General features: G+C 54.3%; 198 protein-coding genes, 1 tRNA gene, 2 other RNA genes, 3 pseudogenes and 1 CRISPR repeat array (2 of these 205 cut by a window edge). Of the genes and pseudogenes, 81 read left to right on the forward strand and 123 right to left on the reverse strand.

Annotation, left to right across the window (positions count from 1 at the left end; all coding sequences use genetic code 11):
- Window positions 1-496 carry the 3' portion of a hypothetical protein gene (locus LF929_RS18000; protein WP_024108193.1) on the forward strand. 95 nt of this gene lie to the left of the window's left edge, so 496 of the gene's 591 nt are visible here — the last part of the coding sequence; its start codon lies off the left edge, out of view; the stop codon is at window positions 494-496.
- Complete coding sequence (locus tag LF929_RS18005; protein ID WP_226093203.1) at window positions 480-1,433, forward strand: DUF4868 domain-containing protein; 954 nt, start codon at window positions 480-482, stop codon at window positions 1,431-1,433. Before LF929_RS18000 ends, LF929_RS18005 begins: the two co-directional genes overlap by 17 nt.
- Before the next feature lie 138 nt (window positions 1,434-1,571).
- On the opposite strand, the gene LF929_RS18010 is transcribed toward LF929_RS18005, so the two are convergent.
- The 3 genes from LF929_RS18010 to LF929_RS18020 are packed head-to-tail and all read right to left on the reverse strand — an operon-like array spanning window position 1,572 to window position 6,388.
- Window positions 1,572-3,293: an ATP-binding protein gene (locus tag LF929_RS18010; protein WP_226093204.1), complete on the reverse strand. Its 1,722-nt coding sequence runs from the start codon at window positions 3,291-3,293 to the stop codon at window positions 1,572-1,574.
- 10 nt (window positions 3,294-3,303) lie between these two features.
- Complete coding sequence (locus LF929_RS18015) at window positions 3,304-4,317, reverse strand: SIR2 family protein (RefSeq protein ID WP_071599258.1); 1,014 nt, start codon at window positions 4,315-4,317, stop codon at window positions 3,304-3,306.
- Window positions 4,318-4,357: 40 nt separating this feature from the next.
- Window positions 4,358-6,388, reverse strand: coding sequence for an RNA-binding domain-containing protein (locus LF929_RS18020; protein WP_226093205.1), 2,031 nt, complete (start codon window positions 6,386-6,388; stop codon window positions 4,358-4,360).
- A gap of 873 nt (window positions 6,389-7,261) precedes the next feature.
- Here LF929_RS18020 and LF929_RS18025 point away from each other — a divergent pair.
- A complete protein-coding gene (locus LF929_RS18025; RefSeq protein WP_226093206.1) occupies window positions 7,262-7,480 on the forward strand; it encodes a type II toxin-antitoxin system CcdA family antitoxin in 219 nt (72 codons plus the stop codon).
- A gap of 339 nt (window positions 7,481-7,819) precedes the next feature.
- On the opposite strand, the gene LF929_RS18030 is transcribed toward LF929_RS18025, so the two are convergent.
- The 5 genes from LF929_RS18030 to LF929_RS18050 form a co-directional block, all read right to left on the reverse strand.
- Window positions 7,820-8,983: a DNA cytosine methyltransferase gene (locus tag LF929_RS18030; RefSeq protein ID WP_226093207.1), complete on the reverse strand. Its 1,164-nt coding sequence runs from the start codon at window positions 8,981-8,983 to the stop codon at window positions 7,820-7,822.
- 5 nt (window positions 8,984-8,988) lie between these two features.
- Entirely contained in the window at window positions 8,989-9,552 is a 564-nt protein-coding gene (locus tag LF929_RS18035) for a hypothetical protein (protein ID WP_226093208.1), read from the reverse strand.
- Window positions 9,545-9,781, reverse strand: coding sequence for a helix-turn-helix domain-containing protein (locus LF929_RS18040; RefSeq protein WP_226093209.1), 237 nt, complete (start codon window positions 9,779-9,781; stop codon window positions 9,545-9,547). Before LF929_RS18040 ends, LF929_RS18035 begins: the two co-directional genes overlap by 8 nt.
- A 476-nt stretch (window positions 9,782-10,257) precedes the next feature.
- Complete coding sequence (locus LF929_RS18045; RefSeq protein WP_038906983.1) at window positions 10,258-10,758, reverse strand: serine acetyltransferase; 501 nt, start codon at window positions 10,756-10,758, stop codon at window positions 10,258-10,260.
- A gap of 29 nt (window positions 10,759-10,787) precedes the next feature.
- Window positions 10,788-12,182 (reverse strand): DUF4832 domain-containing protein, encoded by a 1,395-nt coding sequence (locus LF929_RS18050; RefSeq protein WP_226093210.1) that lies wholly within the window; start codon window positions 12,180-12,182, stop codon window positions 10,788-10,790.
- A gap of 35 nt (window positions 12,183-12,217) precedes the next feature.
- Here LF929_RS18050 and LF929_RS18055 point away from each other — a divergent pair.
- Window positions 12,218-12,322 (forward strand): annotated as a pseudogene (locus LF929_RS18055) (GntR family transcriptional regulator); the annotation flags it as partial.
- Window positions 12,323-12,394: 72 nt separating this feature from the next.
- Here the strand turns inward: LF929_RS18055 and cadR are convergent.
- A complete protein-coding gene (cadR, locus tag LF929_RS18060) occupies window positions 12,395-12,826 on the reverse strand; it encodes a Cd(II)/Pb(II)-responsive transcriptional regulator (protein ID WP_038903235.1) in 432 nt (143 codons plus the stop codon).
- A 69-nt stretch (window positions 12,827-12,895) separates the two neighbouring features.
- On the opposite strand from cadR, the gene LF929_RS18065 reads away from it, so the two are divergent.
- Window positions 12,896-15,235 carry a heavy metal translocating P-type ATPase gene (locus tag LF929_RS18065; protein WP_226093211.1) on the forward strand — a complete coding sequence of 780 codons (2,340 nt, stop codon included), beginning with the start codon at window positions 12,896-12,898 and terminating at the stop codon, window positions 15,233-15,235.
- Window positions 15,236-15,850: 615 nt separating this feature from the next.
- Window positions 15,851-16,348, forward strand: a complete 498-nt coding sequence (uraD, locus tag LF929_RS18070) for a 2-oxo-4-hydroxy-4-carboxy-5-ureidoimidazoline decarboxylase (RefSeq protein ID WP_210176080.1) — start codon at window positions 15,851-15,853, stop codon at window positions 16,346-16,348.
- A gap of 119 nt (window positions 16,349-16,467) precedes the next feature.
- On the opposite strand, the gene LF929_RS18075 is transcribed toward uraD, so the two are convergent.
- On the reverse strand, window positions 16,468-17,145 hold the full coding sequence (locus LF929_RS18075) for a DapH/DapD/GlmU-related protein (RefSeq protein ID WP_038903232.1): 678 nt from the start codon (window positions 17,143-17,145) through the stop codon (window positions 16,468-16,470).
- Window positions 17,146-17,457: 312 nt separating this feature from the next.
- On the opposite strand from LF929_RS18075, the gene LF929_RS18080 reads away from it, so the two are divergent.
- Window positions 17,458-18,288, forward strand: coding sequence for a DUF1868 domain-containing protein (locus LF929_RS18080; RefSeq protein WP_226093212.1), 831 nt, complete (start codon window positions 17,458-17,460; stop codon window positions 18,286-18,288).
- Between the two features lie 61 nt (window positions 18,289-18,349).
- Here LF929_RS18080 and LF929_RS18085 read toward each other — a convergent pair whose 3' ends face one another.
- The 6 genes from LF929_RS18085 to LF929_RS18110 all read right to left on the reverse strand — a co-directional run bounded on the left by LF929_RS18085 (window position 18,350) and on the right by LF929_RS18110 (window position 26,529).
- Window positions 18,350-21,058: an AAA domain-containing protein gene (locus LF929_RS18085; RefSeq protein ID WP_038906978.1), complete on the reverse strand. Its 2,709-nt coding sequence runs from the start codon at window positions 21,056-21,058 to the stop codon at window positions 18,350-18,352.
- A 321-nt stretch (window positions 21,059-21,379) separates the two neighbouring features.
- On the reverse strand, window positions 21,380-22,942 hold the full coding sequence (gene ahpF, locus LF929_RS18090) for an alkyl hydroperoxide reductase subunit F (RefSeq protein WP_226093213.1): 1,563 nt from the start codon (window positions 22,940-22,942) through the stop codon (window positions 21,380-21,382).
- Between the two features lie 80 nt (window positions 22,943-23,022).
- Entirely contained in the window at window positions 23,023-23,586 is a 564-nt protein-coding gene (gene ahpC, locus LF929_RS18095; RefSeq protein WP_012883250.1) for an alkyl hydroperoxide reductase subunit C, read from the reverse strand.
- A gap of 104 nt (window positions 23,587-23,690) precedes the next feature.
- Window positions 23,691-24,689, reverse strand: a complete 999-nt coding sequence (locus tag LF929_RS18100; protein ID WP_016943188.1) for an iron ABC transporter permease — start codon at window positions 24,687-24,689, stop codon at window positions 23,691-23,693.
- The gene (locus LF929_RS18105; RefSeq protein WP_226093229.1) at window positions 24,686-25,663 is read right to left on the reverse strand and encodes an ABC transporter substrate-binding protein; all 978 of its coding nucleotides are present in this window, start codon (window positions 25,661-25,663) and stop codon (window positions 24,686-24,688) included. The genes LF929_RS18100 and LF929_RS18105 overlap by 4 nt, the downstream gene beginning before the upstream one ends.
- 83 nt (window positions 25,664-25,746) lie before the next feature.
- Window positions 25,747-26,529: an ABC transporter ATP-binding protein gene (locus LF929_RS18110; protein ID WP_210176082.1), complete on the reverse strand. Its 783-nt coding sequence runs from the start codon at window positions 26,527-26,529 to the stop codon at window positions 25,747-25,749.
- 305 nt (window positions 26,530-26,834) lie between these two features.
- Between LF929_RS18110 and LF929_RS18115 the strand changes: the two genes are divergently transcribed.
- On the forward strand, window positions 26,835-27,065 hold the full coding sequence (locus tag LF929_RS18115; RefSeq protein WP_012883246.1) for a hypothetical protein: 231 nt from the start codon (window positions 26,835-26,837) through the stop codon (window positions 27,063-27,065).
- A gap of 24 nt (window positions 27,066-27,089) precedes the next feature.
- Here LF929_RS18115 and LF929_RS18120 read toward each other — a convergent pair whose 3' ends face one another.
- The 3 genes from LF929_RS18120 to LF929_RS18130 all read right to left on the reverse strand — a co-directional run bounded on the left by LF929_RS18120 (window position 27,090) and on the right by LF929_RS18130 (window position 30,509).
- Window positions 27,090-27,542 (reverse strand): GNAT family N-acetyltransferase, encoded by a 453-nt coding sequence (locus LF929_RS18120; protein ID WP_226093214.1) that lies wholly within the window; start codon window positions 27,540-27,542, stop codon window positions 27,090-27,092.
- Complete coding sequence (locus tag LF929_RS18125; RefSeq protein WP_038903228.1) at window positions 27,533-28,156, reverse strand: HD domain-containing protein; 624 nt, start codon at window positions 28,154-28,156, stop codon at window positions 27,533-27,535. Before LF929_RS18125 ends, LF929_RS18120 begins: the two co-directional genes overlap by 10 nt.
- A 628-nt stretch (window positions 28,157-28,784) precedes the next feature.
- Window positions 28,785-30,509, reverse strand: coding sequence for a methyl-accepting chemotaxis protein (locus LF929_RS18130; RefSeq protein WP_038906974.1), 1,725 nt, complete (start codon window positions 30,507-30,509; stop codon window positions 28,785-28,787).
- Between LF929_RS18130 and LF929_RS18135 the strand changes: the two genes are divergently transcribed.
- The gene (locus LF929_RS18135; protein WP_368678973.1) at window positions 30,427-30,627 is read left to right on the forward strand and encodes a hypothetical protein; all 201 of its coding nucleotides are present in this window, start codon (window positions 30,427-30,429) and stop codon (window positions 30,625-30,627) included. The genes LF929_RS18130 and LF929_RS18135 overlap by 83 nt on opposite strands.
- A 275-nt stretch (window positions 30,628-30,902) precedes the next feature.
- Here the strand turns inward: LF929_RS18135 and LF929_RS18140 are convergent, their stop codons facing one another.
- From LF929_RS18140 to prfC, 7 genes are all read right to left on the reverse strand, one after another.
- Window positions 30,903-31,649 carry an SDR family oxidoreductase gene (locus LF929_RS18140; RefSeq protein WP_210174385.1) on the reverse strand — a complete coding sequence of 249 codons (747 nt, stop codon included), beginning with the start codon at window positions 31,647-31,649 and terminating at the stop codon, window positions 30,903-30,905.
- Between the two features lie 43 nt (window positions 31,650-31,692).
- On the reverse strand, window positions 31,693-32,412 hold the full coding sequence (locus tag LF929_RS18145) for a 4'-phosphopantetheinyl transferase (RefSeq protein ID WP_038903225.1): 720 nt from the start codon (window positions 32,410-32,412) through the stop codon (window positions 31,693-31,695).
- Between the two features lie 254 nt (window positions 32,413-32,666).
- Entirely contained in the window at window positions 32,667-33,455 is a 789-nt protein-coding gene (locus LF929_RS18150; protein WP_210174494.1) for a TatD family hydrolase, read from the reverse strand.
- Between the two features lie 64 nt (window positions 33,456-33,519).
- The gene (locus LF929_RS18155; RefSeq protein WP_210174386.1) at window positions 33,520-33,711 is read right to left on the reverse strand and encodes a stress-response protein; all 192 of its coding nucleotides are present in this window, start codon (window positions 33,709-33,711) and stop codon (window positions 33,520-33,522) included.
- Between the two features lie 89 nt (window positions 33,712-33,800).
- Window positions 33,801-33,962, reverse strand: a complete 162-nt coding sequence (locus LF929_RS18160; RefSeq protein ID WP_071603244.1) for a DUF1328 domain-containing protein — start codon at window positions 33,960-33,962, stop codon at window positions 33,801-33,803.
- 162 nt (window positions 33,963-34,124) lie between these two features.
- Window positions 34,125-34,781, reverse strand: coding sequence for a molecular chaperone OsmY (gene osmY / locus LF929_RS18165; RefSeq protein ID WP_050570635.1), 657 nt, complete (start codon window positions 34,779-34,781; stop codon window positions 34,125-34,127).
- A gap of 353 nt (window positions 34,782-35,134) precedes the next feature.
- Window positions 35,135-36,724, reverse strand: a complete 1,590-nt coding sequence (prfC, locus tag LF929_RS18170) for a peptide chain release factor 3 (protein ID WP_038903223.1) — start codon at window positions 36,722-36,724, stop codon at window positions 35,135-35,137.
- Window positions 36,725-37,179: 455 nt separating this feature from the next.
- Between prfC and tam the strand changes: the two genes are divergently transcribed.
- Complete coding sequence (gene tam, locus LF929_RS18175) at window positions 37,180-37,956, forward strand: trans-aconitate 2-methyltransferase (RefSeq protein ID WP_038903222.1); 777 nt, start codon at window positions 37,180-37,182, stop codon at window positions 37,954-37,956.
- Window positions 37,957-37,967: 11 nt separating this feature from the next.
- Here tam and LF929_RS18180 read toward each other — a convergent pair whose 3' ends face one another.
- On the reverse strand, window positions 37,968-38,648 hold the full coding sequence (locus LF929_RS18180; RefSeq protein ID WP_038906969.1) for a YtjB family periplasmic protein: 681 nt from the start codon (window positions 38,646-38,648) through the stop codon (window positions 37,968-37,970).
- Window positions 38,649-38,776: 128 nt separating this feature from the next.
- On the opposite strand from LF929_RS18180, the gene serB reads away from it, so the two are divergent.
- The 3 genes from serB to nadR all read left to right on the forward strand — a co-directional run bounded on the left by serB (window position 38,777) and on the right by nadR (window position 42,591).
- Entirely contained in the window at window positions 38,777-39,754 is a 978-nt protein-coding gene (gene serB / locus LF929_RS18185) for a phosphoserine phosphatase (RefSeq protein WP_226093215.1), read from the forward strand.
- A 120-nt stretch (window positions 39,755-39,874) separates the two neighbouring features.
- A complete protein-coding gene (gene radA / locus LF929_RS18190) occupies window positions 39,875-41,260 on the forward strand; it encodes a DNA repair protein RadA (protein ID WP_016943204.1) in 1,386 nt (461 codons plus the stop codon).
- Between the two features lie 71 nt (window positions 41,261-41,331).
- Entirely contained in the window at window positions 41,332-42,591 is a 1,260-nt protein-coding gene (nadR, locus tag LF929_RS18195; RefSeq protein WP_038906968.1) for a multifunctional transcriptional regulator/nicotinamide-nucleotide adenylyltransferase/ribosylnicotinamide kinase NadR, read from the forward strand.
- Window positions 42,592-42,612: 21 nt separating this feature from the next.
- Here the strand turns inward: nadR and LF929_RS18200 are convergent, their stop codons facing one another.
- The 3 genes from LF929_RS18200 to zapA form a co-directional block, all read right to left on the reverse strand.
- Window positions 42,613-43,227 carry a 5-formyltetrahydrofolate cyclo-ligase gene (locus tag LF929_RS18200; RefSeq protein ID WP_038906967.1) on the reverse strand — a complete coding sequence of 205 codons (615 nt, stop codon included), beginning with the start codon at window positions 43,225-43,227 and terminating at the stop codon, window positions 42,613-42,615.
- A 41-nt stretch (window positions 43,228-43,268) separates the two neighbouring features.
- Window positions 43,269-43,451: non-coding RNA, 6S RNA (ssrS, locus tag LF929_RS18205), on the reverse strand.
- 82 nt (window positions 43,452-43,533) lie between these two features.
- Window positions 43,534-43,863, reverse strand: coding sequence for a cell division protein ZapA (zapA, locus tag LF929_RS18210; RefSeq protein ID WP_012883229.1), 330 nt, complete (start codon window positions 43,861-43,863; stop codon window positions 43,534-43,536).
- A gap of 290 nt (window positions 43,864-44,153) precedes the next feature.
- On the opposite strand from zapA, the gene LF929_RS18215 reads away from it, so the two are divergent.
- The 8 genes from LF929_RS18215 (at window position 44,154) to LF929_RS18250 (ending at window position 55,142) form a co-directional block, all read left to right on the forward strand.
- Window positions 44,154-44,738, forward strand: coding sequence for a YecA family protein (locus LF929_RS18215; RefSeq protein ID WP_038906965.1), 585 nt, complete (start codon window positions 44,154-44,156; stop codon window positions 44,736-44,738).
- A gap of 38 nt (window positions 44,739-44,776) precedes the next feature.
- Window positions 44,777-46,105 carry a Xaa-Pro aminopeptidase gene (pepP, locus tag LF929_RS18220; RefSeq protein WP_226093216.1) on the forward strand — a complete coding sequence of 443 codons (1,329 nt, stop codon included), beginning with the start codon at window positions 44,777-44,779 and terminating at the stop codon, window positions 46,103-46,105.
- Window positions 46,102-47,280 carry a 2-octaprenyl-6-methoxyphenyl hydroxylase gene (gene ubiH, locus LF929_RS18225; protein WP_226093217.1) on the forward strand — a complete coding sequence of 393 codons (1,179 nt, stop codon included), beginning with the start codon at window positions 46,102-46,104 and terminating at the stop codon, window positions 47,278-47,280. The genes pepP and ubiH overlap by 4 nt, the downstream gene beginning before the upstream one ends.
- Before the next feature lie 22 nt (window positions 47,281-47,302).
- A complete protein-coding gene (gene ubiI, locus LF929_RS18230; protein WP_226093218.1) occupies window positions 47,303-48,514 on the forward strand; it encodes an FAD-dependent 2-octaprenylphenol hydroxylase in 1,212 nt (403 codons plus the stop codon).
- A gap of 775 nt (window positions 48,515-49,289) precedes the next feature.
- Window positions 49,290-49,832, forward strand: a complete 543-nt coding sequence (locus LF929_RS18235; RefSeq protein ID WP_038906960.1) for a DUF1440 domain-containing protein — start codon at window positions 49,290-49,292, stop codon at window positions 49,830-49,832.
- Between the two features lie 226 nt (window positions 49,833-50,058).
- A complete protein-coding gene (locus tag LF929_RS18240) occupies window positions 50,059-52,005 on the forward strand; it encodes a DUF1800 family protein (protein WP_226093219.1) in 1,947 nt (648 codons plus the stop codon).
- Between the two features lie 13 nt (window positions 52,006-52,018).
- A complete protein-coding gene (locus tag LF929_RS18245) occupies window positions 52,019-53,242 on the forward strand; it encodes a DUF1501 domain-containing protein (protein ID WP_226093220.1) in 1,224 nt (407 codons plus the stop codon).
- Between the two features lie 28 nt (window positions 53,243-53,270).
- Complete coding sequence (locus LF929_RS18250) at window positions 53,271-55,142, forward strand: glycosyltransferase (protein WP_226093221.1); 1,872 nt, start codon at window positions 53,271-53,273, stop codon at window positions 55,140-55,142.
- 150 nt (window positions 55,143-55,292) lie between these two features.
- Here LF929_RS18250 and LF929_RS18255 read toward each other — a convergent pair whose 3' ends face one another.
- The gene (locus LF929_RS18255) at window positions 55,293-55,748 is read right to left on the reverse strand and encodes a hypothetical protein (RefSeq protein ID WP_168364848.1); all 456 of its coding nucleotides are present in this window, start codon (window positions 55,746-55,748) and stop codon (window positions 55,293-55,295) included.
- Between the two features lie 696 nt (window positions 55,749-56,444).
- Between LF929_RS18255 and LF929_RS18260 the strand changes: the two genes are divergently transcribed.
- Genes LF929_RS18260 through LF929_RS18275 form a run of 4 tightly spaced genes read left to right on the forward strand, consistent with a single transcriptional unit; the run spans window position 56,445 to window position 61,611 of the window.
- Window positions 56,445-58,070, forward strand: coding sequence for an ABC transporter substrate-binding protein (locus tag LF929_RS18260; protein ID WP_038903205.1), 1,626 nt, complete (start codon window positions 56,445-56,447; stop codon window positions 58,068-58,070).
- Entirely contained in the window at window positions 58,048-59,013 is a 966-nt protein-coding gene (locus tag LF929_RS18265; RefSeq protein WP_038906955.1) for an ABC transporter permease, read from the forward strand. Before LF929_RS18260 ends, LF929_RS18265 begins: the two co-directional genes overlap by 23 nt.
- Complete coding sequence (locus LF929_RS18270; RefSeq protein ID WP_226093222.1) at window positions 59,003-59,914, forward strand: ABC transporter permease; 912 nt, start codon at window positions 59,003-59,005, stop codon at window positions 59,912-59,914. The genes LF929_RS18265 and LF929_RS18270 overlap by 11 nt, the downstream gene beginning before the upstream one ends.
- Window positions 59,911-61,611 (forward strand): ABC transporter ATP-binding protein, encoded by a 1,701-nt coding sequence (locus LF929_RS18275; RefSeq protein WP_226093223.1) that lies wholly within the window; start codon window positions 59,911-59,913, stop codon window positions 61,609-61,611. The genes LF929_RS18270 and LF929_RS18275 overlap by 4 nt, the downstream gene beginning before the upstream one ends.
- 95 nt (window positions 61,612-61,706) lie before the next feature.
- On the opposite strand, the gene rhaR is transcribed toward LF929_RS18275, so the two are convergent.
- Both rhaR and rhaS read right to left on the reverse strand, forming a co-directional pair.
- A complete protein-coding gene (rhaR, locus tag LF929_RS18280) occupies window positions 61,707-62,561 on the reverse strand; it encodes an HTH-type transcriptional activator RhaR (RefSeq protein ID WP_038906953.1) in 855 nt (284 codons plus the stop codon).
- Window positions 62,562-62,605: 44 nt separating this feature from the next.
- On the reverse strand, window positions 62,606-63,442 hold the full coding sequence (rhaS, locus tag LF929_RS18285; protein ID WP_226093224.1) for an HTH-type transcriptional activator RhaS: 837 nt from the start codon (window positions 63,440-63,442) through the stop codon (window positions 62,606-62,608).
- 347 nt (window positions 63,443-63,789) lie between these two features.
- Between rhaS and rhaB the strand changes: the two genes are divergently transcribed.
- The 5 genes from rhaB to LF929_RS18310 all read left to right on the forward strand — a co-directional run bounded on the left by rhaB (window position 63,790) and on the right by LF929_RS18310 (window position 69,837).
- The gene (rhaB, locus tag LF929_RS18290; protein WP_226093225.1) at window positions 63,790-65,262 is read left to right on the forward strand and encodes a rhamnulokinase; all 1,473 of its coding nucleotides are present in this window, start codon (window positions 63,790-63,792) and stop codon (window positions 65,260-65,262) included.
- On the forward strand, window positions 65,259-66,515 hold the full coding sequence (locus LF929_RS18295) for an L-rhamnose isomerase (RefSeq protein ID WP_226093226.1): 1,257 nt from the start codon (window positions 65,259-65,261) through the stop codon (window positions 66,513-66,515). The genes rhaB and LF929_RS18295 overlap by 4 nt, the downstream gene beginning before the upstream one ends.
- Window positions 66,516-66,538: 23 nt before the next feature.
- Window positions 66,539-67,369, forward strand: coding sequence for a rhamnulose-1-phosphate aldolase (gene rhaD / locus LF929_RS18300; RefSeq protein ID WP_210176094.1), 831 nt, complete (start codon window positions 66,539-66,541; stop codon window positions 67,367-67,369).
- A gap of 180 nt (window positions 67,370-67,549) precedes the next feature.
- Window positions 67,550-67,864, forward strand: coding sequence for an L-rhamnose mutarotase (rhaM, locus tag LF929_RS18305; RefSeq protein WP_038903198.1), 315 nt, complete (start codon window positions 67,550-67,552; stop codon window positions 67,862-67,864).
- A 377-nt stretch (window positions 67,865-68,241) separates the two neighbouring features.
- Entirely contained in the window at window positions 68,242-69,837 is a 1,596-nt protein-coding gene (locus LF929_RS18310) for a methyl-accepting chemotaxis protein (RefSeq protein WP_210176095.1), read from the forward strand.
- A gap of 130 nt (window positions 69,838-69,967) precedes the next feature.
- On the opposite strand, the gene LF929_RS18315 is transcribed toward LF929_RS18310, so the two are convergent.
- A complete protein-coding gene (locus tag LF929_RS18315) occupies window positions 69,968-70,774 on the reverse strand; it encodes an IclR family transcriptional regulator (RefSeq protein ID WP_210176096.1) in 807 nt (268 codons plus the stop codon).
- A gap of 173 nt (window positions 70,775-70,947) precedes the next feature.
- On the reverse strand, window positions 70,948-71,658 hold the full coding sequence (locus LF929_RS18320; RefSeq protein ID WP_038906944.1) for a phosphohydrolase: 711 nt from the start codon (window positions 71,656-71,658) through the stop codon (window positions 70,948-70,950).
- 467 nt (window positions 71,659-72,125) lie between these two features.
- Between LF929_RS18320 and LF929_RS18325 the strand changes: the two genes are divergently transcribed.
- On the forward strand, window positions 72,126-73,355 hold the full coding sequence (locus tag LF929_RS18325; protein WP_226093227.1) for an MFS transporter: 1,230 nt from the start codon (window positions 72,126-72,128) through the stop codon (window positions 73,353-73,355).
- Between the two features lie 97 nt (window positions 73,356-73,452).
- Here the strand turns inward: LF929_RS18325 and LF929_RS18330 are convergent, their stop codons facing one another.
- Window positions 73,453-74,913 carry a TrkH family potassium uptake protein gene (locus LF929_RS18330; protein WP_038906942.1) on the reverse strand — a complete coding sequence of 487 codons (1,461 nt, stop codon included), beginning with the start codon at window positions 74,911-74,913 and terminating at the stop codon, window positions 73,453-73,455.
- 582 nt (window positions 74,914-75,495) lie between these two features.
- On the opposite strand from LF929_RS18330, the gene LF929_RS18335 reads away from it, so the two are divergent.
- Complete coding sequence (locus tag LF929_RS18335) at window positions 75,496-76,026, forward strand: chorismate mutase (RefSeq protein WP_226093228.1); 531 nt, start codon at window positions 75,496-75,498, stop codon at window positions 76,024-76,026.
- Between the two features lie 221 nt (window positions 76,027-76,247).
- Window positions 76,248-76,748, forward strand: coding sequence for an Lrp/AsnC family transcriptional regulator (locus LF929_RS18340; RefSeq protein ID WP_012883202.1), 501 nt, complete (start codon window positions 76,248-76,250; stop codon window positions 76,746-76,748).
- A 65-nt stretch (window positions 76,749-76,813) separates the two neighbouring features.
- Here LF929_RS18340 and LF929_RS18345 read toward each other — a convergent pair whose 3' ends face one another.
- The 17 genes from LF929_RS18345 to LF929_RS18425 all read right to left on the reverse strand — a co-directional run bounded on the left by LF929_RS18345 (window position 76,814) and on the right by LF929_RS18425 (window position 95,953).
- Entirely contained in the window at window positions 76,814-77,830 is a 1,017-nt protein-coding gene (locus LF929_RS18345; protein WP_038903189.1) for a 1-aminocyclopropane-1-carboxylate deaminase, read from the reverse strand.
- A gap of 244 nt (window positions 77,831-78,074) precedes the next feature.
- Window positions 78,075-79,007: a LysR family transcriptional regulator gene (locus tag LF929_RS18350; RefSeq protein WP_038903188.1), complete on the reverse strand. Its 933-nt coding sequence runs from the start codon at window positions 79,005-79,007 to the stop codon at window positions 78,075-78,077.
- Window positions 79,008-79,398: 391 nt separating this feature from the next.
- Window positions 79,399-80,817, reverse strand: coding sequence for a M20 family metallopeptidase (locus LF929_RS18355; RefSeq protein ID WP_226093107.1), 1,419 nt, complete (start codon window positions 80,815-80,817; stop codon window positions 79,399-79,401).
- Between the two features lie 42 nt (window positions 80,818-80,859).
- Window positions 80,860-81,723 carry an ATP-binding cassette domain-containing protein gene (locus LF929_RS18360; RefSeq protein ID WP_038903186.1) on the reverse strand — a complete coding sequence of 288 codons (864 nt, stop codon included), beginning with the start codon at window positions 81,721-81,723 and terminating at the stop codon, window positions 80,860-80,862.
- Window positions 81,720-82,757 carry an ABC transporter ATP-binding protein gene (locus LF929_RS18365; RefSeq protein WP_226093106.1) on the reverse strand — a complete coding sequence of 346 codons (1,038 nt, stop codon included), beginning with the start codon at window positions 82,755-82,757 and terminating at the stop codon, window positions 81,720-81,722. The genes LF929_RS18360 and LF929_RS18365 overlap by 4 nt, the downstream gene beginning before the upstream one ends.
- A 30-nt stretch (window positions 82,758-82,787) precedes the next feature.
- Entirely contained in the window at window positions 82,788-83,714 is a 927-nt protein-coding gene (locus LF929_RS18370; RefSeq protein WP_029456560.1) for an ABC transporter permease, read from the reverse strand.
- A 9-nt stretch (window positions 83,715-83,723) separates the two neighbouring features.
- Window positions 83,724-84,641: an ABC transporter permease gene (locus LF929_RS18375; protein WP_016943241.1), complete on the reverse strand. Its 918-nt coding sequence runs from the start codon at window positions 84,639-84,641 to the stop codon at window positions 83,724-83,726.
- Window positions 84,642-84,686: 45 nt separating this feature from the next.
- Complete coding sequence (locus LF929_RS18380) at window positions 84,687-86,231, reverse strand: ABC transporter substrate-binding protein (protein ID WP_226093105.1); 1,545 nt, start codon at window positions 86,229-86,231, stop codon at window positions 84,687-84,689.
- Between the two features lie 477 nt (window positions 86,232-86,708).
- The gene (locus LF929_RS18385; protein WP_226093104.1) at window positions 86,709-87,506 is read right to left on the reverse strand and encodes an SDR family oxidoreductase; all 798 of its coding nucleotides are present in this window, start codon (window positions 87,504-87,506) and stop codon (window positions 86,709-86,711) included.
- Between the two features lie 10 nt (window positions 87,507-87,516).
- Entirely contained in the window at window positions 87,517-89,028 is a 1,512-nt protein-coding gene (locus tag LF929_RS18390) for an FGGY family carbohydrate kinase (RefSeq protein WP_210176103.1), read from the reverse strand.
- A complete protein-coding gene (locus LF929_RS18395; protein ID WP_038903175.1) occupies window positions 89,021-90,088 on the reverse strand; it encodes an ABC transporter permease in 1,068 nt (355 codons plus the stop codon). The genes LF929_RS18390 and LF929_RS18395 overlap by 8 nt, the downstream gene beginning before the upstream one ends.
- Before the next feature lie 16 nt (window positions 90,089-90,104).
- Window positions 90,105-91,667, reverse strand: coding sequence for a sugar ABC transporter ATP-binding protein (locus LF929_RS18400; RefSeq protein WP_226093130.1), 1,563 nt, complete (start codon window positions 91,665-91,667; stop codon window positions 90,105-90,107).
- A 35-nt stretch (window positions 91,668-91,702) separates the two neighbouring features.
- On the reverse strand, window positions 91,703-92,326 hold the full coding sequence (locus LF929_RS18405; protein ID WP_226093103.1) for a DUF2291 family protein: 624 nt from the start codon (window positions 92,324-92,326) through the stop codon (window positions 91,703-91,705).
- A gap of 44 nt (window positions 92,327-92,370) precedes the next feature.
- Entirely contained in the window at window positions 92,371-93,306 is a 936-nt protein-coding gene (locus LF929_RS18410) for a D-ribose ABC transporter substrate-binding protein (RefSeq protein WP_012883187.1), read from the reverse strand.
- Window positions 93,307-93,409: 103 nt separating this feature from the next.
- Window positions 93,410-94,213: a GolD/DthD family dehydrogenase gene (locus LF929_RS18415; RefSeq protein WP_038903171.1), complete on the reverse strand. Its 804-nt coding sequence runs from the start codon at window positions 94,211-94,213 to the stop codon at window positions 93,410-93,412.
- A 13-nt stretch (window positions 94,214-94,226) separates the two neighbouring features.
- Window positions 94,227-95,150, reverse strand: coding sequence for a transketolase family protein (locus LF929_RS18420; RefSeq protein WP_210195346.1), 924 nt, complete (start codon window positions 95,148-95,150; stop codon window positions 94,227-94,229).
- A complete protein-coding gene (locus tag LF929_RS18425; protein ID WP_038906929.1) occupies window positions 95,150-95,953 on the reverse strand; it encodes a transketolase in 804 nt (267 codons plus the stop codon). The genes LF929_RS18420 and LF929_RS18425 overlap by 1 nt, the downstream gene beginning before the upstream one ends.
- 344 nt (window positions 95,954-96,297) lie before the next feature.
- Here LF929_RS18425 and LF929_RS18430 point away from each other — a divergent pair, with 344 nt between their 5' ends.
- The gene (locus LF929_RS18430) at window positions 96,298-97,089 is read left to right on the forward strand and encodes a DeoR/GlpR family DNA-binding transcription regulator (RefSeq protein ID WP_038925036.1); all 792 of its coding nucleotides are present in this window, start codon (window positions 96,298-96,300) and stop codon (window positions 97,087-97,089) included.
- An 89-nt stretch (window positions 97,090-97,178) separates the two neighbouring features.
- Here the strand turns inward: LF929_RS18430 and LF929_RS18435 are convergent, their stop codons facing one another.
- Both LF929_RS18435 and LF929_RS18440 read right to left on the reverse strand, forming a co-directional pair.
- Window positions 97,179-97,610, reverse strand: a complete 432-nt coding sequence (locus tag LF929_RS18435; protein ID WP_226093102.1) for a carboxymuconolactone decarboxylase family protein — start codon at window positions 97,608-97,610, stop codon at window positions 97,179-97,181.
- A complete protein-coding gene (locus LF929_RS18440; RefSeq protein ID WP_038903164.1) occupies window positions 97,607-98,056 on the reverse strand; it encodes a GNAT family N-acetyltransferase in 450 nt (149 codons plus the stop codon). Before LF929_RS18440 ends, LF929_RS18435 begins: the two co-directional genes overlap by 4 nt.
- 107 nt (window positions 98,057-98,163) lie before the next feature.
- On the opposite strand from LF929_RS18440, the gene LF929_RS18445 reads away from it, so the two are divergent.
- Window positions 98,164-99,603 (forward strand): PLP-dependent aminotransferase family protein, encoded by a 1,440-nt coding sequence (locus LF929_RS18445; protein WP_226093101.1) that lies wholly within the window; start codon window positions 98,164-98,166, stop codon window positions 99,601-99,603.
- A gap of 5 nt (window positions 99,604-99,608) precedes the next feature.
- Here LF929_RS18445 and LF929_RS18450 read toward each other — a convergent pair whose 3' ends face one another.
- Window positions 99,609-101,000 (reverse strand): MFS transporter, encoded by a 1,392-nt coding sequence (locus tag LF929_RS18450; RefSeq protein ID WP_016943259.1) that lies wholly within the window; start codon window positions 100,998-101,000, stop codon window positions 99,609-99,611.
- Window positions 101,001-101,150: 150 nt separating this feature from the next.
- The gene (locus LF929_RS18455) at window positions 101,151-102,464 is read right to left on the reverse strand and encodes an MvaI/BcnI family restriction endonuclease (RefSeq protein WP_226093100.1); all 1,314 of its coding nucleotides are present in this window, start codon (window positions 102,462-102,464) and stop codon (window positions 101,151-101,153) included.
- 238 nt (window positions 102,465-102,702) lie between these two features.
- Between LF929_RS18455 and LF929_RS18460 the strand changes: the two genes are divergently transcribed.
- From LF929_RS18460 to LF929_RS18470, 3 genes are all read left to right on the forward strand, one after another.
- A complete protein-coding gene (locus LF929_RS18460) occupies window positions 102,703-104,133 on the forward strand; it encodes a DNA cytosine methyltransferase (RefSeq protein WP_226093099.1) in 1,431 nt (476 codons plus the stop codon).
- 6 nt (window positions 104,134-104,139) lie between these two features.
- The gene (locus LF929_RS18465) at window positions 104,140-104,622 is read left to right on the forward strand and encodes a very short patch repair endonuclease (RefSeq protein WP_038903161.1); all 483 of its coding nucleotides are present in this window, start codon (window positions 104,140-104,142) and stop codon (window positions 104,620-104,622) included.
- A 188-nt stretch (window positions 104,623-104,810) separates the two neighbouring features.
- Entirely contained in the window at window positions 104,811-105,431 is a 621-nt protein-coding gene (locus tag LF929_RS18470) for a LysE/ArgO family amino acid transporter (RefSeq protein ID WP_210174419.1), read from the forward strand.
- Here the strand turns inward: LF929_RS18470 and LF929_RS18475 are convergent.
- From LF929_RS18475 to LF929_RS18515, 9 genes are all read right to left on the reverse strand, one after another.
- Window positions 105,394-106,407 carry a ribokinase gene (locus LF929_RS18475; protein WP_210174420.1) on the reverse strand — a complete coding sequence of 338 codons (1,014 nt, stop codon included), beginning with the start codon at window positions 106,405-106,407 and terminating at the stop codon, window positions 105,394-105,396. The genes LF929_RS18470 and LF929_RS18475 overlap by 38 nt on opposite strands.
- A 62-nt stretch (window positions 106,408-106,469) precedes the next feature.
- Window positions 106,470-107,366 (reverse strand): allose kinase, encoded by an 897-nt coding sequence (gene alsK / locus LF929_RS18480; protein ID WP_210174497.1) that lies wholly within the window; start codon window positions 107,364-107,366, stop codon window positions 106,470-106,472.
- On the reverse strand, window positions 107,363-108,055 hold the full coding sequence (gene alsE / locus LF929_RS18485; RefSeq protein ID WP_038903159.1) for a D-allulose 6-phosphate 3-epimerase: 693 nt from the start codon (window positions 108,053-108,055) through the stop codon (window positions 107,363-107,365). The genes alsK and alsE overlap by 4 nt, the downstream gene beginning before the upstream one ends.
- The gene (locus LF929_RS18490; RefSeq protein ID WP_226093098.1) at window positions 108,055-109,155 is read right to left on the reverse strand and encodes an ABC transporter permease; all 1,101 of its coding nucleotides are present in this window, start codon (window positions 109,153-109,155) and stop codon (window positions 108,055-108,057) included. Before LF929_RS18490 ends, alsE begins: the two co-directional genes overlap by 1 nt.
- Window positions 109,139-110,128, reverse strand: coding sequence for an ABC transporter permease (locus tag LF929_RS18495; RefSeq protein ID WP_016943266.1), 990 nt, complete (start codon window positions 110,126-110,128; stop codon window positions 109,139-109,141). Before LF929_RS18495 ends, LF929_RS18490 begins: the two co-directional genes overlap by 17 nt.
- Entirely contained in the window at window positions 110,121-111,626 is a 1,506-nt protein-coding gene (locus LF929_RS18500) for a sugar ABC transporter ATP-binding protein (protein ID WP_210176118.1), read from the reverse strand. Before LF929_RS18500 ends, LF929_RS18495 begins: the two co-directional genes overlap by 8 nt.
- Before the next feature lie 3 nt (window positions 111,627-111,629).
- Window positions 111,630-112,610: a substrate-binding domain-containing protein gene (locus LF929_RS18505; RefSeq protein WP_016943268.1), complete on the reverse strand. Its 981-nt coding sequence runs from the start codon at window positions 112,608-112,610 to the stop codon at window positions 111,630-111,632.
- Window positions 112,610-113,455 carry a DeoR/GlpR family DNA-binding transcription regulator gene (locus LF929_RS18510; protein WP_016943269.1) on the reverse strand — a complete coding sequence of 282 codons (846 nt, stop codon included), beginning with the start codon at window positions 113,453-113,455 and terminating at the stop codon, window positions 112,610-112,612. Before LF929_RS18510 ends, LF929_RS18505 begins: the two co-directional genes overlap by 1 nt.
- A gap of 382 nt (window positions 113,456-113,837) precedes the next feature.
- Complete coding sequence (locus tag LF929_RS18515; RefSeq protein ID WP_226093097.1) at window positions 113,838-114,638, reverse strand: hypothetical protein; 801 nt, start codon at window positions 114,636-114,638, stop codon at window positions 113,838-113,840.
- A 280-nt stretch (window positions 114,639-114,918) separates the two neighbouring features.
- Here LF929_RS18515 and LF929_RS18520 point away from each other — a divergent pair, with 280 nt between their 5' ends.
- Window positions 114,919-115,524: a hypothetical protein gene (locus tag LF929_RS18520; protein WP_210176120.1), complete on the forward strand. Its 606-nt coding sequence runs from the start codon at window positions 114,919-114,921 to the stop codon at window positions 115,522-115,524.
- Window positions 115,525-115,781: 257 nt separating this feature from the next.
- Here the strand turns inward: LF929_RS18520 and LF929_RS18525 are convergent, their stop codons facing one another.
- Entirely contained in the window at window positions 115,782-116,408 is a 627-nt protein-coding gene (locus tag LF929_RS18525; RefSeq protein WP_210176123.1) for a hypothetical protein, read from the reverse strand.
- 607 nt (window positions 116,409-117,015) lie between these two features.
- Between LF929_RS18525 and LF929_RS18530 the strand changes: the two genes are divergently transcribed.
- Window positions 117,016-117,354, forward strand: a complete 339-nt coding sequence (locus tag LF929_RS18530; protein WP_168364811.1) for a hypothetical protein — start codon at window positions 117,016-117,018, stop codon at window positions 117,352-117,354.
- Between the two features lie 196 nt (window positions 117,355-117,550).
- On the opposite strand, the gene LF929_RS18535 is transcribed toward LF929_RS18530, so the two are convergent.
- Window positions 117,551-118,405 carry a pirin family protein gene (locus tag LF929_RS18535; RefSeq protein ID WP_210176126.1) on the reverse strand — a complete coding sequence of 285 codons (855 nt, stop codon included), beginning with the start codon at window positions 118,403-118,405 and terminating at the stop codon, window positions 117,551-117,553.
- Window positions 118,406-118,820: 415 nt separating this feature from the next.
- On the opposite strand from LF929_RS18535, the gene LF929_RS18540 reads away from it, so the two are divergent.
- Complete coding sequence (locus LF929_RS18540; RefSeq protein WP_038912973.1) at window positions 118,821-119,546, forward strand: cyclopropane-fatty-acyl-phospholipid synthase family protein; 726 nt, start codon at window positions 118,821-118,823, stop codon at window positions 119,544-119,546.
- A gap of 120 nt (window positions 119,547-119,666) precedes the next feature.
- On the opposite strand, the gene LF929_RS18545 is transcribed toward LF929_RS18540, so the two are convergent.
- A complete protein-coding gene (locus LF929_RS18545; protein WP_038906910.1) occupies window positions 119,667-121,106 on the reverse strand; it encodes a sensor domain-containing diguanylate cyclase in 1,440 nt (479 codons plus the stop codon).
- A 470-nt stretch (window positions 121,107-121,576) separates the two neighbouring features.
- On the opposite strand from LF929_RS18545, the gene LF929_RS18550 reads away from it, so the two are divergent.
- Window positions 121,577-121,789 (forward strand): hypothetical protein, encoded by a 213-nt coding sequence (locus LF929_RS18550; protein ID WP_226093096.1) that lies wholly within the window; start codon window positions 121,577-121,579, stop codon window positions 121,787-121,789.
- A 1,394-nt stretch (window positions 121,790-123,183) separates the two neighbouring features.
- Here LF929_RS18550 and LF929_RS18555 read toward each other — a convergent pair.
- From LF929_RS18555 to lptF, 5 genes and pseudogenes are all read right to left on the reverse strand, one after another.
- A pseudogene (locus LF929_RS18555) lies at window positions 123,184-125,436 on the reverse strand (N-6 DNA methylase); the annotation flags it as partial.
- Window positions 125,437-125,735: 299 nt separating this feature from the next.
- A complete protein-coding gene (locus LF929_RS18560; RefSeq protein ID WP_264085002.1) occupies window positions 125,736-125,867 on the reverse strand; it encodes a hypothetical protein in 132 nt (43 codons plus the stop codon).
- Window positions 125,868-126,052: 185 nt separating this feature from the next.
- A tRNA-Leu gene (locus LF929_RS18565) sits at window positions 126,053-126,137 on the reverse strand.
- A 224-nt stretch (window positions 126,138-126,361) separates the two neighbouring features.
- Window positions 126,362-127,432 carry an LPS export ABC transporter permease LptG gene (lptG, locus tag LF929_RS18570; protein ID WP_038903144.1) on the reverse strand — a complete coding sequence of 357 codons (1,071 nt, stop codon included), beginning with the start codon at window positions 127,430-127,432 and terminating at the stop codon, window positions 126,362-126,364.
- A gap of 1 nt (window position 127,433) precedes the next feature.
- Complete coding sequence (lptF, locus tag LF929_RS18575; protein WP_226093094.1) at window positions 127,434-128,552, reverse strand: LPS export ABC transporter permease LptF; 1,119 nt, start codon at window positions 128,550-128,552, stop codon at window positions 127,434-127,436.
- 282 nt (window positions 128,553-128,834) lie between these two features.
- Between lptF and pepA the strand changes: the two genes are divergently transcribed.
- From pepA to LF929_RS18590, 3 genes are all read left to right on the forward strand, one after another.
- The gene (gene pepA / locus LF929_RS18580; protein WP_012883139.1) at window positions 128,835-130,343 is read left to right on the forward strand and encodes a leucyl aminopeptidase; all 1,509 of its coding nucleotides are present in this window, start codon (window positions 128,835-128,837) and stop codon (window positions 130,341-130,343) included.
- Between the two features lie 114 nt (window positions 130,344-130,457).
- Window positions 130,458-130,907, forward strand: coding sequence for a DNA polymerase III subunit chi (locus LF929_RS18585; protein WP_226093093.1), 450 nt, complete (start codon window positions 130,458-130,460; stop codon window positions 130,905-130,907).
- Between the two features lie 13 nt (window positions 130,908-130,920).
- Window positions 130,921-133,776, forward strand: a complete 2,856-nt coding sequence (locus LF929_RS18590) for a valine--tRNA ligase (protein WP_226093092.1) — start codon at window positions 130,921-130,923, stop codon at window positions 133,774-133,776.
- Window positions 133,777-133,971: 195 nt separating this feature from the next.
- Here the strand turns inward: LF929_RS18590 and LF929_RS18595 are convergent, their stop codons facing one another.
- The 4 genes and pseudogenes from LF929_RS18595 to LF929_RS18610 form a co-directional block, all read right to left on the reverse strand.
- The gene (locus LF929_RS18595) at window positions 133,972-135,591 is read right to left on the reverse strand and encodes a methyl-accepting chemotaxis protein (RefSeq protein ID WP_168364799.1); all 1,620 of its coding nucleotides are present in this window, start codon (window positions 135,589-135,591) and stop codon (window positions 133,972-133,974) included.
- 141 nt (window positions 135,592-135,732) lie between these two features.
- Window positions 135,733-136,800: an alpha/beta fold hydrolase gene (locus LF929_RS18600; RefSeq protein ID WP_226093091.1), complete on the reverse strand. Its 1,068-nt coding sequence runs from the start codon at window positions 136,798-136,800 to the stop codon at window positions 135,733-135,735.
- 304 nt (window positions 136,801-137,104) lie between these two features.
- Window positions 137,105-137,586: pseudogene (locus LF929_RS18605) on the reverse strand (GNAT family N-acetyltransferase).
- A gap of 23 nt (window positions 137,587-137,609) precedes the next feature.
- Complete coding sequence (locus LF929_RS18610) at window positions 137,610-138,197, reverse strand: helix-turn-helix domain-containing protein (protein ID WP_038906856.1); 588 nt, start codon at window positions 138,195-138,197, stop codon at window positions 137,610-137,612.
- 273 nt (window positions 138,198-138,470) lie between these two features.
- On the opposite strand from LF929_RS18610, the gene LF929_RS18615 reads away from it, so the two are divergent.
- On the forward strand, window positions 138,471-138,974 hold the full coding sequence (locus tag LF929_RS18615) for a GNAT family N-acetyltransferase (RefSeq protein ID WP_038906855.1): 504 nt from the start codon (window positions 138,471-138,473) through the stop codon (window positions 138,972-138,974).
- A gap of 152 nt (window positions 138,975-139,126) precedes the next feature.
- Here the strand turns inward: LF929_RS18615 and rraB are convergent, their stop codons facing one another.
- Window positions 139,127-139,558 (reverse strand): ribonuclease E inhibitor RraB, encoded by a 432-nt coding sequence (rraB, locus tag LF929_RS18620; protein ID WP_012883127.1) that lies wholly within the window; start codon window positions 139,556-139,558, stop codon window positions 139,127-139,129.
- Between the two features lie 162 nt (window positions 139,559-139,720).
- On the opposite strand from rraB, the gene argF reads away from it, so the two are divergent.
- Window positions 139,721-140,737 carry an ornithine carbamoyltransferase gene (gene argF / locus LF929_RS18625; protein WP_038906854.1) on the forward strand — a complete coding sequence of 339 codons (1,017 nt, stop codon included), beginning with the start codon at window positions 139,721-139,723 and terminating at the stop codon, window positions 140,735-140,737.
- Window positions 140,738-140,907: 170 nt separating this feature from the next.
- On the opposite strand, the gene LF929_RS18630 is transcribed toward argF, so the two are convergent.
- Entirely contained in the window at window positions 140,908-142,344 is a 1,437-nt protein-coding gene (locus LF929_RS18630; RefSeq protein WP_210174438.1) for a 6-phospho-beta-glucosidase, read from the reverse strand.
- Between the two features lie 262 nt (window positions 142,345-142,606).
- Window positions 142,607-143,074 carry a YhcH/YjgK/YiaL family protein gene (locus LF929_RS18635; protein ID WP_016943023.1) on the reverse strand — a complete coding sequence of 156 codons (468 nt, stop codon included), beginning with the start codon at window positions 143,072-143,074 and terminating at the stop codon, window positions 142,607-142,609.
- 410 nt (window positions 143,075-143,484) lie between these two features.
- Between LF929_RS18635 and pyrB the strand changes: the two genes are divergently transcribed.
- The 3 genes from pyrB to ridA all read left to right on the forward strand — a co-directional run bounded on the left by pyrB (window position 143,485) and on the right by ridA (window position 145,400).
- On the forward strand, window positions 143,485-144,420 hold the full coding sequence (gene pyrB / locus LF929_RS18640) for an aspartate carbamoyltransferase (protein WP_016943024.1): 936 nt from the start codon (window positions 143,485-143,487) through the stop codon (window positions 144,418-144,420).
- A 16-nt stretch (window positions 144,421-144,436) separates the two neighbouring features.
- The gene (gene pyrI, locus LF929_RS18645) at window positions 144,437-144,901 is read left to right on the forward strand and encodes an aspartate carbamoyltransferase regulatory subunit (protein ID WP_012883122.1); all 465 of its coding nucleotides are present in this window, start codon (window positions 144,437-144,439) and stop codon (window positions 144,899-144,901) included.
- A 112-nt stretch (window positions 144,902-145,013) separates the two neighbouring features.
- Window positions 145,014-145,400: a 2-iminobutanoate/2-iminopropanoate deaminase gene (ridA, locus tag LF929_RS18650; protein WP_012883121.1), complete on the forward strand. Its 387-nt coding sequence runs from the start codon at window positions 145,014-145,016 to the stop codon at window positions 145,398-145,400.
- A 90-nt stretch (window positions 145,401-145,490) separates the two neighbouring features.
- Here ridA and LF929_RS18655 read toward each other — a convergent pair whose 3' ends face one another.
- Window positions 145,491-145,814, reverse strand: a complete 324-nt coding sequence (locus LF929_RS18655; protein WP_210174439.1) for a type II toxin-antitoxin system RelE/ParE family toxin — start codon at window positions 145,812-145,814, stop codon at window positions 145,491-145,493.
- Window positions 145,783-146,019, reverse strand: coding sequence for a ParD-like family protein (locus LF929_RS18660; protein ID WP_012883119.1), 237 nt, complete (start codon window positions 146,017-146,019; stop codon window positions 145,783-145,785). Before LF929_RS18660 ends, LF929_RS18655 begins: the two co-directional genes overlap by 32 nt.
- A 337-nt stretch (window positions 146,020-146,356) precedes the next feature.
- Here LF929_RS18660 and LF929_RS18665 point away from each other — a divergent pair, with 337 nt between their 5' ends.
- Genes LF929_RS18665 through LF929_RS18680 form a run of 4 tightly spaced genes read left to right on the forward strand, consistent with a single transcriptional unit; the run spans window position 146,357 to window position 150,325 of the window.
- Window positions 146,357-147,796, forward strand: coding sequence for a circularly permuted type 2 ATP-grasp protein (locus LF929_RS18665; RefSeq protein ID WP_226093129.1), 1,440 nt, complete (start codon window positions 146,357-146,359; stop codon window positions 147,794-147,796).
- Window positions 147,790-148,719 (forward strand): alpha-E domain-containing protein, encoded by a 930-nt coding sequence (locus LF929_RS18670; RefSeq protein ID WP_016943027.1) that lies wholly within the window; start codon window positions 147,790-147,792, stop codon window positions 148,717-148,719. Before LF929_RS18665 ends, LF929_RS18670 begins: the two co-directional genes overlap by 7 nt.
- Window positions 148,716-149,534: a transglutaminase family protein gene (locus LF929_RS18675; protein ID WP_226093090.1), complete on the forward strand. Its 819-nt coding sequence runs from the start codon at window positions 148,716-148,718 to the stop codon at window positions 149,532-149,534. The genes LF929_RS18670 and LF929_RS18675 overlap by 4 nt, the downstream gene beginning before the upstream one ends.
- Window positions 149,535-149,590: 56 nt before the next feature.
- Entirely contained in the window at window positions 149,591-150,325 is a 735-nt protein-coding gene (locus LF929_RS18680; protein ID WP_038906845.1) for a proteasome-type protease, read from the forward strand.
- Window positions 150,326-150,437: 112 nt separating this feature from the next.
- Here LF929_RS18680 and LF929_RS18685 read toward each other — a convergent pair whose 3' ends face one another.
- The 5 genes from LF929_RS18685 to LF929_RS18705 form a co-directional block, all read right to left on the reverse strand.
- The gene (locus tag LF929_RS18685; protein ID WP_226093089.1) at window positions 150,438-152,045 is read right to left on the reverse strand and encodes an ABC transporter ATP-binding protein; all 1,608 of its coding nucleotides are present in this window, start codon (window positions 152,043-152,045) and stop codon (window positions 150,438-150,440) included.
- Window positions 152,038-152,859 carry an ABC transporter permease gene (locus tag LF929_RS18690; protein ID WP_012883113.1) on the reverse strand — a complete coding sequence of 274 codons (822 nt, stop codon included), beginning with the start codon at window positions 152,857-152,859 and terminating at the stop codon, window positions 152,038-152,040. Before LF929_RS18690 ends, LF929_RS18685 begins: the two co-directional genes overlap by 8 nt.
- 27 nt (window positions 152,860-152,886) lie before the next feature.
- A complete protein-coding gene (locus LF929_RS18695; protein WP_226093088.1) occupies window positions 152,887-153,885 on the reverse strand; it encodes an ABC transporter permease in 999 nt (332 codons plus the stop codon).
- 49 nt (window positions 153,886-153,934) lie between these two features.
- Window positions 153,935-155,476, reverse strand: a complete 1,542-nt coding sequence (locus tag LF929_RS18700; RefSeq protein ID WP_226093087.1) for an ABC transporter substrate-binding protein — start codon at window positions 155,474-155,476, stop codon at window positions 153,935-153,937.
- 70 nt (window positions 155,477-155,546) lie between these two features.
- Entirely contained in the window at window positions 155,547-156,455 is a 909-nt protein-coding gene (locus LF929_RS18705) for a homocysteine S-methyltransferase family protein (RefSeq protein ID WP_226093086.1), read from the reverse strand.
- A gap of 387 nt (window positions 156,456-156,842) precedes the next feature.
- Here LF929_RS18705 and nrdD point away from each other — a divergent pair, with 387 nt between their 5' ends.
- Window positions 156,843-158,981 carry an anaerobic ribonucleoside-triphosphate reductase gene (nrdD, locus tag LF929_RS18710; protein ID WP_038906837.1) on the forward strand — a complete coding sequence of 713 codons (2,139 nt, stop codon included), beginning with the start codon at window positions 156,843-156,845 and terminating at the stop codon, window positions 158,979-158,981.
- A 100-nt stretch (window positions 158,982-159,081) separates the two neighbouring features.
- Window positions 159,082-159,546, forward strand: a complete 465-nt coding sequence (nrdG, locus tag LF929_RS18715) for an anaerobic ribonucleoside-triphosphate reductase-activating protein (protein ID WP_038906180.1) — start codon at window positions 159,082-159,084, stop codon at window positions 159,544-159,546.
- A 212-nt stretch (window positions 159,547-159,758) separates the two neighbouring features.
- Here the strand turns inward: nrdG and LF929_RS18720 are convergent, their stop codons facing one another.
- Entirely contained in the window at window positions 159,759-160,211 is a 453-nt protein-coding gene (locus tag LF929_RS18720; protein WP_019843618.1) for a YhbP family protein, read from the reverse strand.
- Between the two features lie 479 nt (window positions 160,212-160,690).
- Here LF929_RS18720 and LF929_RS18725 point away from each other — a divergent pair, with 479 nt between their 5' ends.
- Both LF929_RS18725 and LF929_RS18730 read left to right on the forward strand, forming a co-directional pair.
- Entirely contained in the window at window positions 160,691-161,266 is a 576-nt protein-coding gene (locus LF929_RS18725; RefSeq protein ID WP_226093085.1) for an Ail/Lom family outer membrane beta-barrel protein, read from the forward strand.
- A gap of 623 nt (window positions 161,267-161,889) precedes the next feature.
- Complete coding sequence (locus LF929_RS18730; RefSeq protein ID WP_226093084.1) at window positions 161,890-163,566, forward strand: methyl-accepting chemotaxis protein; 1,677 nt, start codon at window positions 161,890-161,892, stop codon at window positions 163,564-163,566.
- 59 nt (window positions 163,567-163,625) lie between these two features.
- Window positions 163,626-164,997: a CRISPR direct-repeat array (repeat unit 29 nt; unit sequence CGGTTTATCCCCGCTGGCGCGGGGAACAC).
- 84 nt (window positions 164,998-165,081) lie between these two features.
- On the opposite strand, the gene cas2e is transcribed toward LF929_RS18730, so the two are convergent.
- The 8 genes from cas2e to cas3 all read right to left on the reverse strand — a co-directional run bounded on the left by cas2e (window position 165,082) and on the right by cas3 (window position 174,010).
- Window positions 165,082-165,375: a type I-E CRISPR-associated endoribonuclease Cas2e gene (gene cas2e / locus LF929_RS18735; RefSeq protein ID WP_012883104.1), complete on the reverse strand. Its 294-nt coding sequence runs from the start codon at window positions 165,373-165,375 to the stop codon at window positions 165,082-165,084.
- Window positions 165,372-166,295: a type I-E CRISPR-associated endonuclease Cas1e gene (gene cas1e, locus LF929_RS18740; RefSeq protein WP_038906832.1), complete on the reverse strand. Its 924-nt coding sequence runs from the start codon at window positions 166,293-166,295 to the stop codon at window positions 165,372-165,374. Before cas1e ends, cas2e begins: the two co-directional genes overlap by 4 nt.
- Window positions 166,296-166,311: 16 nt before the next feature.
- Entirely contained in the window at window positions 166,312-166,959 is a 648-nt protein-coding gene (gene cas6e / locus LF929_RS18745) for a type I-E CRISPR-associated protein Cas6/Cse3/CasE (protein WP_226093083.1), read from the reverse strand.
- On the reverse strand, window positions 166,959-167,696 hold the full coding sequence (cas5e, locus tag LF929_RS18750) for a type I-E CRISPR-associated protein Cas5/CasD (protein WP_226093082.1): 738 nt from the start codon (window positions 167,694-167,696) through the stop codon (window positions 166,959-166,961). The genes cas6e and cas5e overlap by 1 nt, the downstream gene beginning before the upstream one ends.
- A 7-nt stretch (window positions 167,697-167,703) precedes the next feature.
- On the reverse strand, window positions 167,704-168,765 hold the full coding sequence (cas7e, locus tag LF929_RS18755; RefSeq protein WP_226093081.1) for a type I-E CRISPR-associated protein Cas7/Cse4/CasC: 1,062 nt from the start codon (window positions 168,763-168,765) through the stop codon (window positions 167,704-167,706).
- Window positions 168,762-169,466, reverse strand: a complete 705-nt coding sequence (gene casB, locus LF929_RS18760; protein WP_226093080.1) for a type I-E CRISPR-associated protein Cse2/CasB — start codon at window positions 169,464-169,466, stop codon at window positions 168,762-168,764. The genes cas7e and casB overlap by 4 nt, the downstream gene beginning before the upstream one ends.
- Complete coding sequence (gene casA / locus LF929_RS18765; RefSeq protein WP_226093079.1) at window positions 169,459-170,994, reverse strand: type I-E CRISPR-associated protein Cse1/CasA; 1,536 nt, start codon at window positions 170,992-170,994, stop codon at window positions 169,459-169,461. Before casA ends, casB begins: the two co-directional genes overlap by 8 nt.
- A 262-nt stretch (window positions 170,995-171,256) precedes the next feature.
- Entirely contained in the window at window positions 171,257-174,010 is a 2,754-nt protein-coding gene (gene cas3, locus LF929_RS18770; RefSeq protein WP_226093078.1) for a CRISPR-associated helicase Cas3', read from the reverse strand.
- A 413-nt stretch (window positions 174,011-174,423) separates the two neighbouring features.
- Here cas3 and LF929_RS18775 point away from each other — a divergent pair, with 413 nt between their 5' ends.
- The 5 genes from LF929_RS18775 to LF929_RS18795 all read left to right on the forward strand — a co-directional run bounded on the left by LF929_RS18775 (window position 174,424) and on the right by LF929_RS18795 (window position 181,091).
- Window positions 174,424-175,347, forward strand: coding sequence for an aminoimidazole riboside kinase (locus LF929_RS18775; RefSeq protein ID WP_226093077.1), 924 nt, complete (start codon window positions 174,424-174,426; stop codon window positions 175,345-175,347).
- A 192-nt stretch (window positions 175,348-175,539) separates the two neighbouring features.
- On the forward strand, window positions 175,540-177,156 hold the full coding sequence (locus tag LF929_RS18780; RefSeq protein WP_226093076.1) for a carbohydrate porin: 1,617 nt from the start codon (window positions 175,540-175,542) through the stop codon (window positions 177,154-177,156).
- Between the two features lie 84 nt (window positions 177,157-177,240).
- On the forward strand, window positions 177,241-178,611 hold the full coding sequence (locus LF929_RS18785; protein ID WP_038903124.1) for a sucrose-specific PTS transporter subunit IIBC: 1,371 nt from the start codon (window positions 177,241-177,243) through the stop codon (window positions 178,609-178,611).
- Window positions 178,611-180,023 carry a sucrose-6-phosphate hydrolase gene (locus LF929_RS18790; protein ID WP_038906822.1) on the forward strand — a complete coding sequence of 471 codons (1,413 nt, stop codon included), beginning with the start codon at window positions 178,611-178,613 and terminating at the stop codon, window positions 180,021-180,023. Before LF929_RS18785 ends, LF929_RS18790 begins: the two co-directional genes overlap by 1 nt.
- 48 nt (window positions 180,024-180,071) lie before the next feature.
- Window positions 180,072-181,091: a substrate-binding domain-containing protein gene (locus tag LF929_RS18795; RefSeq protein ID WP_210174456.1), complete on the forward strand. Its 1,020-nt coding sequence runs from the start codon at window positions 180,072-180,074 to the stop codon at window positions 181,089-181,091.
- Window positions 181,092-181,216: 125 nt separating this feature from the next.
- Here the strand turns inward: LF929_RS18795 and exbD are convergent, their stop codons facing one another.
- Together exbD and exbB are read right to left on the reverse strand one after the other, a co-directional pair.
- On the reverse strand, window positions 181,217-181,636 hold the full coding sequence (gene exbD / locus LF929_RS18800) for a TonB system transport protein ExbD (RefSeq protein WP_012883090.1): 420 nt from the start codon (window positions 181,634-181,636) through the stop codon (window positions 181,217-181,219).
- Between the two features lie 4 nt (window positions 181,637-181,640).
- Window positions 181,641-182,354 (reverse strand): tol-pal system-associated acyl-CoA thioesterase, encoded by a 714-nt coding sequence (exbB, locus tag LF929_RS18805; protein WP_226093128.1) that lies wholly within the window; start codon window positions 182,352-182,354, stop codon window positions 181,641-181,643.
- Window positions 182,355-182,842: 488 nt separating this feature from the next.
- Between exbB and metC the strand changes: the two genes are divergently transcribed.
- Both metC and LF929_RS18815 read left to right on the forward strand, forming a co-directional pair.
- Entirely contained in the window at window positions 182,843-184,036 is a 1,194-nt protein-coding gene (gene metC / locus LF929_RS18810; RefSeq protein WP_038906820.1) for a cystathionine beta-lyase, read from the forward strand.
- Between the two features lie 188 nt (window positions 184,037-184,224).
- Window positions 184,225-184,884 carry a DedA family protein gene (locus LF929_RS18815; protein ID WP_226093075.1) on the forward strand — a complete coding sequence of 220 codons (660 nt, stop codon included), beginning with the start codon at window positions 184,225-184,227 and terminating at the stop codon, window positions 184,882-184,884.
- Between the two features lie 66 nt (window positions 184,885-184,950).
- Here LF929_RS18815 and LF929_RS18820 read toward each other — a convergent pair whose 3' ends face one another.
- Window positions 184,951-185,865: an AraC family transcriptional regulator gene (locus tag LF929_RS18820; RefSeq protein ID WP_210174458.1), complete on the reverse strand. Its 915-nt coding sequence runs from the start codon at window positions 185,863-185,865 to the stop codon at window positions 184,951-184,953.
- Between the two features lie 208 nt (window positions 185,866-186,073).
- Between LF929_RS18820 and LF929_RS18825 the strand changes: the two genes are divergently transcribed.
- The 3 genes from LF929_RS18825 to dkgA all read left to right on the forward strand — a co-directional run bounded on the left by LF929_RS18825 (window position 186,074) and on the right by dkgA (window position 189,103).
- A complete protein-coding gene (locus LF929_RS18825) occupies window positions 186,074-186,814 on the forward strand; it encodes an NADPH-dependent oxidoreductase (RefSeq protein ID WP_038903118.1) in 741 nt (246 codons plus the stop codon).
- A gap of 72 nt (window positions 186,815-186,886) precedes the next feature.
- Complete coding sequence (gene yqhD / locus LF929_RS18830) at window positions 186,887-188,050, forward strand: alcohol dehydrogenase (RefSeq protein WP_226093074.1); 1,164 nt, start codon at window positions 186,887-186,889, stop codon at window positions 188,048-188,050.
- 207 nt (window positions 188,051-188,257) lie between these two features.
- A complete protein-coding gene (dkgA, locus tag LF929_RS18835; RefSeq protein WP_226093073.1) occupies window positions 188,258-189,103 on the forward strand; it encodes a 2,5-didehydrogluconate reductase DkgA in 846 nt (281 codons plus the stop codon).
- A 55-nt stretch (window positions 189,104-189,158) separates the two neighbouring features.
- Here dkgA and ftsP read toward each other — a convergent pair whose 3' ends face one another.
- The 3 genes from ftsP to parC form a co-directional block, all read right to left on the reverse strand.
- Complete coding sequence (gene ftsP, locus LF929_RS18840; protein WP_226093072.1) at window positions 189,159-190,568, reverse strand: cell division protein FtsP; 1,410 nt, start codon at window positions 190,566-190,568, stop codon at window positions 189,159-189,161.
- An 87-nt stretch (window positions 190,569-190,655) separates the two neighbouring features.
- Window positions 190,656-191,393, reverse strand: a complete 738-nt coding sequence (locus LF929_RS18845) for a 1-acylglycerol-3-phosphate O-acyltransferase (protein ID WP_038925968.1) — start codon at window positions 191,391-191,393, stop codon at window positions 190,656-190,658.
- 249 nt (window positions 191,394-191,642) lie between these two features.
- Window positions 191,643-193,919: a DNA topoisomerase IV subunit A gene (gene parC, locus LF929_RS18850; RefSeq protein ID WP_210174462.1), complete on the reverse strand. Its 2,277-nt coding sequence runs from the start codon at window positions 193,917-193,919 to the stop codon at window positions 191,643-191,645.
- Window positions 193,920-194,202: 283 nt separating this feature from the next.
- Here parC and LF929_RS18855 point away from each other — a divergent pair, with 283 nt between their 5' ends.
- Complete coding sequence (locus LF929_RS18855) at window positions 194,203-194,784, forward strand: NAD(P)H-dependent oxidoreductase (protein WP_038903113.1); 582 nt, start codon at window positions 194,203-194,205, stop codon at window positions 194,782-194,784.
- A gap of 40 nt (window positions 194,785-194,824) precedes the next feature.
- Here the strand turns inward: LF929_RS18855 and LF929_RS18860 are convergent, their stop codons facing one another.
- The 6 genes from LF929_RS18860 to nudF form a co-directional block, all read right to left on the reverse strand.
- Window positions 194,825-195,721 (reverse strand): LysR family transcriptional regulator, encoded by an 897-nt coding sequence (locus LF929_RS18860; RefSeq protein WP_038906811.1) that lies wholly within the window; start codon window positions 195,719-195,721, stop codon window positions 194,825-194,827.
- A 12-nt stretch (window positions 195,722-195,733) separates the two neighbouring features.
- Window positions 195,734-197,629, reverse strand: coding sequence for a DNA topoisomerase IV subunit B (parE, locus tag LF929_RS18865; protein ID WP_016943068.1), 1,896 nt, complete (start codon window positions 197,627-197,629; stop codon window positions 195,734-195,736).
- Between the two features lie 201 nt (window positions 197,630-197,830).
- A complete protein-coding gene (gene yqiA / locus LF929_RS18870) occupies window positions 197,831-198,412 on the reverse strand; it encodes an esterase YqiA (RefSeq protein ID WP_016943069.1) in 582 nt (193 codons plus the stop codon).
- On the reverse strand, window positions 198,412-199,239 hold the full coding sequence (gene cpdA, locus LF929_RS18875; protein ID WP_038903108.1) for a 3',5'-cyclic-AMP phosphodiesterase: 828 nt from the start codon (window positions 199,237-199,239) through the stop codon (window positions 198,412-198,414). Before cpdA ends, yqiA begins: the two co-directional genes overlap by 1 nt.
- A 121-nt stretch (window positions 199,240-199,360) precedes the next feature.
- A complete protein-coding gene (locus tag LF929_RS18880) occupies window positions 199,361-199,783 on the reverse strand; it encodes a DUF1249 family protein (RefSeq protein ID WP_038903107.1) in 423 nt (140 codons plus the stop codon).
- Entirely contained in the window at window positions 199,780-200,418 is a 639-nt protein-coding gene (gene nudF / locus LF929_RS18885; RefSeq protein ID WP_038903106.1) for an ADP-ribose diphosphatase, read from the reverse strand. The genes LF929_RS18880 and nudF overlap by 4 nt, the downstream gene beginning before the upstream one ends.
- 402 nt (window positions 200,419-200,820) lie before the next feature.
- On the opposite strand from nudF, the gene tolC reads away from it, so the two are divergent.
- The 3 genes from tolC (at window position 200,821) to LF929_RS18900 (ending at window position 204,310) form a co-directional block, all read left to right on the forward strand.
- Window positions 200,821-202,233, forward strand: a complete 1,413-nt coding sequence (tolC, locus tag LF929_RS18890) for an outer membrane channel protein TolC (RefSeq protein ID WP_038906808.1) — start codon at window positions 200,821-200,823, stop codon at window positions 202,231-202,233.
- Between the two features lie 176 nt (window positions 202,234-202,409).
- The gene (locus LF929_RS18895; protein WP_226093071.1) at window positions 202,410-203,138 is read left to right on the forward strand and encodes a DUF1190 family protein; all 729 of its coding nucleotides are present in this window, start codon (window positions 202,410-202,412) and stop codon (window positions 203,136-203,138) included.
- A gap of 11 nt (window positions 203,139-203,149) precedes the next feature.
- Window positions 203,150-204,310, forward strand: coding sequence for a glutathionylspermidine synthase family protein (locus LF929_RS18900; RefSeq protein WP_226093070.1), 1,161 nt, complete (start codon window positions 203,150-203,152; stop codon window positions 204,308-204,310).
- A gap of 67 nt (window positions 204,311-204,377) precedes the next feature.
- On the opposite strand, the gene ygiD is transcribed toward LF929_RS18900, so the two are convergent.
- The 3 genes from ygiD to rsmI form a co-directional block, all read right to left on the reverse strand.
- Window positions 204,378-205,166: a 4,5-DOPA dioxygenase extradiol gene (gene ygiD / locus LF929_RS18905; RefSeq protein WP_038903103.1), complete on the reverse strand. Its 789-nt coding sequence runs from the start codon at window positions 205,164-205,166 to the stop codon at window positions 204,378-204,380.
- 175 nt (window positions 205,167-205,341) lie between these two features.
- An RNA gene (gene rnpB, locus LF929_RS18910) (RNase P RNA component class A) lies at window positions 205,342-205,720 on the reverse strand.
- 25 nt (window positions 205,721-205,745) lie between these two features.
- Window positions 205,746-206,633 carry a 16S rRNA (cytidine(1402)-2'-O)-methyltransferase gene (gene rsmI / locus LF929_RS18915; protein WP_226093069.1) on the reverse strand — a complete coding sequence of 296 codons (888 nt, stop codon included), beginning with the start codon at window positions 206,631-206,633 and terminating at the stop codon, window positions 205,746-205,748.
- A 59-nt stretch (window positions 206,634-206,692) separates the two neighbouring features.
- On the opposite strand from rsmI, the gene LF929_RS18920 reads away from it, so the two are divergent.
- The 4 genes from LF929_RS18920 to dolP all read left to right on the forward strand — a co-directional run bounded on the left by LF929_RS18920 (window position 206,693) and on the right by dolP (window position 210,356).
- Window positions 206,693-208,753: a penicillin-binding protein activator gene (locus tag LF929_RS18920; protein ID WP_226093068.1), complete on the forward strand. Its 2,061-nt coding sequence runs from the start codon at window positions 206,693-206,695 to the stop codon at window positions 208,751-208,753.
- Window positions 208,750-209,106, forward strand: coding sequence for a YraN family protein (locus LF929_RS18925; protein WP_193744509.1), 357 nt, complete (start codon window positions 208,750-208,752; stop codon window positions 209,104-209,106). Before LF929_RS18920 ends, LF929_RS18925 begins: the two co-directional genes overlap by 4 nt.
- 73 nt (window positions 209,107-209,179) lie before the next feature.
- Window positions 209,180-209,770 (forward strand): DnaA initiator-associating protein DiaA, encoded by a 591-nt coding sequence (diaA, locus tag LF929_RS18930; protein ID WP_012883065.1) that lies wholly within the window; start codon window positions 209,180-209,182, stop codon window positions 209,768-209,770.
- Between the two features lie 10 nt (window positions 209,771-209,780).
- Window positions 209,781-210,356, forward strand: coding sequence for a division/outer membrane stress-associated lipid-binding lipoprotein (gene dolP, locus LF929_RS18935; RefSeq protein WP_038906803.1), 576 nt, complete (start codon window positions 209,781-209,783; stop codon window positions 210,354-210,356).
- Between the two features lie 150 nt (window positions 210,357-210,506).
- Here dolP and LF929_RS18940 read toward each other — a convergent pair whose 3' ends face one another.
- The 5 genes from LF929_RS18940 to LF929_RS18960 form a co-directional block, all read right to left on the reverse strand.
- On the reverse strand, window positions 210,507-211,793 hold the full coding sequence (locus LF929_RS18940) for an alginate lyase family protein (RefSeq protein ID WP_226093067.1): 1,287 nt from the start codon (window positions 211,791-211,793) through the stop codon (window positions 210,507-210,509).
- 104 nt (window positions 211,794-211,897) lie between these two features.
- Window positions 211,898-212,647, reverse strand: a complete 750-nt coding sequence (gene mtgA, locus LF929_RS18945; protein WP_226093066.1) for a monofunctional biosynthetic peptidoglycan transglycosylase — start codon at window positions 212,645-212,647, stop codon at window positions 211,898-211,900.
- Entirely contained in the window at window positions 212,644-213,297 is a 654-nt protein-coding gene (gene elbB / locus LF929_RS18950; protein ID WP_038906800.1) for an isoprenoid biosynthesis glyoxalase ElbB, read from the reverse strand. Before elbB ends, mtgA begins: the two co-directional genes overlap by 4 nt.
- A gap of 236 nt (window positions 213,298-213,533) precedes the next feature.
- A complete protein-coding gene (gene arcB, locus LF929_RS18955; RefSeq protein ID WP_038906798.1) occupies window positions 213,534-215,873 on the reverse strand; it encodes an aerobic respiration two-component sensor histidine kinase ArcB in 2,340 nt (779 codons plus the stop codon).
- A gap of 138 nt (window positions 215,874-216,011) precedes the next feature.
- Complete coding sequence (locus LF929_RS18960) at window positions 216,012-216,941, reverse strand: TIGR01212 family radical SAM protein (RefSeq protein ID WP_210174471.1); 930 nt, start codon at window positions 216,939-216,941, stop codon at window positions 216,012-216,014.
- A 715-nt stretch (window positions 216,942-217,656) separates the two neighbouring features.
- Between LF929_RS18960 and gltB the strand changes: the two genes are divergently transcribed.
- On the forward strand, window positions 217,657-222,117 hold the full coding sequence (gltB, locus tag LF929_RS18965; protein WP_019843576.1) for a glutamate synthase large subunit: 4,461 nt from the start codon (window positions 217,657-217,659) through the stop codon (window positions 222,115-222,117).
- 9 nt (window positions 222,118-222,126) lie between these two features.
- The gene (locus tag LF929_RS18970) at window positions 222,127-223,545 is read left to right on the forward strand and encodes a glutamate synthase small subunit (protein WP_038903092.1); all 1,419 of its coding nucleotides are present in this window, start codon (window positions 222,127-222,129) and stop codon (window positions 223,543-223,545) included.
- Window positions 223,546-223,626: 81 nt separating this feature from the next.
- On the opposite strand, the gene LF929_RS18975 is transcribed toward LF929_RS18970, so the two are convergent.
- The 6 genes from LF929_RS18975 to zapE all read right to left on the reverse strand — a co-directional run bounded on the left by LF929_RS18975 (window position 223,627) and on the right by zapE (window position 227,880).
- Window positions 223,627-223,914, reverse strand: a complete 288-nt coding sequence (locus tag LF929_RS18975; protein WP_016943088.1) for a GFA family protein — start codon at window positions 223,912-223,914, stop codon at window positions 223,627-223,629.
- A gap of 268 nt (window positions 223,915-224,182) precedes the next feature.
- Window positions 224,183-224,689, reverse strand: coding sequence for a ClpXP protease specificity-enhancing factor (sspB, locus tag LF929_RS18980; RefSeq protein WP_226093065.1), 507 nt, complete (start codon window positions 224,687-224,689; stop codon window positions 224,183-224,185).
- A gap of 4 nt (window positions 224,690-224,693) precedes the next feature.
- Window positions 224,694-225,335: a stringent starvation protein SspA gene (gene sspA, locus LF929_RS18985; protein WP_012883054.1), complete on the reverse strand. Its 642-nt coding sequence runs from the start codon at window positions 225,333-225,335 to the stop codon at window positions 224,694-224,696.
- A gap of 322 nt (window positions 225,336-225,657) precedes the next feature.
- Window positions 225,658-226,050 carry a 30S ribosomal protein S9 gene (rpsI, locus tag LF929_RS18990; RefSeq protein WP_012883053.1) on the reverse strand — a complete coding sequence of 131 codons (393 nt, stop codon included), beginning with the start codon at window positions 226,048-226,050 and terminating at the stop codon, window positions 225,658-225,660.
- A 15-nt stretch (window positions 226,051-226,065) separates the two neighbouring features.
- Window positions 226,066-226,494, reverse strand: coding sequence for a 50S ribosomal protein L13 (gene rplM, locus LF929_RS18995; protein ID WP_012883052.1), 429 nt, complete (start codon window positions 226,492-226,494; stop codon window positions 226,066-226,068).
- Window positions 226,495-226,749: 255 nt separating this feature from the next.
- Window positions 226,750-227,880, reverse strand: coding sequence for a cell division protein ZapE (zapE, locus tag LF929_RS19000; protein ID WP_226093064.1), 1,131 nt, complete (start codon window positions 227,878-227,880; stop codon window positions 226,750-226,752).
- A gap of 213 nt (window positions 227,881-228,093) precedes the next feature.
- Here zapE and zapG point away from each other — a divergent pair, with 213 nt between their 5' ends.
- From zapG to degS, 3 genes are all read left to right on the forward strand, one after another.
- Complete coding sequence (gene zapG, locus LF929_RS19005; protein ID WP_016943091.1) at window positions 228,094-228,498, forward strand: Z-ring associated protein ZapG; 405 nt, start codon at window positions 228,094-228,096, stop codon at window positions 228,496-228,498.
- A 245-nt stretch (window positions 228,499-228,743) separates the two neighbouring features.
- Window positions 228,744-230,114, forward strand: coding sequence for a serine endoprotease DegQ (gene degQ / locus LF929_RS19010; protein WP_038903085.1), 1,371 nt, complete (start codon window positions 228,744-228,746; stop codon window positions 230,112-230,114).
- Between the two features lie 88 nt (window positions 230,115-230,202).
- On the forward strand, window positions 230,203-230,686 hold the beginning of the coding sequence (degS, locus tag LF929_RS19015) for an outer membrane-stress sensor serine endopeptidase DegS (protein ID WP_038909439.1). 581 nt of this gene lie beyond the right edge of the window; only the first 484 of its 1,065 coding nucleotides appear in the window; it begins with the start codon at window positions 230,203-230,205; the stop codon falls past the right edge of the window.

Below are 230,686 nucleotides of genomic sequence, written 5' to 3' on the forward strand. Positions count from 1 at the left end.
TATTGACACCTCTGAATACTGGCTATTTCGGACGCCAACTCTTAGTTGCGTTCTTTTTCTAATAGCTGTGAGTAGTAGTATAATTACACTTCAGGTAGTCAAATCAGTTGATGAGGGATTACCTACGACCATAACAAAAGCAGCGAATAAATCTGGAGATATGTTTGGTTATACCATACCTTACATGCTGTCATTCATGAAAGTTGATTTAAGTGATTGGCAAACAGCGCTAGGTCTTTCAGTATTTCTTTGTGTTTTATTTATAATGGCTTATCGTACGCAAACCGTTTTCATCAATCCAATTCTTGCAATAAGCGGATATATGTTGATTGATTGTACATTTAAACGTGGTAATGAAGAAATTCAGGCAATGGTCATTACCCGCAGGCCAATTAGTATTGGCGACTCTTGCCAGTTAGAGCGACTTTCTCACTATCTATATATAGCTGCACAATCGGGGCATAATCAGTCAGGAGAAAATGATGGGCATAAGTAAACTCAAGAAACAGCTTAACGAAATTAAAGCAACAGATTTTAGTGAATGGTCTGTTTCATTCTGGCTGGTAAAAAGAAAGATATCTCAGAAGAATGCACACTATAATGTGCTCCGTGTAAAAATAGATAAAAAACTTCAGAAACGCTTCTATGGCTATATAAAACAACAATTACAGCATAAAGATTTTCACCTTGCTCCCTATGATTTCAATAATGCAGACGGTGATGACGCTCTTTTCACCATCGATACTGCTGTTACAGATTTTGTGAAAGTTGCAGAACAAATTGAGAATGGTTTCAAAAGCCCATTTGCTCAAAGTTACGATGAACTTCTCAACTCCTGGGCCTATATTTCACTTTTTGAAAAAGGGGATAAACGACTTTTCGCTTGGCGGAAAATTAATTCTGATACACAACCCAAGAAAGTCCGATCGAAAAATGCCGTTTTCTTCCAAAATCATAAACTCGTTGATATTGATGATAAAGAGGTCTTTCTTATAGACCCAATATATGATTTCTTTGTTTATAATGGCACAACCTTTATTGCGAATAAGAAACAGTTTGAAAGTTCAATGAATTTCCGAGAAGGCATGAAAGCTAATGGTGAAGAGGTACTAAATGATTTTACTGCACTCAATATTTTCGACAACGTTGAAATCATCAGAGATTTCGTTGGCGTCAATCTTCACCATCTGAGAAAGTTGTCATCAATTAAGAAATCTGGATATTATAAACAATCTGATTATATACAAAAGCTGATCCGTGTTAATAATAAGGAAAAATGGGAACTTAAAGTATCGAATGGGAAAATCATTGTTGAAAAGGAAACTGTAGAATTGCTTCTTAAATTACTTAATAACGATAGATTACGCTCCCCTATTAATGATGAATTTTTCGACTCTGCTACAAAAGCACCAGTCATGAGTGGACATGTATGATCGTAGCTTTGATATTCGATAATACATTTTAGACGACAGATTCCAGATACCTCCTCTTTAGTTGGTATTCTGGAATCTGAAACTATTATGGAAGATAATCATTTTCAATAATAATTATTAACTTCTGTTTCTAAGGTTTTACTGAATACCCTGCTTCCTCCAGTTATTAATTGCCTGTGATATCCGCCCTGTCGTCGCATCGTTCTGCCATTCATCCCAGAAATCAACCGTACCGCTATTCGGTTTATAAAGTGGCTCATCAATCCTGACTCTACTGGGAAGCAAACTGGCATCACCAACAACTAATGCTTCACCTGTATCAAGTGTAGGAAGAATATCGCTGAATCCCCCTAAACTTTCAGGAAGAAGTTTTCTCACAACAGATTGATCATCTGAATTTGTCAAACGCATTGAGACGAAATTGCTGCACTGGCTTAACATTGTTTTGTTGACTTCTGAGGGCCTCTGGCTGATAACAACCAAGCTAACCCCATATTTTCTTCCTTCTTTAGCTATTCTCTCAAAAACATCGATGGAAATATCATCTGCTGCACCAGCATTATTTCTCTGGGGCATATAAAGATGGGCTTCATCACACAAAAGAGCCACCGGATGCCGAGAATCAGAAGGTGTCCACTGTTGTAAAGAAAATGCTAATCGTGCAACTAAAGAAACAATCAGAGGGAGGATGTCGGAAGGCACTTCTGAAAAGTTAACTATCTTTATGCCGCCTTCACCATTTTCAGCAGTACTTCCTAATAGGATATTAGCAAGCTCAGATAACCAGTCAAAACGTAAAGTATCATCTCCGCCTTTAAATAAAAAACCAAGACGCCTATCTGTTACTTTATTCTCAAGCCGAGATATCAAACGAGAAAGTTTTCCATTAAACTCCCCCATCTTTTGACCTCTGGCACCATCGACCATCTCAGAATTTATTTCATTCAATTTTTCCAGAAGAAAATCAATATCAAAAGGAACCGGACTATCAACTGTAAAACTATCAAGAATATTCTGATAATTTCCCTTTTCTAAATAATCTTTCTTTGCTTTATTTATTTCTCTGGAAATGATCATTGCCTGATTTGGCGCATTTTGGTCGGAACGATCGACAAATAAAGAGACCAATGCCTCATAAGAGAGTAACCAGTAAGGAAGGTAAATAGTACCATCGGATATGGTCTTATTTTGTTCTACTTCTAAAGGACCTGCAACCTTATAGTGTTTAACACCCTGATAAGAAAGGGGGGAATATTCTCCATGAATATCAAAGACAATACCATTGGCAGATGGCAAACTAGCCATTTGCTCAATAATTTTTGCTGTCGTCCATGACTTGCCAGACCCCGTACTTCCACCAACAAAAGCGTGCCTCTGAAAAAATTTATTCCCATTCAAATACGCAGTAGCATTATCATCAAGCGTATATTTTCCTAACGTTAATGCATTACCCTGACTAGTCGCATTTGAAAGAACTCTCATAAACGCCGTTAATTCTTCCCCTTCAAGAGCAAAACAATTTGCGTCAATTTCTGGAACACTTTCTAAAGTACGACGAAAAACATTATACCTAGCCCCATCTCTATCAAGTAATGTACCGATCAATGCAATTTTACATAGATTCAGTTCATGATCTTCATCTTCAGATGAATCTAATATGTTGTTTATTTTCTTCCTTGTTACTTGTGTTATCAGACCAATTAAATGTTGCCCTGGCCTTGCACTTTGCAAGACAACAAGTCGATTAACCTGGAGTCGTTTTAGATATTCAGGTACTGCCACATCAATGATCACTGTTGTAGTATCAACCGATGCAACCTTACCTAATGCTTGTTCATCCTCAAACTCAAACAATGCCATATCCCCTCCGTTAGCACACCAATTTTAGATATCCTTTTAAGCTCCAATAGTCGTCATCAACAAAAACTGGGCTTGTAGCTTCCGAACTATAAATAACAGATCCTGAATGCTCTTTTCCACATTCTATCGCAAGAAAATTCTTTACTTTTCCACTCAGAAGAAAATCACGAGCAGAATTAGTTAACCCGTGAGTTATTAGTGTAATACAAGCATTCTCTCGCACACATTTTTCAACCAGTTTTTCCTGAATATGCTCATCATTAAATCCAAACCCTATACATAAATACGAAGTCGCATTTCGTATTGCATTGTCAGCTAGGTTAATAATAGTTCTAAAGGGCTCATGATATGTCGCTGAATATTTTTCAATGCCAGGCGTTACAATTTTGGGGATATGATTATCAGGGATTAGATTTAAATGACTATACCCTACGATATCATTTAGTGGGCTGATAAACCAATCCAAGCTACCATGCACCTTCAGGATTTTAACAATTCGATTACATCTAATGTGTTCAGTTCCTTTCTGTGTGCGACAAAATCCATGTGAAAAACCCGTGTAGTGATGATGTCCCGCTTGCTCTACTGCATATTCAGCTAATCGGTCATAATTTGTTGTTATGATATTTATTTCATTCAACGCACTTCTAAAAAGAGAAGAAACTAACTCTGACAATGGAAAGAAGTTTGACTGTTGAATTGACTGATTAAAGACATCAATATCTTGTGGGTTTAATAGCTTCCATGTCAGATGAACAACTTGTTCTGTTAAATCTGCTGGTAACCTTACTTCATGTAGTGCTGTTTCAAGATCTTTTCCGTTATTTAGCATCTCAGAAAACTGTTGCCATTTATCTTTAGATGCCCCATCACTACGACTAAGATCTATAGATTGCAATAAATGCGTAGCTAAAGCCCCCATACCTGATAACCCAAATGCAGCAGATGCTCCACTACCTAAAATAATAGTAGGGGCTTGCTGGTAAAAACGCTGTGCCTGTTTTGCGTAATCAAGTTCACTCATATCCCATAAGCTCTTATTAAAGATATTACATATCAGTTTTTCAAACAGCACTATACCCCTGCTTCGGGTCATTCTTATACTGCGGAAACGCCAACTTCAGTTCCCCTTGCTCCACCAACGGTTTTAGGTACTGCTGACGCAGCGCATTAGGGTTACGACTAAGGATCTGTCCCAGCGCAGCAACAGAAATATACTGCCCCTGACACACATTCAGGATAACACTCTTCATCAGCGCTTTATCCCCCAGACGCAACTTTTCACGAGGAACCGCAGCTAAAGTAAACAACGAATCCCGGAAAGCCTCGGTGAGATTATCAACATCATCAATATAGGGTCTTTCGATAAAGCGGTTAAGCAAACGTCCATACTCATCCCGGGACGCGGGTTGATCGTCCTCGGCTTTATATGTAGAACTTTCCTCGTTATGTGTGGACCTCTGCTCGTTATATGTGGAGTTACCCTCGTTATGTGTGGACCTCTGCTCGTTATATGCGGAGTTCCCCTCGTTATGTGTGGAGCTCACAACCGCTCCTAACGAGAAAACCTCATCCGGTGTCATTACCGATACGCCGGGCAAGGTGTAATATTTGCTTTTCTGCTCCCCCTCTGCGACCAGAAAACCTTTACTTTCCAGTCGGGGAAGCGTCAGCGTGACTTCGCGGGAGTGCCGTGTTGTTAACTGGCAGGCTCGTTCATGGTTGACCCAGCCTTCAATCGCTGCCGTTGCAACAATCACCTGTTCAAAATCATCAAGCAGATCGAAGGTATCGCCAAATCGTTGATGCAGGTCATCCAGAACATTCTGCGGGATCAGGCTAGCGGTAGAAAGCTCTAATAGCGTCTGCGCAGGAAACGTTTTTTCCCAAAGTTTGGGGGTTCGCCAGTTAGCCGATTTCCAGCCGCTGAAAATCTTCGGCATCCCTGAACCCGCTTTCTCACCCAGACCAATAAGCAAAAACATCTGGTGTAGCAACCTGTTGCGGCAATCACTGACGCCACCCACAATCACATCCTCCAACGGCAGACGCATCAAGCCGGGATTGCGAAAGCCAAACATATCGGGACGTTTGACGATCAAAATAGAAACCCGGTCGGTAAAATCAGCATGGACCAGCGTGTTGACCAGCGCTTCGCGCAGCGCAATATGTACTGGCGTATCCGTTCTGCGCTGACCCTCTTCAAGAGTAAACGGGACTTTCAGATCGGCGACCAGCTTTTGGTATACCTTGCGATAAAAATCAAACAGGTTTCCTGACCATGTCCCGTCCGGACATACCCGATCCACCCAACGCAGCTCCGTTTTGGCCTCGGGGCGTTCCTGATAATCCACCATGTAGTTAGGTGCAGCGGCAATAATCGCATCCCATTTACCAAACATGAGAACCCCAGCCAGCGTAATTCCCTCTTTTCCAGTTTCTCTGTCTTTACGCCATCCACCAACCATTTTAAATAGTTCAAACGGCTCGCAGGCCAGATAAGGATGCTGCGGGTTATTTGCCGAAAGCAGATTGCGGTAAACTTTCAGACTGTCCAGATCGATATCGTCCTGAAAGGTGTAGTGTTCAGAAAGCACTTCGTTATCACGGCTGTCGTGGATCTGCTCTGCAAGCATCCGCTTGACGGTGATATCATCACAAAGGCGATCGCCTTCGTGCAGACGTTGATAGGTGTTACCAAATGGGGACTTTTTCAGATGAACCGGCTTTTGTTTGCGCATCGCCTGTGGAATATGGATCGCCAGAACGTCCGTCCCCTGCAAAGAGACCTGTTGCACATCGTTTTCTGATTTCAGCACATTCACGCTAACCCGATCGCGATCGTTTAGCTGATTAAACAGATCGGTTTTTATCTTTTCAGGATCGATAACGCCAACGGGCGTGAACTTGCCTGCCTGCTCTTTTACGCCCAGAACCACCCAGCCACCTCGACCATTAGCCATTGCCGAATAGGTGGGCCAGAAGTCTTTCGGTAACTCGCCTTTGCCGTCTTTCCCCCCTGCCAGTTTGAACTCTACCTGTTCCGATTCGACAAGGGTTTGCAGATCTATAATATCTTTTATTTGCAAAGGCATAGAGATTCCTCTGGCTGAAAAATGTTCTGCTATATCATACCGCATCTGCCGAATATCCGGTAGGTTGTAAGGGATAAGACAAAATTCAGATCATAGAAAGTCTATCAAGAAAGTTGCGATTTTCATGAAAGGTTTTTAACGCTACAAGACCTTTAACAATGAGTGTCAATTCATCAATCTGGGATACCAGCAAGTCCGATACTGCGAGAAAGGGGCGTGATCTCTAAGCCTATGATGTGGTGGTTTGAAAATTTCGAAATTTATCCATCTAAAGACGACTATTTGGCAAAAATTTAAACCAACCTATTGTAACTTTCTCTCAGTAAAGTAAAGAGGGTGGATACCGGAAACAACTTGCACTAAGGGAATCTAATCAGGCTATGCTGATTAGATATCTCAATCATCAAATTTGTACATTTCAAAAATATTCAAAAAATATAAATTAAAAAAATAATTAACTAACCGTATCGCAATATTATCTCAAAACCTTCAATATCATATCTCAATGAAAGCTAATAAAAATCCCGCTACTGAAGGTAAGACTGAGTTTTTACTCTTAAACTATGCACGGTTCAATCCACACATAACGAAGCTCCCATTCGCAAAATGACGTCTTTTGTGACAACCATCACAAAACCAAATCGATCTTTTATGGGGGCCTAAGTGGGGGCGCTGTTTGGTCTCTTTACCAATAGAACCAATAACAAACAGCACGTTAATCACCAATACGATTCCGAGTCCGGCACCACTTATTCAGAAAAACCAGCCTACGGGCTGGTTTTTTGCTTTTCGGCTTGTGGACTCTCCATCGAATACGTTCGATGACTCGCCGTTGCGACACCTCACCCTTCAGGCCAGAAAGGGATCCCCCTCATGAAACACCGCACCCGCGTTACCGTGGACAAAAACGTTTATCAGCTTCAGAGTACTGCTGGCGCACCTCTTTCTGGTCAGGCCAATGCCGTGCCTGACAGACAAGCTCGTTGCACTAAAGTTGAAGAATGGAAGCAGGAAAACCGCGAAGGGATGGACGAAATCGCCCAGTTTATCGCACAGAACGGCTCCTTTGCTGATGAAAACAGGAACTGGTGAGCATTCAATGCGTTGGTTCGCAGATAATAAATACACCAGCCGTTAGACAATGTTTGTCGATATGCAAAGTGATATTGTCGAGACACCGAAGCGGCGCATGGTTATCCTGCGTATCGAATGACATCACCTGTCTGAGAAAGTGAATAAGGCGCTGTTCCCGCTGATCCACATCGATGGCAGAGATCCTGAATGTTGCATCACGTTCCCTCCTCCCCCGAAGTTAGGTAACACCAATGAGCCAAAATACCTCTAAAAATAAATGGCTAGGTTTAGCAGGATACTTACATAATCTGACAGATACCTATATGAATACCCGGTAACTGTCAGATCCGGTTTGAGCTAATACAACTCTTTCATATAAGTACGATAAACTGGGGTTAAAGCATACTTAGATAAGTGTTCAATCGCAGGAACACACACGGCATCACCCATAGCAAAATATCCCTTATTTGTATTATCAGGAAGGATGAAATCATCCCTTACCCCTTGCAATCTAGCATATTCCCTTGGGGTCAATAACCTAACATTCCAATTACCATGCCCAGCACAAACCAATATTTGTTTACTTGAACCACCTCTAGGTGTTCTTAAACATCCAGCTATTCCATCCGTTCTAAGTTCTGCCATTGATTTACCAGAACGCATTCTCCGAAACACAGTACCATACGAATAGCGCGCTTTCTCAACCATTTCGTTTAATTTCAATTGATGGGATTGATTCATTTGTGAGAATAAATGTTTTTTACGCTCAGTACTCCACCACAACGGCGATTCCATCGGAATATCCGCCTCAATTATATCATCAATTGTTTGAGTTCTTAGTTGAGGAAGCGGAATATCAAATAACCCCCAATTTAACGTTTCATTAGAAGCAATGATTTTTTTTAATTTTTCCGATCGTAATTTTGGTTGCTCATCAAACTTTTCCCACCACGGATCAAGAGGATTGAGAGCATTTTTGATATACATAAACTCAGAGGCAATAGATTCATCTACTGCAATAAGAAATACTCTCGGGCGACTCTGTGGCGTAAAAAGAACAGCATCTAGCTCAATTATATCAATAAAATACCCTAAATTAGACAAGACGCTAACTGTATCTACAACATCCTTCCCATTATGAGATGTTAAAAAACCAGAGACATTTTCTAACATTACCATTTTAGGCTGGTCATTCGATAATTTCTTTTTCTTAAGAATTTCTAAGACTGCTCTCAATGTCCCTGATTCAGTTCCTGCTAATCCAGCTCGTGACCCAGCAACTGACAGATCTGTACATGGAAATGACGCTGTATAAAGAAAAATGTCGCTAGGTATAGCCTTTTCTGGTTCAGCTGCTACTTTCCAAATATCTTCTAAATGGAAATGTTCTTCACCATAATTTTTCACATAAGTGTGCATTTTATCAGCAGAAATATCATTGGCCCAGACGCACTTCCAACCAGAGCTCTCCAGTCCCTCTCTTACTAACCCCACTCCAGCAAAAAACTCAGCAAATGTCATAGTAACTAACCAACCAGTTGATTCAACTCTTGGAGAAGACTATCATCTTTACTGTACATATAACCAGATTTAATTTCTAAAAGAGTGCGTCCACAACGCTGAACAAAACCGTAAGGTATTGATTTTCTAAATCGTTGCCGTCTAACTGAACTAGCGGCAGATCTATCGTAGTTTAAGCGATACTCAGGTAACCAAACATTAAAAAAATCATTTCTTAGTTCACGACCAGGAATGGCTTTAACTACTACATCTCGATAATCACTAGAATAGGAACAGAATAAGTGATTGACATAACAATCTTCTATGAGTTTTGCCTCTCCTGTATTTAAATGGTACTGGTATTCATAAGAACTTCCTTGAGTTGAGGATTTTACTTCCCATCCCTGAAGATCTGCACCAGTAACACCATTACCATAACGCCCCGTCAGTATTGAACCAAAAAGCTCCCAAATTACTGAAGGAACATGTCCTGCAACTTTAAGTCCGTGCTCTCTCAAAAGATTAATCTTTTCCTCATCATAAATATGACTAGAATAGAAATCAAAAGCAGCATCCAATGAACTATTCATGAATATATTCTCCTAAATTAGCAAGGAGACGTTCTGGCGAAACATGTAATGCTATAGCCAGTTTGCATATATTCAGAAGACCAATATTTCTCTGACCTCGTTCAATAGAGCTAATGTATGTACGATCTAACTGGGCTCTTTCAGCAAGTTGTTCTTGGCTCAGCTTAAGCTGAGCTCGTAAACTACATACTCTCATGCCAAAAGCTCTCAGCGTCTGCTCTTCAGTCATGCACATCTCCTTATAAAAGGAAATGTATAATCACCTTTGTGATGACTATAAGTCCACGGACTATGAGTCACACTACTAATGTTACCCCATGCTTTTCATGCCGATAAAATACATCAAACATATTGATTTTGCGTAACTAAGCATGCCCTAAATAAAGATTTTGGCCGACAGCATATAGCTGGGCACTTTTAATATCTATCACCCCCAGTGTTTATCTATGACAACCACTGATAGGCATCTGGCAGTTTAGGTGCGACTATTTTTTCGGCGAAATAAAACATTTAAGTAGAACATGAAAATCGGTAGCTAAGGAGTTCCTTGGAAAAATTTCCTCTAGCAGATTTCAGGTTTTTACTTGGTCATTTTGGAAAGGATTGAAAATCCCCATTCCCTTGATTCGACTCCGAGTTCAGCACAATTATTCAAAAAACACCCACAAGGCAGCTTTGGCTATTCGCCAAGTCATTAGGATAAACTCAATTCAACTCCCTAACCCCATACCCGACGACCACTTTGTTTTCCGCCAGACTTTTGGTGACCACGGTTCCGGCCCCCACTTTGACGTTATCCCCCACGGTGATGTCGCCCAGCAGGATAGCGTTCGCGCCCAGTTCTACCTGATTGCCCAGTACCGGGCTTTTCGTCGCCTGACCATCACGGTTGACTACGCTGCCAATGGTCACGCCCTGGCGTAACGTGCAGTTATCCCCGATAACAACGTCGGCATTCAGCACAATGCAGTGAGGGTGATATATCTTCAGCCCAAAACCGATTTGGGTTCTGTGTGGGATCTCCACACAGAACACCCATTCATTGATTACCTTGTTCAGAATAACAAAAGGGAGACTGACTATTTTCAGCAGCAGATTTGACGACTGCCAGATAGTTGAAAGTCGAAATAACAGGATGACCAGTTTAGATTTAATACTGCCTGCCGTATTCACTTCTCGCCATACATGGCTAATATTTTTCAGCATAATAATGTCTATTATTTATTATTCCGCGCTTAGCGCACAATGATCGTAGAAACCCGATACCAGCCATCGGCCTGCTTACCTTCATTGGCAAGATTAATTCGCGACACGCCTTTGGCATCCAACATCGCCACATCAATATTATATTGCCCGGCCGGTAATGATTCGGGCATGTCCAACTGGTAGACGCAGTTATGTTGCCCCGGCAACCAGGTGCGGAGGTCTTCCGTCGTTTTTCCCATGACCATAACGCTGTTGGCGTCATTGACCACGCGGTAGGCCAAATCATATTTCAGATAAACCGGTGCTACGCCATCGTTAAACCATTGGCTGCTTAATATCAGGCTCTGCCCTGTTGCCAGTTCAGATTCATGAGTTAACGACGCCAGTCGAAAGCGATACCCCAATTTGGTGAGCGCGTTATCCACAATGTCCCGATATTGCGCCGGTACGGCGCGCGATTTCAGGTTAATGGTACTGGCATGTTGCGCCAGCGCCCAGTCAAACGTCGCTTGTACTTGCTCCCGTGAATAGTACTGAACGCTTAACCACTCCGACATATAACCGCAGATTTCCAGGCTCACTGACGCACGTTGCCACGCAGCACTAAAACCGGGATACGCCACTTCTGCCGCTTGCAGCCGCACTGGATAATCGTCCTTCATGTGGCTCCATCCCAGTGAAAAGTTATGCCAGTCTCCCCAGCAATCAGCGCGCCATCCCGCACCTTGTTTCACGGCATAGGTCAGCGAGTCTCCCCCGCTAATTAACATCACTTTGGGGCTTTGGGGAAACGCGTTGAAAAACAAGGTGACGTACTTATTTAACTGGGCTGGGGTATAGCGTTCCAGCAACGGCTTAATCGAGGGGAAATTACTGTTATGCCATTCCCCACAGGAGCCGACCAACCCAATATCGACATAAGCCAGATTCGCATTGCCGTCATAACGGCGGCCAAAAGCGTTCAGCAAACGCTGGCTGTATTTGGTAAACACCGGGTCACCCCAGTCCGGCACAAAGGTTTTTTTATCCGGCGTCCACTCACCCTTAATGCCTTTTTGGATCAACCAGTCGGGGATCTTCGAGCCACTGGCAGGTTCATCCAGCGCCATAAAACGCAGCCCAACCCCCATTGCTGGCTGATGTTGCCGGGCCTGCGCAAAAACCGCATCCACCAGTTGAAAGTTATAACGGCCTTCCACCGGCTCCAGCTCGCTCCAGTAAAAACGATCGTATTCAATGCCCGTGTCAGGGTAATCAGCCAGCGATAGGGTCGTGCCATTCCCCCAGTTAACGCTGGCAACGCCAGTACCTGGGTTCGTGAGCGGGCCGTTTATCCCTCGCAGGGTCACGGTCGTCATGGAGGCGACAGCGACACCCAAAACCGAAAATAACATCCCTCCCAGTACGATCATTTTAAAACGCACTGATGACTCCTCTTTAGACAAGAGATGGGCCGCCGGGCCGCCGGGCCGCCGCCTTACTGGCAGACCATATTGCAGGGCATACCCCCAGCGACACGATTATTGATATCGGCTTCGAACTTATCGAGCGGGAATCGACATAGCCGAATAGGTAGCCATGGCGTTAGCCTTTACCAGCCCTACACGCCCAGAGAGTGAGCATCGCGTTGGCTGGCTCAGCCTAAATGCGTATGACCGATGCTGCTGTCTTCAGGCTCCAGCTCGGACAACCCGTGCAAAATGCCACAGCCATCCACCGTTTGCGTCACCTGACAGCGCTGGCTGATATCCATCAGTTGCGCTTTCAGTTGCTGTAACTGCGCCAGGCGTGCTTCGACATGCCCCAGATGCTCATTCAGCAGCGCGTTAACCCCTTCGCAACTGGCAGCCGGTTGCTCACTAAGCGCAATCAGCGCACGGATTTCATCGTGGTTCATGTCCAGCGAGCGGCAGTTACGGATAAACCGCAGCCTGTCGGCATGAAACTGATGATAGTGACGATAATTCCCTTCGGTGCGTTCCGGTTCGGGCAGTAGCCCTTTCTTCTCATAAAAACGAATGGTTTCCGGTGTGGTGTTGGTTGCTTTCGCCAGATCGCCAATTTTCATGTGATTCCCCTTGACCCTGTAGTTGCTACAGGGTTTTTACTACAACAAAATCCCGAACAGGAATCAACCATGTCAGAAAAACATTCCCCTGCTTCTGTGCGCCAGCTCCAGCCTGTCGCACCGGAAAAACCGGGCAAGGCCCTGTTCCGTCCACATCATCAAACACAAGCCGGGTCATGCCAGACACCGCATGCCGCCGGCCATATACAGCAATCGGAACAGACTTGCGCTCATCACTGCTGTGACAGTGCGGTACAACCTGTCAGTGTGCTGGCGAGTGCCGAGCGCAGCGGCGATCAGCAACGGACACCGATCCGCATCATGCAGATGGACTGCCCGACGGAAGAAACCATGCTGCGTAAAAAGCTCGATACGCTGCCGGAGGTCAGTGCACTGGAATTCAACCTGATGCAGCGGGTCATGACCGTCACCCACCGTTACGATGCACTGGACACCGTTCTGGCCGCTATCCGCGCGTTAGGGTTTGAGCCTGAAGTGCGTGCCGCAAATGACCGCTCCGCCCTGCCGCCTGAGCCGAAAAAATCCTGGTGGCCGTTGGGGCTGGCGGTGCTCGCCGCCGGTGCAGCCGAAGCCGTGGAATGGAGCGCACTGCCTGAATGGTGGGCGGCGGTGCTGGCGATCCTTGCGGTGGCCGTCAGCGGGTTGACCACCTATCGCAAAGGCTGGACGGCCCTTCGCAATGGCAACCTGAACATTAATGCGTTGATGAGTATCGCAGTAACCGGTGCACTTATCCTGCAACAGTGGCCGGAAGCCGCAATGGTCATGGTGTTGTTTACTCTTGCCGAGCACATCGAAGCGCGTTCGCTGGACCGCGCCCGTAACGCCATCGCCGGGCTGATGAATCTGGCACCGGAGACCGCCACCGTACAACAACCGGATGGCAACTGGCGCGATGTGGAAGCCAACACCATTACACCCGGCAGCATCGTGCGGGTTCGCCCCGGCGAACGCATCGCGTTGGATGGCGACATCACCCGTGGCCATTCCGCGGTTAATCAGGCACCGATTACCGGCGAAAGCCTGCCGGTGGATAAGCGCGTCGGCGACAGCGTATTTGCCGGAACCATCAATGAAAGCGGTTCATTTGAATATCGGGTAACGGCGGCGGCGGCCAACACCACGCTGGCACGGATTATTCACGCGGTAGAACAGGCGCAGGGCACCCGGGCACCGACACAACGGTTTGTCGATCAGTTTGCCCGCGTTTACACCCCGCTGGTCTTTTTGGGGGCGGTACTGGTCGCGGTCTTGCCGCCACTGTTAACGGGCGGCAGTTGGCTGGACTGGGCGTACAAAGCGCTGGTACTGCTGGTGATCGCCTGCCCGTGCGCGCTGGTGATTTCTACCCCGGTCACCATCGTCAGTGGGCTGGCGGCGGCGGCACGACGCGGTATTTTGATTAAAGGCGGGGTGTTCCTGGAAAAAGGGCATGCGCTCTCCTGGCTGGCGCTGGATAAAACCGGCACGCTGACCCACGGCAAACCGGTACAAACCGGTTTTGAACCGGTCGCTGACGCGGATGACGCCCGTTGTCGGCAACTGGCTGCCAGTCTGGCCAGCCGTTCAGACCACCCGGTGTCACAAGCCGTGGCAAAGGCGGCACAGGAGGCCGGCACACCATTACTGGATGTCGATAACTTCAGTGCCGTTGTCGGACAAGGCGTTATCGGTACCCTGCAAGGGCAGCGCTATTTCCTTGGCAACCTGCGACTGGCCCGGCAATGGCTGGGTGATGCGGCGGCGGCAATCAGCGAGCGGCTGACAGCGCTGGAGCAGGCCGGTAACACGGTGATCATACTGGGTGACGAACGGCGGGTGTTGGCGCTGATGACGGTAGCCGATACCGTCAAACCCTCCAGTCGGGAGGCCATCAACGCGCTGCATCAGGCGGGAATCAAAACCCTGATGCTCACCGGCGATAACCAGTACGTAGCGCAGGCTATCGCCCGCGACGTCGGGATTGATGAAGCACGCGGTAACCTGTTGCCGGAAGATAAACTGTCGCAGATTGAACGGTTATCCGCACTGGGCATAACAGGCATGGTCGGCGACGGCATCAACGACACCCCGGCGCTGGCGCGCGCCGATATCGGTTTCGCGATGGGCGCAATGGGTGCCGACAGTGCCATCGAAACCGCCGATGTCGCACTGATGAACGATGATTTGCGCAAAATTCCGGAATTTGTGCGTATTTCTAAAGCCACCCGTGCCATCTTAATTCAAAACATCGTACTGGCACTCGGCATCAAAGCGGTGTTCCTGACGCTCACGTTGCTGGGCATGGGGACGATGTGGATGGCGGTCTTTGCCGATGTCGGTGCCAGTTTGCTGGTGGTCGGTAATGGTCTGCGGCTGCTGCGTCAGTCATCAGTAAGCACACACTGACCTCAGCAGTCTTATCAGCGCCCCTTCGCCGGGCAAGCCAGACACGATGTCGCTGTGGCCCTCTGCCTGTGGGGGCCATGGACAGTGTAGTATCCGCGACGGGGTTACTTAAGACAGATGCTCATTTAAGAGTAGATATGTACTCACCAACTTTTATGGTTCTACTTTATATGGTCCTACGATGATGGTGTTACGATGGTTTCATCGTGGATTCATGCCACAGCTGGGCGACTCGTCGCCTGTATTTTCGCCGACAACCGCTATACGTTATAACCAGCCAACGAAGTTAGTGATGACTCACTTCACTGATTACCCAAGCAACAGATGCCGCATCAACAGGATGCCGGTGCTCCGCCATCAGACGATTGCGAACAATCCCCGACCATAGCAAAGACCACCCGACACACAGCACCACGCTATAATTGCACCATGAAAGTGCAATTTTATGCGCTACCGTGAATCGGTTGTCTGTCCTGAGCAACACCGGATTCTGATCTGGCGCTCTGGCAACAACTGGCATGTGAATTGCAAAGACAAAATCCTATCCTACAAAACCGGCGTGACAACAGGGAATTCACGTCGTATTGCGTCAATACAACCGAACAAGGAGCGACGATGATTACGTTGGAACAGTTTAATCTGCTCAGCGTTAGCGAAGCGGTGACGCTGATAACGCCGTGCGTGGCATTGCCTGGCTGGGCCAAACAGGTCACCGCAGGCCGCCCTTACGGCAACCGTGCCGCCCTTCTGGCCGCCGGGCTACAGGCAACCCAAGGCTGGCAGGAAGAAGAGCTGGTGCAGGCGCTACGTACCCACCCACGTATCGGCGAACCAGCCGTGAGTGTATCGGGCACAGCCCGCCCCAGTCAGGAGCCGGTGATGGCGCACAGCAGCGAGAATACGCTGGCTAACGCACTGCGCGCAGGCAATGCCCGTTACGAATCCCGCTTTGGTCGGGTATTTCTGATCCACGCCAAAGGCCGTAGCGGGGAAGAAATTTTGCGTATCCTGCATCGACGGCTGCAAAACGATGACCGGCAAGAAGCAGCGGAAGCGCTGGAACAGCTGCGCCAGATTACCCTGCTCAGGCTGGAAAGCATGATCAGCGAATAAACGGCGGGTGATACCGGCAACACGCTGACATGGCTGAAAAGCGTCTCGTTACCCGGCGGTACCCCAACACCTGCGGGATACCGCCCGGCGGTTTATCGGTCTATCAGTCTGTCGGTCTATCACACCGGCTGCTCAGACAATGGCGGGAGTGATCCGTCACGATAGAAATAACTCACAAACTCGGTCACATCCTGCTGGAACAGATGAAAATGCTGGCGAATTTTTTCATCCGGCCAATCCCACCAACATAACTGTTCCAGTTTTTCCGCCACTGTGGGGTCCTCAAAACGCGGGCGCAACACCCGCGCCGGGTTACCGACAACAATGGTCCAGGCGGGAACCGGTTTAGTCACGATACTGCCCGCACCGATGATAGCGCCATTGCCGATAGTCACCCCGGGCAACACAATCGCACCGTGACCTATCCAGACATCATGGCCGATCACGACCTCATCTTGCTGACGCCAGTTGAAAATCTCCTCGTCAACCGCCGCCGGGTTATCGCTCAATCGGTATTTGCCGGGGCGATAGGTGAAATGATGCAGCGTCGGCCGCCACCACGGGTGGTTGCTGGGGTTAATACGAACGTGCGAGGCAATCGAGGTAAACTTGCCAATGCGGGTAAACATCAGGTCGCAATCATTCATGATGTAGCTGTAATCCCCCAACGCGACATGATTGAGCACAGTACGGTCGGCGACTTCCGTCCAGCGCCCTAATTCGATGTGGTAGGCTTGTACGTCGTTGGCAATACGGGGTTCCGGGCTAAGGACCGGTGATGGCGATTGAGGACTCATAATCGGTTTCCTGGTTCGTTGACACGTGATAGGCGTTAAAACAGTATTCCCATCAAAACAATACGAGTTGGCACACGTCATGCGTGAAAACACAGCACGTGACATAACGCATAACGCGCGTAACGACATAAGAAGCCCATCCTGTCACTGAGCGATGACAACAGCATGTCAGCCCCGGTGCGATTAAGATCCGCTTACAACTCCATGTCAGTATGAAATTTACCCGTCACCAAAGTACGCCTAACCTAGGCGTATAAACCGTTTATTTATTCATTCATTTACATCCATCAATCCACGCTACTGGGAGGAGTCATGAACCCGTTACGCCGCCGCATTGTCCTGCAATTACCGCTCCTGGCTTACGGGATGTCGCTATTCGCCAACGCCAGAGCTGACGATATGTTCAGCACCATGCGTCCATCCGGCTCTCTGGTGCCGACACCACGCGATATCGGCGGCAAATTCAACCCCGACGGCAGCGTCAGGCGCTTTCCCGGCAACACCATTATTTCCCACATTCCGCTGGATTCTGCCGCCTCGAGTGCATTTATGGCCGTGCGCGATACGCTCAAACAACAGGATTTCAGCCACTGCCTGACCTTTACTCCCCCGTCCAGTTACCACATGACGGTATTTGAAGGTGTGACCGAATCGAAACGCCGTTTGCCGTTCTGGCCCGCAGGCCTGCCGATTGATGCCCCCTTGTCGGTCTGTAGCGATTATCTGGCACGCAAACTGGCAGGGTTCGAGTTGCAGGCCACACTGCCGTTTAAAATGCGGATCACCGATTTCAACGCCCATCAGGATTCCGGCGTGACCGTGCGTCTGACCCCCGTGGACGATAACGAGGAGCGCAAACTGCGCACACTACGAGACCGGTTATCCGAACAATTAGGGATACGCGCGCCGGACCATGACACCTACGGCTTTCATGTGACGCTGGGTTATCTGGTGCGCTGGATGACGGAAGACGAATCAGAGGCTTACCTGAAAGCCCAGCAGGCCTGCCTGCATTACCTGCAACAACAGGTACCGGTGCTGGAACTGGGCGTACCGGAGTTTTGTGTTTTCAACGACATGTTTGCTTTCGATACCCAGTTAAACATCGGCCAGCCTGTCACCACCGTGCCGCTAACCGCCTGAGTGGGGTGAAAACCACGGTGTCAGCATACGGTTATCATGGGCAACCTGACCGCCTACCGCTTCATGCGTCAGAATCAGCAGTTGCCCACCTAGCGAGAAACTCGGTAATCCTCTCTGAAATCCGACTTTCGATGGTACGCAAGCGTAAAATGGGAATATCACTTTTCGCCAAGATGCTATTTTTCAAAGCATCTCGCTCAGCCTGCTCAGGAGTGTCATGGCAACCCCCATCGACTTCGATAACTCCCAATGGGGTTTTACCCACCTTAAAATACAGCACGAAATCGCAACTGGCGCGGTTGCGCATAAATGCCTGTTCTCGTTCCGTCAAAGCGGGATTGTTCAATGAAGCAACCTGGCTCAACTGGACTTGGGTGTGGTACATCAGTGCCCGGCACGACGCATCGGATATGGCCTCCCGCAATCCTTGCGCCACTATTTGTTCAGACTTGTAACGTGAGTCGTTAGGCCGTAATCTGGCGCTGAGCACTTCCAGAGATTGGTCGTACTCTTTGTATAGCAGGTCAAAGGCCGATACGACCGGCGCTTTCACTATCTGCTCGTCCTGCGCATAGTACTCAACGTAGCGTATCAGGGCTGCAACAGGGCCATTGTTCGTGGTGAAAACCTCATCGCCCGTCACCAGGGTGAATCGGTTTTTAGCCCGCGATACCGCCACATTAACCATTCGAGGGTCATCGACGAAATCTCGCCGCATCTGGTTGTAGCGTTTCTTGTCCAATACCGTGGAGAAGACGATTTCATCGCATTCTCGCCCTTGGAATTTGTGTACGGTGTCCTTGACGAAATCTGCTGACAAGTATGTACCGGCAAGGTTTACTTGCGCCCTAAAAGGGGCAATAAAGCCTCTGCCCTCGCCATCCAACCTGACAGGTTCGCTTGCGTCCTCAAGTACCTTGAGCAAGGATTCCAACTCCCTGAGGTTGGTGTTCTTACGGGCATGGTTACCTTTGCTGGTCACTATCAAGCGCAGCGGCGTTTCACCACAGCCAGGGTTCATAGGTACCAGCGCATTATCGTAGAACTGCTGATTGCAGAACTGAATAATCCTGGGATGGCAGCGATAATGCTCTTTTAGCAAGGTTCTGGGCAGCCTATCTCTGAATACGCCAATACAGGAATCGAGCAGGCTGTATCGCTCGCAATCATAGACATCGGCGGGAGCTTGCAGGCCCAACGCTACGGGAATGTGTGCCAGTTGCCGACTGTCTCCGACCACGATCAGGTTCTTCGCACACCCCAACGCCAGGATGCCCGGCACGATGTCTTGCTGCGAAGCCTCGTCGATTATCACGTAATCGAGAATCGCCCCTCTTGCGATTGAATTAACGATGGAATGAGTGCTGCTACCAAGGATCGGGAAACGCTGCACGAACGCATCGAAATTTTTCTGGTATGTCTTTGCGTCGAAGATGTTCTTTGTCTGGGTCTGCACATACAAGTGGCGCTTCAGATAACGCATGGACTCCGTCTTCAATTTCTCCAGCAAGACCGTGAAATCGCCACGAGCCAACGACTCTCGACACGCTTGTAGAGCATTGTTCTTGTCCCTCAACGTCTTGTCGTAGTAATGCATTTGCAAGGCATAGAAGAAAGAGAGTCGAGCATTGCCCGCTACAAAAGGTCCAGAACGGAAAATCCTGAATTTGAACAACAGCTCGATCCGGTCTTTAAGTTGAATGCGCTGATCTTTGAGATAGGACAGATAAGCCATCAGGTCTACCGTCTTACGCGCAGACAATCTGTATTTGTCCAAAGAGGCAGAAACCTGCACCCCACGGTCTTCCTGCCACTGTTGAAGATAGTGACGCTCGATGATCAACTCATCGATTTCGGCCTGTAATTGTGCCGCCATGTTGTGGTCGCCCAGATATTGCTTCAGGCGTGCCAATAGATTCTGGATATCACCCATAGCAGGTGCGGGTTCGGGTTTGATCGATGGGCAGGAAGGCAGGCTGGCGAAAAAATCCTCGCGGTTATCCTGACTCCCGAGTTTAGCGACCAGGTAGTCCAGATTGCATTTCTCCAGCTTTTCGTAAACATTCCCCACTGCCGCATTATTGTTGGACAGCACTGCAACCGTTTTACCGCGCAGCAGAATATTCGCGAGGATGTTCAAAATGGTTTGGGTCTTACCCGTCCCAGGAGGGCCTTCGATCACGCTGACCTGTGCACTAAAAGCCTGCTCAACCGCCGTAAGCTGGCTTTCGTTAACGCCAAACGGATAGATCAGCGCTTCGCCCCGTTCCTGCGTGCCGTTCCATCCTGTGCAGTAGGCATGCAAAGCAGTACCCTCGCAGGAGGGCAACTTGTCCAGTTGGTTTACGACATTGGTTGCTATCTGTCGTTGATCCGCCGAACCTGTGCGCTTTATTCGGGCATTCGCCACAGTAACAAAATAACGGAAGACCGGCGTCTCCTTCATCGCCGTCGGCGCGACAAAACTGATATTCTCCAACTTGTGGATATAGGGCTGTTCTGAACCAAGATAGTACACGACAGCATATCGCTCGCCGTAGACCGTTGCCTTTTCGATGGGAGTCACAATCGTGCTACCCAACTTTGTCAGCAGCATCTCGCCCAATTCCCGACAGGGAGCGATACGGCAGTCACTAAGTGGGCGCGTATAGGTCTTTCCGGATGGAAAATGGCACGTCAGTTGCAGAGTCTCGTACTTCTGACTCCAAAAAATTGTCCAGTCACTAATCTTCGCTGTCTTGTCTTCACCACCAACCAGGATTGAAACCATACGTCCCTTAATTTGTGTATGAACGACATTCAAAGTCCCTCTCAAGCCGAACATTCAATGCCGTTATTCTCCAATAAGGAATTATCTTGCCATCATCGCCTCATAGAAGACACGCTTGCGTCATCATCAAGAGGTCATAAGTGTGATGTCATGCAATACAAGACCGATGACAAATCGACATTAAGTGGTATCACGCATAAAAAACCCCTTCAGCGAACTGAAGGGGTCGGGTGGCCTAAAAGATCAGGTTAATGCATGATGGTTGCAGCCCGAAAGTGACCACAAGTCACAGGATGGAATAGGGTTCAGGTCAGAATCAGGTTACGCCTGCGTTCTGATCAAGTAATCAAACGCACTCAGGGAGGCTTTAGCGCCTTCGCCCGTGGCGATAATAATCTGCTTGTAAGGCACGGTGGTGCAGTCCCCGGCGGCAAACACACCTTTCACGCTGGTTTCGCAGCGAGCGTCTATCTCAATTTCGCCAATGCGGTTGCGTTCAATGGCACCGTCCAGCCAGTTGGTATTCGGCAGCAGGCCGATTTGTACGAAAATCCCTTCCAGCGCCAGCTTATGAATGCTGTCGGTGGTGCGATCTTTATACTGCAAGCCAGTGACTTTCTGGCCGTCACCCAGCACTTCAGTGGTCTGTGCGTTGATGATCACATCGACGTTCGGCAGGCTACGCAGCTTGTCCTGTAACACGGAGTCTGCTTTCAGTTCCGGTGCGAATTCCAGCAAGGTCACATGCTTCACCACGCCGGCCAGATCAATCGCCGCTTCCACGCCGGAGTTACCGCCGCCAATCACCGCCACATGCTTGCCTTTGAACAGCGGGCCGTCGCAATGCGGACAATAGGTGACGCCACGGGTACGGTATTGTTCTTCACCCGGCACGTTCATGTTGCGCCAGCGCGCACCGGTAGCAATAATAATGCTACGGGATTTCAGCACTGCACCCGACGCGGTTTCGATCTGGTGCGGCTGACCCGGTTCAGAAGCGGGGAGCAGTTTTTGCGCACTCTGCAAATCGATGACGTCAACGTCGTAGTCATCCACATGCGTTTTCAGCGCTGTCGCCAGTTTGGCACCTTCGGTTTTCGGTACCGAAATGTAGTTTTCAATATCGACGGTATCCAGAATCTGGCCGCCGAAACGCTCGCCCATCAAACCGGTGCGGATGCCTTTACGGGCCGCGTACACCGCTGCGGCTGCCCCTGCAGGGCCACTGCCGACAATCAGCACGTCATACACCGGGCGGCTATTGAGCTTATCGACCACACGGGCATTGGCACCGGTGTCAATTTTGCCGACGATTTCCGCCAGGCTCATGCGGCCCTGGCTGAAGTGTTCGCCGTTCAGGAATACCGTGGGAACGCCCATGATATTGCGATCTTTGATCTCATCCTGAAATACACCGCCGTCGATCGCGGTATGGGTCACGTTCGGATTCAGGATGGACATTAAATTCAGCGCCTGTACCACATCCGGGCAGTTATGGCAGGTCAGCGAATAATAGGTTTCGAAGTGGAATTTACCGTCCAGGTCGCGGATTTGATCGAGGAGTTCTTTCGCTTCTTTCGACGGATGTCCACCAGTTTGCAGTAACGCCAGCACCAGCGAGGTGAATTCGTGCCCCATCGGCGCACCGGCAAAGCGCGGCCCATTGGCAGCCCCTGGGTTGGTCACCAGAAACGACGGTTTACGCACCGGCAGATCGTTATTTTCAAAGAAACTGACTTTGTCGGACAACCCGGCGATGTCAGTCAGCAATGCCCGGACTTCAGCAGATTTCGCTGAGTCGTCCAGTGTCGCCACTAACTCAACAGGTTTGGTTAATTTTTCCAGGTAGGTTTTCAACTGGAGTTGTACGTTATTGTCGAGCATAGATGATCCTTGGCGTTGGCGTAAAAAATCGGGTGCGGAGCACCCGATAAAAAACATCAGAGGGAGAGGGAAAATCAGTCTTAGATCTTGCCAACCAGGTCCAGAGACGGTGCCAGTGTGGCATCACCTTCTTTCCATTTAGCCGGGCACACTTCACCAGGGTGAGAGGCCACGTACTGAGCCGCTTTTACTTTACGCAGCAGGTCAGACGCGTCACGGCCAATGCCTTCAGCGGTGATTTCCACAGCCTGGATGATGCCCTGCGGGTCGACAATGAAAGTACCGCGGTCGGCCAGGCCTTGATCTTCACGCATGTTTTCGAAGTTACGGGTCAGCGCGCCAGTCGGGTCGCCGATCATCGCGTATTTGATTTTAGCGATGGTTTCAGAACTGCTGTGCCAGGCTTTGTGAGTAAAGTGGGTATCGGTGGATACAGAGTAGATATCGACGCCGATTTTCTGAAACTCGTCGTAGTAGTCCGCAACGTCGCCCAGTTCGGTCGGGCAGACAAACGTAAAGTCAGCCGGATAGAAGAAGAACACGCTCCATTTACCTTCGATGTTCTGCTCGGTGACTTCGATGAACTGACCATCTTTGAAGGCCTGGTTTTTAAACGGTTTAACTTTAGTATTGATAACGGACATCTCTGTTTCCTCATGTGTTCCAATGTGTTTGGCTTGGAAGCTAAGGTACAAAAATGTGACGGATGTCGCTAATGCGTTGTCCGTATCAAATCGATAAGTGATACCTAACGTTTTGCCAGTAGCACAATCACAAAAATACCGCCCAACCCGGCGGTCACAATCCCCACTGGGAGTTCCTGCGACGCCAGCAATACACGGCTTAGGGTATCGCCGATACCCAGCAACACCGCGCCCAGCAAGCCGCACAGCACCAGCAACTGGCGATGGCGCGTACCAACCAGCGGACGACACAAATGCGGCACCATCAGCCCGACAAAGCCGATCACCCCGGTCAATGACACCAACAATGCCGTCGCCAGCGCACAGCACAGGAACACCTCAAGGCGCAGCCGGTTGACATTAACCCCCATCGATGTCGCCGTCTGTTCACCAGCCAGCAAACTGTCCAGCGCCCGCCAGCGCGCCATCACAACCCCAATTAATATCAACAGGCTGCACAGCGCTATTGGCAGATTATCCCAACGTGCCAGCCCCAGCCCGCCCAGAGACCAGAACAGCACCGCACTGGCGGCGCGTTGGTCACCGGAAAACACCAGATAGCTGGTTAACGCCCCAAACAGAAAGGAAATCGCCAGCCCGCAGATTACCAGATGCTCCGCCTGCCGCCCCTGACGCAGAAAAAACAGCAACGTCACCGACAGCGCCGAGCAAATCCCCCCGCCAAATGCCGCAACCGGTAGCGTGAAGGCACCAAACCATTCGCCAAAGCGGGTTATCACCAGCACAGCTCCCGCCGACGCGCCGGAGGACAACCCAAACAGAAAGGGATCGGCCAGATCATTGCGGGTGGTGGTTTGTAGCAACGCGCCGACCATCGCCAACCCGGCACCGGTGATGACCGCCAGCAGCGTACGCGGCACACGCAGCTCCAGCACGATGCGGCGCACCGTCTCCGGTACGCCAGGGTGCTCCGGCGTCAGTGCCGCCAGTACCTGCGTCAGCGGGATCCGAATGGCCCCCACCGCAGTGCTAAAGAGCATCACCACCAGCAACACCAACAGCGTGAGCAGGCAGACCACCGTATAGTGGCGGCACGATCTCATTGCGACGTAGCCGGATATTGTGTTGCAGTTGGATATTGTGTCGCAGCCGGGTAAAGCGCGTGGGCGAGTTTTTCAATCGCCGTGATATTGGCCGGTCCCGGCGTCAGCTCGGCATACTGCAATTTCAGGTAGCGCTGGTGTTCCACCGCCGGGGTATGCTTCATCAGCGGATGCGTCTGCAGAAAATGCTGCAACGCCGCCGCGCCGCCACCATTCTGGTAGTCGAGTAAAATGATCAGGTCCGGTTGCGCCGCCGCGACCGTCTCCCAGGAGGTGGTGGCCCAACTCGCTGCCATGCCGTCCATCACATTACGGCCCCCCGCTGCTTCGATAATGGCGGTCGGCATGGCGTATTTCCCACTGGTAAAAGGCTTATCCTCACCGGAGTCATACACAAACACCGTCGGCGCAGCCTGCCCTGTCGGCGGTTTGGGTAAGGCCGCCAGCCGCGCTTTCCATTGTTCGACCAGCGCCTGTGCCTGTTCCGCACGGCCAAAAATTTTCCCCAGCGTTAACACGTCGTCATACAGCAATGCCATGCTGGCGCGCGGGCGATGCGCGTCTTCAAAAATACAGCTTTCACTCAGCACCATAGTCTTGATGCCGTAGGTCGCCAGCGTATCTGGCGTGACCTCTCCCCCCACCTTCATACCGTAATTCCAGCCCGCAAAGAAAAAATCCGGGTTGGCACCCAGCAGGGTTTCCAGCGACGGATATTTCGGCGACAGCTCGGGAATCGTCCCCATTTGCTGGCGAAATTCCGGCGTCATTTTGTACCAACCGCTGATACCGGTCAGGCCAACAATCTGCGGTTGCAAGTGCAGCGCGAACGCCATTTCCGCCATGTTCAGGTCATTGATGATGGCCCGCTGCGGCGCTTGTGTGAAGGTCAGCGGTTTACCACAACTGTTCACCGTCACCGGGAACCCCGACGCCTGCGCTGCCATAGTGCTACATCCCAACAAGACACACATCACGCAGGCAAAGGCGCTAACCCGCAGCCCGCCATTACCGACTTTATTCATAGGTTTCCTCTGGTTATCAATTCGCTCATCGCTCATGCAGGCACATCAAAAAGGCGTAACGGCAAGCCGGTTTGAGGATGAGATACCGTAAAGCTGTGAACACCAAACACCGGGTAGACAGTCTCATTGGCCAGCGCCTGTGCGGGCACGTCCCAACACACCTGCCGCCCCTGACACAACACCAACACCCGATCGGCAAACGCCTCTACCAGCGACAAATCGTGCAACACCGCGACCACTGCGATGCCACGTTGCCGGACCAGCGCCAGCAACGCCGCCCGTCCACGTGGGTCCAAATGGTTGGTCGGCTCATCCAGCAGCAAAATCTCCGGGCGTTGCGCCAGTGCGCGCGCCAGAAAAGCCCGCTGACGCTCGCCTCCTGACAGCACCGCCAGCCTGCGTTGTCGTAGCGGCGACAAGCCGGTTTCCTCCAGCACGTGCGTCACCGTATCCTGCTGTGCCGCTGGCGACAGAGCATCCGCATGCGGTAAACACCCCAGCGACACGTACTCTTCCACCGTGAGCGACAGGCTGGGGGTATCATGCTGGCTCATCAGCGCCATATGCCGTGCCCGTTGCTGGCGAGACAGCTGCGCCAGCGGTTTATCTCCCAGCCAGACGCACCCGCCTGCGGGCGGCGAGTCATGCAATAAGGCACGTAATAGCGTGGATTTACCGCTGCCGTTCGGGCCGACAATCGCCAGACACTCCCTGCTCCCGACGGAAAAGTGAATATCGGTCAGTACCCGTTGACCGGTCGTGTGTACCGCATTCAAATGCTCTACCCGTAGCAAAGGCGGCATGGTCTGCCACATGTCAGCACCCTCCCACATCCAACACCTCAATTTGTTATGTTATAACATAACAAATAAAAGAGACCAAAACACGGTCATCATGAGGGTGGATGAAGAGTAGATGGAGGGCAGGATGGAGAATGAGATGTCATGGGCTTCATGCCCGTCATGAACGCTTACAAACTGTACGATTATTGGATAAGTGCGAAGGATGCGAAGCAGAAAAGGGTATGTTATAACAAGCCACGGTTTGTTCTTTTAAATACAGTTCTTTTCAACGCAGTTCTTTTCAATACGGTTGCCTGGCAACCTACAGGTGGTGGGTAATGAAACTCAGAATGTCGCTGGTTTTTCTCTCGTTTGCGGCAGCCAACGCGTCGGCGTTTCAGGCTAAGTTAACGCCAGTCAATCCGAATGACGCCGCGAAGCTGGCGCAGATGGAAACCGCATTCAGTAACGGCCATGTCGCCACCAGTCCGTTGGGCATCTGTGATGCCACCTCAGTGAGCGGTTGCAACTGCCCGTTTTGTACTCAGTTGAGAAGTATTGGCCGTTAACCATTCGTCATGATGAAACCAGTGTCATGACGAAACACCAGCCAGAGTTTTACGATGACTAACATCGGGAAGGCTGACCGCTACATACCCCTGGCGCTGGTAAAACTGCGCCGCCTCAAGGGTGTCGGTAAAAAGATATAATTCGCGAAAACAGCTCGCCGCCGCCTGTTCGATAACGGTTAACAGCTCACGCCCCACACCCTGCCGACGATAATCCGCTGCAACATAAAAACGCCGCAACCGCCCGGTGTACGGCATGCCCGATTGCTGATTAACGCCGCCAATCGCCACCAGACGCTCAGCCTCAAACGCGGCAAATAGCCCTTCACCGGGTAAGCGGAAATCATTAGCGCCAGACTGAAACTCCGTCTGCAACCGGTATAAAAATCGAAACCCTTGCTGCTGACTTTCAGCCACCAGCACCGCCAGCGCGTCAGGCAATGCGTCAAGACGTACAATTTGCCGACTCACACCCATTCCTGTGCCCGCTCCAGCACGGTACTCAACGGCAGATGCGCTTCGTATTGCTGCCAAAGCTGTTGATACCAGCTATCATCCCCCAACGAGCGATGAATACACAATATCGTGTGGTCGCACTGGCGGGTTGCTGCGGCATACAACCGAGGGTCACCTTGTGTCAGCACTGCCAGCAGACGGCGCATTTCCACCATGTACGGGCGGGCGAACACCGGGTCCTGATCCAGGACATTGCGGCTGTTATCAATCAGATCGCACAGCTTGATGCTCTGTGCTTGCGGACAGGCGGCCGCACTGTGCAGCAAATTGGCGTTCTTGCGGTGAATACGCTCGCCACCGTCCTGACGGGTGCGAACATCCGTCAGCATTTCGACATAACGGGCCACCTGCGAGCCAAACAACCGGGTCACCTGTTCCAGTGTCACGGGGGTATCCTCCACCGTATCATGCAACCAGGCAGCAGCAATCATCTCCTGTGACGGCTCAATTTGCATCAGCAACGTGACGACCGCCGCCGGATGAACAATATAAGGCTCACCGGTATATTTCCGTTTTTGCTCGCAGGCGGCATGCGCCTCGGTAGCAAATTCTCGGGCTCGTTCAATCAGTGTCATTTTTCCGCTCCTCAAAAGGAGTCAATGTCTGGCGAGATATCGTTGCAACATCATTATCAAACCTGCCCTATTATCAAACCGGCCCCATCATCAAACCAGACCCGCCCTCCCCCTATACGGGAAACAGCCATCAACGGGACACCGTTATCAATGCGACACAGTTATAAACACGACACAGTTATAAACATGACATAGTCATAAACAAAGCAGAGTGATAAACAAGACACAGCCATCAAAGGAACACGGCTATATACCCAAAATAATTCGAGTTGCAGGCAGGCGGCAAGAGAGCGAACCCCGATGAGCTTACTCAGGTAAGTGATTCGGGTGAGCAAACTCCGCCAACGCACCTGCAACTTGAAGTATGACGGGTATAAATGATGTTGAAAAACGTCGCCAGACTACTTGCTGCCTTTATTAAATAATAAACGATCTCTGGAATAATTCGAGTCACGCAATGGTTGCCAGCACCGTTTTTATTCCGTCAGACAAGTTTGTTGGTATTGAGAAAAAGTCAGTGCGGTTTTATTTCAGCCGGGCATAACGCTTTATCGACAGTTTTTCATTGAAAAAAACGGGTAGCCGCTGGCTACCCACTTTTATCTCAGCACGATTTCATCGCGTTTACTCAGAACGTTTCCCAGTCATCGTTGCTGACTTTTGTCTTTTTCACACCCGGAAGTGTTTTAGGTAATGCAGTTTGTGCTGCAACCGCACGAGCTGACGATGATGCTCCAACGGCAGGTCGTTGTTCCACACTGTCGATGCGAAACGCCGATACCGCCTCGTTAAGCCCGGCGGCCTGCTCGGCCAGTGACGTCGCTGCCGCCGTCGCCTGCTCGACCAAGGCCGCATTCTGCTGGGTAACGTTATCAATCGAGTTAATCGCCTGACCAACCTGATCGATACCCTTGCTCTGTTCCTGCGACGCGACCGAAATTTCCGCCATGATATCCGTTACGCTGGTCACGGCGTTGACGATATCCTGCATGGTTTCCCCGGCTCGGCTAACCTGATCAGACCCCGTTTCCACCAGCGCGACCGATTCGGTGATGAGCCCTTCGATTTCTTTGGCGGCCTGTGCACTGCGCTGTGCCAGCGAACGCACCTCACCTGCCACCACCGCAAAACCTCGCCCTTGTTCACCCGCTCGCGCCGCTTCCACCGCCGCGTTCAGCGCCAGAATGTTGGTCTGGAAAGCGATACCGTTGATGATGTTGGTGATTTCAGAAATCTTCTTCGAACTCTGATGAATATTCCCCATGGTTTGTACTACGCCATCCACCAGTTCGCCGCCTTGCCGTGCCTTGCCCGAGGCATTCCCCGCCAGCTGGCTGGCATGGTTGGCGTTCTCGGCGTTATGACGCACGGTAGAGGTCAGTTCTTCCATACTGGCAGCAGTCTGTTCCAGTGCGGAAGCCTGTTCTTCGGTACGGGAAGAAAGATCGCTGTTACCGGCGGAAATCTCGGTAATGCCCTGATAAATAGCCTCAACCCCGTGGCGTACATTGCTAACGGTCCGAGCCAGCGACTGCTGCATATTTTGCAGATAGTGGCCCAACTGGCCGACTTCACCCCGCCCCCATTGCGCCAGCGGCATGGTGAGATCACCGGAGGCGATGCGCTCGATACGCTCAACCAGCGAACGCATCGGCGTGATAATCACCCGGCGCAGACACAGGTAGGTAAACAGCGAGACCAGCACGGCCACCACAAAACTGACGGCCATGACGCTATAGCCAAATACCGACTCCTGCTGTGCCTCGCGGTTGAGCGCTTCTGCCCGCTGGGTGCGGATAGCCACCACTTTCAGCAACACGTCATTGTAGGCGAGGTCAAGTTTACGGGTCTGTTTCCATTCAATGGCGAGCACATCGTCGTAACGGCCAGCTTTCACGGCATCCAGCATCGGCCTGACACCAGTGTTAACGTACTCGTTGTAACGCTGTTGCAGCGCGTCATCCAGCGCCAGGTCTGCCGGTGTTTTGACTTCACGGCTTTGATAAGCGGCAAAGCTATCCGCTGACTGTTTCAGGCGACCTTCGGCTTGTTGAATACTGCTGCTGGCGGTGTCTTTATCACCGTCTTTAGCGGCGGCCGCCGCCTGAATAAGCATCAGACGAGCGGTACGCAGATGGTTAGAACTGTTCGACACCCCCAGACGGACCTGGATTTCTGCGGTGACATCGTTGAGGGAACTGTTGCTGCGTACCAGAAAATGGACGGAAAATCCGATAGCCAACGCGAACAAAAGCAGGATAACGCCGATAATGGAACTGAACATCGGCATCAGCCGCCAATGGTGCCAAAAACTCACTCCGGGCGACGAAGAAGACAGAGTAGCGGTATTCATCATTTTTTCCTTTCAGAGCACAGTGAAAACAAAAGTTATACAAAACATTGCATTAGTTATCGGCGTGTTAATCTCTGGGATTAATCAATGCGAATTAAAACGAAGCGGAAAGATATGATTTTCGGTGAGAAAAAGAACAATGGTAAAAAAATCAATTAACTGATTTTAAATCATAAAAATAAATACACTGTGGTATTGAAGGAAAATGATCGCTACGCGTTCATTAAATTTGTGGCAGCTGCACAAACCAAAACACATCAAAAGACATTTAATATTACATTTAGATACAATATCACCACGACACCAATGCCGGACGTCACCACCCAACGGTGTCGTCTGTCGGTATTCAGCGTCAGTTGCCTGCTTAACCGACTCTGCCGAGGCAAGCGGGTTCTACACCTCAGTATTGAAAGCCCGAAAACGCTCAGCGTATGCCCCTTCACGTTCAGCAAACCGCAATGCACGGGCCCTGGCGACGACAATCTCATCGGCTTGTGGCTGCTGTGAGAGTATTGCCAGCGTTTCATCAATAAAATCAGGCAGCGGCATCGCCCGTGGATCATAGCCCTGTTCGCCTTGCAGCCCGGTTTGCACCCAAGGCGGGATAATTTCGATGACTTGTACCGACGTCTGACGAAGCTGACAACGCAACGCCTCGGTGTAGGCATGCAACGCCGCTTTAGTGGCGCAATAGGTAGGGGTGATAGCCTGCGGCAAAAAAGCCAGTTCCGATGTCACATTCAGCACCGCTGCCTGCGGCTGACGCAGCAAGTGAGGTATCAACGCACCGGTTAACCACAACGGCCCCAGCAGGTTGGTCGATACCGTGTCGGTGATCAACTGCGGATCCACCGCGGTCAGGTCTTCACGCCGTTGGATCCCCGCGTTATTGATTACCACATTGAGCGAGGGATGATCCTGTAGCAACTGCGCGACAAACGCACTTATAGCGTCAGGATCTCGCTGATCCAGCACCTGCCAGTCCATACCGGGAAAAGACGCCGCCGCCTGCTGCAATGTCGTCGCGTGTCGCCCGGCGATAATCACCTGATTGCCCCGCTGATGAAACGCCGCCGCCAGCCCCAACCCGATACCGGACCCTCCGCCGGTGATCAGTATCGTATTTCCCGTCATGTTCATCGTGGTCGTTCCCTGTCGTGGTGGTGTCATCCGGCTCAGTTAATCAGTTAAACAGAAAGGTGGTGATGTCGTTGTCACGCAATTGGTAAGACCCACAGAAGCGACGCCCCTGCGGATAATCGGCAGACAGGTCAGTCAGCAGTTGCAGCGTGAACGTCCGCTGTGTGGTATCCAGCCCGACCATACGCACATCCAGAAAGTCGAAGTAGCGTTTCACCTGTGGGTACAACGCTTTAAACAGGCTCTCTTTGGCTGAAAAACTGAGCGTCAGCATACTGGCGAAAGGAATGGGATCGTGGGAATGCAACCAGTCGTATTCAATCTCATCGGCGATGCCGGGCCACAGATTATCGGCACGCTCGCCACTCATCCGGGTTTCAATATCCAGCCCAACGCACGTCATATCCTGACCACATCGATGCGCGGCACACAGCACGCTGTCAACGTTGTGACTCAGGGAACCGACTATCCCCGCAGGCCACTGCGGCGAACGATCAGGCGCGCTGGTGAGTACATAGCCCTCCACCCCCAGTCGTGACATGACGTTTTGCGCCAGATAACGCCCTGCCAGATATTCAGCTCGTCGTTTCGGTACCGAGCGGGCAATATCCGCCGGAACAGGGATACCCGCCCGCGAGAACAGCTCATCGCGATACGCCGACAACTCAAAATGGCAGCGGGCACAATGTCCAGGGTAAGCGGCCGCGCTCCCGGCCTGATAAACGGTCAACCATTCGATATTGTTAATAAATGAAGAAAGCATGTCACTGCACTCTGCAACCGGATATACACCGTTAACTGTCTGGCTATCCGGTAAATAAGCGATGTTTCATCAGCTTGAACGTGAACGCCTGTGGCAAAACACCGACTACGGTTACACCCGCGTCAAAGAGAAACCGGTAATAAAACCCGCCTCCCAATCACTTCCCTTGATTAATAAGGGTCATTAAACCCATCCCTTATGTCGCCAAGTATAGCGTTAAGTCGCGTAACGTAGGCAATAAACGCCGGTGCTGATCATTGCAGCACAGGAAACAGTCGTCGTGTATTGGCAAGAAGGGTGTCCGCAATCACCTGCGGCGGTTCAGAACGCAGTTCACACAACGTGTCGAACACGCAAACCAAACGCTCCGGGCGATTCGGCTGCCCTTGAAATCCACACACCGGCATATCCGGCGCATCGGTCTCCAACAGCAATCGGTCGAGCGGCAAGCGCGCGATCGCCTGACGAGTCTTGTTAGCTCGGGGATAGGTAATAGTACCGCCAACGCCAATGTAGTAACCCAGACGAATAAACGTCATTGCCTGATCGTAACTACCGGCAAAACCATGCACTACACCAGTACAAGGAACCGGGTAGCGACGCAGCATTTGCGCCAGTTGGTCGTGGCTACGGCGGGAATGCAGGATAACCGGCAAGTCGTGGCGGGCAGCCAGCTTAAGTTGCGCACCCAGAAACGCTTTCTGCCGCTCAAATTGAGGATCCGACATGTACAGATCCAGGCCAATCTCCCCCACCGCCACCAGACGAGGCGGGGCCTGCTCAAGCGCGGACGCCAGCTCGACGAGATGCGACTCCTGATGCCCGGCGATATACAACGGATGCAGCCCCAGTGCGGCGTAAAGGGCGGGCCAGCGCTGACTGAGCGACAATACCCGCTCAAAATGTTCAGCCGCGACGGCAGGAATGATAAGACGGTGGACACCGGCTTGCCCGGCTTGCGCCAGACTGCCAGCGGCATCGTCCGCAAACAGGGGAAAATCAAAGTGACAATGGGTATCAATAAACCCGACGGATGTCGCCATCGGGCCATCAGATATCACACCGGATAACGAATTGGATAAAAAGTCGTTGGGCAACGGCTATCTCTCAGTACAGGCTATCATGCCTTGAGGATACCTCGTCCTGCTCTTTTCCGTAATATTCCTGCATCACACCGGCCAAAAAATCGTGGTTTCCCGATACCCAGGCATCGTCACTATCCACATATTCGGCCCACAACGCCCACAAGCATCCTTTCAACTGTTTCCATCTGCCAATAGCGACATCCAGATTCACCATGATGACCCCCAGAACAAAACAAAAGTCGGACACTAAAGACAACATGGATAGTGTGAAGGAACACTGTGACAGACATATGGACGCCGCTTCTACGGCCGACGGCGTCCCATAAACAGGCTAATCAGGAACAGGATAATCCCAACCACAAAGACGATTTTGGCCGCAGCGGCGGCAGTACCCGCCAGGCCGCTAAACCCCAAAGCCGCAGCGATAACCGCAACAATAAGAAAGAGAATGCCCCAGTGAAACATCAGACCTCCGGTGCAAAAATGCGAGAGATACCACCACCAGCCGTACAACCCTGAACCAGATTGCACACGCGGGGCGACATCCTCACTTAGTCAGAAAGACATCATGACAGCGGTAACCGCGCCGCCGTCATTCCGCCGCCGATACCTGCGCAGGAGCGAGCGTCAGGATTTCACCGTCAGTTCGTTTTTGACGCTCTTTACACCGCTTACGGCTTTGACAATGGCTTCTGCCCGCTCGGCCTGAACGTGATTCGCCACCTGGCCGGTCAGCAGCACCACGCCACTCTGAGTGACCACCTTGATGTGGCGGGAAGGCACGATGTCATCCGCTAACAGTTTGGCTTTGATAGTACTGGTGGTGAGGAGGTCTCTGGCATATGCACTCATCGACTGCGTACCGCTGTCATCCTTGACCTGCAATTTATCACTGACAGACTTTACCCCTTCGGTTTGAGCGGCAATTTTCACTGCACCGGTCGCCATCTCCTGACTGGCGATAAAGCCACTGAGCGTCACCACGCCATCGTGGGTAGAAACGGAAATATCATTGCTGTCGAGCGTTTCATCTTTCAGCAACGCCCCTTTTACCCTGGCTGTGAGCGTACTGTCATCCATATAGTCCGTGGCTTGTTGTACGGAATCGTCGATGCTTTTACCGGCGGTCTGCGCGATATGCTGCGTCTGCTGCACCAGCGTTCCCTGTTCGGCCTGAGCCTGACCACCAAGCAACATCATGCCCAAAGCCACCGTCGCCAGTGAACGTGCATGTGTCGTTGCAAATACATGTCGGGTTAAACGTGCAACCTTGCTCTTCTTCATCGATACCTTCCTTATCGTTATGGTCTGTTTCATAACAGGATTACCTTAGGTCGGAACGATTCGCTACATCGCATCAGATTATTTATTCAACCAAACAAATAAAATAAAAATAACGAACCACCATCAAACAAAATCCAAGTTAAATAAACCAAAAAAGTAACGCATGTTAACTATAGACAATGTCAGGGAAAAGCCCAGCGCCGAATGGCCGACCTACAGTGATTTCAGATTTGTCCGTAACGGGGAAGACGCAGAAAAATATCAATATGATGTTGATTAATAAGTGGTTATTGAAAGGTGGGACGGTATCCGAAGCGCGCCCACTCCAGCTGGAGTGGGCAGGAAACCGACGATTAATGCTCGCGGGTTTTATAGAACCTCACGTCAGGATAACGTTCCTGAGCGAGGTTGAGGTTCACCATGGTCGGTGCGATATACGTGAGATTATCGCCGCCATCCAGCGCCAGGTTTGACTCGTTCTTACGTTTGAAATCCTCGAATTTCTTCACGTCGCCGCACTCAACCCAACGAGCGGTGGAAACGTTCACCGATTCGTACACCGCTTCTACGTTGTATTCGGTTTTCAGGCGGGCTACCACCACGTCAAACTGCAGCACCCCGACCGCACCCACGATCAAATCGTTGTTCATAAGCGGACGGAACACCTGCACCGCGCCCTCTTCGGACAACTGCACCAGCCCTTTGAGCAACTGCTTCTGCTTGAGCGGATCACGCAGGCGGATACGACGGAACAGTTCCGGGGCGAAGTTGGGGATACCGGTGAATTTCAGATCTTCGCCCTGAGTAAAGGTATCGCCAATCTGAATCGTGCCGTGGTTGTGCAAGCCGATAATGTCGCCCGGCCAGGCTTCCTCCACATGAGAGCGATCGCCCGCCATGAACGTCAGCGCATCAGAGATCACCACGTCTTTGCCGGTACGCACCTGACGCAGCTTCATCCCTTTTTCATAGCGGCCAGACACCACCCGCATGAATGCCACGCGATCGCGGTGTTTCGGGTCCATGTTGGCCTGAATCTTGAACACAAAACCGCTGAATTTCTCTTCGTCGGCACTCACCACACGCGCATCGGTCTTACGCGGCATCGGCGCGGGTGCCCAAGCCACCAGACCATCCAGCATGTGATCGACACCGAAGTTACCCAGCGCCGTACCGAAGAATACCGGCGTCAGTTCGCCATTCAGGAACGCTTCTTGCTCGAATTCGTGCGATGCGCCTTTGACCAGTTCCAGCTCTTCACGCAATTGCGCCGCCAGATCGTCACCGACCGCCTGATCCAGTTCCGGGTTATCCAGCCCTTTGACGATACGAACGGCCTGAATGGTATGACCCATACCGCTCTGGTAAAGATAGGTTTCGTCTTTGTACAGGTGGTAGACGCCTTTAAACAGCTTACCGCAGCCAATCGGCCAGGTAATCGGCGCACAGGCGATGTTCAGTTCGTTTTCTACCTCGTCCAGCAATTCCATCGGATCACGGATATCACGGTCGAGTTTGTTCATAAAGGTCAGGATCGGCGTATCGCGCAGACGGGTCACTTCCATCAGCTTACGGGTCCGGTCCTCAACGCCTTTGGCGGCATCGATCACCATCAAACAGCAGTCGACGGCGGTCAGCGTGCGGTAGGTATCTTCAGAGAAGTCTTCGTGCCCCGGTGTATCGAGCAGGTTGACCAGACTTTCGCGATACGGGAACTGCATCACCGAGGTGGTAATCGAGATACCACGCTGTTTTTCCATCTCCATCCAGTCAGATTTAGCATGCTGGTTGGAGCCGCGCCCTTTTACCGTACCGGCAACCTGGATCGCCTGTCCGAACAGCAATACCTTTTCCGTAATGGTGGTTTTACCGGCGTCAGGGTGAGAGATAATAGCGAATGTCCGACGTTTCGAGACTTCGCGTGCGTATTCACTTGGAGACATGTTATTCAGGCTTCTTTAACAGTGAGGCGCCGACACCTCTACACGCAGAGATGTCGCACCAGACAAAATAGAAAATAAAGACAGATAAAGCTGTCTGATGCCAATCAATTAAGCCATCAGGGCTCACGCTAAGCGCAGCCGCCCGGCTGAAAGATTCCTCTAAGCACTTTTACACGCGTTTTCCCCCACACAGGCTTAAGTGACAGGCATCGTAGCGACAGATGGATAAGCCGATCATTTTCTCCGATTTACCGGCCGGGCACAATCGCTCATCACCTAAACCATGCACAACACAGAGAAGTGCGACCGGATTACCGGAAAAATAATCACGATGCCAGCCAGCCTCAAGGTTTACGAAAAAGCACCGGAATGGATGGAAAAAATCCCGCCGACTTCTTATGCTGCTACTCCCTGACCCGGTTTCCCCATCGCTCCCACCTGCCAAGGAGATAGCCATGCAAGACTGGAACCCTGAGCTTTACCTGCGTTTTGCCAATGAACGTACCCGTCCGGCCCTCGAACTGTTATCCCGGATTTCGCATCCCCACCCTACCCGTGTCACTGATCTGGGCTGCGGCCCTGGCAACAGCACCGAGTTGCTGCATCAGGCGTGGCCGCAGGCGCACGTCACCGGCGTGGATAACTCAGCCGCGATGCTGCAACAAGCGCAGCAGCGCCTGCCGGGTTGTGCATTCCAGCAGGCCGACATCGCCGACTGGCAACCGGATACCCCGCAGGACGTCATCTACGCTAACGCCTCGCTGCAATGGTTGACGGATCATGAGCGCCTGCTATCGGCGTTGGTGGCGCATCTGGCACCGGGTGGCGTACTGGCGGTACAAATGCCAGACACATTGAGCCAACCCACACACCAACTGATGCGTAGCGTCGCCGCCGAGGGGCCGTGGAAGGATCGATTTGGCGACATAGACCAGATCCGACACTCTTTGCTCAGTCCCGGGCAGTATTACGACGTGTTGGTCAGTCACGGTTGCGACGTGGATATCTGGCAAACCACCTACTATCACATCATGGGGGGAGCACAGGCGATTATCGAGTGGTTGAAAGGCACGGGTTTGCGCCCATTCCTGGCACCGTTGAACGCGCAGGAACAGCAGGACTTTTTGCAACGCTACCAGAGCTGCCTGCAAGCGGCTTACCCGACTCAGGCCGACGGCAACAGCCTGCTTATCTACCCGCGTCTGTTTATGGTGGCGACGCGACGCCGGTAATAAATCGCTGTTTAGGGTTTGTGGGTTTTATCGCTATCCGGCACGGAGGAGCCGTCGTCATTCGCCGGTTCATCATCCTGCGACGAGGCATTCGCGGTCAGCAGGTAAGGCGACTGTTGCCAGCGGGAACGACGGTGCTGCAACAAGGTACGGGCCAGAATAATGCCAATGGCCAGCGCCATCATGATCATCAACCGCAGGATGTTGGTGGTGTTATCCACCTGACGGGCTTCCGTCGCCAGCACATGAGTGTCCAGCGTGATGCGCAAAAAACCGATCGGGCCGTCTTTAGTGTTGAGCGGCTCCACCATCTGGTGATTGAAGTAACTACCGGCACGGCTGCCATCGAGCGCCAGCCGGTCACGTACAGCCACCTGCTCACCTGACCGCGCCACCAGCGTGCCGTCCTGCAGGTACACGGCGGCATCCAGAATACGGCTGTGATCCGTCAACTGCTGCAACATCTCTTCAATTTTGCTGCTGTTATCGTTGTTACTCTCCAGCAACGGGGTCAGATTGAATGCCACCTGACGTGTCAGCGTACGCGCCAGCTCTTCTACCTGCTCGGAACGGGCCATCTGATGGCTGAGGCTGAAATAAGACGCGCCTTGCAATAAGACCACCAACAGAGCCAGACAGATCAACACAATGGCTGTGCGATGTAAGCGAAATTTAATCCGGGCCCGAACCATGGGAATACCTGCGCGATTTGGATACTTTCATGTTGCCAGAAGCGTTAACGATAGGATAGCTTGTTGCGTTAATTTGTGGCCGTCCACCCCGTCAATGCTCACTACCCGCAGGAAAGGATATTTAACCCATGTCGAACCGTTTGACCTATAGCGATCTGCCCGATGAGATCAACTGCTGGCCAAATTTACCCTTGTCGCTGAGTGACGACGAGGTCATGCCGCTCGACTATCGCGCCGGTAATACCGGCTGGCTGATGTACGGCGATGTGCTCGACAAATATCTGCTATCCCGCATCCAGCGTCGTCTGGATGAACCGCTGGTGATAGTCAGCGCCTGGAGCGTGGACGATTATCAGGTTGTACGTCTGGCGGGTACCCTGACGCCGCGCATCACCAAGGTTGCCCACGAACTGGGTCTGGATGTCACACCGATGGGCAATACGCCGAGTTTGCGCTCGCCCGGCCTGCTGGTGATGGACATGGATTCCACCGCCATTCAGATCGAATGTATCGATGAAATCGCCAAACTGGCCGGTACCGGCAAACAGGTCGCGGAAGTGACCGAGCGCGCCATGCGTGGCGAACTGGATTTCGCCTCCAGCCTGCGCCAGCGTGTCGGCACCCTCAAAGGTGCTGATGCCAACATTCTGCGACAGGTGCGGGAAACATTGCCGCTGATGCCTGGCTTGAAAAACATGGTCAAACAGTTACAAGAGGCTGGCTGGCACCTGGCTATCGCATCCGGCGGTTTCACCTATTTCGCCGACTACCTGCGTGACGAGCTTGGTCTGGCAGCAGCAGTCGCCAACGAAATGGGTATGCGCGACGGTAAACTGACTGGTGAAGTGGTCGGCCCCATCATCGATGCGAAATATAAAGCCGATACGCTGCAACAACTGGCCGAGAAACTGGCTATCCCGGTACACCAGACGGTCGCCATCGGCGACGGTGCCAACGACCTGCTGATGATTAAAGCCGCGGGGCTGGGCATCGCGTATCACGCCAAACCGAAAGTGAACCAGCAAAGTGCCGTCACTATCCGCCATGCGGACCTGACCGGCGTATTGTGTATTCTCAGCGGCAGCCTGCGACACGAAAAAAGCTGAACCGTACACCCGTTCACCGGCCATTTTTTATGGGCGACAGGTGATAGATAACGCGCTATCACAGCGCAGTGCGATTCACCAGGCAGTAAAAAGAAAGCGCAGTAAAACAGGAGGGAATTCATGGCCAAAGCCGTCAAACGTGCTTTTGTCTGTAATGAATGCGGGGCTGACTACCCACGCTGGCAGGGGCAATGCAGCGCCTGCCACGCCTGGAACACCATCACCGAGGTGCGCCTGGCCGCCGCGTCCTCCCCATCACGCAACGATCGCTTCTCCGGTTACGCCGGGGACAGCGGCAGTGTCAGTCGGGTGCAGAAACTCTCTGACATCAGCCTGGAGGCGCTGCCGCGTTTCTCCACCGGCTTTTTGGAGTTTGACCGGGTATTGGGCGGTGGCGTGGTCCCCGGCAGCGCCATTCTGATCGGCGGTAACCCGGGTGCGGGTAAAAGTACCCTGCTGCTGCAAACCCTGTGCAAATTGTCCGAACAGATGAAAACCCTGTACGTCACCGGCGAGGAATCACTCCAGCAGGTGGCGATGCGCGCCCACCGCCTCGGTCTGCCCGCTCAACATATTAATATGCTGTCAGAAACCAGCATCGAGCAGATCTGCCTGATTGCCGAGCAAGAACAACCGAAGCTGATGGTGATCGACTCTATCCAGGTGATGCATCTGGCCGATATTCAATCGTCTCCCGGCAGCGTGGCGCAGGTGCGTGAAACCGCCGCCTACCTGACGCGCTTTGCGAAAACCCGTGGTGTTGCCATCATCATGGTCGGTCACGTCACCAAAGACGGCTCGCTGGCTGGCCCAAAGGTACTGGAGCATTGTATCGACTGTTCGGTATTGCTCGATGGCGATGCCGACTCCCGTTTTCGCACACTGCGCAGCCACAAAAACCGTTTTGGTGCCGTCAACGAACTGGGTGTATTCGCCATGACGGAACAGGGGCTGCGGGAAGTGAATAATCCGTCCGCCATCTTCCTGAGCCGGGGTGATGAAATTACATCGGGCAGTTCCGTGATGGTGGTATGGGAAGGCACCCGACCGCTGCTGGTTGAGATTCAGGCGCTGGTGGACCAATCGATGATGGCGAACCCGCGCCGGGTCGCTGTTGGGCTGGAACAAAACCGGCTGGCTATTCTGCTGGCCGTATTGCATCGCCACGGCGGGTTGCAGATGTCGGATCAGGATGTGTTCGTCAACGTGGTAGGTGGCGTCAAGGTCACAGAAACCAGCGCCGATCTGGCGTTGCTGTTATCGCTGGTGTCCAGCTTCCGCGACCGACCGCTGCCGCAGGATGTGGTGGTGTTCGGTGAAGTCGGTCTGGCGGGAGAAATTCGCCCGGTGCCAAGCGGTCAGGAGCGTATTATCGAAGCGGCCAAGCATGGGTTTAAACGCGCCATCGTGCCGTTTGCCAATATGCCGAAGAAACCCCCTGCCAATATGCAGGTGATGGGCGCGAAAAAGCTATCGGACGCGCTGGCGATTCTGGATGATCTGTAATTTCCATTAGGCTTTACTTGCCGGAACAGTAATATGGCAGTGCGTTATCCGCCACATCGGAGTATCAGACCATGTCTCCCTACGATTACCTGAAAACAGCCATCAGACAAAAAGGCTGTACCCTGCAACAGGTCGCCGACGCCGCGGGTATGACCAAAGGCTATCTGAGCCAGTTGCTCAATGCCAAAATCAAAAGCCCCAGCGCGCAGAAGCTGGAATCGCTGCACCGTTTTCTGGGGCTGGAATTCCCCTATCAGCAAAAAAGTATCGGTGTGGTGTTTGGTAAGTTCTACCCGCTACACACCGGCCACATTTACCTGATTCAACGTGCCTGTAGCCAGGTAGACGAGCTGCACGTGATTCTCGGCTACGACGAACCGCGCGATCGCCTGTTGTTTGAACACAGTTCCATGTCGCAGCAACCCACCGTCAGTGACCGTCTGCGCTGGTTGTTGCAAACCTTCAAGTACCAAAAAAATATCCATATTCATGCCTTCAACGAACAGGGCATGGAGCCCTATCCGCATGGCTGGGATGTGTGGAGCCGGGGCATCAAACAGTTTATGGCGGAAAAAGGTATCGACCCGCAATACGTCTATACCAGTGAAGAGCAGGACGCCGCGCAATACAAAGAGCACCTCGGTATCGACACCGTACTGGTCGACCCGAAACGCTCTTTCATGAGCATCAGCGGCGCGCAGATCCGCCAGGATCCGTTTCGCTACTGGGAATATATCCCCACCGAGGTGAAGCCGTTTTTCGTGCGCACCGTGGCGATTCTGGGCGGGGAATCCAGCGGTAAATCTACGCTGGTCAACAAGCTGGCGAATATCTTCAATACCACCAGCGCCTGGGAATACGGCCGTGACTACGTGTTCTCCCACCTGGGGGGGGATGAAATGGCGCTACAGTATTCCGATTACGACAAAATCGCGCTCGGTCAGGCCCAGTACATCGATTTTGCGGTGAAATATGCCAATAAAGTGGCGTTTATCGATACCGACTTCATCACCACGCAGGCGTTCTGTAAAAAATACGAAGGCCGTGAACACCCGTTCGTGCAGGCGTTGATTGAAGAGTACCGCTTTGATCTGGTGATTTTGCTGGAAAATAACACCCCGTGGGTGGCAGACGGCTTGCGCAGCCTCGGCAGTGCGGCGGATCGCAAAGCGTTTCAGGATGTGCTCAAAAGCATGCTGGCAGAAAATAACGTCCCTTACGTTCATGTCACCGAATCCGACTACGACAGCCGCTTTCTGCGCTGTGTGGAACTGGTGCAACAGATGTTGGGGCATGACCGCCAGCCACCGATCATGACAGCGGCGGGCTAACCCCTCGCTGCCAGTCAGGGGCTACCAGTGCCAGTGATGAGAAGGCGTGATGATTTCCGGCAGCGGCACGTCCCAGCTTGCTACCGGTAACGCCTCTACCTGCTGGCAGTCATGCGCCAGTCCGATAGGATAAGGGCCGCGCGACTGCCAGTGTTGCAACGTGCGGTCATAGAACCCACCGCCCATCCCCAGCCGCTGCCCGGTGGCATCGAACGCCACCAGCGGCGTCAACAGCACATCGAGTTGCTCAACCGGCAATACATCTCGCACATCCAACTGCGGTTCCTGAATCTTCAGCCGATTCCACACCAGTACCGTATCCGGCGCATAACGTAAAAACAGCAGATGCCCGCGACAAAAAGGGTGCAGCACCGGCAGATAGACCTGTTTTTGGTGCTGCCAGAGTGCGGCTATCAACGGTTGGGTATTCAACTCGCCGTCAAACGATAAAAACACCGCGACGCGTTTGGCATCGACCAGACGCGGATTCGTCATCACCCGCTCAGCGGCCTGCTGGGCGAAGGCTGCTTGCTGCAAAGGCGTTAACGCACGACGACGCTGGCGAACCTGCTGACGAATGTGCTGGCGTAACGAGGTAATACAAGAGAGATCGGAAGACGCACTGGCTGGGTTCATGCGCAGTCACTGCCATGCAATTAACAGGGGATAAACGAGAGGGAATCTCCGAGATGCCGCCGCAGGCTGTAACCCTTGAACCCTTGGTTCAAGGTGAACGCAACGTCGCAATCTTAAGGCTTCTCGGCCGAACCGAGCGTGCTCACCAACTACGGATCGTTACATTCTGTTGGTTGAAATATCGGCTCAGGGGACTTGCCCGCTGACGAACATCTCAGAGAAATTTTGTTCTTTCAAAGCTACCTTATCACGTCTGGTAGCGATGTGTTACCCAAAAAAATCGGACTTTTGTCAAAACGAGACACGCTACTCAAATTGCGCGCCCTGACGTTCAGTAATTCGCCCTTGCTCCAGCAAGGCCTGCTCAATCGTCTGCTGCAACATGCGAATACGCTGTTCCATATTCGCGGCATAGTCGCGGGTTTTCAGCCGTTCCTGCGCCAGCTCATGACACACGTTAAGCGCAGCAATAAACACCAGTTGCTCGGTGTTCGTCACCCGGGTACGCACCTTGAGGTCCTGCAACCGCTGGTTAAGATCCTCCGCAGCCTGATTCAGCGCATCCTGCTGTTCTGGCGGACAATTAACTCTTAACGAACGGCCAAAAATCTGAATATCTACCGGTTGTGCAGACATGTCACCTTCCTGCCTTATTTCGTTTCACGCCCGCATGAGGGACATCCGCTGCGCGGCCCGTGACGGGGCCTTGAAAAAGCGGGCGCTACTATATATATCCAAAATAGAAGATACAAGCCCTTTATTATACCCATAAGATTGTCAGTGGCAGAGGCGTTGCTCAAAACGAAAGCCCGTTGTCCTGCCGCTTGAATCCATTGGGTATACGTCTGCTGACGGAGCTTGCTGGTATAGCAACGGAGCTTGGTGGTAGCATAACACGAACGACCTGCCAACGACGATGAATGCTCATGTCTATACAGAATACACTCCCCGGTTACGATGCTATCGACCAGCTCTTGCACCAGCATCAGGTTGCCCTGACCGCCGCCGAAATGCACGGCCTGCTAAGCGGCATACTGTGTGGCGGCAACCACGATGACAGCTGGAAAACACTGACATTTGAACTGACTAACGACGGTATGGCTTTCCCGCAGACGCTGGCCCAGCCGTTACAGCAATTGTATCAGGTGACCCGCGATACGCTGGAAGACGACGGTTTCATGTTCCAGTTGTACCTGCCGGACGACACGCAGGAAGACGTTAGCGTCTTTGACCGCGCCGATGCACTGGCGGGCTGGGTCAACCATTTCCTGCTCGGTCTTGGTGTTGTCCAGCCCCGTCTTAGCAAAGCGCAGGGGGAACTCAAAGAAGCGATTGATGACCTGCGTAATATCGCCCAGCTCGGTTACGACGAAGATGAAGACAAGGACGAACTGGAGCAGTCGCTGGAAGAAGTGATCGAATACGTACGGGTGGCGGCCATCATGTGTCATAACGAATTCACCCGCCCGGTACGCACGGTGCCGGAGCAAAAAAAACCGACGCTGCATTAATACACAGGCTGCATTGATGCCCTTTTCAGGAGCAGGTAATGAATTCACAAGAATACCTTCGCCGTCGTCTGGCTCTGCTGGACAAAATGGCACCCGGCAGCGCGGCGATCCTGTTCGCTGCGCCAGAAGCTCAGCGTAACGCGGACAGCGACTATCCGTACCGCCAGAACAGCGACTTCTGGTATTTCACCGGCTTCAATGAGCCGGAAGCCGCGCTTTTGCTGATTAAAAGCGATGAAAATCATCACCATACCGTATTGTTCAACCGGGTACGTGATGTCACGGCTGAAATCTGGTTTGGTCGTCGTCTTGGTCAGGAAGCCGCACCCGCCAAACTGGGCGTGGACCGGGCACTGCCATTTAACGAAATCGGCGAACAACTGCACTTGTTGCTCAATGGTCTGGACGTGGTCTACCACGCGCAGGGCGAATACGCCCACGCCGATAAACTGGTGTTCGCCGCGCTCGATACGTTGCGTACCGGCGGTAAACGCAAAGGCTTTAACGCACCGGCGACCCTGACGGACTGGCGTCCGTGGGTACACGAAATGCGTCTGTTCAAGTCTCCGGCGGAAATCGACATCCTGCGCCGCGCAGGGGAAATCAGCGCACTGGCCCACACCCGTGCGATGGAAAAATGCCGCCCCGGCATGTTCGAATATCAGTTGGAAGGCGAAATCCACCACGAGTTCAACCGCCACGGCGCGCGTTACCCGTCTTATAACACCATTGTCGGCAGCGGCGAAAACGCCTGTATCCTGCATTACACCGAAAATGAAAGCCAGATGCGCGACGGCGACCTGGTGTTGATCGACGCCGGGTGTGAATACCAGGGCTACGCGGGTGACATCACTCGCACGTTCCCGGTCAACGGCAAATTCAGTCCTGCACAACGCGCTATTTACGATATCGTGCTGGAGTCTGAGGTGCGTGCGATAGAGATGTTCGCGCCGGGTCGCAGCATCCGCGAAGTCAATGAAGAAGTGGTGCGTATCATGCTGCGCGGCCTGATTAAACTCGGCATCCTGCATGGCGATGTCGATGCACTGTTCGCGGAACAGGCCCACCGTCAGTTCTTCATGCACGGCCTGAGCCATTGGCTGGGTATGGACGTCCATGACGTCGGCGATTACGGCTCTGCGGATCGCGGTCGGACGCTGGAACCGGGTATGGTGCTAACGGTAGAGCCGGGTCTGTATATCGCACCGGACGCCGATGTACCCGCGGCATATCGCGGCATCGGTATCCGCATCGAAGACGACATCGTGATCACCACCACCGGCAATGAAGTGCTGACCGGCGGCGTCGTCAAAGACCCTGACGCGATCGAAGCACTGATGGCAAGGGCGGCAGGACGCGTTTCATGACCATAATGATTGTCGGCGGCGGCATGGCTGGCGCGACACTGGCGCTGGCTATCTCCCATCTGTCTGGCGGGAAACTTGCGGTCGATCTGGTCGAAACCCGCTCGCCAGAGGAAAACCAACATCCCGGTTTTGACGCTCGCGCCATCGCACTGGCGCAGGGTACCAGCATGCAACTGGATGCCATCGGCGTCTGGCAAACGCTGTCGCCGGTCGCGACGCCTATCACCCATATACATGTTAGCGATCGGGGCCATGCGGGCCGGGTACAATTGCAGGCCCGTGATTACCGGGTCCCCGCGTTAGGTCATGTGGTCGAATTGCACGACGTCGGCAAGCGCCTGTTCGCGTTATTACAGCATGCGCCAGGCGTGCGGTTACATTGCCCGGCCACGGTGGTCAGCCTGCAGCGGGAGACAGATAGCGCCTCGCTGCTGCTGGACAACGGCACACGCCTTGAGGGGCAGTTGCTGGTGGCGGCCGACGGTTCACGCTCCCGGCTGGCACAACATGCGGGGATCCAGTGGCAGCACACGCCTTATGAACAGGTGGCGATCATCGCGAATGTCGTTACTGCACAAGCGCATCAGGGCCGCGCCTATGAGCGCTTTACCGAACACGGCCCACTGGCACTGCTGCCAATGAGTCGGGGCCGCAGCTCGCTGGTGTGGTGCCATCCTTTATCGCAGCAGGCTGAAGTCGATAGCTGGAGCGATGAGCAATTCCGCCAACGGTTACAGCGGGCGTTCGGCTGGCGGCTCGGTGCCATCACCCACGTCGGTGAGCGCCATAGCTATCCGCTGGTGCTGTCGACCGCCAGTCGGCATATCAGCCATCGGCTGGCGCTGGTGGGTAATGCGGCACAAACCCTGCACCCCATTGCCGGGCAAGGATTCAACCTTGGCCTGCGCGACGTGATGACCCTGGCGGAAACCCTGGTGGCAGCGGCCGCACAAGGTGAGGATCCGGGCAGTCAGGCCGTACTACAACGCTATCAACGCCGCCGTGAGCCGGATCAGCACACCACCGTCGCCCTGACGGATGGGCTGGTGCGCGTTTTCTCCAACCCTCTGTTCGTGATGGAAGTTGGGCGGAATCTGGGGCTGATGGCCATGAACAGCTTGCCGCTGCTGCGTGACGTACTGGCGCGGCGTACATTGGGCTGGGTAGAACGTTAATACAGACAGGAATTCATGCTCTATGCAATCATTTGATGTGGTTATCGCGGGTGGAGGCATGGTCGGACTGGCGCTGGCCTGCGGCCTGCAAGGTAGCGGCCTGAGCGTCGCAGTGCTGGATAAGCAGGCCGCCACCGAACCGTCGGTAAACGGCCCGCACGCCCTTCGCGTATCCGCCATCAATGCCGCCAGTGAAGCGTTACTGCGCAAGCTCAACGTCTGGCCGGGGATTGCCGCACAGCGACTCAGCCCTTACAACGACATGTATGTCTGGGATAAAGACAGCTTCGGTAATATTCGTTTTTGCGGCGAGGAGTTCGGTTTTTCCCACCTCGGCCACATTATCGAAAACGAGGTTATCCAGTGGGCGTTGTGGCAACAGGCAGCCCAGTCGCGGGATATCACCCTCATGGCTCCTGCCACATTGCGTCAGGTCGCCTGGGGTGAGAACGAAGCCTTTATTACGCTGGAAGACGGCGGCATGCTCACCGCCCGGCTGGTTGTCGGTGCCGACGGCGCACACTCCTGGCTGCGCCAACACGCCGACATTCCGCTGACGTTTTGGGATTACGGCCACCATGCGTTAGTCGCCAATATCCGCACGGAACAGCCGCATAACGCGATTGCCAGCCAGGTGTTCCACGGTGAGGGTATTCTGGCGTTTCTGCCGCTGAGCGATCCGCATCTGAGTTCCATCGTCTGGTCACTGCCGCCAGAGCGTGCTCAGCACCTGCGCGAGCTGCCCGCTGACGCCTTTGCCAGACAACTGGCTATCACCTTCGATATGCGTTTGGGTTTGTGCCAGTTGGAGAGCGAACGCCAGTCCTTCCCGCTTACCGCACGTTATGCCCGCAGCTTCGCCGCCCACCGGCTGGTGCTGACGGGCGATGCCGCGCACACGATTCATCCACTGGCAGGCCAGGGCGTCAACCTCGGTTTCATGGATGTGGCGGAACTGATCGCCGAGCTTAAACGGCTACAGGCACAAGGAAAAGACATCGGTCAGCATCTGTATCTGCGGCGCTACGAGCGGCGTCGTAAGCACAGCGCCGCCATGATGCTGGCGAGTATGCAGGGCTTTCGTACCCTGTTCGCCGGTTCTCACCCGGTGGGCAGCCTGCTGCGTGATATCGGCCTGAAGCTGGCGGATACACTGCCGGGCATCAAGCCAACGCTGGTACGTCAGGCCATGGGACTTAACGACCTGCCTGAATGGCTGGATCACGCCGGATAAGCTGACAATAATCGGGCTGCGAGCATTGAGGATGGCGCAGCCCGTCGCCCAATATACCTGCCCTGTTTTCCCTGCGTGATGTTTTCTTGAATGACGCTTTTTTGAATCGCGACGGTCTGAATATCAGATAACGGCCACTATACCCAAAATAATTCGAGTTGCGGGACAACATGCTTGCGTGTTGAACAACGCCACGCGTTGGCCCTTTAGGGCAAGGCTCATTAGAGCCTTGTAATGCGGCAAGAGAGCGAATCCCGATGAGCTTACTTAGGTAAGTGATTCGGGTGAGCGAACGCAGCCAACACACCTGCAACTTGAAGTATGACGGGTATATAAATATATTCAAAAACGAATGACGCCAATTATTCCCCATTAATCAGACATCATTTAATTATTTTGAATTGAAATTATCCGAACCAAAGAAAAACACATTCCATTTATTGCGCACTGATTTTTACGAACATCACAATCTGTTTAACACGTTATTTAATATACATTTTCGTCACAATAACCTATTAATAATCATATCACGCCAATGAGCGAATACATTTTTCATAATTAGAAAAACAATTACCCCATCAGGGGGATTGTACGAATGAGTAATACTCGAATATCGAAATATAAAGGCGTATGATTTTCACAAAGGCGATCGTAATCATTTAAAGGAAAGTGCATCGAAACCTAATTCAGGTGTCATGGTTTATCCATGTACCAACCTGTTCTGGGGTCTCACTCACTGTTCGTCTTTTCTTTTTTATTCCCAAGGAGAAATAGCATGCAAGCTCGTACTGTAAAGGAAAAGATCATACTGGCGGTGCTGATTGGCATTATTGCCGGCATTATTTGCGCGATAGCCAAATTTGGCTGGGAAATTCCTTTCCCACCCCGGACCCCGGCACGGGATCTGACCAACCCGCCCCAGCAATTACTGCAGCAGCTTGGCATGTCGTTTGATCTTTCGCATCTGACCTATCTGTTCAATGGCAACCCGCGACCGATCATGAGTTTCATCATGCACTTCGGCTTTTCGATCACGTTTACCGTGCTTTACTGCGTAGCCGCAGAATTCTGGCCGCGCATCAAACTGTGGCAGGGTGCGTTCTACGGTCTGGTTCTGTGGGTGGTGTTCCACGTCGTACTGCTGCCGCTGTTCGGTACTGTACCTGCCCCTTGGGATCAGCCGTTCGCTGAGCACTTCTCAGAAATCTTTGGCCACATGTTCTGTTTCTGGGTAGCGGAGCTGGCGCGTCGTGACTTGCGTAACCGCATCACCCACCAGTCAGAAGACGATACGTTGACGACTCAACACGCGCACTGATTTATCACTCGCATTACAGTTATCCGCCCCTGATGGCTATTAGGGGCGTTCTGTTTTTTCCTCTTACGCTCGACCGCCGTTCCACCCGCTACATTCCATTTCAGATATCACATCCGCCCTTCATACAGACCAGGGGAACTGTTCCACCTGGTACACAAACCTAAATAGCTTACAGTCACATCATGTCGCAGGAAGCAACATATTCTTAACAATAAAGGACGCCGACATGATGCCCACTTATTTTCTGACGTCTTTCCTACACCGGCTCTCTGGTTACACTGTCAGTTATCTTCACATCGCGGGTTTGTTATTTCTGCTTTGCGGCAGTGCGCATGCACTCACACCTGATGATGCCCGGCATTTACTTGAACGCACCAGTTTCGGTGCCAGTAAGCCCGATATCGAAGCACTATTGCCGCTTTCCAGAGAGCAGGCCGTGTCACACTTGCTGGCATCGCTGGACACGCCCCAGACGCTTCAGCCGCCCTTTTATATTTCCCAGCCACGCCCGAATTACTGGGATAAAGACTGGGAGAAAACATCCGTCATGTTTCGGCGCATCAACGAAATGCACCAGTTACAGGATTGGTGGATGCAGGAGATGATTGAAACGCCTGCGCCCTTTGCCGAACGCCTGACGCTGTTCTGGCACAATCATTTTGTTTCACGCTTTCAGAACACCCGAGTGTCCGCCCCGTTTTATGACCAGTTGCAGCTATTCCGACATGTCGGCACCACCAATTTTCGGGAATTACTGCGCGGTATTTTGCGTGACCCCATGATGTTAAGCGGGCTGGATAACGTTAAAAACACACGTACCCACCCGAATGAAAACCTGGCGCGAGAACTGATGGAGTTATTCACGCTGGGTATCGGCCATTACAGTGAGCAAGATGTGAAGCAAGTTTCCCGCCTGCTGGCTGGGCATACCGTCGCCCAGGAAGGCGGCTGGCGCTATCAGGTCAACGAACACGAGCGCGATACCGGGGAAAAAACGATCCTCGGCCAATCGGTACAGGGAAGTGCCAGTGATGAACTTGATCAGCTCGTCGACATATTATTGCGCCAGCCCAGTACCGCTGAACGTATTGCCGGCAAGCTGTATTACGAGTTCGTCTCCCTCACCCCCAATGAGGCGGAAATACACCGGCTGGCCGCAATCTTGCGTGACAATCATTATGATTTGCGGGCACTACTTAACGCGTTGCTATTAAGCGATGCATTCTGGGCCGAGGAAAATCGTGGCAATTTAGTCAAATCGCCGCTGGATATGATAGTCGGATTTGCCCGCACCTTTCGTCTGCGCCTGCCTGATTACCGCATCCTCACCGAATACGCCGCCGTGCTGGGGCAAGAACCGTTCAACGCCCCGGATGTCTCTGGCTGGAAAGGGGGGCTGAGTTGGTTAACCAGCGGACAAATCACGAACCGCAAACGCATTATCGAGCGGCTGTGGGTGGCCGTCAGCCAGTCCGCTCTGCTGGCGGACAAGCCTGTCGACGGATTACATATTCGCTTTAGTTCCGAATATCGCCGCGTCCCAGCGACATTCCGCGTGAGCGTCAACCAGCAGCCTGTTGCCACGATCACCGCCAATGCCGGTTTGCACACGCAGGGCATTGAAAAAGCCTCGAACGAATCCGCCGCCATGAAGCCGATGTGGGAAAACACCGTTATTCCCAGTGCCGCACTGCCGCCACACCCCAAAACCGTCACGGTCAGTTTTACGCTAACGGACGTCGATACTCACCTGTTCATCAACTGGATAGCGCTGAATGGTCAACGCTATAACCCATCCCGGGCGCGTTGGGTAAATACCACCGCGGGCGTTTGTCCGATTGGGGTGCCGCTCGGATCGTTTTATTGCCACGCCGAGCTGGAGTTCTCGTTAGATGACGCGGACAGTGCCGATCAGGCGTCACTGAAAGACTTACAAACCCCTCTGAATTTCAACCTGGAATACGGCACAGCGAGATTGCAGTTAGCACCGCGTACTCCCCAGGCCCACGCGGCGTCATCGCCGCTTCCTCCGGCACCGTTGCCGCCGCTGATGCCCGTGCTTACTGATGAGGCCGCGGTGGCCATGCAAGCGTCATCCGCCAGCCAGCTGAGGGAATTGCAGCAACAGATGTACCGGATTATGAGCCTCGACCCGGCCTACAACCTGAAATGATAGGGAGTGACCTATGATGACCGCACCTGATTACACCCGCAGAAACCTGCTGAAATTATTCGGCTCGCTGCCACTGGTCTCACTGCTGCCTGCGCCGTTGTTAGCGGAAAACCTTCAGGCGTTACGCCAGCAAACCGGCCAGCGCAGGTTGATTATCATTGAGTTGTTTGGTGGCAACGACGCCCTCAATACGCTGATCCCTTATCGTGACCCGCTTTATCGTCACTATCGCCCTACGCTGGAGGTTCCGGCCAACGAATGGCTGCCGCTCAATGATGAGTTCGCCTTTAACCCTGGGCTTGTCGAGCTGGAGAAGATTTATCAGCGTGGGGAATTGGCAATCTTTTCGGATATCGGCTATCCCCATCCGACGCTGTCGCATTTCGATGCCACCGCCATCTGGAATACCGCCAATACCGACCTCAGCTCGCGCTCAGGCTGGGTAGGCCGTACGCTGGCGGCCAATCAAGACCTCGCCAGACGCTACGATACCGATGGCATTGTCTTCTCCGGCTCGCCCGATTTTATACATCAGGAGGGGGTCTTCGCCCTTGAGCTTCAGGATGCCGACGCACTGCGGTCTGGCGACGATATGGCATTACGGGCGGCGATGCCGACAGATAACAACGCCTCGCATTATCTGCGTTCACTGATAGAAAATACCCACACTATCCATCAGCGCATTCGGCAAAAGCTCAATCGCCCCAATCCATTTGAGCGATTATTCACCCCCGAGCCATCAGGCTATATGCCACCGGTCTACATTCAGGGCGCACAACTGCTGTGGCTGATAGCCTGTGGTGTAGACACCCCGGTGCTGAAATTAGGCACATCCGGGTTTGACCTGCACTCGCTGATGCGAGAGCAACATCGCCCACTTTTGCAACAGGTCGCCAGACTACTGACAGGGTTGCGTCAGGGCCTGATAGACATCGGCGTCTGGCAGGACAGCATGATTCTGGTGCAATCAGAATTTGGTCGCCGACCGCAGGAGAATGCGTCTGGTGGCACGGACCATGGCACCAGCGGGGTAGCATTCCTGTTGGGCGGTGCACTGAGCGGCGGCCTCTATGGCTCACGTACCGACCTGGACAGGCTCGATGACGTCGGTAACCCGACCTTTACCACCGACTTTCGCCAGCTTTATTCCAGCATCGTGACGCAGTTCTGGCGCTTACCGCATAACCCATTGCAGCAAGAAGGTTTTTCACCTCTGCCTTTGCGCTTTCGCACCTAACCTCATGATGATAACAAGGATGACAATCATGAATAACGCCATGCCCCTGCCGCACATCAAAAACCCTGTACTCACCCACGCTGAGCCCGACAGCGTGATTCACGAGCGGGTATCAGAAGGTGATTTTATATACGACGCCTCGCTGCCCGGCACCTGTGACCTGTTGGTATGCGTCACCCTGTATAACGAGCCGCCGACAGCGCTCAATGATACGCTGGCGGCACTATCACGCAGTCATGCCGTATTGCGCCGTCATACCTCACCTTACAGCGATGACCACGCGCCCCCTTCCCTGATGATTTGCCTCATCACCGACGGTGAAGAGGCACTCCACCCTGACACACGACGCTGGCTGGTATCATCTGGTTTTACCCTGTCGGATACCACCAATACGGGCCACACGACTCACAACCGTCTGCACGTCCAGCGCAGTGCGCTGGCTGATCCGCCACCGTTTGGTTTGATGCCGGTATCGTCCGAACCGGAAGGAAGCTGCCGCTACTCACCACTGCTGCTGGCAGAGAAACGCGACAATCGGGGTAAGCTGGATTCGCACAACTGGTTTTTCCGCCATCTTTGCCGGGTGATCACCCCGCGTTATGTGTTGCAAATCGATAGCGGTTCGATTCCTGACAACGACTGCCTGTACCACCTGTACCCGTATCTGGAACAACACCATGACTGTGCGGCACTGGCGACACACACCACCACCGCCATACCGACTGACGCCAGCCTGATAACCAACTGGCAATATGCTGATTTTATTTGGGAAAAGGTCACCGACTGGCCAGTGAGTCAATGCCTTGGCTATATGGATGTGCTTCCCGGTCAGTGTAGCCTGATGCGCTATGCCGCGCTGATAGCTCCGGGTCCGCAGGGGTCATCCCCCCTGACACGCTACTTACGCGGTCTGCATCCGGCAGGGTTGCTGGAGCATAACCAGTTCCTGGCGGAAGACCGGGTATTGGGGTTTGAGCTGATTAAAGAGACCCCAGCCACCACAACGTACCTGCCCCCAGCCAGACTGGAAACCGATGCCTGCACCACACTGAGAGAATTGATGCGCCAGCGCCGTCGCTGGATCAACAGCACCCTGGCCGCCCGCTTTTCCGCTTTGCTGGAACTGCCTGCGCTATGGCGCGAGGCTGCGCTCTCGTACCGCCGCAAATGCCAGATCACGCTAGCGATGCTGTGGCATTGCATACCGTTATTCACGTTATTGTTTTCCCCCACACTGCTGAGTCTCTCGGCTGCACTCAGCATGCCATCGCTGTTAGCCGACTCACCGGACATGACGCCACACCTTTGGGCGGGCGGCGTCTTGTTACTGTGGTGTGGCGTGATAGTCCTTAGCCGCTCATGCAGCATCAACACCGCGACAGGACTCCTGTTTCATCAAATCGCCATGACGCTGATGGGGCTTGCCACTCTCTTGCTCACCCTCAGCAGCTTGCTGGTTTATCCGCTGGCGATAATTCTGCTATTTATACTGCCGCTCTTACTGATTGCTCTTACCTCACCTGACAGCCCGAATGCAGGGTGGCGGATAGCGCTTTATTACCTGCCCAGCCTGTTATTTTTCCCGCTATATCTGACGACCTATTCCCTCGCCCAGTTCAGCGATATCAGTTGGGGAACAAAAGGGCTCACTCATGCCACACCCAATAATCTTTCAGCACGCTGGAAACGATCGCGGGATCACCTCCTCCTGGGGTGGCTGATGGCAAATGTGATCCTCACGTTCACGCTACTGTCTGCCGGAGAGCATATTTATCTCTTTTTTGCCGCGGTGCTGCTGAGCATTATGCTGGCCCGTTATTTCATCGCGGCGTGGTGTCATTATTTTTCGCCTGGAATTATTCATCACCGTTATCAACGAGCCCCCATACAAGACAGATAAAACGGTAGCGAGATAAATAAAAAAAAGAATAATATCATTACAGAAAAACGAAATGCATCAATGCACATGAAATAGCATGATAGTAATAACATTACTCATTAATAGTAATGACATGACCCATTAATAGTAATAGCCGCGTGGCCGTGGTGCTTACTCTTTCACGGCCACTATCTTGCGTAATGCACGACTGGTTATACCGAAGTCTCGTGCAATCTGCTCCTGGCTCACCCCCTGGCTTAACAACAACCTGACAGCGACATTCCGCAATTTTAAATAGATCCCCCAGGAAGAGGGAATATCCAGAACATTATCGGGCATGGAGTGGAATAGCATCTTGTCATACGTCTTTTTTGACAGATGCATGCCGACTCTTTGCAGAAAAAGAGGATAGTCCCGGCTGACATAAATGCGTCCTCCGCCATGATTGATAATGAATTCAATCATTTTATCAAAACCATCATTCTCGATAATTTCTGATACTACCCAAGGTAACGACGCCAGCACCGTCACCTTATTATTCAAATAAAAATCATTAAACACTGAAAAGCGAGGATCATTTAAATCGGGCAGACCAGAAAACACACCACGAAGAATAGAGTATTCCACTCCACCTCCTGTCTTAAAGGGTACAATTAATTCGGATATCCCCTTCATACTTCGAGTTGTAGGTGCGTTGCCCTAAAGGGCCAACGCTAGCGTGTTGTCCTACAATTCGAATTATTTGGGTATAAAATAAAAATATATTATTAGAGAAGTAAAATTACAATAATCAATTTTTGAAATTAAATTTTTGATAGCTATTAGGTTGAAAACAATAATACTAACAACCCGTAAGGAATATATTTCCACAGACAAAAAACAATGAAAATAGAAAAAACAAATAAAAATAAACAGCACCACAGAAAACAATCACTGACTAATTCATATTTACAGCTTTTTATCGCAAAAAAAAAGGATTCACTCCCTCCAGTGAATACCCGGCAGGGAATTAACAACATAATCAGCCAGGAGAAAAAGCGCACGTTATAGCAAAAATCTCCTCTTGCTTTTCTTTTACTGTTTGCGTTTTTGTATTACTGGCAACACGCTCTGTCCCCTCTTTATATACAACTCTTTATATAACCGCCTGCATGTCGCATCCGGTCTGGTGTCTTTCCTCATGCCCTGTTGTTCTTTTTATGCCTTTTTGAACATTAAAAATAATTTTTTATACTTTTACACTTATATGACAATCTCCTAGAGTACCGGGCTATTACCAGATTTTTTCCATGCAGACGATGCAGATTGTTGAGGACTCAGGGAATGGCAATACGATTTCAGACAGGCAAAGTATCACGGATATCCTTGCTCAGTGCAGGATTGCTCTCTCTGGCGGTAAGTACATCGCCTTTCGCAACAGCAGCAGACGCGACGGCCCCGGTACAAGGCGGTACGCTCAATATCGGGCTTGGCAGCGACACCCCGGTTATCGACCCCTCGATTACTGCCTACTCCGTGGCCGCACTGGTGGCACGCAACGTGGTGGATTCGCTGGTCGGTCAGGCGGAAGACAACCGCTTTACCCCCTGGCTGGCTGAACGCTGGGAAATCAGCGACAACAATACCCGCTATACCTTTCACCTGCGCAAAGACGTGACCTTCAGTGACGGCACCACACTGGACGCCGCCGCCGTGAAATACAATCTGGACCGTATTCTCGACCCGAAAACCACCTCCAGCTACGCCAAATCGCTGTTAGGGCCGATCGACAGTATTACTACGCCAGACGACTATACCGTGGTGATCAGTTACAAGAGTCCGTTCTCCGCACTGTTGCAGGGGCTGAGCCTGCCGTATTTGGGCATTCAGTCGCCGACTTACCTGAAAAACACCCCGAATACCAGCAACACTATCGTGGGTTCTGGTCCGTTTATTCTGGAATCGTTCGTCAAAGGTAGCGGCAGCCGTCTGAAAAAACGCCCGGATTACCACTGGGGGCCTGGTTATGCCGCGCACTCGGGTCCGGCTTATCTGGATAGAATCGAATTCAAGTACCTGCCGGAATCATCGGTGCGTCTCGGCGCTCTGAGCAGCGGTCAGGTACAGGCGATTGACGCCGTACCACCGGCCAACGCCACCGCCTTGAAAAAAGACACCCGTCTGGAATTGATCACCCGCGAGAACCCAGGCGTTAACCGTGTACTTTATCTGAATACGTCTAAGGGCCCGTTCCAGGACATCAACGTACGCCGTGCCTTCCTGCACGCCGTGGATGCCCCTTCAGCGACAAAAGTAGCGTTCTTCGGTACCTTAAAAGCGGCCGACAGCGTACTGGGCCCGTCGACCCTGTATTACGACCCATCCGCCGCCGCGCTGGGGGGCTTTGACCTGAAAAAAGCCAACCAGTTGCTGGACGACGCGGGCTGGAAAACCAAAGATAGCGACGGTTACCGCACCAAAGACGGTAAACGCCTGACGGTACAGTTCGTCTACAGCACCGGCTCGTCGGAAGCGGCGGAAATCACCCTGTTCCAGGCGGTGCAGTATCAGGTGAAACAGGCGGGTATCGACGTCCAGCTTAATCCGGTCGACGGTGGGGGCTTCATCAGCCGTACCAACGATAACGACTACGATATCGCCTCCAACTACTTTGTACGCGCCGAGCCGGATATCCTGCGCACCGTGTTCGACTCCAACTATATTCCACCTAACGGTAATAACTTCAGCCGCATCCACGCACTGGATGACAAGCTGAGAAAAGCCATCGGTGCCAGCGATGCCGAACGTCAGCAGCTTTACAGCGCTATCCAGCATGAATTGCTTGATCAGGCTTACGCGGTACCGCTGTTCATCCCGGCCTACCAATTAGGTCTGTCGAAGAAAGTACAGGGCATTAGCTGGGCCACCAACGCCAAACCGAACTTCTATGATGTCTGGATTAAACCGTAACCTGGCCGTCACGGCGCTCCAGCGACTCTTCACCATTGTGGCGGTGCTCTGGGGTGCCGCCACGCTGACGTTTATCGCCGTCAAACTGATCCCCGGAGATCCGGTCGCTATCCTGAGCGGCGGCGATAACGTGGTGGATGGAGCCTACCGTGCCGCGCTGATCAAGCAGTTTGGGCTCGATCAATCGCTGTGGATGCAATACCTGCGCTATTGCGGGCAGGCGCTGCAAGGCGACTTCGGCGTCAGCTATCAGTACCGGCAACCGGTCATCGCCTTGATTGGCGACGCCATGCGGGAAACGGTTCAACTGGCGATAAGCGCCCTGGTGCTGGCCTTGCTGCTCTCTGTCGTGAATGCCTTGCTGACCGCCGGTCGTCATGCCCGACTACGGGCGCTGATGTCCTGGCTGGAACTGACGCTACTCAGCACGCCGGTCTACTGGGTCGGTATCGTGCTGCTCAGCGTGTTCAGTTTTCATCTGCAATGGTTCCCGGTGATGGGCAACGACGGGCTGATATCACTGGTGCTGCCGGTCGTTACCCTGAGTCTGCCGCTGGCGGCGTTGCTAAGCCAGGTACTGCGCGATGGTCTGGAAGAGGCGTTGTCACAGCCGTTTGCACTGACGGTGCGCACCCGAGGCGTCAGCGAAACCTGGTTGCGCCTTCGCCACGGTCTGCGCCACGGCGCACTGGCCGCATCTACACTGACCGGAACGCTGCTGGCGGGGGTGCTGAGCGGTTCGGTGCTGACCGAAACCGTGTTTGGCCGCGCCGGTATCGGCCAGATTACCCTGCATGCCATCGAAAGCCGCGATATGCCGCTGGTGCTGGGACTGGTGATGTTATCCGCGCTGTTATTTGTAGTCATCAACCTGCTGGTGGATGCGCTCTATCTCCTGATCGACCCCCGTTTAAGAAAAAAGGCGAACGCTCATGAGCAGTGAACCGTTAACCTATAAACCGTTCTCCCCCCAGCCTGTCACTGACAACGGACTACGGATGCGGATACGCCGTTTAAGAGAGATCACTGATCGCCGCCCCTGGCTGGCACCAGCAACCATGCTGCCAGCTCTGGCTGTGTTGCTGTTGCTGCTGGCGGTATTTTTCCCGTCGCTGTTCACGCACCGTCTGCCGGATGAAATGGACATGGGCGCAGTACTCCAGCCTCCCAGCGCAGGCCACTGGTTCGGCACCGACCCGCTCGGCCGCGATGTGTTTACCCGTGTGGTCTACGGTACGTCGCTATCACTGAGCATCGGCGTCGGCGCAATGCTCATTGCCTGTGTCGGCGGTGTAGTGCTGGGAACACTGTCGGCGCTGGCACCGTTGCCAGTACGCCGTGTACTGGTGCGACTGCTGGACATCATGCTGGCGTTCCCGGAAATGTTACTGGCGTTGCTGGTCATTGCCGTGCTGGGCCGTGGCCCGGAAAACACACTCCTGGCGGTCGGGCTTTCAGGCGTCGCCGGTTATGCCCGACTGGTACGCTCGCAGGTGTTGCAGGTGAAACTCTCCGGCTACGTGGAGCACGCCATCGCACTGGGCGAACACCCACTCTACATCGTGGTGCGTCATATCATTCCCAACACCCTGCGGCCGCTGTTGATTCTCGCCACCATCGGTGTCGGTAATGCGGTGTTGTCCGCCTCCGCGCTCAGTTTCCTCGGCCTTGGCGTGGTGCCACCGACCGCTGAATGGGGCGCACTGCTGGCCGATGGCCGCAACTTTTTGGATATCGCACCCTGGGTCAGCCTGTTTCCGGCCAGCGTAGTGGCGCTGTCGGTCATCGTCATCACCCTGCTGGGCCGACGTTTACAAGCCATTCTGGCTAAGGGGGCAGCATGAGTCAGTCTGCTTCGCAGCCGTTATTACGCGTCGAAGGGTTAAACGTGACGTTCCCCAGCCCGCATGGGCCGGTGGAATCGGTGCGTAACCTGTCGTTTCAGGTTAATCCGGGGGAAATTCTGGCGCTGGTGGGCGAATCCGGCTCCGGTAAATCGGTCACCGCACGCACGCTGGTCGGGCTGGCAGGTGAACGGGCACAGATTGAGGCGAATGCCATCGAACTGGTGCGCCACGACGGCAGCCGGTGCGACCTGCAACACCTGAGCGCCCGGCAATGGCAACAGGTGCGCGGCCGGGAGATAGGCTTTGTGTTGCAAGATGCGCTGGTATCGCTCGACCCATTACGGCGCATCGGGCAGGAAGTGGCGGAACCGCTACTGACCCATAAGCTGGCAGCACGCAGCGATGTGGCCGTTCGCGTTGCTGATCTGCTGGCGCAGGTCGGTATTCCCGACCCGGCCAACCGGGCGGCACAGTACCCGCATGAACTGTCGGGCGGTCTGCGCCAGCGGGCATTGATCGCCTCCGCGCTGGCCGCCGGGCCGACACTGCTGATCGCCGACGAGCCGACCACCGCGCTGGATGCCACCGTCCAGCAACAGATCCTCAAACTGTTTACCGCGCTGGCGCAGGCCGGGCACGGTGTACTGCTGATAACCCATGATCTGGCGGTTGTCGCTCAGGTCGCCGACCGGGTCATGGTGATGCAAACCGGCGCGCTGGTGGAACACGGCCCGGCGCAGCAGGTGCTATCCGCTCCGCAGCATGCGTATACCCGCCGTCTGCTGGCCGCTATTCCCACCGCCGCAACCCGTGGTCACTGGCTGGCGGGGGAAAACCCGCTCAGTGCGCAGGCCTCATCCCTGCTCTCTTCTGTCGACACCTCACATAAAAAGCACGGGCTGGCGTTGCAGGTCGACGGTATCTCCGTTTCCTTTAAGCGCCCGGATGGTAGCCGGATGACCGCAGTGAATAACATTTCGCTGGCGGTAGAACGGGGGGAAACACTGGGTATTGTTGGCGAATCCGGCTCCGGCAAGACCACGCTCGGGAAGGTGATACTGGCGTTACAATCACCGGACAGCGGTGAAGTTCGCCTGTCCGGACACCCCTGGAGCAGGCTGGCGGAGCGAGAGCGCCGCCCGCTGCGCGCCCGCATTCAAACCATCACCCAGGATCCGCTTAGCTCGTTCGACCCGCAGTTCACGATTGAGCAGATCCTGCTGCAACCGTTGCGGCTGCGACACGATCTCAGCCCACAAGCCCGCCAGCAGCGCATTCTCGCCCTGCTGGAACTGGTGGGGTTATCACCCACATTGCTTGCCAGACGGCCACAATCGTTATCCGGCGGGCAACGCCAGCGGATCTCCATCGCACAAGCGCTGGCGGCAGAGCCAGAGGTGCTGATTTGCGACGAGCCGGTATCCGCGCTGGATGTCACCACGCAAGCACAGGTGTTGGACCTGCTGGTGGCGTTGCAGCACCGTTTACACCTGTCGATGGTGTTTATCTCCCACGATCTTGGCGTGGTACAGCACATGAGCCATCGGATTGCGGTGATGAAAGACGGCGACGTGGTGGAACACGGCACCGTGGAACAGATATTCACTCAACCACAGCACCCTTATACCCGGCAATTACTGTCTACCGTCGCCCCGGTGGAAATTAACCAACAACATAACGCGATTAACGCCTGACGTTATTTCAGCGCGCCATCATAAAACTCTGGCGCTATTACCGCACCTCACGTTCAGCACGGTAACCTTCCTCGAAATAATGAGCCGCCACCGGCTCACACTTTAGCGCCAGACTGAAAGCGCTGCCGGTAACCGCTGGGGGTGACGCCGAATGCCTGATGAAATACCACGGAAAAATAATTGCTGTCGTCAAAACCGCATTCAGCCGCCACCTCACTGATGGTTTGCCGGTTGTGGCGCAGCAATTCCATCGCCCGACAGAGCCGCAACTGGCGCAGGTATTGTGCCACGCTCATACCGGTTTGTTGTTTGAAGCGACTACGCAGGCTACGCATGCTGATGCCGTGCAACTGGCAGAAATCCTCCAGCCGAAATGGTCGGGCAATGCTGGCGCGCAGCGCATTCATCAGCAAATCCAGTTGCTGGGCATCCGCCAGTTGGGTGCTTTCCGGTGCGTAACGATACCGCATCGCCAGTAGTGCAATCTGCAACAGCAGGACTTCGCTAAGCTGTAACGACAGCGGGTCTGATTTCATGCACTCCTGCGCCAGATTTTCCACTTTGTCGCGCAGGATATCCATGCTCTGGGTCGCCAGCCGCCAGTAACGTTGCTGCTGTGAGACCTCACCGCCGGGCAACAAATTTTGCCAGTCGGCAGGCAGCGTCAGGCGCTCGCGGATATAGAGAATATTGTCCAGCTCCAGATCGTGCACCGATTCATAACTGTGACGATCACGGGCGGAGACATAAAACAGATCGCCGCAGGTGATGCGATAAGGCACGTCATTCCACAGATGCAGGCCATTGCCGCGCCAGACAATCACCAGCTCGTCAAAGTCGTGGTGATGCAACGGAAACGCGGGCTGCGGGCTGCGCTCCGCCACCGTGACCGTATTTTTATCGGTAAGAAAGTAATCTTCCGTTCGTAGCTTTAACCCACGGGATGGCACAGCCTGTCGCCCCTGTCACGTTAGAGCCTATCCCATTAGGGCTCTTAGTCCTCACACAGCGCCTGATGGCGCAACGCTTTCGGGGCCAGCGAAAAGGCTTTGCGGAACTGGGTGGAGAAGTGATTACTGTCACTGAAACCACAATCATGGGCGATGGTGGTAATCGAGTCATCACTGTGCTGCAACCGACGCCGCGCTTCCAGCAGACGCAACCGGTTCAGGTAACGCTGCGGCGTCATGCCGGTGCGCTGTTTTACCTGTCGGTGTAGCGTACGCAACGACAGCGAAAAACGGTCCGCCAGCGTGTCCCAGTCCACCTCTTCGCAGAAGTTATGCTGCAACCAGCCCAGCAACGCCTGAATCCCCAGCCGCTCGCTGCCGTCCCCCTGCGTCTGAAAGCTCTTTTGCCGCAGCAGCACCAGAATTTGCAGGAACAGGCTTTCGCTGGTCGCAATATCTTCCGGTCGTTCATGGCGCGCCAGCGCCGCCAGTTGCAGAATCAACTGCTTGACCTGCTGCTGTGTCCCGGCATTCAGTTGCCATTGCCCCAGCCACTCACCATTCGCGCCATACGGCAGAAACGGCGCGATGTCCGACAGAAAACGGAACCCACGCGGCGAGCGATACAACACATTGGTCAGGTGCAGTTCCTCCACCTGTTCAAACAAATGGCGATCGTTGTCGCGCACGAAAAATACCGCCCCGCTACAGAGCGCGAAGGGTTGATCGTTGAACACGTGCACACCTGCACCTTGCTCGACCAGCACTATCTCCCAAAAGTCGTGATAGTGCTCGGGAAAGGCATGCTGCGGCATCCGGGGTTCTACGGCCACTGTCGCCACGGGTGAAACAAAAAACTCCTCGCCATGAAGTTGTGTCATGTCGTCTTCCCCCTTCCACCTGACTGATTCGCTTGTCAGATAGAGTAGTCAGAAGGGCGGCCCCTGCGCCTTAAAATAGCGCCGCGACATGGCCCTCGCGAGGTCATTTTTTCAAGATTCAGCCGTTAAATCACTGAAATGTGGTCAGGATCACAGGCGTTTATCGTTCGTCCAACGCGGGTCACTCACTGGCTATCACCGCAAATCGTGAACCGCTTCACAGCCAACTTTGCCATTTTGCCATCCCCATTTTTCAGGTGGCACTCACCCAAAGGTGCCGCCGCCGCAACTTTCCTACACTGCCAAACACAGTCACCCACACCTTATCGATAACGGAGAGAACAGCAATGGCGGTCAGGCATTATGTGGCGGTCGATCTTGGTGCTTCCAGCGGACGAGTCATGCTGGCATCGCTGGAAACCGAAACCCGCCGGTTAACGCTGGAGGAAATTCACCGTTTCAGCAACCAGTTGCGTCACTGGCAGGGGCATCACCTGTGGGATTTGGACGAACTGGAACGCCAGATTAGACACGGGCTTGAAACCATCGACGCCCGCGGTATTCACCCGGTCAGCATCGGTATCGACAGCTGGGGGGTGGATATGGTCGCGCTGGATAAGCAAGGTAACCGGCTGGGCCTGACCTACTCTTACCGTGACCATCGCACCGATGGACAGATGGCGCAGGTCACCGCCGAACTGGGCCGCGAGCGCCTCTACCGCCAGACCGGTATTCAGTTTTTGCCGTTCAATACCCTCTACCAACTGCGGGCGCTGCGCCAGCAGGAACCGGACGTTTGGGGGCAGGTGGCGCATCTGCTGCTGATCCCGGATTATTTTCACTACCGGTTAACCGGCCATATAGCCTGCGAATACACCAACGCCAGCACCACACAGTTGCTGAATCTGGACAGCGGTGACTGGGACCACAGTCTGCTGGATTATCTGGGCATACCGCCCAACTGGCTTGCCACCCCGCATCAACCGGGCCAGCGGCTCGGCGAGTGGATAGCACCCAGCGGCCGCGCGGTACCGGTCGTGAGCGTGGCGACCCACGATACCGCCAGCGCGGTGGTCGCCACCCCGCTAACCGATACAGACAGTGCTTATCTCAGCTCCGGTACCTGGTCACTTATCGGCATTGAAAGCCAGACGCCGCTGACCGGCCCGGCGGCGCTGGCCGCGAATCTCACTAATGAAGGGGGTGTCGGCGGCCGCTATCGGGTACTGAAAAATATTATGGGGCTCTGGCTATTACAACGGGTATGTCAGGAACAACAGGTCACCGACCTGCCCGCCTTGCTTGAAGCGGCGTCAGCACAACCGGGTTTTGTCAGCCTGATAAACCCAAACGACGAACGGCTGATTAACCCGCCTTCCATGAGCGATGCCCTGCGCGAACTCTGCCGTGAATACGACCAACCACAACCTGTCAGCACGGTGGCGCTGGTGCGCTGCATTCTGGATAGCCTGGCGTTGTCCTACCGTCAGGGCCTGCTGACACTCGGCGCGCTGCGCGGTACGCCGTTACGCCATTTGCATGTTGTCGGCGGCGGTAGCCGCAACCACCTGCTCAACCAACTGTGTGCCGACGTCTGTCAGGTGCCGGTGCTGGCCGGTCCGGTTGAGGCCTCTACCCTCGGCAATATCGGCTGTCAGTTGATAGCCCAGGGCGACGTGGCAAACCTGGAGGCATTTCGTCGTCTTCTCACCGACAACATCCCGCTACAACCGTTTATCCCCCGACAGGATAGTGATTTTGCTGATCACTGGCGTCGTTTTCAGGCGCTGTGTCAGATTAATGAGGAGCTCACCGTATGAATACCGCACTAGAAACAGCCTGGCGTCTAGCCCAGGAACGTTACGCCCGCCTGAACATCGATGTGGATGCCGCACTGCGCCAGCTCGATCAGATTCCGGTTTCCATCCACTGCTGGCAGGGCGATGACGTCACCGGCTTCGAACACAGCGGCGGAGCGTTGACCGGCGGTATTCAGGCAACCGGTAACTACCCCGGCAAGGCACGCGACGCCAGCGAATTACGCGCCGACCTGGAGCAAGCCTTTCGCCACATTCCCGGCCCGAAACGCCTTAATCTGCATGCGATCTATCTGGAATCGGAAACGCCAGTGGCGCGTAATGCCATCGAACCACGGCATTTCAGCAACTGGGTCGCGTGGGCCAAAGAACAACATCTGGGGCTGGATTTTAACCCAACCTGTTTTTCACACCCCTTTAGCAGCGACGGCTTTACCCTGTCACACCCGGACGAAAAAATACGTCGCTTCTGGATAGAACACTGTCAGGCCAGCCGCCGCATTTCCGCCTGGTTCGGCCGCGAGCTGGGAACGGCTTCGGTCATGAATATCTGGATCCCGGACGGGATGAAAGACCTGACGGTAGACAGGCTGGCATTCCGCCAACGGTTGCTGGCGTCACTGGACGAGGTGATCGCAGAAAAACTGGATCCGGCCCACCATATCGATGCTGTAGAGAGCAAGCTGTTCGGGTTAGGGGCGGAAAGTTTTACCGTCGGCTCCGGCGAGTTTTACATGGGGTACGCCACCAGTCGCCAGACAGCACTCTGTCTGGACGCCGGGCACTTCCACCCCACCGAAGTGATTTCCGACAAGATCTCCAGCGCCAGCCTGTTTGTGCCACGCCTGCTGCTGCACGTCAGCCGCCCGGTACGTTGGGACAGCGACCACGTGGTGCTGCTGGATGACGAAACCCAGGCCATCGCCCATGAAATCGTGCGCCATCACCTGCTTAACCGGGTGCATATCGGGCTGGATTTCTTCGACGCCTCCATCAACCGCATCGCCGCCTGGGTTATCGGCACCCGCAACATGAAAAAAGCCTTACTGCGTGCGTTGCTGGAACCCACTGACACGCTGCGCACGCTGGAACAAAACGGTGACTACACCGCCCGTCTGGCACTGCTGGAAGAACAGAAATCGCTGCCGTGGCAAGCGGTGTGGGAGCGCTACTGCCAGCAACATGACGTCATGCCCGGCAGCGACTGGCTGCAATCGGTACGTCACTACGAAAACACCGTTCTCTGTCAACGTTAATCGGTCAACGTTAAGGATTCACCATGCAATCAATTCTCTCCTCCTGGTTTGTACAGGGAATGATCAAAGCCACCAGCGATATGTGGCTCAAAGGCTGGGATGAGCGCAACGGCGGCAACATCAGCCTGCGCCTGACCACAGACGACGTGACGCCATTTGAAAGCGATTTCTATCCACACCCGCGCCATGAAGCGCTGTCTCAGCCCATGCCGGAACTGGCTGGCTGTTGGTTTATCGTCACCGGGTCCGGCAAGTTCTTTCGCAATGTGCAGTTGGACCCGGCGGACAATCTGGTGCTCTTACAAGTGAATGGCGACGGTCGTGGTTATCGTATTTTCTGGGGGCTGACCCACGGTGGTCTGCCGACTTCCGAGCTGGCGGCCCATTTCCAGTCGCACAGTGTGCGTATGAAGGTCAGCGGCGGACGGGATCGGGTGATCATGCATTGCCACGCCACCAACCTGATCGCGCTGAGCTATGTGCTGGAACTGAACAGCGCCACCTTCACCCGTGAACTGTGGGAAGGCAGTACCGAATGTCTGGTGGTATTCCCGGACGGCGTAGGGATTGTCCCGTGGATGGTGCCGGGAACGGACGCCATCGGCGATGCGACGGCGGAACAAATGCAACACCACTCGCTGGTATTGTGGCCGTTCCACGGTATTTTCGGCACCGGCCCCTCGCTGGATGATGCCTTCGGCCTGATCGATACCGCTGAGAAATCGGCAGAAGTGATGGTCAAAGTGCGTTCGATGGGCGGGAAAAAACAGACCATCTCGACCGAAGAGCTGATCGCCCTCGGCCAGCGCTTTGGGGTTACGCCAATGGCGGCTGCTTTGCACCCCCTCGCATAACAGGCAGGCTCGCCTCAGTCTCCAGGACACCCGGCGGGCAGCGACAACCGCCGGGTTCACCATCAGGTGACAGCGGGTGAAACCGGGTTATTGCACGCTGCCCGCCTGGGACACAAGGACGTTTCCCCCGCCTCATGCGGGATAACCGTTTTAGCGATCACTCGCCACAGGATGACCATCATGTTGAGAAAAGCCTTTGTGATGCAGGTCTTTGCGGAATGCCACGACGAATACCAACGTCGCCACACGCCTATCTGGCCGGAATTGGAGGCGGAGTTAAAAGCCCACGGCGCACACCATTACAGTATTTTCCTCGACCCGGCTCGCCACCTGCTGTTCGCGTATGTGGAAATCGAGTCAGAGGAACGCTGGAATGCCATCGCTCAGACTGACGTCTGCCAGCGCTGGTGGAAATACATGACAGAGGTGATGCCCGCCAACCCGGACAACAGCCCCGTCAGCGCAGAACTCGCCCCGGTTTTCTATCTCGACTAATTTGCTATCAGATCGCTGGCAAACACCTTGATTATCGGCGAGTGGGGTTTTCTGGCGTCCCAAACAGTGCTGAGGTGGATGACTTCGCCGGGTGCCCCGCCTCGTGACGGTCATCACCGACACCTGTTCATACTATTATTTTTTTTGTGTGAAACGGCGTGATTCACAGAATAACGCCGCCCCATCATGACATCACGCCATCAATATTTCTCTGACTCATAAAAACGATAAAAAATCACCCATCGTTGTCACAAAAACGCCGTTCCAAAAATAAAAAACAATTTGCCAAAATGATGACCAGAACCTATCACGGGAATAAATTTTTGAATTACCATGCCGTTACTAAAGATACCGTCCGTTAATAAAAGAAAGCAGCGATGAAAAAACTCTCACAATTAACTGTCTTCTCCAAGCTCCTGCTCGGTTTCTCCGTGCTCATCGTCATGATGTTGTTGTTGGGGGTTGTGGCTATCTACCAGCTCAATGCCAGTGATAATAATGTGGTCACGTTTAAAGACAGCCGTATGCCGGGGGTGCGTTATACACTGGAAATGCGCGGCATGCTGTCGGAAATTCGACTGCAGCAGGTGCAATATATCGCCTCAAAAACCCCGCAAGAAGTCGAAGGTCATCGGGTTGAATTATTACAGGATCAGGATCTGTTTCTTAAGGCGCAGGCTAACTACGCCAACCTGCTGAAGAATGCACCACAGGAAAAACAAGCCTTATTCAATCAGGTGGTGGATAACTTTAAGAACTTTGTCGATGTTAATGCCAAGGTCATCGAGGCTGTTAACGGTGGGAAGCTGGACGAAGCCAGCAAAATCAGCGGTGCTGTTTCCTCTAAATACCGCACCCAGTTAATGAAAGATCTGGCGCAATTGGTGGATATGGAAATTGCCTCTGGCGATCAGGCTGGGGCAGCGTCAGAGGAAGGCTATCAGCATGCGCTGTATATACTCTCCGGTCTGCTGGTGCTGGCACTTATCGCCACCGCGGTTATCACGACACTGATCACCCGTAGTCTGTCGCGCCAATTGGGTGGCGAGCCTGATTACGCCGCCTCAATCATGAACCAGGTGGCATCAGGCAATCTGTGCGTGCCGATTGCGCTTCGCCACGGCGACACCACCAGCTTACTGGCTACCATGAAGTTAATGAATGACAAGCTGGCGGAAATCATCCGGGGTATTGTTGATGGCAGCGAGTCTATTTCACTGGCAGCCAGCGAAATAGCGCAGGGTAACAGCGACTTGTCACAGCGTACCGAAGAGCAGGCCGCATCGCTGGTGCAAACCTCCTCCAACATGCAGCAGATTACCGAAACGGTAAAACGTAACGCGGACAACGCCCATCAGGCCAGCGAGCTGGCACGGCAAACCTCGCAGACGGCGGTGCACGGCGGCAACGTGGTGGATGACATGCTCAAGCGGATGCATGAAATCTCCCACAGTTCGCAGAAGATCGTCGATATTATCGCGGTGATTGAAGGCATCGCCTTCCAGACCAATATTCTGGCGCTCAACGCAGCGGTGGAAGCGGCTCGTGCCGGTGAGCAAGGTAAGGGATTTGCCGTTGTGGCCGGTGAAGTGCGTAACCTGGCGCAAAAGAGTGCCAACGCCGCCAAAGAGATCAAAACGCTGATCGAAGGTACGGTCGAGAAAATTACCGATGGCTCCCGCCATGCGGATACCGCGAATCAGGCGATGGAGGACATCGTCAGTTCGGTCAACAAGGTCACCGACATCGTGGCTGAAATCTCGATGGCGTCCAACGAACAGCATCAAGGGATTAAGGAAATCAGCGTCGCCATCGATCAGATGGATCGCGTCACACAGCAGAACGCGGCGCTGGTCGAGCAAGCCGCGACTGCCGCACAGTCCATGACGGAACAAGGCGAGCAGTTGCGCGACTCCGTTCGCTTCTTCCAGCTAGGTACGCAGTCTCAGCAATCCGCTCTGCGTCTTAACTAACCGATACAAACAAACGGGCCGTCCTACGACGGCCCGTTTGTTCTATCTTGTCCGCACCACCCGTTTCTTCGACTGCGCTCAATCCCCTTTTCTCCTGACCGTTATCCCCCGCCACCCGAAAGGATGCGTTTCACTGCTCATCAGGCAGGGTTTTCAGTGCCTGCGAGAGCGCCTGTGCGGTCTGGCGTAACGGCGTTAACAACGTTTCTTCATCGATTTGGCGTAACTTGGCCGAAGAGAGTGACAGCGAAATGGCGTACTTCACCCGCTGATTGGCATCAAATACCGGCGCGGCCATGCAGGATACGCCGACTTCATGCTCTTCCCTGTCGAACGCCACCCCACGCTGACGGACTTCTTCCAGTTCCCGCTTCATGTGGTACGGATCGGTAATGGTAGAGGGGGTCAGCTTGCGAATAGGCGGCTGGTGCTTGCTCCAGTAGGCAAAGAGCGCGTCGTCGGTATCATCGGCTAAGAACAGCTTCCCCATCGCCGAGCTGAATAACGTCATCTGCTGGCCCAGATACGCGAGGGTACGCAACATACCGATAGTCGGCTCCTGCTTATGGATCAAAATGCAGTAGTCGCCTTCACGTCTGGAAAAATTGACGGTCTCACCAGTCGCCGCGTTCAATGCCTGCAAGGGCGGTGCAATCAGTCGCAGCACCTCTGGCGGTGCCAGTGATGTCTGCCCGACGGTAATAAACCGGGTGGTCAAACGATAGCTGCCCGCCGCAGGTGCCGGGGTCACGTAGCCGCATGCCTGCAACCCCTGCAACAAGCGATGCACGGTACTTTTATTAAGCTGGGCCAACCCAGCCAGGTGGGCCAGCGGGCAACCATTCGGGTAATTGCTTAAAATCTCAAGCAGTAGAAATCCCCGTAACAGGCTTTGATTACCCGCCGGTTTCTCATGACTGTGCGACAACGCTCCCATCCATCCGTCCCTCTGACTGAATAGTGTCGCTTATCGATAGCATGATTCGACATTATATGACGTGATCCCAGCCGCTCTGCGTGTACATCGCCGCCATTTTTCATCACCGATGGCAGCCCAACGATTACCGGGACAGCCAAAAACCGTCGGCGCAGCGCCCGAACAGGCCGTTATCAGACCAGCCAGGGGTGCCAGGCGTTAAAGCGTTCACGCACCTGCGGGTCAAGCTGCGTTGGGTCGCCGTTCACTTCCCCCGACAGTTTGGCAAGAAAATCCACCAGCCAGGAGGCATTCGCTTCAGCAATGCGTTTCCCCTCTGCCGTATTCATGGTTTCTGGCAGGCGCATCAGTTTGACGCGGAAGTGATCCAGTGTGTAGAGGCTATCGTCCAGCTCACGTTCGCAGGCAAACAGGTCTTGCGAGTCAAATAACGGACGCCCCATCATGCCTGCCACATAAAACACCCGTGCCAGCCCCAGCGCACCGAGTGAATCCAGCCGGTCGGCATCCTGCACGATTTTAGCTTCCAGTGTTTCGGCGGGGATACCGGCGCTAAAACTGTGTGCTTCCACCGCATGGAACAGCGCCGAATGCAGCTCATGGGGGAAATCAGGAAAATCACGCGACACAATACGCACCGCTTCTTCCGCCGCCATACGTGATGCCCGACTGCGATCCGGATGATTTTTCGGCACCAGTACAATGTCATGCAAATACGCCGCAGCGATAATTACCCGCAGATCGCCACCTTCTTTCTGTTGAATGTGACGGGCGCTATTAGCCACCCGCACCAGATGGTGGTGATCATGCGCACTATCGGTGGAGTCCGCCAAATGCCGGGCGACGTATTGACTGAGTTCCTGCTCAAAACCGGGTAAATCCATGCTGCACTCCTGTGTTCATCTGCCTACTGTGACAGAATAGTCAGAAAGTCATGACAACAACATGACTGATACATTCAGTGTTTTTCTGCAAATTTGATAATAAGCGGTGAAATTATTTAAACAAAAAATGTTTATTACTCGTTTTGTCAATAAATAAACATTTACTTTCTCAGCAACACATTATTATATTTACCGTCTTACACGATGCCGTAGCGTTTATTTTCTACTTCCCGCTTACGTCATTTTTTTAATTTACAAAACATGACCTGATATACCCTAAATAATTCGGGTAGCAGGACACGACGGTGCAGCACATCCTCAGCAGCGGATAGAGCAATCGATTCTGATAAGACAATCGATGCTGATAGAACGATCAACGCTGATAAAGCAATCGGCAAGGATGGCGAAAAAAACCGGCGTATCCGCCACCTGAACATGACGGGGATACTGTCAGGGGTATTTATCCCATGAGTCCGGTTTTGCTATTTTTTCTCACATTGGTGTTTATCGCCGATGGCTTGATGGTGTTCCTTATTCCGGTACTGGTCTATGCCGAAACCCAAAGCCTGACCTATTCCGGTTTGTCTTATATGTTATGGTGGCTACCACGTATCGTGATAACCCCGGTGCTCGGCGTTTTGATTGACCGTTTGGGGGTGCGCCCTGTATCCATCGCTTCCGATGCGCTCAAGGCTTTCGGTTGCCTGCTGCTGTGCCTGGTACTGAATTTTAACGAGCAACCGTTGATCCTGGCCTTAACCTGTGGGTTGCTGGGTGCGGGGGTTTCCATCGGTAACGCGCAAACCATTACTGCCGTGGAAAAGCTGATCGCCGCCCACAGTCGTCATATTGACCGCGATGCTAATGTATTGACCCGATTAGATTTACTCGGCATGGTGCTGGGACCGCTGATCGGTATGGTGTTATACGAATACGGTTTTCTGACGCTGCTGTATATTGCTGCCACACTCTATTTATGCAACGCATATTATTTTCTGACTTCTCGCCTGTTTACTTTCACATCAGACGATGTATCAGAAAATAAAATGAATACACCACAATCTACCAAAATAAATTCATTTCCGTTACTAACGGTCATCAAAAGTCCATTTATTATTTTGATGATCGTACTGGCGCTGGGAAATAATATGTTTGATGGGTTAGTGGAGTCCAGCGGTGCGGCATTGATTGAAAACCGAATGGGATTATCAGTGAAATATTTTGGTTTCATTGATATCTGCGCCGGTGCGGCAGGATTTTTATCCACGCTGGTTTATGGTGCCGCCCTCAACCGTCTGAGCCGTGAAACACTGCTGGCGATCGGACTGGGTCTTATCGTCATCGCTTCGCTGCTGCTGACCACGACGCTCGACCAGTTAGGGCCCTTCCTGACCTTCTATTCACTGGGTATTGTCGGCAAGGTATTTACCGGCAATATCATGCGTACACTGCGCTTGACGCTCATCCCCTACGAGCGACTGGCCAGCACCTCATCGCTCATTGTGCTGTTGAACCAGTCAGTGCTGCCGTTGATGGGGGTCTTTCTGTATTTGTCCGAGCACGAGGGCTGGCCGCTGACCCGATTTATGCATATCGCTATCACGCTCTCGCTACTGGCAGGCATCGGGTTGCTGATTGGCCTGCGGCGTAGGCAGGCCCCCCCTCAGCAAGAGACGCCCTCTCCATCCTGCGAGTAACCGGCCTGCGTATCCGATGAGGGTGGCAAGGCGTCAGCAGGCCATCCTATTCCCCGCAACCATGAAGACATGATGACCTCTTATCTGTGCTGACTATTCAGCTACGCCAGAAAGATGAAGAAAACAGTACCAGAATGGGATAAATCTCCAGACGTCCCATTACCATCGCCAGGCACATTAACCACTTGGCACCGTTACTCAGGCCGCCAAAACCATCAGCCGTTGCCCCCAGCCCCAGGCCCATATTATTAATACACGCCGCTACGGTTGAAAATGACGTTACCAGGTCATACCCCATCTGATTTAGCGAAAAAATAAACACACAACTGAAAAAAATGTAGAGAAAGAAAAAGCTCCATACTGAACGGATGACATTTTCCTGTAAGGTGACATTGTTGATTTTTACCGTGCAAATAGCATTAGGATGAACCAGTTGTTCCAGTTCGCGTTTGCTTTGCTTATAAAGAATCAACAGCCGTAATGCCTTGATACCACCGCAAGTAGAGCCAATACAGCCGCCGAAAAAACTGGAGGCCATGAGAAAAATCACCACATGCTCCGGCCATTTGGCGTAACCACTGGTTGCCAGACCATTGTCGGTCATGACTGACGCCGTCATGAAAAAACCGTGCACGAAAGCACCTTGTGCATCGAATACATTCAGACGATACAACTCACCACACACCACCGCCGCCACCAGTGCAAATATCAGCAGGTAAAAACGCAGTTCAGGGTTATAGATGAGAGGTTGCAGGCTACGCCGATATAATGCCACGTAATACAGAATAAAGTTCACACCGGCCAACAGAGAAAACACCCCACCGACCATTTCAATATGGCTATTCGCATAATAACCGAGGCTATCCGTTTTACTGGAAAATCCCCCCAGCGATACGGTAGAGAGTGCGTGACATAAGGCATCGAACCAGGACATGCCAGCCAGCCAGTAAGCCAATGCACAGGCTATAGCCAGCAGCGAATAAACGCCCCAGAGTTGTCGTGAGGTATCGGCCAACCGGGGAGTTAATCTTTCTTCTTTAAATGGTCCCGGCGTTTCAGACTGGTACAACCTGGCCCCCCCGATACCCAGCATTGGCAGCAAAGCGACAGCGACAACAATCACGCCTAATCCACCAATGAAATTCAGCTGGGAACGGTAAAACAATATTGATTTAGGCAAATTGTCGATATTACTCAGCACCGAGCCGCCCGTCGTGGTAATGCCGGACACACCTTCAAACATGGCATCAGTGAATGAAATATTCAGATCACTGCTAATCGTCAGAGGCAGCGCGCTAATCAATGAGAATAACAACCAGAAAATCACGATGATCAGAAATCCTTCACGGGGAAATACCCGTGAAAATTGCTGTCGGGTATACCTCCACCCCACGACCCCTATCGGAAATACCAGTAAAAATGTATATAAAAAAGCGAAAAAACTCTTTTCCCTAAACCAGAGCGCTACCAGTGATGGTGGCAGCATAGAAAGACTATAAAGCATGATGAGAAAGCTACAGAGACGCGTAATTACCATAAGCTGGCTTGTTGTAATCATTTCATGCCCTTACTGCAAAGGGTTATACCCGAAATCCTTAGGAAGACAGAAAAATGCTCGCATTTTAAACCATGCAACACGTCAGGCATGAATCGGAGTGAAACAACGTGTATGGAGTGGGTCATCATGCCATCGCATCCGTCACATAAAGTATGGCTGTCATAATCCCCCTCTCAATGTGTAGCGATAAGCACACCGGTCGCCAATCGTCATCCCTTGCTCAGGCATTTCAGCACATGTCAAAAAGTATAAAAAAATTATACAAACACCGTGATTTTCTCTGCCCGTTTTGCGAGCAACCGCCAATATATGCAAAGCTAAACATCCCACCAGAGCATATATCAACAGGGCTGACGGCCCGCTCAATAACACGAACCCATACAATCACTGTTAGTGATTACCGCACAAAATGCAAAATTAGTGTACGTCTGGTTACGAATCCCTCTGCGCCATATGACACATAATAGGTGGTTATGCACGTAAGATAAGTTGCGCAATTGCCGCGCCGCTACCGGCGGCTACGGCGATGACAAAGCCAGTACAACAGCTTTGTCTTTTTACTCTCAACCACCTGGAGACAATATGTTACGGACAATGTGTCTGGCAGCCTGCCTGATCAGCACCAGTGCGCTGGCAGCGGAAAGCGCCGATTTAGCCTCACTGGTTAACCAACGCCTCGGCTACATGAAAGATGTGGCTGGCTACAAAGCGGCTCATCATCTGGCGATTGAGGACCTGCAACAAGAGGATAACGTACTGAAAGCCAGCCGACAGCAGGCTACGCAGTATGGGCTGGATGCAGATTCCGTTACCCCTTTTATTCAAGCGCAGATGGATGCCGCCAAGGCGATTCAGTATCGTTACCGCGCTGACTGGCTGGCCATGCCGGAGAAAGACTGGCAGCCGCGTCCGTTAGACGAAGTGCGCGCCCAAATCGCCAAACTGAACGGTGTCCTGCTGCAACAACTCGCCGATACACTGCACAAACAAGGCGGCAGCCTGAGCCAGTTGAATCACACGGCGTTTATGCACGCCGTTACGCAGAAGAACCTCAGCGAGCACGACAAGGCGCGTTTGTACAACGCCCTGAAACAAGCCAAATTGCAGAAATAATCGCTGGCGGCGTGCCCGTTGCGCGCGCCGCTTTCTTCCTGCTTTCTTCCTCCCGTCCCCTTGTCTTTAGCGCACACGCCACAGAAACCTGTCGCGCCATCGAATCTCTGACGATAAAGTCCCGTGCTATGTTGAATTCATTGCGTCATACTCAGTTTATGCGCAATTTTACTGCACTATTCACCGACATTAAGACAGATTCTTATTGAGACTCAACCATCATGAAAACCAACGCGACAGCCGACAGCCCAGACGAGAAAGGCCTCAATCTTGACCGCTTTGATCTGGCGATTCTGCGTTATCTCCAGTCTGACTCCTCTATTTCCAATGTAGCGCTGGCGGAAAAGGTCAAGCTCAGCGCCCCCGCCTGCCTGCGGCGGGTGGAACGCCTGAAACAGATAGGGTTAATCAAAGGCTATGTCGCACTGCTGAATCCACAGGCATTGAATGTCGGCATGGTGGTATTAATCGGTGTCGTGCTTGATCGCTCCACCCCGAAAAGTTTTGAAGATTTTGAAGCCGCGGTGCAGAAGATCAGCGGTTGCATGGAGTGCCACGTAGTCACCGGCGAATTCGACTACATCCTGATGATCCGCACCAAAGACAACCAGAGCTTCAATAAACTGCACGCCGAACAGTTGCTGTTCCTGCCGGGAGTGCGTCAGATCCGTTCCTTTATCGGCTTGCGGGAAGTGCTCTCGACAACGCAGTTGGTGTTTTAAGGGCGCGTGTTGCAAGCAATAACGCCGAGGGGATCCCCGGCGTAGGCAGGACGACACCACCGTACTCAGCCATTACGGAAAATGTAGCTGTAAGCACTCAGCGCCGGTGCGCCGCCGAGGTGGGCATAGAGCACTTTAGAGCCTTTCGGGAATTCGCCGTTGCGCACCATGTCTATCATACCGTGCATGGATTTGCCTTCGTACACCGGGTCGGTCAGCACCCCTTCCAGACGGGCGCACAGGCGGATAGCTTCCAGCGTGCCGTCATTCGGCAGGCCGTATTCCGGGCCGCCGTAGCGGGTATCCAGCACCACGTCCTCTTCGGTAATCTCGCGACCTAACTCAACCAGACCGGCGGTGTGCTGCGCGATACGCAGGATTTGCGCTTTGGTCTTTTCCGGTTTGGCGGACGCATCAATACCGATAACGTTACGGGCACGGCCATCAGCGGCAAAGCCCACCACCATCCCGGCCTGAGTACTGCCGGTGACCGAGCACACCACGATGTAGTCAAATTTGAAGCCCAGTTCTTTTTCCTGCTGGCGTACTTCTTCGGCAAAGCCGACAAACCCCAACCCACCGTACGGGTGCTCAGAACACCCTGCTGGGATCGGGAACGGTTTACCGCCATTTTGTGAGGCTTCTTCCATCGCCTGCTTCCAGCTTTCGCGAATACCGATATCAAAACCGGCCGGGTCAAGACGCACATCCGCCCCCATAATGCGCGACAACTCGATATTGCCCACCCGGTCGTACACCGCATCGGCATAGTTAACCCAGTTTTCCTGCACCAGAATACATTTCATCCCCAGGTGTGCCGCCACCGCTGCCACCTGACGAGTCTGGTTAGACTGGACGCCGCCAATCGACACCAGCGTGTCACAGCCCTGCGCCAGCGCTTCCGGGATCAGGTACTCCAGCTTACGGGTTTTGTTGCCACCGAATGCCAGCCCGCTGTTGCAGTCTTCACGCTTGGCATAAATCTCCACATCACCGCCCAGGTATTCACTCAGGCGTTTCATCGGGGTAATCGGCGAAGGTCCGAAAGTTAAAGGATAACGCGGGAATTTTTCCAGATTCATGGTCAGGCTCCGGGGTAGCTAACGTAGATTGAACAGGCATCAGATGAACGTTTTTCGCAGGGAAAACACCTCATCGCTGACCTTCGATACTACAGAAAAACCACTTAATTTAAATTGCGTTTTTCTCTTAATTTTTTATTAAAAATTAAACAATAAATTAAAAATAAAAACTTAAATTCAAAATAAAACTGATAAAAAGAAATAAAATTTCATCCAAAAAAAACACTAAAATCCCGCACAGTGTTTAACGTAACGGCAGCCCAAAATCCACCCGGCAATGTTGGTCGTGCTGCTGTAGCGCCTGTCTGAGGAAAGCAAAAAAGCTCTCCAGAAGCGCGGTACGGGGCCTGCCCATCTCGGTGTGTAATTGCAAGGTGCGCTGACTCAGTTGATCCAGATTGACTGCTTTCATCGTCAGTCCATCATGTCTGGCGCGGCACAGAATGGAGAAATGGCTGCACACACTGACCGCTTCCGGCGTGGTGCGCACATAGTCATACAGGCTGGAAAAGTGGTTACAGGTAAACGCTGGCTCGATAAACACATTGTTCATTCGACACGAGAGATCAAACAGTTGCCGAATGGTCGAGGAGGGATCCGGCAGTGCCACCGGCCAGGCGTTCAAATCCGCCAGTTGAAAATCCCGGTTGGCCAGTGGATGGTCTTGCGCCATAAACACCAGTACCGGTGCCGGAAACGACGCCAGCACGTCTACGCCCTGCTCCGGTGCCAGGCAGAACTTGAGGGCCACGTCGCACTCGCCGTTACGCAACCACTCCGGTACCTGCCGGGCGCTGCCGACCGTCAGATAAAAATTGACGTGGGGATGTTGTTCACGAAAACGCGCCAGCAAGGTTGGCAGCAGGTGAAGGGCCAGCCCATCGGTACAAGCCACCCGCAATGTGGTCTGGCGTGCCGACTTCATCCCTTCCATTTCCGCTATCGCCAGCTCCATGTCGGCCATACTGCGCCGCACGTGATTCGCCAGAATATGTCCGGCATGGTTGAGCACCATGCCGCGGGTACTACGTTCAAACAGCGGCATTCCCAACCGGGTCTCCAGCCGCTGAATTTGCCGACTGATGGCGGACACCGCCACAAACAACTGCTGACTGGCGGCGCTAATGGAGCCAGTATTCACCACCGCCATAAAGTAACGAATTTCACTGTTGTGCATAGATACCCTCCCCATACGATGGGCGTGAATTATTCTCTGTGGTCGGTAGCAGCTTATTGGGACATGAGGATGGGCTTATAAAAGTACAGTGCATAATTTCGTGCGGAATAAGCCAAATTATTTATTTGCTACACCACCGCACGCACGACAAGGAGAGGCTCAAACGCCGCCTCTCCTTGACCACTGGCTAAAGGCTAAACTGTGCCGCTGCGCGGTCCCTTCGGTGTTCGACTTCGCTAATCGGGCCGCCCGTGACGTGCTCCCGGCACGGCACGGGCTTTCGCGGCATCCATGCCGCTCACCCGGCGAAGTCGCCCACCTCAGCACAGTTTTGACGCCCGAAAACCACCTTAATCCTGTACTTAACGAGTTTGTAGTCGGCCTAAGAAACTTAAATTTCTGTAACTTGCTGTCGGGATTGCAACACACTGTTGCCCTCTTTTGCTAAATCCCAAAACAGGCCACACATGATGTGCAGGGCTTCGCGCGCGACATCCGCCAGCAGGTGTTCGTTGGGGGCATGCTGGGAGCAGGCGGGGTACGAGTGCGGTACCCACAGCGTTGGCAAGCCGAGCGTGCGCAGGAAACAGGCATTGGGCAGGCCGCCGCCGAAATTGGGTAATACCGCGGCCTGTTTGCCGACCGAGCGTTCGATAGAGGCGACACCCCAATGAACCCAAGGGTCGTCCGGGTCGATGCGGGTGGCTTCAAAACAGTTCTCCGGGTCGATGATGTCCACATCCTCAAACCCGCAGGCATCAAGACGGCGACGCAGGTGTTCGGCAAAGTGTTCCACATCGCTGCCCGGCACATAACGCATATGGCACTGGGCGCGGGCCGTCGGCGGGATGGCGTGCGCCGGTTTATCCGGATTGCCGGTGACATACGCCAGCACATCCAGCGTATTCCAGCCATACACCTTTTCGGCAGCGCTCAACCCCGGCTCCCCCCAGTGTGGATCGATAGCCGGGTCTCCCGGCGCACCAGCCAGCTCCAGACCGGACAAGGCGTGGCGCATCGAGGCGGACAGCGGTGGCGGCAGCAGTTCCGGCACCAGAATGCGGCCGTTGGCATCCACCAGACAGCCGATCGCGTGCGCTAACCGAGTACCGGGGTTACTGAGCAACCCACCCCAGTTGCCGGAATGGTGCGCGCCGTCACGCAGCGTCAGTTGCAGGCCGAAGTTGAATACACCGCGAGAACCCAGAAACAGGGTGGGCCGTTCCGCACTGACGCGCGGGCCGTCCGAGGCGATGAACAGGTCCGCCGCCAGCCAGTCACGGTATTGCTGGCACACAGCATCCAGCCCGGGCGATCCGCACTCTTCGCCCATTTCCAGAATCAGCTTCACGTTGTAGCCCAGCCGACCTTCACTGGCGCTCAGCACCACAGCCAGCGCCGCCAGATTGATGGTGTGCTGGCCTTTGTTGTCGGCGGTGCCGCGCCCGTACCAGCGATTACCGTCCGCTGTCAGCGTCCACGGTGATAATCCGCTGCGCCAGCGTGCTGCATCCCCCATCACCACGTCGCCGTGGCCGTAGGTCAGCACCGTCAGTGCCGCCGCTGGCTCCATGCGGCGCGCCAGCAGAAAAGGCCCGCGATCCGCCACCGGATTCGGCACAATCAGGCACTCAAACCCCATGGCTTCCAGCAACGGGATCATCTCGTCGGTCAGGTAGCTCATCAGTACCGGGGCGCGTTCCGCGTTCTGACTTTCCGTCTGGCAGGCCACCCGGCGCGCCAGCACGTTACGAAATACGCCGGAGTCAAAATACGCCGCCGCATGTTGCATCATCTCTTCACGTGTCATCGTTGGTCCTTTTTTCTGTTCACGTCCTGCGGATTGCGTGGGTTACACCACCTCAATCGTTGGAATCCCCAGCCCAGGTTCTGGCGTCAGAACCGATGCCAGCAACGCGCGGGTATAAGGGTGCTGCGGCGCGCCAAATACCTGCTCGCGGGTGCCTTGTTCAACAATCGCGCCTTTACGCATCACCGCCACGTGATCCACCAGATATTCCACCACCGACAGGTTATGGCTGATAAACAGATAGGTCAGGCCCAGCTCTTTTTTCAGCGTCAACAGCAGGTTGAGGATCTGCGCCTGTACCGACACATCCAGCGCCGAGGTCGGCTCGTCGCAAATCAGGATCGCCGGTTGCAGGATTAATGCGCGGGCAATCGCCACCCGCTGACGCTGACCACCAGAAAGCTGACCGGGATACTGACCGTGGGTACGCTCTGGCATCCCCACCCTGTCGAGCATCTCGCGTACCCGCTGTTTACGCTCCGCCGGTGTGCCGATGTGGTGCAGCCGTAACGCCACTTCCACGATATCCGCCACTGTGCGTCGCGGGTTGAGCGAGGAATAAGGGTCCTGAAAGATAGGCTGCATGCGACAGGCCAACTCACGGCGATCGCCCGCGTCTATCTCACGCCCTTCAATCAACACATTACCGGATGTGGGCGGCAGCAGGCCGAGCAGCATTTTCGCCAGCGTACTCTTGCCACAGCCGGATTCGCCCACCAGCCCCAGCGTTTCCCCCCGGCGAATGCGCAAAGACACATTGTCCACCGCGCGGATTTCACCGGGCGGTGAGAACATCCCACGGTTGAGTCGGAACACCCGGCTGAGTGCGCACAGTTCCAGCGCGATGTCGTCGTTGCCCGGAATAGGCGGCAACACGCGGCCGCCCGCTGCAGTTATCGGGTTCATACCGCCACCTCCGTCATCACGGCGCCCACACAACGCACCGCATGGTGTTCTGTCAGCGCCACATAGGGCGGCTCCTGCGCACAATCGCGGCGACACTGCTGGCAACGGTTGCGAAACGCGCAGCCCTGTTGCGGGCCGATCAGGCTCGGCACCACGCCGGGGATCGCCTGCAACGGCTCGCCCGGCACGGTACGTCCGGCCACCGGAATACACTCCAGCAAGCCACGGGTATAAGGGTGACAAGGCTGGTGGAACAGTTCCATCACCGGAGCGGTTTCCACCACCTGCCCGGCGTACATCACCGCCACGCGGTCAGCGATACGCGCCACCACGCCAAGGTCATGGGTGATGAACACCACTGCGGTGCCAAATTCCTGTTGCAGCTCGCGCAACATCCGCAGGATCTGCGCCTGAATGGTGACATCCAGCGCGGTGGTGGGTTCATCAGCGATGATCAACTCCGGGCCGCACATCAGCGCCATGGCGATCATGATGCGTTGCCGCAGGCCGCCGGAGAGCTGATGCGGATATTGCCGTAGCCGTTCCGCCGCCATCGGAATGCCGACGCGATTCATCAGGTACACCGCCCGCTCACGGGCCTCGGCTTTAGAAACCTTGCGGTGCGCCAGCAAGGTTTCGCACAGTTGATCCCCCAACGTGAACGACGGGTTTAATGAGGTCATCGGCTCCTGAAAGATCATCGCCATCTGGCTGCCTCGCAACGCCGCTCGCTCACGTGGGCTCAGCGCCAACAGGTCAGTGCCACGAAACTGCAACGTCTCGGCACGACGCTCGGCATTACGCGGCAGCAGGTCCATCAACGCCAGCGAGGTCATCGATTTGCCACACCCTGACTCACCGACCAGACACAGCATTTCACCGCGCCGGACCGAAAAATCGATGCCGCGCACCGCGTGCAACGTGCCGCGTGGCGTCGTCAAATCGACCCGCAGGTTTTTCACCTCCAGCACGATCTCGGCTTGCCCCTCGCCCGCCAGACTGGCCCCACCGGTAGTCTCAATTGCTGTATGCATAGCGCTTATTCTCCTTGAGCCTATAGGCTCTTAGTTGCGACCATCCAACGCGGTCACATCGCGCAGTCCATCACCCACCAGATTGATGCTCAACACCAGCAGTGCCAGCACCACGCCGGGGATCACAATCACCCACGGTTGAAAGAACATGTAGGCCTTGCCTTCCGCCACCATCAGCCCCCAGGAGGGCATCGGCGGCTGTACGCCGAGACCAAGAAACGACAAGGTGGCCTCCAGCAAAATCGCGTGGGCTATTTCAAGCGTCGCCACCACGGTCAGCGGCCCCAGCAGATTAGGCAGAATCTCCCGCAGCATGATGAACAGCGACGACGCGCCGAGTGTCTGCGCCGCCGCGATAAATTCCGCGTCGCGTAGCTGACGCGTTACCGAACGCGAGACAATCAGAAAACGGTCCCACAGCAGTAAGCCCAGCAGCATAATCACCACTTTGACCGAGCCGCCTACCAGCGAGGCCAGCGCCAGCGCCACCAGAATCACCGGCATCGACAAACGCACGGTCAGCAGATAACTCACCACCGCATCGACCCGACCGCCGAAGTAACCCGCCAGTACCCCCAGTGCAATGCCGATGGTGCCGGCCAGCATCACCGATACCAGCCCGATGGCGAGCGACACCCGGGCACCGAACAGCAGGCGGCTCAGGTAATCCCGCCCCAGCTTGTCGGTACCGAGCAGATGCGCCCAACTGCCTTTGTCATGCCACACCGGTGGGATCAGTCGTCGGCTGACATCCTGCGCATAGGGGTCGTGCGGGCTGATGAGCGGAGCCAGAAGCGCCAGCAGCACAATCGCCCCCAGAATCACCAGCCCAATCGTCATACCGTGGTGCCCCAGAATCTTGCGCTGCCAGCGCTGCCACGGCCCAGGTTCCGGCAACAGGCCAGGCTGCGGCGCGGTTTTCATTATCACCGCCAGTCGTGCTATTGCAGTTTTCATCACGGCTCCTTATCTGCTGCGCAGTCGTGGGTCGAGTAGCGCGTTGAGCACATCCGCCAGAAACGTCAACCCGATGTAAAACACGGCGATGATCAACACGATGGCCTGCACTACCGGAAAATCGTTGCGGGCGATGGAATCCCACGCCAGTTGTCCCAGCCCTTGTAGTGAAAACACCGACTCAATCACCACCGAACCACCGAGCATGAATCCCAGCTCCACCGTCGCCAGCGCCACTACCGGGATGATGGCGTTACGTAAGCCGTGCTTGACTACCACCTTAAAGGCGCTCAGCCCTTTGGCCCGTGCGGTGCGGATGTAGTCGGAGCCCAGTACATCGAGCATGCCGGAGCGGGTCAGACGCATCAGCGACGGCATGGCGTAATACCCCAGCGCCACCGCAGGTAGCACAAAGTGTTGCCAGCTACCGTTACCGGCTACTGGCAGCCATTTCAGCCCGACGGCAAAGATAAGGATCAGTACCAGCGCGAACCAGAAATTGGGCATCGCCTGCCCCACCACCGAGACCAGCATGGCGAAGCGATCGACCCAGGTATCCCGAAACACCGCCGCCAACACCCCAAGCGGGATAGCCACCGTTAACGCCAGCAGCAACGACACGCCGCCCAGCGTGAGGGTGACCGGCATACGCTGGCCGACCAGCTCCATCACCGTGTTTTCAAAATAGAATGAGCGGCCAAAATCCAGTTGCATCGCCGACCACATCCAGTGAGAGAACTGGCTCAGCAAGGGTTTATCCAGCCCATTCTGTACCCGAATCTGGGCGATGGTTTCGGCGCTCGCATCCGGCCCGGCGATGGCGGTCGCCAAATCACCAGAGAGATGCAGCAGCGAAAAACTAACCGCCGCCACGGTAAACAACACCGCCAGCGCTACCAGTAACCGTTGAACAACGTACTTCACCATAAGCCACTCCTTACCCCTCACGTGCTGTCAGTGTTCCAGCCACCTTTACTTCCAGCTCGCCTCGGCGAAACGTGGCAGTTCATCCGGCCAGTCCTGAAAGTTCAGGTCGGCGGTAAACGCGTAATGGGTGGAATAAGAGAACAGCGGTGCCATGTAGGCTTGCGCCGAAATGTGCCCCAACAGCGCGGCATACTGCGCGCGGCGCTGCTGCGGGTCTACCACGGTGTCGGCTTGTGCCAGCTCGGCCATCACGGCAGGGTCTTTCCAGATATCACTGCCTTTGCCGCCAAAATAGGGGGTGACGAACGCAGTCGCGTCGTTGATAGAAAACGAACCCCAGGTACTGAACGCCAGCGGCGCCTGACCCGACGCCAGCGCACTCGCCATCACCGGGTACTGCACGAAATGCAGCCGCGCGCGGATGCCAACTTTGCGCAAATCGCCAATAATGGCCTCGGCGTAATCGCGCTCGCGGTACGCCCACAGATCGGTATCAAACCCGTTGGCATAGCCCGCTTGCGCCAACAGTTGTTTCGCTTTGGCCGGGTCATAGGGATACTGGATCACCTGACTGGTATCACAGGCGGTCTGGGTACGAAAACAGGCGGAGTACACCGGTTTGCTGCCACCACGCACCAGATTATCGACCATCGCCTGACGGTTAATGGCGTAGTTGATCGCCTGACGCACACGCAAGTCTTTGAACGGCACCCCTTCCGGGCCGGTGGCGTTGGTGTTCAGTGCCAAAAAGCCGACACGCATGGTTTCACCGCTTTTCACCGCGATATTCGGCATGGCCGACAACGAATCGACCTGATCCGACGCCACACGCCAGATCCAGTCCACCTGTCCGGTCATCAACTGGGCCACACGCGCTTCCGGGTCACGGATCACTACAAACTGTATCTTGCCGATTTTGGGCTGCCCGATGGGGCTGTCTTTGAAATAGTCCGGGTTTTTCACCATCATCACGCCTTGCCCCGGCATGACCTTGACGATTTTATACGGACCGGTGCCAACCGGTGCTTTGCTAAAGCCCTCCAGTTTCACCTGCTGAAAATAGTGGGCGGGGTAAATCGGTGTCGGGCCGGATAAATACTCCAGCGCTGCCGGGAACGGTTTTTTCAGATGCAGGCGCACCGTGTAGTCGTCTACTTTTTCCACCTTATCGATCCAATCGACGCTTTGTGGAATCACCGAGGCGGTATTCGGCCCGGCGATATTGTCGAAGGTGTACACCACATCATCGGCGCTAAAGGCATCGCCATTATGGAAGGTCACGCCTTTACGCAGATGCAGCAGTAATACCGTAGGCGATTCCCATTGCCAGTCAGTCGCCAGTTCGCCTTTATATTCCCCGGTTTTCGGATCGCGATAAATCAGCGTATCCCAGGCGAGGTGCGCCAGAATTACCCCTTCGCGCATGTTATTGTGGTACGGACTGACGTTTTCCACCTCACTGTCGGAGGCGTAAACCAGCGTGTCATTTTGTTTGCCGGCATAGCTGGTGCAGGAAACACCTGCCAGTAACGCGGTTAATGCATATTTCCGAACAGATTTCTGAATATGTCTTGCCAGATTACGAGCCATGCTGTTCTCCACCACCAGAAGGATGAATAAAAAGGATCTCTACCCCAAAGCATTCATCAGTGATACTGCAAGAGCAGCGCCAAATAAGGATTATTCTCGTTACCGATTTTCGACACTCGCTTTCTCAAAAAGAGAAAGCGCCAATAAACAGGGGATGTATTACCTCTGGCAATAATAAAAATGAATGACAGAAACGGCGTGACAAATCACACCCGGTGCCATTTCGACAGTAACGGGTCTATTTCAGTGCAAAAAACAATCGGACTGCACCATTTGCGTGATGCGTAATAAGGAGAGGTTATTTCTATTTTTGTGAAAGCATGATGACGAATAAAGAATGCGGGAAATATGAAGGTGATATTTTATTTCCTCCTTCCAGCACGCTGATTCTTTTTCTCTTCATCCTGAATATGAGAGATGAAGAGAAAAGCATATCGCGGCACAACAAAATACGTGATGCATTTCATTTGGAAAATATCACGACATGATCAACCCACCATCCACATTGATCGTCTGGCCGGTGATGTAGCGTGCGTCGCTTGATGCGAGAAACGCCACCAGCCCGGCCACGTCTTCCGGCTTACCTGCGCGTTTGAGCGGGATGCCTTGCACCCACTCCGCCATCAGTTCCCCTTTGCCGTAGTGTTTTTCCTCCGTGCTGAGGATTTCACCCCATACCCGGTCGTTGTAGTCCCACATTTCACTGTCGATGATGCCGGGGCAAAACGCGTTGACGGTGATGTTCCACGGAGCCAGTTCTTGTGCCAGGCTCTGGGTAATGCCGATGACGCCCATCTTGCTGGCGGCATAGTGCGGCGTATAGATAAACCCTTTGCGCCCCTGCCCGGACGAGGTATTGATCAGGCAACCGTGCTGCTGCTTCACCATATACTTCGCCGCCTCACGGCAGCACAGCCACACACCGGTGGTGTTCACCACCAACACCTGCTCGAAATCCGCCTTCGGCATCCGGTCAAAATAATCGATGGTGATGATCCCGGCGTTTTGTACCGACACATCAATCCACCCGAAGCGCTCTGCCGCCTGCTGATACAGCGTCTGCACCTGTGCTTCATCGGTGACATCCACCACCAGTGGCAACACCGCTGCGCCATAACGGTGCTGTATATCCGCCGCTGTCGACATCACCCGTTCCGAGTTGGACACCATCACCAGATGAGCGCCATCGCGGGCAAACCGTTCGGCGATGCCAGCGCCAATCCCGCGGCAGGCACCGGTAATCACCACCGTCTTCCCATGAAAATCGCGTTGCATCGTCTGCTCCTCACTCAGGATGATTCGCCTGCCACAAGGTACGTTGTACCGCCTCCTGCCACCCCTGCCAGCTCGCCTGATAACGCTGATGGCGCGCCTCGTCCGGTAGCCAACTGTCGTGCGTCGGCAGTAACGGTTCCAATTGCTGATCGCTCAACCGGCCCAGCGTGCGCCGTGCCAGCAGCCCGGCCCCCAGCGCTGAGAGCTCGGTGGTGGTGCTGCGCGCCACCGGGCAACCCAGCAGGTCAGCCTGAAACTGCATCAACCAGGCGTTGCGGGTCGGCCCGCCATCGACCATTAACTGCGCCAGATGAAAGTCCGGGTGTTGCTTCATTGCGGTCACCACATCGGCTATCTGGTAGGCGATCGCCTCCAGAGCGGCACGTACCAGATGCGCCTGACCACTGCCGCGACTGAGCCCGCACATCAGGCCACGCGCGCGATCGTTCCACCAGGGCGCACCCGCACCGGTCAGCGCCGGGACGAAATACACCCCGTCGGTAGACTCGATACTGGTGGGCAACGTCTGCAACGCCTCACTCAGTGCCGCCTCCGGCAGGGCGTTCAGCCCGGTGGCCTGTAGCATCCAGGCCACACCATCACCGGTGTGGGGAATATTCCCCTCCAGCGCATAGACCGCCCGCTCGCCATCGTGCCAGGCCACAGTGGTCGCCAGGGTGGTGATACGGGTATCCGGCACGCCCAGCGGGGCCATCACCGACGAGCCGGTGCCGTAAGTCGCTTTCACCCCACCCGCACGCCCCAGCCCGTGGCCGTACAGCGCGGCGTGGGAATCGCCCACCATCGCCAGAATCGGGATGCCGTCCGCCACGCCGGGCACACCGCAGGTCACACCGAACTCACCGGCCGACGGCATCAGCTCTGGCAACGCGGCGCGTGGAATGCCGAACAACGCCAGCATCCCGTCATCCCATTGCAGGTGGTGCAGATTAAGCAACTGGGTACGGGCAGCATTGGAGAGATCGCAACGGAACTGCCGCCCGCCGGTCAGGTGCCACAGCAGCCAGGCATCAATGGTGCCGAGGCAAATCTCACCACGCGCCGCACGGGCGTGACCATCCGGCGTGTTGTCCAGCAGCCAGCGCATTTTCGAGCCGGAGAACAGCGGGGCCACCGGCAACCCGGTCGCCGTGCGGATAGCGGCCTCCTGCTGGTTGTGCCGTAACTGTTCGCAAAACGGTGCCGAGCGGGAACACTGCCAGGTCAGCGCCGGGGATATCGGCTGGCCGTTATCACGTCGCCAGCCGATAGCGGTTTCCCGTTGGTTGCTGATAGCCAGCGCCGCGACCCGTTCAGCCCCGACCTGGGCTATCACCTCGCGCACCACCACAAATGACCCGGCCAGCAGTGCCTCACCGTCCTGCTCCACCCAACCGGCATGCGGGGTCATCAGGCCAAGCGGGCGTGACGCACGCGCCACCACCTGACCGAGCGCGTCAATCGCCACCGCCTTGACGTTACTGGTGCCTTCATCGAGTGCGATGATCACGTCTCTAGACATGGCTCACCTCCGACAACGGGTTAACTGACTGCTTTTTTTCATGGCGACGCATCATGACCACCTTGTTTTGTAGCCGCTGCTGGAACTGGTCGATCACCACCGCAGTGACGATCACCAGCCCCTTGATCACCATTTGCCAGAAGTCGCTGACACCCATCATCACCATGCCATCGGCCAAAAACACGATCACAAACGCACCGATGATCGAACCGGAAACCCGCCCGCGTCCGCCCGCCAGCGCGGTACCGCCCAGCACGGTGGCACCGATGGCATCCATCTCGAACATGTTGCCGGTCATCGGGTGGGCGGTTTGCAGTTGCGAGGCCACCACCAGCCCCACCAGCGCGGCACACAGGCCGGAAAAGGCGTAGACGAAGATTTTGACGTTGACGATCGGCACCCCGGCGAGACGGGCGGCGGACTCATTGCCGCCGATGGCGTAGATATAGCGGCCCAGCGGGGTTTTGCGCGTCAGGTACAGGCCGAGCAGCAAAAACGCCAGCATCAGCCAGATCGGCAGATAAATACCGAGCAGCGTGCCGGAACCCAGGAAAGCAAAACCGGTGTTGCCCAGCTCAGGCATGCCGTTGAGATTGGCGTAGGTGCTGCCGTCATTGAACAGCAGCGCGGCACCACGGGCGACATACATCATGCCCAGCGTACAGATAAACGGTGCCACCACCAGCCGGGTGATCACCACACCGTTCACCAACCCAATCAGCATCCCCAGCACCGATACGACCAGGATCACTTCTGGCACATTGAGAAACAGGATATTGCCGCCCCACAGTGGAATACCGTTAGTGAGCAGCGCACCGGCCACCATGCCACAGATACCGGCGACCGCACCGACGGAAAGATCGATACCGCCGGTGAGGATCACCAGCGTCATGCCGATAGCCAGCAGCCCGGTGATCGCCACATGTTGGGTCATGATCAGCAGGTTGGATGGGGTGAGGAAATTCGGCACCATCAGGCTGAAGAAGGCAATCACGATCAGCAAAGCGATGAAGGTACGGGCCTTCAGCAGGTACATATACAACGTGTATTTTTGACTCATGATGAACTCCGGCCGGTTAGTCGTGAGGGGTGGAAGCGCTGATGAGGATTTCGCGGGTGACCTGACTGCGTGGCAGATCGGCGGTGATGCGGCCGTCAGCCATCACCAGAATGCGGTCCGCCAGCGCCATCACTTCGTCCAGTTCGGATGACGAAAACATCACCGATAATCCCTGCTGCGCCATACGCCCGATCAGGTGGTAGACATCGGTTTTGGCTCCCACATCGATACCGCGGGTTGGCTCGTCGAGCAGCACCACCTGCGGCCGGGTCATCAGCGCCTTGCCCAGCACCACCTTCTGCTGGTTGCCGCCGGATAGCGAAGTGATCGGCAGTTCGTCGTCGCTGACCTTGATAGCCAGCTGGCGCACCATCTCATCCACCTGGCGAGCCTCATCCGGTTCACGCAGCCACGTCCAGGCGCGCCAAAAGCCGCGCAGGCTAAACGACGACAGGGTCATGTTGGCGCGAATAGACATCAACTGCACCATGCCTTCGCCCTGCCGGTCTTCCGGCACCAGCGCGATGCCTTTTTCCAGCCGCTGGCGAAACCCCAGCCCATCAAGGCAGTCGTCGTTCAGTTGCACGCTGCCCTGCTGGCACGGCATCAGGCCAATCAGCCCTTTGAACAGCTCGGTACGCCCGGCGCCCAGCAGGCCGTAAATCCCCACCACTTCGCCTTTGCGCAGGCTAAAAGAGACGTCGTTCAGGCGATAACCGCCGCTTTGGTGCAGCGCCGTCAGCCCGCTCACCGTCAACACGGTGTCGCCCTGCGGCGCAGGCTGGTAGTCAAAATGTTTTTTCTTGTCGCCGACCATCTGTTCGATGATCCAGGGCACGCTGGCGTGGCGCACTTCACGCTCGCAGATGAAACGGCCGTCGCGGAAAATGGTGATGTGGTCGCCAATCTCCATCAGCTCTTCCAGCCGGTGGGAGATGTAAATGATGGTGACGCCGCGCCGTTTGAGCTGTTCTATCACGCCGAACAGCACCTTCACCTCGGACTGGCTCAGCGCCGAGGTCGGCTCATCCATGATCAGCACCCGGGTGTCTTTGGATAACGCACGGGCGATCTCCACCAGTTGCTGATGGCCGATGCCCAGCTCGCCCAGCGGGGTATAGGGGTCGATATCCAGTTCCAGTCGCTCCAGCAAGGTTTTCGCCAGCGCGTACTGGAATTTTTCGTTGATGACGCCGCGCTGAAAAAACTCATTGGCGATGAAAATGTTGTCCATCACGTTCATGTTGGGGAACAGGTTCAGTTCCTGAAAAATGATGCTGATACCCTGTTGTTCCGCCTGTTGGGTCGAGCCCAGCGTCACCGGTTTGCCATCCAGCAGAATCTGCCCGGAGGACGGCGTTTCCACCCCGGCCAGCATCTTCATCATGGTGGATTTACCCGCGCCGTTCTCACCGATCAGCACGTTGACCTTATTGCGGTACACCCGGTAGTTGACCTGATCGAGCGCGGTCACCCCCGGATAAACGCGTGACAGGTCGCGGGTTTCGATAATCACCTCCGGCGCGGTCTCAGACTGCGTCGTCGGCGATGCCGTGGTGACCACCGGGGTTACCGGCATCATCACCGCTCTCATCGGCATGCTCATATCCGCCATCATCCCCCCTTACCGTCACGCGTTATCTGCGCTGGTGTGATATCCGGCACCTCCTGCGGGATGTCCCAGCTACTGAACACCCCCACGACATCGAGCCGGTCGCCCACTTTCGGGTGTGCCGCCTGAATCATCGTCAGGGCCTGCTGATTGATGGCGCGGCCAAAATCTCCGTACAACACCTGGTCGTTAAAGTCCTGATAACTTGCGCCTTTATAACTATCGCGCAGGTCAGTACCGCGCAACGTCGGCCCCAGTTGCACCGGAATGCTCTCGCCGTCGGCGTCTTTAATCAGCATTTTGCCGCTGCGTGAGGTGGTATCGAGTTGTTCTACCGTGCCGGTGATACGCACCGTGAACACACAGGCGTTTTCATCCTGCGAACGGTAACCAAACTGCTTACAGGCAGCATCCATATCGCTGCTGCTTTGCAGGTCTTTCATCAGGGCGGCAAGCGGACGCGCCTCGTTGACCAGTTGCGGCACCAGCTTCTGTTGCCAGGTTTGCCCAATATTCGCCATATGGGGATTAGGGGGATGACGCAGGTCGGCCAGTTCCTGCTGCGACACGATGCGGCATCCGCCCAACCCAAGAATGGCCAGCGCCAGCCAGACTTGTCTGGACATACTCTTCTCCTTCTGCGCCCCCGCAGGGGCGCGACAGCATGGACTCAGGATTTGAAGTTGAAGTCTTGCACCTTGCTCGCGTTACCCTGTTGGATCAGGATGCCGCGGAACATGACGCGCTGTTTGGCGGGTTTCACGCCCTTCTGGAGATAGTTGTCGAGGTCGGTCACGCCCTGCGCGGCGATAGCCTGGGCCTGCAACATGACGGTGGCCTTCAGCGAGCCTTCTTTCACGGCGTCGCGTTCATCGTTACTGCCGTCGATGCCGACCACCACCACATCATTACGACCGGCGGCTTTCAGCGCGGCAATCGCCCCCAGCGCCACCGGGCCATTACCGCAGATCACCCCTTTCACATCCGGGTGCGCCTGCAAGATGCTGTCCATGATACGTTTGCCGTCGATCAACGTCCCTTTGGCATCCTGACGGGCAACGCTCACCATGCCGGGGTACTGATCCAGCACCTGATGGAAGGATTTGGAACGGGTCACACAGTTGTTGTCCGCCAGGCTACAGGTCAGCTCGGCGTACTTGCCTTTCTCGCCCATCTTTTCGACGAACACGTTGGCGACATCGGAGCCCGCCTGGAAGTTATTGTGGGTAATCTGCTCCAGTGCCACGTCATCCACCGGGATTTCGCGGTTGATCAGCACCACCGGAATACCGGCGTCTTTCGCTTTTTTGATCGCCGCGACGCTGGCGGTAGAATCGGCGTTATCCAGCACGATACCCTGTACTTTCTTGCCGATGGCCGCGTCGATAAGCTCGCTTTGCTTCTTCACGTCTTCACCGTGGGAAAGCACCGTGGTTTTATACCCCAGTTCCTGTGCTTTCTTGTCTGCCCCTTTCGCCTCTGACGCGTAATAGGGGTTATCCAGTGAATTGACCAGAATCATGATGGTGCCTTTTTCCGCCGCGTGGGCGGTCAGCGATAAGGCACTGGTGATGGCAGCAGTTAACAGCATTGAACGCAATTTCATGATGATATCTCTCTATCTTTCGTTATTGTCGGGGTACAGCGAAACAGCGTAATCAATTGTTTTTAAATCTATTGTTAAATCTACGGGCAATGCATTTCGGCCATCACCAGATGGTGAATCCGCCGTCGATCATCAAATCAGCGCCGGTGATCATGTCGCTACCGTTACTGGCGAAAAACAGCACCGCGGCGGCAATTTCATCGGTGTAGGCAAAACGCCCGAGTGGGATCAGCTTTTTCATCGCTTCGCCTTTCTCACCACGCCACGCTTTCTCGCCCATCGGCGTCAGCACCACCGTCGGCGACAGTGTGTTGACGTTGATGTGGTGCGCTGCCAGCTCTTTCGCCATCACCTTGGTCATTCCCAGCAACCCCGCCTTGGCAGAGGTGTAGGCCACGTGGTTGTCGATAGCGATAGACGCCGCTTGCGAGGCAATATTGATAATCTTGCCGCCGCGACCGGCAGCCACCATGTGGCGCGCCGCCGCTTGCGAGCACAGAAACGGGCCGGTCAGGTTGACGGCAAGCTGCTTTTGCCATTCGTCGAAATCGGTTTCCAGCACCGGTTGCAGCATCACGTAGCCGGCGCAATTGACCAGGATGTCTATCTGGCCGTAGTGCGCCGCGACGGTGGCAAACGCGTTTTCCACGTCGGCGGGCGCGGTGACGTCGCACTCGACCAGCAGCACCCGTGCCGGGTCAAACTGCTCGGCAGCCTGCGCCGCTTTGTCACGCTCAAACGCGGGATACAGCAGCGCCAGACGCGCACCTTTTTCCAGCAGCATTTCGTTGCTCGCCATGGCGATACCGCCCAGCCCACCGGTGACCACCGCCACCTTGTCGTTCAGGCTGAGCCCGGTATCCACGCCATAACGCAAATTCACGTCATACTCGTTGTCATGACTCATCAGGTTGTTCTCCTCAGGCAATGGTGCGTAACGCAAGCTGTTCCAGGGTTAAGCGCAGTCCGGCGGCGTCGATATGAAACTGACGACGCAAGGCGCTGCGGCTGCTGCTATGAGTAAATTCATAAGGTGGGACACCCAGTGCGGTGAAGCGCTGCCGCGCATGGTGTTTATGCAACAATTCACCAATGATGCTGCCAAGGCCACCACTGAGTACGTGTTCTTCCATCGAGATCACATACCGGTGCTCACTAATAATTTCCAACAGTGATATTTCATCTAAAGGCCACAATGAAGGTAAGGATACGATGGTGGCATCCGTCGCGGCGGCCAGCGCTTCATGGACAAGAGTGCCGAGGCAAAACACCACCACGTCACTCCCTTGCTGCACCACTTCCGGTTTGCCCGGCGTCAGCGACCAGCCAGGCGCATGCAGCACCGGCACTTTGTCGCTGTCCATGCGGATGTACACCGGCCCACGATGATGAATGGCATAACGCGCGACCGCACTGGCCTGCACCGCATCTGCGGGCGCGAAAATCTGCAAATTGCCGAACGAACGGGCAATCGCGATATCGTTCATACAGTGGTGGGTCGCTCCCAGTGGGCCGTAGGCGAACCCGGCGTTCAGCCCCAGCATTTTGACGTTAGCGTCGGTATAACAGATATCGTTCTTCACCTGTTCGTTAGAACGTGCCAGCAGGAACGGTGCTGCATTAGCGGTAAAGACCGTCGGGCCGCTCAGCGACAGACCCGTCGCCATCCCGACCATGTTTTGCTCGGCAATCCCGACGTTCACCACCCGTTCAGGGAAGGCTTTCTCGAACGGTGCGATTTTCGACGTGGAGGTGGAATCCGCCACCACAACGCACAGATTAGCGCCTGCGTTTTGCTCTTCGAGCAGCGTGGCGACTACGGCATCACGTAAGTCTTGCATCATCACTCCTCCAGCTCCGCCAGCCCCTGCGCCAGCTGTTGATCATTCGGCACCGCGTGGTGCCAGGCCGGTACGTTCGCCATAAACGAAATGCCGTGCCCTTTTTCGGTATTGGCGAGGATCACCCGCGGCTTGCCAACGGTTGGTGCGTTTACCGCGTCGATGATGGCCGCCGGGTCATGGCCGTCGCACTCGACCACCTCAAAACCAAAGGCGCGCCATTTATCTGCCAGCGGCTCCAGCGGCATGATGTCTTCGGTTTTGCCCGCCAGTTGCAGACGGTTTCGATCGACAATGGCGACCAGGTTATCCAGCCGGAATTTGCTGGCGGCCATCGCCGCTTCCCAGTTAGAGCCTTCCGCCAGTTCACCGTCGCCCATCAGCACAAAGACGCGACGATGCGCACAGCTTGCCAGTTTGTTACCCAGCGCCAGCCCGGCACCGATCGACAACCCATGCCCCAACGCCCCGGAGTTAATCTCCACCAGATCCGGCAGTTTCTGGTGAATCGGATGGCCCGCCAGCAGCGTGTCGTCACCCATAAACTGATCCAGTATCGCCGGGTCGATCAGCCCCATCGCCGCGGCGCTGCAATACAGCCCGCCTGCGCCGTGGCCTTTCGACAAAATGAAACGATCCTGATTCGGCCGCGCCTGCGAACGATCCATCACCGCCATAAACAGGGTGCAGATAATATCCACCTCCGACAGGTCCGCGCCGGTGTGCCCTTTGCCCGCCCGATGATTCATCTGCAACACATAGCGCCGGGCTTGTCGCGCTGTCTGTCTGATTGTCTGTACGTCCACCCTATACCTCCTGATCGCTGACGAATCGCTCCCGATCACTTTCAATTGATTTTCGATCGAAAACATACACCCTCTATTTAGCCTATTCTGTGGACGAGATCAAATATCAAACAAAAGCAGAACAAAATAAAACCACCCACAGAGAGCAACGATCCGCTATCAACACCACACTGCGGGCGTAAACAGCGCAAGAACTGGAGGATCGCATGGCAGGATCAGCGAAAATGTCCATGCTTTTTCGCCGCCTTCACCTCGCATTAAATGCAGGTGAAGGGTAAACTTGATGTCAATTAGCGGGTTGACGACGGAATATCGTCACCGGTTTCGGTACAGGAGAGTTTCGATTGAAAAGCAAAAGTGAACAACTGGCGGATATGCAGCAACGCAGGGAGAAAATTCTGGAGATGGTGCGCGAAGACGGCACCGTCACCGTGAAAATGTTGACCGAAACCTTCGGACTGACCGAAGCCACGATCCGCACCGATCTGCGCGAATTACAAAAAGAGGGTTACGTTCAACGTTATTACGGCGGTGCCACGCTGGTGACCGGCAAGCAGAATACCGGTGCCTTGCTGCTGGAACGGCAGATCAATCTGGCAGAGAAAGACGCCATTGGTCGGCTGGCTGCCACGCAGATAGAAAACGGCGACACGGTGATTTTCGATTCCGGTACCACCACCACCGCTATCGTCGAACACATGACGGCGATTCACCGGCTGTCGGTGATTACCACGGCGGTCAATATCGCGCTCAAACTGGGCGGCGAACCCGGCATCAATATCCTGCTCACCGGCGGCACCTTTAAGTTTCCAACGCTCTCCACCTCGGGTGAAAAGGCCGCCAGCTTTTTCGAAAACGTGCTGGCCGAAAAACTGTTCCTCGCCACCGCCGCCATCTCCCCGCGAATGGGGCTGAGCTTTCCCAGCGAAACCGACATCAAGGTCAAAAGCGCGATGATCCGCTCCGCCAAAACGGTGTATGTGGTGGCGGACTCCAGCAAGATAGGCAAAGTATCGATGTTTGCCCTGCCGTGCGACTGGAGCAACATCCACTACCTGATCACCGATGCCGGCATCAGCCAGGAGGCCGTCAACGCCTTCGAAGCGCTGGGGGTCACGGTGATGGTGGCAAGCTGATACCGGCAGCATCAGGTCGCAGGAATCGCTTTCACAGACAACCAGAGGCTTGCCACCGGGATGCACGCGCCCCCCCGGTGGTACGCTGGCTACTGGCGTGCTCCGATAGCCAGCCGATTGAACGCGCTCATCAGGGCGATGGCAAAGCAAAGATCGGCGATCTCCGCCTCGGTGAAGTGGTCGCGCAGCGGTGCGAAATCCGCATCCGGTGCATGGGTCTGCGCCACGTCGACCAGTGATTCCGTCCACGCCAGCGCGGCCTGCTCACGCGGGCTGTATAACGAACACACCCGCCACCCTGCCAGACTATCCACTTTTTCATTGCTAACGCCTGTACGCCGCAACCATCCTGCGTGCATGTTTAAACAAAAGGCACAGCCGTTGATTTGCGAAATGCGTAAATAAACCAGTTCGATCAGTTCAAGACCGAGCGTGCTTTTCTCCAGCGCTTTTTTGGTCGTCAACAGCCCCTGGTAGGCTTCAGGTGACAGCGTGGCATACGGCAAACGTAATGTACTCATCGTGTTTCTCCACTGTGGATCGGCGCGTTAAAACGTAGGGCTCGCGCCAACAGCCCCTGACGAAAATAGAAACGGTGGGCTAACGCATTGGATAACGCAGAATCCAGCACCAGTTGGGCACACTGTTCGCGTGCCGCTTCCTGATACATCGCCTGCATCAGCCGATCGCCAATGCCCTGCCCGCGCACCTCGTCCCGGCATACCAGGTCATCAACGTACAGAAAGCGCCCATACACCAGATTTTCCTGCACCCGGTACCCAGCCAGCCCAAGCGCAACATCGGCCTGCCAGGCGACCAGCAACTGGTAGCCATGCTGTGCCTGCCGTTGCACCTGACGAACAAATTGCTCGCTGTCGGTTAAATGCGGTCGCAAGGCCTGCATCAGACTAAAACACGCCCGTTGCTCCGCCTGACTCGTGGCCCATGCCAGATGAATGTCAGCCATCATTTCGATCCTTACGCCATGAAGAGGGTTGCAATGCGGGTTACTGTAGGCCGACAATGGCCTACTCAACAGGGGCAAGAAATGTCATTTTGATAAGGACATAGCCGATGGATTTTCTGACCAGACCGTTTTCGTCAGCACCGTCCACGCCACTCCATCAACAGCTTTACCAGCGGATCCGCGATGCCATCGCCTCCGGGCAATTGCGCCCCGGCGAGCGTGTTCCCTCGGTACGCAGCCTCGCCAGCGAGCTGAATCTGGCACGCGGCACGGTGGAAACGGCCTATCAGAGACTCACCAGCGAAGGTTACCTGTTGCCGCGGGGTCCGGCAGGGACGATCGTTTCCCCCGGGTTGACCAACCTGACGCCGGGTCATCCCCCCGTCACCCCGTCGCCGTCCCGACAGCAACCCGAACCGCCGCCCCCGGCGATTCTGCCGTTCCAGTTGGGATTACCCGCGTTGGATGCCTTTCCACGCAAAACCTGGAACCGACTGACAGGACAATGCCTGCGAACGCTGTCCGGTGAGGCGCTGGCCTACCCTGACCCACAGGGATACCTGCCGTTACGCCGTGCGATTGCCGCCTATCTCGGCGTCTCGCGCGGTATCGCCTGCTCAGAGCATCAGGTTTTTATCACCGCCGGGTATCACTGCTCGCTGGATTTGATCTGTCGATCGCTGTTCACACCCGGCGATCTGGGTTGGTATGAAGACCCCGGCTACCCGCTGGCGCGGCGCTTTCTGCTGCATGCGGGTATGCAACTGGCTCCGGTATCGGTGGATGAAGAGGGGCTCGATGTGGCCGCAGGCGAACAATGCGCAGGGCACGCTCGCTTCGCCGTTGTCACGCCAACCCACCAAAGCCCGCTTGGCGTTGCGCTCTCGTTGCCGCGGCGTCTGGCGTTGCTGGCGTGGGCGGCTCGCCGGGAGGCGTGGATTATCGAAGATGATTACGACAGTGAATTCCGCTATCACGGTCGGCCACTGCCGGCACTCAAAAGTCTGGATAGCGACGAGCGGGTTATTTACACCGGCACCTTCAGTAAGGTGTTTTTCCCCGGTCTCAGGCTGGCTTATCTGGTGGTGCCACAGGCACAGCTCAGGGTCTTTCGGCAAACGGCCGCCCTCCTGCACAGTAACGGGTTTATCCTGCCACAAGCCACCGCCGCCGATTTTATGGAGCGTGGGTATTTCGCCCGACACATCAGAAAAATGCGCACACTCTACGCTGAGCGTCGCCGTTATCTACAAGACGCACTCACCACGCTTGCCGACCACCGTTTGCAGCTTCACACCAGTGCGGGCGGCATGCACCTGCTGGCCCGCCTGCCGCCGGGCAGCGCACACGATGCGGATATCGCGGCAGAAGCGGTCAGTGCCGGGTTATCCATTCAGGCACTGAGCCACTGGCGGCGACAGCCAGGCCACGAGGAAGGATTACTGCTTGGGTTCACCAATCTGGTGAGCGCGCAGCAGGCGCATCAGCTGACGCAACGCCTCTGCGCGTTGCCGTCGTTTCAACGCCTGCCCGCCATCAGGCAATAACCTGACTAGTCCGTTTTCAGACGCGAAATCCGCTGCCCGCTGACAATGGCGGCCAGCGTCGCAAAAGTACCGGCCGTCATCAACGCCGCATGGGTCCCTAGCCCGCCGAACAGGTTAAACATCAGTGCCACCAGCGCTGCGCCGGTGGTCTGCCCCACCAGTCGGGCTGTGCCCAACATACCGCTGGCACCACCGCTGCGATGACGTGGTGCCGCGCTGATGATGGTGTGATTATTCGGCGACTGGAATAGCCCAAACCCAATGCCGCACAACATCATGCGCAGACAGATCTCCAGATAGCCAGGCTTCGCCGGTAACCAGGCCAGAGAAAACAGCCCCAGCGCGAACAGCGCCAGCCCGATGGTACACAAAATCCCAGCGTTAAAACGCTCAATCAAGCGCCCCGCCAGCGGTGCCACCGCCATGATCGCCAACGGCCAGGGTGTCAGCAGCAAACCGGTCTCGATTTCATTCATCCCCAATGCACTCTGGAAATAGAACGGCAGCGATACCATCGCCAGCATCTGGGCGCAGAACGAACTGACCGACGTGCCCATCGACAACGCAAACACCGGAATACGCAGCAGATCCACCGGCAACAGCGGATAAGGCTGGCGCAGTTGACGACGGAAAAAATAGCCGCCGACCAGCAAGGTCAGCAACAATTCGCCCAGCACCAGCCAGCTATTCTGTTGGTGGGCAAAGCCCCCCAACGCCACGAAAAACAGCCCGAAGGTCAGCGCATTCAGTACCGCGCTTGGGGTATCGAAGCGCTGTGTTCTCATGCCATCGTTACGCGGCAGGAAACGCCAGCCCAGTATCATGGCCACCACGCCGAACGGCACATTAATGGCAAACAACCACTGCCACGACGCCACCCCCAGAATCCCGGCGGCGATGGTCGGCCCGGCAGCGGTGGACACCGCCACCACCAGCGAGTTGATCGCCATACCCCGCCCCAGTCTATCTCTGGGGTAGATAAGCCGGATCAACGCCGTGTTGACGCTCATCAGCGCGGCCGCCGCCAGCCCTTGCAGAATACGCGCCAGCGTCAGCGTTGCCAGTGAATCGGACATCGCACAGACAAACGACATCAGCGTAAACAGCACCAACCCCACCAGATACACCCGACGGTAACCGACGATATCGCCCAGCGACGACAGCGACAGCAGCGTCATGGTGACGGCCAGTTGATACGCGTTAACGATCCAGATAGAAGAAGCCGGACTGGTGTTGAAATCACCCGCGATGGTCGGCAGCGCTACGTTGACGATCGCGCCATCCAGCACCGCCATGGAAATACCGCATGCAATCGCGAAAATGGCGCCGAGACGCGCCGGCATCGGTAATCCGTCAGTAACGGATCCCGAACCCTGAGAAGTGACAACAGCGTTCAAAGTTATACCCGAAGATGAAAAGCGTGGCAGGCACGGCAGGCTATCCGCCGCACGTTTTTTGTACCTGTTACCCTACTGGGTTTGGCTGGCAGGCGCAATTGAAGCACTCGGCAAATCGTGCTCCGTACTGCTGCTCTTCGCCACAATCACTTAGTCGATATCAGGAATCATTAAATCCTTGATGTCGTCATAAACCTCCCCCACATCTTTCCATTTCATTCTGAACTGATTCCGTTTTTTTATCTTTGTCTTTTCATTGTTATATTTGATATTAACAGCGGGATCGTAATAAACTTTACTTGCAGACAATGCTGACATAAATTTTTTTATATCACTCCCATCGGCAAGAGTTATCTGAGGGCCAAAAAGATAAGAAGGATGTTCATCCTTTTTTACACGATAGTGAACAAAACATGTTTTGCTATGTTTTCTTTTCCAGTGATCAAGAATTTTACTGAAGCTCCATCCTGCAGCAATCTTGCCATCATGATTCCGCAGGAATAATCCACCGTCAGGATCAGTAATTTCTTTTTTTCTAAAATCATATCCCTCCAGATTCAACATAAGCCCTGTTTTCTCATTATAAACAGACATTCTATGTATACTGGCAAAATCAATACGATCTGTTTTCTGGTTAGTATGATAATGATTCATAAAGTTATGAATATCTTCCACATACAATCCAGTATCCGGCTCAGGGGTCATTAATGTGACGACACTACCACTATGAGCTTTTAGTTCCCACCCCATAAAATCTGGCTCAGAGCTACCATTCGGTTTTATATTAAACAAACTCTCCAAAGTAAACCCCGCACCATTCTTTGCTTTGTAGGCAATAATCTCTCCTTTTTTATTTAAGCGCTGGGATGCTACAAATCCAAGATCATGAATTTCTCTCAGTTTTCTCAAAAGAACTTCTTTACTATTTTCCAGCTCATGATAATACTCATAGAAAACAGAAAAAACGGGCTCAATTTTCTTACTTTCTGCAAGCGAATCTATTTCACAGGAAAGCTCATCTCCCCATGAGCTAATATAAGAAAACACGGCTCCATCACTAATACCTATAATGAGATAACGGCTAACCCCCATTCTTTCTTCTCTCTCTTCTTTTGTCGGAGGTTTAAGAAGATGAGATGGCGCTATAGAACAACCTTTTATAATACCAGATAATCTAATTTCGGGATATTTAGGATATAAAATAACCTGAGCTCCATTAGCTTGCTCTTTATAACCATCAAATGAGAACCAAAACCAATCAATCGGAGCCTTAAATATTGCACCTTTTTTAGACATGCCGCAACTAACTATATTACCAATAGGAAGGCTTTTTATAACACCAAAGTCAGAACCCAGATATATTTGCTGTTTTGAGTTATCATTATTAGATAAACGTTTTATAATAATTCTTTTAGCGCCGTTTTTTATCATCAAATCAGATAATATATTTATTTTTTTATCCATAATAAAACCTTTTAAGAAGTAATTACGCTATTCATTATGCAATGACTGTGTATTTAATACATTGAATATTTTTAAATTGCGTACTATTTCACATAAACTTTGTTATTACTGCACATCTTTCAGAATTTTGCCATAACAACATCCAAAACTGTATATCCATACACCTAACGACCTTCCCTCTGGGTCAATTGAGTGATAAGCTGTCACACAAGATTCCCTTTTAAAACGGCATAATGTTATGAGTCAGCTGGAATTGGTTACACAAGAACTACTCCTTGAAAAAAACGAGCGTGATCAGATAAAAAAACTTCAAGAAGATAAAACGCTAATCAGCCATCTTGTTGAAATATATGACCAAAAATATATAGCATCAGTTCTGCGCTCCGTGGGCCATAACGACTGGACCAGAGAAACATTGAATCGATGGTTGAACGGTAAAGCAGCACCAAAACCATTTACAAGTGCAGAGGTGATAAAACTGAGGGAGCTACTGCCATCTCCTCCTGCGTGCCACCCGCATTATCGTTTCCGTTTTATCGATCTCTTCGCTGGCATTGGCGGTATCAGAAAAGGCTTTGAAGAGATTGGAGGAGAGTGTGTCTTTACCAGCGAATGGAACAAAGAGGCAGTAAGGACTTACAAAGCAAACTGGTTCTGCAACCCGGAAAACCATATATTTAATGAAGATATCCGTGAGATCACATTAAGTAATGATCAAACGATAAGCGAACAACAAGCCTATAAAAACATAGATCAGAAAATCCCTGACCATGATGTTCTTCTGGCCGGATTCCCATGTCAGCCGTTTTCTCTCGCGGGTGTGTCGAAAAAAAATTCACTGGGCAGAGCGCACGGGTTCGAATGCGAAACACAAGGCACACTCTTTTTTGATGTTGCCCGCATCATTGCGTCTAAAAAACCAGCGATATTCCTGCTTGAAAATGTAAAAAACTTAAAGAGTCATGACAAAGGAAAAACATTCCGCATTATCATGGAAACGCTGGACGAGCTCGGTTATGTTGTCGCTGACTCAGGGCATGTTGGCTCTGATGATCCTAAGATCATTGATGGAAAACACTTTCTTCCTCAACACAGAGAACGTATTGTATTAGTTGGATTTAGAAAAGATCTTAATATTCATCATGATTTCACATTAAAATATATTAAAAAATATATACCGGAGAACAGACCCACGTTATCTGGGTTATTAGACGATGACATAGATAAAAAATATATACTAACGCCATTGCTATGGAAATATCTCTATAACTATGCAAAAAAACATCAGGCTAAAGGAAACGGTTTTGGTTTCGGCCTTGTAAATCCTAACGAACAGGATAGTACAACACGAACATTATCAGCACGTTACCACAAAGACGGTTCAGAAATTCTCATAGACAGAGGATGGGATAAAGACCTGGGCGAAAAAGATTTCGATAACAGTCTGAATCAGGAAAAACGTCCCCGTCGTTTAACCCCAAGGGAGTGTGCTCGTCTCATGGGTTTTGAGGAACCTGGACAGGCTGAATTTAAAATCCCTGTATCTGATACGCAGGCATATCGTCAATTCGGTAATTCTGTTGTTGTCCCCGTGTTCTCGGCTGTAGCTAAACTGCTAAAACCATATATCGAAAAGGCTATAAAAGTTAAAGAAAAAAAGGAGATTTAATAAATCATGGCTGATGTGCATAAACCAGAGATTCGCAGAAAAAACATGAAAGCGATCGGTAATCATGACACAGCCATTGAATTAAAAATCTCCAGCATACTCGATCAACTTGGGTTCGAATTTCGAACCCAGGTAAAAAATATGCCAGGAAAACCTGACTTTGTCATCGATGAATATAGAAAAGTCATTTTTACTCATGGCTGCTTCTGGCATCATCATAATTGTCATCTTTTCAAAGTTCCCGCAACCAGAACCGAGTTCTGGTTAAAAAAAATAAATCAAAACGTCACAAGAGACAAAGAGAATAATCAGAAATTAATTTCCGATGGATGGAGCATTTTACTTATATGGGAATGTGCCATTCGTGGCCGATATAAACTTTCAGAACAGGATATTTCTGAACGTATAGAAGAATGGGTTTGTGCAGGAGATTACTCTGCTGAAATAAACATATCCGGGCTACATCATCTAAAGGATCAGCGTTCATAAGAACGCTCAGACATTCATTATTATCATGGTTATAGTCTCCTGCCATTAAAAATACTAATTACAGATTAAATCTATTCATTGGCCTTATCGCCGAAAGTTATCCATTATCCCCCTCGAGTACAGGATTGGGCGGCTATGCCGCTCAACCTATTGTTATTATTTGATTTATCTGTGATGAAAGAGAAGCCATGCCGTTACCTGTTTTTATTACCGGTTTGATGACCGGTGCTGGTTTGATCGTCGCGATCGGCGCGCAAAATTCCTTTGTATTACGTCAGGGGATGCGTCGGGAGCATGTGTTTTGGGTCAGTACAGTGTGTTTTTTATGCGACCTGGTGCTGATGACGCTCGGCGTGCTGGGCCTGGGGAAAATCATTAACGACAGTAAACCGGCTATCACCACGCTGACGCTCGCCGGGGTGCTGTTTCTGCTGTGGTATGGCTATAACGCGCTGAAAAGCGCCTGGCGCGGTAATCACCAACTGACAGTTACCGCGCCAGCGGATGGTCTGCGCCGACGCACGGTGATCAGCGCCACTCTGGCGGTCAGCCTGCTAAACCCGCATGTCTATCTGGATACGGTGGTGATTATCGGCGGGATTTCTTCCGGCATCGCCCCTGACCTGAAGCCGTTTTATCTGGCCGGGACGGTCAGCGCCTCGTTGCTCTGGTTTTATACCATCGGCTACACGGCCGCGGCCTGCTCGCGTTATTTCGCCCGGCCCGTCACCTGGCGCATCATTGACTCTCTGATCGGCTGCTACATGATTTTTATGGCGTTTCAGCTATGCCGCTTTCTGTACCAGTGATAACGCGACCCGATGCGCTCGCGTCACCGCGCAGCCACTCGATACGCTTCGTCGGCCAGGCCTGTAGCCGCGCTTGCGCATCCGCATAAAGCGGCATGGCATTGGCCGCCCCCTCCCGCTCCACGCAGACAGCCGCATAGGCACTGGCAAACAGGGCCGCCTCGGCTAAGGTTTCCCCCGCCGCCAGCCGGGCTGCCAGTGCGCCATTAAAGGCATCCCCGGCACCGGTGGTGTCTTTCGGCTGTGCCGGGAAAACCGGAATACGTGCCAGACTATCGCCGGTAGACAAGAGCGCGCCCTGAGTACCCAGCGTAATCATCAGTTTTGCCACCCCTTTATCGTGCAGCACCTCGGCGGCACGTTCGGCGCTATCCCAGTCACTGACGGCCACACCGGTGAGCTGGGTGGCTTCCGTACTATTGGGGGTGAGCAAATCGACGTGGCGCAAGAACGCGTTGCTGACCTTCTGCCACGGTGCCGGGTTGACAATGACGTAAGTGCCCGCTTCACGTGCGGTATCCATCATCCGCTGGATAGCATTCAGATTATTTTCCAGTTGCATCAACAGGATGTCAGCCGCCGCCACCGTCGGTCGACAACGGGCGACTTCAGCCGCTGTCACCGTCAGGTTTGCGCCAGGGTAGACCGAAATCATGTTTTCGGCGTCATCACCCGCCACGTAAATCAGCGCGTTGCCGGTCGGTTTTTCCTTACAGGTAAACAGGGTGATAGCGTCAAAACCGCTGTGCTCCAGATGGCGGCGGGCGTAAGAACCAAAGTCATCCCGCCCGACCTTGCCGATATAGTGCACCCGTGCGCCTGCCCGCATCGCCGCCATCGCCTGATTCGCCCCTTTACCACCCGGCCCCATCATGCTGTGCTGAGCAATCAACGACTCGCCGGGTGCCGGGAAGCGCTGCATATGCGAAACGATATCCAGATTGAACGAGCCAAACACGCACACTTTGCCTTTCATACCGCTTCTCCCGTTGATCGTTCTTCCACACCATCTTGCTGCGACACGCCACCCGCACGCCGTTATTTCCCGAAATACCGCTCTGCCGCCAGACAGGCACCGCGACACCCGGTGTGATCGGTGGCGGCGCTCACCACCAGTTTCAGCCCATGTCGGGTGACCGGCGGACGCAAATGCTGCATGAGCCGTGACCGGAGCTGTTGTAGCGGAAAGTCCGCCATCGACAGTACGCCGCCACCCAAAATCAGGTACTCCGGGTCCAGAATGTTCATTTCCGTCGCAATGGCTTGCGCCAGCCGGTCGATAAAAGCGCACAAGTCCGGGTGATCGCGTTGCGCCGAAAACAGCGTAGCAAGCGGGGTCTGTGGGCAGTGGGTCTGCGCCCACTGGCTAAGCCAATGGCCGCTGGTGATGGTTTCCACACACCCTGCATTGCCACACGGGCAAGCCTGCGGATTATCCGGCCACGGGATGTGCCCCAGCTCGCCGGAGCCACCGTGCTGGCCGTGGTAAAACTGGCCGTTGATCCACAGGCTGTTGCCTAAACCGGTGCCAAGGTATATCCCGACGGCGTGTTGCGGCAGGCTCTCCAGTTGCAGTAAATCCCACAGCATCAGGTGGTTGACGTCTTTATCCATCGCCACCGGCACGCCGACCCGCTCCGCCAGTTGGCGTGCGACGGGCTGACCATCCAATGCAGGAATAAACGGCAGCGACACCACCTGCTGGCGGTCATGACTGAGGATACCCGGCAACCCCAGCATCACCCCGCCGATGGCACAGCTCGCCGCCGCCAGCACCGGGTGCAACACCTGCGCCAGTGCGCCGAGCGCATCCGGCTCGCGGGCCCAACTGGCGGTCGGCACTTTGTGAAACCCCGACCAGCGCCGCTGTGCATCCATCACCAGCAACCGGGTGCTGGTACCGCCAATATCCACACCCAACCAGCCAGTCATCACACGGACTCGCTTAGCGCGCCCTTCGCCTGCGCGATGTGGCCTTGCATCAGGTCCCACGCCTGTTCCAGTTGCCCATGCAGGCCGAACAACCCGGAAGACCCGACAATCAGCACCTCAGCGCCCGCCGCCAGCAACGTACCGTACGTCCGCTGGTTGCAGGAGCCGTCAACCTCTATCAGATAGCGGTAGCCGTGTCGGGCTTTCAGATCACGCAGTTCCTCGATTTTGCGCACCATTTCAGGAATAAATGGCTGACCGGCGTAACCGGGGTCCACCGTCATCACGGTTATCTTATCCAGCAGGTGGATGTAGTGATGGATATACGATACCGGTGTCGCCGGGTTAAGCACCACGCCCACCTTACGATTGAGCGCGCGGATCTGGTTGATGACCCGGAACGCGTCGCGGTTGATGGTTTCGGCGTGTGGGCAGATAACGTCTGCACCGGCTTTCGCTACCGCGTCGATAAAATCGGTCGGCGACTCCACCATCAGGTGTACGTCGATCGCCACGCGGGTAAATGGCCGGATCTGTTCAATAAAAAACGGCGACAGGGTGATGTTCTTGACGTAGTGCCCGTCCATGATGTCCACGTGCAGAAAATCGGCCCGCGAATCCAGCACCGCCAGTTGCTGCTTAATCTCCATGAGATTCATACACATCAGAGAAGGAGAGAGTTGAGTACGCATCAGACGTCCTTTTTATCGTTTAACGGTGACTGGTGGGCCTGTTGCACACTGCGGCGCACAGCCCGGTAATGGAGGTACTGGTTTTTGAAAAATTTGAGCGACAACACCACGATGAGTACCGCGCCCCACATCGCCAGGCTGAAATGCTGGCTAATATTCAGCAGGTTGAACCCGGTGGAGAGGATCTGTAATACCACCAGCGCCAGCACCACGCCGGTGACCCGGCCAAAACCGCCGTTAGGGTCGGCACCACCAAGAATGATCGCCAGCACCGTCAGCAGCAGGTAAGAATCGCCGTAGCCGATACGCGCCGAGTTAAAACGCGCCATCATCACCAGCCCGGCCAGTACGCATAACAGGCTGGAGATGACGTACACCAGCACCAGCATGCGGTGGGTGTTGATACCGCTAAACCAGGTGGCGTTGATGTTACTGCCGCCCATGTAAATGCATTTACCGGCACGGGTTTTACCGAGAAACAACGCCATCGCCGCCGCCGCTAGCAAGAACAGGTAGAGCGGCAGCGGTACGCCGAGCAAGGTGCCGGAGCCCAGTGTACGCACCACCTCCGGCATGCCGCTCACCGCCGCGCCGCGCGTCAGCCAGATGCCGATGCCGTTGACCGTCATCATGGTCGCCAGCGTCACCAGAATCGGGTGCGCGCCCACTTTGGTGACCATCAGCCCGGTAATCACCCCAATCAGCACCGCGATCGCCACCGCGCCCAGCACCCCGATGCCCAGCCACAACAGTTGCAGCGCCGTGCCCGCACCGGGCGGCAAATAACTCAGCAACACCCAGGCGATAAACAAACTGGTGAGGTTGGCGGTGGCAATAATGCACAGATTCAGGCCACCACTCAGGATGGCGACGAACATCGCCAGCGTGAACAGCCCCAATTCTGGCAACTGGAACGCCATGCTCATGAAGGTCGAATCGGTGAGAAAGCGTCCCGGCAGTGCCAGCGTAAAAGCCGCAACCGCGATGGCTATCAACAGCAACAGACCAGGGTGCGCACCACCCGCACGACGGACGGCAGCACGTAACCGGGCAACGGTATTGATGGCGGAATACGCCTGTCGTTCAGGTAAAACTGACATCGGTTTCCTTCCGTTTCTTGTAGTGGGTAACGGTTATCGCCAGCATGATCACCGCGCCAATCACGATGTTCATGAAGTAGCTGGAGACGCCAATCAGATTGAGGCCGTTCTTGAGGATGGCTATCAGAAACACGCCCATCAGCGTGCCAGTGACGGTGCCTTTGCCGCCCATCAGGCTGGCACCGCCAAGCACCGTGGCCGCCAGCACGTCCAGTTCGCCACCGACCAGCGCGTTCGGCACCACCTCGCCGACGCGGTAGACCTGCACCAGCCCGCCGACTGCCGCCATCACGCCGAGGTAGCCGTAAGCCAACAGGTGGATCAACCCAACACGAATGCCGATGCGCCGCGCCGATTCCTGATCGCCGCCCGTGGCGTATAACTGGCGGCCAAGGTGGGTTTTGTTAAGCAGAATCCAGGTGAACAGCGCGATCACCAGCATCAGCGTTAATGGCAGGCCTATCTGGTAGCTCTGGCCGTTGACGGTAAACGGCAGCACGCTGCGCAGCGTCACCCACCAGTCAGGCAGGCTGTAGAGGCTGTGGCCGTTGGTCAGCCACATCAGCAAGCCAAACAGCAGCGACTGCATACTGATGGTGATGATGATCGACACGATACGCAGCGAGTAGATCAACACCGCGTTGATCATGCCGAGCAGCGCGCCGCACAGCACCGCCAGCCCGATGCTGACCACCGGGTTATCAAGACCGGCATTCACGAACAGCGACGCGATCAGGTATTGCGTTACCGAGGCCACCGCCGCGAAAGAAATGTCGATGCCACCGGTCACCAGCACCACGAACAACCCCAGCGCAAAAATACCGGTAACGGCATAGGTATCCGCCAGATCGAGCAGGTTTTGCCACGTCAGGAACTGGTCGCTGGTAAGCGAGAAAAACACCACGAAAAACAGCAGCACCCAGGCCAGCCAGCCCTGGCTCGACTGCGGTTTCAACCAGGATACATCAGGCATTGATCACCTCCGCCAGTTGCTGCTGCGCGATATCGTGCGGCCGGTATTCGGCATGAACAGTGCCATCCTGAAAATGCAGCACCCGGTCGCAGTTGTAGTAGACCTCCGGCACTTCGTCGGAAATCAGGATGATGGAAAGCCCCTCGCGGGCCAGTTGGTGGATCAACTGATAAATGCTGGCTTTGGCCCCCACATCCACCCCAACGGTGGGCGAGTCGAGGATCAGGATCCGCGGCTGGGTCAGCACCCACTTCGCCAGCACGATCTTTTGCTGGTTGCCGCCAGACAACGTGGAGATCGCCTGCTCTGGATCCGCCACCCGCACGCCCAATTGCTGGATCCACCGCAGGATCACCTTGTTCTTGCGGTACTCGTCGATCAGATGGAAGCGGTTGCGCAGTTGGTCGAGGATGGTCAACACCATGTTGTCCGCCACCGATTGCTGTTGGATCAACCCCAGTGTCAGCCGGTCTTCCGAGACATAGCCAATACCAGATTTGATGGCGTCTTCATGGTGGCGAAAGCGCACCGGTTTGCTATCGAGCCAGATTTTGCCGCTATCAGGCTGGGTCATGCCGAACAGCGACAACGCCAGCTCGGTACGCCCGGATCCCAACAGCCCGCACAACCCTAACACCTCCCCCTGATGCAAACGGAAGCTGACGTCGTGGTACTGCCCGGCACGGCTCAGTCGCTCGACTTCCAGCAAGATGCGATCTGGATCACCGGTAGGCGTTTTCAGGTGGTAGTCGAGCGTCAGGCCGGTCATCAGCTCGGTCAGCCTGCTGCCGTCCATGTCACTGGCAGGCCAGGTACCGACCTTACGGCCATCGCGGATCACCGTCACCCGGTCAGAGATCTCCAGCACCTCATCCAGCCGGTGGCTGACGAACACCACGCAGATGTTTTTGTCTTTCAGATAGCGCACGGTGCGCAGCAATTGGTTGACTTCGGTGCGGGTCAGCGACGCGGTCGGCTCGTCCATGACAACCAGCCGAGCCTCCGCCACCAGCGCCCGGCAAATCGCCACCTGCTGACGCTGCGCGATAGACAACGTCGACACCGTGGCATCCAGCTTCAGGTCGAACTGCAATTCGCTGATGATCCGCTGTGCGGTTTCCCTCACCCGGCGGGCGCTGTACCAGCCGAACAGCCCGTTCAGGTTGTGCTCGAAGGCAATGTTCTCCGCCACGCTCAGGTTGGGAAACAGCGACAGATCCTGATAGATCACCTGAATGCCGAAATCACGTGCCTGCCGGGCGGTCAGGCGACCGAGAACGTCGCCTTCCCCCAGCCGGATACGGCTGCCACTATCCGGGGCATGCACCCCGGATATCACCTTGATCAACGTACTCTTGCCACAGCCATTGGTGCCGGCCAGACAGTGCACCTCGCCTGCCATCAGCGACAGCGAGATATCGCTCAACGCCCGGTTGCCGCCGAAGGTTTTCGACAGGTTATCCAGCGCAATCAGCGTCTGTGGTTCCGCCGCGTTCATCGCTTACAGCCCCATCTTGACCAGTTTTGGCAGGTTGGCTTTATCCAGGCTCTCGGTGGTGTTACCGAGGATGGTGTGGGTCTGGCTATCCACCTTCACCTTGCCCAGCCCTTCGATAGTCATACCGTCGGTAATGGCTTCTTTCTTCTGGAGCATATCCGCCAGACGCACGAACACCTCGCCCGCCGTCATCGGGTTCCAGATATAGCCGCCCTTGATAGCGCCACGGTTAACCAGCGACTGGCCCTGACCGGGGCTAAATGAACCGAGAACGCAGATCTGGTCAATCTTGTTGCGCGCCATAACCGCACGTCCGGCTCCGATCGGCCCCTGCGAACCAAACGCGAGAATACCTTTCAGATCAGGGTATTTAGACATCAGCTCGTTAGTGGTACGGATGGAATCATCCAGCGATTCACCAACGCCGAACTTATCCGCCACCAGTTGCATCTTCGGATAGTGGGCTTTTTGCCACGCCACAGCGGAATCGACCCAGGCGTTGTGCAACGGCACCGTCAGGCTGCCGACATAGGCGGCGTATTTACCCTCGCCTTTCATGCAGTCCGCCAGCGCTTTCATGTGGTTCTCACCGTGGGTTTTGGCATCCACCAGCTCAAAATCCCAATCAGCGTAATTCTGCCCCGGTGACTCGTGCACCAGCACCTTGATGCCCGCTTCCTGTGCACGTTTTAGTACCGGCTCCAGTACCTTCGGGTCATTCGGCACCACGCCGATGACGTCCACCTTCTGGGCGATCAGATCTTCGATGGCGCGCACCTGCAACGCCGGGTCTGCCGAGGTCGGCCCGACCTGCCAGGCATCAATACCGCGTTTGGCCGCTTCACTCTTGATGCCAGCCTCCATCGCGTTAAACCACGGAATGCCGCCGATTTTTACCACCACCCCCATACGCAGCTTGTCAGCGGCGTGGGCGGAAGTCGCAAACAGCGCCAGCAGGGTACAGGCGAGTAACGTTCTTTTCATTATGCTTCTCCGATCGAGTTATTAATTAACTGCATGGCGGACGGCCGTTGTGAACAGTCGATAATATTGACGCCATTCCATGCCAGTTCCTGTTGAAGCGCTTTATCTTTCAAACTATCGGTAATCAGAAAATCCACATCGCGGTAATGACAAATACGCGCAAACGACGGATGAGAAAATTTACTGGAGTCCATTAATAAATATTTTCTTTCCGACGCCAGCAGCATTTGTTGTTTTAAATGCGCGCTATTTTCATTACCCTCACGTAAATAACCGTCATTTCCCAGACTGCTACAGGAAAAGAAAATCTTATTAATGAGAAACTCTTTTAAAGGTTGCTCCGTCACCACACCGCTAAAATCTTCATAGCGATCAGAATATTCTCCGCCCAGACAAATAGTGCGAATATTGCCTTTCGGTGCCAGCGTTTGTACGGTGCGCAACGAATTGGTTAATACGGTTAATTCAATATCCGGCAATTGCCGTGCTAAAAACCAACAGGTGGTGCTACTGTCGAGCAAAATACAATCGCCGGGGCTAATAAAATCCAGCACACGTTTTGCTATTTGCATTTTCGGCGTCACATTTTCATTCATGCGCTGACGAAATGTGGCTTCCTGCTCGCTGCGTCCAGCACTTATTGTGGGCGTATTTCCCTGACTGCGTGGGACAATAACAGCACCACCGTGACTGCGTAATAACACCCCTTTCTTTTCCAGCAGCGATAAATCTCGCCGGATAGTTTCCTGTGACACCTGGCATAACACCACCAGCTCGGAAACGACGACACGACCATGCACGGTTAATTGCTCGACAATGCGCTGTTGACGCTCAATCGGCAACATGGCGACCTCCTGTGGGTATAAAGGTAATGGATAGCGGGAACACAAAATGTGCCCTGGGCAAAAGACCGGGGGCAGGAAAATGACGGGGCTGCATTCAGTGATCCTGGTGGAAAATAAAAATGAAACTTGCATCACCCATAAAATTAATGGTGATGAATGTCACAAAAAAGCGCCGGTTTACCGGTCACCTGCATGCCTTAACATAAGCACGCTAATAAATGTATCAATAAATTAACATGCCCGAATGTGACCGTTTCTGTGGATTTGACCGGTTTATGTGAAGGAGGAGTGCTGCCGCAAGCGTTGAAGACGGGGCGATCAGCACGCCCCTGCCGGAAGAAAAACCGCTGGAAAGTGTCGGGGCGATTTCCCCCCGATAGGCTTACCCACGATAGGCGGTACTGGCCCCCATACTGCTGACATACACATTGTGTGCTAACCCGGTTTCCTTCATCGCCTCCCAGAAATGCGCGTCTTGTGCCAGCACCGACAGGCTTTGCCACTGCAAGGCCTTCCCGGTAACGTCTTTGTGCTGATACAGACCGAACCAGCCGCTAAACCCAGACACTTCAGCCACCGGGGCCAGTAGCACCATGGTTGAGGAAGGCTGACCGTGTACCTGCCGCATGCGTTCCAGCCACCCCAGCAATTGCGGCGGCGACAACGGCTGGCCAGCCTCACCGTGCAGCACACCGGCATAAAGGCAAACCGGCCGGGGTTTCAGTTCCAGAAACTCGCTTGCCGACATATCCTTACCGGTCAGGTGGTTGTCCCCCCAGCCTTGCCGCGAAAGGCGAAGCTCGCCCTGCTCGACGGCGGCAAATAAATCCAACCCCAGCAACAGATAATGGTTGTCAGACACCAGGTGGTTTTCCTGCGCCAGCACCGGCAACGCCAGGTCGGCACCCGGCACCCACTCCGGCGTAAACGCCTCTTTAACCGAAAAGACCTTCTCAATTTGATGGATGTTTTGCCGGGCATTGAAATCACACCGGTAGAGAATGTCGAAAAAGGTTTCCCCCTCAATATCACGGGTGATCACCGACGGCGGTACCGGCATCGCCAACCCCAATGCGCTCAGCAATTCAGGCAGATAAGTCAGTGATGTCACTTCCGCATCGGTGTTGGTGTCACGCACCCAGGATTTACGGCGATGCTGTTCTTTTACATGGTAGCCTTTCATGGTGTTCTCCCGACAGATAGATGTCTTCACACCATAATTCGGCGCGGAAAAATCCCCCCGGCGGCAAATAGGAAAAAACGGGTGGGGAATGGGGAGTTGGGTGGGCGTCACTACACAGCAATCAAGCGAAAAATAGGGGGAAAATAACTCAGCCATCACAGCAAAAAAGACATAAATATTGCACACATAACAGAATCCCAGTACGCTTCAACTTCTCTGTCGGTGCACACCTCTATCGGTACACACAATAGTTACCATAACGGCATAGCCAGTATTCCTGATGATGAAATCCATACGTGAATTGACGATAAAAGATATTACTCATCTCATTTTTTCCATGCGCATGTTGTGCATAATAGCTGTTAATGCTGTCATACTCGCCATCGGATATTATTTACTCTGGTCTGCCGCTATCAGCCAGAATACCATTCTGATCACAGATTTACCGAAAGAAAGCATCGCATTAAAGGTTGCTCTGGTCGCGGGTATCAGCATTACCTTTATAGTCAATTTTTTTCGCCCAGCTAAAGGGATTATCGAGAAACTCAAACAATGGAGTCTTTTTTTTACGTTCAGCGCCGCTTTCGGATTCGCATTAGCGATTAATATGTTTGAAGTTTATATCTATCTCTACCCGGAAAAAGTCATTGATTACGTCACCGACTATAAGGTTACTTTCCCCGGTCCATCTAATGGTAAACACCGCTGTGAAGCTGGCCTTTGGATAAAAGAGCAATATACCGGGCGCTGGCTGGAATTGTGCTCATCAAAAGAACAACTCAAACTCGGTGAAAACCGCAGGCAGGGAATGGATGGCATGTATGTCGTTGCACAGATTAATCGCTACGGCAGCCATATTCAACATTATGAATTCGTATTTAAGTAACCGATGCTGACTATCCGTTGTTGCTTCAAAATTATTACGGCATGCTTATTTTTTTCGCTATTTTTAGTATAACCATTTCTCAGATAATAAGATTGCGGATAACATGACACCATGCTATCCGGTATGTATATCCGTCATACTTCAAGTCGCAGGTGTGTTGGCTGCGCTCGCTCACCCGAATCGCTCACCTGAGTAAGCGCATCGGGATTCACTCGCTTACCGCCTTCCTGCAACTTGAATTATTTAGGGTATATACCCTATTTTTCTTTACTCTGAGTGGGATGATACGTTGACTGTAATTCCAACATCGATTCATCAAAAGCGCCTGCACCATTAATCACTCTACCCTTCCCTACCGTTAAATTTCTGGCCGTTCCGTATCCTTTGAGGAGCCCGCCTCGGTTATCTGGATTGGGTTCACGCCAACTTCCCCCGGTTAAGAGATGGCAACTATCAACGGTGATCTGCCCAAGAATTTGGCTCCCAGATTCAAGCCGACAAGCACCGAATATTGATGCACCGCCCAAATAACGGCCATCGTTACCAATTTCGATCATCGCCCCCGCTCGGTTCGCCTTAATCGTTACCCCACCTTCACCAAACTGATTTTCAGAACCAACGCACACTGAACCCGCAGATGCCTCAATAACGGTATTACTGTAAAAGGTATTATTGTTACCGACCTTCAGAATATGCCCACTTGACGCAGAAAGAATGATATTCGAATAAAAGATATTACCTGTGCCAATCTCTGCATGCTTTGATATCAGAACGGAGAAGGGGTCATAAATTACATTACCTTTCTCACACAATTCCACAAGCTGGCCTATGGTTAAAAAGCCATTCTGCAAGCGGATTCTGTCGAACATATCAAGATGATTCATACCATTCCCTTTTCGCATTCAAAGAAGAGTATAAACAAGGACATTCCATCATTAAAAATGATGGGAATTAATAACCATTTATCATCCTCTCTAATAACAAAAAAGCAACGTAAGTGGAAGATAAAATCACGACATAAATTGCGGAGAAAAATAAAATTAATTAAAAATTCATCATAAGTTAATTCCTGTGAAATAAAATAAATAATATGTTTTTACGTGAACCTTCACTTTGCATTTCATCCTCTGTTATAAGGCCAGCAACCGCTTTCGGTCGCATGACCCGCAGGTTTTGCGAGCGCGATTCCAAAACGTGCCGCAACTCCACTGTAAATCCATCCAGCCTCTTTTACCCGATTAGCAGCTGGCATAGAGTGTCTGTGCTGCGGCAACATCCGCAGCCGGGACTGGAACCCCCGACGATCTCAAGACTGAAAAACGCTTTGTTTTTTCAGGGGCTACGTGCACACTCGTTACGGTGATGCAGGCAGGGCAACCGCAAGGTTGACCGGTCTTCTTGAGAACCGGGGTTCCAACCCTGTCTGTGTCACCACCAGGTCTGGAACCCTTGAGTGGTGACGTGTTGATACAATCTCAAGGAAAACAAATCATGACGGACAACCACATCACTCCCACTGACAGCAGCATCACCCTTTTCCGCGAGCTGATCGCCAGCCTGCCGCTCCACCAGCTTGATGAGGCCCAGCTTTGTGACCTTGGCGCTATCGCTGCGGAATCCGTTTCCGGGTTGTGCCACGGGCTGAGTGAACTTGGCGACCGGCTGCAAGACGGTGCTGACATCAGCCCCGAACAGCGTTACCAGTTGGGTGCCAGCCTGAATGCCGCCGCGCACCTGATACCGGCACTGCTGGAAATCTGTGAACAGGCGGAGCGCCACGCCCACGCGATGCCGCAGGCAAAAGAACCTGTCCCGCTCTACGCGGTGTAACGGCATGTCACGCGTAACGTCGCAGCGCATCTGCCGCCCTGCGTGATGTAACGGCTCTGGCATCCAACAAGCGCCATGCCGGGCCGTTTACCTTAATCGCTTACTCTGATACAGCGGTGCATCGGAACATCACCGCTGTTATTGGCAGGGCACATAACGGGTTGCGAGCCGTTGCCTGGGGTTATCAGGCGGCCATTCAAGCCATTTCCCCATCAAACTTACCGGCGTGGTAATCCGCTATCGCTTGCTGGATCTCTTCACGCGTGTTCATCACGAACGGTCCGTAAGAGACGACAGGTTCCTCTATCGGCTCCGCATACCCAAACAGCAGCACCGCCTCTTCTGTCGCGTTGATGACAACGGCGTCACCATCATCATGCATTTCCACCAAATTCCACGGTGAAACCGGGGTTCCGGCGATGTTCACCGCACCGCGCACAACGTATAAGAACACGTTGTTTCCCTGTGGTGCAGGTAACGCAACCTCCGCCCCCGCATTCAATTGCACCACTGACATAAACACACCCGTCAGCGAGGGAATAGGGCCCGTCACCCCGGCATACACCCCGGAAATCAACTGCATATCTCCCTGCCCTGATGCCAGCGGCACACGGGGAATATCGTCCCGTTGCAGCCCGATATAACGGGGTGAGGTCATTTTCAGGCGAGCGGGCAAATTCACCCACAGTTGCAGGATCTCCATCGCCCCGCCCTGACGTTTGAAGTCATCCGGCGACAGTTCAGAGTGAACCAGCCCGGAACCGGCCGTCATCCACTGCACGCCCCCCGCGTTGATGATGCTTTCATGCCCACCGCTGTCGCGGTGCGCCAGGCACCCTTCCAGAATAAAGGTGACGGTTTCAAACCCACGGTGAGGATGTGGCCCGAACGGTAACCCCTGGTTATTGGGGGAATACACTTGTGGACCGTGGTGATTCAAAAACAAAAAAGGATCCACCTGCGGTACGCCCGGGCCGGGCACCGGACGGCGGGTTATCAGGTCGGCGATGTCATCCCGATAGGCCGCATGACAGGCTGAGACAGTACGCATAATTTCCTCTCTACATTGATTCGATAATGGCAACGCTCCCCAGTGGGCCGCAACATGGCAGGGTGAGCGACAACACCGCACCGGGTAACCTTACCTGAAATCACATTTTTGTGCTGTGGACGCCTTTTTTAACCATCCGCAGAGGTTAGCGTTTAGGGCGTAACCCCCTTCCCACTCTACCGAGTCATACCGAGGCGTTGATGCTGGAGAATGTCGTCATCCGATAATCAGCCTACCGGCCATTGCAGGCTCGGCTGATTATCGCTGCGCTAAAACGTGACGCAGGCACCTGCGGGTGTTGGCGTGTTTTTGCCTATGATGAATAACAGGTTGCCAGTATGCATTTATCCCGTCAGGAACAACGCACCTTACACGTTCGCCCCAACCCGATAACCGCTAAGGTACAGGTAATATTATGTCTATAACGACGCCATTAACTACTCCGTTTACTGATAGCTATGACAGCGCTTTTCTTCTGGACACCATGATGGGGCCAAATGCCATGCGCATTACGGAAGAAATGGCCGCCCAGCTCCCCATCACCCCCGGCATGCGCATCCTTGATTTGGGTTGTGGGAAAGGCATTTCATCCATCCTGCTGGCGAAAAAGTACGATGTCACGGTGTTTGCCGCCGATTTATGGATAACCCCGACCGAAAACGCCAGGCGGTTCGCCAGTCAGGGGGTTGATTCCCACATCATTCCGCTGCTGTTGGACGTCACCAAAGAGATCCCCTTCGCGCAGGAATACTTTGACATGATCATCAGCGTCGATGCCTGGCAATACTTCGGCAGTAACGACAGTATGCTGGCGAAAATGCTGCCGTTTGTGAAACCCAACGGGCTGATTGCGGTGGCGGTTCCCGGATTTATACAAGACTACTCGGAAGGGAACCTGCCCGAGGTCGTCAAACCGTTCTGGACACCGGACTGGTACTTCTATTCCTGCCACTGGTGGAGAACGCTCTGGGAAAAAGAACCCGGCATAGAAATTCTCCAGCTACGTGAAATGGACTCATGCCAGCAGGCCTGGGATGACTTTATGCCATGCACGCTGGCTCAGGAAATGATGGTTCCTATTATGGAAGCCGGAGCGGGGGCGTATTTCAACATGATTCAAATCGTGGGACGAAAAGTATGAGCAGACGGGCTAGCCTGACCGGTTGACGCGGCGGGCGATTGGGACATGGAGCCAGGCGTTAAGGTGTTATCACGCCTGGCTCTGATTGCCGTTACAGCTCCTGATTTTTCAGCCGGTTATTCACTCGGCCATCACCGCCTGATCACGCCCCTGACGCTTAGCCTGATATAGCGCCTTGTCGGCACGTTGCACCAGATGGTCGATGCTTTCACCGGGATTAGATTCCGCAACACCGCAACTGATGGTCAGGTTAATCACCTGATGGCGATGCGACACCAGCGCAAAGTGAACGGCCTGACGAATCTTCTCCGCGACGCGATGAGCCTGATGCAGCGAACAATCGCCCAGCAGCAGCACGAACTCTTCGCCCCCCCAGCGGCAGGCGGAGTCTGTTTTACGAATCGCCCGCTGGATCAATCGGGCGGTTCTCACCAACACTCGATCACCGATGTGATGCCCGTACTGATCGTTAATTTTCTTAAAAAAGTCCAGGTCGATCAGAATGATCGAGAACGTACGTTGCTGCGCCGATTGTTTCATCCGCAGGGTCCGAAAAATGTATTCGAACGCTTGTCGGTTCATCAGGCCGGTCAGTTTATCGGTGGTGGCCATCAGCTCAAGCCGCCGCTGGTATGTCCCGATAGTCAGCCAGATCAGCAACAACATGGCGATGCTGGCCGTAACACTGATGCCGGTATTTTTCAGCAGCGTGAGCCACAACTGCCTGTCGTGCGGCCCGCTGTTCTGCTCCACCATCAACTTCCAGCCGAACTCCGGAATCACGCGAGTGTTCAAAAAGATATTTTCGCCATTCAACGAGTAGCGATAGCTGCCGCCCGGCGAGGTCAGCACCTGGGTTGCCAGCGACTGTAACCCCGGCTGTTGGTGAATATTCGACGCACGATGAAACGCCTGACTGTGCAACATCACATCGCCGTCTTCATCGATAAGGTAGATGGTGCGGTTATAACGCTGCTCGTAGGTTTCAATCAGTTGGGTAACCCGCTGCACCGGCAAACCCACGCCGGTCACCCCAATAAAATTACCGCTATAATCGAACACCTTATAATTGATAAAAATATCCATCCGGGTACGATTTTCTGGATCGACACCGATCTCAATATCGTAAGGGTCGCCATCCTTTTCATCCCTGATATCAAAAAACCACTTATCTTCAGGAGAGGTTTCTAAAAGCGTATGGCTTATCTTCTCTGGGTCGTAATAGCGGTGGGTATTATTGGAAACGAAAAAGGAAACCACCGTATTAAAACGCCGATCGATCTCCCGAAGATAGCGAGTCATCGCCTGCGGATCCGTTTCATTGGACAGCACCCAGTCTTTCACGAAGGTGTCGTGCGCCATCAGCGATGAAATAAAAATGGGATTCAGCAGGTCGCGCTGAATTTCAGAATAGACATTGTCGCTGGTCAGCGGCAGCGAGCTTTCTGAAATCTCATCGAACAGCGAATGGCGCGCCACCTGATAACTGCTCCAGCTGATCACCAAAAATGCGCTCAGCAACATGCAGGAAAACAGGATCGCCGCCCGTTTTTTGTTCATCCAATAGGTCTGGGAAGTGTGAGAAGGAGACAACACGGTTCCTCTGGCTGACGCCCGCCGGCCCATCGCCGGAAGCTACGAATACAAAATGCCGACATGGTAATGAAGTTAGTCCATAACGCAAACCACTGCATGCTATCTGCGGGGGATTTTTGGTGGGGTTGATCAGATTGCTTCACGGCAGACATCCTTGACGGTATGTCCGGCTTCAACGAACTTCGGAACGGCGATGATCTCTAGTGCTCAGTAAATCGTACCTTGCGCATAGCGATCCCCTCAGAGGGACATAGCCAGTATGTCGGAAGATCTCTAAAAGTGAATGGTTCGGTTTATCGGGATACTTACACGGCGATGCTCAGCTGGTTGAAGGCTATACTTTCAGAGACTACATCAACACCTACAAAGATAGTGCTGAAAATGCACAACTAAACGCCGTTGTTGATGCTCTTGGTTTAAATAAAGGCCTACTCATGGCGTTAATGGCTGATAATGTTAATGAGAAAAACCTGAACGATTTTGGTCGCTTCGACGCATTAAAAGAATCGGTAGATCAGAGAAAAGCCAAAGTCTATTTTGAAAAACAAGATGGCGTAGCCATACCTCTATTTAAGTTGAATATACGAATTGATCGGTTTTTGAAACACTTTTTTCTTGCACAAATGGATTATTGTTCCCCTCCCTGAAAACAGTGCCAGTCTGAACTGAAGAATCTGGCCTTTCCTTCATCTCATAAGCAGGCCGATGTACCATCGGCCCTTTGAATATAAGGTAATTAAGGGATTTTCCATTCCTAACATAAGTTATCAGTAATAATATTTTGTTCTATAAATTCGTATGTTTTAACATTAGGATAAGGGCAAACAAAACGAACCTTATCATTTTGCGCATCACTATAGAAATAAAAGCCCATAATATCACTCTCAGGTAAAGTCTCTCTCATTACCATCAAAGGAAATATTTTTGTAACTGCTATACTTTCATGTGTTGTCAAATCACTATGTGCAAGATATAACTCCCCAGATATCATAGGCTGTGAAGTTTTGAATCGCGCAGTTTTGCTTGGATTGAGTCCTAAACCTTTAAGAACCTCTACCTCATTCAAAAAAGCAGCACCATCAAACCTTGCTTGTATTGATTTTATAAGAGTAGTCGTTTCAAAAAAACTCCTGTATTCAATTTGCATTGTTTTATTTAAACGCTTAATAATATCTTTGGCTTCAGCTACAGCAGCGGCAGAAGGCAACCCTCTATGCGCAATATCATTTCGTAGTTTTGTGGCTTCACGAAGTAAAGTAACAACCTCATCACGACATATAAAACCTGCTATACTATCGTTACAATCTAATACATTTTTATAATCACTAAGCCTGTTATATCCAAAAGCCATCGTGAGACTTAACAATTCTTTCTTTCGGTTATAAAATATTTCTTTTTGCGGTTTGCTTTGACCAAAAGCAACAGACAACAAGTATACTCCTAAATATTCAAAAAATTTAACAAATGCCTCGCATCGGTCTCTTTCATTAAACTTAGACTCAGCCAACTCCCAAAGAATTGCTAAAGGAGTTGGTAACATTGATGAAAATTCTTGCTCATATCTACTTGCAACACTCAAATATGGCTGTAACTGCTCTTGAGCTGACTGGAAATCAGAAAATACAGAATTTTTGAGTAAAGACACTCGTGTTAATACAGCTTCACACTTATTCCAAAACTCTATCAATTTGGACTGACTTTCTATTGGCGGAAGAGAGAATCGAGTGTTCAACCACGCAGACATAGATACATTTCTAGAGCCGCTAATAACCATAAAATTACTATCAAGCCAATCTACGCCTTCTTCTTGCTGTAAAAATATGTTATAAAAATCGGGAAGAAGTGTTTCGTTATGAAAATCAAAACGAGACAGATTGAGCATTTTCCTCTTTTCGTTCAAGCCAGAAAATTCGATTATTTTACCTGTATATGGTTCAAGAACATAAAGCCCATCATCACTTAACCTAATAATTTCTTTAAAACGAACCTGCTGTCCTTGAAGTAACTTATCTCTAGAATGATTCTTTTGGAAAAGGGAATAAAAATTAATCTCATAACCAACCACACCAACATCAAGATCTTTATTATCGCGTCTGTTAGCATTAATCCATGCGTCCGCAGCATGTGGCAAAACCTCGGTTTTGAAGTAATGCTCTATCAAGTCATCGGTAGCAATTGAAGGATTCAATGGTACATTTTCACTTTCACGCAGATCACTATCCTGCTCGAACTCCACCACTTTACCTTTGTATTCAAACGCACCGTACAGCGGCTTAGCGGCTTCTTTCAGCACCTTTTTCACCACCGGCTCAGCATCCGGGTTTTTCGTGGTAATCGCGCCGATAAACTGTTTGTTCTCTTTGGTATCGAGCTTAACGCCTGCGGTTTTGATCGCCCCTTTCAGGGTAAGTTGGAACTGGTTAAAATCGTCGCTAACTTGCGCTTTCCCACCGGCTTGTGTGCCTAACGCCGCTTGAATCTGCTGTGCTTTTTCCATTAATTCGCGCTGCGCCAGCCACAGTTTGCTATCCAGCAAGTCTTTAATTTGCTTCTCTTTCAGCTCAGCAAATTCCGCTTTGATAATCGCGCGGGCTTCCGCTTCAATTTCTGCAAAATCACCGTAGTGAGATTCCTGCCACTGCGCAGCGAATTCGTCATACAGACGTTCCATCGGCGCGTTAAACGGCTTCGGCGCAAAGCGCAGAGTCGCGATCGCTTCATCTGTCACTTGCGCCGACAAACGCAGCGGGCGCTCAATGGTCAGGCGGCGGTAACCAAAATCGGTACTGTTGAAGATTTTGCTGGCAAAGGTTTTCGGGGCTTCCGTTTTGGCCGTTGCAGACTGGCGACCACGGTTGGATTTTTGCTCCGGTGCTTTTTCAAGACCTAAGGCTTCCAGAGAAATCGCCTCAACCACCTCAAAAGCACCAAACGTGCGGGTGATCAGTTTGATGTCATCCTCGCCCATCAAATTGCGCTTGGAGCCGAGAGACTTACGCATCTTGCCGCACAAGTTGGTGCCATCAATCAGTTGGACCTTACCTTTACGCTCTGGTGCTTTCTTATTCGACAAAATCCAGACGTAAGTGGCGATCCCGGTGTTGTAGAACATATCCGTCGGCAGCGCGACAATACCTTCCAGCAAATCAGCTTCCAGAATATAGCGACGGATTTCGCTCTCACCGCTACCCGCACCACCGGTAAACAGCGGAGAACCGTTGAGGATAATGCCGATACGCCCACCACCATTGATTGAACCATCTGGATTATGGGTATCACGCATTTTGCTGATCAGATGCAGAAGGAACAACAGAGAACCATCAGAGACGCGGGGCAAACCTGGGCCAAAACGACCGTTAAAGCCTTTCAGTTGATGCTCATCGTTAATTTCACCTTCAATCTTTTTCCAGTCCACACCAAACGGCGGGTTCGACAGCATGTAGTCGAACTGGTCTTGCGGTAGCTGATCGTTAGAAAGGGTGTTGCCCAGTTTGATACGGCTAACATCTTGTCCTTTAATCAGCATGTCGGCTTTACAGATGGCATAGGACTCGGGGTTCAATTCCTGACCAAAAGCCCGCATCACCGCATTCGGGTTAAGCTCGTGCACATACTCCATGCCGGCAGAAAGGAAGCCGCCCGTTCCCGCCGTCGGGTCGTAAATGGTGCGAATGATGCCGCCTTTCGACAACGCATCATTATCTTCCATAAACACCAGCGAAGTGGTTAAGCGCACGATATCGCGTGGGGTAAAGTGCTCTCCAGCCGTCTCGTTCGAACTCTCCGCAAAACGACGGATCAGCTCTTCAAACACCAGCCCCATTTCATGGTTAGAAATGGCCTCAGGGCTCAGATCGGTAGTGGCGAATTTCTTAACAATTTTGAACAGTAGATTGGCATCATCCAACAGGCCAACAAACTCGCTGAATTTGAAATACTCAAAGATTTCACGCGCATCCTTTGAGAAACACTGAACGTAATTCTCAAGGTTCGCCTTGATGTCATTCTGCCCTATTTTGCCGAGATCCATTGGCGAGGTATTAAAGAACGACAAGCCATTCGTAGCGCGTAATAAAAACCTCTCTCTCCTTTCTTCCGGCAAGGGACTGGCCTTTAGTTTTTCGGCTTCCGCTACCACCGCTTCTTTACTCGCGGCTAACACACACTCAAGGCGACGCAGCAGCGTAAAAGGCAAAATCATGAGCCCATACTGGGATTGCTTAAAATCACCGCGAAGCAAGTCAGCAACGGACCAGATAAAGGCAGCCGTTTGAGAAAGGTTGGTGTTAGTCATGAAAATCCTTAGAAGAGATCACTGCCATAGCGCGAAGATGCTCAAGTATAAATTCGGTTTTAGAATGTAATTCACAAAATAATACCTGCAACGAAGGCTACCGCAAACGATACGGGCAAATAAATGAACACTGAGATTGGGCCATGGATTAGCAGCGCTAGGTATTCGGCGAAAGTGGCATACTGAAGTGAAAACCAACCATGACAAAAAATAAAAAGCATTTTCCACCTATTCAAAAATCAGTAGAAAATGCCATTTATGTGAAATTTTTCAGAACAGATGCAGAAAAAGAAAAGTTTCTATTTTAGTTGATTACTCAACGTCCCAAAATCAAACACACTCACCACCTTCTCCCGGTTCACATCGAGGAAATCAGCCCACCATTTATCCGAAGGCTTGGCTGTTCTGACTTTGATATCAGTGAGCGCCATACTTATCTCCTCCCCGTTGGTACAAGCATATCGAACCGAAAATACCATCATCTGTACCAACAACTGTTGGTAGATGCACATGGATGTCGGTTGACCCTGAGAGAATGAATATAGCGGGAAAGGCGGGTAAACACTGGATTTCAGGCATAAAAAAAGACGTCGGTTGACGTCTATTTATATACTGTTGGTGCCGAAGGCCGGACTCGAACCGGCACGTATTTCTACGGTTGATTTTGAATCAACTGCGTCTACCGATTTCGCCACTTCGGCACGAAGTAGTACTTTGCGGAAAACGTGGTGGATTATACCTTTGTGCGGGCTCGGTGCAACCCTAATCCGTCGTCTGGCGTTGCAAGCGCTGAAAAAATCGCCGTTAGGGTGTTTTTAGCGCAGTAATGTGTTGCCGTGGCAGCAGTTTTACAGCGTCGGACGTGCAATGCAGATAAAAAAACGGGCGCGCTGTTATAAGCGCGCCCGTTTCGTGAAAAGAGAGATTAGCGCCGTTTTAGCAGCAGCATAACGCTAATGAACAGGAACAACGCGCTCGGCAACAACGCCCCCAGCACCGGCGGAATGTGGTACACCAGACTGAGCGGGCCAAAGATCTGGTCCAGCACGTAAAACAGAAAGCCGAAGCTGATACCGATGACGATTCGCATACCCGCCGGTACGCTTCGCAGCGGGCCGAAGATGAACGACAGTGCCATCAGCATCATCACCGCCACAGACAGCGGCGCAAAGAGTTTGCTCCACATGTTGAGCTGGTAACGGTTCGCTTCCTGCCCGCTCTGGCGCAGGTACTTAATGTAGTCGTACAAGCCACGGATAGAAAGCGCGTCAGGATCGAGCGCCACCACGCCGAGCTTGTCCGGCGTCAGATTGGTTTTCCATTCGCCGCTCACCGTCTGGCTGCCGCCAATCTGTTTACTGTCGTTCAGGTCGGATTCTTCAACCTGAGACAGTTTCCAACTGCCGTTCTCATACACGGCCGAGGCAGCATAGCGCACTGACAACAGTTTGCTGTGCTTGTCAAAGTGATAGAGGTTGACGCCCTGTAGCTCATTGTCTCCCGCAACGCGCTGGATATAGACAAAGTCGTTGCCGTCTTTAGCCCACAAGCCGCTTTGGGTCGACAGCATCGAACCGCCGTACATCATCTGTGAACGGTAGTTACGCGCCATTTGTTCGCCCGCCGGCGCCACCCATTCACCGATAGCCATCGTCAGCAGCACCAACGGAATGGCGGTTTTCATGACGGAGCCCGCAATTTGCAACCGGGTAAAGCCGGAAGCCTGCATCACCACCAGTTCACTGCGGGTAGCCAGCGCACCCAGCCCCAGCAGCGCGCCCAGCAGCGCCGCCATCGGGAAGAAGATCTCGATGTCTTTCGGCACGCTCAACAACGTATAAAGCCCGGCCCCTGCCACGGAGTAGCCGCCCTGCCCGACTTTTCGCAGTTGATCGACAAATTTGATAATGCCAGAGAGGGACACCAGCATGAACAGCGTCATCATGATGGTGTTGAAAATGGTTTTACCGATATAGCGGTCCAGTACGCGAAACATATCAGGCCGCTCCTTCTACGTTCTGGCGATGACCCGATTTCAGGCTGGCGCGGATTTTACGCAGCGGTACGCTATCCCACAGGTTCAGCAGGACAGCCAGCGACAGATAGACCAGATTGGTCAGCCACATCCATACCATCGGGTCGAGCTTGCCCTTGCCCGCGTTAGAACGCAGCGAACTCTGTAACAGGAAAAACACCAGGTACAACAGCATTGCTGGCAGCATACTCAGCACACGCCCTTGACGGGGGTTCACCACACTCAGTGGCACCACCATCACCGCCATCATCAGCACGGAGAAAATCAACGTCAGTCGCCAGTGGAACTCTGCGCGGGCGGCAATATCGGATGAACGCCACAGCGTTTTGAAGCTCATCTGCTCAACGTTAGTGGGATCAACTGCCACCTGTTGATAGCCGACAATGGCCTGATAGTTGATAAAATCGGTGATACGAAAATCACGCAGCATCGCCGTGCCTTCATAACGGGTGCCTTTGCTGAGCGTTACCACCTGGGAACCGTCGCCACGCGCCGCTACCGTACCTTTATCCGCCACGACCACCGACGGGCGGGTGTTCTCACGCGGGTGCAGTTGCGCCAGAAAAACCCGTTCGAAATCGCCGCCATTGACCTTGCCGACAAACAGCACCGAGTTGCCGTCTTGCGTCTGCTGGAACTGGCCTTCCGCCAGCGACGCCATACCGGGGTTGGCACGTGCTTCCGCCAGCACCTCGTCCTGATGGCGTGACGACCAGGGGCTTAGCCACAGCACGTTGGCGGTAGCCAGCGACGCCGTCAGCAACGCCAGCACCAGTGCAGCTTTCAGCAACACGTTTTTACTGAGCCCGCAGGCATGCATCACGGTGATTTCGCTTTCAGCGTAAAGCCGACCAAAGGTCATCAGCAGCCCGAGGAAAAGACTCAGAGGCAAAATCAGTTGCGCCATCTCAGGCACACCGAGCCCCAGCAGGGATAAAACCAGATTGGTCGGGATGTCGCCGTCCACGGCAGCGCCCAATATCCGCACCAGTTTCTGACAGAAAAAAATCAGTAACAAGATGAACAGAATGGCCACCTGGCTCTTGAAGGTTTCCCGTACCAGATATCGAATGATGATCACGCTTAATTACGCCTGTGAAAACTTGTATTTTTGCAGGAAAGTCGATAGTTTTTTCGCTAACTCGCCATTTACACTCATTTGTGGCAACCTTCGTAGCTAAAGCATTATTAAAACATCCCTGTTTGTGGGATGTTTATCAGAACCTGCTGAGTATCCTCGCACAGATTCGCTACGTCGTTTAGATTAACACAGGTTATGTTAACGCAACGGCGGGAAAATATTACGGAATGTCACATTCTAGCCGTAGATCCCACCGTTGTCTTTAAAGATTCAGGAGAGTTCATGGAGTTCAGCGTAAAAAGCGGTAGCCCGGAAAAACAACGCAGTGCCTGCATTGTCGTCGGCGTGTTTGAACCGCGTCGGCTGTCCCCTATCGCAGAACAACTCGATAAAATCAGCGATGGTTACATCAGCGCGTTACTTCGCCGTGGCGAGCTGGAAGGTAAGGTGGGGCAATCCCTGCTGTTGCACCATGTCCCCAATATCCTTTCCGAGCGTATTTTGCTGATTGGCTGCGGTAAAGAGCGCGAGCTCGATGAGCGCCAGTACAAGCAGGTTATTCAGAAAACCATCAACGCCCTCAATGAAACCGGCTCGATGGAAGCGGTCTGCTTTTTGACCGAACTGCATGTAAAAGGCCGCAATACCTATTGGAAAGTGCGTCAGGCGGTCGAAACCGCCAAAGAAACGCTGTATACCTTTGATCAATTAAAGACCAACAAGGTCGAGCTGCGTCGCCCCTTGCGCAAGATGGTGTTCAATGTGCCGACCCGCCGCGAACTGACCTCCGGCGAGCGTGCCATTCAGCATGGTCTGGCGATTGCGTCAGGCATCAAGGCGGCCAAAGATCTGGGCAACATGCCGCCTAATATCTGCAACGCCGCCTACCTGGCCTCGCAGGCGCGCCAGTTGGCCGACGGTTATAGCCAGATTACCACCCGCGTCATCGGCGAACAGCAGATGAAAGAGCTGGGGATGAACGCCTATCTGGCTGTCGGGCAAGGTTCACAAAATGAATCGCTGATGTCGGTTATCGAATACAAAGGCGCGCCGGACAGCAACAGCAAACCTATCGTGTTGGTCGGCAAGGGCCTGACGTTTGATGCAGGTGGTATATCCATCAAACCAGCCGACAGCATGGACGAAATGAAGTACGACATGTGCGGTGCCGCGTCGGTGTATGGCGTCATGCGTGTGGCGGCGGAACTGGCATTGCCGCTCAACATCATCGGCGTGCTGGCCGGTTGCGAAAACATGGTGGATGGCCGCTCCTATCGTCCCGGCGACATTCTGACCACCATGTCCGGCCAAACCGTGGAAGTGCTGAATACCGACGCCGAAGGCCGTCTGGTGCTGTGCGATACCCTCACCTACGTCGAGCGTTTCGAGCCGGATGTGGTGATTGACGTCGCCACCCTGACCGGTGCCTGCGTCATCGCACTGGGGCATCACCTGACCGGGTTGATGTCGAACCACAATCCGCTGGCTCACGAACTGCTGGGTGCCTCGGAACAAGCGGGTGACCGCGCCTGGCGTCTGCCGCTGGGCGATGAATATCAGGAACAGTTGGACTCCAACTTCGCTGATATGGCGAACATCGGCGGTCGTCCGGGTGGTGCCATTACCGCGGCGTGCTTCCTGTCGCGCTTTACCCGCAAGTACAGTTGGGCGCATCTGGATATCGCTGGCACCGCCTGGCGTTCCGGCAAGGCGAAAGGCGCGACCGGTCGTCCGGTGGCGTTGCTGTCGCAGTTCCTGTTAAACCGCGCCGGGTTGAATGACGCCGAGTAATCATCGGCAATCGCCGCCGCCCGCCGGTGGCGCATTCATCCCCTTCCGGCCTGATCCCCGCGCTTGCGGGGATTTGTTATTCTGTCTGTAACCCTCATCGGTATGCGGAGCACCATGAAAAACGCGACCTTCTATCTCATCGAGAGCGACCGCTCCAGCGGCGAGTTGAACGCCTGTGAAGTGCTGGCCTGTGAGCTGGCTGCCGCGCGCTGGCGCGCGGGTCAGCGCGTACTGATCGCCTGTGAAGACGAGCAACAGGCACTCAGGCTGGACGAAGCGTTGTGGCAGCGTGAACCCCACGCGTTCGTGCCGCACAATCTGGCGGGTGAAGGGCCGCGGCAAGGCTCACCGGTAGAGCTGGCCTGGCCGCAAAAACGCGGCAACGCACCACGCGACCTGTTGATTAGCCTAATGCCGCAGTTCGCAGATTTTGCCACCTCTTTCCATGAAGTGATAGACTTCGTCCCTTACGACGAATCTCTGAAACAGTTGGCGCGCGACCGCTACAAAGCCTATCGCAGCGTCGGCTTCCAATTGACCACGGCGACGCCGCCAACTCACTGACTTTTTGAGCATAATGGAAAAGACATACAACCCGCACGATATCGAGCAGCCGCTGTACGAGCACTGGGAACAACAGGGTTACTTCAAACCCAACGGCGACACCAGCAAAGAAAGTTTCAGCATCATGATCCCGCCGCCCAACGTGACCGGCAGCCTGCACATGGGCCATGCTTTCCAGCAAACCATTATGGATACGATGATCCGCTACCAGCGTATGCAGGGTAAAAACACCCTGTGGCAGGCAGGTACCGACCATGCTGGTATCGCCACCCAGATGGTCGTGGAACGTAAAATCGCCGCTGAAGAAGGCAAAACCCGCCATGATTACGGCCGTGATGCCTTCATCGATAAAATCTGGCAGTGGAAGGCAGAATCCGGCGGCACCATTACCCGTCAGATGCGTCGCCTGGGCAACTCAGTAGACTGGGAGCGCGAGCGTTTCACCATGGACGACGGCTTGTCCAACGCGGTGAAAGAAGTGTTTGTGCGCTTGTATCAGGAAGACTTGATCTACCGTGGCAAACGTCTGGTGAACTGGGACCCGAAACTGCGCACCGCCATCTCCGATTTGGAAGTGGAAAACCGCGACGTCAAAGGCTCGATGTGGCACCTGCGCTACCCGCTGGCGGACGGCGCAAAAACCGCCGACGGTAAAGATTATCTGGTGGTCGCTACCACCCGTCCGGAAACCGTTCTGGGTGATACTGGTGTGGCGGTCAACCCGGAAGATCCGCGCTATAAAGATCTGATCGGCAAGTTTTTGATCCTGCCGCTGGTTGGTCGCCGTATTCCGATCGTCGGTGACGAACACGCCGATATGGAAAAAGGCACCGGCTGCGTGAAGATCACCCCGGCGCACGACTTCAACGACTACGAAGTCGGTAAACGCCATCAGTTGCCGATGATCAATATCCTGACGTTCGACGGCGATATCCGCCAGGAAGCGGAAGTCTTCAACACCAACGGCGAATCCAGCACCGTCTACAGCAATGACATTCCCGACGCGTTCCGCGGGCTGGAGCGTTTTGCTGCCCGTAAAGCGGTGGTCGCGGCGTTTGACGAGCTGGGCCTGCTGGAAGAAATTAAAGCGCACGACCTGACCGTTCCTTATGGCGACCGTGGCGGCGTGGTCATCGAGCCGATGCTGACCGACCAGTGGTACGTCCGTGCCGCTGTGCTGGCCAAACCGGCGGTGGAAGCGGTGGAAGACGGCCGTATCCAGTTCGTTCCGAAACAGTACGAAAACATGTACTTCAGTTGGATGCGCGACATTCAGGACTGGTGTATCTCCCGTCAGCTGTGGTGGGGTCATCGCATCCCGGCATGGTACGACGATAACGGCAAGGTCTACGTCGGCCGTGATGAACAAGAAGTGCGCCGCGAGAATCATCTGGCGGCAGATGTGGCGTTGCGCCAGGACGACGACGTGCTGGATACCTGGTTCTCCTCCGCCCTGTGGACGTTCTCCACACTCGGCTGGCCGGAGCAAACCCCGGAACTGAAAGCCTTCCACCCCAGCAGCGTGATGGTCAGCGGCTTTGACATCATTTTCTTCTGGATCGCCCGCATGATCATGATGACCATGCACTTCATCAAAGATGAAGACGGCAAGCCACAGGTACCGTTCCATACCGTCTACATGACCGGCCTTATCCGCGATGAGGAAGGCCAGAAGATGTCTAAATCCAAGGGCAACGTGATCGACCCGCTGGATATGGTGGACGGTATTTCGCTGGAAGCACTGCTGGAAAAACGCACCGGCAATATGATGCAGCCACAGCTGGCGGAAAAAATCCGCAAGCGCACCGAAAAACAGTTCCCGAACGGCATTGAACCGCACGGCACCGATGCCCTGCGCTTTACGCTGGCGGCGCTGGCTTCTACTGGCCGCGACATCAACTGGGACATGAAACGTCTGGAAGGGTACCGCAACTTCTGTAATAAGCTGTGGAACGCCAGCCGTTTCGTGCTGATGAATACCGAAGAGCAGGATTGCGGTTTTAACGGTGGCGAAAAAGTGCTGTCACTGGCAGACCGTTGGATTCTGGCGGAATTCAACCGCACAGTGAAAGCCTATCGCGAAGCGCTGGACAGCTACCGTTTCGACCTGGCAGCCAACGTGCTCTACGAGTTCACCTGGAACCAGTTCTGTGACTGGTATCTGGAGCTGACCAAGCCGGTGATGAACGGCGGCAGCGACGCTGAACTGCGCGGCACACGTCATACGCTGGTCACGGTACTGGAAGCGCTGTTGCGTCTGGCTCACCCGATCATCCCGTTCATTACCGAAACCATCTGGCAACGAGTGAAGGTACTGAAAGGCGTGAGCGCCGATACGATTATGCTGCAGCCGTTCCCGGCCTTTGATGCCGCACTGGAAGACGAGCTGGCGTTTAACGATCTGGAGTGGATCAAGCAAGCGATTATCGCGGTACGTAACATCCGTGCCGAAATGAACATCGCGCCCAGCAAGCCGCTGGCGCTGCTGCTGCGCGACGCGTCCGCCGATGCCACCCGCCGTGTGCAGGACAACCTCGGCTTTATTCAGACGCTGGCGCGTCTGGAGAGCATCACGCTGTTACCGGCTGGCGATAAAGGCCCGGTCTCCGTCACCAAGCTGGTAGAGGGCGCTGAGCTGCTGATCCCGATGGCAGGCCTTATCGACAAAGTAGCCGAACTGGACAGGCTGGCCAAAGAAGTGGCGAAACTCGAGGTGGAAATCGGCCGCATCGACAGCAAGCTGTCCAACGAAGGTTTTGTCGCGCGCGCACCAGAAGCCGTGGTTGCCAAAGAGCGTGAAAAACGCGACGGTTACGCCGCCGCCAAAGCTAAACTGCTGGAACAACAGGCCACCATCGCTGCACTGTAATCACGCTACAGGCTAACACCGGTACACCCGGTATTAGCCTGCTTGATAGCCATTTGATTGATGAATGCTTGATTGATGAAAAGAAAAAAGCCCTGCGTATTATCGCGGGGCTTTTTATTTGATGAGCGGTTATTTCATACGCTGCTATTTCATGCACTGCTATTTGATGTAACGCTGACCACTATCCGGTGCGACTTACCGTGAACCAACCAGTGCGACGCGCGGCTGTGTTCCGAGGTTGTCGCCCAATCGGTGTTGAGGCTCGTTATCCAGCCGGAAACTGGCTATCGACTGTTGCAGGTGTGTCACCTGTGCCTGTAGCGAGCTTGCCGCCGTCGCCACCTCAGCCACCAGGCTGGCGTTCTGCTGGGTCACGCCGTCCATCTGAGTGATCGCGATATTGATCTGCGAAATCCCCCGGCTCTGTTCACCGGAAGACAGCATGATCTCACCCATGATATCCACCACTTTGCGGACATCCGACAGGATCTCATCCATAGTCTTACCGGCCATTTCCACCAGCCCGGCACCTTTTTCAATGCGGCTTAGCGAGTTATCGATCATAGAACCGATCTCTTTGGCCGCCGTGGCACTACGTTGCGCCAGGGTACGCACTTCGGATGCCACCACCGCAAAGCCTTTACCCTGCTCCCCTGCCCGTGCCGCTTCCACCGCCGCGTTCAGCGCCAGCAGGTTGGTCTGAAAGGCGATACCGTCAATCACACCGACGATATCGGAAATACGGGCCGAGCTCTGCTGGATAGAACGCATGGTATCGACCACTTCCGTCACCACATTGCCACCGCGAGAAGCGGAATCCGACGCTTTCTGCGCCAGATCGTTGGCTTTGCGCGTGTTGTCTTCATTGTTGCTGACCGTGGACAGAATCTGCTCCATGCTGGAAGCCGTTTCATCCAGCGATGCCGCCTGCTGCTCAGTACGGCTGGAGAGATCAATGTTGCCGGAAGCAATCTCTTCAACGCCGACGCTGATGGCGTCGGTGCCGTTACGTACCGCCCGCACCATGTTTTCCAGCCCATCGCGCATATGCTGTACCGCACCGAACAACTGAGCAATTTCGTTATTGCCGCGAATCTCAATGTTGGCGCGCAGGTCACCTTGCGCAATACGACCAAACACGCTAATCGCCTGATTGAGTGGTTTCACCACCAGGTTGGTCAAAATCGACCAGGCCAGCGCCGCCAGCACCAACGCACAGACGATCACCACCGACAAAATAACCTGCATGCGGCTGACGCGTTCGTTAGAATCGCTGTAAGCCTCGTCAATGCTCTGACGTTTGTACTGCACCAGCTTTTTCGACGCGTTGTCAAAGTCGGCGTACAGCGTGGTAGATTTCCCGGCACGCTGCCGGTAATCATCCAGATTCCCGGCTTCCAGCGCGGTAAACGCCGGATTGATGAACTCATTCATCAGGGTGTCGCGTTTGTTAGCCATGTCGGAAGAAATGACTTTTTCCGGTTCAGATTGCGGGTAAGTCAGGTACTCCTGCCACTTTTTACCAGCATCATCAATTTTGCCTCTGGCACGTTTAAGCGCCACAGAGGCGGCCTCTTTATCCCCTTTCCCCATCAGGGATTCATACAGCCGTAAATCCAGACGGGCGCGCAATAGCAATTCCGAGCTTTCATTTAACGCCACCAGCCCCGGCAGCACCACCGTATCCACATGTGCGAACGATTTATTCCCCGACTGAACGGCAACCAGCCCCAGCACGCCGACAATTAACGACAGTACTGCCAAAGAAAACACCATAATACTGAGTGTTGTGCGGATCTTGATCTTACGAAACATAATTGTCCCTGCTGTTTGGTCAATGAAAAACCATGAGCTTCAACTCACACGTAAACCGCAACAAAAATGAAAAGGAAATATCATGAAAGGAAGGGCCGACATGATTATGTTTAGGCGTCGGCCCGTTACGGTTACTTTTTGTTATTGCTTATGGGCGGGTACCGCGGCCAAAAATTCACCCAACTTATTTTTATAAAACTTCGCCGACATCATGGTGGCATGACCGCTGGTTTCCTTACTTGCCGGAATCAAAAACAATTCGGCATGCTTCACTTTCTTAAGCTCACTTTCCAATATTCCTGTTTCAACCGGATTACGCTCATCATCAGCAGAGTTAATCACCAGCAATGGCGCTTTGATGCGGCCCAACTCCGGTGAGGCGTTGTAATCCGCCGAGGAATTCCAGATGTAAATAAAGTCGTTAGCATCGGCCGTGACAGGGGCAGCCAGACGCTCATCGACCAGCTTGTCCGCCAGCGCACGCGTCGGCGCTTTGCTCTGATAGCCTAACGTACCGCCCGTGGTAGCGATGCTGAACATGATGTTGGCTGTCTGCAATGACGGCGGCTGCGTGGTGTAGTCACCGTTTTTCCAGGCCGGATCGCGCTTGATGGTTTCAATTAACATCCGGCGCAGCATCCAGTTACGGCCAGATAATTCATTCGGCTGTGAGGCCATTGGCACCAGCGCATCCATCATATCCGGGTATTTTTCACCCCACATCCAGGTTTGCATCCCGCCCATCGAGTACCCCATCACCAAACGTAGATGGGTAATACCGAGACCTTCGGTCAACAGCCGATATTGCGCCAGCACCATATCGTCGTAGTCGTATTGCGGGAATTTTGTGCGCAGGCCGTCAGACGGTTTGGCGGATTTTCCGGAGCCGATGCTTTCGGGAATAATGATGAAATACTTGCTGGCATCCAGCGGTTGGCCGGGGCCGAATAACTCACCGCCAAAACCCGCCGCCAATAATGCACTCACCGGCTGATTCGTCCCGTGCAGCAATAAAACTGCCGGCTTCTTACTGTCACCCACGGTGTAATAATGGATACGGAGATGATCGATGGTTTCTCCGGTATGGAATCGGAATTCAGGTGCGACCCAATTCCCTTCTTGTGGCTGTAATGTTTGTGCGGTCGAAAAAGAGGAAAAAACGAGCAACAACATCAGAGCAGCCAGCCGAGACAACAAGCGGTTAACCATAAAACAACGCTTCCGTAATCATAGACGAGGGGCTTCGATGTTAATATTTCCCGTAAAATATCCCAATAACGCTCGCTGACTAATGATTAAAAAAATAATTATATGCCGATGATTTTAGTTATATCGGCATATAATTTAACCTTAAAGAATAATCACGAAATAATCCGTGTCACCGTTCTGCGCAGGCACGCCATGCGTAGCATCATGGGTAGTATAAAGAGCGCCTGATGTTCCCTGCTGGTTGTCGATATTGTCGTCTGAGGACAAAGAAGTACTGAAATCAGGCGTCAAAACAGCGCCGCCATCACAGCGATAAATGCAGGAACTGATTGAATTCGCTGGCCGTATACTCAGCGAACGCGCCGCCATTAACAAAACCGTGTTTACGATACAGCGTCAGCGCGGGTTCAAACGCCGGGCCGCGGCCCGTTTCCAGACTCAGGCGTGGCAAGCCGCGTCGGCGGGCCTCATCCACAATATGCGCCAGCAGATAGCCCGCCACGCCCTGACGTAAGCACTGCGGATGGGTGCGCATCGATTTCAGTTCTCCGCTCCCCTCCGTCAGCATTTTCAACGCGCCGATACCGGCTTCTGCTCGCCACGCCAGACGCTCCAGAACGTAATATCCGGCGACTGCAGGCCGGACAAATCCAGTGCGAATACACTTTCTGGCGGCGAATTATCGTGCATTCCCGCCAGATGCAGGGCCACCAGCGCTCGGGTTGCCTCACCGGTCAGGTCATCAATGCGAATCGTCAGCGGTTCCTGGTGGGATGTCACTGTCATCATTCAACTCCTTAGCAAAACGGTCAGGGGGTACAAATCGCTATCAGGTAACGAACCGGGTCAGGGCCGGGATTATGAAACCCCGAACTGCCATACAGGCGATAACGCAGGCTGTCTTGTGGGCCAAGCGTGTGGATAACCCCTTCCAGCGTTATTGTCAGTTGACCGTCCAGCACATACAGGTGGTGTTCCAGCCCCGCGAGTGGCGGCGCGTTATAGTCGATACGCGCACCCGCCGGTAACTCGCCGTGAATCATTTCGGCCCGAAAACCAGCGGAAGACGGGGAGACGACACGACGGATAAACCCGGTTTCCGGGTCAACCCACACCGGCTGCTGCGTGACGCTCAGTTTCTGGGGCAACGGGAGTTCGACTTCAGCCAGCAAACCCGACATCGTGCAGCCGTATACCGCACACAAGCGGCCTAGCAATACCGCCGTCGGGCTCGACTCCAGACGCTCCAGACGCGACAAGGTCGCCCGGCTGATGCCGCTGCGCTGCGACAGTTCGTCCAGCGACCAGCCACGCTCACGGCGTAGTGCCGCCAGCCGTTCAGCCAGACGACGATCCGTTTCGCAAAGGCGATCGGTTTCAGAAAGAGAAGGTTCCATCGCGTATCCTGAATGTCAACTTTGATAAAAAATCTCACATATGAGAATTCAGATCAAGATCTGAACGAAGAGAAACCGCATCAAACCGCAGCCCTCGGGTGACAACCTGTTGCTTCCCCCTCGGGTTGCGCTTTTCACAACAGCCGTTATCAATAACAGGTTTTGAGGCGGCACATCGGTGCGTATAATCGCCGATGCATATCACATCGGAGCACGTCAGCCTGTTGCCGACGTTTTCGACCTGACCGGATTCTGCCGATAAGAGTGAGCAACATGACAACTTCAGCGCCAATCTCCCTGCTGACCCGCCCGATTACGGCCACCGACAACGCGGCGATTGCCCGTGTTATTCGTCTGGTTTCCGCTGAATTCGGCCTGACTGCCGACAAAGGGTATACCGTCTCCGACCCTAACCTGGACCAGCTGTTCGAACTCTATTGTCGTCCTGCCAGTGCCTATTGGGTGGTGGAATGTGACGGTGAAGTGGTCGGTGGCGGCGGGCTGGCCCCGTTGTCAGGCGGCGAAGCGGATGTCTGTGAATTACAGAAAATGTATTTCCTGCCGCTGGCGCGTGGTAGGGGTATTGCCCGGCAGTTGGCTGAGCAGGCGCTGGCCTTTGGCCGTGAGCAAGGGTTTCGCCGCTGTTATCTGGAAACCACCGCACACCTGACCAGTGCTATCACGCTGTATGAAAAGTTGGGTTTTCAACACATTGCGCATGCCATGGGCAACACCGGCCATGTCGACTGTGAAGTCAGGATGTTAAAAATACTGTGATGTTAAAAAATGCGGTGATGTCAAAAATACTGTAATAGCAAAAATGCGGTAAAGACGCAGGTGGCATCACGGCACACCACGCAGAAAACATATCGCCCGGTACAAACCGGGCGACAGGTTCACAAGATAGTCATTGACCAGGCATTCAGGCATTAATGACGTTTGCCGTCATCGTCCTCGTCATAAAAATCTTCGTCTTCACCGAACTCGTCTTCATCGTCTTCGCCGTTCGGGTCTTCAAAGTAGGTGCCCCAGCCGTCATAGTTGACCCCATGACGTTCAGCCAGCGACAGCAGTTGTTCCACCTGCTGGTCGATAAGCTCGGCGTTCAGCGCCACTTCGCTGATAGCGTCGCAGCACATCAGCACCACGCCGTCTTCCATTTCCATCTCTTCAGCGTCGGTCACTTCGTAACCCAGCTTGAACGCGTCTACCGCCACTTTCTCCAGTTCTTCAAACTTCTCGGCTGAGAAATGGTGTTCAATGGTGTAGAGCGCATCGGGGTCGCTGCCGTCCTCCAGCAGTTCTTCGATGATCAGGCGGGTCTCTTCACGTTGTTCTTCCAGCAGTTCGCGGTTTGCCATGTCTCAGTCCTCATCAAAGCGGCAAAGATGACAGCCATTTTCCCACAGGCCAGCCTCTCTCTCCACCAGAAAGTTTGAACACGACACTTGAATTTGAATATTTACACATATAAAGTGAATTTTAATTCAACCGAAGTGTTGAGCCACATGGAGAAGACAACAATGAACCCGTTCTATAAACGCCATTTTTTACGGTTGATGGATTTCACCCCCGCTGAAATCAACAGCCTGCTGACCCTCGCTGCCACCCTCAAAACGAATAAGAAAAACGGCTCCGAGACTCGCCACCTGCAAGGTAAAAACATCGCACTCATCTTCGAAAAAGATTCGACCCGTACTCGTTGCTCTTTCGAAGTTGCTGCATACGATCAGGGCGCGCAGGTCACTTACCTCGGCCCGAGCGGTAGCCAGATAGGCCACAAAGAATCCATGAAAGACACCGCCCGGGTGCTGGGCCGCATGTATGACGGCATCCAGTATCGTGGCTACGGTCAGGTGCTGGTGGAAACGCTGGCGGAATTTTCCGGCGTGCCGGTGTGGAACGGGCTGACCAATGAATTTCACCCAACCCAGTTGCTGGCGGATCTGCTGACCATGCAGGAACACCTGCCGGGTAAACCGCTGTCGGGCATGAAGCTGGCCTATGTGGGCGATACCCGCAATAACATGGGCAACAGTATGCTGGAAGCCGCCGCTATCACCGGGCTGGAGCTAAGATTGATCGCGCCGAAAGCCTGCTGGCCGGATGCGGGACTGGTGGCGGAATGTCAGGCAGCGGCAGCCAAAACCGGCGGTTCTATCACGCTGACGGAAGATGTCGTGAGCGGAGTCAACGGTGTGGACTTTATCTACACCGACGTGTGGGTTTCGATGGGTGAGCCGAAAGAGGTGTGGCAACAGCGTATCAACCTGCTGCGGCCGTATCAGGTCAATGCCGCGATGATTGCCGCCACCGGCAACCCACAGGTGAAATTCCTGCACTGCCTGCCAGCATTTCATGATGACCAGACCACCCTTGGCAAGCAAATGGCCGAACAGTATGGCTTGCACAATGGCATGGAAGTCACCAACGACGTGTTTGAATCAGCTCACAGCATTGTGTTTGATCAGGCAGAGAACCGCATGCACACCATCAAAGCGGTGATGGTCGCGACATTGAGCCAGAGCGTTGAACTGTAAGATCGGCGAACTGTAAGATCGGTGAATTGTGTAGCGCCTTGAGCTGCCAGTCTGCCAACAGCTGCGCTATTGCGGTCATATCGGCGATATCCATGATATCGCTCGGTAACGGGGCCAGATAACTGAGGTGTAACCCGCGTTATCCGGCCCACACGCACATCCTGAAATACTTACAGCACCTCGCCATTTGAGGCGATCACCCGCTGATACCAGTAGAAGGATTTTTTCGGCGTACGCGCCAGCGTTCCGGTGCCGTCATCGTGCTTGTCGACGTAGATAAAACCGTAACGCTTCGCCATCTCGCCGGTGGTGAACGACACCAGGTCGATACAACCCCACGGCGTGTACCCCATCAGGTCAACGCCATCTTCCCATACCGCCGCCTTCATGGCTTCAATATGCGAGCGCAGGTAATCGATGCGGTAATCATCCTGACACACGCCATTCGCATCCGGCTTGTCGATAGCACCCAGCCCGTTTTCGACAATAAACAATGGCACTTCATAGCGTTCATACAAGGTCACCAGGGCATGGCGCAACCCGGTTGGGTCAATCTGCCATCCCCAGTCGCTGGCTTTCAGGTGCGGATTGGCAATCGACTGTTCAGAACTGCCGTCCATGCTGGCTGCAATGTGACTATGTACATCGTGCTTCACCACGTTCGACATGTAGTAGCTAAACCCAATGTAATCCGACTTGCCTTCCCGAAGGATCTGCTCGTCTTGTGGCTCCATGTGAATGTGATAACCCTTGAGCGCCCACTCGCGCCGGGCATAGGCCGGGTAATGGCCACGCACCTGCACGTCGGTGAAGTAGAAACGGTCGTGCATCGCACGTGTCGCCAGCATCACGTCCTGCGGATGGCAGGAATACGGGTAGTACGGTACGAAGGCGCACATGCAGCCCACTTTGATATCCGGGTTGATATCGTGCGCTTTTTTGACGATCAGCGCGCTGGCGACGAACTGGTGATGCACCGCCTGATACATCGCTTCTTCCGGCTTCGCCTTCTGCGGGAATTTCACCCCGGAACACATCCAACCGAAAATCTCCGCCGATACATTCTTCTGGTTATTGATCTCGTTGAACGTCATCCAGTATTTCACTTTGTGCTGATAGCGCGCGATAACCGTGGCAGCGAAATGCACAAAGCAATCCAGCGTCTTGCGACTCATCCAGCCGTCGTACTGCTGCACCAGATGCAACGGCATCTCAAAATGGCTGAGAGTGAGTACCGGCTCAATGCCGTGTTTGAGTAACTCGTCGATCAGGTCGTCATAAAACTGAAGCCCGGCCTCACACGGCTCAACCTCATCACCATGAGGAAAAATACGCGTCCAGGCAATACTGGTGCGAAAACACTTGAAGCCCATTTCCGCAAACAGCGCAATGTCATCCTTGTAGCGATGATAAAAGTCGATCGCTTCGTGGTTCGGGTAGGACTCGCCGGGGATCACTCCATCGGTAATACGGCGCAGTGTGCCGTGTGCACCGGCGGTAAGCACATCCACCACGCTGGGGCCTTTGCCGCCCGCATTCCAGCCACCTTCCAACTGATGTGCGGCTACCGCACCACCCCATAAAAAACCTGCGGGTAATTGACTCATCTCTTTTCCTCTCACAGAAACTGAAACCGGTTTCAGAGTGCATCAACTTTATCGCCACTGCAACCGGTTTCAGTCATGAATCACGATGAAGAGAGGAGCCGATACCGGGCAGGATCAGGCAAAGGAGGAAAGAAACAGTACGGCGAGAAAATCAACGACAGAGGAATTGAGGATATTGAAATCAACGAGCCAGGGAGAGCGCAAGGCGCACTCTCCCATTACCGATATCCCGTTACAGGCATGACGGCTTGCGGTGGTCAGGTTACCGCACCAGCGTGGCGTCGATTTTCACGACCGCCTTGCGCACATGTGCTGGCTCGCCAACGGCACACAGCGGTTTATGTACTTCACCGGGGAAGAACACCACAAAATCGCCGGTCTGCAGTATCACCTGCTTTTCCTGCTCGCCAGACGGCAGGAAGGCGATATCTTTATCCGCCAGCCAGTCCACATCCGGTTTGCCTGCTGGCAAGTTGCTGAAGGTCATCCCTTCCGTGCCGTTTAGCACAATCTGGATATCCAGGTATTTGGCATGATACTCGGCACGGCGTTTCTCAAACGGTTCTGTACTGTCATTCGACACCAGCACAAACACCTTATTGCCGTCGATATCGTGCTTGCCAAGCGGGGTATCAGCGTTGATATGCTGCTTCACATACTCAATCGCCTCGCGCAGTTTGGCTGGCAGATAGGGGAATAGATCCAGATGGTCGACATTACCGGTAATCATGACTGCTCCTATAAATAAACAAACTGAAACAATGTTTTGATTCCTTATACTCCTGTCGGCATCACGCTGCCAGCCAGCAAGCGTAAAAAAGTGATCCGAACCGTGCGTTTGAGCGAATGGTGAAACACCTAACCGCAACCGATTGCTCACCGCGAAAAGACAGCGTTTTTCTGCTTGAATTCACCTCTTCGGCGCGTATAATTCCGGACAATTTGCCGGGAGGGAACATGTCTAACGCTGCTGTTTTTGTGGGTGTCTTACCGCAACTGCCTGTTGGCAGCATGACGGCGTTTTTCCTTCCGTTGCCTGACAGATTTATAAAAAAAGCCCCTCGTTGAGGGGCTTTTTTTTGCCTGTCGCCGCCAGCCATCCGTTTGTTTACCGGGCCTAACCGAGGGGAGCATAGACACATGGTCAATCCGCTATATAAAAGACACATCATCTCAATCAACGATCTCAGCCGGGACGATCTGGAACTGACGCTCAAGGTGGCGGCCAGCCTGAAAGCCCATCCCCAGCCGGAACTGCTCAAGCACAAAGTGGTCGCCAGCTGTTTCTTTGAGGCTTCTACCCGCACCCGTCTGTCGTTTGAAACCGCTATCCACCGCCTGGGCGCTTCGGTGGTGGGTTTTGCCGACAGCAGCAACACCTCGCTCGGTAAAAAAGGCGAAACGCTGGCCGACACCATTTCCGTTATCAGCAACTATGTGGACGCCATTGTGATGCGCCACCCGCAGGAAGGGGCGGCACGGCTGGCGACCGAGTTCTCCGGCGGCGTACCGGTGTTCAACGCGGGCGACGGTGCCAACCAGCATCCCTCGCAGACATTGCTGGACCTGTTCACCATTCAGGAAACGCAGGGCCGCTTAAGCAACATCAATATCGCGATGGTCGGCGACCTGAAATACGGCCGTACCGTCCATTCATTGACGCAGGCGCTGGCCAAATTCGACGGCAATCGCTTCTACTTCATCTCACCAGATGCGCTGGCGATGCCGGACTACATCCTCAACATGCTGAAAGAGAAAAATATTCCCTACAGCCTGCACACCAGCATTGAGGAAGTGGTACCGCAGTTGGATATTTTGTACATGACCCGCGTTCAGAAAGAGCGTCTGGACCCGTCGGAATACATCAATATCAAATCGCAGTTTATCCTGCGTGCCGCCGACCTGGGCAACGCTCGCGATAACCTGAAAGTCCTGCACCCGCTGCCGCGTATCGATGAAATCACCACCGACGTGGACAGCACCCCTTACGCCTACTACTTCCAGCAGGCAGGTAACGGTATTTACGCGCGCCAGGCTCTGCTGGCGTTGGTTCTGAACAGCGAACTGGTTCTGTGAGAGAGGAGCACACAGCATGACTCACGACAACAAATTACAGGTAGAAGCCATCAAACGCGGTACGGTGATCGACCATATTCCGGCACAGGTTGGCTTCAAATTACTGACGCTGTTCAAACTGACCGCCACCGACCAGCGCATCACCATCGGCCTGAACTTGCCTTCCAACCATCTGGGCCGCAAGGACCTGATCAAGATTGAAAATATCTTTCTGACTGAAGAGCAGGCTAACCAACTGGCGATGTATGCACCGCAAGCCACTGTCAATCAAATCGACAATTACGAAGTGGTACGCAAACTGCACCCGCAATTGCCGTCGCACATTGAAGGTGTACTGACCTGCCCTAACAGCAACTGTATCAGCCGCATCGAGCCGGTCAATTCGTCCTTCAGCATCAAGCAAGTCGGCGCTGACGTGCACCTGAAGTGCAAATACTGCGAGAAAGAATTCGAACGTCAGGCAGTGTTAAACAGTCATTGATGCCAACACGCCGTCAGGAAAACGCCGACTGTGGTATGCAGCATTGGCCTGACGGCGGGCTTTTTGGAATAATGCGGGAGTCGCATCGTTTCAGACATAATCAGGAGAAAACATGTCACGCATTATCAGTACGGAACAGGCACCGGCCGCTATCGGCCCTTACGTTCAGGGTGTTGACCTGGGCAGCATGATCATCACGTCCGGTCAGATCCCGGTGGATCCGAAAACCGGTCTGGTGGCAGACGACGTTACCGCGCAGGCGCGTCAGTCACTGGAAAACGTGAAAGCCATCGTGGAAGCGGCAGGTCTGAAAGTGAGCAATATCGTTAAAACCACGGTGTTCGTGAAAGATCTGAACGACTTCGCCACGGTGAACGCTGCCTATGAAGCCTTCTTCACCGAGCACAACGCGCCGTTCCCGGCTCGTTCCTGCGTGGAAGTGGCTCGTCTGCCGAAAGACGTGAAAATCGAAATCGAAGCTATCGCCGTTCGCGGTTAAGCTCACCCTGTATCACAGGCAGGGATGGTGATTGATTACGAATGTCATCATGCCTGAATAGGCGAACCCCGGCTGATACCGGGGTTTCGTTTATCTGATGAGTTTTAAATCTGACTTTTTTTTCTGTTGCTGATAAAAGTTTTCATGAGAACCTAAGCTCAACAGATGGATGATGAGCTGGCTCTGATTCCAGCTATACCCCAGCAATGTTAACTGGTTGTTCAGCTTGAACTTATGAACCCTTAAATAACTCAAGTCACCTTTCTTTAGCTCACCCAGCTCAGGATTTTCAACAATCGCATCAATCTCATCTTCAACAACAGATCTGAATTGCTGTGGCAATTTGTCCAATGCTTTTTCAAACCGGTTGGTCTGATAAACCTCAATCTCTGCCTGGTTTTGTTCTTCGGACATAACGGGAAACCTTACCATTCTCTACTTCGCTTTGGGCGAGCAAAGTATCCATAATAAATTCATATGTCAGATCAGGATTATCTTCAGCAATCCTGCCGATTCTGGCCCAGTGCTCTATCTGCTTGGGCACACTACGGCTGGATGCTTCTGCATACACCTTGACTTCAGTGACGAAGTCTTCATCCAATCGAATGCTGATAGCCATTTTGTTTACACCTTTATCTAATCGTCTTAATCGTATCTACACGCTATAGCTCAGTAGCAGAATAGGACATTAAATCGCAATACGCAACATTTTGTCGCGCATATTTTCGCTATTGACTGATAGTGTTGACTCAACTCTGTGCGCCCTCCTCCACTATCGCACCATTTCCTATCGTTATTCGCTGCATAACCCCGCCATAGCGCACCGCTTGCCATCATTTGCACCAGCGAAGTGCAGTTTTTCTCACCCACCTGCGATAAGTACCTCATTTACCACGCTGGCATGCTTTCTGCATTTTCTCTTGTATCTTCTATCAAGCGGAATGCAGGGGATGACAATGATAAAAATGACGCTTCCGGCCGCGCCTTACTACGATGAGATGCTCAACGCAGAAGGCCAGCAGCGCCAGCACTACGACGCCTATTGGCAATGGTTGCAACAGACTGACCAACATGCCATCCGCCAGAAGAAAGAGCAGGCTGAGTTACTGTTTCACCGGGTGGGAATTACCTTTAATGTCTACGGCGAAGAAGGCGGCACCGAACGTCTGATCCCGTTTGACAGTGTGCCGCGTATTATCCCGGCCCACGAATGGAAAATGCTGGACCTCGGCATTCGCCAGCGCGTCAAAGCGCTCAACGCCTTCCTCTACGACATCTATCATCAGCAGCACATCCTCAACGCCGGTATCGTGCCCCGCGAACAGGTGCTGGCGAACGAACAGTACCAGCCTTGTATGCAGGGTGTTGATCTGCATAACAATATTTATGCACACATCACCGGTATCGATATGGTGCGCAATAGCGACGGCCACTATTACGTGCTGGAAGACAACCTGCGCACGCCATCCGGGGTCTCCTATATGCTGGAAAACCGCAAAATGATGATGCGGCTTTATCCAGATTTGTTCGCCAGCCAACACATCGCACCGGTAGAGCGTTACCCCAGCTACCTGTTGCAAACCCTGCGCGAAAGCACCCACATTGACGACCCGACCGTGGTGGTGATGACGCCGGGCCGCTTCAACAGCGCCTATTTCGAGCACAGCTTCCTCGCTCAACAAATGGGGGTGGAACTGGTCGAAAGCGCGGACTTGTTCGTCAAAGAGGGCGCGGTGTATATGCGCACCACCGAAGGGCCGTGCCGGGTGGATGTGATCTACCGCCGTATTGATGATGCCTTCCTTGACCCGCTGGCGTTCCGCGCTGATTCCATGCTGGGAGTGCCGGGGCTACTGTCGGTATACCGCGCTGGCGGTGTGGTGCTGGCAAACGCTATCGGCACCGGTGTGGCGGACGACAAATCCATCTACCCTTACGTGCCGGAGATGATCCGCTTTTACCTGTCTGAGGAGCCAATTCTCGGCAATATCCCGACCTGGCAGTGCCGCAAACCCGATGACCTCGCTTATGTACTGGCAAATCTCGCCAGCATGGTGGTGAAAGAAGTACACGGTGCCGGGGGCTACGGCATGCTGGTCGGCCCCAAATCCACCAGCCAGCAAATCGAAGATTTTCGTCAGCGTCTGCTGGCTAACCCCGGTAACTATATTGCCCAGGACACGCTGGCGCTCTCCACCTGCCCCACTTTCGTCGAGGAGGGATTGGCGCCCCGCCACATCGACCTGCGCCCATTTGTCCTCTACGGCGAGGAAATTCGACTGGTTCCCGGCGGGCTGACCCGCGTCGCGCTGACTGAAGGATCACTGGTGGTGAACTCCTCGCAAGGCGGCGGCACCAAAGACACCTGGGTGATGGAGGAGGATGAATCATGCTAAGTCGTACCGCCAGCGAACTTTATTGGATGGCCCGTTATCTGGAACGGGCGGAGAGTGTCGCCCGCGTGCTGGACGTCACCTACAAACTGTCGATGATGCCACGCCACAGCCAGCAGCAGCACGATCTGGCGCTGCCGCTCAACCTGACGTTCACCCATGAACTGTTTCAGGAGCGCTACGCCCGCTTCACCATGAATAATCTGCTGAATTTCTTCGCGCTGGACAGCCACAACCCCAGCAGCATTTACAGTTGTATCGAAATGGCGTGGAACAATGCGCACGCGGTGCGCGGCAGCCTGTCGTCCGAGGTGTGGGAGTGCATCAATACCACCCGTATTGATATTCGTAACCTGCGCCAGTCCGGGGTAGATAAAATTGGTATCGACGCCTTTTTTGACTGGGTGAAAGAGCGCGCTCACCTGTTTCGCGGTGCCATGTTTGGCACCCTGCTGCGTAACGACGCCCAATGTTTTATTCGCATCGGCACCTTGATCGAACGGTCGTTCGCTACCGCTCAGTTGCTGACCGTCAAGGATCAGCAGCTCAATAACGACCTCGACCCGGTGCGCGAATACTACCGGCTCGATACCCTGCTACGTGCGGTGAGCGCCCGCGAAGCCTACCACAGCCTCTATCGTCAGCCCATCAGCCGGGAAACGGTTACCGAACTGCTGGTACTGCGCAATGACGTCCCCCGATCGCTGCATGCCTGCGTGGGCGATCTGGTACAGCAACTGGAGATGATCGGCAGCGAACGGGCGCGTATTCCGCAACGTCTGGCGCATTTGCTTCACGTGGAACTGCGCTTCGGCTCGCTCGACGATATCCTCGCCGACGACCTGCAACACTACCTCAACCGTTTCCTCACCAAAATCAACGAACTGGCTGACAGCATCCGTCACACCTATCTGGAGGCGCTATGAAACTGACCATCAATCACCTGACCCACTACCGTTACGATGAAGAAGTGAAGTTCAGCACCCAGTACCTGCGACTGACGCCGCAAAGTTCTGCCCGCCAGCGCATTCGGGAATGGAAGCTGACGCTGCCCACCTCCGCTGTCGCCACCACCGATGCCTATGGCAATCTGATGCATGTGCTCACACTGGATAGCCCGCACCACGATATTCTGATCCACGCACAGGGGGTGGTGGAAATTGCTGAGGGCGTGGAAGAAGTGCCAGAAGAGGAAGACGGATTGTCGCCGTTGATTTTTCTGCGCGGCACCACGCTGACCGAAGCGGACGACGCCATCCGCCACTTTGCCCGTCGCTATTATCAGGAGGCGGACCCGATTGGCAGCCTGGAAACCCTGATGGCAGAATTGCAACTGAAAATGCCGTATACTCCCGGCGCAACGCAGGTGCAGGATACCGCCTGCGTGGCCTTTGCCAAAGGCAAGGGCGTCTGTCAGGATCACACCCATGTGTTTCTGGCCTGCTGCCGCAGCCTGCATATTCCGGCACGTTATGTCAGCGGTTATGTGTATAGCCGCGATACCACGCATGTCGCCATGCATGCCTGGGCTGAGGTGTGGCTCAACGAGCGCTGGCACAGTTTTGACATCACCAACAATACCCGCAAGCTCAATCAGCATTTGCGCCTTGCGGTGGGGATGGATTATCTGGATGCCTGCCCGGTGCGCGGCAGCCGTCTGGGTGGCGGGTGTGAAGAGATGTTTTCAGAAGCGGCAGTGAGCCTGTTCGAACGCCAGCAACAGGCGCAACAGCAACAATGACAGGAGCGACGACTCCTGTTTTCGTCTAGTCGGTAAAATCGGTAAAAAGGTACTGTATGACCTATTGTGTGGCCATGCGTCTGTCTGACGGGCTGGTTTTTGCTTCCGACTCCCGCACCAATGCGGGGGTTGATCACATCGCAACCTTCAGAAAGCTCCACGTATTCCATCAGGAAGGTGAGCGCGTATTGGTTATCCAGTCGGCGGGTAATCTTGCCACCACCCAAAGCATTATCAGCCTGCTCAAGGCGCGTATCCATGCCCAGCATACGCCCAACCTGATGCAAACCAGTACCTTGTACGACGCCGCCACCCTGGTGGGTGAAACCGTGCGTGAGGTTATCCACCGCGACAGTCTGGCCCAGCAGAACGGTAGCAGCACCAATTTCGGCTGCAACCTGCTGCTTGGCGGCCAGATTGGCGACGAAGCCCCACGGCTGTTTCATATCTATCCGGAAGGTAACTTTATCGAAGCGACCGGCGATACCCCGTACTTCCAGATAGGCGAGAGCAAATACGGTAAACCGATTATCGACCGGGTACTGACGATGGATACGCCTCTGGAACAGGCCATGTGCTGTGCACTGATTTCGATTGACTCTACATTGCGCAGCAACCTGTCAGTCGGCTTGCCGCTGGATGTGATGATATACCGTGCTGGCAGTTTCGATATCAGCGAACAGCACCGCATCACCGAAAACGACCCTTACTTCGCTACCATTCGCAAAGCCTGGTCGGAAGGATTACTGAATACCTTTCGGCAGTTGCCGCCGTTTCCGCCACAAGCGTAAAGTACCGCCGAAACCGCGATCCTCAATATCGCTGGTGTCATAATCGCTGGTGTCATACCGGGCACTTGCCCGGTATGAACGGATGATACGCTTATACCTACCACATATTTGATTACGGCAATAACGCGCTTTGGTTCGCCATCACATCCCGCAACCAGCCGCAGCGCATTTCCGGCACCGCCAGCAGCAGTTGTTGTGTGTAGTCATCCAGCGGCGGCGAGAGCGCTTCCGTCACCGGCCCTTGTCGGACAATATGGCCGTGACGCAACACCGCCACGCTATCGGCCACTTCGCGCACCACGTGTAAATCGTGGGTGATAAACAGATAAGCCACGCCGGTTTCCTGCTGGATCTGACGCAGCAGCGCGAGCACGTCACGGGCGACCAGCGGGTCCAGCGCCGAGGTTGGCTCGTCGCAGATGATAAGCGACGGCTGTGCCGCCAGTGCGCGGGCAATACAGACGCGTTGCTTTTGACCACCTGACAGCGCGGTGGGGTAACGCTGCGCCATCTCCGCGGGCAACCCAACCTGATGCAACAAATCGCTGACGCGCAGGCGTCGTGCAGCAGCGTCCAGTTGGGTCAGGCACACCATTGAGCGCTCAATCTGTACACCGACGGGTAAACGCGGGTTGAGCGCGGTGTCCGGATGCTGATGAATCATCTGGATCGATTGCAATTGTGCACGATTACGCTGCACCAGTTTCGGTGGCAGCGCATCACCGTTGAGCCGAATCTCGCCGCCCGCCGGTGCCAGCAACCCACACAGGGTTCGCCCCAGCGTCGATTTGCCAGACCCAGATTCGCCGATCACCGCCAGCGTGCGTCCACGCGCCAGTTGCAACGACACGTCCTGCAATACCGGTTGTTGCTGATAACGTGCACCAAGATGACGGATATCCAGCAGGATGTCGTCTGTCACCGCTTGCGGTACTTTGGGTTCGCCACGTGCCTGTAACAGGTCACGGGTGTAGGCTTCAACAGGGCTAGCCAGCAATGACGCGGTGTCGCCGGTTTCTACCTGACGACCATGCCGTAACACCATAATACGGTGGCTGATTTGCGCCACCACCGCCAGATCGTGGCTGATATACAATGCGGCAACGCCCGTCAGCCGGATAATCTCATCGATGGCGTTGAGTACCCCGAGCTGGGTGGTCACGTCCAGTGCGGTGGTCGGTTCATCAAAAATGATCAGGTCGGGGCCAGCGCACATCGCCATCGCGATCATCGCCCGCTGCAACTGACCGCCGGATACCTGATGCGGATAACGTTGGAAGAAGGTTTGCGGTTCCGGCAACGACAGTTGGGTAAACAGTTCTATCGCCCGTGCCACCGCCTGCTGGCGTGACAACACACCGTGACGCACCGCCGTTTCAATCACCTGCTCGCCGATACGCTGCGCCGGGTTAAACGAGGCACTGGCGGATTGCGCCACATAAGCAATGCGAGCGCCACGAACAGCGCGCAACTGGCGCTCTGAGAGCGAGGCCAGGTCACTGCGCTTATCACCGTTCTGAAACCAGATATGCCCGCTTTCAATACGCATGCCGTGGCGACAGTGCCCAAGAATCGCCTGACCGATGGTGGATTTCCCTGCGCCGGACTCGCCAATCAGCCCCAACACTTCCCCTTTATGCAGGGTAAAGTTGATGTCCTCTACCAGCGCCCGGCCACCTGCCGTCACGCACAACTGTTCGACCCGCAGCAACTCACTCATGACGGCCTCCACGCCAGTTACGACCGTCACGGCTTAGCAGCCAGTCCGCCACCACATTGAGCGACACCGCCAGCAGGGCGATGGCCGCCCCCGGCACCAGCGCCGCCCACACCCCAAACAGGATGCCGTCTTTGTTGTCACGAGCCAGTCCACCCCAGTCGGCGGTGGGCGGCTGAATCCCTAACCCCAGAAACGACAACGCCGACAGGAACAGCAAAATAAAGATGAAACGCAGCGCGAATTCCGCCACCAGCGTGTTGCGCGCATTCGGCAAAATCTCACGCCACAGGATCCACCCCATCGACTCACCGCGCAATCGCGCGACCTCAATGAATTCCTGCGTGGCGATATCCACCGCCAGCGAACGCGCGACCCGCAGCACGCGAGTGGCTTCCAACACGCCCAGAACCAGAATGATGATGAAGGTGCTTTTCGGCAGCATCGCCAATACTACCAAAGCCAGAATCAGCGTCGGGATCGCCATCAGCACGTCATTAACGCGGGAAATCAGTTGGTCCACCCAACCGCCGCACACCCCGGCCAGGAAACCCAACCCGGCTCCCAGCGCAAATGCCAACGCTGCCGCCAGTGCAGTCACCGCCAGCGAGGTACGCGTTCCCCAAATCAGGCGGGAAAACAGGTCGCGCCCGATATTGTCGGTACCCAGCCACGCCTGCGGCATGGGCCCCAACCAGGCACCCGCCACCACCTTATCGGCCGGATAAGGCGCAATCCAGGGGGCGAACAGCGCCACCCCAATAAACAGACCCAGCCCCAGCAGACCGAGCACCACGGAAGGTTTTACAGCAGGCATGTACAGATATCCATTCGGTTGACGGCATTACCGCCGGGCATGACGCAGACGCGGGTTCGCCATCAGCGAGACCACATCTGCCAGCAAATTCAGCAGGATGTAAATCGTCGCCAGCACCAGCGCGCAGCCCTGAATCACCGGCATATCGCGTTTACTGATGCTATCGACCATGTACTGACCCAGCCCAGGGTAAACAAACACGCTTTCGACAATCACCACGCCTACCATCAGGTACGCCAGGTTAAGGACAATCACATTGATGATTGGCCCCCAGGCGTTGGGCAGCACGTGGCGCAGCAGGATAACCGAAGGCGACATCCCTTTCAGCAATGCCGTGTCGACATAGGCGGCGTTTTGCGCGCCTATCAACGCCGCACGGGTCATATTGCTCATGTGGCCCAGCACTGCCAGCACCAGCGTCAGGCAGGGTAGCGCGATGGCTGTCAGATGAGCCCCAAGCGGCATATGATCGCTCACGTTGCTATTGCTCGGCAGCCAAAACAGGCTGATGGAAAAAATCAAAATCAGCAGGTAGCCGGAGAAAAACTCCGGCAACGCTACCGCGACGCGGGCAAGCAGATTGAGCAGCCGGTCAAGCCAACTGCCCTGATAACGCACCGACAAAAAGCCTATCAGCAGCGCCAGCGGCACCGCCACCACGGCGGTGCACCCGGCCAGAAACAGCGTATTTTCCAACCGCCATGCCAGCACTGGCGCAATCGCCTGACGGCTGGTAAAGCTCTGGCCGAAATCGCCGCCGATCATGCCCCCTAGCCAGCTGAGATAACGCGATACCGCGGGTTGATCCAGCCCTAACTGGGCATTCAGCGCGCGTACTGCTTCCGGCGTTGCCGTCTGCCCCAGAATAGCGGTAGCGGCATTGCCCGGCAGCAGTTGAATACCGGCAAAAATCAGTACCGATACCACGGCAACCATCGCCACCCCCGCCAGCAAACGCCGCAGAATCAACATCAGCAGCGGGTAGCGATCAGCCCATTGTTCAAGCACCGTCCATCGGCAAAACATCGTCACATTACCTGCCTTTTACCCGCATCTTACCCGCCCTTTATCTCTCTCAGGCCAGCCACACTTTTTCCGCTGCACGGTTGCCACTGAGCGGGAAGCCTGGAATGGCATTCAATCCTTTCACTTTGGTACTGCAGGCGTCGAGCGCGTCAGCGTACAGCGGAATGATTTCGCTGCTATTATCCACCAACATCACCTGAATATCGTGGTAAATCTGACGGCGCTTGTCTTCGTTGACTTCACCACGTGCCGCACGCACCAACTGGTCAAAGGCATCGCTCTTCCAGCCAGATTCGTTCCATGGTGCCTGACTGGTGAACACCAGCGACAGCAGCGCATCAGCGGTAGGACGCACCGACCAGTTAGAGGACACAAACGGTTTTTTCATCCACACATTGTCCCAGAACGCGTCGTCCGGCACACGCTCGACATTCAGTGTGATGCCCGCTTTCTGCGCAGACGCCTGATACAACTGACCGGCATCCACCGCACCGGGGAAACCGGCATCGGCAACAGAGAGTGTCAGCGGGCCACTGAACCCGGCTTTCTGCCAGTGCCATTTGGCTTTCTCCGGGTCGTAAGGGCGCTGGGGAATGTCTTTGGCGAAATAGCGGTTGGACGGGAAAATCGGGTTATCGTTCGCTACGCTGGCATAGCCACCCAGCACAGTATCGATAATCTGCTGGCGATCGATCGCGTATTTCAGCGCCAGTCGGCCGTCTTCGTTATTAAACGGTGCGACATTGCTCAAACCTGGGAAGGTGAAAATCTGGCTGTCACGCGAGCGCAGCAGTTGCAAGGTCGGCATGTTCTGAATGCGCCCGACAATACGCGGGTTCACACGGTTGATAATGTGTGCGGAGCCACTCACCAGCGCTGCCACACGGGCAGTAGAGTCGTTCATCGCCAGCGTTTCAACCGAGTCGACATGGCCGCGTGCGCTGTTCCAGTGATTCGGATTGCGTTTCACTAACGTGCGCACGCCAGGCTGGAAGCTCTCCAGAATAAAGGCACCGGTACCGATACCTTTGTCGAAATTCTCGTTTTCCGGGGTAATGGCAAAGTGCACATCGCTCAGCAGTGCGATGAACTCTACGTTCGGTTCACTCAGGCGAATGGTGACTTCGTGGCTACCGGTGGCGTCCATCGCCACGACCGGGTCGAGATAGCCTTTCACCGATGAACTGGATTTCTCACCACGGTGGTGATTGAGCGAATAAATAACGTCTTTAGCGCTGAGCGTGCGGCCATCATGGAACTGAACGCCTTTGCGGATAGCCAGCACCCACGTGCACCCGCCGTCCTTGCTCTCCCAGGATTCGGCCAGTGACGGCACCAGCTCGCCTTTTTCATCCAGCTCCAGCAGGTTATTAAACAGCTGGGACCCCACGAAGTACATGTAGGTTTCAAACCAGAATGCCGGATCGAGACGGTCGGTACTGGAGGCGTTATCCACCCCGACTATCAAATGACCGCCTTTTTTCGGTTGTTCTGCGGCATCGGCACCCCAGGCGGCGCTCAACGGCCAGCCGGTAGCGGCCGCTGCGACGGATAAGGCGCAGGCACTTTTAATAAAATGACGACGATTCATGTTGTGTTCCCTTCGTGAGTGCTTATCCGTTACGGATAGTTATTATCGTTATAAAAATAACCGTCGGCGTTTACGCCTGACGGTGGAATGCCTGTGCCAGACGGGCAATATGCTCCGGGCCGATACCACAACAGCCCCCGACCAGCGATGCCCCCTGCGACACCCATTCTTGCGCCCATTGCAGGTAGCCTTCCGGGTGCGTATCGGTGCGCAGTCGGCTCAACCCTTCGTTCGCACCGCGCTGGTTATCATCCGGCTCGAACGCGTTGGCGTACACGCCCACACCAATCTGTGCTGACAGCGCACTTAACGTCGCGCTGGCCTGTGCCACGGCGGGGGCCATCACTTCCGGGCGGCTACAGTTGAACAACAGGTTCGCAGCCCCCAGACGAGCGGCCTCCTGTGCGGCTGCAGCCACGGTTTCACCGGAGCGCAGGCGGGCATGACCGTCAGCATCCAGTTCATCCTGCAACGTAAATGACAGCCACAGCTCGCGCGGGTCATTCGCCAGCAGTTCACGCACCAGCGCCACTTCCGCCAGCGAGCTTTGGGTTTCCGCCAGCCAGACATCCACATAAGGATTGAGGGCATCGATCAACGTTTTCAGGATCGGCGTCGCCGCCTCGGCGTTAAAAAGATCAGGACGATATGATCCCAACACCGGCGGCAGTGAACCGGCAACCCGCACCGGATGCGAGGCGGCATCCGCCGCCTGACGCGCCAGTTGGCCGGCCAATTCGGCCAGAGCCTGGCCCCGTTCGCTAAATACCGCTTCACCGATATGGAAAGGCACCACGGCATAACTGTTGGTGGTAATCACCTGTGCACCGGCAGCAATAAAGCTGTCATGCACCTGACGCACATGCTGTGGCGACTCCATCAGCGCCAGCGCCGACCACTCCGGCTGACGAAAGGGAGCGCCAATGCGTGCCAGTTCACGCCCCATTCCCCCGTCCAAAATCAGAACGTTGTCTGCCATTGTCTTTCCTTAATCAGGTCATCGTATAAAAGAGAGTTCCCGCCACCATACAAAAAGCCTATATGGATGTCTAGATGCCTTGATAGCTAAAAGCACAGACTGCCATCAACGCAGTGATGACGGGGCTGTGTCCCACCCGCCGAGTTTTGATCGTTATTTAACCAAGACTGATTTCTCTACGATGCTCAAATTTCCTTGAGCCAGGTCAATTTTAGCGCAATAAAACTGCCCCCCCTTGCAGGCGAATTCAATATATAGTGTCTATCCTTTTACAGAAACCTACATATTGTGTTTATCCACAAAACCATCCACAGCCTCCACGTCCGTGGTCAGACGTGGTTTTTGCCTGTGGATAACCTCAACAAAGGAAACACACCGAGGAATAACATGAAACCAGTAGTGATTAAGCGGGACGGATGTCAGGTACCTTTTGACGAAAACCGAATCAATGACGCGGTCATCAAAGCGGCTAGTGCCGCAGGTGTGGATGATGCGGACTACTGTGCCACCGTCGCCGCTGCCGTCGCTCAGCAAATGCAAGGAAAAGCGCGCGTTGATATCCGTGAGATCCAAAACGCGGTAGAAAACCTGCTGATGGCCGGCCAATACAAACAACTGGCGCGCACCTATATCGAATACCGCCACGATCGTGATGTCGCTCGCGAGCGTCAGGGCCGGTTAAATCAGGAAATTCGTGGGCTGGTAGAGCAGAGTAATATGGCGCTGCTCAACGAGAACGCCAATAAAGACAGCAAGGTTATTCCCACCCAGCGCGATCTGCTGGCGGGGATCGTCGCCAAGCATTACGCCAAACAGCACATCCTGCCGCGCGACGTGGTACTGGCACACGAACGCGGCGAGATTCACTACCACGACCTCGACTATTCGCCGTTCTTCCCGATGTTCAACTGCATGCTGATAGACCTCAACGGCATGCTGACGCAAGGGTTCAAAATGGGTAACGCGGAAATTGAGCCGCCGAAGTCCATCTCCACCGCCACGGCGGTTACCGCGCAGATCATCGCGCAGGTCGCCAGCCATATTTACGGTGGCACTACCATCAACCGTATTGATGAAATTCTGGCGCCGTTTGTTACCGCCAGCCATGAAAAACACTGCGCCGTGGCCCGCGAATGGCAGATTCCCGATGCCGAAGGTTATGCCCGTAGCCGTACGGAAAAAGAGTGCTACGACGCCTTCCAGTCACTGGAATATGAAGTGAATACGCTGCATACCGCCAATGGCCAGACGCCGTTCGTCACCTTCGGTTTCGGGTTGGGTACCAGTTGGCAATCGCGGTTGATTCAACAGTCCATCCTGCGTAATCGCATCGCCGGACTGGGTAAAAACCACAAAACGGCGGTATTCCCGAAACTGGTGTTCGCCATCCGCGACGGCCTCAACCACAAACCGGGTGACGCGAACTACGACATCAAGCAACTGGCGCTGGAGTGTGCCAGCAAGCGCATGTACCCGGATATCCTCAATTACGATCAGGTGGTGGAAGTCACTGGTTCGTTCAAAACGCCGATGGGTTGCCGCAGCTTCCTTGGCGTATACGAAGAAAACGGTGAACAGGTCCACGACGGGCGTAATAATCTGGGCGTGATCAGCCTCAACCTGCCGCGCATCGCGCTGGAAGCCCACGGTGACGAAGCGCGTTTCTGGCAATTGCTGGACCAGCGCTTACTGTTAGCCAAAAAAGCGCTGATGACGCGAATTGCCCGGCTGGAAAATGTAAAAGCGCGTGTAGCGCCTATACTTTATATGGAAGGGGCATGCGGAGTACGCCTGAAGGCGGATGATAATATCGCCGAGATTTTCAAGAACGGCCGTGCGTCTATTTCGCTGGGTTATATCGGGGTGCATGAAACCATCAACGCCTTGTTCAGCAATCAGGTTCATGTGTTTGATGATGACACCCTGCGCCAGAAAGCGGTGGAGATTGTCGCCCGCTTGAAGGCTGCCACCGAAAGCTGGAAAGAGGAGACCGGTTACGGTTTCAGCCTGTACAGCACGCCAAGCGAAAACCTGTGCGACCGGTTCTGCCGTCTGGATACTGCTGAGTTCGGCGTCGTAGCTGGCGTGACTGACAAAGGTTACTACACCAACAGCTTCCATCTCGACGTGGAGAAAAAGGTCAATCCGTACCAGAAGATCGATTTTGAGGCCCCTTACCCGCCGCTGGCGAATGGCGGTTTTATCTGTTACGGCGAGTATCCTAACTTGCAGCACAACCTCAAGGCGCTGGAAGACGTATGGGACTACAGCTACACCCGGGTTCCTTATTACGGCACCAATACGCCAATAGACGAGTGTTACGAGTGCGGCTATACCGGTGAATTCACCTGCACCAGTAAAGGCTTTACCTGCCCGCAGTGCGGTAACCATGACGCGGCACGCGTGTCGGTCACACGTCGGGTGTGCGGTTATCTGGGTAGCCCGGATGCACGTCCGTTTAACGCCGGTAAGCAGGAAGAGGTCAAACGCCGGGTAAAACACCTTGCCAGTGGGCAACTGGGCTGATGAGTCCGCGCCGTGCGCCTGATTGAGCGCACGGCCTTATTCACGACTGCAGCCTGAGGCTGATGCCGCCCGGCGGGCGGCCTTTTGGACGGTCATCGCTATGAACTACCATCAATACTACCCGGTGGATGTGGTCAACGGTCCGGGAACACGCTGCACCCTGTTTGTGGCAGGCTGCGAGCACCAGTGCCCCGGTTGTTATAACCAGAGTACCTGGCGTCTGAATTCCGGGCACCCATTCACACAGGAAATGGAAGATCGCATCATCGCCGATCTGCAAAATACCGACCTGCCACTACAAGGGCTGTCGCTGTCAGGCGGCGATCCGCTGCACCCGCAGAATGTGCCTGACGTACTACGGCTGGTACAACGGGTACATAATGAGTGTCCCGGCAAGGATATCTGGATGTGGACAGGCTACCAGCTGGATGAGCTGACGCCAGAACAGCACCAGGTCGTTGATTTGATTAACGTACTGGTGGACGGGCGTTTTATCCAGGAACAGCGGGATTTAACGCTGGTATGGCGCGGCAGCCGCAATCAGGTGATTCACCATCTACGCTGATAACTGGCATCTGCGCTAATCACTGACGTCTGGGCTGATAGCAGGCACCGGCGCAGGCAAACCGTGTGGCGCCTTCGCGCCACCGGCAACCGAGGTCACTGCACCGACGTCCCCAAATCAACGAACCCACATCGACGCGCCTTTATCGACGCGCCCTCATTGATGCGTCCTCAATGATGCGTCCTCAATGATGCGTCCTCAATGATGAATAGTTAACACGCCTCCGCTACGGCATCACGACGCCAGAGGTGTTTCTTTCCGAATCCCAAGGCGTTGTCGGTCATTTTCATTTCGTTGAGCGACAGTTTCCAGACCGGTGCGCCGCTACTGCGCGCAATGGGAAACCGAACGTTATAGCGATTACGCGCCTGTGCTTCTTCCTCACCGCTCAAGCGGCTGATTTCTCCCAGAAACTGCACGCCTCTGATCAGCAGCACACTCTTGGGCTGGCCGTTGACCGTGCCAGCCACGCGCGGACAGCGTCGCATAATCTCGCCATGCCGCGTATCCGGCTCCGTCATCAGATAAAAAGCAATCTTTTCATCATCAAATACATAAAAGCAGTTGGCGCACCATAAATCGTCATCGTCGCTGACACACAGCGTCAACACATGCAACTTCTTCAGATAGCGGGAAATGACTCCCAAGGTATTCTCTGCTTCCACAGCCTCTCTCCGGGTGGAACGTCGTTAATCCTCGCCTGACCGGATAGCATCAGTCCCTGTCATTGTGAACTGCACATAATGCCACTTCCCGGGCAAAATAAAGACCTGTCGCGCCGGTATTTTGCCCGCGGATAATAGAAAAAACGGATAACATCTTCACAGAAAGGGAATTTTTGGGTGGTTTGACCAGTTAAGGGGCATGTACCCGCGCCTGAAACCGACAATTATGCTGTTTTCGCCTCCATTAGCACCTCTTATTGTGAATAATTTCTTCGCCTCGCCGATAACACACTCGCGTGATAACGAGGCCCCAAACCCACTGTACTGATTACTATTCGGTGACGCGTCTTTCGGTTGCGAACATCATTGGGTTTTTCTTGCGGTTGTCTCTGCGCTAAATAATCCAGCAAATCGCCTCTGGCATAGAAGTGCTTTGAGGAATGAAACGTAAAAAATAAAACCTTCAAATGGATAGGATAATGAAAAAAATAGTGTTATCGGCGTTATTGGCAAGTGGATTGTTCTGTGGGCTGACCGCCCATGCGGGTATGAATACCTTTTCGGTCGGATATGCACAAAGCAAAATTCAGGGTCTGAAAAACATCGGCGGCATCAACGTGCAATACCGCTATGAAGTAGACTCAGAGCTTAGTCTGATTGGCTCCTTTTCTTACCTTGATGGCGATGCTGATGTATCAAACCGTATTAGTGACGATGTGATCCGTAATCATGCTGACAGCAAATACTACTCGTTCCTGATAGGCCCGGCTTATCGCATCAACCCAGTGATCAGTGTCTATGCGCTGGTTGGTACTGCTCACGTTAAAACCGATGTTTCTTCTGAATGGTTCAATTTCGAAAGCGGTAAAGGGTTAATCAGCCAGGGGACGCAAAAGAGTACATTCTCATCGAACGCTCTCGCTTATGGTGCCGGGGTTATCATCAATCCAGTAGAAAACCTGTCCGTCAATCTGGGTTACGAAGGAACCAAAGCGGATATCAACGGCGATCGCCCCATCAACGGCTTTACTGTCGGTGTTGGCTATCGATTCTAAGTTTCTCACCGTATTCCCTGCTGGTATCTCACTACCGCCAGCGGGGGTATTGAAATGCCCTTATCTCACCTGCACACGGTAATATACCGTGAATCATCTACAATTATTCTGGCTGCCAGACTAGTTTCTCCCGCCATAGCGAGCAACCGATAACGAATTATTCAAAATAATGTGAGGTAACTAAAATATTGCTCAATAAGACTTTGATTTCCGCTACTGTCTGTATCCTAAATAGCATCATGATGTGAGAGCAGAAAAGAGGGCATAACCAAATAGTTACGTTGGCGTGCACCCACGTTATGACAACCATTTATTGTTAATAACAACGCACCTGAATACATTGAATGTTAATTAAACTATACCCAAAATAATTCGAGTTGCAGGACGGCGGCAACCGAGCGAATCCCCAGGAGCTTACATCAGTAAGTGACTGGGGTGAACGAGGGCAGCCAACACACCTGCAACTTGAAGTATGACGGGTATAAACGGGAATTAGCCATATTTAAACACTCCACCGTACTTTTTACATTATTCGCGTTGCGAAAATACGTGACTGCACCTATCCGTTATGTCGAACAGAGGGAAAATCTGACAACCAGTGGCAGAGAAACCCGGGAGAAAAAATGAAAAACTACAAAATCGGTACTCGGTTATCCATAGGGTTTGGGATACTTATCGCGTTTTCGTTGATTATGCTTGCCAGCGGTATTTATCAACTCAACCAGATAACCCGGAACGCAGAACAAATCATGCTGGTGCCGCTGCGCAAAGAACGACTGGTAGCCGACTGGGCGGCGACGCTCTCAGCCGGGATACAGCGGACCACCGCCACAGCACGTAGCAGCGACCCTTCGCTGGCGCAGGTGTTCGCGGCAGATAACGCCAATGCCACCAAAGAGAACAACGAACGTGTGGCTAAATTTACCGAGCTGGTGTCGTCAAAAGAAGAACAGGGGCTATTGGATCAACTCAACGCCGACCGTAAGGCCTACCTCAAAGCGCGCGATGAGATTTTTGGCGCTAAATCGGCAGGCAATGCCGAACTGGCCAAACAGGCCTTTGAACAGAGATTACTGCCGGTTTCCGTTCAATACCAAAAAAGCATGACAGCCCTGCGTGATTATCAACGTGCCAATATTGACCGCATGCGGGAGGAGATTTCGGCACGGGCACAGAGCAGTTACCTGTTCCTCGGCGTCCTCGGTCTGATGATTACCCTGGTCGGTTCGCTGCTCGCCTGGATGCTGACCCGCAGTATTGTGCGACCGCTGCAAACCGCAGTTCAGGTGACGAATTCTGTCGCCAGAGGGGATCTCACCGCAGAGATTTCGCCACAAGGCCGTGATGAACTGGCACAGTTGCAACACGCGCTACAAGACATGACTGGCCAGTTACGCACCGTTGTTGGGGAAGTGCGCGAAGGGGCTGAAGCCATTGCCGGGGCGTCATCTCAGCTCTCTGCTGGCAATCAGGATCTCTCCAGCCGTACTGACGAGCAGTCCAGTGCGTTGCAGGAAACCGCAGCATCGATAGAGCAACTGACCTCCACCGTTCGGCAAAATGCCGATAACGCCAGACAAGCAAACCAACTGGCTCAGGATACCGCCAAGCAGGCGCAATCCGGCGGGCAACTGGTTAGCGAAGTGGTGCAAACCATGGGCGCTATCGACAGTTCCTCCAAGAAAATTGTCGATATCATCGGTGTTATCGACAGCATCGCGTTTCAAACCAATATTCTGGCGCTTAACGCCGCGGTTGAAGCCGCCCGTGCTGGTGAACAAGGCCGTGGGTTTGCGGTGGTGGCAAGCGAGGTGCGTAACCTGGCGCAACGCAGTGCTTCCGCTGCCAGAGAAATCAAGGAACTGATCGGTCATTCGGTAGAAACGGTGGACGCCGGGAACCGGCTGGTGGAAAAAGCCGGGGTCTCCATTCAGGGGATTGTGGATGGCGTGCGCAAAGTCAGTGAACTGGTCGGCGAAATCAGCGTCGCCAGTCAGGAGCAGTCACTGGGTATCGAGCAGGTCAACCAGGCGATTAATAAAATGGAACAAACCACGCTGCAAAATGCTTCGCTGGTCAGAGAAGGCTACAACGCCACGCAATCCCTGCAACAGCAGGCTGAGCAGTTAAAACAGGTGGTCAGTATTTTCCATCTCGAAGAAGCAAGAAGCGGGTCTTACAATCTGGCGGGCAACCGACCGATGATTTCCCCTTCATCGGCACCGGCAGCGAAAACACTGGCACTCAAAAAACCCGCCGCCAAAACATCAGCCAGCGCAGACGACTGGCAGTCGTTTTAACCCTGTCTGACGGTCCAACATCGGGCACGCGTAATCACACCGCGTGCCCGATTTATTTCTGCCTTATCCCCGCTGGCGCGGGGAATACTCGACGAGCGTAGCCATTGCTTTGGCTCCGTTCGGTTTACCCCCGCTGGCGCGGGGAACACTTTTCCATCCTTACTCGGGTCTTTTCTCGCTCCGGTTTATCCCCGCTGGCGCAGGGAACACTGGTAGCGCGTTAGGCTGGAACCCGTAGCCACCGGTTTATCCCCGCTGGCGCGGGGAACACAGAAAAAAGAGCATATAGAGGTGTTTAAGGGGCGGTTTATCCCCGCTGGAGCGGGGAACACGAAAGATCAAGCAGTCAGATCACAAGACTATGCGGTTTATCCCCGCTGGCGCGGGGAACACGGGATGTGGGGATAGTCGCCGATCTTCTTGAGCGGTTTATCCCCGCTGGCGCGGGGAACACCAGGGTAAATTCCCACATTGTACGAACCGTGACGGTTTATCCCCGCTGGCGCGGGGAACACTTTCGTTTCATCACCAGCGGCTTTCTTGGCGGCGGTTTATCCCCGCTGGCGCGGGGAACACGCGTCGAATTTGTCTTCGGTAATTTCGGCCAGCGGTTTATCCCCGCTGGCGCGGGGAACACGAGTGCTGCTCATTGATAGTGGCGATTTCAGCCGGTTTATCCCCGCTGGCGCGGGGAACACAGGACAGATACACGTTGTTTGTGTTGAAACTACGGTTTATCCCCGCTGGCGCGGGGAACACATCAACATACGTCTGATCCTGACGGCGCAACTCGGTTTATCCCCGCTGGCGCGGGGAACACACGGTGAAAGAAGGTCGTGCGCGGGTAAATGGCGGTTTATCCCCGCTGGCGCGGGGAACACGATGGTCTCAGCCGGTCTTGACACGGCTTTCCCGGTTTATCCCCGCTGGCGCGGGGAACACCGCGCATTTCCGCTGAAAAAGCTCTCTGTATACGGTTTATCCCCGCTGGCGCGGGGAACACCTGGCACTAGACTGGCAGGGGCGCATAAAATTACGGTTTATCCCCGCTGGCGCGGGGAACACCGATTCTTCTACCGGATTTTGCCGATTTACCTCGGTTTATCCCCGCTGGCGCGGGGAACACTCCGTCCACGCCGACGACTGGGACAATTCCGCCGGTTTATCCCCGCTGGCGCGGGGAACACAGTGCCGTCCCAATTGTTGATAGCGATTTTGGCGGTTTATCCCCGCTGGCGCGGGGAACACACCGACTGATGTCATCAGTCATGATGTGCAGCAGGTTTATCCCCGCTGGCGCGGGGAACACCGCGAAGGATTACAAAACAGCGTCATCGCCCACGGTTTATCCCCGCTGGCGCGGGGAACACGATACCGCGCAGAAAACCAAAGAGGTTAACGACGGTTTATCCCCGCTGGCGCGGGGAACACTCTAAAAGTATATACCTGTTTTATAAGGCGTTTTAGAGGCAGGAAAATTCTACCGATTTTTCCCGGTTGTTAAAGAGCACTAACTCACTGATTTTCAACGGGGTGAAAAGAGACTAACCGCAAACCATCGAGGTCCACCGGCATCCGCCGGTTTTCGCCGAAGGTCTGGAACTCAAAACCGGACTCGGTGTTGGTGGCCCAGGCCATCACTACATTGCCCTGTTCGGCCAGTTCCACCACCTGCTGCCAGATCATTTCCCGTACCCTACGCGAGGTATCACCCACATAGACGCCAGCACGCACCTCCAGCAGCCAAACCGCCAGCCGACCACGCAGGCGTGGCGGCACGTTTTCTGTTACCACCACCAGCATGCTCATCCGCCATGCCCCCGGTGCCCGGCGTCACCAAAGGGTGTCGGTTCGGGAATGGCGGGCGGTTGTGCGTCTGGCGGTGCCTGCGGTGGCTCAATCTCGCCAGCGGCCAGCACGTCTTCAATCAGGGGGATCAGTTTGGCCAGCGTTTGCTGGCTGCGGAAAATATCACGGCAGGCCACCCGCACCTCACGATCCGGCTCCAGCGGGTTGCGGGCGGCAATCTCGAACGCTTTGGGCACCACACCGTCAAACTTGATGATGTCGGCAATGTCGTAGACAAACGACAACGGCTTGCCGCTATGGATAAAACCGATAGCCGGTGCATAGCCCGCCGCCAGTATCGCCGCTTCGGTAATACCGTAAAGGCAGGCGGTGGCGGCGCTGATACACTGGTTAACCTTGTCGCCACGCGCCCAGTCTTTCGGGTCGTAGCGGCGGCCATCCCATTTCACGCCGTACTGTTTTGCCAGCAGGCTGTAGGTTTGGCGCACCCGCGCACCTTCAATGCCGCGCAGTTGCTCGACAGAGCGGCGGCTTGGTGCCGGTTCGCCAAAACGCAATTCGAACATGCGCCGCACCACTTTCAGGCGCAGTTCTTCATCCAGCGCCAGCCGCGCCTGATACAACAACCGGTCAGAACGTGCACCGCCCGGTTGCCCGGCGGCGTATAGCCTTACCCCGGCCTCCCCCACCCACACCAGCAGCGTGCCGACGGTGGCCGCAAGCTTAGCCGCCGCATGGGAGACACGAGTGCCCGGCTCCAGCATGATGCAGGCCACTGAGCCAACCGGAATGTGGGTACGCACGCCGGTTTTATCGATCAGCACAAACGCGCCGTCTACCACGTCAATCTGCCCGTATTGCAGGAAGATCATCGAGGTGCGGTCTTTGAGCGGGATCGGGTTTAACGGAACGAATGACATAGCAGCCTCCCGCTGATTATGCCCGACGCAACAGCAACAACCCGCATCCCAACGCGCGGCTTTTCCCCAACCCCTGGCTGACTGCCTGCGCAAAACGGTCAGCATCAGTAATGCGTAGCAGGCCGTCAAAATCCACCGAACTGAAGCTGACCGGCTCGCTCTGCTGTGGCTTATACCACCGCTGACGCTGATAACCGTCAACGCGACAGGCATTGACCTCAAACCCCCACTGCTCGCCCTGACGCACCAGCCAGTCGGTCGCCGCCTGCTGCTGGCGCGGCCAAATCTCCGCCGCGTCCGCCCCTTGTGCGTTGGCCTGATATTTGGCATCCATCAGCACATCGCTACGCTTTTTCTGGCGCGTCACCACCGGGTTAGCGCGCAGGGAAAACGCCAGTTGCATCCCGGCGTTCAGTTGCGGTTGCCACGGCTTGGTATCCACCACGAACAGGTTGTGATCCTGCCGGGGTGCACAGGCCGAAAGCAGGTAATAGCGGCTGACATCGACATGAGAGTCCTGCCGAAACAAAAAGCGGCGCTGCTGCTCCTGCGGGAACAGTTGCCACAACCACTGGTGGCTGGCATACACTGGCGATGCCAGCCATTTCTCCGCCATCGCCGACGGCAGCGCCGCCGGTTGCAGCGTAACTCGGGAAAAGAACATTACTGACCTCCTTTCAGTACGCCGTAGCACTGTATGCGTGTAGTGAACTGCCAGCGCCGACGGCTGGTGGGCTGGTCGCTACGCTCCACCACCATCATCGCATCACTTTCAGCAACATCCTCACCCGGCTCCCAGTAACAACTGCCGTCGGGTTGGTTGATAAACTCCAATGCCGGGTCGTTGAGCAATGGCGTATCGTCAACCTGTCGCCACACCTCGGCCAGAGACCCACACAGCAGATGCGGTGCCAGCGGCAACGCCAGCGGGCAACTTTTGCGGCCGAGATAGAGCGGGAACACGGGTGTGCGCAACGCCTGCACCAATTGTGAAAGGGTGACGGGTGCGCCCTCAGTCGCACTCACCGCCACATGGTAATACGCATCACAGCGGTATTCACGGGCGGTCAGCAGCGTTTCCAGCCCTTGTTCCGGGTCAGAACACAGCTCATCACGCCGGGTATAACGCACCCGTTTGCGCTCTTCACGCGGCATTTGCACGGTATGGTAATCACGCAGCCAGCCTTCCCGGCGAGAAAGTGCTCGCACCGCAAAACGGTAGTGTGCGTTAAATTGAGCCAACCGCGCTTCTTCCTCGCGGCGGATACCGAGTGCCGCCGCCAGCAACCCCAGCAGTGCAGAACGGCTCGGCACGGGTGAGGTATGGCGCACCTCACCCACCGCCGGTTCCCCCCAGGAAGCCAGCGGCGCATACAGTTGAAATACCAGATACTCGGTCATGCCAACCTCACTGGCTGATGAAATCCAACAGTTGCGGCAGGCTGCCAACACCAGCTTCAACATTCAGCACGTAATCGCTCATGCCTTCAGCGCCGTAAGCGCGGTTGAACTTCTCCTGTTGGCTTTTCAGCGCGGTGATGGCGGTTTCCAATGGTTCATCGCCACGCACCGGTTTAAAGAATGCCACCGACAGCGCCCGTGGCTGTGCGGAGCCTCGCTCTGCCAGCACGTAAGAGGCATAGGCACGGGAAGCAAAGCTATTCTGCTTGCCCGTCGGCGACACGGTAAGCGCCGTTTCGCCCAGCGCCCGCAATGTGCGCTGCACCAGCGCTTCATCACCGCTGAGGTTTTCCAGCAACCGATCGCGGTCGATACAGATGTACTGATAGAACAACGCCGAGGCAAAGCCCTGCTCGCCCATGTGACCAGAACCACTGTTGTCATCGCCGGAGTTAAGGTCATCGACCGCGGTGAAAAAGTCATCCTCCACCGTGACCGCACTGACACCCAGCGCGTGTGCCACCTGACAGGCCGCCTCCACGTTGAATTCCGGGCTGGAAGCCAACATACGGCCAAACAGCGCGATATCGACGCTCGCCACCTCTTTACGCAGCAGTTTCAGCTCTTCGCTGTTGGGTTCGCGGGTTTCGGCGATCAGTGTCGCCACCAGTTGGTCTATCCGCGCCCGTTCCGGCACGCTGATGTGCGCTAGTTGCTCGATGTCGAATTTCTCCAACGGGTCGGAACTGTTTTTCTCTTCTTTCTTCAGCTTGCCGAACTGCCCGGCAATCTTCTTCGCGGCGACCTCCGCGTCTTTGGTCGCTACACCACCATCAAGCAGTTGCTGATAAACCTCGCGCCCCAGCCGCCGGGTGCGCTTGCCGATATGCTCGCCCAGCGCGTTTTCAAACACCTCCGAGGTGCGCCAGGCGCGTTTAAGACTCTGGGATGATACCCGCAGCCGCTCCACCCCGCCGACCAGCGCGGTTTTCGGGCGGCCGGTGTCGTCACGGTTGAGGTTAGCGGGTGCGTAAGCCGTCAAAAAATGCAATTGAATAAAGGTAGTCATGCCGGTTCCTTGTTGTCGGTCGGGTGGTTTCCGTTAGTGTCTTGCGGGGCGGAGGGTGCCTCGTCCGGTGCCGGTTCCAGGGTTGTCTGGTGGTATTCGCACGCCCAGCGCACCGCGTTGCGTTTCAGTGGGTTGAAGTGAACGGGCAGGTTGTGTTGCCGGGCATGCCATTCGTCCATCCACAGCAGGATGCCGTCAGCCAGCGACGGCAGATTCACGCCTGCGCTGCCGCGAATCGTTACCGCCCGAATCAACAGGCGGCACAGATCTTCCGGTGTTTGCGCACGCAGCAGCCGTTCAAAACGCAGTTCAGACAGGTAACGCCGGTCGCTGCCCGCACTGACCTTTTCCCCCAATTGCGCGGCGAAACTTTTCTTGTCGTTGTTCTGGTCGGCATGAGCCGCCACCGCAGCGAATAGCGCCACACCGAGCAGACGATGTTGCTTGTCACCAATCACCCCGGCCAACATATTCGACAACCGCATAAACCCCTGACAGGTCAGCGCACCATAAGGGGCGGCGGCGCGCCGCAACGCCGCCCGCTCCGCCCGTCCATTATGGGTGTCGTTATGCCGGTTCTGTAATTGCTTAAACCAGGTCTCTATTTTCTCCGCTGCTGGTGGTTTTATCACCAGCAGTGTTGCAGTGCTCCCCTTACGACCGCTCTCCTTGTTACCGTTCTCCTTACTTCCTTTATCCATTCGCCGGTTCCTCTTGAGGTTGCAATCCTTTGAGCTGTTTCATTGATTTCTGGCCGTGGAATAACTTCACCATGTTGCTGCGCGCTTCTACCGCTCGCGTCAGGTCACCTTGCTGGTCCGGGTTGCCGAATGTCAGTCGATCAAAGGTGCCGATAAGATACATGTAGAGTTGATTTCGCCAGGCATTAAGCGCCGCGACGGGGCAACCGCCCCCGGCAATAGAGCGATAAAGCTGCCGGAAAAACTGTTCGGTCTCCTGCCAGAACGACACATCGATGAAACTGAAATCTCCCCCCACGTCTTTCGGGCGGCTAAACCAGGCCGCTTTCACCGACTGACGCAGCAGTTGCTGGGCGTCGTGCGCCATCTGCAAGCCCAGTGGCAGGTAGTCTTTTACCGCCGGGGTAATCTCTTTCCACACCGGCACGCGGTGCTCGTACCAGCAACGGGCTTTCATGTTGTCCATGTCGTAGCCAAAGCACCACAGCCCGACTTTATGACACAGCGGCACGCGCTGCTGATTGAGGGTCACTACACGTGCAGGCAATGTCTGGTTAAGCGCATCTTGTGTGCCGATAACCAACCCCAGCCAGTCGCGGTAAGAAAGCCCGCCAGGCTGGCCTTTGAGCGATAGCAACGTGCCATCCTTCAGTGATTTGCGATAAGGCGTCAGCGGATGCAGCCAGTGTTCGTACTGTACGCCGTAGTTTTTGGTGCGGTACTGCGTCAACAGCTGGTCCGAGCGATCGCCACACAGGTCGCAATGCCCGGATTCGGTATGACTAAAATCGAGTTCGATGCGGCGCGGCATGCCCCAAAACGCCTGCAACGGGTGCGCGTTTTCTGGCGTCACCTTATCTTTATCGCCTTCGCTGGTGCGGGTGGCCTTGAGCCAGGGGAACACCGACGCATCGCAACGCCCCCGCTCGCCGGGGATGACGTTGGCCCATAGTTTGCGCCACAGCGGTACCGGTCGGTGTGCGTCGTAAGGCATCAGCAAGGTGGTAATTGGGCCGCCACCACGTAAGCCGACGCGATGACCAACACCGCCCGACGGTGCGTTGGTTTGCAGCGTATAAAGCGCCAGCGCGGCACAGTGCGGACAGATAGCGTTGACCGTACCGCGTTTGACGAAGTGGTCTTTGTTGAGTTTGAGGGTGTTGCCGCCCGGCGCATCGATCAATAAACCGGAAATCGGGCTGTTATCGGCATCCAGCGATGAGAAATCCTGCATAAACGCAGGTTTATCCGTGCCAAACTGAAATGCCGGAGCCAGACTATCCAGCGCCTGTATCCAACCGTCGCCCAGTCCTTCTCGCCAGATATCTTCCCAGCCTTCGTCATCGGGCGGCGGGTAGGCGGTTTGCAGCAAACCGATCAGTAACTGCCAGGCTGCGCCCTGAAAATCAGGCCGTGGACACGCCAGATCGATAATCCGGTCGTCGGCCAGTTGCCGTGGAGAAATATGGGTGCGATGCCCGTCCGCGCCCACTACCGGTAACCAGAGTGTGTCAATCAGTGAAAACATGAACCTACCTCTTCAGTAAGGCCTCATCCGTGAGGTCGTCATGATTCCTGTTATTGTTTTCTGCCTCCGCGCGGCCAGAGTCCGCGCCAGCGGCACCGATGTTTCCCGGTGAACAAAAACTGCCGAAGCAGAAAAAATCCTTTAAAAACAGTCGCATTACTTTAAGGCTGTGACCAACAGTTCCATGTGTATAAAGACAAATCTATGTCGGAAATGGTGAAACATGCCCTGTGTGTAACCTTAAAAACGCCCATAGGCCTGACTACTGTGCTATCAAATCTGCTGCAACCAACCCAGTATCAGCACGGTAGTAATGCGCCATCTCACCCGGCGTCAGCAGTAATACCTCCGCGCCGGGGCGGTGCAGTTGTTGCCGGAAACGTTCCAGTAAATCGCCCTGTAACGTCGGCCACCCGTTTTGGTGTTGCTGCCACCAGCGCTTGCGTACCGACAGGCGGCTTCTCTCCCAGCTAAACTCGCCTTCGGCGGCATAGGGCTGCGGTAGTGCATCATCACTCTCAGCACGCCAGGCCAGATAGACATCCTGCGATTCCTCACCTGTGCGGGTAAACAGCTCAGCATCATCGCTCCAGCCGCGCTGTGCGGCGGCCACGCAGTACCCCAATGAAAACGTCAGCGAGGATTGCGCCGCAACGGTGCGATCACCCAGTTGCTTTCCTTGCGCCTGATAATCCCCCTCCTCCAGTGCGATGGGAGCCGCAATACGTTGCTCATACACACTGTCTATCAGCAAACGCGCCTCTTCCGGCATACGTAACGCTCCACGTTCACGCAATATCGCCTGAGTACGCCACAACACCGCCTGATGCGCGTACACCGCACCGGTGCCACGTAGCTCTGCTCCCAACCAGTCACGTCCGGCATCTGGTTGCCACGCCGGTGCCAGTACCCACAACACGGGCGCGGCGCGATCGTCCCGCTCTGGCGCATCATCCCCCGGCTGTTTACCGCTACCGTCTGCCCGGCGAATATGCCGTTGCAACCGTCCCGCACGCTGGATCAAGAGATCCACCGGTGCCAGGTCGCTTATCATCACGTCCACATCAATATCCAGCGACTGTTCTACCACCTGCGTAGCAATCAGCACCTTGCCGCGCCGTGTATCGCCGTCGCTGTGTTTGCCAAAACGCTCAATCGCCGTGTCTTCAATCGCCATACGGTCACAAAACGCAAAACGGCTGTGGAACAGCAAGACGTCATCTGCGGCTATCTCACCGTTCTGACACAGTTGTTGCCAGGCGGCTATCGCGTCATCCACCGTGTTGCGGATCCAACACACGCACTGCCCGCTTGCCACCGCCTGACGAATTCGTTCAATGGCATCCGTACGGTGGGATAACCACGCCACCTTAACGGTACGGCGAACCTCAGCACGGGTTTCGACTGGCCATTCATGCAACGCCTGCGCATTAACATGGGTAAACCACGGATAACCGGCTTGCCCGGCCAGTTCACCGGCGGGCTGCTGCATACCCCGGTAAAATGCCTGAACTAACCGCTCCCGCTGCGATGCCGCCAGCGTGGCAGTCAGAATGATCGCGCTGCCGCCCTGACTGGCGTGGAAAGTCAGCAGGTTTTCCAGCAAGCGGCTGGTGTAGGCGTCGTACGCATGCACCTCATCCAACAGCAGGATTTTGCCGCTCAACCCCAATAAACGCAGCGACTGGTGCCGAAACGGCATCACCGCCATCAAAGCCTGATCGAGCGTGCCGACGCCCACATCCGCCAACAACGCTTTCTTGCGCGAATCAGCAAACCACTGGTTGCATGCGGCACTGGCGCTACGCTCATCCGAGCCATAGTGCACCGGGCCGCTCTGCTCTGGTCCCCATAGCGACAACCGGAAATCCGCCACCATATCGCGCGCACCGTGCGCCAGCATCAGCGATGGCAAACCGGATTCGCTAAACAGTGTGCGATAGGCTTTCGATAACCGTCGGTACATGGCGTTAGCGGTCGCCATGGTCGGCAGACCGACATACAGCCCGTCGCCATACCCGGCGCTTAATAAGCGATGTGTCAGCACCAACGCTGCCTCGGTCTTGCCTGCTCCCGTGACATCTTCCAGTAAAAAAAGCTGTGGGCCGGGCGTACTGATATCCACCGTCATAGCCTGCTTCTGTAACGGTGTCGGTTGGGTAATAAAAGGAAACAGGGCCTGCATTCCCTGAAACGGCGCAACACCACAGGCGTCGGGCAGGCGCAATACGGCGTTTTCCGCCTGCGGTAAGGCGTATTCACGCCAGTAATCCGCCAGTGCCATCGACTGTGAGCAATAAGGGAAATCGGCCTGTGAGGAGCCTCCCCAGTCCGCCAGAACCACACAACCCGCCAGCGACCAGCTCCGCTGTTGCAGCAACGCTCGCCAGCCTCTATCGCTAAATGCATCGGGAAACGCGGTTAATTGCGGGAAAACTGTACGCAAATCGGTCAGGTAAGCCTGCGCGGCCACAATGTCATCCGGGTGAAACGCCAGCGCACCGTTATCGTCTTCCAACGGCGGCTGGCCGTGGTGACCACACATCAACCGTAGCCACAGGTCCATCACATAATGAAATTTGTCAGAGCGGGAAACTTCAGGTAACCAACTGGCGTCATGCTCCCAACGCTCATAAAGTCGATAACGCCACAGCCATAACCCTAACGAATCATGCCGCACTGGCGATGCCTGCCCTGCGGCACGCACCAGCGGCGCATCAGGGTTCTGGTATAACCGTTGGAAACTGCGGGCAAATTTGCCGATATCATGCCAGGCCAGAAACCATGCCAGCCATAATGCCGCACTCTCTTCTTCTAATCCGAGCGACTGCATGTGATCGCGGACATGAAAACGATTATGCTTCACCAGCCAATACCCACAGGCCGCCACATCCAGACAGTGATAGGGCAACAAATGATACGGCGCATCGTTTTCATTTTCAGAAGACGACTGTGCTTTCCCCCAATAATGAAAATAGGGAGCAGATAACCGTTCCAAATGGACTGCCTCAGGCATGGCATACCTCATCGGCTGATGAGTGATTTACTATAAAGTATGGAAAATTAATCTTCTGTGACAAGATAATTTTTATAAATAAAAAAGTAACTTACCGCCAAGGTGATATTCGTTAGCCTGGGAATAATATTCGATTATAAATATAATATGACCGTGATAATGATTATTTGAAAATATAACCCACTCTGGCAGGATAATTATTTTTTATAATACCGTGCTATCTGATTTTTTTATCACCCGACATTCAGCCAACGGCCATGAGTGATCCCTTCGAAATACACCACGACATAACGATCATTACGTCGTGCTCCTGATACGCTTTTCATGCCTGTTTTCTATCCGCAAGTTGATTAGCTAAACCGTTTCTTCTATGTTAGCTAGCAGTTTAGTAATCCCCGAGAAAGAGTGTAACTATGTCTCACAAAGTATGGGTAATGGGTGATGCAGTGGTCGATCTCATTCCAGAAGGCGAAGACCGCTATCTGAAATGCCCGGGTGGTGCCCCGGCCAATGTCGCCGTAGGCGTTGCCCGATTGGGCGGCCACAGCGGCTTTATCGGCCGTGTCGGTGACGATGCATTTGGTCACTTCCTGCGCGATGTTCTGGCCCGTGAGCAGGTGGACATCCGCCACATGCGACCGGATACGGAGCATCGCACCTCCACGGTGGTGGTCAGTCTGGATGCACAAGGCGAGCGAACCTTCACCTTTATGGTGCGTCCCAGTGCTGACTTGTTCCTCCAACCCACTGATCTGCCTGAATTTCAGCGAAGTGAGTGGCTGCACCTGTGTTCTATCGCGCTGTCTCGCGAGCCCTCGCGCAGCACGGCGATCGACGCAATACACAGAATACGCGCAGCACAAGGCTGGGTGAGTTTTGACCCGAATATCCGTGTCGATTTATGGAGTAGCGAACAGGCGCTGAGGGAGAGTCTGGATCAGGTACTGGCACTGGCGGATGTGGTCAAGCTATCACAAGAGGAATTTGTGTTTCTGAGCGGCAGCGACGATATCCGCCAGGGTAGCAGCACGTTAATGGCCCACTACCCGATCAAGCGATTGCTGATTACTCAGGGCGGTGACGGCGTCTGGCTGCATGACGGCCACCTGTTGCACCACTTTCTGGCGCAGCGCGTCACCCCCATCGACACCACCGGTGCCGGTGATGCCTTCGTTGCCGGTATGCTCGCAGCACTGGCTGGTTACGATAGCCTGTATCAGGTTGATAACTGGGACGCCGTACTGACACAGGCACAACGCTGCGGTGCGCTGGCAACGACCGCCAAAGGCGCGATGACCGCCCTGCCCTTCACTCATCAGCTCACTTCCGCGTTATAGCGCCACCGAGACTGTTCCCGACAGCCGTACTTCGCCGTCGGGAACAGGTTTTGTTGTCACGATCACAGTTAGCACAGCAAGAAAAAAAAATTCCTTGTCAATTTGTGCCCTCCCCATTTAGCTTTCTTTGCATAACCGGTTTAGCAATTTAGCAAAACAAAAAATCATCTTACCATCCAAGGGAAACCTACCATGATAAAGCCAGGTTATCTTGCCGCCGCCGTGGGTGTTGCACTCTGTGCCTCTCCCGTATTGGCAGCGTCTTCTGACAGCATCGAAGCGCGTCTGAACGCGCTGGAACAACGCTTATTGCAGGCAGAGCAACGCGCTAAACAGGCGGAAGCCCGTGCCGATGCCGCCGAAAAACAAGCAAAACAACTGGCGGCACGCACGACGCAGGTCGAACAGAAAGCCCAACAGGTGGAACAAACCACCCAGCAGGTCGCCCAGCAAACCCAGCAGGTGGCGGCACGTGCTACTCAAAATGAGCAACAGACCCAGCAGGTGGCGCAGAAAACCGACGCACTGGCCAATAAACGCAGTGTTGCCGATGGGTTTGAATTCCACGCTTATGCCCGTTCCGGTCTGGCCATTCACAACTCCACCACCAGTTCGAAAGCGGATATCGGGCCGAGCATGACGCCCGCTGGTGAAACCGGCGGTAATGTGGGTCGTCTGGGTAACGAAGATGACACCTATCTGGAACTGAAACTGGAGCACCGCACCAAACTGGACAACGGTGCCACCACCCGTTTCAAAGTGATGATGGCAGACGGCCAGCGCAGCTATAACGACTGGACCGCCTCCACCAGCCAGTTCAATGTGCGTGAAGCCTTTGTGGAACTGGGATCGTTGCCAACGTTCACCGGTGCTTTCAAAGACACCACATTGTGGGCGGGTAAACGCTTTGATCGCGATAATTTCGACATCCACTGGATCGATTCTGACGTGGTCTTTCTGGCGGGAACCGGTGGCGGTATTTACGACGTCAAACCGGTCGACGGCTGGAAAACCAATCTCTCGTTATATGGCCGCAGCCTCGGTGAAATAACTTCGTTGGATAACGAAATCCAGAACTATATCGTCACCAGCAATAATTTCGTCGGCCCATTCCAGTTCATGCTGAGTGGCCTGCGCGCGCGCAACAACGACGTGAAGGAAAATACCGGGCGCAATAACGGCAACAATGTCACCAACACCAACGCCGGTGACAGCGGCTATCACGCACTGGTCGCCTGGCACGGTGATAGTTTCTATGGCCTGCGTGACGGCACATCCAAAGTGGCGTTGCTCTACGGCCACGGCCTCGGCGGTGAAGTGAAAGCCATCGGCTCCGACGGCAACCTGACCCAAAACGCCAATACCTGGCGTCTGGCAACCTACGGCACCACCGCGCTGAATCACACCTGGAGCTTCGCCCCGGCAATTTTGGCACAAAGCAGTAAAGATCGTTATGTTCAGGGCGATGACTATCGTTGGGTGACCTTTAATGCGCGCTTCATTCAGGAAATCACCGAAAATTTCGCGCTAGCATATGAAGGCAGCTATCAATATATGAATCTGGATCCTCAGGGATACTTATCACGTAATCAGGTAAGCGGCGGATTTTACAAGCTGACGTTCGCCCCGACGTTCAAAGTGGGTGATATCGCCAATTTATTAAGCCGTCCGGAACTGCGCGTCTACGCCAGTTACATGGACTGGGATAAACGACTGGATCGTTATAGTAGCGACGATGCGTTCGGCTCCACCGGTTTCAAAGCCGGTGGCGAATGGACCTTCGGCGTTCAGATGGAAACCTGGTTCTGACAGTGAAGGCTACCGTCACTGACATGACGCATAAAAGTCGGTGGCGGTCAGACGCCTGCCTGTGATTGATAAATGAGGAATATTATGGACATTCGTGCCATTGCGGTATCACTACTCCCCTTGCTGGGCGGCAGGGAAAATATCGCCAGCGCCGCGCACTGCGCCACCCGTCTGCGGTTGGTGCTTAACGACGACAGCCTGGCGGACAAAGCGGCCATTGAACGCGTCGAGGGTGTTAAAGGCTGCTTCCAGAACGCCGGTCAGATGCAGGTCATCTTTGGCTCCGGGCTGGTGAACAAGGTTTACGCCGAATTCATCACTGTCGCCGGTATCAGTGAAGCCAGCACCAGCGAAGCGGCCACGCTGGCGGCGCAAAAGCTCAATCCACTGCAACGTCTGGCTCGGTTGCTGTCGAATATTTTTGTTCCGATCATCCCGGCGATTGTCGCCTCCGGCCTGCTGATGGGCCTGCTCGGTATGATCAAGACCTATGGCTGGGTGGATGGCGGTAGCGCCATTTTCGTGATGCTGGACATGTTCAGTTCCGCCGCGTTCATCATTCTGCCAATCCTGATAGGGTTTACCGCCGCACGCGAATTTGGCGGTAACCCTTATCTGGGCGCGACGCTGGGTGGCATTCTCACCCACCCAGCGCTCACCAACGCCTGGGGCGTGGCCAGCGGCTTCAAGACCATGCATTTGTTCGGTCTGGAATTCGCGATGATCGGCTATCAGGGTACGGTATTCCCGGTGTTGCTGGCGGTATGGTTCATGAGCCTGGTGGAAAAGCGCCTGCGTAAAGTGGTGCCAAACGCGCTGGATATCATCGTCACGCCGTTCCTGACCGTGATCATCTCCGGTTTCGTCGCCATGCTGGTTATCGGCCCGGCGGGCCGCATGTTAGGTGACGGTATTTCCTTCGTGCTGAGTACGCTGATTACTCATGCAGGCTGGCTGGCCGGGTTGCTGTTTGGTGGGCTTTATTCCGCCATCGTCATTACCGGCGTACATCACAGCTTCCACGCTATCGAAGCCGGGTTGTTGGGCAACCCTGCCATTGGCGTCAATTTCCTGTTGCCTATCTGGGCGATGGCGAATGTGGCGCAGGGCGGTGCCTGTCTGGCGGTGTATTTCAAAACCCGCGACGCCAAAATTCGGGCCATCGCTGTGCCGTCAGCGTTGTCCTGCCTGCTCGGCATTACCGAAGCAGCAATCTTCGGGATTAACCTGCGCTTCATCAAACCGTTCCTGGCCGGGCTGTCGGGTGGCGCGTTGGGGGGAGCCTGGGTCGTCGCCAATCACGTCAACATGACGGCAGTCGGGCTGACCGGTATCCCAGGACTGGCTATCGTGCAGGCAGGGTCTATCCTGAACTATTTGATTGGTATGGTGATAGCCTTTGGCACCGCCTTCCTTATTTCCCTGTTGCTAAAATACAAAACGGATAACGCATAATGAAGGAAATCCATCTGGTAAAACGCATGGCGTGTGCCCTGATGTCTGCCTCTGCTAAACAGACTTATGATCCGCACCGGCCGCAGTGGCATCTGTCGCCCCCCGTCGGATTGCTGAACGACCCCAATGGGTTCATCCAGCATAAAGGACGTTACCATCTGTTTTATCAGTGGAATCCGCTTGCCTGTGCTCATGGTGCCAAATTCTGGGGGCACTGGAGCTCGGCGGACCTGGTGCACTGGCGTCATGAGCCGGTGGCGCTGGTACCGGCTGAAAGCTATGAAAGTCATGGCTGTTATTCCGGTTCCGCCGTGGCAGACAACGATACCCTGACGCTTATCTACACCGGCAATGTGAAATACGATAACGGCACACGCACGGCGTACCAATGTCTGGCGCGCGCTAACGAAGAGGGCGAATTCGACAAACTCGGCCCGGTGCTGCCATTACCGGACGGGTACACCGGTCATGTGCGCGACCCGAAAGTCTGGCGCTATCAGGACAGTTGGTACATGGTGCTGGGCGCGCAGGACCTGGATTTGCAAGGCAAAGTGCTGTTGTACCGGTCGCCTGACCTGCTGCAATGGCAGGCGCTGGGCGAAATCGCCGGTTCTCGCCTTAATGGACTGGGCGACTTCGGTTACATGTGGGAATGCCCGGATCTGTTCACGCTGGAAAACCGTGAGGTGTTGATCTGTTGTCCGCAAGGGTTGCCTGCTGAAGAAGAGCGTTATCTGAATACCTATCAGTCCGGTTATTTCGTTGGTTCACTCGATTATGACAACGCCCGCTTCCCTCATCAGGCGTTCCATGAGCTGGATCTGGGCTTCGAGTTTTACGCACCGCAGACCACGCAAAGCGAAGATGGCCGTCGGTTGCTGTTCGGCTGGATGGGCGTACCGGATCAGAACGAGTTTTTCCAGCCAACACTCTCTCACGGCTGGATCCACACCATGACCTGTCCGCGTGAGCTAACGCTCTGCAATGACCGCGTGTATCAACAACCCGCACGTGAGCTGCAAAGCCTGCGTCATCTGGAACATCTGTGGCAGGGCGTCGCCGATTATGCGCCCACGTTGCCCGCCAGCAGCGCAGAGCTGGGGCTGGACACACAAGGCGAATTTCAGATCAATTTTGCCGACATCCTGGTGCTATGTTGGGACGGCGAGCGCCTGACATTAAGCCGCCGTAATCGTCGTACCAACGAACCAGAGCACCGTTACTGGCATGAAGGCAAGCTGCACCATCTGCAAATTCTGTGCGACCGTTCCAGTGTGGAAATCTTTATCAACCACGGGCAGGCGGTGATGTCATCACGCTACTTCCCCACCAGCGACGCGATGGTGCATTTTAGTGGCTCCGGGCGCATCACGTTGCGGCACTGGTTGTTGGCAACGTGCGTGATAGAATGAGTTTCCTTTTCATGCCGTTAGCGGCCATTGCGTTCTAAAGATATTACGGTGAAACCAACCAAACGCGTCACAATCAGCGACATCGCGCGACTGGCAGGGGTATCAAAATCCACTGCCAGTCTGGTTCTCAATGGCCGCAGCAAAGAGTTCCGTGTTTCGGACGAAACCCGTGATCGGGTGTTGGCGCTGGCGCAACAGCAGCGCTATCAACCGAGCATTCATGCTCGCTCGTTACGTTCGAGCCGCAGCAACACGCTAGGGTTGGTGGTGCCGGAAATGACCAACTACGGTTTCGCGGTCATTTCCCGTGAACTGGAATGCCTGTGTCGGGAAGCCGGGTTACAGCTCCTGATCGCCTGTACTGATGAGAATGCCAGTCAGGAAATGATGGCGGTCAACAGCCTAATTCAGCGTCAGGTGGATGGCCTTATCGTCGCGTCCAGTATGCTGAGTGACGCCGAATACCAGAAGATTAACCAGCAGTTACCGGTATTGCAGTTCGACCGGGTGATTGGTGATTCAACCCTGCCGATGGTAGTGTCCGAAGCGGTGGAGTCCACCGCCGCGCTGGTGGAAAACATCGCCCGTCAGCATCAGGACGAGTTCTACTTTATCGGCGGGCAACCGCGTATATCACCGACCCGTGATCGGCTGGCCGGTTTCCAGCTTGGGCTGGAGCGCGCCGGAGTGACGTGCAACCCGGAGTGGATTATCCACGGCCACTACCATTCCAGCGCCGGTTATGAAATGTTCGCACAGTTATGCGCCCGTCTGGGCCGCCCCCCACGCGCCTTATTTACCGCTGCCTGCGGCCTGCTGGAAGGGGTGCTACGCTACCTGAATCAACACAACCTGATGGACTGCGATATGCGGTTGTGCAGCTTTGACGATCACTACCTGTTCGACTGTCTGCCGATGAAAATCGATACCGTGGCGCAGGATTGCGAAACGCTGGCGCGCAACAGCTTTGAGATGATCAACGCGCTGATTGAAGGACAACCGCTCGCGGAAAGCCGCGTATACGTGCCGACCCGGCTGCACTGGCGTCATCCCGACTCCCGCTCCTGAATACGGCATCGACCATCACGCCCGGTGAGGTTTTTCGCCAGTAAAAAAACCTTTCACCAATAAAAAACCACCGCGCAGACGGTGGTTTTTTTACCGGTGATTCGATGCTGTCAGTACCCCGTTTATCAGCGTACTTTCTCCGCCCCCACCAGGCCGATTTTGAGATACCCGGCATCACGCAACGAGTCCATCACCCGCATCAGGGTTTCATAATCCACGCTTTTATCTGCCTGGAAAAAGACGGTGGTGTCTTTATTACCTTGTGTTTTGATTTCCAGCGCCTGCGCCAGCGTCGCTTCGGTTACCGCATCGTCACCCAAATACAACTGCTTATCCGCCTTCACCGTCAAAAACACCGGCTTTTGCGGGCGTGGCTGCGGCGTGGCGCTGGACGCAGGCAGGTTGACGCGCACGTCTACTGTCGCCAGCGGTGCCGCCACCATAAAGATGATTAACAACACCAACATGACATCGATAAACGGCGTCACGTTAATGTCGTGCATTTCACCGTTTTCACTCTGCCCGTCGTTCAGATGCATCGCCATCGACTTACCCTACCCGCAACTGGTGCGCCGGTGAAGGCTTGCCGACGCTGGCAGCAATATCCAGATCGCGGCTTTGCAGCAACAGAATCTGCGCGGCCACATCGCCAACCATCGCCTTGTAGCTGGCCGTCCAGCGTGCAAACACGTTGTAAATCACCACCGCAGGGATTGCCGCCACCAACCCGATGGCGGTCGCCAACAGAGCTTCGGCGATACCGGGGGCTACCACTGCCAGATTGGTCGTCTGCGATTGGGCAATACCAATGAAGCTATTCATGATGCCCCACACCGTACCAAACAGACCGATAAACGGTGCGATAGCGCCGACGGTCGCCAGATAACCGGTTCCGCGTCCCATTTGACGACCGGTTGCTGCGACACGGCGCTCAAAGCGAAACGCAGTACGTTCCTTGATGCCACCGTTGTCGCCAGAGCGTTCGGACAGCGCCTGCTCATTGCGGGCGTCCGTCAGCAGTTGCAGCGACACGCTACCCGGTTTGAACACCGCCGCGATATCCGCTGCATCATCCAGTGTGCGGGCGTCTTCCAGTGCCTGATATTCACGGCGGATGCGCTTTTTCGCCCCCATCAGGCTCGCGCTCTTACTGAAAAAAATCGCCCAGGTGACCACGGATGCCAGTAACAGGCCAATCATTACCGTTTTTACCACGACATCAGCGTGCTGATACATGCCCAGAACGGACAAATCGGTATTCATCAGGCCACCGACAGCCCCCGTCGGTGGCAGTACCGACGGCGTAGCAACAGCCGATGCCGTATCCGCCGCAACCGACGCCGGTGCTGCCAGCGTGCGCCCCGTTATTCCCAACAACGCAAACGCCATCAGGCGATACATCACGCCCCCGAACACCCCGACAGACTTACGCCAGACCGATGACGCCCGTAGGTCACTCTTCTTCTCAGCCGTATACACGCTGTGCCTCCACCCTCATGCTTATACCACCGTAATCTGGCGAAAATGATACCAAACCTGAAATTAATTGATAGTCGTTCTCATTATTATTTGCGTATTGATGAGATTCGCTATTCGAGACATCCCTTATCCTGACCCGCTGCCGTGTCTGTGGCCCCGGTGTCATCCTGAGACATCTTCATCCAGATAAGAAAAGCCGCCCCCCTGCCCCCCCAGCCGTGATAACGTACAAGGATGAACGCAAGGAATGTTTGAGCTACAGGTAACGCCGAATGACGAGTAAAAAAATCGCCACCACGCTGGTGGCCGCAGGGCGCAGCAAACGCGTCACCCAGGGTGCGGTAAACCCGGTCATCCAACGTGCTTCTTCATTGATATTCGATAGCGTGCAAGAGAAACATCACGCCGCCGTTAACCGGACCAAAGGTGCCTTGTTTTATGGCCGCCGCGGCACGCTGACCCATTTCGCGTTTCAGGATGCGATGACCGAACTGGAAGGCGGCGCAGGTTGTGCGCTCTACCCCTGTGGTGCTGCCGCGATAGCCAACGCCATTACCTCGTTTGTCTCAGCAGGCGATCATCTTTTGGTTACCGGCTCAGCCTATGAACCAACGCAGGATTTTTGTAACAAAGTGCTGAGTCGGATGAACATCAGCACAACCTTTTTTGATCCCATGGTGGGGGGTGATATCGCCAGCCTGATCCAACCCAACACCCGTGTGGTCTTCCTGGAGTCGCCCGGCTCCATCACAATGGAAGTGCATGATGTGCCAGCGATTGTCGCGGCGGTTCGTCGCGTTAACCCGGATATTGTCATCATGATCGACAACACCTGGGCTGCCGGTGTGTTGTTCCGTCCGCTTGAGCTTGGCGTGGATATTTCGATCCAGTCCGGCACCAAATATATCGTCGGCCATTCCGATGCAATGATCGGTACCGCCGTTGCCAACGCACGTTGCTGGGATCAATTGCGCGAACAATCCTACCTGATGGGACAGATGGCTGACGCAGACAGCGCCTATCTGGCCAGCCGTGGACTGCGCACACTCGGTGTCAGATTGCAGCAGCATCAGGAAAACGGCCTGCGCGTAGCACGCTGGCTGGCGCAGCGTCCGGAAGTCGCAACAGTGAATCACCCTGCGCTGCCCGGCTGTAAAGGGCATGAATTTTTCGTGCGGGATTTTAGCGGCAGTAACGGCCTGTTCTCGTTTGTGCTAAAAGAAACACTCAGTCGCCAACAACTGGCCCATTACCTTGATCATTTCAGCCATTTCCGTATGGCTTACTCCTGGGGTGGCTTTGAATCATTAATTCTGGCGAACCAACCGCAAGAACTGGCGGCGATTCGTCCGGCAGGTGGCGTCGACGTGACCGGTACACTGGTTCGACTGCACATCGGTCTGGAAGATTGCGATGACCTGGAAGCCGATTTGGAAGCCGGCTTTAGGAGATTGCAGGAAATGTGACGCCATTATCCCTCTGGCCCCGTGAAGCTGCTGTGGTAAGTCAGGCAAAGCGTATATGATGAGCAGTTACAACGATGACAAAACGTTTACCTTTTTTACCCTATCCTGATGCTCGTATTTTGAAGCTCAGCGCACGCAGTGTATTTACGCGGCCACAGGGTTTATAGCAAAACCAGACAGGATGCAATATGAGTGTTGTTCATGAAATAATACGGGCGCTGTGGCAGCAAGACTTCAGCGTCTTGTCCGATCCACAGGTCATATGGGTGATTTATGGCATGCTTTTTACCACCCTGTTTCTGGAAAATGGCCTGCTCCCCGCGTCCTTTTTGCCAGGCGATAGCCTGTTATTGCTGACTGGCGCGATGGTTGCCAAAGGCGTAATGAACTTCCTTCCTGCCACGGTGCTATTGACGATAGCGGCAAGCCTTGGCTGCTGGTTAAGCTACCTGCAAGGGCGCTGGCTGGGCGACACCCAGTTGGTGAAGAAATGGCTGCATCAGTTACCCGCTCACTACCACCAGCGCACTCACAATTTGTTCCACCAACATGGGCTGTCCGCACTGTTGGTCGGCCGTTTTCTGGCGTTTGTCCGTACCCTGCTACCCACCATCGCTGGGATCTCCGGGTTCAACAGTACTCGCTTTCAGATTTTCAACTGGCTCAGTGGTTTTCTGTGGGTCAGCGGTATCATCACGATGGGTTACGCGCTCAACCAGATTCCACTGGTCAAACGTTACGAAGACCAGTTCATGGCCGTATTGTGTATCCTGCCGCTGGTGCTGCTGGTGAGTGGGCTGGTGGGAATGCTGTTGGTCTTGTGGCGTAAAAGACGGGCCATGGCCTGAAACCCACCAGAAATCTTATCTATCCTCTTCAATTCCCTGAGTGGGCGGGCATACTGCCCACTCGGTTTAATTGCTCTCAACCACCTCAGCGCCGGAACGCAAGCGAGCCACCTCATCACCCGGTGTTGCACCAAAGAAGCGCTTAAACTCCCGACTGAACTGAGAAGGGCTTTCATAACCAACCCGCATTGACGCTGCATTCGCTTTCAACCCGTCATGCACCATTAGCAAACGCGCCTTATGCAACCGATAAGACTTCAGATACTGTACCGGTGACGTATTGGTGACAGTTTTGAAGTTATGGTGAAACGCTGACACACTCATGTTCACTTCCATAGCCAGCCGCTCTACACTCAAATTATCCGCGTAATGGTTTTCGATATAGCGGAGCGCACGGGCAATCTGGCTGAAATGGCTATAGCGGTTCATTAATGCCTGTAGTGAATCACCGCGCGGCCCGCACAGCACGTGATAAAGGATTTCACGCACAATCCACGGCCCCAGTACCCTCGCGTCGCGGGCGTTCGCCATCGTTTCCAGCAACCGCTCTGTCGCACACAGGATGGCCTCGTTAAGCGGCACGCTGTTGATACCCGCGGCTTCAGGCCGCCGTTTCTCGCCCGCGTTGTCATCGCCCATCTCAATCAGCAGATCTTGCAGCATTGGGATATCCACCCGAATGGAAATCCCCACCAGCGGGTTTTCCGGGCTGGCAAAATTTTCACACTCGAACGGCATCGGCACCGTCATCAGCAGGTAATTGTCCGGGTCATACTGAAAGACTTTGTCCCCCACATACCCCACTTTATGCCCCTGAAAAATGATCACGATACACGGGTCGTACAACACCGGAGCCCGCGCCGTATGGCGATCGGCATAAATCACCCTCACCTGCTCAATCGGTGTCTGGCTGACGCCACTGCCGCGGGTGTGCGGCATCGCCAGTTTGACCAGACGCTGGCGTGAATCGAGATTCTGCATAATATTTATCTCTTACTGACAACAGAAATAAAGTGACATAGATAGGCAGCAGAATCACCCTTTCCTCCTGACTTTTGCAGAAACAGGCAATACACAGCGAGAAATGAGCATTGCTGGAGTACCGGGAGAAGCCGAGAATGACAGCCATCGCCACACCATCGTAGTCAGCCCATAACCTGACCACTGCAATGGGTAATAAGGAATTCGCATGAATCACACCATTGAGCTACTTAAACAACACCGTAGCGAGCGCAGTTACCTGGATAAACCGATCCCGGAAGAGGTGCTGTCCGCCATTATCGACAGTGCGCATCTGGCGCCCACCTCGGTGAATTCACAGCAGGTTTCCATCGTCGTCGTCCGTGATCCGGCACGCCGCGCGCGTATCGCTGAACTGGCGGGCGGGCAGCCCTGGATTGCGCAGGCACCGGTATTTCTCACGCTGGTGCTGGATATGCACAAAAGCGCAACCGGCATTGCCATGAGCGGCAAGACCCAACATGCGCACGAAAGTGTTGAAAGCATTATTTCCGGCGCGACCGATGTGGGTATCGCGCTGGGTACGTTGATCGCCGCAGCGCATTCCTTTGGTCTGGGCATCGTGCCGATAGGCGGTGTGCGCCGTAATCCGCAGGCGATGATCGACCTGCTGGAACTGCCAGCGCTGACGTTTCCGGTGGCAGGGCTGGTATTGGGTTATGTCGACCGGCCTGCGCACCAAAAACCACGCCTGCCGCTGGAAACCTTCCGTCATGAAGAGGTTTACCACACCGAGCCGCTGGCCGCTGCAATCGAACAATACAACCACACTCTAATGAACCACTGGAAGCAAACGGGACGCAGCGATGGCGAGGCCTGGGGGAGTAATACCGCCAGCTACTATCAACGCGTCTATTACCCTCATGTCCTGCCTGCGCTGTTACAGCAAGGTTTTAAACTGGATCAGTAACATTTATCTGGGTCCGTTATCGGGGCTAGTCATACCTCGGTGGCCCGGCAACCCTCTATCAAGGAACGCACCATGCAGAACTTTACGCTTCATACCCCGACTAAAATACTGTTCGGCGAAGGGCAAATCGCTGCTCTGGCCGACCAAATCCCCGCTGACGCCCGCATTCTTATCACCTACGGCGGCGGCAGCATCAAGAAAAACGGCGTATTCGACCAGGTCATCAACGCGCTTAAAGGCCGTAACGTCGTGGAGTTCTCAGGTATTGAGCCTAACCCCACCTACGAAACGCTCATGAAAGCGGTTGAGATCGTACGCAAGGAAAACATCGACTTTCTGCTGGCGGTCGGCGGTGGTTCGGTTGCCGATGGCACCAAATTCATCGCGGCAGCGGTGAACTACAAGGCAGCCGAGGACCCGTGGCATATTCTGCAAACCTGGGGAGCACACGTAGAAAGCGCCATCCCTCTGGGTGTGGTGCTGACGCTGCCAGCGACCGGCTCCGAATCCAACAGCGGCGCGGTGATTACCCGTAAGAGCACCGGCGACAAACAGGCGTTCATGAACCCGCTGGTATGCCCACGCTTTGCCGTGCTTGACCCGGTCGTGACCTATACCCTGCCTGAACGTCAGATTGCCAACGGCGTGGTCGATGCCTTCGTCCATACCGTCGAGCAGTATCTGACCTACCCGGTTGACGCCAAAGTTCAGGACCGCTTCGCCGAAGGGCTGTTGCTGACGTTGATCGAAGAAGGCCCGCGCGCCCTCAAAGAGCAACATAACTACAATGTTCGTGCCAACGTGATGTGGAGTGCCACCATGGCACTCAACGGCCTGATTGGTGCAGGGGTGCCGCAAGACTGGTCAACCCATATGCTGGGCCACGAAATCACAGCGATGCACGGACTGGACCATGCGCAGACGCTGGCTATCGTACTCCCGGCGATGCTCAATGAACGCCGTGTCCAGAAACGTGAGAAATTGCTGCAATACGCTGATCGTGTGTGGAACCTGCGTGACGGTTCAGAAGACCAGCGTATTGATGGTGCGATCGCCACCACCCGCGCCTTCTTCGAACAAATGGGCGTACCGACTCGCCTGTCAGACTACCAGTTAGATGGCAGCTCTATTCCGGCGCTGGTCGCGAAGCTCGAAGAGCACGGTATGACGGCGTTGGGCGAACACAAAGACATCACGCTGGACATCAGTAAACGCGTGTACGAAGCAGCCCGCTAATCCCGCCAGACTGACTTTTCGACTACACTTGAGACAGTGCCGCGACAGGCGTGCTGGCACTGTCTTGAAGTGAAAGATCATTGGGGTGTGAAAACAGTCCCGATACGCCGCCGTTATGGCGGCGTTGTTGTCTCATTGCTACCTTGCCGCCATGCCGCCAGAATCCTCCACGGCCGGGCGCTGAAGGCGCACAACAAGGAGAATGACATGACGATGCAACCTCTGGTCAAACTGGCTGACGGTACTATCATGCCCCAACTGGGGCTTGGCGTCTGGCAAGCCAGCAATGAACAAGCCACTGCCGCAGTCACCGAAGCGCTGAATGTCGGCTACCGTTCGATTGACACTGCCGCTATCTACAAAAACGAAGTGGGTGTCGGCAAAGCCTTGCAGGAAACGGCCATCCCGCGCAGTGATATCTTCATCACCACCAAGTTATGGAACAGTGATCAGGCGCATCCGCGTCAGGCGCTCGAAGAAAGCCTGCGAAAACTGCAACTGGAGTACGTTGACCTGTATCTGCTCCATTGGCCGCTGCCGGAACAGAACACCTACGTTGAAGCCTGGCGTGGGTTACTCAATCTCAGAGAGCAGGGGCTGGCGAAAAGCGTCGGGGTGTGCAACTTCAACCCACACCATCTGCAACGCCTGAAAGAAGAAACCGGGGTGATGCCGGTCATCAATCAGGTGGAATTACACCCGCTTTTCCAGCAGCGCATGCTGCAAACCTGGAATACCACCCATCATATCCAGACCGAATCCTGGAGCCCGCTGGCGCAGGGAGGCGAAGGCGTATTTGACCACCCGGTTATCCACGCGCTGGCGAAGAAATACGGCAAGACACCGGCACAGATTGTGATTCGCTGGCATCTGGACAGTGGTTTGGTGGTGATCCCCAAATCCGTTACGCCAGCGCGTATCCGGGAAAATTTTGCGGTGTTTGATTTCAGGCTGGAAAAAGAGGAACTGAGCGACATCGCCACGCTGGATTGCGGCAAGCGGCTGGGGCCAGACCCTGACCAACCGCGTACCGACGCGCCGCGCAAAGACTAATATTCACCAGACGCATCTTCACTGTATTCGGCTTCCCGCGCCCCTGGCGCGGGTGTCAGGGCTGCACCACCAGTTGGGCGGTGGAACCACGATCCGCCATTTCCAGTGTGTGGCTGTAATACAGGAACGGAAATTGTGGCGTGGAGAACTGGCCGAAATACACCAGCAGTTCCACATTATTTTCCACCCACACCGTGTCTTTCCAGCCGCTGTCTTCCGGCGGCGTCAGGCCACCGTTCACGCTGCGCACCAGAAATGCCGCCCCTTGAATATGGAAGGGCTGCGCTTGATCAGCATGCACTATCCAGCGTTCATAACGCCCGACCTGCGTTTGCACATCCACACGGTTGATATCCCACATGGCACCATTGATACCGGGCAGGCTGTCACCCAGGCGGAATTCGCGCGTCCGGCTGACCGCGCCGTCAATAATATTGTCGCTCAAAAGGCGCATCGGCAGAGTATTGGTCACCAGCGGCAACAAACCGGTAGGGCGCAGGGTTAACACCGCAGATGACACCAAAATCGTCGATGGCTCGAACAAGCCGCGCAACCGCTGCATAAGAGTCGCAGACTCCCCTGCGGTCAGCGTCGCTTCGTTGCCCTGTGACATATCAACCAGCACCTCACGGCGTTCGCCGGGTGCCAGTGAAAGCTGATTCAATGCCATCGGCGCAGGCAGGAAACCTTGATCGTTGGCGATAAGATGCAACGGGCGCCCATCACTCATGCGCATCACATAGCGACGGGCGTTAGAGGCGTTGAGCAAACGCAAACGCACCCAACCGCGCGACACTTCCACATACGGGTTCTGTGCGCCATTCACCAGCAATGTATCCCCGATGAAACCACCACTGCTGGGCGGGCTGTACAGCGGCGCACCGAAATTATCCAGCCGTTTATCCTGAATAATCAGCGGGAAGTCATCCACACCATAGTGGTTGGGGATCGGCAACGATTTACTGAGGCTATCTTCTATCAGCCACATGCCCGCCAACCCATTATAGACGTGCGGAGCCATACGATTGGGCGTATTAGCATGGTACCAGCAGGTCGCTGCCGCCTGCCGCATCGGCAACACCGGCGACCAGTCCATATTCGGCTGAATCATGCGACCCGCGCCGCCCATCAGCGACCCGGGCACCTGCAAGCCGCTCACGGTCATCGATACCGGCTCACTAAGACGGTTGCTGTAGACCAGCTTCACGTCATCATCACTGAACACCCGCACAGTCGGGCCAAGATAACGGCCATTAAATCCCCAAACCGGGTTTTTACGCTCACCAGAAAACGCCCAGTGCGCTCGCTGCATGGTCAGAAAAACCGGCTGTCCACGACGAGACTCCAGCAGTGGCGGCACTGGCAGCGGATTCTTCCCGCTATCGGCTCTGGCCGTCAACGGCATTGCACCCGCACAGAGCGCAACCCCCGAGGCCTGAAGAAACTGACGCCGACTCAATGACATAACGACTCCGAAAACCGATCCAATCCCTTACTCCCACCGGGTCGTACCGCCCCCCGTAAGGCCACACAGCACATCCTGGCGCTGACGTTAGCGTTTTTCCGCCGCTTCGCGTTGTGCAACTTCGGCATCCAACTGGGCGATTTTCTCCGCCATCAGGTCATGGCAATAAGTAGCCAGTTCACGCACCTGATCCTTGCCGTAACCGCTGCAGTCGATCGGCGGCAACACTTCAACAATCACATGACCATTGTTCCAGCGGTTCAGCTTCACTTTTTTATGCGTGCTGGAGACACAGATCGGGACGACCGGCACCCCGGCGGCAATCGCGGCATGGAACGCACCGGTTTTGAACGGCAACAGACCGCGCCCGCGGCTGCGCGTCCCTTCTGGAAACATCCACACCGAAATGTTGCGCTTTTTAATGTGATCCACCACCTGTGAGATGGTGCCATGGGCCTTCGCTTTATTATCCCGGTCAATCAACAGATTCCCCGCCAGCCAGTACAGCGGGCCGAAAAATGGGATCCACACCAGACTCTTCTTGCCGACCGTGACAGTACCCGGCATCACCACTTTAGCCGCCGTCACCATATCGTAGTTGTTCTGATGGTTGGCGATATAGATACAGTTGCCCTCAAAATGGGACGCCTGGGGATAGCGAATGTCCACCTTAAGACCAAACACCACCGATAAACGGCCAAACAAACGACCAAACCGGGAAACATGGCGAGGGTCTTTTGGACTAAACAGGCAGTACACGAAGCCAACCAGAGACACCACGACAGAAAAGATGATCACCACCAAAAAGCGGAGAATGAATAACATAGCAACCTCATTAGCCAACAGCCGCCGCTAGTATAGCGGCTTCGCGTTAAAACACACGGCGAACCTTGCCGCAGCAAACCGAACAGCCCCAAAAGCAGCCATCGGACGTACGGGAAAAAATGACGAAAGAGAATCGTGTCGGGGATGACGCTTATCCGCCCCATCCCCGACAAGGCAGGGACCGTGTTGACGACCCACCACACACAACGGCGGGCCGTCTGCCTTCACTAAAGACACTATTTTTCACGACTACTCTTCGCTGCTACCGACGTTTGCAATACCGGCAGGCGCATCCACCTCGATGCGATCGACCCGTTGCAAACCGCGCGGCAACGATGTGCCTTTACAGCCACGGCTAGCCTGATACTTCTGCAGTTCTTCCGGACGCAAGGAGTACTTGCGCTTACCAGCGTATAACGTGACGGAAGATTGCGGCGCAATCGCCATCAGCCACAGTATCCGATCGTCACCGCTAGCCAGTTGCGCCGCCGGAATCGAGACTATCTTATTGCCCTTGCCTTTCGACAAGGCTGGCAAGTCAGCAACCGGGAACAACAATATGCGTCCTGCTGCGGTGATCGTGAGCAGCAAGTCATCGTCACGCTGCAACTCCAGCGGTGGCAACACACGCGCATTATCTGGCAGGGTTATCACCGCTTTCCCCACCCGGTTACGGGCAACCAAATCGGCAAAGGTACAGATAAAACCGTAACCGGCGTCAGAGGCCAGCAGTAGCCGCTGGTTATCTGATGCCATCAACACCTGTTCAATGGAAGCCCCTGGCGGCAAGGTCAATTTACCGGTCAACGGTTCACCTTGCCCACGCGCCGACGGCAACGTGAGTGGATCGAGCGCATAGCTGCGTCCGGTCGAATCCATGAACACCACCGGCTGGTTGCTCTTACCACGGGCAGCGGCGCGATAGGCATCACCTGCCTTGTAACTCAGGCCAGACGGGTCGATATCGTGCCCCTTGGCACTGCGCACCCAGCCCATTTCCGACAGCACGATGGTCACGGGTTCAGACGGCGACAGGTCATGTTCGCTCATGGCTTTAGCTTCACCGCGTTCATGCAGCGGCGAACGGCGATCATCGCCATAGGCTTTGGCGTCTTCCTGAATCTCTTTCTTCAGCAGGGTGTTCATCTTGCGCTCTGAGGCCAGCAACGCCTGAATCTGATCACGCTCTTTGGCCAGATCGTCCTGCTCGCCACGGATCTTCATCTCTTCCAGTTTGGCCAGATGACGCAGTTTCAATTCCAGAATGGCTTCAGCCTGGGTATCGCTCAGGCCGAACTTCGCCATCAGTACCGGCTTCGGTTCATCTTCGTTGCGGATGATGTGGATGACTTCATCAATATTCAGGAACGCAATCAGCAAGCCTTCCAGAATATGCAGACGCTTGAGTACCTTATCCAGCCGGAAGTTCAACCGACGGCGCACCGTGTCGCGGCGAAACGCCAGCCATTCGGTCAGGATTTCCCGTAGCCCTTTTACCGCAGGGCGACCATCCAGACCGATCATGTTCATGTTGATGCGGTAGCTCTTTTCCAGATCGGTGGTAGCGAACAAATGGTTCATCACCTGATCCAGATCGATACGGTTGGAACGCGGCACCAGCACCAGCCGGGTCGGGTTCTCATGGTCGGACTCATCACGCAGATCGTCGATCATCGGTAACTTTTTGGCCCGCATCTGACTGGCTATCTGCTCCAGCACGCGCGCCCCCGAGACCTGATGCGGCAATGCGGTGATCACCACGCTGCCATCTTCTTTCTTCCACACCGCACGCATGCGCACCGAGCCACGACCGCTTTCGTACATTTTGCGGATCTCATCACGCGGGGTGATAATTTCTGCTTCGGTCGGGAAATCCGGCCCCTGCACGTAACGCAGCAACGCTTCCAGTGGCGTGTCCGGCTCATCGATCAACGCCATGGCCGCCGCGGCCACTTCACGCACGTTATGCGGCGGAATATCCGTCGCCATACCGACCGCGATACCGGTGGTGCCGTTAAGCAGGATGTTAGGCAGGCGGGCAGGCAGCATCTTCGGCTCCTGCAAGGTGCCGTCAAAGTTCGGCACATAATCCACCGTGCCCTGCCCCAGTTCGCCCAGCAGCACCTCAGCATACTTCGACAAACGGGACTCGGTATAACGCATGGCGGCGAACGACTTGGGATCATCCGGTGCCCCCCAGTTCCCCTGACCGTCCACTAACGGGTAGCGGTAGGAGAAAGGCTGCGCCATCAGCACCATCGCCTCGTAGCAGGCACTGTCACCATGCGGATGATATTTACCCAGCACGTCACCCACCGTACGGGCGGATTTTTTGAATTTGGCACTGGCGCTCAGCCCCAGTTCGGACATCGCATACACGATACGACGCTGAACCGGCTTGAGGCCATCGCCAATAAAGGGAAGCGCCCGGTCCATGATGACGTACATGGAATAATTGAGGTAGGCGTTCTCAGTAAATGTGTGCAGCGCAAGACGCTCTGCGCCGTCATGAGTCATGTCACTCATTGATAATCCTTAAACCGTGGCGTATCGCCATGTTCAAAAAACTCGCTTATTGTTGCGCGATGAGCCACAACGTGGCAAACCGACCGCACAACACTGACCGGATAGTAACGCAAGTTGTGTCTCTCTTCACGGCATCCTGCCAGCGCAATGCATTGTTCGATCCCAAACCCGCGATTATTGACTACTCAGCAACAGTGTTGTGCGTCACAGCACGTTTTTCCCCATCGCGCTATCAGCTAGACTGACTTTCAACGCCTGTTTATACCATTTGAGGTCATCAGCCATGCAAAATGTACTCATCATCAATGCTGGAAAAGCCTTCGGCCATTCCAAAGGGGAACTCAACCGTACCCTGACGGATGTCGCCGCCACGTTCCTGCGTGACAAAGGCCGCCAGGTCCGCGTCACCACTGTCGATGACGGCTACGACATCGAACAGGAAGTGCAGAATATCCTGTGGGCCGACACCATCATCTACCAAATGCCTGGCTGGTGGATGGGTGCCCCCTGGACCCTGAAAAAATACATCGACGACGTCTTCACCGCCGGACACGGCTCTCTGTACGCCAGTGATGGCCGCACCCGCGCGGACGCCAGCAAAAAATACGGTTCTGGCGGCTTATTACAGGGCAAACACTACCTGCTGTCGCTGACCTGGAACGCCCCGCTGGAGGCCTTCACCGACCCGGACCAGTTCTTCCATGGTGTCGGCGTAGATGGCGTCTACCTGCCGTTTCACAAGGCCAACCAGTTCATCGGTCTGTCGCCGCTGCCAACCTTCATCTGCAACGATGTCATCAAACAACCGGACGTAGAGCGGGACATTGCCCGCTACCGCGCCCACCTTGACAAGGCTTTCGCCTGATTCACGGTTTGCTACCCTCGGTGCGGCATTCACTTCTCCACTACAGTGGATGCTGCGCCACTTTCTCGCTAAGAAAATCCAGAAAACAGACAATCCGGCTAGCCAGTTCCGTATTGCGGTAGTACACCGCATTCACCGGCAGACGCCGGTCTAACGTCTCTTGCGCTAACACCTGCACCAGTCGACCTGCCGCCACATCATCCCGGGTCATAAAATCCGACAGCCGGACAATGCCTTCCCCACACAACGCCAGTTGACGTAACATTTCACCATTAGACGCAGCGATCGTCGGCGAAATAGGATAATCATCTCCAAATGCGTTGCGTAACGGCCAGAGATTTAACGATTCGGACTGGGTAAACCCCAACAAAGTGTGGCCCGCCAGCGCGTCCACACTCAGTGGCGTGCCATGACGGTTTAGGTAGGCAGGACTTGCCAGAAGACGCAACCGGGTGGCCCCCAGCGGCCGTGCATGGATGCTGGAGTCACGCAATTCACCGATACGAATCGCGATATCGGTTTGCTGTTCCAGCAAATCGATAATCAGATCATCGCTATTTAATTCCAGCAAAATACAGGGATAACGGCGGCGAAACTCCGGAATTATCGGCACGATCACATGCTGCATAAACGAGGCGGCGGCGTTAATGCGTAACCGTCCACAGGGTTTACTGCGGCGCAACGCCATTTGCTCTTCCGCCAGCTCGACCGCATACAGCGCGTCACGCGCATGTTGCAAAAAGATCTGCCCTTCTTCCGACAACGCCAGCCGACGGGTAGTACGGTGCATCAGCGTCATGCCGAGCTTGCTTTCCAGACGACTCAACGCCCGGCTGATCCCCGAGGTGGTTTGCCCCAGTTGTCCAGCCGCAGCGGTGACAGACCCACAGTCCACCACCACCACGAATGCCTGCATCTCTTCCAGCGTGACTTTCATCGTACCCGGGCGTCAGACGTCAAGCTCGGCCTTGTCGCCCTTCTCCTGCAACCAGTTGCGGCGATCTTCGGAACGTTTTTTCGCCAGCAGCATATCCATGGTCGCCATAGTCTGCTCAATGTCCTGCTCACTCACCGTAAGCTGTACCAGACGCCGGGTATTCGGATCCAACGTGGTTTCACGCAGTTGCATCGGGTTCATTTCACCCAACCCTTTAAAACGCTGCACGTTAGGTTTGCCTTTCTTACGTTTGAGCTGTTCGAGGATACCGGCTTTCTCTTCTTCATCCAGCGCGTAATACACCTCTTTTCCGAGGTCGATACGGTATAGCGGCGGCATGGCGACATACACATGACCACCCTGCACCAGTGCGCGGAAATGGCGCACAAACAGCGCACACAACAGCGTGGCAATGTGCAACCCATCGGAATCCGCATCCGCCAGAATACAGATCTTGCCGTAACGCAACTGGCTCAGGTCGTCACTGTCAGGATCGATGCCGATCGCCACCGAAATATCGTGGACTTCCTGCGATGCCAGCACTTCGTCCGACGAGACTTCCCAGGTGTTGAGGATCTTACCCTTGAGCGGCATGATCGCCTGATATTCACGATCGCGCGCCTGTTTAGCGGAGCCGCCTGCTGAATCCCCTTCCACCAGAAACAGCTCAGTTTTGCTCAAATCTTGCGAGGTACAGTCCGCCAGCTTACCGGGCAACGCCGGACCACTGGTCAGTTTCTTGCGCACCACTTTCTTGGCCGCACGCATACGACGCTGAGCGCTGGAGATAGCCATCTCCGCCAGTTGCTCCGCCGCCTGTACGTTCTGATTCAGCCACAGGCTGAAGGCATCTTTGACCACACCGGAAACGAATGCCGCCGACTGACGTGACGACAGCCGCTCCTTCGTCTGACCAGCGAATTGGGGGTCCTGCATCTTTAGCGATAACACATAAGCGCAACGCTCCCAGATGTCTTCGGCACTGAGCTTAACGCCACGCGGCAATATATTGCGGAATTCGCAGAATTCGCGCATCGCATCCAGCAACCCTTGCCGCAAGCCGTTGACGTGAGTACCGCCCTGCATGGTCGGGATCAAGTTAACGTAACTTTCGGTCAGCAGTTCGCCGCCTTCCGGCAACCACAGCAGCGCCCACTCCACCGCTTCGGTATCACCGGGGATTGCGCCAACGAACGGTTTTTCTGGCAGCGTCGGCAAGCCGTTGACCGCTTCGCACAGGTAATCGCTCAGACCGCCCTGATAACACCAGCGCTGCTCGGTATCGTTCACGCCGTCTTTAAAGACAATTTCCACGCCGGGGCACAACACGGCCTTGGCTTTCAGCAGGTGCGTCAGGGATAACACGGAAAAACGCGGGCTGTCGAAGAACGTCACATCAGGCCAGAAGCGTACACGGGTACCGGTGTTACGGCGACCGCAGGTACCTGTCACCGTCAAATCCTGTACTTTATCGCCGTTTTCAAACGCGATGTCGTAGACCTGGCCGTCGCGGCGTACCGTCACTTCCACCCTTGTTGACAGCGCGTTGACCACGGAAATACCCACGCCATGCAAACCGCCGGAAAACTGGTAATTCTTGTTGGAAAATTTCCCCCCGGCATGCAGACGGCAGAGGATCAGCTCGACAGCGGGAACCCCCTCTTCCGGGTGGATATCCACCGGCATCCCGCGCCCATCATCAATCACCTCTAGCGACTGATCAGGATGCAGGATCACATCGATACGACGGGCGTGGCCAGCCAACGCTTCGTCGACGCTGTTGTCTATCACCTCTTGTCCCAGATGGTTGGGACGGGTGGTATCGGTGTACATCCCCGGACGGCGGCGCACCGGCTCCAGCCCGCTGAGGACTTCAATCGCATCAGCGTTATAACTTGATTGCGTCATGGTTAGAATGCATGTTGTCGTTGTTTGAAAGTCAGAGTTTGAAAGTCAGACGGTATCCCGCGATTATACGTGGCGCAGGCACCACGCCAAGCGTTGATTATCAGGGTGAAAGTCCCCGTCAACACGGGTTTGACCAACCTGACAAACGGGATAGGGGTGACGAGGAGCGCCGTCCGTTCATCGCGGCGACGCCAGGATGAGTCAGTCCACCGTTAATCCAAGAAAATCGATCATCGGCGCAAAATAGTGCTCAAACCCTACAAACGCATGATTACCGCCGGACTCTACCGTCTGACGACAGGCCGTGTAGTAAGCGACGGCCTGACGGTAATCCAGCACCTCATCCCCAGTCTGCAGCAGGCACCACAGTAAATCCGGAGATTCCAGCGGTTCGACCTGCATCACCTTGAGATCGTAAATGTGCCGTGACTCTAACACATATTGCTCGCCGGTGTAGGGGTTCTGCTGTTCACCCAGGAAATCCTGCAGCAATTCGTAGGGCCGTACCGCGGGGTTAACCACCACCGCAGGCAGGCGAAAACACTGTGACAGCCAGGTCGCGTAATAGCCACCCAGCGATGAACCGACCAGACCGAGCGGCCGTCCGGCTCGTTCCATGACCAGTTGTTCTATCATTTCCGCCGCTTGTGCCGGGTAAGGCGGCAATTGCGGCACCAGCATATCAATCTGGGGATGGTGCTGCGCCAGCCACTGCTGCAACGCCGTGGCTTTCGCCGACAACGGCGAGCTATTGAAACCGTGAAGATAAAGCAGGGTGGGCATCAGTAACCGTCCGAATCCATATCTGGCAGGAATTCATTTCCTTCAAGGCGACAGACCCGGGTTTCCACTCCGCCATCCGGCAACAATTCCAGATAGCGCCAGCCGGGCGCGACATTATCAATGGTAAAGTTAGTGCAGTGCGGCTTGAATTGCACACAGGTCGACGGCGTCGCCAGCAGGCGGCGGCCGTTCCAGTCCAGATCCATCTCCTGATGAATATGGCCGCATAGCACGGTACGCACACGCGGGAAACGGGACAACAACGCATCCAGACTGTGGGCATTACGCAGGCTGTGTTGATCAAGCCAGGTACAACCCGATGATAACGGATGATGATGCAGCATCAGCAATGTATGGCGTTCCGGCTGACTTTGCAGGCTGCGATCCAGCCACTCCAGTTGGTATTCACTCAATTCGCCATGCGGTACGCCGAATACCTGACTATCCAGCAAAATAACCTGCCAGTGCTCACCCAGCAGCACATGTTTGGACGGTGCAATCCCCGAACGGGCCAGCACATCCACCATCGCGGGCTGAAAGTCATGGTTGCCGGGCAACCAGACGCAAGGTGCGCCAAGACGACGAATACCCGTAGCAAAATGCGTGTACGCGTCCTGCGTATGGTCCTGCGCCAAATCTCCGGTAGCGGTAATCAGATCGACATTCATTTGCTGTGCTGCGATAGCATTCAGCACCGCCTGATAGCTGCGGTTAGTATTCACGCCGAGCAGGGTCCCCTGCTCGTCGGCAAAAAGGTGGGTATCTGTTATTTGTAAAATCCTGACTCTGGCCCCACTCGCCACAGGAAGTGTCAACAGGCTTTCCAAATAGTGTCCTTGGGTCTTTGCAATCTGCCTAACTAATCGATCCACACCCTTAAATGGCCAGGGTTGCAGCAAAGCGGCTCACGCCCTGTACTCACGCTCTGTACTTTAAAGGTGGATATGTCTAACACACAGGAACCGACATTGAACCACACGCCAGGCAATATCTTAGCCAGTCGGCAAGAAACTGATTAATCTGATGCTTTTCGTCACGTTGATGTAACTTCTTGTTCGGATAATCATAACGTGCCTTAAAGCGGAAGATCTGCTGACTGGAACACACTTCCGCAACCATCGCATCGTAGTAGAGCCGTACCGCCAGCGTCGGCAGGCTCCAGTAACTGACAGACGGGGCTATCTGCTGGATCTCCACCAGCGCCGTATACCGCGTAGACTCCAGAATAGTTAAACGGTAACTGGCGTTATGGACCTGATACACCACCGCAGCGCCCACTTCTTCATTGCGAGGCAGCAGACGGCGTAGCTGCGCGAAGTTCATTTCGCTAAGCCGCATCATTTCCGGGAAATCCGGGGTATAGCGCTTCATTGTCCGTCCACCCAGGCTTTTTTTAATGTCTCATGGTGCAATGCCAACCATTGCAAGGCAATGACAGAAGCGGCGTTATCAATAATCCCCTGTTCCACCCACTGGTAGCTCTGCTCGCGGCTAACGACATGCACGCGGATATCTTCGTTCTCTTCTGCTAAGCCGTGAATACCGCTGGCAGCGCTGGCATCCACCTCGCCAATCCAAATCGCCAGACGTTCACTGGTGCCGCCAGGGCTTGCCAGATAACTGAGCGCCGGACGGCAGCGCTTCACGACCAGCCCAGCCTCTTCCTCCGCTTCCCGGCGCGCCACCTCTTCCTGACTTTCACCAGGTTCGATCATGCCGGCCACCAGCTCGAACAACCACGGTGACGGACTGGTGTCATAAGCGGCAATGCGAATTTGTTCTATCAACACCACTTCGTCACGCACCGGGTCATAAGGCAGCAACACAACGGCATGGCCGCGCTCCAGAATTTCCCGGCTGACTTCATCGCTCATACCGCCGTTAAACAGGCGATGGCGGAAGCGGTAGCGTTGCAGTGAAAAAAAACCCTTGTAGAGCGTTTCACGTGCAATAATTTCTACATCATCTTTGGCAAAAGTACCGGGATGTGTATCTGAGGACGCCATAAACTCAACTCCTGTGGACAACACGGCGGGTCAGCCATTTTTGTGTGGCGAAAACGTGGACAGGCGCTCACCGTTTTGTGCAATATTCATCGTGCAATCGTGCCAACCCGATACGGATAATCAGGTGCGGAAAGTCTACCAGCAAGAATGGGGCGTTCCAGGTCTTGGCGCAATGTCTTTGCGCCCCCTGAAACGGCAATCCTGCCGGGGCAGTCTCTGACACGCTGCCGGGCATTGTGCCCAAACCCAAACTGCTAAGTAAAATAGGCTTTTGGGATAACCGCAAGGAAAAGATGGCACATTCAGCCACCTAATTCGATTAGCCGATTCTGATAGAATCGGCAGGTATATCGTCTCAAGATGGCGCAACCAAAAAACTTTGCTGCACAACAAGGAATGCAAATGAAGAAACTGCTACCACTTCTCATCAGTCTGGGTCTGGTTGGCTTTAGTGCCGCAAGCCAGGCCGAAGACCTGTTACAGGTTTATCAGCAGGCTAAAACAACCAATCCGGATTTACGCAGCGCTGCCGCCAACCGAGACGCGGCTTTCGAGAAAATTAATGAAGCTCGTTCGTCCTTGCTGCCCCAGTTGGGTTTAGGCGCAGACTACACCTACAGCGGCGGATATCGCGACCGCAGAGACATCAATAGCAATGTGACCAGCGGGTCGCTGCAGTTAACCCAGTCCATCTTCAATATGTCGCTGTGGCGTGCACTGACCCTGCAGGAAAAACAAGCCGGTATTCAGGATGTGAGCTACCAGACGTCCCAGCAAACCTTGCTGCTCAATACCGCCACTGCCTACTTCAACGTATTGCGCGCCATTGACTCGCTGTCTTACGTTAGCGCCCAGAAACAGGCTATCTACCGCGAACTGGACCAGACCACTCAGCGTTTCAATGTCGGCCTGGTTGCCATCACCGACGTACAAAACGCCCGCGCTCAATACGACAGCGTACTGGCGAGCGAAGTGACCGCACGCAACAATCTGGATAACGCGATGGAAACCCTGCGTCAGGTGACCGGGCAATTCTATCCGCAGCTCGCCGGGCTGAATATCGATCGCTTCGCCCCGCAACAGCCTGGTGCCGTGAATGGCCTGCTGAAAGAAGCAGAAAACCGCAACCTCAGCTTGTTGTCTGCCCGCTTGAGCCAGGACCTGGCCCGCGAGCAGATCCGCTCTGCGGAAAGCGGCCACCTGCCTACGCTTAGCCTGACCGCCTCCACCGGCGTCACCAATACCAACTATTCCGGTTCTCATGCGGTTGGAAGTAACTTCACCGACACCTATGTGGGACAGAATCAGGTTGGCCTGAGCTTCTCGTTGCCGATTTACAGCGGCGGCGGCACCTCATCCAAAGTGAAACAGGCGCAATACAGTTTTGTGGCGTCCAGCGAGAGCATGGAAAGCGCACACCGTTCGGTCATCCAGACGCTGCGTTCCGCCTATAACAATATTTCCGCTTCGATCAGTAGCGTCAACGCTTACAAACAGGCCGTGGTATCAGCGCAAAGCTCGTTGGATGCCATGGAAGCCGGTTATCAGGTGGGTACCCGTACCATCGTTGATGTGTTGAGCGCCACCAGTACCCTGTACAGTGCTAAACAGCAGTTGTCTGGTGCACGTTATGATTACCTGGTCAACCAGTTGAACCTCAAGCAAGCGCTCGGTACGTTAAATGAAGACGACCTGCGTACACTGAACGCGATGTTGGGCAAACCGGTCTCCACCTCAGCGAATGTCAGCGAAGACATTCCGCCTGCGGTTTCCACGCCGGTCGCCGCTAAAACCACCACCAAAGCCAGACCGTAATCACATCACCAGGGGAACCAGAACGGTTCCCCTGGTTTTGCTTCTTTGCAGGGCGCGCACCCGCCGCCGATGCTTTACAAGCCATTCCCCCTTCTCCTATGCTTAAGCGCGCCTTACATCTGCATACTTATTATTAACATGATGGGCATGATGCCCTGTTCCTCTGGGATTAACCGATGAAAAGAACGTCAGACATTAACCACGCACGTTTTCGTAAACGCTGGGGTTACCGTATTGCTCCAATCGCACTGGCTGTCAGCGCCACGTTTATTCTCTCTGGTTGCGAGAAAACTGACGAAACCGTTTCGCTCTACCAGAACGCGGATGATTGCTCTCGCGCTAATCCATCCATGAAAGACCAGTGCACCACCACCTATAACAATGCGCGGAAAGAGGCGGAAAGAACCGCGCCCAAATTCGCAACCCGTGAAGAATGCGTGGCAGCGTTCGGCGAAAGCCAGTGCACCCAGTCAAGTGCAGGGGCAACGACTGCCAGCGCAACGCCACAGCAAAGCGGCAGTTTCTGGATGCCGCTCATGGCGGGATTCATGATGGGTAAGCTGATGGGCGGCAATAATTTTGCCCAACAGCCGGTGTTCCACCCGAATACCCCCAATAGCCCGGCCAACGGCAGCTATGTGGATGCCAGCGGTAAGAGTTACGGTTCCACCACCGGGCGCACCATCACCGTTCCGAAAGACGCCATGACGCCCAAACCGACGTCCAGCATTACCACCACCCGTGGCGGCTTTGGCGATACCGTGAACCGACTCAACAACGCACCGGCGGCTAACATGACGGACAACCGGGATAAATCCAGTAGCACCGCGGGCTATGCGACAGGTACCGGTACACGCTCAAGTGGCGGCAGTGAAACCCCGATTCGCCGCTCCTTCGGGGGATAAGGTCGCCAGCCATGAAACGTATTGCGATTAACGAACGCCCGAACTGGCGGGAAAAAGCAGCCGAATATGGTTTTCAGTTCCATACCCTGTATGGCGAACCCTACTGGTGTGAAGACGCTTGCTACCAGTTTACACTGGCGCAAATTGAAGAGCTGGAAGAGACCACCACCGAGCTAAACCAGATGTGTTTGCAGGTCGTCGATAAAGTGGTCAACAGCGAAGCGCTGTTGACCAAATTTCGAATTCCCCGCCATACCTGGGACTTCGTGCGCAGTTCATGGCTATCGCGCCAGCCAGCGCTCTATGCACGTCTCGATCTGGCTTACGACGGCAAAAGCCCCGCCCGGTTACTGGAAAACAATGCGGATACCCCGACGTCATTGTACGAATCCGCATTCTTTCAGTGGATCTGGCTGGAAGATCAGATCAAGGCCGGTCTGCTGCCGTCGCACGCGGATCAGTACAATAGCTTGCAGGAAAGACTGATCGAGCGTTTTGAATACCTGCGAACCCACCACGGTTTCGGTGCACTGTATTTCACCTGCTGCCGGGATACGGAGGAAGATCGGGGAACGGTGCAGTATTTGCAGGATTGTGCACAGGAAGCGGGTATTCCAAATCAATTCCTGTACATCGACGAGATAGGCTTAGGCGATCGTGGGCAATTTACCGATTTGCAGGACAACACCATCGGTAACCTGTTCAAACTCTATCCGTGGGAGTTCATGCTACGCGAAACCTTCTCCACCAAACTGGCGGATGCGGGGGTACGCTGGCTGGAACCGGGCTGGAAAAGCGTGCTTTCCAACAAGGCACTGTTGCCGATGTTATGGCACATGTTTCCTAACCATCCCAATCTGCTGCCAGCCTATTTCACCGAAGACAATCCACCGGCCATGAGTGACTACGTGGTCAAGCCGCTATTTTCGCGCGAAGGTGCCAACATCCAGATTTATCGACAAGGTCAGCAAATCGCCGCCGTGGATGGCCCCTATGGTGAAGAAGGTTCCATCGTGCAGCAATTCCACCCACTACCGCGATTTAATGATAGCTATACACTTATCGGCAGTTGGCTGGTAGGCGATACCCCTTGCGGTATCGGGCTGCGGGAAGACCGGGAGCTGATCACTCAGGATTTATCCCGCTTCTATCCGCATATCATTCTGGATTAACGCCAGAGCGCTGCTGCACAACCACAGGTATCGCCCTGACACGCGATACCTGTTTTCGACTGGTGACTCACCCCACCTGTACCGACATCATGCTGAGCGACCCCATCACAATGCCGTCCGTTGGCGTCGATATCGGCTCCTGACCATTCCAACTGCCCAGAACATACAGTAACGGCAGAAAATGATCCGGCGTCGGGTTAGACAGCGCGGCGTCATTGTGTTGCATGAAATTCACCAGTGGGTGTTCCGCCGCATCCCCCTGCCAGCGCAGATTGCTGCGAACAAAATCGTTAAACGAGGTTGCCCAGCTATAAGGGGAACCGTCGCCGCTCCACTTAATCATCCGCAGGTTGTGCACCACGTTGCCGCTGGCGACGATCATAATGCCTTCATCACGCAACGCAGCCAGTTTACGGCCCAACTCATAGTGGTAAGCCGGTGGCTTAGTACCATCGACGCTGAGCTGTACAACCGGGATATCCGCTTGCGGATACACCTTAATCAGTACCCCCCAGGTGCCGTGGTCCAGCCCCCATTCCTGATGATCCGCGTAGACCTCAACCGGCGACAGGACTTCTTGTACCCGTTTAGCCACATCTGGGGCACCAGGTGCAGGGTAGCGAGTATCGAACAATGCCTGAGGGAAGCCACCGAAATCATGAATCGTTCGCGGCTGACTCATCGCCGTTACCGCCGTCACGCGGGTATACCAGTGTGCAGATACCGCTACTATTGCCTTCGGACGTGGCAGGGTTTCACCCAGTTTACGCCAGGCCTGTGTGTATTCATTGTCTTCCAGCGCATTCATCGGGCTCCCGTGGCCCAGAAACAGTGCCGGCATCCGGGAAATGCTCATAACGATATCCTTAGTAACAGTATGGGTAGCGAGTACCGATAGTGACTACTTTACCCCTCCTGTTTCGTCGATACAGTCGGATAACCATGATGATGATTGTCAATAAATTTGACGATTTAGCCGTATCACCGGAGAAAGACATAAAAAAACCCCGCCGATTGGCGGGGTTCTGAAAGAGTGAAGTTGACCGATAAGCCGGGTTCTGTCGTGGACAGTCATTCATCTAGGCCAGAGCTCGCGCGCTGGCTCAAGCAGCCTACCCGGGTTCAGTACGGGCCGTACCATGTGAACCCCTATTTGGCCTTGCTCCGGGTGGAGTTTACCGTGCCACGGACTGTTACCAGCCGCGCGGTGCGCTCTTACCGCACCCTTTCACCCTTACCTGATCCCGCTTGCGCGGGCCATCGGCGGTTTGCTCTCTGTTGCACTGGTCGTGGGTTTCCCCCCCAGGCGTTACCTGGCACCCTGCCCTATGGAGCCCGGACTTTCCTCCCCTCCGCCCGTCTCCCCCTAACGGAGGACGACGACGAAGCGGCGACTGTCTGGTCAACTTCGGCGCGGATAATAGGACAAATTGTCCTACTTGTCATCTTCCGATGCACCGTCACCGTTTTCTTGTTCCAGTCCATAACGGTAAAGCGCGTTCTTTTTCACACCGTGAATCTCTGCCGCCAGCGCCGCCGCTTTCTTCAGCGGCAATTCTGCCCGCAACAGTTGCAGAGTGCGCAACACCGCCGCAGGCAAGGCATCGTCGTCAGGCTGATGCCCTTCCACAATCAATACCATCTCGCCTTTACGGCGGTTCTCGTCTTCCTGTACCCAGGCCAGCAATTCCCCCACCGGCGCGCCGTACAGCGATTCCCAGGTTTTGGTCAGTTCCCGTGCCAGCACCACGTAGCGTTCGCCCCCCCACACCTCAACCATATCCTGCAAGCTATCCAGCAGCCGGTGGGTTGATTCGTAGAAAATCAGCGTGCGCGTTTCTTCCTGCAAATCACGCAATGTGTCTTTACGCGCTTTAGTTTTTGCTGGCAGGAAACCTTCATAACAAAAGCGGTCCGATGGCAAACCAGCGGCAGACAGCGCTGTGATAGCCGCACACGGCCCCGGCAACGGCACAACGCGCACGCCAGCCTCGCGGCATCGCCGAACCAGATGGTAACCGGGGTCGTTAATCAACGGTGTACCCGCATCCGACACCAGCGCAATACTCATGCCTTGCTGCAATCTGGCTAGCAATTGTTCTGCCTTTTGCTGCTCATTGTGGTCATGAAGTGCGAACAGGCGCGCATTAATTGCGAAATGTTGTAACAATAAACCAGTATGCCGGGTATCTTCTGCTGCAATAAGATCAACCTGTTGCAGTACCGTCAACGCTCGCTGCGTGATATCCGCCAGATTGCCGATGGGCGTGGGAACAATGTACAGCGTGGAGGCGGAAATCTGAGCTTGTTGGTCTTGATTCATTGTTTCATCCGGTTTGCCGATTTAATATTGAGCATCGTTAAAACATCACTGGATACAGTATGCTTCCGTTAAATTCTGTCCGTACCCATGCAGGTCGTCTGGTTCCTGTTATGCTGGCGGCTCTGTTTCTCGCTGGCTGTCCCAGCCAGGCCCCACAAGGCACCGCGCCCCAACAACGCGTGGAGAGCAAAGCCGGCGCATCTTCCGACTACTACCTGCAGCAGATGCAGCAAAGTGGTGATGATAGCAAGGCTGACTGGCAATTACTTGCGATTCATGCCCTGATTCAGGAAGGCAAACTCCCGCAAGCGGGCAACCAGTTAAGCGCATTGCCGTCGCAGTTAAGCGACAAACAGCGACAAGAGCAACGTCTGCTGACCGCTGAACTGGCCGTCGCGCAGAACGACATGAACGCGGCGAACACCACGCTGGCACAGTTGGACGTGAAATCGCTCTCTCCCCAACAGCAGGAACGCTACTACCAGACACAAATCAACGCCGCTCAGGGTCACTCGTCTCTGACGCTGATCCGTGCTTATATCGGGCTGGAGCCGCTGCTACAAGGGGATGCGCATCAGCGCAATATAGACCAGACCTGGACGGCATTGACCCAGTTAACCCAGCAGGATCTCGGTTCGATGGTCATCAACGTCGACGAATATACCCTGCAAGGCTGGCTGGATCTGCTGAATCTCTGGCAGACCAAAGCGCAAGTCCCGGCGGATCTGCAAGCCGCCATCGCAGACTGGAAGAAACGTTATCCACGCCACCCGGCGGCTAAACAACTGCCGTCACAGTTAGGCGGTACCCCACCAGCGGCGACAACAACGCCTGCCGGAGAAACCGCCCCTGCGGGCAGTAACGCTATCGCGCTTCTGCTGCCGTTAAACGGGCAGGCACAGGTCTTCGCGAATGCGATTCAGCAAGGTTTTAGCGCGGCAAGAAGCGGCCAGGCGTCGCTGGCAATGCCGGCACAACCCGCCCAGATAGCACAAGCGGCTAATACCGCCACTGCCGCCGCGCCCGGAGCGTCAGCCACCCCAACGCCGAATGGCACGATGCCGTCTACCCCGGCAATCTCTGCGCCAACACCTGCTGCTCCCGCCGCCACAGCAACCGCTATGCCAATGGCAACGACAGCCAGCACGATTCCGGTGAAAGTCTATGACACCTCCAATCAGCCGCTGGCCAACGTGATAGCCCAGGCGCAAAAAGACGGTGCGACGACTATCGTCGGTCCGCTGCTTAAAAACGAAGTGGAGCAGTTGCCGAGACTCAACCCATCACTGAATGTGCTGGCACTGAACCAGCCGGAACAGGTTCAGCCGAATCCCAACATCTGTTATTTCGCGCTGTCACCGGAAGACGAAGCGACCGATGCCGCCGAGTTCATCCACAAACAGGGCAAGCAACACCCACTGATTCTGGCCCCACGCGGTAATCTGGGTGACAGGGTAGTGGCGGCTTTCGCCAAATCCTGGCAACAGCAGTCAGGCGGTGTGGTCTTGCAACAGCGCACTGGCGGCGTGTATGACCTGAAACAGGCGATCAATAGCGGCGCTGGCCTTCCGCTCAATGGACAACCGGTGATAACCGCCACGTCGGCGCCGTCATCGTCTACCACCGTTGGCGGTCTGACTATCCCGAATCAGGCACCACCAATAGCCAACGTCACCAGCGACGGTAACGTGGATGCGGTTTACATCATTGCCACGCCTGATGAACTCACCCTGATCAAGCCGATGATAGACATGCGTAACAAAGGCGCGTTGCACCCGGCACTCTACGCCAGTTCACGCAGCTTTCAGGCAGGTCTGGGGCCAGACTTCCGGTTTGAAATGGAAGGGCTGCAGTTTAGCGATATTCCGTTGCTGACCGGAGCAAGCCCTGCGTTAATGCAACAAGTCAGCACTCAGTTCCGTAACGACTATTCTCTGGTACGGCTGTTCGCCATGGGGATGGATGCCTGGAAACTGGCCAGCAACTTTGCACAGTTGCACCAGCCGGGAAGTTCGATTTCCGGCGCGACCGGTATACTGAGTACCACGCCGGATTGTGTCGTCAAACGTAAACTCACCTGGCTGCAGTTCCGTCAGGGACAACTGGTGCCCGCCTCCTGAATCGGCGTAACACCGGCGATCGCTACGAACAATTAGCCCGACGCCACCTCGAACGCGCCGGGCTGATTTTTGTCGCCGCCAACGTGACGGTACGCGGTGGTGAACTGGATTTGATCATGCGCGATGGCAACAGTTGGGTATTTGTCGAGGTGCGTTATCGCCGTAACAGCGATTTTGGCGGTGCAGCGGCCAGTATCACCCGGCAAAAACAGCGATCGTTGCTACACGCCGCGTCAGTCTGGTTAGCCCGTCAGGGTACCAGTCTCGACTCCACGGATTGCCGCTTTGATGTTCTGGCGGTGACCGGCTCGCAGGTGGAATGGTTGCCTAATGCGTTTGGGCAACCTGATTAACACCATGAATATTCAACACACAATGAATGTTCAACACACCACGATTTTCAACTTCAAAACAGGTTAACAGAACGTGCTGGAGAGAATTAAAGTCTGTTTCACGGAAAGCATCCAAACCCAGATTGCTGCGGCAGAAGCTCTGCCGGACGCCATTTCGCGCGCGGCGCTGGCCATGGTGCAATCACTGCTTAATGGCAACAAAATCCTGTGCTGTGGTAACGGTACCTCTGCCGCCAACGCACAGCATTTTGCCGCCAGTATGATTAATCGTTTTGAAACCGAACGGCCTAGTCTGCCTGCGATTGCACTTAATGCTGATAACGTGGTCTTAACCGCTATCGCCAACGATCGCTTGCATGAAGAGGTCTATGCCAAGCAGGTGCGGGCGCTAGGTCAGGCTGGCGATATCTTGCTGGCGATATCTACGCGCGGCAACAGCCGCGATATCGTCAAAGCAGTAGAAGCCGCCGTTACGCGTGACATGACTATTGTAGCGCTGACCGGCTACGATGGTGGTGAGCTGGCGGGTTTACTGGGGCAGCAGGATGTGGAAATTCGCATCCCCTCGCACCGTAGCGCCCGTATTCAGGAAATGCATATGCTAACTGTCAATTGTTTGTGCGATTTGATTGATAACACGCTTTTTCCACACCAGAACGATTAAGGAGCACCCCATGAGGATCTACCCTTGTATTGCCCTGCTGTCTGCTTGTCTGATGCTGCAAGGCTGTATTGGTGCTGTCGCGATTGGTAGCGCGGCGGTTGCAACCAAATCCGCAACCGACCCCCGGACTGTCGGCACCCAGGTCGACGACGGAACGCTGGAGGTCAGGGTATCTAACGCGCTGAGTAAGGATGCGCAATTAAGCAAAGAAGCGCGGGTCTCCGTCACCGCTTATCAGGGCAAGGTTCTGCTGACCGGTCAGGCACCCACTACCGAACTGGCAAGCAGAGCGAAACAGATAGCGATGGGCGTGGAAGGCACCACCGAAGTGTATAACGAAATTCGTAAAGGTACGCCAATCTCACTGGGCACCGCCTCCATGGATACCTGGATAACCACCAAAGTGCGCTCTCAGTTGCTGACCAGCGACCTGGTGAAATCCTCCAATGTGAAGGTCACCACCGAAAACGGCGAAGTCTTTTTGCTGGGTATGTTGACTCGCCGCGAAGCGACATCAGCCGCCCAGATAGCCAGTAAGGTCGGTGGCGTCAAACATGTAACGACCGCGTTTAGCTATCTCGACTAACCCCCAACGCTTTACATGGCGGCCACGTATTGGCCGCCATAATCACTCGATATAAAACCCTCACGGTAAACATCGGTTCGATATCCTGCTGACAGCACGTTCTTGCCAGTCAGTCATTCTTTCTTGCTCTCTTGCTTAATGACGATGTCGTTACCTGTCACCCAAAGGGGGCGATGCCAATAACCAGAGACTTCGCCGGGCATCTACACTGGTGGGGGAATCGGTTTTCGCCTCCGCGCCGCCGGTCAGCAATGGCGTAAACCCGGCCTGTTGGATAACAGCCCGATAACGGGGAGCACCGATAGCCCGTTCAGCCTGCAGCATCAGTGGAATTAACGGACTACCGTCGCGACGTTCACGTCCTATCGTCTTATAAGGCCAGGGTCTGGACGCATCCAGATAAGGAGCCACGAAATCGAGCGCAGACAACAGGCTCTCCCCTTGAGGTGTCTGATACCGCCACAGATTTTCGCCATATTTCTCTGCAAGGGTCGCCATCCCACTGACAGCCTGCAAATTGAACACGCTATAATGGAACGACCGGGTTCGCGCCAGTTCCTCTGGTTGCGCCCCGCCAGCCGCCAATTGATGGTCGAGCTTTTGCCGCTGTAATGCCACCATGGCCTTTACTGTTTCCGTCTGCCCCAGATAGGCCGCGATACCCGCCACCTGGACCGCATACCAGCTACCGTGATTATTCTTTGCTGCCGCTTCCTGCTTGCCATTATGGCTTGTCAGCAGCCAGTGCAGGTACTCCGTCATCCACTGACGCATCTGCTTGTCGTCATTGGCACTCCACCCCGGAGACTGCTGCACGATGGCTAACGCATCCACAATACGGGTAGCGAAAAAACGCCCATCAAGGACACCCGCGCCGCGCCCCTCATTCCTGCCCGGAATCGCTTGTGCATAATTCAGGTTAGGGTTCATCCGCGTTTCAGGCGTGATAAACCAGGTACGAATCATGGAAATGGCTTTATTGGCATATTCAGGTCGTTCCGAGAAGTACCAGGCCAGCGCCAGCACATGTACCCTATCGGTAAACGTCGCCAGACGGACAGCATCGGTCTGTTCACCCTTGGTCGCCGGATTCACCTTACCGTCATGTCGCACCCACGGCAGGCCGTCCTTTTGCTGTGGAGAAGGCCACCAGTATGCCGCCAGACTCAGATAGTCGTGACGGTCACCCCCCGGCGGTATTGAAAGTTTTTGAGTAACCGTCAGGTCAGGTTTTTTCATCGCGCTGTCCGCTGCCCGCAACAATTGCTGATAAGCGAGTTGCCGCTGTGCAGGTACCGCCTGATTGCGCAATTGCTGTTTTACCTGAGTAAGACTATCCGCATGCAAAAATACATAAGCAGAATTATCGTTTTTGGCAGAAGCGGCGTCGGCAGACACCATCAGTCCACCCAGTAACAGCGATATCAAAAAAGCCATGCCATACCGCATCTTCTATCTCCATTCAGGCTGTTATAATTTCCGAACAGGCCCCTGAAAACGGAAACGGCCTGAGAAAAACACCTGCCGGTTAATCAGGTTTGTTAATAGAGTCTATTCGCTTCCAGAAAGTGCTCTGCGCCGATCTGCCCCATCTGACGCAAGATCCATTGCTGACGTCGTATGACATAACCCGTGGGCTTATTGACGCGATAACGGATAGGATTCGGCAACACTGCCGCCAACAACGCCGCTTCTGACGCCGTTAACCGGCTCGCCGGTTTATTAAAAAATTGCCTCGAGGCCGCTTCAATACCAAAAATTCCAGGCCCGAACTCAGCAATATTCAGGTAAACCGTCAGAATACGACGCTTAGTCCACACCAGTTCCATCGCAACCGTCAAACCAGCTTCAAGACCTTTACGCACCCAACTGCGCCCATCCCATAACAAGAGATTTTTTACTGTCTGCTGCGACAACGTCGATGCGCCGCGAATACGGTTTTCATACTGCTCGTTATGTTTGAGTGCCGCCGAAATCGCATCGAAATCGAACCCCCAATGCTGGGGAAATTTCTGATCTTCTGCGGCAATCACGGCCAGAGGCGCGACAGCGGCAATGTCATCCATCGATACCCAATCAGAATGGGCCACATAGCTGAAATCACCACTCAACCAGGCGCTAAGTTGCCTGTCGACCATCACGGCGGAAAAAGGGACCGGCAAAAACGCAAACAGCAGGATTGCCGCCAGCCATATGGCGACGACACCCAGTAAGATACGCCACACCCAGCGACGTATCGAAACAGCCATGCGTGCCAATCCCCCTTTCTCTGGACGCCCGCCTTGCCTCATTCAGCCAGTTCCAAAACACGCGCCACCAGTTTCTCAATTCCGCAGGCCGCTTCGCTAATCGAGTTAGCCAACATATAGGCCGGCGTCGTCACAACCTTATGTGCAACGTCAACAACAATGTCATCTACCGGGCATTCAACATGTACACCACCCATCGCTTCTATCGCCTGAGCGGTTCCCATATCGTTACCAATTGTAAGCCGCACAGAGGTATCGAGTAGTTTTGGTAACATGGCCGGTGCGATGCAAATGAAGCCGATTGGTTTATTTTTCTTATGAATTTCACGTGTCAGTATTTTCAGTTCTTTATCAATCTCGCAGTCCGCCCCACGGGTGGCAAAATCACTCAAATTTTTTGCTGCACCGAATCCGCCAGGCACAATCAGCGCATCAAGCTGTTGGGGATCGGCACTGGATAATGGCTGGATTTTTCCGCGTACAATACGCGCCGACTCCGCTAAAACATTGCGTTTCTCACCCGTCACCTCACCGTTCAAGTGATTAACAACATGCAGCTGTTCTTTATCCGGTGCAAAGCAGACAGCTTCAGCACCGGCGCGATCGATTGCAAGCAGAGTCAAGACAACTTCGTGAATTTCTGAACCATCATAAACACCACACCCACAGAGTACGACGCCCACTTTTTTCATCAATTATCCCTCATTTCATTACATCAACTAATTGATTTTTTGATTGACAAACACTAATCTACATCACACATTTTAATGATTCTTGTAACAAACAGCGCCATATTTGCTATGGTGTGTGTTGTCAGATGATGGGATTTCAAAAACGCTTGCGTACCAATGACATCTGAGAGCGAACGCAGGTGTACCACTTTCCCTGGTGTTGGCGCATAATTCGCGCACCCCGGCTTCGGTCGGGGTCATTTTTTTTCAGCCTCCGAAACCCAGTCTTTCAATACCTGCACATCCTGTTGCCAGTCGTGTTTCAACTCGTCAATCCATTCCTGTACGTTGTCCCACCATGCCGGTAGTGTCGTGGTCTGAATCTGTTGCGCAACCTGTTGCAGATGTTTAAGCCCTACCGAACCCGCCGCCCCTTTGATTTTATGCCCTTCTTCGGCGATGCCTTTCTGATCACGGGCAGTCATGTTGGAGTCCAGAATCGCCAGATAACCGGGCATCATCTGTTCAAACATGGCCAGGCTCTGGTGAATCAGTTTCGGTCCCACCAGCGTCAGGTACTGTTCCAGCATCGGCACATCCAGAATACGATCATGCAACGACCCGGTATCCACCACCGCGTCTTCCTGTTCCGGTTGCGCATGATGATCCCAGTATTGCTGAATAACGGCGGTCAGCGCCGGCACCGCCAGCGGCTTGCTCAGTACGTCGTCCATGCCCGCATCCAGATACTCTTTTTTATCTTTGAGTACGTTCGCCGTCAGCGCGACCAGCGGCGGCATCGACTGCCCGGCATAGCGCTCACGCAGACGACGTGCCACATCAAGCCCGGTCATGTCTGGCAACTGGATATCCAGCAGCACCAAATCGAACTCATCGGGATCAAACATGTCGAGCGCGGCCTGCCCGGTCATCGCAACATCGACGCTGCTACCCAATTTTTCCAATACCGAACGCGCCACTACGACGTTCAGCTCGATATCTTCCACCAACAGCACATGCAGCGCGGGTAGCGGCAGTTCATCCTGCTCATCGTCATCGGGCTCATCACTATCGCCCACAGGTGCCGTTACCGTCAGCGTAAAGCAGGAGCCTTTACCCAGCTCACTGGTGACGTGGATATCGCCGCCCATGCTCTGCGCCAGGCGTTTAGAAACCGCCAGCCCGATACCGGTGCCAGTAGCCGGTTTACCGCCATGTTGATCTTTTACCTGGTAGTACATGGAGAAAATTTTCTCGAGCTCGTCGGCCGGAATCCCCATACCGGAATCCTCCACCTCAAAGCGCAGGCGATTGCCTTGTTCATGCCAGACCCGGACCACCACCCGGCCTTCTCGCGTGAATTTCACCGCGTTGCTAAGCAGATTCCACAGGATCTGACGCAACCGGGTGCCGTCAGTAATGATGGTCTTCGGCAACGGCTGATGGAGCTCCATCTCAAGTTGCAGGCCTTTCGGCTGGGCCAGCAATCCACCAAGGTTCTCCAGATCCACCACAAAACCGACAAAATCTACCGGCTGATTATCCAGTTGAACCTTACGTCGCTCCTGTTTATCCATTTCGATGATGTCGTTGAAGATATTGCCAAGCGTAATGGCACTGACGTGGATGGTTTTCAGGTATTTCTGCTGCTCGGCATCCAAATGGGTATCAAGCAGGATACGACTCAGACCGACAATGCCGTTAAGCGGCGTACGCAGCTCGTGGCTGATTGTAGAGATGAAGGTGGTCTTTTCCCTGCTGGCGTTCTCCAACGCGTCCTGATAGCGCTTACGCTCGGTAATATCGCGACCAAACCCCATGAGCCCATGCCGTTTTCCCATTCGGTCGTAAAACGGCACCTTACGCAGTTCAAAACAGGCTTTGCGTCCATCCGGATAAACCAGCCACTGTTCATAGGTCAATGAAACGTTGTGACGAAACACCTTCTCATCCGTTTCCATGACTTTTTCAGCAATATCGGGGGGGTAAACATCTTTCGGCGTCAGGCCAATCAGTTGCTTCTGGCTTTTGCCTAGCAGCAGTTCCATTGCCCGGTTACAGCCGGAAAACTCTTTATTTTCATTGCGGTAGTAGACCAGATCTGGCGAGGCATCAAGAAAGGAGCGCAGCAGCGCCGATTGCTGCTCCAGTTCAACCTGCGCCTGCTCACGACGCGCCATTTCTTCGCGCAACTTGGAAACCATCAGCAATCGGGCTTCTTCCGCCTTGATACGATCGCTAATCTCCTGATTGAGCTGGCTGATGTTACCCTGTAGCTGTTCGTTCAGTTCCTGATCGCGCTGGCGCATTTCTTCCAGTTTGGCCACCAGCCGGGACAGGCGCTGGCGAGACTCTTCAAGCTGCTCGACAACCACCGACAAAAAATAAACCGCCCAGGGCGTGATCAGTAAACCAAAGAAAATAGAACGCACTACGTCGATATTTTCCACCTTGCCGGTGAGCAACAGCGTCACCGCCATTTGTACCACCAGCGCCAGCAAAACCAGCGCCGAGGCCAGTAGCAGGGAAAACCGGACCAACCCCAATTTGACCATTAAATCAACGTAATACTGCGCCAACAGCCTGATTTGCCTCATAACAGTGTTCCTTAGTCGTCAACACGCAAATCATACCGTAAAAAAATCATGTGCGTGGTAAATGAGCGGTCGATTTGCGAGCCGCCACGAAGATGAGAGTGTCGGGTAATGAGAATATTGGTAATACGTGTGTCGAATTTAGCGTGTCGAATAATGAAACGGCTGCCCCAACGCGGAACCTTGCGTCCCATGCTGTTGCAGGTAATCGTGAATGCCGACCATGCCTGTCCAACGGTTTTCACACCACAATGGAGCCAGTAGCGTCGGACGTCGGGCGCTGGCAGAAATACGGTGGTAAACAATATCGGGCGGGGTGTGACGAATCATCTCACTGGCAATCGCCACATAATGCTCCAGCGGCAAGGCTGTCAGTCGGCCCGCTTGCCAGGCTTTCGCCATCACGCTGCCGGTCACAATATGCAACGGATGCAATTTAATCCCCTCGACACCGGCTTCAACGACGCGCTGCAACGTCGACAGACAATGTTCGTCGCGCTCACCGGGCAGGCCGACAATCAGGTGGCTGCACACTTTCAGCCCTCTGGCACGGGCACGCTGCGCCGTCTGTTGGTAGCAGGCGAAATCATGCCCGCGATTGATGCGCCGTAATGTCCGGTCATGGGCGCTTTGCAATCCCAACTCCAGCCAGACTTCATACCCTTGCTCATGGTAGTCAGCCAGCAAGTCCAGCACCGTATCCGGTACACAATCCGGCCGGGTGCCGACACATAACCCCACAATGTCAGCCTGCGCCAGCGCCTGCCGGTACATGGACGCCAATACCTGCACTTCGGCGTAAGTGCTGGTATACGCCTGAAAATAGGCCAGATAGCGGCTTGCGCGGTTGACCTTGCCAGCCTGTGTCGCTAATTGCTCGGCGATACTGCGCTGTTGCATTTGTTCATCCGCAAATGACGCCACATTACAGAAAGTACAACCACCCCGCCCCAGCGTGCCGTCGCGGTTTGGACAGCTAAATCCCCCGTGTAACGTCAATTTATGGATTTTTTCTCCATAACGACGCTGAAGATCCCCACCAAACATATTGATTAATTTTTGCAATTGCATATTCTGATTCTTCATTTCACAAAAAATCAGCCTACCTTTCTCGCCCGTTAACGGCGATGACCCCGATCAATACGCTCCGGTTTATGCAGCTGCATGTTTATTCGTTTTTAATGAAAATAAAATCACATTATTCCTGATTAATTTTTCTTATCCGCGAGGTTCATTCCATTAAAAGATGACCGTAAAATGAAAACAGTGTCATAAAGTAAAAAAAAGACACGAAACAGAATAAGATGCCACAAACTAAGACTATCTCAGCATGCAGCCATAAAAACCCGCTATTAGCATAGTGATACAGCTCACAGTTCAACCCATCCCCTGCTCCTGCCAACATCTTCTTTTTATTAATTAAATCCTTTTATTTCATAAACATAAGCAAATATTATCCCTAAAGTGCCTGCTCGTCATGGGTATTTGACCTGAACAGGGTTTCTCGCTAATTTGGGAATCCGCTGGAAGATTTCCTGACGAGTGAACGTCTCGTCATATTTATGCAGTAAGAAGAAGACTCCCTCATCAAGCAAGTCACATCACTTGTGATACCTTACGAGAGGCCAGATAAAAGAGAGCGGCGCACACCACTGATGCCTTATTGGCGCAGTGAAGGGGTCGCTCGCGGTTAGCGTGCGGTTAACGCGTCATTTACGCAGCCGATTCTGGCAGTGAGGTTGTCGATTGAGGACGTCATACAGAGCCTGGGGAGGTTCACTGAGATATGTTGTACGATGCATCCCATGAAAGAGACAACTGTGGTTTCGGATTGATCGCCCATATAGAAGGTGAACCGAGCCATAAAGTCGTGCGCACGGCGATCCACGCCCTGGCACGCATGCAGCACCGTGGTGCGATTCTTGCCGATGGCAAGACCGGCGACGGATGCGGTTTATTACTCCAGAAACCCGATCGTTTCTTCCGTCTGGTTGCCGAAGAGCACGGCTGGCGGTTAGCGAACAATTATGCGGTCGGTATGTTGTTCCTCAGCCGGGATGAAGAGAAAGCCCGTGCCACGCGTCGGATTGTAGAAGAAGAACTGCAGAATGAGACGTTATCCGTACTGGGCTGGCGCGAAGTCCCGACCAACCCGGACGTGCTGGGTGAAATCGCCCTGTCTTCCCTGCCGTGCATCGAACAGATTTTCGTTAACGCTCCGGCAGGCTGGCGTCCACGTGATATGGAACGCCGCCTGTTTATGGCACGTCGCCGTATCGAGAAGCGCGTTCAGGATAAAGACTTTTACGTTTGCAGCCTGTCCAATCTGGTGAATATCTATAAAGGTCTGTGCATGCCCACAGACTTGCCGCGATTTTATCTGGATCTGGCGGACTTGCGTATGGAATCAGCGATTTGTCTGTTCCATCAGCGCTTCTCCACCAACACGGTGCCTCGCTGGCGTCTGGCCCAACCGTTCCGCTATCTGGCGCACAACGGTGAAATCAACACCATTACCGGTAACCGCCAGTGGGCTCGCGCTCGTGCTTACAAATTTAAGACCCCGCTGATCCCTGACCTGCTGGATGCCGCACCGTTTGTTGACGAAAGCGGGTCAGACTCCATGTCGCTGGATAACATGCTGGAGCTGTTCCTCGCCGGTGGGATGGACATCGTACGTGCGATGCGTCTGCTGGTGCCACCCGCCTGGCAGAACAACCCGAACATGGACCCGGAGCTGCGCGCTTTCTTCGACTTTAACTCCATGCATATGGAGCCGTGGGACGGCCCAGCCGGTCTGGTGCTGTCTGATGGACGTTACGCAGCCTGTAACCTCGACCGTAACGGCCTGCGCCCGGCGCGCTATGTCATCACCAAAGATAAGCTGATTACCTGTGCCTCCGAAGTGGGTATCTGGGATTACCAGCCTGACGAGGTGGTGGAAAAAGGCCGCGTCGGCCCCGGCGAACTGATGGTCATCGATACCCGTACCGGCCGTATTCTGCATTCGACCGAAACCGACGACGACCTGAAAAGCCGCCATCCCTACAAAGAGTGGATGGAGAAAAACGTTAAACGGCTGGTGCCGTTCGAAGAATTACCAGACGATCAGGTCGGTAGCCGGGAACTGGACAACGCGCTGCTGGAAACTTACCAGAAGCAGTTTGGTTATAGCTTTGAAGAGCTGGATCAGGTCATTCGCGTACTGGGCGAAAACGGTCAGGAAGCAACCGGCTCGATGGGGGATGATACCCCGTTCGCCGTGCTGTCGAGCCGTCCGCGTATCATTTACGATTATTTCCGCCAGCAGTTTGCGCAGGTAACCAACCCGCCAATCGACCCGCTGCGCGAATCGCACGTGATGTCGCTCGCCACCTGTATCGGTCGCGAAATGAACGTATTCTGCGAAGCCGAAGGGCAGGCTCACCGCCTGAGCTTCAAATCGCCGATCCTGCTCTACTCTGATTTCATTCAATTGATCAACCAGGATCCTGAGCACTATCGCGCCGAGAAGATCGATATCACTTTCGATCCTAAGCAGCGTTCGTTGCAGGAGACCGTGGAAAAACTGTGTGACGAAGCGGAATACAAAGTCCGTGCCGGTGCGGTATTGCTGGTGCTGACCGACCGCGGTATCGCACAAGACCGTCTGCCAGTGCCAGCACCCATGGCAGTGGGTGCGATTCAGGCTCGCCTGGTGGAAAAAAGTCTGCGCTGCGATGCCAACATCATCGTGGAAACCGGCAGTGCCCGCGATCCGCACCACTTTGCCGTATTACTCGGCTTCGGCGCGACGGCGGTTTACCCGTATCTGGCCTATGAGACACTGGCTGGTCTGGTGGATAACCACACCATCGACAAACCGTACCGTACCGTGATGCAGAACTACCGTAACGGCATCAACAAAGGTCTGTACAAGATCATGTCTAAGATGGGGATCTCCACTATCGCCTCTTACCGCTGTTCGAAGCTGTTTGAAGCGGTGGGTCTGCATCAGGATGTGTCATCCCGTTGCTTCCAGGGCGTAGTGAGCCGTATTGGCGGTGCCAGTTTCAGCGATTTTGAGCAGGACCTGCAAAACCTGTCCAAACGTGCCTGGCTCAAGCGCCAGAAACTCGATCAGGGTGGTCTGCTCAAATTCGTCTATGGCGGTGAATACCACGCCTACAACCCCGATGTGGTGAAAACACTGCAAACCGCGGTTCACAGCGGCAACTATCAGGATTACCAGCAGTACGCCAAACTGGTTAACGAGCGTCCGGCATCGATGCTGCGTGACCTGCTGGCAGTGCAACCTCAGGCAGGCGCAGCAATCCCGCTGGAACAGGTTGAGCCGGACTCAGAGCTGTTCAAGCGCTTTGACACCGCCGCCATGTCTATCGGTGCCCTGAGCCCTGAAGCGCATGAATCGCTGGCAGAAGCCATGAACAGTCTGGGCGGCTTTTCCAACTCCGGTGAAGGCGGCGAAGACCCGGCGCGCTACGGTACCAATAAAGTATCTCGTATCAAGCAGGTGGCTTCTGGTCGCTTTGGCGTGACCCCAGCCTATCTGGTCAATGCCGACGTTATTCAGATCAAAGTGGCGCAAGGTGCTAAACCGGGTGAAGGTGGTCAGTTACCGGGCGATAAAGTCACCCCGTATATCGCACGTCTGCGGTATTCCGTACCGGGCGTGACCCTGATTTCGCCACCGCCGCACCATGATATTTATTCTATCGAAGATCTGGCGCAGTTGATTTTCGACCTGAAACAGGTCAACCCGAAGGCGATGATTTCAGTCAAGCTGGTGTCCGAACCGGGCGTCGGCACCATCGCTACCGGCGTGGCTAAAGCCTATGCCGACCTTATCACCATCGCGGGCTATGACGGTGGTACCGGTGCCAGCCCGCTGACGTCGGTGAAATACGCCGGTTGTCCGTGGGAACTGGGCCTGGTAGAAACCCAGCAGGCGCTGGTGGCTAACGGCCTGCGTCATAAGATTCGTCTGCAGGTGGACGGTGGCCTGAAAACCGGTCTGGATATCGTGAAAGCAGCGATTCTGGGTGCGGAGAGCTTCGGCTTCGGTACTGGCCCGATGGTCGCGCTGGGTTGTAAATACCTGCGTATCTGTCACCTGAACAACTGCGCTACCGGCGTGGCAACACAGGATGACAAACTGCGCCGCGACCACTATCACGGCCTGCCGGAACGTGTCGTTAACTACTTCACCTTCATCGCCCGCGAAACCCGCGAGCTGATGGCGGAACTGGGCGTAAGCCGTCTGGTAGACCTGATCGGCCGTACCGATTTACTGGTCGAACTGGATGGCATCACCGCCAAGCAGAACAAACTGGATCTGTCGCCGTTGCTGCACACCGTTGCACCGCAACCCGGTAAAGCACTGTACTGCACCGAAGGCAACCCGTCGTTTGACAAGGGGCTATTGAATAAAGAGCTGATCGCACAGGCTCAGGCACATGTCGATGCCAGACAGAGCAAAGCGCTCTATTTTGACATCCGCAATACTGACCGCTCCGTCGGGGCCACCTTGTCCGGCATGATCGCGGAAAAACATGGTGACCAGGGCCTGGCGAGCGACCCGATCAAAGTCCATTTCACCGGTACCGCAGGCCAGAGCTTCGGCGTCTGGAACGCAGGCGGTGTTGAACTGGCCCTGACCGGCGATGCTAACGACTATGTGGGTAAAGGTATGGCGGGTGGTGTTATCTCCGTACGTCCGCCGGTGGGTTCAGCCTTCCGCAGTCACGAAGCCAGCATCATCGGTAACACCTGCCTGTACGGCGCAACCGGCGGCAAACTGTTCGCGGCTGGTCGTGCTGGCGAGCGCTTCGCCGTACGTAACTCCGGTGCCATCACCGTGGTGGAAGGTATCGGTGATAACGGCTGCGAATACATGACTGGCGGTATCGTCTGCATCCTCGGTCGTACCGGCGTCAACTTTGGTGCGGGCATGACCGGCGGCTTCGCCTACGTGCTGGATGAAGACGGCGAATTCCGTAAGCGCGTCAACCCTGAACTGGTTGAAGTGCTGGATGTGGAAAACCTGGCGATTCACGAAGAACACCTGCGCGGGCTGATTACCGAGCACGTCCAGCACACCGGTTCGCAGCGTGGTGAGGAAATTCTTGCTAACTGGCCGACCTGGGCTTCGAAATTTTCGTTGGTCAAACCGAAGTCAAGTGATGTGAAAGCGTTGTTGGGTCATCGTAGTCGTTCCGCAGCGGAGCTGCGGGTACAGGCGCAGTAAGAGGTCATCATGAGTCAGAATGTTTATCAGTTTATCGACTTACAGCGCGTTGATCCGCCCAAGAAACCGCTGAAGATTCGTAAAATCGAGTTTGTTGAAATTTACGAGCCATTCTCGGAAAGCCAGTCCAAAGCCCAGGCAGATCGCTGCCTGGCTTGCGGCAACCCCTACTGCGAATGGAAATGCCCGGTCCATAACTACATCCCGAACTGGCTGAAGCTGGCGAATGAGGGACGGATTATTGAAGCCGCTGAGCTGTCTCACCAGACGAACAGCCTGCCGGAAGTATGCGGCCGCGTCTGCCCACAGGATCGCCTGTGTGAAGGCTCTTGCACACTGAATGACGAATTCGGCGCCGTCACTATCGGTAACATCGAGCGCTACATCAACGATAAAGCCATCGAAATGGGCTGGCGTCCGGATGTTTCGTCAGTCCAGCCAACCGGCAAACGTGTGGCGATTATCGGTGCGGGCCCAGCCGGGCTGGCTTGTGCTGATGTCCTGACCCGTAGCGGCGTGAAAGCGGTGGTCTATGACCGCCACCCGGAAATCGGCGGCCTGCTGACCTTCGGTATCCCAGCGTTCAAGCTGGAAAAAGAGGTGATGACCAAGCGCCGCGAAATCTTCACGGAGATGGGCATCGACTTTCACCTGAATACGGAAGTCGGCAAAGACGTCCAGTTGAGCGACTTACTGGCAGAATATGACGCCGTGTTCCTGGGTGTCGGTACCTATCAGTCAATGAGCGGCGGGCTGGAAAACGAAGATGCACCGGGCGTATACGATGCTCTGCCGTTCCTGATTGCCAATACCAAGAACCTGATGGGCTTCGAAACCAGCGAACAGGAACCGTATATCTCGATGCAGGGTAAACGTGTCGTCGTCCTGGGTGGCGGCGATACGGCGATGGACTGTGTGCGTACCTCGATTCGTCAGGGAGCAACGCATGTCACTTGTGCCTATCGTCGTGATGAAGAAAACATGCCGGGCTCCAAGCGCGAAGTGAAAAATGCGCGCGAAGAAGGCGTAGAGTTCCGCTTCAACCTCCAGCCGCTCAGTATTGAAATCAACGGCGCTGGTAAAGTGTGCGGTGTACGCATGATCCGTACCGAGCTGGGGGCACCGGATGCTAATGGCCGTCGTCGGCCTGAACCGGTTGAGGGTTCCGAGCATGTGCTGGAAGCCGATGCGGTTATCATGGCGTTTGGTTTCCGTCCGCATAAAATGGCGTGGCTGGCGGATCATGGCGTGGAGCTGGACACTCAGGGTCGTATCATCGCCCCGGAACAAAGCAACAGTGCCTTCCAGACATCAAACCCGAAAATCTTCGCCGGTGGCGATGCGGTACGTGGTTCTGATCTGGTGGTAACCGCGATAGCCGAAGGCCGTAAAGCGGCTGATGGCATCATGAACTATCTGGAAGTGTAATGACTTTCTGACACATAAAGGCGGCTACGGCCGCCTTTATGCTTTCCAATGCAGGTTGCTTTCCCTCATCAGGAATTCGTATTACTTTTTATATAAATCAATGATGTCCTGTTCGGTCATCGTTGGGGTTTGCTGTACGAAATCGTAATAATCAGGCTTGTTATCAATGTAGACCTGCGAAGCCAGTTTTTGCGGAACATTGGGGAATAGCCCGGCGGAAATTGAATAGATCTCCGGTTTAAGCAGCCGATAAAACAGGTGGGTTCCACATGTGCGGCAAAAAGCACGTTCCGCCCAGTCGGAAGAACGGTACCGCCCGATATGCTCTTCCCCCTCAAGGGTCACCCCTTGCTGAGTTTCAATCGCCATCAACGGCCCACCACCCCATGTCCGACACATACTGCAATGACAGACATACACATCATGCGTGCATGACTCAGGGACCGTTATCGTTACTGCACCGCATAAACAACGGCCTTGACTGGTTTTCATCACATTCTCCTTCGATTAAACACGAGACTGACAATGGATAAACCCGTTACCAGACAGCAAAGACATTATGGACCTTATCGGCTTTATGGACCTTTCATTCGGGCAATAAAAAAGGCACGGTAACGTGCCTTTTTTATCAGTGCGATTATTTGACCACCCGCAGGGAAGGCCGACCACCTCTTGGTGGCGAGGGCGGCTCGTCATCTGGCGGCGGCTCGCTCTCAGCGGCGGGAGAAGAAAGTTCATTGTCCACCACCGACATCAGTGTTGGTCTGGATTCCTCTTCAGAATGGGGCTGTACGCCAAACTCTTCGACAATTTCGTAAGCAGGCTCGGGTTCAAACATCGTACCAGCGCCATTTTCACGCGCATAGATAGCCATCACCGACGCCATCGGGACAAACACCTGGCGGGGAACTCCGCCGAAACGCGCATTAAAGCGCACGCTGTCATCAGCCAGTTCGAGATTGCCTACCGCACGCGGCGCAATATTCAGGACAATCTGCCCATCACGGGCAAACTCCATCGGCACCTGCACGCCGGGAACGGTCACATCTACAACCAGATGCGGCGTTAATTGGTTGTCCAGCAACCAGTCATAAAAAGCCCGTAATAAATAGGGACGGCGTGGAGAGAGCTGAGACAACGTCATGCCATTACCCTCTGGACTGCAACCGAATTTCGCGCTCAACTTCAGTCAACGACGCGAGGAAGGCATCACGTTCGAACACACGGGTCATATAACCCTTCAGTTCTTTGGCACCAGAACCACTCAACTCAATACCCAGCAGCGGCAGACGCCACAACAACGGCGCCAGATAGCAATCCACCAGGCTGAACTCTTCACTCATGAAATAAGGTGCTTCGTTGAAAACCGGAGCGATAGCCAGCAGTTCTTCACGCAATTGCTTGCGTGCCGCTTCCGCATCCTGAGCATTGCCAGTCTGGATGGTTTTCATCAGCGAATACCAATCCTGCTCAATGCGGTGCATCATCAGACGGCTGTTACCACGCGCCACCGGATAAACCGGCATCAGCGGCGGGTGCGGGAAACGCTCATCCAGGTATTCCATGATGATACGTGATTCATACAACGTCAGTTCACGGTCAACCAGTGTCGGCACAGAGCCGTAGGGATTAAGGTCGATAAGATCCTGCGGCAGATTATCCATGTCCACCTGTTCAATCTCGACACTTACCCCTTTCTCGGCCAGTACAATGCGGACCTGATGGCTAAAAATGTCGGACAGACCAGAAAACAGCGTCATCACCGAACGTTTGTTGGCAGCGACAGCCATGAAAACCTCCAAGTTATCGAAAAAATACGGCGAACAACCGATCGAATATGATCCTGCTGGCCTTGCCGCGTTTAGGCTTCCCCTAGGGGGAGAAAGCGGACGACATCCGTCGTTCTGTTAAAATCACTTGCTGACGAACAGGCACAAAACCGGCCAATAGTGTATCAGATTCTGTTTGTTTTGTGGGGGGATAAGCGTGTTTTCATGGTTAACCCACGGTAATCACAGCATATTTTTTCCACAGGTGATGTCAGGACGAAAAAAAACCCGGTGACAGGCACCGGGTTTTTCTGCGTTGATTTCGCTGCCAGGCAGACAGAAATTAACGTTTGGAGTACTGCGGACGACGACGTGCTTTGCGCAGACCCACTTTCTTACGTTCAACCTGACGAGCGTCACGAGTAACGAAGCCAGCTTTACGCAGTTCAGAACGCAGGGATTCGTCGTATTCCATCAGAGCGCGGGTGATACCATGACGGATAGCACCGGCCTGACCGGAAATACCACCACCTTTAACGGTGATGTACAGATCCAGTTTACCAACCATATCGACCAGTTCCAGCGGCTGGCGAACAACCATGCGCGCGGTTTCGCGGCCAAAGTATTGTTCCAGAGTACGCTGGTTGATAACGATGTTGCCACTGCCCGGTTTGATAAATACACGAGCGGCGGAGCTTTTGCGGCGACCAGTGCCGTAGTATTGATTTTCAGCCATTGCCTATAATCCCGATTAAATGTCCAGAACTTGCGGTTGCTGTGCCGCGTGATTGTGCTCGTTACCCGCGTAAACTTTCAGTTTACGGTACATAGCACGACCCAGCGGGCCCTTCGGCAGCATGCCTTTAACCGCGATTTCAATTACGCGCTCAGGACGGCGGGCAATCATCTCTTCAAAGGTCGCTTCTTTGATACCACCGATGTGGCCGGTGTGATGGTAGTACATCTTGTCAGAACGTTTGTTGCCGGTTACAGCAACTTTTTCTGCGTTCAGAACGATGATGTAGTCACCGGTATCAACGTGCGGAGTGTATTCCGCTTTGTGCTTGCCGCGCAGACGACGAGCCAGTTCAGTAGCAAGACGGCCAAGAGTTTTGCCGCTCGCGTCAACAACGTACCAGTCGCGTTTTACGGTTTCTGGTTTAGCTGTAAAAGTTTTCATTAAAAGCTTACCCAATTTAAGTTACACGTTGGTGAACACCCAAACGCTTAAATAAATAGTGTTGAGGTTCACACGGCTATCTAGTCCAGCAAACCTACCCCTTCGAATAGCTATTGCCAGCGCGATTAAAGTTTCGGGAAAAAACTTTGTTGTAACGTGGGGTCGCAAGATTATAGAGAAGTCGATCCCAAAGGTCGACTTTTTTCTCTCATAATTTCCTGCACAGCATACAGTGTCTGCCACCGTCAATCACGGCTACGGCAAATGCGGCTGGCGCAGGTACTCTTCACTTTGCATTTCCTGTAAACGTGACAGGCAGCGCTGATATTCAAACTTCAGATGCTCGCCCTGATAAATCTCAAACATCGGCACCTGGGCAGAAATAATCAGCTTGACCCGACGTTCGTAGAATTCGTCCACCAACGCCAGAAAACGGCGTGCCGCGTTCTCATCTTTTACCGCCATCACCGGCACATGGTGCAATAACACCGTGTGGTACAACCGCGATAAGGCGATGTAATCGTTCTGACTGCGCGCATCAAGACACAACGTGGCAAAATCCACCGCCAGCACGCCATCCCCCGCGCTCAGTGTTGCCAACGGGCGATGATTCACCTCCAGTACCGGGCCTGGCTGGGTGATATCGTGCCCAGACAGACGACGGAACATCGCCTGCATTTCAGCCTCAGTTTCGGCATTGAGTGGTGTCAGGTACAGATGGGCCTGCGTCAGCGTTCTCAACCGGTAATCAATACCCGCGTCCACATTGAGCACATCACAATAACGCTTGATAAGCTCAATAGCGGGCAGGAAGCGCGCACGCTGCAACCCATTGCGATACAACTCGTCTGGCGGAATGTTAGACGTCGCTACCAGCGCAATCCCCCGCGAGAACAATGTGCGCAACAGTTCCGCCAGCAACATGGCGTCAGTAATATCCGAAACGAAAAACTCGTCGAAACACAGAATGTCGGTCTGCGCTTTAAAGCCATCCGCCACCTTTTCCAACGGGTTTTCCTGACCTTGCAACTGGTTCAGCTCTTCATGCACCCGCAGCATAAAACGATGGAAATGCAGCCGAAGTTTCCGCTCCGAAGGCAGGCTGTGGAAAAACAGGTCCATCAGCCAGGTTTTACCCCGCCCAACCCCACCCCACATGTACAGACCTTGCACCGGTGTCGGCGTTTTTTCTTTCTGTCCCAACCAACTACGCCATTTCGATATCAGTCCCGGCGTACGGTTTTCGGGTTGTATCCATACCTGCTCCGTCAGCGTCTGATGGATAGCGTTCAAACGGACAACCGTCTGATGCTGCACCTCATCCGGCTGATAGGTCTGCGCCATCAAAGCCTGCTGATAAAGTGCCAAAGGGGTTGTTCTCTGCATAGCACAAAATCCCTGAGAAAAATTTCGTTGTATTTTATCGTGCGTTAACGCCGGTTCAGCCCGTGATCGTGAGCGTTACCGCTTCGCAGTACCCACCTACCCGATCAGACCAGATATACAAGGGCTCCACTCCAGCGAGGTTAGCGGTTATAGTGACTATTATTAAGTGAAAAAACCCTACGGGACAACGAAGTCAAAAATAGGAGTCGTTTTATGACCTGGGAGTCTGCGCTGATTGGATTTGTTATCGGTGTCATCATTGGCGCTGTCGCGATGCGGTTCGGTAACCGTAAACTGCGCCAGCAGCAGGTACTGCAAAACGAACTGGAGAAAAACAAAACAGAACTGGAAGAATACCGTCAGGAATTAGTCAGCCATTTTGCCCACAGTGCAGAACTGCTCGACAATATGGCGCGTGATTATCGTCAGCTTTATCAGCATATGGTGAAAAGCTCCAACAACCTGCTGCCGGATGTTCCGATGCAGGATAACCCGTTTCATTATCGCCTGACCGAAGCCGAGTCAGACAATGACCAGGCACCGGTGGATATGCCGCCACGCGACTATTCCGGCAGTGCCTCCGGCTTGCTGCGTGGCACACGCCCGACAGGCAAATAACCGGCTACGTTTAGCCGACATTGCCACTGTTATCCGCCCTGATGGCACACAGTTTGTCGTCAGGGCGTTTCTTGCCGGTCATGCTGACCCTCTCCACCGTATCCATGACACGGTCGGTCGTTACATTTCGCTGACGAAATATCAGCGAACTTTACACATAGCTCCGGGTCTGAGTATTCACCGCAAGTTTGAGTTTATATATCATCGTTTTATTCATAAGCAGGTCGTGAGAGAGTTAACAATCAATGAAAAAAACATCGTTGTTATATAGCGCACTGGCACTCGGTATTGGACTGTCGTTGTCTTCAGTGCCCCCGGCCAACGCCGCGTTGCCTGCCGTTGTAGAAGGTCAGCCTCTGCCCAGCCTGGCCCCCATGCTGGAAAAAGTGTTGCCTGCTGTCGTGAGCGTGCATGTGGAAGGCACACAGGTACAGCGTCAGCGTATTCCGGAAGAGTTCAAATTCTTCTTTGGCCCGAACACCCCGTCGGAAAAACAGAATTCACGTCCGTTCGAAGGGTTAGGCTCTGGCGTCATCATTAACGCCGAAAAAGGCTATGTGCTAACCAACAATCACGTCGTCAACAATGCGGATAAAATTCAGGTGCAGTTGAATGACGGCCGTGAATATGACGCCAAGCTGATCGGCCGCGATGAACAAACCGATATCGCGTTGTTGCAGTTGAATGACGCTAAAAACCTCACCGAAATCAAAATGGCAGACTCCGATCAGTTGCGGGTCGGCGACTTTGCTGTTGCTGTCGGCAACCCATTCGGGCTTGGCCAAACGGCGACATCCGGTATTATTTCCGCCTTGGGTCGTAGTGGTCTAAATCTGGAAGGGCTGGAAAACTTCATCCAGACTGATGCCTCCATCAACCGTGGTAACTCCGGCGGGGCGCTGGTCAACCTGCGCGGCGAGCTTATCGGCATCAATACCGCGATTCTGGCACCGAGCGGCGGTAACGTCGGTATCGGCTTCGCCATTCCCAGCAACATGGCGCAAAACCTGGCTCAGCAATTGGTGGAATTTGGTGAGGTAAAACGCGGCCTGCTGGGGATCAAGGGCAGCGAAATGACCTCCGAGATAGCGAAAGCCTTCAAGGTGGATGCCCAGCGTGGCGCGTTCGTGAGCGAAGTGATTCCTAAATCCGCCGCCGCCAAAGCCGGTATTAAAGCTGGCGACGTACTGGTTTCACTGGATGGCAAACCTATCAGCAGTTTTGCGGAACTGCGCGCTAAAATTGGCACGACCGCACCGGGTAAAACCGTGCGTATCGGCCTGCTGCGTGACGGTAAACAGCAGGAAGTCTCGGTGGTACTGGATAATAGCGCCAACGTGACAACCAATGCTGACACACTTACCCCAGCACTGCAGGGGGCTACCCTCAATAACGGGCAGTTGAAGGACGGCAGCAAAGGCGTGGCTATCGATAACGTAGCCAAAGACAGCGCTGCCGCTAAAGTCGGTCTGCAAAAAGGCGACATCATTGTCGGCGTGAACCGCGAACGTGTAGAAAACATCACCCAATTGCGCAAAATTCTGGAAGCCAAGCCTTCGGTGCTGGCGCTGAATATTGTCCGTGGCGATGAAAGTATCTATCTTCTGTTGCGTTAAGCTATGAAAAAGTGGACACCGCGCGATGCGGTGTCCACCCTTCTCTGATATTCTGCGATTCAACCTTCATTTCACACCCAAAACGCTCATGCTAACCAAACTGTTACGTTCGGTGCTGTTCGGTGTTATCGTTGCCGGTATTCTGTTATTGGCGATTCCGACACTGCGCTCCAGTCAGGGCTGGTCGCACGCCAGTAGCGACAGTAGCCAGGAAACCCCGGTCAGCTATTACCAGGGTGTGCGCCGTGCTGCCCCGGCGGTGGTGAACGTATACAATCAGGCTAACGATCCTGCGGCCAAAAACGAATTGAATATCCGCACGCTGGGTTCTGGCGTTCTCATGAACAGCAAAGGATACATCCTCACCAACAAGCATGTGATCAACAATGCCGAACAAATTGTGGTCACCCTGCAAGACGGCCGTATTTTCGAAGCGCTGCTGGTGGGCTCAGACAGCCTGACCGACCTCGCCGTGCTGAAAATCGAAGGCGCGAATCTGCCCGAGATCCCCATCAACCCGAAACGGATATTCCACGTCGGCGATGTCGTGATGGCCATCGGCAATCCCTACA

Origin of the sequence: Dickeya oryzae, from assembly GCF_020406815.2 — a bacterium.
In the GTDB taxonomy this organism is placed as follows: Bacteria; Pseudomonadota; Gammaproteobacteria; order Enterobacterales; family Enterobacteriaceae; genus Dickeya; species Dickeya oryzae.

Coding starts and splice junctions, on each gene's coding strand:
- ahpC (WP_012883250.1), bottom strand. CDS start 23,586: ATGTCCGTTATCAATACTAAAGTTAAACCGTTTAAAAACCAGGCCTTC.
- cas6e (WP_226093083.1), bottom strand. CDS start 166,959: ATGTTCTTTTCCCGAGTTACGCTGCAACCGGCGGCGCTGCCGTCGGCG.
- sspA (WP_012883054.1), bottom strand. CDS start 225,335: ATGGCTGTCGCTGCCAACAAACGTTCGGTGATGACGCTGTTTTCTGGT.
- rhaB (WP_226093225.1), top strand. CDS start 63,790: ATGGCGGTCAGGCATTATGTGGCGGTCGATCTTGGTGCTTCCAGCGGA.
- LF929_RS18330 (WP_038906942.1), bottom strand. CDS start 74,913: ATGATTACAACAAGCCAGCTTATGGTAATTACGCGTCTCTGTAGCTTT.
- LF929_RS18960 (WP_210174471.1), bottom strand. CDS start 216,941: ATGCAATTGCAAAAATTAATCAATATGTTTGGTGGGGATCTTCAGCGT.
- yqhD (WP_226093074.1), top strand. CDS start 186,887: ATGCAGAACTTTACGCTTCATACCCCGACTAAAATACTGTTCGGCGAA.
- LF929_RS18920 (WP_226093068.1), top strand. CDS start 206,693: ATGCTTCCGTTAAATTCTGTCCGTACCCATGCAGGTCGTCTGGTTCCT.
- LF929_RS18785 (WP_038903124.1), top strand. CDS start 177,241: ATGGACATTCGTGCCATTGCGGTATCACTACTCCCCTTGCTGGGCGGC.
- ubiH (WP_226093217.1), top strand. CDS start 46,102: ATGACCATAATGATTGTCGGCGGCGGCATGGCTGGCGCGACACTGGCG.
- tolC (WP_038906808.1), top strand. CDS start 200,821: ATGAAGAAACTGCTACCACTTCTCATCAGTCTGGGTCTGGTTGGCTTT.
- LF929_RS18860 (WP_038906811.1), bottom strand. CDS start 195,721: ATGAAAGTCACGCTGGAAGAGATGCAGGCATTCGTGGTGGTGGTGGAC.
- LF929_RS18585 (WP_226093093.1), top strand. CDS start 130,458: ATGAAAAACGCGACCTTCTATCTCATCGAGAGCGACCGCTCCAGCGGC.
- LF929_RS18690 (WP_012883113.1), bottom strand. CDS start 152,859: ATGCCTGCTGTAAAACCTTCCGTGGTGCTCGGTCTGCTGGGGCTGGGT.
- LF929_RS18265 (WP_038906955.1), top strand. CDS start 58,048: ATGATGTCTGGATTAAACCGTAACCTGGCCGTCACGGCGCTCCAGCGA.
- pyrB (WP_016943024.1), top strand. CDS start 143,485: ATGGTCAATCCGCTATATAAAAGACACATCATCTCAATCAACGATCTC.
- LF929_RS18550 (WP_226093096.1), top strand. CDS start 121,577: ATGGCGTTAATGGCTGATAATGTTAATGAGAAAAACCTGAACGATTTT.
- sspB (WP_226093065.1), bottom strand. CDS start 224,689: ATGACGTTGTCTCAGCTCTCTCCACGCCGTCCCTATTTATTACGGGCT.
- arcB (WP_038906798.1), bottom strand. CDS start 215,873: ATGAGGCAAATCAGGCTGTTGGCGCAGTATTACGTTGATTTAATGGTC.
- cas1e (WP_038906832.1), bottom strand. CDS start 166,295: ATGTCATTCGTTCCGTTAAACCCGATCCCGCTCAAAGACCGCACCTCG.
- LF929_RS18405 (WP_226093103.1), bottom strand. CDS start 92,326: ATGTCCAGACAAGTCTGGCTGGCGCTGGCCATTCTTGGGTTGGGCGGA.
- LF929_RS18325 (WP_226093227.1), top strand. CDS start 72,126: ATGAGTCCGGTTTTGCTATTTTTTCTCACATTGGTGTTTATCGCCGAT.
- LF929_RS18510 (WP_016943269.1), bottom strand. CDS start 113,455: ATGTTGCCGATTGAGCGTCAACAGCGCATTGTCGAGCAATTAACCGTG.
- nrdD (WP_038906837.1), top strand. CDS start 156,843: ATGAAACCAGTAGTGATTAAGCGGGACGGATGTCAGGTACCTTTTGAC.
- metC (WP_038906820.1), top strand. CDS start 182,843: ATGACGAGTAAAAAAATCGCCACCACGCTGGTGGCCGCAGGGCGCAGC.
- LF929_RS18065 (WP_226093211.1), top strand. CDS start 12,896: ATGTCAGAAAAACATTCCCCTGCTTCTGTGCGCCAGCTCCAGCCTGTC.
- LF929_RS18665 (WP_226093129.1), top strand. CDS start 146,357: ATGATAAAAATGACGCTTCCGGCCGCGCCTTACTACGATGAGATGCTC.
- degQ (WP_038903085.1), top strand. CDS start 228,744: ATGAAAAAAACATCGTTGTTATATAGCGCACTGGCACTCGGTATTGGA.
- LF929_RS18975 (WP_016943088.1), bottom strand. CDS start 223,914: ATGGCGATTGAAACTCAGCAAGGGGTGACCCTTGAGGGGGAAGAGCAT.
- LF929_RS18395 (WP_038903175.1), bottom strand. CDS start 90,088: ATGAGTCAAAAATACACGTTGTATATGTACCTGCTGAAGGCCCGTACC.
- LF929_RS18415 (WP_038903171.1), bottom strand. CDS start 94,213: ATGAGTCATGACAACGAGTATGACGTGAATTTGCGTTATGGCGTGGAT.
- mtgA (WP_226093066.1), bottom strand. CDS start 212,647: ATGAGGCAAGGCGGGCGTCCAGAGAAAGGGGGATTGGCACGCATGGCT.
- ftsP (WP_226093072.1), bottom strand. CDS start 190,568: ATGTCATTGAGTCGGCGTCAGTTTCTTCAGGCCTCGGGGGTTGCGCTC.
- LF929_RS18440 (WP_038903164.1), bottom strand. CDS start 98,056: ATGGCTGACATTCATCTGGCATGGGCCACGAGTCAGGCGGAGCAACGG.
- LF929_RS18110 (WP_210176082.1), bottom strand. CDS start 26,529: ATGTGGCAGACCATGCCGCCTTTGCTACGGGTAGAGCATTTGAATGCG.
- pyrI (WP_012883122.1), top strand. CDS start 144,437: ATGACTCACGACAACAAATTACAGGTAGAAGCCATCAAACGCGGTACG.
- LF929_RS18900 (WP_226093070.1), top strand. CDS start 203,150: ATGAAACGTATTGCGATTAACGAACGCCCGAACTGGCGGGAAAAAGCA.
- LF929_RS18520 (WP_210176120.1), top strand. CDS start 114,919: ATGATGAAATCCATACGTGAATTGACGATAAAAGATATTACTCATCTC.
- osmY (WP_050570635.1), bottom strand. CDS start 34,781: ATGAAGAAGAGCAAGGTTGCACGTTTAACCCGACATGTATTTGCAACG.
- LF929_RS18530 (WP_168364811.1), top strand. CDS start 117,016: ATGACGGACAACCACATCACTCCCACTGACAGCAGCATCACCCTTTTC.
- LF929_RS18515 (WP_226093097.1), bottom strand. CDS start 114,638: ATGAAAGGCTACCATGTAAAAGAACAGCATCGCCGTAAATCCTGGGTG.
- LF929_RS18365 (WP_226093106.1), bottom strand. CDS start 82,757: ATGCATACAGCAATTGAGACTACCGGTGGGGCCAGTCTGGCGGGCGAG.
- LF929_RS18675 (WP_226093090.1), top strand. CDS start 148,716: ATGAAACTGACCATCAATCACCTGACCCACTACCGTTACGATGAAGAA.
- LF929_RS18685 (WP_226093089.1), bottom strand. CDS start 152,045: ATGAGTGAGTTGCTGCGGGTCGAACAGTTGTGCGTGACGGCAGGTGGC.
- LF929_RS18310 (WP_210176095.1), top strand. CDS start 68,242: ATGAAAAAACTCTCACAATTAACTGTCTTCTCCAAGCTCCTGCTCGGT.
- LF929_RS18030 (WP_226093207.1), bottom strand. CDS start 8,983: ATGACATTTGCTGAGTTTTTTGCTGGAGTGGGGTTAGTAAGAGAGGGA.
- LF929_RS18845 (WP_038925968.1), bottom strand. CDS start 191,393: ATGTTATTCATTCTCCGCTTTTTGGTGGTGATCATCTTTTCTGTCGTG.
- exbB (WP_226093128.1), bottom strand. CDS start 182,354: ATGAATACCGATTTGTCCGTTCTGGGCATGTATCAGCACGCTGATGTC.
- alsE (WP_038903159.1), bottom strand. CDS start 108,055: ATGCGTACTCAACTCTCTCCTTCTCTGATGTGTATGAATCTCATGGAG.
- ubiI (WP_226093218.1), top strand. CDS start 47,303: ATGCAATCATTTGATGTGGTTATCGCGGGTGGAGGCATGGTCGGACTG.
- nadR (WP_038906968.1), top strand. CDS start 41,332: ATGTCTCCCTACGATTACCTGAAAACAGCCATCAGACAAAAAGGCTGT.
- LF929_RS18295 (WP_226093226.1), top strand. CDS start 65,259: ATGAATACCGCACTAGAAACAGCCTGGCGTCTAGCCCAGGAACGTTAC.
- parC (WP_210174462.1), bottom strand. CDS start 193,919: ATGAGTGACATGACTCATGACGGCGCAGAGCGTCTTGCGCTGCACACA.
- LF929_RS18540 (WP_038912973.1), top strand. CDS start 118,821: ATGTCTATAACGACGCCATTAACTACTCCGTTTACTGATAGCTATGAC.
- LF929_RS18335 (WP_226093228.1), top strand. CDS start 75,496: ATGTTACGGACAATGTGTCTGGCAGCCTGCCTGATCAGCACCAGTGCG.
- LF929_RS18140 (WP_210174385.1), bottom strand. CDS start 31,649: ATGAACATGACGGGAAATACGATACTGATCACCGGCGGAGGGTCCGGT.
- LF929_RS18270 (WP_226093222.1), top strand. CDS start 59,003: ATGAGCAGTGAACCGTTAACCTATAAACCGTTCTCCCCCCAGCCTGTC.
- exbD (WP_012883090.1), bottom strand. CDS start 181,636: ATGGCGATGCATCTGAACGACGGGCAGAGTGAAAACGGTGAAATGCAC.
- prfC (WP_038903223.1), bottom strand. CDS start 36,724: ATGTCTCCAAGTGAATACGCACGCGAAGTCTCGAAACGTCGGACATTC.
- cas7e (WP_226093081.1), bottom strand. CDS start 168,765: ATGACTACCTTTATTCAATTGCATTTTTTGACGGCTTACGCACCCGCT.
- LF929_RS18495 (WP_016943266.1), bottom strand. CDS start 110,128: ATGCCTGATGTATCCTGGTTGAAACCGCAGTCGAGCCAGGGCTGGCTG.
- casB (WP_226093080.1), bottom strand. CDS start 169,466: ATGGATAAAGGAAGTAAGGAGAACGGTAACAAGGAGAGCGGTCGTAAG.
- elbB (WP_038906800.1), bottom strand. CDS start 213,297: ATGAAAAAAGTGGGCGTCGTACTCTGTGGGTGTGGTGTTTATGATGGT.
- LF929_RS18475 (WP_210174420.1), bottom strand. CDS start 106,407: ATGAAAGGCAAAGTGTGCGTGTTTGGCTCGTTCAATCTGGATATCGTT.
- LF929_RS18445 (WP_226093101.1), top strand. CDS start 98,164: ATGGATTTTCTGACCAGACCGTTTTCGTCAGCACCGTCCACGCCACTC.
- LF929_RS18655 (WP_210174439.1), bottom strand. CDS start 145,814: ATGTCCGAAGAACAAAACCAGGCAGAGATTGAGGTTTATCAGACCAAC.
- LF929_RS18025 (WP_226093206.1), top strand. CDS start 7,262: ATGAAACACCGCACCCGCGTTACCGTGGACAAAAACGTTTATCAGCTT.
- LF929_RS18005 (WP_226093203.1), top strand. CDS start 480: ATGATGGGCATAAGTAAACTCAAGAAACAGCTTAACGAAATTAAAGCA.
- LF929_RS18150 (WP_210174494.1), bottom strand. CDS start 33,455: ATGGCGACATCCGTCGGGTTTATTGATACCCATTGTCACTTTGATTTT.
- LF929_RS18155 (WP_210174386.1), bottom strand. CDS start 33,711: ATGGTGAATCTGGATGTCGCTATTGGCAGATGGAAACAGTTGAAAGGA.
- rplM (WP_012883052.1), bottom strand. CDS start 226,494: ATGAAAACTTTTACAGCTAAACCAGAAACCGTAAAACGCGACTGGTAC.
- gltB (WP_019843576.1), top strand. CDS start 217,657: ATGTTGTACGATGCATCCCATGAAAGAGACAACTGTGGTTTCGGATTG.
- LF929_RS18145 (WP_038903225.1), bottom strand. CDS start 32,412: ATGCTTTCTTCATTTATTAACAATATCGAATGGTTGACCGTTTATCAG.
- LF929_RS18135 (WP_368678973.1), top strand. CDS start 30,427: ATGGAACTGAACATCGGCATCAGCCGCCAATGGTGCCAAAAACTCACT.
- LF929_RS18085 (WP_038906978.1), bottom strand. CDS start 21,058: ATGGTTTCAATCCTGGTTGGTGGTGAAGACAAGACAGCGAAGATTAGT.
- LF929_RS18895 (WP_226093071.1), top strand. CDS start 202,410: ATGAAAAGAACGTCAGACATTAACCACGCACGTTTTCGTAAACGCTGG.
- dkgA (WP_226093073.1), top strand. CDS start 188,258: ATGACGATGCAACCTCTGGTCAAACTGGCTGACGGTACTATCATGCCC.
- LF929_RS18350 (WP_038903188.1), bottom strand. CDS start 79,007: ATGCACAACAGTGAAATTCGTTACTTTATGGCGGTGGTGAATACTGGC.
- LF929_RS18385 (WP_226093104.1), bottom strand. CDS start 87,506: ATGCAACGCGATTTTCATGGGAAGACGGTGGTGATTACCGGTGCCTGC.
- rhaD (WP_210176094.1), top strand. CDS start 66,539: ATGCAATCAATTCTCTCCTCCTGGTTTGTACAGGGAATGATCAAAGCC.
- serB (WP_226093215.1), top strand. CDS start 38,777: ATGTCGAACCGTTTGACCTATAGCGATCTGCCCGATGAGATCAACTGC.
- LF929_RS18815 (WP_226093075.1), top strand. CDS start 184,225: ATGAGTGTTGTTCATGAAATAATACGGGCGCTGTGGCAGCAAGACTTC.
- LF929_RS18360 (WP_038903186.1), bottom strand. CDS start 81,723: ATGAACCCGATAACTGCAGCGGGCGGCCGCGTGTTGCCGCCTATTCCG.
- rhaS (WP_226093224.1), bottom strand. CDS start 63,442: ATGACACAACTTCATGGCGAGGAGTTTTTTGTTTCACCCGTGGCGACA.
- rhaM (WP_038903198.1), top strand. CDS start 67,550: ATGTTGAGAAAAGCCTTTGTGATGCAGGTCTTTGCGGAATGCCACGAC.
- zapG (WP_016943091.1), top strand. CDS start 228,094: ATGACCTGGGAGTCTGCGCTGATTGGATTTGTTATCGGTGTCATCATT.
- LF929_RS18435 (WP_226093102.1), bottom strand. CDS start 97,610: ATGAGTACATTACGTTTGCCGTATGCCACGCTGTCACCTGAAGCCTAC.
- LF929_RS18355 (WP_226093107.1), bottom strand. CDS start 80,817: ATGACACGTGAAGAGATGATGCAACATGCGGCGGCGTATTTTGACTCC.
- zapA (WP_012883229.1), bottom strand. CDS start 43,863: ATGTCTGCACAACCGGTAGATATTCAGATTTTTGGCCGTTCGTTAAGA.
- dolP (WP_038906803.1), top strand. CDS start 209,781: ATGAGGATCTACCCTTGTATTGCCCTGCTGTCTGCTTGTCTGATGCTG.
- parE (WP_016943068.1), bottom strand. CDS start 197,629: ATGACGCAATCAAGTTATAACGCTGATGCGATTGAAGTCCTCAGCGGG.
- LF929_RS18545 (WP_038906910.1), bottom strand. CDS start 121,106: ATGAACAAAAAACGGGCGGCGATCCTGTTTTCCTGCATGTTGCTGAGC.
- radA (WP_016943204.1), top strand. CDS start 39,875: ATGGCCAAAGCCGTCAAACGTGCTTTTGTCTGTAATGAATGCGGGGCT.
- yqiA (WP_016943069.1), bottom strand. CDS start 198,412: ATGCCCACCCTGCTTTATCTTCACGGTTTCAATAGCTCGCCGTTGTCG.
- LF929_RS18505 (WP_016943268.1), bottom strand. CDS start 112,610: ATGAAAAGAACGTTACTCGCCTGTACCCTGCTGGCGCTGTTTGCGACT.
- cas5e (WP_226093082.1), bottom strand. CDS start 167,696: ATGACCGAGTATCTGGTATTTCAACTGTATGCGCCGCTGGCTTCCTGG.
- uraD (WP_210176080.1), top strand. CDS start 15,851: ATGATTACGTTGGAACAGTTTAATCTGCTCAGCGTTAGCGAAGCGGTG.
- LF929_RS18705 (WP_226093086.1), bottom strand. CDS start 156,455: ATGGCAGACAACGTTCTGATTTTGGACGGGGGAATGGGGCGTGAACTG.
- LF929_RS18250 (WP_226093221.1), top strand. CDS start 53,271: ATGAATAACGCCATGCCCCTGCCGCACATCAAAAACCCTGTACTCACC.
- LF929_RS18010 (WP_226093204.1), bottom strand. CDS start 3,293: ATGGCATTGTTTGAGTTTGAGGATGAACAAGCATTAGGTAAGGTTGCA.
- LF929_RS18660 (WP_012883119.1), bottom strand. CDS start 146,019: ATGGCTATCAGCATTCGATTGGATGAAGACTTCGTCACTGAAGTCAAG.
- LF929_RS18700 (WP_226093087.1), bottom strand. CDS start 155,476: ATGAATCGTCGTCATTTTATTAAAAGTGCCTGCGCCTTATCCGTCGCA.
- LF929_RS18410 (WP_012883187.1), bottom strand. CDS start 93,306: ATGAAATTGCGTTCAATGCTGTTAACTGCTGCCATCACCAGTGCCTTA.
- ygiD (WP_038903103.1), bottom strand. CDS start 205,166: ATGAGCATTTCCCGGATGCCGGCACTGTTTCTGGGCCACGGGAGCCCG.
- LF929_RS18455 (WP_226093100.1), bottom strand. CDS start 102,464: ATGGATAAAAAAATAAATATATTATCTGATTTGATGATAAAAAACGGC.
- LF929_RS18100 (WP_016943188.1), bottom strand. CDS start 24,689: ATGAGATCGTGCCGCCACTATACGGTGGTCTGCCTGCTCACGCTGTTG.
- LF929_RS18730 (WP_226093084.1), top strand. CDS start 161,890: ATGAAAAACTACAAAATCGGTACTCGGTTATCCATAGGGTTTGGGATA.
- LF929_RS18940 (WP_226093067.1), bottom strand. CDS start 211,793: ATGGCTTTTTTGATATCGCTGTTACTGGGTGGACTGATGGTGTCTGCC.
- LF929_RS18820 (WP_210174458.1), bottom strand. CDS start 185,865: ATGCAGAATCTCGATTCACGCCAGCGTCTGGTCAAACTGGCGATGCCG.
- ridA (WP_012883121.1), top strand. CDS start 145,014: ATGTCACGCATTATCAGTACGGAACAGGCACCGGCCGCTATCGGCCCT.
- LF929_RS18390 (WP_210176103.1), bottom strand. CDS start 89,028: ATGTCTAGAGACGTGATCATCGCACTCGATGAAGGCACCAGTAACGTC.
- LF929_RS18595 (WP_168364799.1), bottom strand. CDS start 135,591: ATGTTTCGTAAGATCAAGATCCGCACAACACTCAGTATTATGGTGTTT.
- LF929_RS18160 (WP_071603244.1), bottom strand. CDS start 33,962: ATGTTTCACTGGGGCATTCTCTTTCTTATTGTTGCGGTTATCGCTGCG.
- LF929_RS18180 (WP_038906969.1), bottom strand. CDS start 38,648: ATGGTTCGGGCCCGGATTAAATTTCGCTTACATCGCACAGCCATTGTG.
- nudF (WP_038903106.1), bottom strand. CDS start 200,418: ATGGCGTCCTCAGATACACATCCCGGTACTTTTGCCAAAGATGATGTA.
- LF929_RS18130 (WP_038906974.1), bottom strand. CDS start 30,509: ATGAATACCGCTACTCTGTCTTCTTCGTCGCCCGGAGTGAGTTTTTGG.
- LF929_RS18670 (WP_016943027.1), top strand. CDS start 147,790: ATGCTAAGTCGTACCGCCAGCGAACTTTATTGGATGGCCCGTTATCTG.
- LF929_RS18680 (WP_038906845.1), top strand. CDS start 149,591: ATGACCTATTGTGTGGCCATGCGTCTGTCTGACGGGCTGGTTTTTGCT.
- LF929_RS18235 (WP_038906960.1), top strand. CDS start 49,290: ATGCAAGCTCGTACTGTAAAGGAAAAGATCATACTGGCGGTGCTGATT.
- LF929_RS18240 (WP_226093219.1), top strand. CDS start 50,059: ATGATGCCCACTTATTTTCTGACGTCTTTCCTACACCGGCTCTCTGGT.
- LF929_RS18245 (WP_226093220.1), top strand. CDS start 52,019: ATGATGACCGCACCTGATTACACCCGCAGAAACCTGCTGAAATTATTC.
- LF929_RS18105 (WP_226093229.1), bottom strand. CDS start 25,663: ATGTGTGTCTTGTTGGGATGTAGCACTATGGCAGCGCAGGCGTCGGGG.
- LF929_RS18635 (WP_016943023.1), bottom strand. CDS start 143,074: ATGATTACCGGTAATGTCGACCATCTGGATCTATTCCCCTATCTGCCA.
- LF929_RS18790 (WP_038906822.1), top strand. CDS start 178,611: ATGAAGGAAATCCATCTGGTAAAACGCATGGCGTGTGCCCTGATGTCT.
- LF929_RS18855 (WP_038903113.1), top strand. CDS start 194,203: ATGCAAAATGTACTCATCATCAATGCTGGAAAAGCCTTCGGCCATTCC.
- LF929_RS18040 (WP_226093209.1), bottom strand. CDS start 9,781: ATGACTGAAGAGCAGACGCTGAGAGCTTTTGGCATGAGAGTATGTAGT.
- LF929_RS18600 (WP_226093091.1), bottom strand. CDS start 136,800: ATGGTTAACCGCTTGTTGTCTCGGCTGGCTGCTCTGATGTTGTTGCTC.
- LF929_RS18115 (WP_012883246.1), top strand. CDS start 26,835: ATGAAACTCAGAATGTCGCTGGTTTTTCTCTCGTTTGCGGCAGCCAAC.
- LF929_RS18560 (WP_264085002.1), bottom strand. CDS start 125,867: ATGGCGCTCACTGATATCAAAGTCAGAACAGCCAAGCCTTCGGATAAA.
- LF929_RS18370 (WP_029456560.1), bottom strand. CDS start 83,714: ATGAAAACTGCAATAGCACGACTGGCGGTGATAATGAAAACCGCGCCG.
- LF929_RS18200 (WP_038906967.1), bottom strand. CDS start 43,227: ATGAACCCAGCCAGTGCGTCTTCCGATCTCTCTTGTATTACCTCGTTA.
- LF929_RS18535 (WP_210176126.1), bottom strand. CDS start 118,405: ATGCGTACTGTCTCAGCCTGTCATGCGGCCTATCGGGATGACATCGCC.
- rraB (WP_012883127.1), bottom strand. CDS start 139,558: ATGGCAAACCGCGAACTGCTGGAAGAACAACGTGAAGAGACCCGCCTG.
- LF929_RS18725 (WP_226093085.1), top strand. CDS start 160,691: ATGAAAAAAATAGTGTTATCGGCGTTATTGGCAAGTGGATTGTTCTGT.
- argF (WP_038906854.1), top strand. CDS start 139,721: ATGAACCCGTTCTATAAACGCCATTTTTTACGGTTGATGGATTTCACC.
- LF929_RS18375 (WP_016943241.1), bottom strand. CDS start 84,641: ATGGTGAAGTACGTTGTTCAACGGTTACTGGTAGCGCTGGCGGTGTTG.
- rsmI (WP_226093069.1), bottom strand. CDS start 206,633: ATGAATCAAGACCAACAAGCTCAGATTTCCGCCTCCACGCTGTACATT.
- LF929_RS18020 (WP_226093205.1), bottom strand. CDS start 6,388: ATGCCTTTGCAAATAAAAGATATTATAGATCTGCAAACCCTTGTCGAA.
- LF929_RS18695 (WP_226093088.1), bottom strand. CDS start 153,885: ATGTTTTGCCGATGGACGGTGCTTGAACAATGGGCTGATCGCTACCCG.
- lptG (WP_038903144.1), bottom strand. CDS start 127,432: ATGTTTCGCGTACTGGACCGCTATATCGGTAAAACCATTTTCAACACC.
- LF929_RS18275 (WP_226093223.1), top strand. CDS start 59,911: ATGAGTCAGTCTGCTTCGCAGCCGTTATTACGCGTCGAAGGGTTAAAC.
- LF929_RS18260 (WP_038903205.1), top strand. CDS start 56,445: ATGGCAATACGATTTCAGACAGGCAAAGTATCACGGATATCCTTGCTC.
- LF929_RS18315 (WP_210176096.1), bottom strand. CDS start 70,774: ATGGGAGCGTTGTCGCACAGTCATGAGAAACCGGCGGGTAATCAAAGC.
- LF929_RS18045 (WP_038906983.1), bottom strand. CDS start 10,758: ATGCTGAAAAATATTAGCCATGTATGGCGAGAAGTGAATACGGCAGGC.
- LF929_RS18035 (WP_226093208.1), bottom strand. CDS start 9,552: ATGAATAGTTCATTGGATGCTGCTTTTGATTTCTATTCTAGTCATATT.
- LF929_RS18345 (WP_038903189.1), bottom strand. CDS start 77,830: ATGAATCTGGAAAAATTCCCGCGTTATCCTTTAACTTTCGGACCTTCG.
- ahpF (WP_226093213.1), bottom strand. CDS start 22,942: ATGCTCGACAATAACGTACAACTCCAGTTGAAAACCTACCTGGAAAAA.
- LF929_RS18615 (WP_038906855.1), top strand. CDS start 138,471: ATGACAACTTCAGCGCCAATCTCCCTGCTGACCCGCCCGATTACGGCC.
- LF929_RS18500 (WP_210176118.1), bottom strand. CDS start 111,626: ATGAACGCGGCGGAACCACAGACGCTGATTGCGCTGGATAACCTGTCG.
- cas2e (WP_012883104.1), bottom strand. CDS start 165,375: ATGAGCATGCTGGTGGTGGTAACAGAAAACGTGCCGCCACGCCTGCGT.
- LF929_RS18015 (WP_071599258.1), bottom strand. CDS start 4,317: ATGAGTGAACTTGATTACGCAAAACAGGCACAGCGTTTTTACCAGCAA.
- LF929_RS18120 (WP_226093214.1), bottom strand. CDS start 27,542: ATGGGTGTGAGTCGGCAAATTGTACGTCTTGACGCATTGCCTGACGCG.
- LF929_RS18420 (WP_210195346.1), bottom strand. CDS start 95,150: ATGATGCAAGACTTACGTGATGCCGTAGTCGCCACGCTGCTCGAAGAG.
- LF929_RS18490 (WP_226093098.1), bottom strand. CDS start 109,155: ATGTCAGTTTTACCTGAACGACAGGCGTATTCCGCCATCAATACCGTT.
- zapE (WP_226093064.1), bottom strand. CDS start 227,880: ATGCAGAGAACAACCCCTTTGGCACTTTATCAGCAGGCTTTGATGGCG.
- LF929_RS18125 (WP_038903228.1), bottom strand. CDS start 28,156: ATGACACTGATTGAACGAGCCCGAGAATTTGCTACCGAGGCGCATGCC.
- LF929_RS18380 (WP_226093105.1), bottom strand. CDS start 86,231: ATGGCTCGTAATCTGGCAAGACATATTCAGAAATCTGTTCGGAAATAT.
- nrdG (WP_038906180.1), top strand. CDS start 159,082: ATGAACTACCATCAATACTACCCGGTGGATGTGGTCAACGGTCCGGGA.
- LF929_RS18825 (WP_038903118.1), top strand. CDS start 186,074: ATGAATCACACCATTGAGCTACTTAAACAACACCGTAGCGAGCGCAGT.
- LF929_RS18340 (WP_012883202.1), top strand. CDS start 76,248: ATGAAAACCAACGCGACAGCCGACAGCCCAGACGAGAAAGGCCTCAAT.
- tam (WP_038903222.1), top strand. CDS start 37,180: ATGCAAGACTGGAACCCTGAGCTTTACCTGCGTTTTGCCAATGAACGT.
- LF929_RS18400 (WP_226093130.1), bottom strand. CDS start 91,667: ATGCCGGTAACCCCGGTGGTCACCACGGCATCGCCGACGACGCAGTCT.
- LF929_RS18215 (WP_038906965.1), top strand. CDS start 44,154: ATGTCTATACAGAATACACTCCCCGGTTACGATGCTATCGACCAGCTC.
- pepA (WP_012883139.1), top strand. CDS start 128,835: ATGGAGTTCAGCGTAAAAAGCGGTAGCCCGGAAAAACAACGCAGTGCC.
- LF929_RS18610 (WP_038906856.1), bottom strand. CDS start 138,197: ATGGAACCTTCTCTTTCTGAAACCGATCGCCTTTGCGAAACGGATCGT.
- LF929_RS18590 (WP_226093092.1), top strand. CDS start 130,921: ATGGAAAAGACATACAACCCGCACGATATCGAGCAGCCGCTGTACGAG.
- LF929_RS18470 (WP_210174419.1), top strand. CDS start 104,811: ATGCCGTTACCTGTTTTTATTACCGGTTTGATGACCGGTGCTGGTTTG.
- LF929_RS18630 (WP_210174438.1), bottom strand. CDS start 142,344: ATGAGTCAATTACCCGCAGGTTTTTTATGGGGTGGTGCGGTAGCCGCA.
- LF929_RS18460 (WP_226093099.1), top strand. CDS start 102,703: ATGAGTCAGCTGGAATTGGTTACACAAGAACTACTCCTTGAAAAAAAC.
- LF929_RS18970 (WP_038903092.1), top strand. CDS start 222,127: ATGAGTCAGAATGTTTATCAGTTTATCGACTTACAGCGCGTTGATCCG.
- LF929_RS18320 (WP_038906944.1), bottom strand. CDS start 71,658: ATGGATTTACCCGGTTTTGAGCAGGAACTCAGTCAATACGTCGCCCGG.
- cadR (WP_038903235.1), bottom strand. CDS start 12,826: ATGAAAATTGGCGATCTGGCGAAAGCAACCAACACCACACCGGAAACC.
- LF929_RS18780 (WP_226093076.1), top strand. CDS start 175,540: ATGATAAAGCCAGGTTATCTTGCCGCCGCCGTGGGTGTTGCACTCTGT.
- rpsI (WP_012883053.1), bottom strand. CDS start 226,050: ATGGCTGAAAATCAATACTACGGCACTGGTCGCCGCAAAAGCTCCGCC.
- LF929_RS18775 (WP_226093077.1), top strand. CDS start 174,424: ATGTCTCACAAAGTATGGGTAATGGGTGATGCAGTGGTCGATCTCATT.
- LF929_RS18080 (WP_226093212.1), top strand. CDS start 17,458: ATGAACCCGTTACGCCGCCGCATTGTCCTGCAATTACCGCTCCTGGCT.
- LF929_RS18465 (WP_038903161.1), top strand. CDS start 104,140: ATGGCTGATGTGCATAAACCAGAGATTCGCAGAAAAAACATGAAAGCG.
- LF929_RS18880 (WP_038903107.1), bottom strand. CDS start 199,783: ATGAAGCGCTATACCCCGGATTTCCCGGAAATGATGCGGCTTAGCGAA.
- pepP (WP_226093216.1), top strand. CDS start 44,777: ATGAATTCACAAGAATACCTTCGCCGTCGTCTGGCTCTGCTGGACAAA.
- LF929_RS18525 (WP_210176123.1), bottom strand. CDS start 116,408: ATGAATCATCTTGATATGTTCGACAGAATCCGCTTGCAGAATGGCTTT.
- LF929_RS18075 (WP_038903232.1), bottom strand. CDS start 17,145: ATGAGTCCTCAATCGCCATCACCGGTCCTTAGCCCGGAACCCCGTATT.
- cas3 (WP_226093078.1), bottom strand. CDS start 174,010: ATGCCTGAGGCAGTCCATTTGGAACGGTTATCTGCTCCCTATTTTCAT.
- casA (WP_226093079.1), bottom strand. CDS start 170,994: ATGTTTTCACTGATTGACACACTCTGGTTACCGGTAGTGGGCGCGGAC.